Annotated in this window: 194 protein-coding genes and 2 pseudogenes (1 of these 196 cut by a window edge); 99 read left to right on the top strand and 97 right to left on the bottom strand. The window is 73.9% G+C overall.

Annotated features, from left to right (window positions below):
- The 5 genes in view from ACZ52R_RS06300 to ACZ52R_RS06280 are tightly spaced (at most 31 nt apart) and all read right to left on the bottom strand, a layout consistent with a single transcriptional unit that may run on beyond the window.
- Window positions 1-538 carry the 5' portion of an ABC transporter ATP-binding protein gene (locus ACZ52R_RS06300; protein WP_465660853.1) on the bottom strand. The gene continues 272 nt to the left of window position 1, outside the view, so only the first 538 of its 810 coding nucleotides appear in the window; its start codon is at window positions 536-538; its stop codon lies off the left edge, out of view.
- The gene (locus ACZ52R_RS06295; RefSeq protein ID WP_465660855.1) at window positions 535-1533 is read right to left on the bottom strand and encodes an ABC transporter ATP-binding protein; all 999 of its coding nucleotides are present in this window, start codon (window positions 1531-1533) and stop codon (window positions 535-537) included. The genes ACZ52R_RS06300 and ACZ52R_RS06295 overlap by 4 nt, the downstream gene beginning before the upstream one ends.
- A 31-nt stretch (window positions 1534-1564) precedes the next feature.
- Window positions 1565-2434 (bottom strand): ABC transporter permease, encoded by an 870-nt coding sequence (locus ACZ52R_RS06290; RefSeq protein ID WP_465619347.1) that lies wholly within the window; start codon window positions 2432-2434, stop codon window positions 1565-1567.
- Entirely contained in the window at window positions 2431-3384 is a 954-nt protein-coding gene (locus tag ACZ52R_RS06285; RefSeq protein ID WP_465661047.1) for an ABC transporter permease, read from the bottom strand. The genes ACZ52R_RS06290 and ACZ52R_RS06285 overlap by 4 nt, the downstream gene beginning before the upstream one ends.
- Window positions 3384-5039: an ABC transporter substrate-binding protein gene (locus ACZ52R_RS06280; protein WP_465660857.1), complete on the bottom strand. Its 1656-nt coding sequence runs from the start codon at window positions 5037-5039 to the stop codon at window positions 3384-3386. Before ACZ52R_RS06280 ends, ACZ52R_RS06285 begins: the two co-directional genes overlap by 1 nt.
- Window positions 5040-5211: 172 nt before the next feature.
- Between ACZ52R_RS06280 and ACZ52R_RS06275 the strand changes: the two genes are divergently transcribed.
- Complete coding sequence (locus ACZ52R_RS06275; protein WP_465752895.1) at window positions 5212-6273, top strand: LacI family DNA-binding transcriptional regulator; 1062 nt, start codon at window positions 5212-5214, stop codon at window positions 6271-6273.
- Window positions 6274-6387: 114 nt separating this feature from the next.
- Here ACZ52R_RS06275 and ACZ52R_RS06270 read toward each other — a convergent pair whose 3' ends face one another.
- The gene (locus ACZ52R_RS06270) at window positions 6388-7029 is read right to left on the bottom strand and encodes a DUF4360 domain-containing protein (RefSeq protein WP_465619353.1); all 642 of its coding nucleotides are present in this window, start codon (window positions 7027-7029) and stop codon (window positions 6388-6390) included.
- A 173-nt stretch (window positions 7030-7202) separates the two neighbouring features.
- Complete coding sequence (locus tag ACZ52R_RS06265; RefSeq protein WP_465752893.1) at window positions 7203-8915, bottom strand: IclR family transcriptional regulator domain-containing protein; 1713 nt, start codon at window positions 8913-8915, stop codon at window positions 7203-7205.
- 135 nt (window positions 8916-9050) lie between these two features.
- Here ACZ52R_RS06265 and ACZ52R_RS06260 point away from each other — a divergent pair, with 135 nt between their 5' ends.
- Genes ACZ52R_RS06260 through ACZ52R_RS06230 form a run of 7 tightly spaced genes read left to right on the top strand, consistent with a single transcriptional unit; the run spans window position 9051 to window position 15696 of the window.
- Window positions 9051-9809: a CoA transferase subunit A gene (locus ACZ52R_RS06260; protein WP_465619357.1), complete on the top strand. Its 759-nt coding sequence runs from the start codon at window positions 9051-9053 to the stop codon at window positions 9807-9809.
- Window positions 9806-10447 (top strand): CoA transferase subunit B, encoded by a 642-nt coding sequence (locus ACZ52R_RS06255; RefSeq protein WP_465660861.1) that lies wholly within the window; start codon window positions 9806-9808, stop codon window positions 10445-10447. The genes ACZ52R_RS06260 and ACZ52R_RS06255 overlap by 4 nt, the downstream gene beginning before the upstream one ends.
- 28 nt (window positions 10448-10475) lie before the next feature.
- On the top strand, window positions 10476-11225 hold the full coding sequence (gene pcaH, locus ACZ52R_RS06250) for a protocatechuate 3,4-dioxygenase subunit beta (RefSeq protein ID WP_465752891.1): 750 nt from the start codon (window positions 10476-10478) through the stop codon (window positions 11223-11225).
- Window positions 11225-11893, top strand: coding sequence for a protocatechuate 3,4-dioxygenase subunit alpha (gene pcaG, locus ACZ52R_RS06245; protein WP_465619361.1), 669 nt, complete (start codon window positions 11225-11227; stop codon window positions 11891-11893). The genes pcaH and pcaG overlap by 1 nt, the downstream gene beginning before the upstream one ends.
- The gene (gene pcaB / locus ACZ52R_RS06240; RefSeq protein WP_465752889.1) at window positions 11880-13298 is read left to right on the top strand and encodes a 3-carboxy-cis,cis-muconate cycloisomerase; all 1419 of its coding nucleotides are present in this window, start codon (window positions 11880-11882) and stop codon (window positions 13296-13298) included. Before pcaG ends, pcaB begins: the two co-directional genes overlap by 14 nt.
- A complete protein-coding gene (gene pcaDC / locus ACZ52R_RS06235; RefSeq protein ID WP_465752887.1) occupies window positions 13295-14485 on the top strand; it encodes a bifunctional 3-oxoadipate enol-lactonase/4-carboxymuconolactone decarboxylase PcaDC in 1191 nt (396 codons plus the stop codon). Before pcaB ends, pcaDC begins: the two co-directional genes overlap by 4 nt.
- Before the next feature lie 35 nt (window positions 14486-14520).
- The gene (locus ACZ52R_RS06230) at window positions 14521-15696 is read left to right on the top strand and encodes a 4-hydroxybenzoate 3-monooxygenase (RefSeq protein WP_360490809.1); all 1176 of its coding nucleotides are present in this window, start codon (window positions 14521-14523) and stop codon (window positions 15694-15696) included.
- Window positions 15697-15766: 70 nt separating this feature from the next.
- On the opposite strand, the gene ACZ52R_RS06225 is transcribed toward ACZ52R_RS06230, so the two are convergent.
- From ACZ52R_RS06225 to ACZ52R_RS06210, 4 genes are read right to left on the bottom strand one after another with little or no spacing between them, the layout of a single operon-like run.
- Entirely contained in the window at window positions 15767-16225 is a 459-nt protein-coding gene (locus tag ACZ52R_RS06225; RefSeq protein ID WP_465752885.1) for a MaoC family dehydratase, read from the bottom strand.
- 43 nt (window positions 16226-16268) lie between these two features.
- On the bottom strand, window positions 16269-17777 hold the full coding sequence (locus tag ACZ52R_RS06220) for an acyl-CoA synthetase (RefSeq protein WP_465660869.1): 1509 nt from the start codon (window positions 17775-17777) through the stop codon (window positions 16269-16271).
- Between the two features lie 8 nt (window positions 17778-17785).
- Window positions 17786-18667 (bottom strand): amidohydrolase family protein, encoded by an 882-nt coding sequence (locus ACZ52R_RS06215; protein ID WP_360491549.1) that lies wholly within the window; start codon window positions 18665-18667, stop codon window positions 17786-17788.
- Between the two features lie 44 nt (window positions 18668-18711).
- Complete coding sequence (locus tag ACZ52R_RS06210; protein WP_465752883.1) at window positions 18712-19632, bottom strand: SDR family oxidoreductase; 921 nt, start codon at window positions 19630-19632, stop codon at window positions 18712-18714.
- Between the two features lie 224 nt (window positions 19633-19856).
- Here ACZ52R_RS06210 and ACZ52R_RS06205 point away from each other — a divergent pair, with 224 nt between their 5' ends.
- Complete coding sequence (locus tag ACZ52R_RS06205) at window positions 19857-20714, top strand: PaaX family transcriptional regulator (RefSeq protein ID WP_465752881.1); 858 nt, start codon at window positions 19857-19859, stop codon at window positions 20712-20714.
- Between the two features lie 127 nt (window positions 20715-20841).
- Window positions 20842-22239, top strand: coding sequence for an NAD(P)/FAD-dependent oxidoreductase (locus ACZ52R_RS06200; protein WP_465619375.1), 1398 nt, complete (start codon window positions 20842-20844; stop codon window positions 22237-22239).
- Between the two features lie 43 nt (window positions 22240-22282).
- Here the strand turns inward: ACZ52R_RS06200 and ACZ52R_RS06195 are convergent, their stop codons facing one another.
- A complete protein-coding gene (locus ACZ52R_RS06195; protein ID WP_465619377.1) occupies window positions 22283-24925 on the bottom strand; it encodes a SpoIIE family protein phosphatase in 2643 nt (880 codons plus the stop codon).
- Between the two features lie 740 nt (window positions 24926-25665).
- Here ACZ52R_RS06195 and ACZ52R_RS06190 point away from each other — a divergent pair.
- Together ACZ52R_RS06190 and ACZ52R_RS06185 are read left to right on the top strand one after the other, a co-directional pair.
- Window positions 25666-27168: an FAD-binding oxidoreductase gene (locus ACZ52R_RS06190; RefSeq protein ID WP_465660878.1), complete on the top strand. Its 1503-nt coding sequence runs from the start codon at window positions 25666-25668 to the stop codon at window positions 27166-27168.
- A 218-nt stretch (window positions 27169-27386) separates the two neighbouring features.
- The gene (locus ACZ52R_RS06185) at window positions 27387-28124 is read left to right on the top strand and encodes an SDR family oxidoreductase (RefSeq protein ID WP_465619381.1); all 738 of its coding nucleotides are present in this window, start codon (window positions 27387-27389) and stop codon (window positions 28122-28124) included.
- A gap of 140 nt (window positions 28125-28264) precedes the next feature.
- On the opposite strand, the gene ACZ52R_RS06180 is transcribed toward ACZ52R_RS06185, so the two are convergent.
- Window positions 28265-28801, bottom strand: coding sequence for a MarR family winged helix-turn-helix transcriptional regulator (locus ACZ52R_RS06180; RefSeq protein WP_465619383.1), 537 nt, complete (start codon window positions 28799-28801; stop codon window positions 28265-28267).
- 73 nt (window positions 28802-28874) lie between these two features.
- Between ACZ52R_RS06180 and ACZ52R_RS06175 the strand changes: the two genes are divergently transcribed.
- Both ACZ52R_RS06175 and ACZ52R_RS06170 read left to right on the top strand, forming a co-directional pair.
- Window positions 28875-30134, top strand: coding sequence for an MFS transporter (locus ACZ52R_RS06175; RefSeq protein ID WP_465752879.1), 1260 nt, complete (start codon window positions 28875-28877; stop codon window positions 30132-30134).
- 235 nt (window positions 30135-30369) lie between these two features.
- Window positions 30370-30855, top strand: a complete 486-nt coding sequence (locus ACZ52R_RS06170; protein ID WP_465752877.1) for a helix-turn-helix domain-containing protein — start codon at window positions 30370-30372, stop codon at window positions 30853-30855.
- Between the two features lie 121 nt (window positions 30856-30976).
- Here the strand turns inward: ACZ52R_RS06170 and ACZ52R_RS06165 are convergent, their stop codons facing one another.
- The 4 genes from ACZ52R_RS06165 to ACZ52R_RS06150 form a co-directional block, all read right to left on the bottom strand.
- Window positions 30977-31579: a ClpP family protease gene (locus ACZ52R_RS06165; protein ID WP_360490844.1), complete on the bottom strand. Its 603-nt coding sequence runs from the start codon at window positions 31577-31579 to the stop codon at window positions 30977-30979.
- A gap of 1 nt (window position 31580) precedes the next feature.
- A complete protein-coding gene (locus tag ACZ52R_RS06160) occupies window positions 31581-32219 on the bottom strand; it encodes an ATP-dependent Clp protease proteolytic subunit (protein ID WP_465752875.1) in 639 nt (212 codons plus the stop codon).
- 169 nt (window positions 32220-32388) lie between these two features.
- Window positions 32389-33048: a lysophospholipid acyltransferase family protein gene (locus ACZ52R_RS06155; RefSeq protein ID WP_465619393.1), complete on the bottom strand. Its 660-nt coding sequence runs from the start codon at window positions 33046-33048 to the stop codon at window positions 32389-32391.
- A gap of 130 nt (window positions 33049-33178) precedes the next feature.
- Window positions 33179-33997 carry a maleylpyruvate isomerase family mycothiol-dependent enzyme gene (locus tag ACZ52R_RS06150; RefSeq protein WP_465660884.1) on the bottom strand — a complete coding sequence of 273 codons (819 nt, stop codon included), beginning with the start codon at window positions 33995-33997 and terminating at the stop codon, window positions 33179-33181.
- A gap of 385 nt (window positions 33998-34382) precedes the next feature.
- Here ACZ52R_RS06150 and ACZ52R_RS06145 point away from each other — a divergent pair, with 385 nt between their 5' ends.
- Window positions 34383-35327: a tetratricopeptide repeat protein gene (locus ACZ52R_RS06145; RefSeq protein WP_465619397.1), complete on the top strand. Its 945-nt coding sequence runs from the start codon at window positions 34383-34385 to the stop codon at window positions 35325-35327.
- Window positions 35328-35451: 124 nt separating this feature from the next.
- Here ACZ52R_RS06145 and ACZ52R_RS06140 read toward each other — a convergent pair whose 3' ends face one another.
- On the bottom strand, window positions 35452-36267 hold the full coding sequence (locus ACZ52R_RS06140) for a COG4705 family protein (RefSeq protein ID WP_465619399.1): 816 nt from the start codon (window positions 36265-36267) through the stop codon (window positions 35452-35454).
- A gap of 79 nt (window positions 36268-36346) precedes the next feature.
- Complete coding sequence (locus ACZ52R_RS06135; protein ID WP_465752873.1) at window positions 36347-36979, bottom strand: hypothetical protein; 633 nt, start codon at window positions 36977-36979, stop codon at window positions 36347-36349.
- A 138-nt stretch (window positions 36980-37117) separates the two neighbouring features.
- On the opposite strand from ACZ52R_RS06135, the gene ACZ52R_RS06130 reads away from it, so the two are divergent.
- Window positions 37118-37795: a response regulator transcription factor gene (locus ACZ52R_RS06130; RefSeq protein ID WP_360490865.1), complete on the top strand. Its 678-nt coding sequence runs from the start codon at window positions 37118-37120 to the stop codon at window positions 37793-37795.
- 67 nt (window positions 37796-37862) lie between these two features.
- The gene (locus ACZ52R_RS06125; protein WP_465752871.1) at window positions 37863-39371 is read left to right on the top strand and encodes a sensor histidine kinase; all 1509 of its coding nucleotides are present in this window, start codon (window positions 37863-37865) and stop codon (window positions 39369-39371) included.
- Between the two features lie 49 nt (window positions 39372-39420).
- On the opposite strand, the gene deoC is transcribed toward ACZ52R_RS06125, so the two are convergent.
- Window positions 39421-40113 carry a deoxyribose-phosphate aldolase gene (gene deoC / locus ACZ52R_RS06120; protein ID WP_465752869.1) on the bottom strand — a complete coding sequence of 231 codons (693 nt, stop codon included), beginning with the start codon at window positions 40111-40113 and terminating at the stop codon, window positions 39421-39423.
- A 257-nt stretch (window positions 40114-40370) separates the two neighbouring features.
- On the opposite strand from deoC, the gene ACZ52R_RS06115 reads away from it, so the two are divergent.
- The 5 genes from ACZ52R_RS06115 to ACZ52R_RS06095 all read left to right on the top strand — a co-directional run bounded on the left by ACZ52R_RS06115 (window position 40371) and on the right by ACZ52R_RS06095 (window position 46158).
- Entirely contained in the window at window positions 40371-41084 is a 714-nt protein-coding gene (locus ACZ52R_RS06115) for a GntR family transcriptional regulator (protein ID WP_465619404.1), read from the top strand.
- A gap of 194 nt (window positions 41085-41278) precedes the next feature.
- A complete protein-coding gene (locus ACZ52R_RS06110; RefSeq protein WP_465752867.1) occupies window positions 41279-42511 on the top strand; it encodes a zinc-dependent alcohol dehydrogenase in 1233 nt (410 codons plus the stop codon).
- Window positions 42508-43821 (top strand): MFS transporter, encoded by a 1314-nt coding sequence (locus tag ACZ52R_RS06105; RefSeq protein WP_465752865.1) that lies wholly within the window; start codon window positions 42508-42510, stop codon window positions 43819-43821. The genes ACZ52R_RS06110 and ACZ52R_RS06105 overlap by 4 nt, the downstream gene beginning before the upstream one ends.
- Window positions 43808-45184, top strand: coding sequence for an amylo-alpha-1,6-glucosidase (locus ACZ52R_RS06100; protein WP_465752863.1), 1377 nt, complete (start codon window positions 43808-43810; stop codon window positions 45182-45184). Before ACZ52R_RS06105 ends, ACZ52R_RS06100 begins: the two co-directional genes overlap by 14 nt.
- Window positions 45185-45186: 2 nt before the next feature.
- The gene (locus ACZ52R_RS06095; RefSeq protein WP_465660898.1) at window positions 45187-46158 is read left to right on the top strand and encodes a Gfo/Idh/MocA family protein; all 972 of its coding nucleotides are present in this window, start codon (window positions 45187-45189) and stop codon (window positions 46156-46158) included.
- 72 nt (window positions 46159-46230) lie between these two features.
- Here the strand turns inward: ACZ52R_RS06095 and ACZ52R_RS06090 are convergent, their stop codons facing one another.
- The gene (locus ACZ52R_RS06090; RefSeq protein ID WP_465619414.1) at window positions 46231-48336 is read right to left on the bottom strand and encodes a SpoIIE family protein phosphatase; all 2106 of its coding nucleotides are present in this window, start codon (window positions 48334-48336) and stop codon (window positions 46231-46233) included.
- A 250-nt stretch (window positions 48337-48586) separates the two neighbouring features.
- Here ACZ52R_RS06090 and ACZ52R_RS06085 point away from each other — a divergent pair, with 250 nt between their 5' ends.
- Both ACZ52R_RS06085 and ACZ52R_RS06080 read left to right on the top strand, forming a co-directional pair.
- Window positions 48587-50242: a CocE/NonD family hydrolase gene (locus ACZ52R_RS06085; RefSeq protein ID WP_465752861.1), complete on the top strand. Its 1656-nt coding sequence runs from the start codon at window positions 48587-48589 to the stop codon at window positions 50240-50242.
- A gap of 259 nt (window positions 50243-50501) precedes the next feature.
- Window positions 50502-51863, top strand: coding sequence for an MFS transporter (locus ACZ52R_RS06080; RefSeq protein ID WP_465619418.1), 1362 nt, complete (start codon window positions 50502-50504; stop codon window positions 51861-51863).
- Window positions 51864-51928: 65 nt separating this feature from the next.
- Here ACZ52R_RS06080 and ACZ52R_RS06075 read toward each other — a convergent pair whose 3' ends face one another.
- The 8 genes from ACZ52R_RS06075 to ACZ52R_RS06040 all read right to left on the bottom strand — a co-directional run bounded on the left by ACZ52R_RS06075 (window position 51929) and on the right by ACZ52R_RS06040 (window position 71489).
- The gene (locus ACZ52R_RS06075) at window positions 51929-52585 is read right to left on the bottom strand and encodes a hypothetical protein (RefSeq protein WP_465619420.1); all 657 of its coding nucleotides are present in this window, start codon (window positions 52583-52585) and stop codon (window positions 51929-51931) included.
- Entirely contained in the window at window positions 52582-53403 is an 822-nt protein-coding gene (locus tag ACZ52R_RS06070; protein ID WP_465752859.1) for an ATP-binding cassette domain-containing protein, read from the bottom strand. Before ACZ52R_RS06070 ends, ACZ52R_RS06075 begins: the two co-directional genes overlap by 4 nt.
- 61 nt (window positions 53404-53464) lie before the next feature.
- Complete coding sequence (locus tag ACZ52R_RS06065) at window positions 53465-54763, bottom strand: aminotransferase-like domain-containing protein (protein ID WP_465753023.1); 1299 nt, start codon at window positions 54761-54763, stop codon at window positions 53465-53467.
- A 139-nt stretch (window positions 54764-54902) separates the two neighbouring features.
- The gene (locus ACZ52R_RS06060) at window positions 54903-56006 is read right to left on the bottom strand and encodes an alpha-hydroxy acid oxidase (RefSeq protein WP_465660903.1); all 1104 of its coding nucleotides are present in this window, start codon (window positions 56004-56006) and stop codon (window positions 54903-54905) included.
- 8 nt (window positions 56007-56014) lie between these two features.
- On the bottom strand, window positions 56015-57061 hold the full coding sequence (gene hppD, locus ACZ52R_RS06055; RefSeq protein ID WP_465752857.1) for a 4-hydroxyphenylpyruvate dioxygenase: 1047 nt from the start codon (window positions 57059-57061) through the stop codon (window positions 56015-56017).
- The gene (locus ACZ52R_RS06050; RefSeq protein ID WP_465619430.1) at window positions 57058-57291 is read right to left on the bottom strand and encodes an MbtH family protein; all 234 of its coding nucleotides are present in this window, start codon (window positions 57289-57291) and stop codon (window positions 57058-57060) included. The genes hppD and ACZ52R_RS06050 overlap by 4 nt, the downstream gene beginning before the upstream one ends.
- Window positions 57288-70157, bottom strand: coding sequence for an amino acid adenylation domain-containing protein (locus ACZ52R_RS06045; RefSeq protein WP_465752855.1), 12870 nt, complete (start codon window positions 70155-70157; stop codon window positions 57288-57290). Before ACZ52R_RS06045 ends, ACZ52R_RS06050 begins: the two co-directional genes overlap by 4 nt.
- A 90-nt stretch (window positions 70158-70247) precedes the next feature.
- Window positions 70248-71489 (bottom strand): cytochrome P450, encoded by a 1242-nt coding sequence (locus tag ACZ52R_RS06040; RefSeq protein WP_465619434.1) that lies wholly within the window; start codon window positions 71487-71489, stop codon window positions 70248-70250.
- 652 nt (window positions 71490-72141) lie between these two features.
- Here ACZ52R_RS06040 and ACZ52R_RS06035 point away from each other — a divergent pair.
- The 3 genes from ACZ52R_RS06035 to ACZ52R_RS06025 are packed head-to-tail and all read left to right on the top strand — an operon-like array spanning window position 72142 to window position 85660.
- Entirely contained in the window at window positions 72142-82725 is a 10584-nt protein-coding gene (locus ACZ52R_RS06035) for an amino acid adenylation domain-containing protein (protein ID WP_465752853.1), read from the top strand.
- Window positions 82722-84515: a condensation domain-containing protein gene (locus tag ACZ52R_RS06030; RefSeq protein WP_465752851.1), complete on the top strand. Its 1794-nt coding sequence runs from the start codon at window positions 82722-82724 to the stop codon at window positions 84513-84515. Before ACZ52R_RS06035 ends, ACZ52R_RS06030 begins: the two co-directional genes overlap by 4 nt.
- Window positions 84512-85660, top strand: coding sequence for a nucleotide disphospho-sugar-binding domain-containing protein (locus ACZ52R_RS06025; protein ID WP_465619440.1), 1149 nt, complete (start codon window positions 84512-84514; stop codon window positions 85658-85660). Before ACZ52R_RS06030 ends, ACZ52R_RS06025 begins: the two co-directional genes overlap by 4 nt.
- Window positions 85661-85758: 98 nt before the next feature.
- Here ACZ52R_RS06025 and gltX read toward each other — a convergent pair whose 3' ends face one another.
- Window positions 85759-87138: a glutamate--tRNA ligase gene (gene gltX, locus ACZ52R_RS06020; protein ID WP_465753020.1), complete on the bottom strand. Its 1380-nt coding sequence runs from the start codon at window positions 87136-87138 to the stop codon at window positions 85759-85761.
- Window positions 87139-87583: 445 nt separating this feature from the next.
- Here gltX and ACZ52R_RS06015 point away from each other — a divergent pair, with 445 nt between their 5' ends.
- The 5 genes from ACZ52R_RS06015 (at window position 87584) to ACZ52R_RS05995 (ending at window position 91888) form a co-directional block, all read left to right on the top strand.
- Entirely contained in the window at window positions 87584-87733 is a 150-nt protein-coding gene (locus ACZ52R_RS06015; protein ID WP_465619442.1) for a keywimysin-related RiPP, read from the top strand.
- A 53-nt stretch (window positions 87734-87786) separates the two neighbouring features.
- Window positions 87787-89583, top strand: a complete 1797-nt coding sequence (locus ACZ52R_RS06010) for an asparagine synthase-related protein (RefSeq protein ID WP_465752849.1) — start codon at window positions 87787-87789, stop codon at window positions 89581-89583.
- Window positions 89584-89674: 91 nt separating this feature from the next.
- Window positions 89675-89932 (top strand): lasso peptide biosynthesis PqqD family chaperone, encoded by a 258-nt coding sequence (locus tag ACZ52R_RS06005; RefSeq protein ID WP_465660911.1) that lies wholly within the window; start codon window positions 89675-89677, stop codon window positions 89930-89932.
- Complete coding sequence (locus ACZ52R_RS06000) at window positions 89929-90363, top strand: lasso peptide biosynthesis B2 protein (protein ID WP_465752847.1); 435 nt, start codon at window positions 89929-89931, stop codon at window positions 90361-90363. Before ACZ52R_RS06005 ends, ACZ52R_RS06000 begins: the two co-directional genes overlap by 4 nt.
- 211 nt (window positions 90364-90574) lie before the next feature.
- Window positions 90575-91888, top strand: a complete 1314-nt coding sequence (locus ACZ52R_RS05995) for an MFS transporter (protein WP_465752845.1) — start codon at window positions 90575-90577, stop codon at window positions 91886-91888.
- Between the two features lie 18 nt (window positions 91889-91906).
- On the opposite strand, the gene ACZ52R_RS05990 is transcribed toward ACZ52R_RS05995, so the two are convergent.
- The 7 genes from ACZ52R_RS05990 to ACZ52R_RS05960 form a co-directional block, all read right to left on the bottom strand.
- Window positions 91907-92782 carry a helix-turn-helix transcriptional regulator gene (locus tag ACZ52R_RS05990; protein WP_465619452.1) on the bottom strand — a complete coding sequence of 292 codons (876 nt, stop codon included), beginning with the start codon at window positions 92780-92782 and terminating at the stop codon, window positions 91907-91909.
- 112 nt (window positions 92783-92894) lie between these two features.
- Window positions 92895-93737, bottom strand: a complete 843-nt coding sequence (locus ACZ52R_RS05985; RefSeq protein ID WP_465619454.1) for a class I SAM-dependent methyltransferase — start codon at window positions 93735-93737, stop codon at window positions 92895-92897.
- Window positions 93734-95233, bottom strand: a complete 1500-nt coding sequence (locus tag ACZ52R_RS05980; protein WP_465660920.1) for a 4-hydroxyphenylacetate 3-hydroxylase family protein — start codon at window positions 95231-95233, stop codon at window positions 93734-93736. Before ACZ52R_RS05980 ends, ACZ52R_RS05985 begins: the two co-directional genes overlap by 4 nt.
- On the bottom strand, window positions 95230-95796 hold the full coding sequence (locus tag ACZ52R_RS05975) for a flavin reductase family protein (protein WP_465619458.1): 567 nt from the start codon (window positions 95794-95796) through the stop codon (window positions 95230-95232). Before ACZ52R_RS05975 ends, ACZ52R_RS05980 begins: the two co-directional genes overlap by 4 nt.
- A complete protein-coding gene (gene asnB, locus ACZ52R_RS05970) occupies window positions 95793-97628 on the bottom strand; it encodes an asparagine synthase (glutamine-hydrolyzing) (RefSeq protein ID WP_465619460.1) in 1836 nt (611 codons plus the stop codon). The genes ACZ52R_RS05975 and asnB overlap by 4 nt, the downstream gene beginning before the upstream one ends.
- Window position 97629: 1 nt before the next feature.
- Complete coding sequence (locus tag ACZ52R_RS05965; protein ID WP_465619462.1) at window positions 97630-98529, bottom strand: hypothetical protein; 900 nt, start codon at window positions 98527-98529, stop codon at window positions 97630-97632.
- Window positions 98530-98790: 261 nt separating this feature from the next.
- Entirely contained in the window at window positions 98791-99708 is a 918-nt protein-coding gene (locus ACZ52R_RS05960; protein WP_465619464.1) for a LuxR C-terminal-related transcriptional regulator, read from the bottom strand.
- A gap of 716 nt (window positions 99709-100424) precedes the next feature.
- Here ACZ52R_RS05960 and ACZ52R_RS05955 point away from each other — a divergent pair.
- From ACZ52R_RS05955 to ACZ52R_RS05925, 7 genes are all read left to right on the top strand, one after another.
- Window positions 100425-101369 (top strand): ABC transporter permease, encoded by a 945-nt coding sequence (locus tag ACZ52R_RS05955; RefSeq protein WP_465619466.1) that lies wholly within the window; start codon window positions 100425-100427, stop codon window positions 101367-101369.
- Window position 101370: 1 nt separating this feature from the next.
- Window positions 101371-102264: an ABC transporter permease gene (locus tag ACZ52R_RS05950; RefSeq protein ID WP_465619468.1), complete on the top strand. Its 894-nt coding sequence runs from the start codon at window positions 101371-101373 to the stop codon at window positions 102262-102264.
- Window positions 102261-103043, top strand: a complete 783-nt coding sequence (locus ACZ52R_RS05945) for an ABC transporter ATP-binding protein (protein WP_465619470.1) — start codon at window positions 102261-102263, stop codon at window positions 103041-103043. Before ACZ52R_RS05950 ends, ACZ52R_RS05945 begins: the two co-directional genes overlap by 4 nt.
- The gene (locus ACZ52R_RS05940) at window positions 103040-104002 is read left to right on the top strand and encodes an ABC transporter ATP-binding protein (protein ID WP_465752842.1); all 963 of its coding nucleotides are present in this window, start codon (window positions 103040-103042) and stop codon (window positions 104000-104002) included. The genes ACZ52R_RS05945 and ACZ52R_RS05940 overlap by 4 nt, the downstream gene beginning before the upstream one ends.
- 69 nt (window positions 104003-104071) lie before the next feature.
- Window positions 104072-105688, top strand: a complete 1617-nt coding sequence (locus ACZ52R_RS05935; RefSeq protein ID WP_465619474.1) for an ABC transporter substrate-binding protein — start codon at window positions 104072-104074, stop codon at window positions 105686-105688.
- Window positions 105689-105761: 73 nt separating this feature from the next.
- On the top strand, window positions 105762-106787 hold the full coding sequence (locus ACZ52R_RS05930; protein ID WP_465619476.1) for an LLM class F420-dependent oxidoreductase: 1026 nt from the start codon (window positions 105762-105764) through the stop codon (window positions 106785-106787).
- 40 nt (window positions 106788-106827) lie between these two features.
- Window positions 106828-107922, top strand: a complete 1095-nt coding sequence (locus ACZ52R_RS05925; protein ID WP_465619478.1) for an LLM class flavin-dependent oxidoreductase — start codon at window positions 106828-106830, stop codon at window positions 107920-107922.
- Between the two features lie 29 nt (window positions 107923-107951).
- Here the strand turns inward: ACZ52R_RS05925 and ACZ52R_RS05920 are convergent, their stop codons facing one another.
- Complete coding sequence (locus tag ACZ52R_RS05920) at window positions 107952-108443, bottom strand: signal peptide protein (protein ID WP_465619480.1); 492 nt, start codon at window positions 108441-108443, stop codon at window positions 107952-107954.
- Window positions 108444-108626: 183 nt separating this feature from the next.
- On the opposite strand from ACZ52R_RS05920, the gene ACZ52R_RS05915 reads away from it, so the two are divergent.
- On the top strand, window positions 108627-109466 hold the full coding sequence (locus tag ACZ52R_RS05915; RefSeq protein ID WP_465752840.1) for an ATP-grasp domain-containing protein: 840 nt from the start codon (window positions 108627-108629) through the stop codon (window positions 109464-109466).
- A 57-nt stretch (window positions 109467-109523) separates the two neighbouring features.
- Here the strand turns inward: ACZ52R_RS05915 and ACZ52R_RS05910 are convergent, their stop codons facing one another.
- From ACZ52R_RS05910 to ACZ52R_RS05825, 18 genes are all read right to left on the bottom strand, one after another.
- Window positions 109524-110252, bottom strand: a complete 729-nt coding sequence (locus tag ACZ52R_RS05910) for a hypothetical protein (RefSeq protein WP_465752838.1) — start codon at window positions 110250-110252, stop codon at window positions 109524-109526.
- A 225-nt stretch (window positions 110253-110477) separates the two neighbouring features.
- A complete protein-coding gene (locus ACZ52R_RS05905) occupies window positions 110478-113147 on the bottom strand; it encodes an Ig-like domain repeat protein (RefSeq protein WP_465619485.1) in 2670 nt (889 codons plus the stop codon).
- Window positions 113148-113369: 222 nt separating this feature from the next.
- Entirely contained in the window at window positions 113370-114359 is a 990-nt protein-coding gene (hypE, locus tag ACZ52R_RS05900) for a hydrogenase expression/formation protein HypE (RefSeq protein ID WP_465619665.1), read from the bottom strand.
- A gap of 103 nt (window positions 114360-114462) precedes the next feature.
- Complete coding sequence (gene hypD, locus ACZ52R_RS05895) at window positions 114463-115587, bottom strand: hydrogenase formation protein HypD (protein WP_465619487.1); 1125 nt, start codon at window positions 115585-115587, stop codon at window positions 114463-114465.
- A complete protein-coding gene (locus ACZ52R_RS05890) occupies window positions 115584-115973 on the bottom strand; it encodes a HypC/HybG/HupF family hydrogenase formation chaperone (protein ID WP_360491003.1) in 390 nt (129 codons plus the stop codon). Before ACZ52R_RS05890 ends, hypD begins: the two co-directional genes overlap by 4 nt.
- A 6-nt stretch (window positions 115974-115979) precedes the next feature.
- The gene (hypF, locus tag ACZ52R_RS05885) at window positions 115980-118298 is read right to left on the bottom strand and encodes a carbamoyltransferase HypF (RefSeq protein ID WP_465752835.1); all 2319 of its coding nucleotides are present in this window, start codon (window positions 118296-118298) and stop codon (window positions 115980-115982) included.
- Entirely contained in the window at window positions 118295-119125 is an 831-nt protein-coding gene (hypB, locus tag ACZ52R_RS05880) for a hydrogenase nickel incorporation protein HypB (RefSeq protein ID WP_465752833.1), read from the bottom strand. Before hypB ends, hypF begins: the two co-directional genes overlap by 4 nt.
- 5 nt (window positions 119126-119130) lie before the next feature.
- Window positions 119131-119508 (bottom strand): hydrogenase maturation nickel metallochaperone HypA, encoded by a 378-nt coding sequence (gene hypA / locus ACZ52R_RS05875; protein WP_360491012.1) that lies wholly within the window; start codon window positions 119506-119508, stop codon window positions 119131-119133.
- A 151-nt stretch (window positions 119509-119659) separates the two neighbouring features.
- Window positions 119660-119764: a DUF6893 family small protein gene (locus ACZ52R_RS05870; RefSeq protein WP_396287881.1), complete on the bottom strand. Its 105-nt coding sequence runs from the start codon at window positions 119762-119764 to the stop codon at window positions 119660-119662.
- A complete protein-coding gene (locus tag ACZ52R_RS05865; RefSeq protein ID WP_465619495.1) occupies window positions 119758-120264 on the bottom strand; it encodes a hydrogenase maturation protease in 507 nt (168 codons plus the stop codon). Before ACZ52R_RS05865 ends, ACZ52R_RS05870 begins: the two co-directional genes overlap by 7 nt.
- Entirely contained in the window at window positions 120261-121667 is a 1407-nt protein-coding gene (locus ACZ52R_RS05860) for a hypothetical protein (RefSeq protein WP_465660949.1), read from the bottom strand. Before ACZ52R_RS05860 ends, ACZ52R_RS05865 begins: the two co-directional genes overlap by 4 nt.
- Window positions 121664-122308 carry a DUF6084 family protein gene (locus tag ACZ52R_RS05855; protein ID WP_360491021.1) on the bottom strand — a complete coding sequence of 215 codons (645 nt, stop codon included), beginning with the start codon at window positions 122306-122308 and terminating at the stop codon, window positions 121664-121666. The genes ACZ52R_RS05860 and ACZ52R_RS05855 overlap by 4 nt, the downstream gene beginning before the upstream one ends.
- A complete protein-coding gene (locus ACZ52R_RS05850) occupies window positions 122305-122952 on the bottom strand; it encodes a DUF5947 family protein (protein WP_360491024.1) in 648 nt (215 codons plus the stop codon). Before ACZ52R_RS05850 ends, ACZ52R_RS05855 begins: the two co-directional genes overlap by 4 nt.
- A complete protein-coding gene (locus ACZ52R_RS05845) occupies window positions 122949-123416 on the bottom strand; it encodes a thioredoxin (protein WP_465619500.1) in 468 nt (155 codons plus the stop codon). The genes ACZ52R_RS05850 and ACZ52R_RS05845 overlap by 4 nt, the downstream gene beginning before the upstream one ends.
- A complete protein-coding gene (locus ACZ52R_RS05840; RefSeq protein WP_465752831.1) occupies window positions 123413-125197 on the bottom strand; it encodes a nickel-dependent hydrogenase large subunit in 1785 nt (594 codons plus the stop codon). The genes ACZ52R_RS05845 and ACZ52R_RS05840 overlap by 4 nt, the downstream gene beginning before the upstream one ends.
- Before the next feature lie 82 nt (window positions 125198-125279).
- Window positions 125280-126326: an NADH-quinone oxidoreductase subunit B family protein gene (locus ACZ52R_RS05835; RefSeq protein ID WP_465752829.1), complete on the bottom strand. Its 1047-nt coding sequence runs from the start codon at window positions 126324-126326 to the stop codon at window positions 125280-125282.
- Between the two features lie 133 nt (window positions 126327-126459).
- Window positions 126460-128151 carry a hydrogenase maturation protein gene (locus ACZ52R_RS05830; RefSeq protein WP_465619504.1) on the bottom strand — a complete coding sequence of 564 codons (1692 nt, stop codon included), beginning with the start codon at window positions 128149-128151 and terminating at the stop codon, window positions 126460-126462.
- A gap of 164 nt (window positions 128152-128315) precedes the next feature.
- Window positions 128316-129449 (bottom strand): FAD-dependent oxidoreductase, encoded by a 1134-nt coding sequence (locus tag ACZ52R_RS05825; protein WP_360491039.1) that lies wholly within the window; start codon window positions 129447-129449, stop codon window positions 128316-128318.
- A gap of 201 nt (window positions 129450-129650) precedes the next feature.
- Between ACZ52R_RS05825 and ACZ52R_RS05820 the strand changes: the two genes are divergently transcribed.
- A complete protein-coding gene (locus ACZ52R_RS05820) occupies window positions 129651-130565 on the top strand; it encodes a hypothetical protein (RefSeq protein WP_465619506.1) in 915 nt (304 codons plus the stop codon).
- Between the two features lie 51 nt (window positions 130566-130616).
- Here ACZ52R_RS05820 and ACZ52R_RS05815 read toward each other — a convergent pair whose 3' ends face one another.
- Window positions 130617-131192 (bottom strand): hypothetical protein, encoded by a 576-nt coding sequence (locus ACZ52R_RS05815; RefSeq protein ID WP_465619508.1) that lies wholly within the window; start codon window positions 131190-131192, stop codon window positions 130617-130619.
- A gap of 105 nt (window positions 131193-131297) precedes the next feature.
- On the opposite strand from ACZ52R_RS05815, the gene ACZ52R_RS05810 reads away from it, so the two are divergent.
- From ACZ52R_RS05810 to qcrB, 3 genes are all read left to right on the top strand, one after another.
- Window positions 131298-131801: an N-acetyltransferase gene (locus ACZ52R_RS05810; RefSeq protein ID WP_465619510.1), complete on the top strand. Its 504-nt coding sequence runs from the start codon at window positions 131298-131300 to the stop codon at window positions 131799-131801.
- 190 nt (window positions 131802-131991) lie between these two features.
- The gene (locus ACZ52R_RS05805) at window positions 131992-132411 is read left to right on the top strand and encodes an SsgA family sporulation/cell division regulator (RefSeq protein ID WP_465752827.1); all 420 of its coding nucleotides are present in this window, start codon (window positions 131992-131994) and stop codon (window positions 132409-132411) included.
- Window positions 132412-132538: 127 nt separating this feature from the next.
- A complete protein-coding gene (gene qcrB, locus ACZ52R_RS05800; protein WP_465619514.1) occupies window positions 132539-134248 on the top strand; it encodes a cytochrome bc1 complex cytochrome b subunit in 1710 nt (569 codons plus the stop codon).
- Here qcrB and ctaF read toward each other — a convergent pair.
- The 3 genes from ctaF to ACZ52R_RS05785 all read right to left on the bottom strand — a co-directional run bounded on the left by ctaF (window position 134214) and on the right by ACZ52R_RS05785 (window position 137141).
- A complete protein-coding gene (gene ctaF / locus ACZ52R_RS05795) occupies window positions 134214-134609 on the bottom strand; it encodes an aa3-type cytochrome oxidase subunit IV (protein WP_465619516.1) in 396 nt (131 codons plus the stop codon). The genes qcrB and ctaF overlap by 35 nt on opposite strands.
- Window positions 134606-136309, bottom strand: a complete 1704-nt coding sequence (gene ctaD / locus ACZ52R_RS05790; RefSeq protein ID WP_465619518.1) for an aa3-type cytochrome oxidase subunit I — start codon at window positions 136307-136309, stop codon at window positions 134606-134608. Before ctaD ends, ctaF begins: the two co-directional genes overlap by 4 nt.
- Window positions 136310-136499: 190 nt before the next feature.
- Window positions 136500-137141, bottom strand: coding sequence for an L-threonylcarbamoyladenylate synthase (locus ACZ52R_RS05785; RefSeq protein ID WP_465619520.1), 642 nt, complete (start codon window positions 137139-137141; stop codon window positions 136500-136502).
- A 206-nt stretch (window positions 137142-137347) separates the two neighbouring features.
- On the opposite strand from ACZ52R_RS05785, the gene ACZ52R_RS05780 reads away from it, so the two are divergent.
- Entirely contained in the window at window positions 137348-137689 is a 342-nt protein-coding gene (locus ACZ52R_RS05780) for a hypothetical protein (protein WP_360491063.1), read from the top strand.
- 101 nt (window positions 137690-137790) lie between these two features.
- Window positions 137791-138084 (top strand): helix-turn-helix transcriptional regulator, encoded by a 294-nt coding sequence (locus tag ACZ52R_RS05775; RefSeq protein ID WP_465619523.1) that lies wholly within the window; start codon window positions 137791-137793, stop codon window positions 138082-138084.
- Window positions 138085-138202: 118 nt separating this feature from the next.
- On the opposite strand, the gene ACZ52R_RS05770 is transcribed toward ACZ52R_RS05775, so the two are convergent.
- Window positions 138203-138358 (bottom strand): DUF6131 family protein, encoded by a 156-nt coding sequence (locus ACZ52R_RS05770; protein ID WP_360491069.1) that lies wholly within the window; start codon window positions 138356-138358, stop codon window positions 138203-138205.
- Window positions 138359-138497: 139 nt separating this feature from the next.
- A complete protein-coding gene (locus ACZ52R_RS05765) occupies window positions 138498-140036 on the bottom strand; it encodes a threonine/serine exporter family protein (RefSeq protein WP_465619526.1) in 1539 nt (512 codons plus the stop codon).
- Window positions 140037-140297: 261 nt separating this feature from the next.
- On the opposite strand from ACZ52R_RS05765, the gene ACZ52R_RS05760 reads away from it, so the two are divergent.
- The 3 genes from ACZ52R_RS05760 to ACZ52R_RS05750 all read left to right on the top strand — a co-directional run bounded on the left by ACZ52R_RS05760 (window position 140298) and on the right by ACZ52R_RS05750 (window position 143262).
- Window positions 140298-140708 (top strand): nuclear transport factor 2 family protein, encoded by a 411-nt coding sequence (locus ACZ52R_RS05760; RefSeq protein ID WP_465619528.1) that lies wholly within the window; start codon window positions 140298-140300, stop codon window positions 140706-140708.
- A 122-nt stretch (window positions 140709-140830) separates the two neighbouring features.
- Window positions 140831-141784, top strand: coding sequence for a TIGR03557 family F420-dependent LLM class oxidoreductase (locus tag ACZ52R_RS05755; RefSeq protein WP_465619530.1), 954 nt, complete (start codon window positions 140831-140833; stop codon window positions 141782-141784).
- 461 nt (window positions 141785-142245) lie between these two features.
- Window positions 142246-143262 (top strand): SDR family oxidoreductase, encoded by a 1017-nt coding sequence (locus ACZ52R_RS05750; RefSeq protein WP_465619532.1) that lies wholly within the window; start codon window positions 142246-142248, stop codon window positions 143260-143262.
- Between the two features lie 140 nt (window positions 143263-143402).
- On the opposite strand, the gene ACZ52R_RS05745 is transcribed toward ACZ52R_RS05750, so the two are convergent.
- Window positions 143403-144074: a TetR/AcrR family transcriptional regulator gene (locus ACZ52R_RS05745; protein WP_465660959.1), complete on the bottom strand. Its 672-nt coding sequence runs from the start codon at window positions 144072-144074 to the stop codon at window positions 143403-143405.
- Window positions 144075-144234: 160 nt separating this feature from the next.
- Here ACZ52R_RS05745 and ACZ52R_RS05740 point away from each other — a divergent pair, with 160 nt between their 5' ends.
- The 12 genes and pseudogenes from ACZ52R_RS05740 to ACZ52R_RS05685 all read left to right on the top strand — a co-directional run bounded on the left by ACZ52R_RS05740 (window position 144235) and on the right by ACZ52R_RS05685 (window position 152303).
- Entirely contained in the window at window positions 144235-144873 is a 639-nt protein-coding gene (locus tag ACZ52R_RS05740) for an SRPBCC family protein (protein ID WP_465660961.1), read from the top strand.
- An 87-nt stretch (window positions 144874-144960) separates the two neighbouring features.
- Window positions 144961-145134, top strand: a complete 174-nt coding sequence (locus ACZ52R_RS05735) for a CsbD family protein (RefSeq protein WP_360491090.1) — start codon at window positions 144961-144963, stop codon at window positions 145132-145134.
- 91 nt (window positions 145135-145225) lie between these two features.
- Window positions 145226-145420, top strand: coding sequence for a hypothetical protein (locus ACZ52R_RS05730; RefSeq protein WP_360491093.1), 195 nt, complete (start codon window positions 145226-145228; stop codon window positions 145418-145420).
- A 221-nt stretch (window positions 145421-145641) separates the two neighbouring features.
- Window positions 145642-146124, top strand: coding sequence for a hypothetical protein (locus tag ACZ52R_RS05725; RefSeq protein ID WP_465619539.1), 483 nt, complete (start codon window positions 145642-145644; stop codon window positions 146122-146124).
- Entirely contained in the window at window positions 146121-146378 is a 258-nt protein-coding gene (locus tag ACZ52R_RS05720) for a monovalent cation/H+ antiporter complex subunit F (RefSeq protein ID WP_360491099.1), read from the top strand. The genes ACZ52R_RS05725 and ACZ52R_RS05720 overlap by 4 nt, the downstream gene beginning before the upstream one ends.
- Complete coding sequence (locus tag ACZ52R_RS05715) at window positions 146378-146677, top strand: monovalent cation/H(+) antiporter subunit G (RefSeq protein ID WP_465619541.1); 300 nt, start codon at window positions 146378-146380, stop codon at window positions 146675-146677. The genes ACZ52R_RS05720 and ACZ52R_RS05715 overlap by 1 nt, the downstream gene beginning before the upstream one ends.
- Complete coding sequence (locus ACZ52R_RS05710; protein WP_465752825.1) at window positions 146674-146943, top strand: Na(+)/H(+) antiporter subunit B; 270 nt, start codon at window positions 146674-146676, stop codon at window positions 146941-146943. Before ACZ52R_RS05715 ends, ACZ52R_RS05710 begins: the two co-directional genes overlap by 4 nt.
- Complete coding sequence (locus ACZ52R_RS05705) at window positions 146940-147683, top strand: MnhB domain-containing protein (RefSeq protein ID WP_465752822.1); 744 nt, start codon at window positions 146940-146942, stop codon at window positions 147681-147683. Before ACZ52R_RS05710 ends, ACZ52R_RS05705 begins: the two co-directional genes overlap by 4 nt.
- 18 nt (window positions 147684-147701) lie before the next feature.
- Window positions 147702-148004: pseudogene (locus ACZ52R_RS05700) on the top strand (sodium:proton antiporter); the annotation flags it as partial.
- A gap of 31 nt (window positions 148005-148035) precedes the next feature.
- Complete coding sequence (locus ACZ52R_RS05695; protein WP_465660965.1) at window positions 148036-149574, top strand: complex I subunit 5 family protein; 1539 nt, start codon at window positions 148036-148038, stop codon at window positions 149572-149574.
- Between the two features lie 281 nt (window positions 149575-149855).
- Window positions 149856-151682 carry an alkaline phosphatase family protein gene (locus ACZ52R_RS05690; RefSeq protein ID WP_465619549.1) on the top strand — a complete coding sequence of 609 codons (1827 nt, stop codon included), beginning with the start codon at window positions 149856-149858 and terminating at the stop codon, window positions 151680-151682.
- A 396-nt stretch (window positions 151683-152078) separates the two neighbouring features.
- Window positions 152079-152303 (top strand): hypothetical protein, encoded by a 225-nt coding sequence (locus ACZ52R_RS05685; protein ID WP_465619551.1) that lies wholly within the window; start codon window positions 152079-152081, stop codon window positions 152301-152303.
- A gap of 142 nt (window positions 152304-152445) precedes the next feature.
- Here ACZ52R_RS05685 and ACZ52R_RS05680 read toward each other — a convergent pair whose 3' ends face one another.
- Window positions 152446-152682, bottom strand: a complete 237-nt coding sequence (locus tag ACZ52R_RS05680; protein WP_465660967.1) for a DUF6296 family protein — start codon at window positions 152680-152682, stop codon at window positions 152446-152448.
- A 213-nt stretch (window positions 152683-152895) separates the two neighbouring features.
- On the opposite strand from ACZ52R_RS05680, the gene ACZ52R_RS05675 reads away from it, so the two are divergent.
- The 3 genes from ACZ52R_RS05675 (at window position 152896) to ACZ52R_RS05665 (ending at window position 155326) form a co-directional block, all read left to right on the top strand.
- Window positions 152896-153462, top strand: a complete 567-nt coding sequence (locus ACZ52R_RS05675) for a DUF6328 family protein (RefSeq protein ID WP_465619667.1) — start codon at window positions 152896-152898, stop codon at window positions 153460-153462.
- A 363-nt stretch (window positions 153463-153825) separates the two neighbouring features.
- A complete protein-coding gene (locus ACZ52R_RS05670; RefSeq protein ID WP_360491126.1) occupies window positions 153826-154881 on the top strand; it encodes an AI-2E family transporter in 1056 nt (351 codons plus the stop codon).
- Between the two features lie 109 nt (window positions 154882-154990).
- On the top strand, window positions 154991-155326 hold the full coding sequence (locus ACZ52R_RS05665; protein WP_360491129.1) for a GNAT family N-acetyltransferase: 336 nt from the start codon (window positions 154991-154993) through the stop codon (window positions 155324-155326).
- A gap of 155 nt (window positions 155327-155481) precedes the next feature.
- On the opposite strand, the gene lpdA is transcribed toward ACZ52R_RS05665, so the two are convergent.
- A complete protein-coding gene (gene lpdA / locus ACZ52R_RS05660; protein WP_465619553.1) occupies window positions 155482-156888 on the bottom strand; it encodes a dihydrolipoyl dehydrogenase in 1407 nt (468 codons plus the stop codon).
- 303 nt (window positions 156889-157191) lie between these two features.
- Window positions 157192-158706, bottom strand: coding sequence for a M28 family metallopeptidase (locus ACZ52R_RS05655; RefSeq protein ID WP_465661055.1), 1515 nt, complete (start codon window positions 158704-158706; stop codon window positions 157192-157194).
- A 250-nt stretch (window positions 158707-158956) separates the two neighbouring features.
- On the opposite strand from ACZ52R_RS05655, the gene ACZ52R_RS05650 reads away from it, so the two are divergent.
- Complete coding sequence (locus tag ACZ52R_RS05650; protein WP_360491135.1) at window positions 158957-159136, top strand: antitoxin; 180 nt, start codon at window positions 158957-158959, stop codon at window positions 159134-159136.
- Window positions 159137-159236: 100 nt separating this feature from the next.
- On the opposite strand, the gene ACZ52R_RS05645 is transcribed toward ACZ52R_RS05650, so the two are convergent.
- Window positions 159237-159467, bottom strand: a complete 231-nt coding sequence (locus ACZ52R_RS05645) for a hypothetical protein (protein ID WP_465752820.1) — start codon at window positions 159465-159467, stop codon at window positions 159237-159239.
- A gap of 73 nt (window positions 159468-159540) precedes the next feature.
- On the opposite strand from ACZ52R_RS05645, the gene ACZ52R_RS05640 reads away from it, so the two are divergent.
- On the top strand, window positions 159541-160131 hold the full coding sequence (locus ACZ52R_RS05640; RefSeq protein ID WP_360491141.1) for a TetR/AcrR family transcriptional regulator: 591 nt from the start codon (window positions 159541-159543) through the stop codon (window positions 160129-160131).
- Window positions 160128-161510, top strand: a complete 1383-nt coding sequence (locus ACZ52R_RS05635) for an MFS transporter (protein ID WP_465752817.1) — start codon at window positions 160128-160130, stop codon at window positions 161508-161510. The genes ACZ52R_RS05640 and ACZ52R_RS05635 overlap by 4 nt, the downstream gene beginning before the upstream one ends.
- On the opposite strand, the gene ACZ52R_RS05630 is transcribed toward ACZ52R_RS05635, so the two are convergent.
- Window positions 161497-162024: a DinB family protein gene (locus ACZ52R_RS05630; RefSeq protein WP_465752815.1), complete on the bottom strand. Its 528-nt coding sequence runs from the start codon at window positions 162022-162024 to the stop codon at window positions 161497-161499. The two genes, ACZ52R_RS05635 and ACZ52R_RS05630, sit on opposite strands and share 14 nt — an antisense overlap.
- Window positions 162025-162122: 98 nt before the next feature.
- The gene (locus ACZ52R_RS05625; RefSeq protein ID WP_465752813.1) at window positions 162123-163508 is read right to left on the bottom strand and encodes an MATE family efflux transporter; all 1386 of its coding nucleotides are present in this window, start codon (window positions 163506-163508) and stop codon (window positions 162123-162125) included.
- 224 nt (window positions 163509-163732) lie between these two features.
- On the opposite strand from ACZ52R_RS05625, the gene ACZ52R_RS05620 reads away from it, so the two are divergent.
- The 5 genes from ACZ52R_RS05620 to ACZ52R_RS05600 all read left to right on the top strand — a co-directional run bounded on the left by ACZ52R_RS05620 (window position 163733) and on the right by ACZ52R_RS05600 (window position 168411).
- A complete protein-coding gene (locus ACZ52R_RS05620) occupies window positions 163733-164266 on the top strand; it encodes a PadR family transcriptional regulator (protein WP_465660975.1) in 534 nt (177 codons plus the stop codon).
- 206 nt (window positions 164267-164472) lie between these two features.
- Complete coding sequence (locus tag ACZ52R_RS05615; RefSeq protein ID WP_465752811.1) at window positions 164473-165339, top strand: class I SAM-dependent methyltransferase; 867 nt, start codon at window positions 164473-164475, stop codon at window positions 165337-165339.
- Window positions 165340-166064: 725 nt separating this feature from the next.
- Window positions 166065-166934 carry an isocitrate lyase/PEP mutase family protein gene (locus tag ACZ52R_RS05610; protein WP_465619670.1) on the top strand — a complete coding sequence of 290 codons (870 nt, stop codon included), beginning with the start codon at window positions 166065-166067 and terminating at the stop codon, window positions 166932-166934.
- On the top strand, window positions 166931-167245 hold the full coding sequence (locus ACZ52R_RS05605) for a hypothetical protein (RefSeq protein ID WP_465619567.1): 315 nt from the start codon (window positions 166931-166933) through the stop codon (window positions 167243-167245). Before ACZ52R_RS05610 ends, ACZ52R_RS05605 begins: the two co-directional genes overlap by 4 nt.
- A gap of 101 nt (window positions 167246-167346) precedes the next feature.
- Window positions 167347-168411: a bile acid:sodium symporter family protein gene (locus ACZ52R_RS05600; RefSeq protein WP_465619569.1), complete on the top strand. Its 1065-nt coding sequence runs from the start codon at window positions 167347-167349 to the stop codon at window positions 168409-168411.
- Here the strand turns inward: ACZ52R_RS05600 and ACZ52R_RS05595 are convergent.
- From ACZ52R_RS05595 to ACZ52R_RS05570, 6 genes are all read right to left on the bottom strand, one after another.
- On the bottom strand, window positions 168377-168841 hold the full coding sequence (locus ACZ52R_RS05595) for a hypothetical protein (RefSeq protein WP_465619571.1): 465 nt from the start codon (window positions 168839-168841) through the stop codon (window positions 168377-168379). The genes ACZ52R_RS05600 and ACZ52R_RS05595 overlap by 35 nt on opposite strands.
- A 103-nt stretch (window positions 168842-168944) precedes the next feature.
- Window positions 168945-169787: a hypothetical protein gene (locus ACZ52R_RS05590; RefSeq protein ID WP_465619573.1), complete on the bottom strand. Its 843-nt coding sequence runs from the start codon at window positions 169785-169787 to the stop codon at window positions 168945-168947.
- Window positions 169784-171682: a GMC family oxidoreductase gene (locus ACZ52R_RS05585; RefSeq protein ID WP_465660977.1), complete on the bottom strand. Its 1899-nt coding sequence runs from the start codon at window positions 171680-171682 to the stop codon at window positions 169784-169786. Before ACZ52R_RS05585 ends, ACZ52R_RS05590 begins: the two co-directional genes overlap by 4 nt.
- Window positions 171679-172101, bottom strand: a complete 423-nt coding sequence (locus ACZ52R_RS05580) for a hypothetical protein (protein ID WP_465752809.1) — start codon at window positions 172099-172101, stop codon at window positions 171679-171681. The genes ACZ52R_RS05585 and ACZ52R_RS05580 overlap by 4 nt, the downstream gene beginning before the upstream one ends.
- Window positions 172102-172421: 320 nt before the next feature.
- Complete coding sequence (locus ACZ52R_RS05575) at window positions 172422-173468, bottom strand: TIGR03617 family F420-dependent LLM class oxidoreductase (RefSeq protein WP_465660981.1); 1047 nt, start codon at window positions 173466-173468, stop codon at window positions 172422-172424.
- Between the two features lie 198 nt (window positions 173469-173666).
- On the bottom strand, window positions 173667-174263 hold the full coding sequence (locus ACZ52R_RS05570) for a TetR/AcrR family transcriptional regulator (protein ID WP_465619581.1): 597 nt from the start codon (window positions 174261-174263) through the stop codon (window positions 173667-173669).
- 140 nt (window positions 174264-174403) lie between these two features.
- Here ACZ52R_RS05570 and ACZ52R_RS05565 point away from each other — a divergent pair, with 140 nt between their 5' ends.
- The 3 genes and pseudogenes from ACZ52R_RS05565 to ACZ52R_RS05555 form a co-directional block, all read left to right on the top strand.
- Entirely contained in the window at window positions 174404-175909 is a 1506-nt protein-coding gene (locus tag ACZ52R_RS05565; RefSeq protein ID WP_465660982.1) for a carboxylesterase/lipase family protein, read from the top strand.
- Between the two features lie 92 nt (window positions 175910-176001).
- On the top strand, window positions 176002-176187 hold the full coding sequence (locus ACZ52R_RS05560; protein WP_465660984.1) for a hypothetical protein: 186 nt from the start codon (window positions 176002-176004) through the stop codon (window positions 176185-176187).
- Between the two features lie 58 nt (window positions 176188-176245).
- Window positions 176246-176374: pseudogene (locus ACZ52R_RS05555) on the top strand (hexameric tyrosine-coordinated heme protein); the annotation flags it as partial.
- A 73-nt stretch (window positions 176375-176447) separates the two neighbouring features.
- Here ACZ52R_RS05555 and ACZ52R_RS05550 read toward each other — a convergent pair.
- A complete protein-coding gene (locus tag ACZ52R_RS05550) occupies window positions 176448-177119 on the bottom strand; it encodes a type 1 glutamine amidotransferase domain-containing protein (RefSeq protein WP_465619585.1) in 672 nt (223 codons plus the stop codon).
- Window positions 177120-177293: 174 nt separating this feature from the next.
- Here ACZ52R_RS05550 and ACZ52R_RS05545 point away from each other — a divergent pair, with 174 nt between their 5' ends.
- Window positions 177294-178220 carry a LysR family transcriptional regulator gene (locus ACZ52R_RS05545; RefSeq protein WP_360491189.1) on the top strand — a complete coding sequence of 309 codons (927 nt, stop codon included), beginning with the start codon at window positions 177294-177296 and terminating at the stop codon, window positions 178218-178220.
- Between the two features lie 141 nt (window positions 178221-178361).
- Here the strand turns inward: ACZ52R_RS05545 and ACZ52R_RS05540 are convergent, their stop codons facing one another.
- From ACZ52R_RS05540 to ACZ52R_RS05510, 7 genes are all read right to left on the bottom strand, one after another.
- Window positions 178362-179198: an ABC transporter permease gene (locus ACZ52R_RS05540; protein WP_465660986.1), complete on the bottom strand. Its 837-nt coding sequence runs from the start codon at window positions 179196-179198 to the stop codon at window positions 178362-178364.
- The gene (locus ACZ52R_RS05535) at window positions 179195-180208 is read right to left on the bottom strand and encodes an ABC transporter ATP-binding protein (RefSeq protein WP_465752807.1); all 1014 of its coding nucleotides are present in this window, start codon (window positions 180206-180208) and stop codon (window positions 179195-179197) included. The genes ACZ52R_RS05540 and ACZ52R_RS05535 overlap by 4 nt, the downstream gene beginning before the upstream one ends.
- Window positions 180209-180367: 159 nt before the next feature.
- Window positions 180368-181804, bottom strand: coding sequence for an RtcB family protein (locus ACZ52R_RS05530; RefSeq protein ID WP_360491198.1), 1437 nt, complete (start codon window positions 181802-181804; stop codon window positions 180368-180370).
- Window positions 181805-181876: 72 nt separating this feature from the next.
- Window positions 181877-182332, bottom strand: a complete 456-nt coding sequence (locus tag ACZ52R_RS05525) for an archease (protein ID WP_360491201.1) — start codon at window positions 182330-182332, stop codon at window positions 181877-181879.
- Between the two features lie 101 nt (window positions 182333-182433).
- Window positions 182434-183678 (bottom strand): styrene monooxygenase/indole monooxygenase family protein, encoded by a 1245-nt coding sequence (locus tag ACZ52R_RS05520; RefSeq protein ID WP_465660989.1) that lies wholly within the window; start codon window positions 183676-183678, stop codon window positions 182434-182436.
- 96 nt (window positions 183679-183774) lie between these two features.
- A complete protein-coding gene (locus tag ACZ52R_RS05515; protein ID WP_465619596.1) occupies window positions 183775-184527 on the bottom strand; it encodes a thioesterase II family protein in 753 nt (250 codons plus the stop codon).
- 260 nt (window positions 184528-184787) lie between these two features.
- Complete coding sequence (locus tag ACZ52R_RS05510) at window positions 184788-185408, bottom strand: AAA family ATPase (RefSeq protein ID WP_465660991.1); 621 nt, start codon at window positions 185406-185408, stop codon at window positions 184788-184790.
- Between the two features lie 228 nt (window positions 185409-185636).
- On the opposite strand from ACZ52R_RS05510, the gene ACZ52R_RS05505 reads away from it, so the two are divergent.
- Entirely contained in the window at window positions 185637-187190 is a 1554-nt protein-coding gene (locus tag ACZ52R_RS05505) for an AMP-binding protein (protein WP_465660993.1), read from the top strand.
- A gap of 151 nt (window positions 187191-187341) precedes the next feature.
- Entirely contained in the window at window positions 187342-187524 is a 183-nt protein-coding gene (locus ACZ52R_RS05500) for a hypothetical protein (RefSeq protein ID WP_360491216.1), read from the top strand.
- A gap of 24 nt (window positions 187525-187548) precedes the next feature.
- On the opposite strand, the gene ACZ52R_RS05495 is transcribed toward ACZ52R_RS05500, so the two are convergent.
- From ACZ52R_RS05495 to ACZ52R_RS05485, 3 genes are all read right to left on the bottom strand, one after another.
- Window positions 187549-188538 carry an ABC transporter ATP-binding protein gene (locus ACZ52R_RS05495; RefSeq protein ID WP_465660994.1) on the bottom strand — a complete coding sequence of 330 codons (990 nt, stop codon included), beginning with the start codon at window positions 188536-188538 and terminating at the stop codon, window positions 187549-187551.
- A 115-nt stretch (window positions 188539-188653) separates the two neighbouring features.
- A complete protein-coding gene (locus ACZ52R_RS05490) occupies window positions 188654-191479 on the bottom strand; it encodes a hypothetical protein (protein ID WP_465660996.1) in 2826 nt (941 codons plus the stop codon).
- Entirely contained in the window at window positions 191476-194685 is a 3210-nt protein-coding gene (locus ACZ52R_RS05485) for an FtsX-like permease family protein (RefSeq protein ID WP_465752805.1), read from the bottom strand. The genes ACZ52R_RS05490 and ACZ52R_RS05485 overlap by 4 nt, the downstream gene beginning before the upstream one ends.
- A 407-nt stretch (window positions 194686-195092) precedes the next feature.
- Here ACZ52R_RS05485 and ACZ52R_RS05480 point away from each other — a divergent pair, with 407 nt between their 5' ends.
- Window positions 195093-195830, top strand: a complete 738-nt coding sequence (locus tag ACZ52R_RS05480) for an ABC transporter ATP-binding protein (RefSeq protein ID WP_360491228.1) — start codon at window positions 195093-195095, stop codon at window positions 195828-195830.
- Window positions 195831-196010: 180 nt separating this feature from the next.
- Here the strand turns inward: ACZ52R_RS05480 and ACZ52R_RS05475 are convergent, their stop codons facing one another.
- From ACZ52R_RS05475 to ACZ52R_RS05465, 3 genes are all read right to left on the bottom strand, one after another.
- On the bottom strand, window positions 196011-197558 hold the full coding sequence (locus ACZ52R_RS05475) for an FAD-binding oxidoreductase (protein WP_465619609.1): 1548 nt from the start codon (window positions 197556-197558) through the stop codon (window positions 196011-196013).
- Window positions 197559-197976: 418 nt separating this feature from the next.
- Window positions 197977-199593, bottom strand: a complete 1617-nt coding sequence (locus ACZ52R_RS05470; RefSeq protein WP_465619611.1) for an alpha/beta hydrolase — start codon at window positions 199591-199593, stop codon at window positions 197977-197979.
- Between the two features lie 283 nt (window positions 199594-199876).
- A complete protein-coding gene (locus ACZ52R_RS05465) occupies window positions 199877-200209 on the bottom strand; it encodes a hypothetical protein (protein WP_465661000.1) in 333 nt (110 codons plus the stop codon).
- A 129-nt stretch (window positions 200210-200338) separates the two neighbouring features.
- Here ACZ52R_RS05465 and ACZ52R_RS05460 point away from each other — a divergent pair, with 129 nt between their 5' ends.
- Window positions 200339-201013, top strand: coding sequence for a TetR/AcrR family transcriptional regulator C-terminal domain-containing protein (locus tag ACZ52R_RS05460; RefSeq protein ID WP_465661002.1), 675 nt, complete (start codon window positions 200339-200341; stop codon window positions 201011-201013).
- 4 nt (window positions 201014-201017) lie between these two features.
- On the opposite strand, the gene ACZ52R_RS05455 is transcribed toward ACZ52R_RS05460, so the two are convergent.
- Window positions 201018-201608: a TetR/AcrR family transcriptional regulator gene (locus ACZ52R_RS05455; RefSeq protein WP_465619617.1), complete on the bottom strand. Its 591-nt coding sequence runs from the start codon at window positions 201606-201608 to the stop codon at window positions 201018-201020.
- A 493-nt stretch (window positions 201609-202101) separates the two neighbouring features.
- On the opposite strand from ACZ52R_RS05455, the gene ACZ52R_RS05450 reads away from it, so the two are divergent.
- A complete protein-coding gene (locus ACZ52R_RS05450; RefSeq protein WP_465619619.1) occupies window positions 202102-203307 on the top strand; it encodes an FAD-dependent monooxygenase in 1206 nt (401 codons plus the stop codon).
- Between the two features lie 49 nt (window positions 203308-203356).
- On the opposite strand, the gene ACZ52R_RS05445 is transcribed toward ACZ52R_RS05450, so the two are convergent.
- Window positions 203357-203512 (bottom strand): hypothetical protein, encoded by a 156-nt coding sequence (locus tag ACZ52R_RS05445; protein WP_465619621.1) that lies wholly within the window; start codon window positions 203510-203512, stop codon window positions 203357-203359.
- A gap of 108 nt (window positions 203513-203620) precedes the next feature.
- Between ACZ52R_RS05445 and ACZ52R_RS05440 the strand changes: the two genes are divergently transcribed.
- From ACZ52R_RS05440 to ACZ52R_RS05395, 10 genes are all read left to right on the top strand, one after another.
- Window positions 203621-204142, top strand: a complete 522-nt coding sequence (locus ACZ52R_RS05440) for a MarR family winged helix-turn-helix transcriptional regulator (protein ID WP_465619623.1) — start codon at window positions 203621-203623, stop codon at window positions 204140-204142.
- A gap of 185 nt (window positions 204143-204327) precedes the next feature.
- Window positions 204328-204816: a hypothetical protein gene (locus ACZ52R_RS05435; RefSeq protein ID WP_465619625.1), complete on the top strand. Its 489-nt coding sequence runs from the start codon at window positions 204328-204330 to the stop codon at window positions 204814-204816.
- Window positions 204813-205679, top strand: a complete 867-nt coding sequence (locus tag ACZ52R_RS05430; protein WP_465619627.1) for an NmrA family NAD(P)-binding protein — start codon at window positions 204813-204815, stop codon at window positions 205677-205679. The genes ACZ52R_RS05435 and ACZ52R_RS05430 overlap by 4 nt, the downstream gene beginning before the upstream one ends.
- Window positions 205680-206094: 415 nt before the next feature.
- On the top strand, window positions 206095-209985 hold the full coding sequence (locus ACZ52R_RS05425) for a Pls/PosA family non-ribosomal peptide synthetase (protein ID WP_465752802.1): 3891 nt from the start codon (window positions 206095-206097) through the stop codon (window positions 209983-209985).
- Complete coding sequence (locus ACZ52R_RS05420; protein ID WP_465619672.1) at window positions 209982-211346, top strand: M1 family metallopeptidase; 1365 nt, start codon at window positions 209982-209984, stop codon at window positions 211344-211346. The genes ACZ52R_RS05425 and ACZ52R_RS05420 overlap by 4 nt, the downstream gene beginning before the upstream one ends.
- A gap of 160 nt (window positions 211347-211506) precedes the next feature.
- Window positions 211507-212892, top strand: a complete 1386-nt coding sequence (locus ACZ52R_RS05415) for a serine hydrolase domain-containing protein (RefSeq protein WP_465619674.1) — start codon at window positions 211507-211509, stop codon at window positions 212890-212892.
- Between the two features lie 311 nt (window positions 212893-213203).
- Window positions 213204-214067: a GNAT family N-acetyltransferase gene (locus tag ACZ52R_RS05410; protein WP_465619631.1), complete on the top strand. Its 864-nt coding sequence runs from the start codon at window positions 213204-213206 to the stop codon at window positions 214065-214067.
- Window positions 214064-214927 carry a lysophospholipid acyltransferase family protein gene (locus ACZ52R_RS05405; protein ID WP_465752800.1) on the top strand — a complete coding sequence of 288 codons (864 nt, stop codon included), beginning with the start codon at window positions 214064-214066 and terminating at the stop codon, window positions 214925-214927. Before ACZ52R_RS05410 ends, ACZ52R_RS05405 begins: the two co-directional genes overlap by 4 nt.
- A gap of 199 nt (window positions 214928-215126) precedes the next feature.
- A complete protein-coding gene (pip, locus tag ACZ52R_RS05400) occupies window positions 215127-216080 on the top strand; it encodes a prolyl aminopeptidase (protein WP_465752798.1) in 954 nt (317 codons plus the stop codon).
- Between the two features lie 76 nt (window positions 216081-216156).
- On the top strand, window positions 216157-217155 hold the full coding sequence (locus ACZ52R_RS05395; RefSeq protein ID WP_465619637.1) for a YdcF family protein: 999 nt from the start codon (window positions 216157-216159) through the stop codon (window positions 217153-217155).
- Between the two features lie 13 nt (window positions 217156-217168).
- Here the strand turns inward: ACZ52R_RS05395 and mca are convergent, their stop codons facing one another.
- Together mca and ACZ52R_RS05385 are read right to left on the bottom strand one after the other, a co-directional pair.
- Entirely contained in the window at window positions 217169-218074 is a 906-nt protein-coding gene (gene mca / locus ACZ52R_RS05390; protein WP_465752796.1) for a mycothiol conjugate amidase Mca, read from the bottom strand.
- A 71-nt stretch (window positions 218075-218145) separates the two neighbouring features.
- Window positions 218146-219594 carry an MDR family MFS transporter gene (locus ACZ52R_RS05385; RefSeq protein WP_465752794.1) on the bottom strand — a complete coding sequence of 483 codons (1449 nt, stop codon included), beginning with the start codon at window positions 219592-219594 and terminating at the stop codon, window positions 218146-218148.
- Between the two features lie 193 nt (window positions 219595-219787).
- Here ACZ52R_RS05385 and ACZ52R_RS05380 point away from each other — a divergent pair, with 193 nt between their 5' ends.
- Window positions 219788-220435: a TetR/AcrR family transcriptional regulator gene (locus ACZ52R_RS05380; RefSeq protein ID WP_465752792.1), complete on the top strand. Its 648-nt coding sequence runs from the start codon at window positions 219788-219790 to the stop codon at window positions 220433-220435.
- A gap of 179 nt (window positions 220436-220614) precedes the next feature.
- Window positions 220615-221295 (top strand): DUF6445 family protein, encoded by a 681-nt coding sequence (locus tag ACZ52R_RS05375; RefSeq protein WP_360491290.1) that lies wholly within the window; start codon window positions 220615-220617, stop codon window positions 221293-221295.
- Between the two features lie 61 nt (window positions 221296-221356).
- Here the strand turns inward: ACZ52R_RS05375 and ACZ52R_RS05370 are convergent, their stop codons facing one another.
- A complete protein-coding gene (locus tag ACZ52R_RS05370) occupies window positions 221357-221980 on the bottom strand; it encodes an endonuclease (RefSeq protein WP_465619645.1) in 624 nt (207 codons plus the stop codon).
- Window positions 221981-222145: 165 nt separating this feature from the next.
- Between ACZ52R_RS05370 and murQ the strand changes: the two genes are divergently transcribed.
- From murQ to ACZ52R_RS05350, 4 genes are all read left to right on the top strand, one after another.
- Window positions 222146-223051, top strand: a complete 906-nt coding sequence (murQ, locus tag ACZ52R_RS05365; RefSeq protein WP_465752790.1) for an N-acetylmuramic acid 6-phosphate etherase — start codon at window positions 222146-222148, stop codon at window positions 223049-223051.
- A 362-nt stretch (window positions 223052-223413) separates the two neighbouring features.
- A complete protein-coding gene (locus tag ACZ52R_RS05360) occupies window positions 223414-223983 on the top strand; it encodes a hypothetical protein (RefSeq protein WP_360491299.1) in 570 nt (189 codons plus the stop codon).
- A 270-nt stretch (window positions 223984-224253) separates the two neighbouring features.
- A complete protein-coding gene (locus ACZ52R_RS05355) occupies window positions 224254-225717 on the top strand; it encodes an MFS transporter (protein ID WP_465752788.1) in 1464 nt (487 codons plus the stop codon).
- Window positions 225714-226229, top strand: a complete 516-nt coding sequence (locus ACZ52R_RS05350; protein ID WP_465619650.1) for a MarR family winged helix-turn-helix transcriptional regulator — start codon at window positions 225714-225716, stop codon at window positions 226227-226229. The genes ACZ52R_RS05355 and ACZ52R_RS05350 overlap by 4 nt, the downstream gene beginning before the upstream one ends.
- Before the next feature lie 85 nt (window positions 226230-226314).
- Here the strand turns inward: ACZ52R_RS05350 and ACZ52R_RS05345 are convergent, their stop codons facing one another.
- From ACZ52R_RS05345 to ACZ52R_RS05335, 3 genes are all read right to left on the bottom strand, one after another.
- Entirely contained in the window at window positions 226315-227529 is a 1215-nt protein-coding gene (locus ACZ52R_RS05345; RefSeq protein WP_465752787.1) for an NAD(P)/FAD-dependent oxidoreductase, read from the bottom strand.
- Entirely contained in the window at window positions 227526-227723 is a 198-nt protein-coding gene (locus ACZ52R_RS05340; protein ID WP_465619654.1) for a ferredoxin, read from the bottom strand. Before ACZ52R_RS05340 ends, ACZ52R_RS05345 begins: the two co-directional genes overlap by 4 nt.
- A 232-nt stretch (window positions 227724-227955) precedes the next feature.
- Window positions 227956-229155: a cytochrome P450 gene (locus tag ACZ52R_RS05335; RefSeq protein WP_465619656.1), complete on the bottom strand. Its 1200-nt coding sequence runs from the start codon at window positions 229153-229155 to the stop codon at window positions 227956-227958.
- A 232-nt stretch (window positions 229156-229387) separates the two neighbouring features.
- Here ACZ52R_RS05335 and ACZ52R_RS05330 point away from each other — a divergent pair, with 232 nt between their 5' ends.
- Window positions 229388-229966, top strand: coding sequence for a MarR family winged helix-turn-helix transcriptional regulator (locus ACZ52R_RS05330; protein ID WP_465619658.1), 579 nt, complete (start codon window positions 229388-229390; stop codon window positions 229964-229966).
- Window positions 229967-230080: 114 nt separating this feature from the next.
- Complete coding sequence (locus ACZ52R_RS05325; protein ID WP_465752785.1) at window positions 230081-230536, top strand: hypothetical protein; 456 nt, start codon at window positions 230081-230083, stop codon at window positions 230534-230536.
- The last annotated feature ends 150 nt before the right edge of the window (window positions 230537-230686 follow it).

The raw sequence follows: 230686 nt of genomic DNA, 5'->3' as shown, positions 1-230686 counted from the left end.
CGTCGAGCGCGGCCACCGCCTCGTCCAGGATCAGCACCCGCGGTTCGGCGGCCAACGCCCGTGCGATGGCGACGCGTTGGCGCTGTCCGCCGGAGAGCCGACGGGGCAGGGCGGCGGCCTCGCGCTCGCCGAGGCCGACCTGGTCGAGGAGTTCGGCGACCCGGCGGCGGCGGGCGGCCGGATCGAGCGCGCAGTGCAGCCGCAGCACCTCCTCGACGCAGGCGCCGACCGGGATCCGCGGGTCGAGGGACACGTACGGGTCCTGGAAGACCAGTTGGACGCCGCGGGCCCGGGCCAGTCGCTCGGCGCGGCCCCGGGGCCGCGCCGAGCGGTCCGCGCCGTCCAGGTGAACGGTGCCCCCGTCGGGTCGCTCCAGCCCGACGAGCATGCGGGCGGTGGTGGTCTTGCCGCAGCCGGACTCCCCGACGATGCCGAGCGAGCCGCCGGGCGGCAGGGTGAAGGAGACTCCGTCCACCACCGGGCGGGCGCCGAAGTTCTTGCGAAGTCCCCTGACCACCAGGCCGGTTGAGTCGGTCACGGCAGGATCCCCTCGTCGGCGCGCAGGCAGGCGGCGAGGCCGTCGCCGCACGGGCGGAGCGCAGGCCGTTCGGCCGAGCAGCGCGGTTCGGCGAAGGCGCAGCGCGCGGCGAACGCGCAGCCGGGTGGTGCCTCGGCGAGCGAGAGCGGGCGGCCGGGGACCGGTTCGGGGGGTGGGGCGTCGGGGTCGATCCGGGGGGTGCAGGCGAGCAGCCCGGCGGTGTAGGGGTGGCGGGGGTGCGCGAACAGGTCGTCGGTCGCCCGGGTCTCGACGATCCGGCCGGCGTACATGACGTGGATCCGGTCGCAGACGGCGGCGGCGAGTTCCAGGTCGTGGGTGACGAACAGCAGTCCGGTGCCGCGCTCGGCCTGTAGGCGGGTGAGGATGGCGATCACCTCGGCCTGGGTGGTGACGTCCAGGGCGGTGGTGGGTTCGTCGGCGATCAGCAGCTCGGGTTCGCCGGCGAGGGCGGCGGCGATGACGACCCGTTGGAGCATGCCGCCGGAGAACTCGTGCGGGTGGCGGCGCAGGGCGCCGCGCGGGTCCTCGATGCCGACGGCGTCGAGGAGTTGCTCGGCCCGGGCGGTGGCCTGGTCGGCGGGGGTGCCCGCGGCGCGCAGGCCCTCGGTGAGGAAGTCGCCGATCCGGCGCAGCGGGTTGACGGCGGCGCGCGGGTCCTGGAACACCATGGCGACCTGGCGGGCCCGGAGTTCGCGCAGGCCGGGGCGGTCCAGGGTGAGCACGTCGCGGCCGCGGACCCGAACCTGTCCCTCGGCGCGGGCGCCTTCGGGCAGCAGGCCGAGGATGCTGCGGCAGGCGACGGACTTGCCGGAGCCGGACTCGCCGACCAGGCCGACGGTTTCCCCCGCGGCGACGTGCAGCGAGACGCCGTCCAGGATCGGCCGGGCGGCCCGGCCGGCGGGCAGCAGGACGCTCAGGCCGTCGATCTCCAGCAGCGGGCGGTCCTGCCGAGACGTCACGTCAGCGTTCCTCATGTCGGCGCTCCTCATGTCGGCGCTCCTCATGTCAGCGCTCCCGTCGGGCGAGCCGGTCGGCGATGCCCTCGCCGACGATGCCGAAGGCGACCACGGCCAGCACGATGCACACCGACGGTGCGAGTGCGGGCAGCATGGCGCCCTGCTGGAGCGCGGCCTCGCCGTCGTTGATCATCGCGCCCCAGTCGGCGGCGGGCGGCTGTACGCCGAAGCCGAGGAAGGAGAGTGCGGCGAGGTCCATCAGGGCGTAGCCGAAGTTGATCGCCGACTGCGCGAGCACGGTCGGCGCGATGTTGGGCAGCAGGTGCCGGGTACAGATCGTCCACCCGGACCAGCCCTGCACCCGGTAGGACTCCAGGTACGGCCGGGCCTTCTCCTGCCGGGCGAGCCCGCGCACCAGGCGGCCCACGTACGGGGTGTAGGCGACGGACATGGCGATCACGGGCGCGGTCAGGCCCGTTCCGCCGACGGCCACGAACATGATCGCGAGCAGCAGCCCGGGGACCGAGAAGACCAGGTCCAGCGCCCGGGACAGCAGGGCGTCGACCCAGCCGCCGCGCCAGCCGGCCACCGTGCCGAGCAGCAGGCCGAGCGCCGTGGAGAGGCCGACGACCAGCAGCGGGCCGAGCAGTCCGGTGCGCGCGCCGTACAGCAGGCGGGAGAGTACGTCCCGCCCCGACTGGTCGGTGCCGAGCAGGTGGTCGGCGCTGCTGCCGAGCAGCGAGGACTGCAGGTCCAGCGCCTCCGGGTCGTACGGGGCGATCAGCGGCGCCAGGGCGGTGACCAGGACGAGCGCGCCGAGCAGGAGTACGGCGGCGGTGAACAGTGGTCCGTTGCCGAGGAGTTGCAGGCGGCGCGGCAACGGGCGGCGCAGCGGTCGGACGGGCGCGGTGGCGGTCATTCGGCACCTCCTCGGGCCAGGGACACGCGCGGGTCGATCAGCGGGGCGAGCAGGTCGACCACCAGGTTGACGAGGACGAAGCCGAGGACGGTCAGCAGGGTGACGGCCTGGACGACCGGGAAGTCCTTGGCCGTCACGGACTGCACCAGCAGCTGGCCGACGCCGGTCACGTTGAAGGCGGTCTCCACGATCGACGTGCTGACCAGCAGCCCTGCCAGCGTCGTCCCGCCGACGGTGACGATCGGCCCGAGGGCGCCTCGCAGCACGTGCCGACGGATCACCGTGGGCTCGGGGACGCCGCGCGAGCGGGCCACCTCCACGTGCTCGCGGCCGAGTTCGTCCAGCATCGCCGAGCGGGTCACCCGGGCGAGCAGTCCGGCGAGGGTGACGGCGAGGGCGACGGCGGGCAGGGTCAGGTGGTAGAGCCGGTCACCGAACCCGGTGCCGGTGGAGCCCGGGCCGGGGAACCAGCCGAGCTGCACGGCGAACAGCGAGACCAGGCCGATCGCGGTGACGAACGGCGGGGTGGCGGTGGCCACACCGGTGCCGATCAGCACCACCCGGTCGGCGACGCCGGGCCGCAGCGCCGCCAGCACGCCGGTCAGCACGCCGCCGACGCAGACCAGCACCGCCGCGTACCCGACCAGCAGCGCGGTGCCGGGCAGCCGGGAGCCGATCAGCGAGCCGACGTCCTGGCGGAACTGGACCGAGCGGCCGAAGTCGCCGTGCAGCACGTTGCCGAGCCACTTCAGGTACTGCACGAGGAAGGGCTCGTCCAGGTGGTACTGGGCGGCGATGGCGGCCCTGGCCTCCGGTGTCGCCGGATGGCCCTTGAGCAGGAAGGACACCGGGTCCCCGGGGGCGAGGTGCACGGCACTGAAGACCAGGAAGGAGGTCACCAGCAGCACCGCCGCCAGCCCGAGGAGCCGGCCGAGCAGGTATCCGGTCATCAGCGCGCGGAGCCGATCGTCGCGGCCCACGGGTAGTAGAGCTGGGCGATGCCGGCCGGGGCACCGGTGATCCGGCTGCCGAGGAAGACGGAGAACGGCGCCTCGTACAGCGGGATGGAGGGCAGTTCGCGGACGGCGATCTGCTGCAGCTTGGCGGTGAGGTCGGCGCGGGCGCCGGGGTCGGTCGCGGCGACGGCCTGGTCGTAGAGGGCGTCGAACTCGGGGTCCGACCAGTTGGCGTAGTTGCCGAAGTCCCCGGTGTGCAGGGACTGGTAGAACTCCAGCGGATCCGGGGTGTTGTCGTAGCCGTTGGTGACGACCAGGTCGAGGCCGGCCCGGGCGGCGGGGTCGGTGAACAGCGCCGAGTAGGCGTCCGGCGAGACCGGCCGCAGTTCGACGTCCAGGCCGATCTGCCGGCCGGCGGCCTGTACGGCGTTGCCGACGACGCTGATCTCGGGGGCGAGCGAACTGGTCGCCATCACCACCTTCTTGCCGCTCGCGCCGGCGTCCCGGACGAGCTTGCGGGCGCCGTCCACGTCGTGGACCGGGGCGGGCAGGGCGGCGAAGTAGCCGGCCGTACGCTCCGGCGCGATCCCCCAAGCCCCCTGTGCGGCCGGGGCCTTGGCGGGAACGCCGATGCCTCCGGCGGCGGACTTGATGATGCCGTCGCGGTCCAGCGCCATGGAGAGTGCCTGACGGACCCTCAGATCGCCGAGTGCGCCATGGAGGTCGAGCACGGCGAGGTCGGCGGCAGCGGTGTTGGGGCCGAAGTAGACCTTGCCTCGGGAGGAGCCCTGGATCTGCACCAGCGAGCTGGACGGCACCATGTAGCCGCCGTCCACGGCGCCGGAGAGCCAGCCGCTCGCGCGGGCGGAGGCGTCCGCGATGAACACGAACTTCACGCTGTCGGCCTTCGGGGCAAGGGAGTTGTCCCAGTAGGCCGGGTTCCTCTTCAGGGTGATGCTCTCGCCCTGGGCCCAGGTGTCGATCGCGTACGGGCCGGTGCAGTCCACCCCGCCCTTCGGGCTGCCGTAGTCCTTGCCGGCCCTGGCGAGGTAGGCGGCGCTCTCGATGGTGCCGGGCGAGGCGGCGAGCAGTTCGTTGAGCAGCACGTCGGGCTTGGTGAGCGTGATGGTGACTTCCAGCGGCCCGGACTTGGTGATCGAGGCGACGTTCTTGAAGGCGCTGGCCCAGGAGGAGCCGGTGGCCGGGTCCATCTGCCGGGTCAGCGAGGCGACCACGTCGTCGGCGGTCATCGTCGCGCCGTCGTGGAACTTCACGCCCTCGCGCAGGGTGTACACCCAGGTCAGCGGGTCCGGGTTGGCGGACTTCAGGGCGAGGCCGGGCTCGATCTTCATGTCCGGTGTGACGCGGAAGAGTTGTTCGCAGACGTTGGCCAGCACGGTGTTCGGCGGGTAGTCGTAGGCGAGTGCGTAGTCGAGCGACTGCGGCTCGGCGTAGAGCGACCAACTGAACGACGGGAGCGAGCCCTTGGGCGGCGGGGTGAGGGCGGCGACCTGGTAGCCGGAGGTGCCGTCGGCGTTCGCGGCGTGCTTGGCGGTGGCACCGGAACAGGCGGTCGCGGTCATCGCGACCAGGAGCGAACCGGCGGCGAGCAAGGTGGTGGATCTGGAGCGGCGCGGGAGAAGGCGCACGGCAAGCCCACCCCTTTCTGAGTCGTGGGGGGCTGGGAGTTGCAGTGGAGTATTGATGCGGGAACGTTCCCGCACAAGCCTTTGCGGGAACGATTTTCCAAAGGTCGTGACTCTGCCGCGACTCCTGCGTCGACTACTGACGAACGCCCGTCCGGACTGGCAGCATCGGCACATGACGCACACCCCGCGCGGCGGCGACCCGACCTCCGCACCCCGGATCCGCCTGGTCGATGTCGCCCGCGAGGCCGGCCTCTCCAAGACCACCGTCTCCGCCGCGCTCAATGGCACCGGCCGGATGTCCGACACCGTCCGCGAACGCGCCCGCGAGGCCGCCCGCCGCCTCGGCTACCGGCCCAACGCCGCCGCCCGACTGCTGCGCGCCGGCCACGCCCGGCTGATCGGCTACGCCGTCGGCGAGTACGCGCGCGACCCCGGGTCGTACATGAGCTCCCCCTACTTCGCCCAACTCACCAGCGCCACCGCCCACGCGGCGCTCCGGCACGGCTACGCCCTGGTCCTGCTACCCGCCCGCTCCGCACCGGAGGAGTGGGCCGACCTGCCGCTCGACGCCGCCATCGTCGCCGACCCTCTCGACGACGACCCGCTCGTCGAGGACTTCATCGCCGCCCGCATCCCGCTGTGCACCGACCGCTCCGTCGAGGGCCGCCCCGGCACCCACTGGGTCGACGTGGACGCCGACGGCGCGATCCGCGAAGTCCTCGACCACCTGCGGGAACAGGGCGCGCGCCGGATCGCCGTCGTCCTGCCCGGCACCGTCACCCGCTTCCACACGGCCGTCGCGGACACCTACCGGCGCTGGTGCGGCGAGCACGGCGCCGAGCCCCGGCTCGTGCGGACCGACGGGCCCGGGGACGGGCCGGTGGTCGCCGCCCTCGAACGGCTGCTGAACGGCCCCGGGCGATCGACCGGCGCCGGGCCCGACGCCCTCTTCGTCCTCGCCGAGGCCACGCCGCCGCTCGTCCTCGACGCCGTCCGGCGGACCAGACTGACCGTCCCCGGCGACCTGCTGCTGGTCTGCGCGAGCGAGGAGGCCTCTGCTGCCCACACCCACCCGTCGGTCACCACGCTCAGCCTCAAACCCGCGCTCATCGCAGAGAAGGGCATCGAGCTGCTGATGGCCGCCCTGGAGAGCGGCAGCCGGGAACCCACCGGCGCGCTCGTCCCCACCCGGCTGGACATCCGCGCCTCCTCGCTGCTGCGCGACGGCGGTTGAGCCGGCGCCCCGCGCCCGCCCCGACACGGTCCGGCCCCGGGGAGACACAGGCTCCGCCGGGGCCGGACACGGACAGCCGGCCGGTCGCCGGCCCGACTGTCAGGGGTACTGCCGTCAGGGGCAGTGCTTCCAGGCGAGGTGGTAGACGGTGTTGATGTCGCCGTCCGTCGAGTCCATGGTCATGAAGCTGGTGGTGTGGTTCGGGTCCGAGCTCCCGGCCGCGACCCGCAGCTCGGTGTTGATGTTGAAGTTGCGCTCCTCGCCGCAGGGCGCGAAGACCAGGGCCGCGATGTCGACGGTGTCGGTCGCCTGCCAGCTGTCGTCCCTCGGGCCGGCGAAGCGGTGGTTCTGGTAGGCGGTCTCGGACTGGCCCTGGAAGTAGTAACTCGCCCGCTGGGTACCGGTCGAGCCCTTCTCCAGGTGGGCGAAGCCGCGGTAGTCGGCGGAGGCGATCGCGTAGGTGAAGCCCTGGGGTACGTGCACGCGGAGGTTGAGCTGGCAGTTCTTCCGGAAGTCGGTCGGCTTGGAGCCCACCCCCACCTGGGCGAGGTAGTCGCTGTAGGTGACGGTGAAGGCGGTGTTGTCCGGGGAGACGGCCACGGCGGCCGTTCCCGCCGGACAGCCGGAGCCGTTGACGGTGGCGACGTCGATGACGATCCGGTCCGGCGGGGTCGGGAGCGAGTCGACGCCGAAGGCCGACGGGCCGGACAGCGATGCGGCGACGGCGGTCGCGACGGCCAGCGCGCGGAGCAGCATGGGCTTCCCCTTCGATCGTGCACGGAGTCGGGGCCGGCGCGGTGTGGTGCGGGCCGAGCGGAGCCCCTGATTTGACATGGATATGTCAGCACATTCGAGGGCCGACGCCTAGGGTCGCGACACGGGCGTGCCCGACCATCCGGCACCGGCCGCCCCGCAGGGCGAACTCCGCCTCAGGAGCCCGAGTTGACGGACCAACGGCGCACGGTGGCGAGGTCCTCGGCGATCGCCGCGGCGGCCTCCCGCAGGGGCGGCAGGAAGGTGGCGAGCGTCTCGGCCGGGGTGCCCCGGCCCGCGTGCAGCGCGAGGTTGACGGCGGCGACGACCCGGCCGCGCCCGTCGTGGACGGGGGCGGCGAGGGAGCGCAGCCCTTCCTCCAGCTCCTGGTCGACCAGGGCGTAGCCGTCGCGGGCGGCGGACCGGATGGCCGCGGTGAGTGCGCCGGGATCCGTCACGGTGCTCTCGGTGAACCGACTGAGCGTCACATGAGCGAGCTGGCACGCCAGTTCCTCCTCGCTCAGCGCGCCGAGCAGGACCCGCCCCATCGAGGTCGGGTACGCCGGGAGCCGGGTGCCGACGGCGAGGTCGAGGCGCATGATGCGGGTGGTGGGGACGCGGGCGACGTAGCGGATGTCCGGGCCGTCCAGGACGGCCATCGAGGCCGATTCGTGGACACTGCGCACCAGGTCGATCAGGTGCGGCTCGGCGATCTCGGCCGGAGCGAGGCCCGACAGTCTCGCGTAGCCGAGGTCGAGTACGCGCGGCAGGAGGCGGAACCCCTCGCCGTCGGCCGCCACGTAGCCGAGGTGCTGGAGGGTGATCAGGGACCGGCGGGCGGTGGCGCGCGGCAGGCCGGTCGCGCGGGCCACGGCCGCGAGCGGCTGGCCGCCGGGCGCGGTGCCGAGGGCGAGCAGCACGTCGAGCCCGCGGGCGAGTGACTGCAGGAAGCCGGAGCCGAGCTCCTCCTTGAGCCGACGGCCCGGCGGGAGCGGCGCGAGCACGGCCGCCACCGGCACCGGTCGGGCCAGTCGCTGCTCCATCTCCCGTGCCGAATCCAGGAGTTGGGGCAGGACGTACGCGGCGAGCGAGTCGGCGTCGTGCCGGCTGGTGTGGCTGACGACGCTGACCGCGCAGACGGCCGCACCGGCCGGGTCGAGGACCGGCACGGCGACGGCGACCAGCCCGGGTTCGATCAGCTGGTCGTCGACCGACCGGCCCCGCGCACCGGCGGACCGCGCCCGCTCCCGGAACTCGGCCTCGTCGACGTCCCGCGCGGGCACCACCGCGAAGCCCTCGCCGGCCGGAGCGGCCCCGTCGGCCGGACCGCCGCCGCGGGCCGGGTCGCCCTGACGGCGCCGCAGCCACGCGTCCCACTGCGCGTCGTCCCACCCGGCGGCGAACAGCGCACCCGGGGCGCAGCGTTCGGCCGGCAGCAGGTCGCCGATGCGGAAGGAGACGGCCATGGTGCGGCGCCGGGTGGCCTGGACGACGAAGCGGGCGCCGTCCTGGTCGGGGACGGCGATCGAGACGGACTCGTCGAGGCGGTCGGCGAGTTCGACGGCGAGCGGGCCGAGGAGTTCCGGAAGGCGGCTGCCGGCCAGGTAGGCGTTGCCGAACTCGGCCGCCCGGGGCGCCAGGACGAGGTCGCGCCCGTCGGACCGCAGGTACCCGAGCCGGACCAGCGTGGTGGCGATCCGGTCGACGGTGGAACGGGCGAGGCCGGTGGCGCGGGCCAGATCGCTGGGGCGCTGACGCGGGGCCGGGTCGGCGGCCATGGCGCGCAGCAGGGCGAGGCCGCGCTCCAGCGGGCCGACGGCCTCCTCGGGCACGGCAGCGGGCACCGCAGCGGGCGCGGCGGTGGGCGCGGCAGCGGAGGCGGTGGGCACAAAAGCAGGCTCGGAGGCGACTTCGGGCTGCAACGGATTCTCCTCACACGCCCATTGACAGGCATCGGACCCGGGCGCACACTCTGCGCACTCACGATTCCGAACGATAGTTCACCAGGCGAACAGGGGCAAGGAATGGACAAACTGGTGGCCTCACCCGAGGAGGCCGTCGCCGACATCGGGGACGGCGCCTCGCTCGCCGTCGGGGGCTTCGGCCTCAGCGGCGTCCCGGACGTCCTGATCCGGGCGCTGTACGCACGCGGCTGCGGCGGGCTGAGCGTGGTGTCCAACAACTGCGGCGTGGACGGCGGCGGCCTCGGCGTGCTGCTCGCGGCCGGGCGGATCGGCCGGGTCACCGGCTCGTACGTCGGCGACAACAAGGAGTTCGCCCGCCGCTACCTCAGCGGCGAGCTGGAGCTGGAGCTCACCCCGCAGGGCACCCTCGCCGAGCGGCTGCGCGCGGGCGGCAGCGGCATCCCCGCGTTCTTCACCCCGGCGGGCGTCGGCACCCTGGTCGCCGAGGGCGGCCTGCCGTGGCGCTACGCCCCGGACGGCGGCGTCGCCGTCGCCTCCCCGCCCAAGGAGGTGCGCGAGTACGACGGCCGCGCGTACGTGCTGGAGCGCGGCATCACCACCGACTTCGCCCTGGTCCGCGCGGCCCGGGGCGACCGGCACGGCAACCTCGTCTTCGCCAGGGCGGCCCGCAACTTCAACCCGCTCGCCGCGATGGCCGGCCGGGTGACCGTCGCCGAGGTCGAGGAGCTGGTCGAGCCCGGCGAGCTGGGGCCCGACGAGATCCACCTGCCCGGCGTCTTCGTGCAGCGCGTCGTCGCGCTGACCCCGGAGCAGGCCGCCGCCAAGGGCATCGAGCGAAGGACGGTGCGCAGCGCATGAGTTGGAACAGGAACGAGATGGCGGCCCGTGCCGCGCGCGAGCTGGCCGACGGCTGGTACGTCAACCTCGGCATCGGCCTGCCCACCCTGGTGCCGGGCTTCCTGCCGCCGCACGTGGACGTCGTCCTGCACTCGGAGAACGGGCTGCTCGGCGTGGGCCCGTACCCGACCGAGGACGAGGTGCACCCGGACCTGATCAACGCGGGCAAGGAGACGGTGACGGTGCTCCCGGGCGCGTCCTTCTTCGACTCCTCGCTCTCCTTCGGCATGATCCGCGGCGGTCACATCGACGCGGCGGTCCTCGGCGCCATGCAGGTGTCGGCGGCGGGGGACCTGGCCAACTGGATGATCCCCGGGAAGATGGTCAAGGGCATGGGCGGGGCGATGGACCTGGTCCACGGCGCCCGGCGGGTGATCGTGCTGATGGAGCACACCGCCAAGGACGGCTCGCCGAAGATCGTCCCCGAGTGCACCCTGCCGTTGACCGGCCGGGGGTGCGTGGACCGGATCATCACCGACCTCGGTGTCCTGGACGTGACACCCGAGGGGCTCGTCCTGGTGGAGACCGCGCCCGGCGTGAGCGCCGAGGACCTACGGGGACGGACCGCCGCGCCGGTGCGGATCGAGGTGCCGCGATGACCCGCCCGGCTCACGAAGGGAATCCGGTATGACCCCCACCCCCACCCAGCACGAGATCTCCGCGAAGATCGCCGCCCGCGCCGAGGCCGCCCGCAGCGCCGCCCACCACCCCGACCGCGACTACCCGCCCTACCGCAGCAGCGCCCTGCGCCACCCCCGGCAGCCGCTCGTCCCGGTCCACGACCCGGAGGCGGTCGAGCTGTCCGGCCCGGCCTTCGGCCGCACCGACGTCACCGACCTCGACCACGACCTGACCCGGCAGCACACCGGCGAACCGCTCGGCGAGCGGATCACCGTCACCGGCCGGGTCCTCGAGCGCACCGGACGGCCCGTCACCGGCCAGCTGGTGGAGATCTGGCAGGCCAACGCGGCCGGCCGCTACGCCCACCAGCGCGACCAGCACACGGCGCCGCTGGACCCCAACTTCACCGGCGTCGGGCGCTGCCTGACCGACGACCGGGGCCGCTACCGGTTCACCACCGTGAAGCCGGGCGCCTACCCGTGGGGCAACCACACCAACGCCTGGCGCCCCGCGCACATCCACTTCTCCCTGTTCGGCACCGCGTTCACCCAGCGCCTGGTCACCCAGCTCTACTTCCCGGGCGATCCGCTGCTGCCGTACGACCCGATCCTGCAGTCCGTCACCGACTCCGACGGCCGCGCCCGCCTGGTCGCCGCGTACGACCACGAGCTGTCCGTCCCCGAGTGGTCGCTCGGCTACCGCTGGGACATCGTCCTGGACGGGCCGGGCGCCACCCGGTTCGAGGAAGGCCGCTGATGCCCTCGCCCCAGCACCCGACACCGCAGCACCCGACACCACAGCACCCGACGCCACAGATCCCCCCGCAGCAGAGCCACGCGCCGCAGATCCCCCTGCAGCCGGGCCACGCGCTCCACCCGACCCCCTCCCAGACCGTCGGCCCGTTCTACGGCTACGCGCTGCCCTTCCCCGGCGGCCCCGAGCCCGCGCCCGCCGGACACCCCGAGGCGCTGACCCTCCACGGCACGGTGTACGACGGCGCGGGCGAGCCGATCCCCGACGCACTGCTGGAGCTCTGGCAGCCCGCCCCGGACGGCAGCCGCACCGGCGCCCCCGGCTCGCTGCGCCGCGACCCGACCAGCGGCGGCTTCGCCGGGCGCGACGGGGTGACCTTCACCGGTTTCGCCCGGGTCGCCACCGACGCCGACGGGCGGTGGGCCGTCCGCACCCTGCCGCCCGGCGGGGTGCCGTACCTGTCGCTGTGCGTCTTCGCGCGCGGCCTGCTGCACCACCTGTACACCCGGATCTACCTGCCCGGGCCCGCATCCGCTGCCGACCCACTGCTGGCCGCGCTCGCCCCCGAGCGCCGCCCCACCCTGCTCGCCCGCGAGACGGCCCCGCGCGCCTACCGCTTCGACGTCCGGCTGCAGGGGCCCGAGGAGACGGTCTTCCTTGACTTCCACTGAGACTTCCACTGGGACTTCCACTGCCCCCTCCGCCGACACCCCCTCGGCTCCCGACGGCGCCGACCTCGGCCTGCTCTCCCCCGTCCGGGCCGGTACGGCGGTCGAGGCGGCCACCGGCGACCGGGCCTTCCTGCGCGCGCTGCTGGACGCCGAGGCCGCCCTGACCCGTGCCCAGGCCGGCCTCGGCCAGGCCCCGGCGGCGGCCGCCGAGGCCGTGACGGCCGCCGCCGCCCACGTTGAGCGCTTCGACCCGCACAGCCTCGCACTCCGCGCCCGGGCCGGCGGCAACCCGGTGATCCCGCTGGTCGCCGACCTCACCGCGGCCGTACCCGCCGAGGCGGCCCCGTACGTCCACCGGGGTGCGACCAGCCAGGACGTCCTGGACACCGCCACCATGCTGGTCGCCGCCCGCTGCCTCCCGGTGATCACCGCCGACCTGCACCGGACCGCCGATGCTCTCGGCCGGCTCGCCGCCGAACACCGGCTGACCCCGATGGCCGGCCGCACGCTCACCCAGCACGCCGTCCCGACCACCTTTGGGCTCAAGGCGGCGGGCTGGCGCAGCCTCGTGCTGGACGCCGCCGACCGGCTCGCCGCCGTCCGGCTGCCCGCCCAACTCGGCGGCGCGGCCGGCACCCTGGCGGCCTTCGACGCCCCGGACGGGAGCGCCCTGATCGCCACCTACGCCCGCGAACTCGGCCTGACCGAACCGCAGTTGCCCTGGCACACGCTGCGCACCCCGATCGCCGACCTGGCCGCCGCGCTGGCCTTCACCACCGGCGCGCTCGGCAAACTCGCCGCCGACGTCCTGGTGCTGAGCCGCACCGAGATCGGCGAACTCGCCGAGGGCCGGGGCGGCGGATCCTCCGCGATGCCGCACAAGGCCAACCCGGTGGCGGCCACCCTGATCGCCTCGGCCGCCCGGCAGGCCCCGGCCCTGGCCGCCGTCCTGCTCGGTGCACTCGTCGCGGAGGACGAACGCCCGGCCGGCGCCTGGCACGCCGAGTGGCAGCCGCTGCGCGAACTGCTCCGGCTGACCGGGGGCGCGGCCGACCGGGCCGCCGAACTCTGCGGCGGCCTCCGGGTGTTCGCCGACCGGATGGGCGACAACCTCCGCCTCACCCGGGGCCTGGTGGTCAGCGAACGCCTGACCGGCGAACTCGGCGCGGTCATCGGCCGCAGCCCGGCCCGGCACCTGGTGGAGCGCGCCGCCCGCCGGGCCGCCGAGGAGGAGTCGAACCTCGCCGAGGTCCTGGCGAAGGAAGCCGCCCTGGCCGGCCTGATCACCACCGACCGGCTGCGCGAGCTGACCGACCCCGCCCACTACCTCGGGGCCGCCGGCCCGCTCGTCGACCGCGCACTGCTGCGCCGTCCCGCTCCCCCCGCCCAGGAGAACCCCTCGTGACCGCACCCCTGCACCACCGGATCGACGGCCCCGCGGACGCCCCGGTGCTGTTCCTCGGCCCCTCGCTCGGCACCTCGCTGGCCGTCTGGGAGGCCCAACTGCCCGTGCTGTCCCGCCACCACCGGGTGATCCGCTTCGACCTGCCCGGCCACGGCGGCACCCCCGCCGGGATCCTGCCCGACCTGCGCGCCACCACCGTCGCGGACCTGGCCGACCTCGTCCTCGCCCTCGCCGACCACCTCGGCGTACGGCGCTTCGGCTACGCGGGTCTCTCGCTCGGCGGCGCGATCGGTGCCCACCTGGCCGTCCACCGCCCCGAGCGGGTCACCGCGCTCGCCCTGGTCTGCTCCTCGGCCCGCTTCGGCCCGGCCGACGGCTGGCGCGAACGCGCCGAACTCGTCCGCGCCAAGGGCACCGAGGCACTCGCCGCGACCGCCCCCGGCCGGTGGTTCACCCCCGCCTTCGCCGGCTCACCGGCCGCCGCCGCGCAGGTCGCGGACCTCTGCCGCACGGCCCGCAGCGGCTACGCCGCCTGCTGCGAGGCACTCGCCGCGTACGACCTGCGCGCCGAACTCGCCCGGATCACCGCGCCGACCCTGGTGATCGGCGGCCGCCGCGACCCGGCCACGCCACCGGCCCACGCCCGCGAACTCGCCGACGGCATCCCCGACGCCGGCCTGCTGGAACTCGCCGACGCCTCCCACCTCGCGCCCGTCGAACAGCCGCAGGCCGTCCTCACCGCCCTGCTCGGCCACTTCAGCACCCCCGGCGACGACCAGTCCCGGCACCGCGCGGGCACCGCCGTACGCCGCCAGGTCCTTGGGGACGCCCATGTGGACCGCGCCACCGCCCGGACCACCGACTTCACCGCCGGGTTCCAGGACTTCATCACCCGCTACGCCTGGGGCGAGATCTGGACCCGCCCCGGCCTCGACCGCCGCACCCGCAGCTGCGTCACGCTCACCGCCCTCACCGCCCGCGGCCATCTGGAGGAGCTGGCACTGCACGTCCGCGCCGCCGTCCGCAACGGCCTCACCCCCGAGGAGATCGGCGAGGTGCTGCTGCAGACCGCCGTCTACTGCGGGGTGCCGGCCGCCAACGCGGCCTTCGCCACCGCCCAGCGCGTCCTCGCGGACCTCACGGACCTCACGGACCTCGGGCATCTCGCCGACTCCGCCGACCACTGACGCCCCTGACCCAATCCACCGGAAGGCACACCCGCATGCGCACCAGCGTCGGCATCATCGGCGCCGGCCCGGCCGGCCTCCTGCTCTCCCATCTGCTGCACACCCAGGGCATCGACAACGTCGTCCTGGAACTGCGCGACCGCGCCTACGTCGAGCGCCGTCAGCGCGCCGGCATCCTCGAACAGGCCACCGTCGACGTCCTGCGCTCCTCCGGCGCCGGCGAGCGGATGGACCGCCAGGGCCTGCCGCACCACGGCATCGAGCTGCGCTTCGACCGTCGCTCCCACCGGATCGACTTCCCCTCGCTCGCGGACGGCCGGTCCGTGATGGTCTACGCCCAGACGGAGGTGGTCAAGGACCTCATCGCGCTGCGCGAGGCGGCCGGCGGCACCGTGCTGTTCGAGGCCGAGGCCCTCTCCGTCGACGGCGTCGACACCGCCGCGCCCGGCATCCGCTACCGGCACGACGGCGCCGAACACACCCTGGACTGCGAGCTCGTGGTCGCCTGCGACGGCTTCCACGGCATCGGCCGCCGCGCGATGCCCGAGGGCCTGCTGACGGTCAGCGAGCGGACGTACCCGTTCTCCTGGCTCGGCATCCTGGCCGACGTCCCGCCCTCCTGCGAGGAGTTGATCTACGCGCACCACGAGCGCGGCTTCGCCCTGCACAGCATGCGCTCCCCGCAGGTCAGCCGGCTCTACCTGCAGGTCGACCCGGACGACACGGTGGAGAACTGGCCGGACGCGCGGATCTGGGACGAGCTGGACACCCGCTTCGCGGTCGACGGCGACTGGCGGCTCGCCCGCGGCCCGATCACCGAGAAGTCCGTCACCCCGATGCGCAGCTTCGTCGCCGAACCCCTGCGCCACGGCCGGCTGTTCCTGACCGGCGACGCCGCCCACATCGTCCCGCCCACCGGCGCCAAGGGCCTCAACCTGGCCGTCGCGGACGTCACCCTGCTCGCCCGGGCGATCGGCCGCTGGTCCCTGGACCGGGACGAGTCGCTGCTCGACGCCTACTCGGAGACGGCGCTGCGCCGGGTCTGGCGCGCCGAGCACTTCTCGTACACCATGACCACCCTGCTCCACCCGGCCCCCGGCGAGAGCGAGTTCGACCGCCGGCTCCGGCTCTCCCACCTGCGCTACCTGGCCTCCTCCCCGGCCGGCTCCGCCTCGCTGGCGGAGAACTACGTCGGGCTGCCGCTGGTCTGACGCGAGTACCCCGAAGGGGGCGGCTGCTGTCGACAGCAGCCGCCCCCTTCGGGGTTCTCCGGAACGAGGCTCAGGCGTAGAAGCGGTAGACCGCCTGGGCGACGCACGCGGGCTTGGCGGAACCGTCGATCTCCACGGTGAGGTCGACCACGACCTCCACGCCGCCGCCCTTGACGTCCTCCACCGAGACGACGGCGCCGTGCGCGCGGATCTTCGCGCCGACCGGCACCGGCGCGGGGAAACGGACCTTGTTGAGGCCGTAGTTGACGGCCATCGAGACGCCCTCGACCACCAGCAGCTCGCTCCAGAGCGGGATGAGCAGCGAGAGGATGAGGTAGCCGTGCGCGATGGTGCCGCCGAACGGGCCGGTCCTGGCCCGTTCGACGTCGGTGTGGATCCACTGGTGGTCGTCGGTGGCGTCGGCGAACAGGTCGACGCGCGGCTGCGCGATCTCGCGCCAGGCGGTGTGGCCGAGGTCGGCGCCGGCCTGGGCCCTGATCTCCTCGATGCCGTGGACGGTGGTGGACATACGGGTGCTCCTCGTCGGTCGTGCGGACGGTGCAAGGGGTCGGTCAGTCGGAGAACTGCGCCCGGATCGGGCCCTTGAGCAGCTTTCCGGTGGCGTTGCGCGGCAGTTCGGGCGCGAGGACGACGGACTTCGGGATCTTGTAGCGGGCCAGCCGCCCGTCCAGGTGGGCGAGCAGGTCGGCGGGTTCGACGGCGGCGTCCTCGCGCAGGACCACCACGGCCCGTCCGACCTCGCCCCAGACCGGGTGGGCGACCCCGATGACGGCGCACTCGGCGACAGCCGGGTGTTCCAGCAGGGCGTCCTCCACCTCGGCCGGGTAGATGTTCTCCCCGCCCGAGATGATCATGTCCTTGACCCGGTCGACCAGGCGGACGTAGCCCTCGGCGTCGGCCACCGCGACATCACCGGAGCGGAACCAGCCGCCCTCGTGGAAGGCCTCCGCCGTGGCGTCGGGCAGGTTCCAGTACCCGGGGGTCACGTTGGGCCCGGCGACCAGCACCTCGCCCTCCGTGCCCGGCTCGGTCTCCTCGCCGAGCGGGTCCACCACGCGGACCTCGGTGAAGAAGTGCGGCACCCCGGCCGTACCGGCGTGGGCCTGCGCGTCGGCGCGGTGCAGGATCAGCGCGCCGGGCGAGGCCTCCGTCATGCCGTAGCCCTGGACGAAGGCGAGCCCGCGGTCGAGGTAGGCGCGCGCGGTGCGGGCCGGCACGGGTGCGCCGCCGCACAGCAGGTTCCGCAGGCTGGACAGGTCGGCCCGCGCCCAGCCGGGGGCGGCGGCCACCGCGTCGTACATGGTCGGTACGCCGAACATGCAGGTGACGCGGTGGCGTTCGACCAGTTCCAGGGTGCGGGCGGCGTCGAAGGTCGACTCCAGGACGACCGTGCCGCCCTTGAGCAGCACCGGCAGGCAGCTCATGTTGAGCGCACCGGTGTGGAACAGCGGCGCGCTGACCAGGGCCACCTCGTCGCTCGCGAGGTCGGTGTCGACCAGCACGTTGAGGCTGTTCCAGAGGATGTTGCCGTGGGTGAGGACGGCTCCCTTGGCCCGGCCGGTGGTGCCCGAGGTGTACATGATCAGGCAGGGGTCGTCCGGGCCGACCTCCTCGTCGATCGGCTCCCGGGGCGCGGCTGCGAGCAACTGCTCGTACGCCTCACCCTCCGCCTGCCAGATCTCGGCCCCGTCGGCCAACAGGCGTACGACCCCGCTGTCCTGACGTATCGTCAGGAGAATTACGCTGCCCGAGTCGGCCAGCTGGTACCGGAGTTCGGGCGCCGCGAGACGGGTGTTGAGCGGCACGAAGACGGCGCCCAGCAGGCCGGCGGCGAACAGGGTCTCCAGGTACGCCGGGTGGTTCGGGCCGAGGAAGGCCACCCGGTCGCCGCGCCGGACGCCCGCCTGGCGCAGCGCGTGCGCCAGGCTGGTGCACCGCTCGTGCAGCCGGGCGTAGTCGACGGCCGCCCCCTCGTGGACCAGCGCGGTGCGCCGGGGCGAGCGGCGGGCGCGGCGACCGGGCCAGGAGCCGATGCCCTGGTTCCACGCGGGTGCGCGCATGGGCTCCCTCACTTCCCGTCGGGGCCGGCCGACAGGCCGAGCAGCCGCGCCGCGTTCTCCTTGAGGATCTTCGGGCGGACCTCGTCCTTGATCGGCAGCTCGGCGAAGTCGGCGAGCCAGCGGTCCGGGGAGATCAGCGGGTAGTCGGAGCCGAACAGCACCTTGTCCTTGAGCAGGCTGTTGGCGTACCGGACGAGCTGCGGCGGGAAGTACTTCGGCGACCAGCCGGACAGGTCGATGTACACCTGCGGCTTGTGGGTGGCCACCGCCAACGCCTCGTCCTGCCAGGGGAAGGACGGGTGGGCGAGGATGATCGGCATCCCGGGGAAGTCGGCGGCGACGTCGTCCACGTCCATCGGGTTGGAGTACTTCAGCCGGATGCCGCCGCCCCCGGGCGCGCCCGCGCCGATCCCGGTCTGACCGGTGTGGAAGACGGCGATCGCGCCGGCCTCCTCGATCGCCTCGTACAGCGGGTAGGCGAGCCGGTCGTTGGGGTGGAAGGCCTGGATGTTCGGGTGGAACTTGAAGCCCCTCACCCCGAACTCCCGGACCAGGCGGCGGATCTGGCGCACCGCGGCCTTCCCCTTGTACGGGTCGACCCCGGCGAAGGGGATGATCACGTCGGGGTGCTCCAGCGCGGCCTCGGCGATCTCCTCGTTCGGAACCGGCGGGGTGCCGGTGGCGGACTCGGCGTCGACGGTGAAGACGACGCAGGCCATCCTCCGCTCGCGGTAGTGGGCGGCGATCTCCGGCAGGGTGGGGTGGCGGTGCTCGGCCTTGAAGTAGGCCCCCGCGGCGCCGTCCAGTTCGGCCGACAGGGAGGCCGCGCCCTTCGCGGAGACCTCGGCGTGGGTGTGGACGTCGATCGCCACGAGGTCGTCGAGGTTCATCGCGGCGCCGTTCGGCTCGGCTCCCGTCACGGCTGCGGTGCCCGTCACAGCTGCGGGGCCGGGATGCCGTAGGTCTGCTGCACCCGGCCGACCGAGACCGGCCAGGCGGCGGCGATCGCCTCCGCGCTCCAACCGCCGTCGGCGTAGGCCACCGCGACCTCCTCCGGGTGCGACCACAGGGCCAGCTTGTCGCCGCCGACGCCGACGCACTGGCCGGTGATCCCGGCGGAGGCCTCGGAGGCGAGGAAGGCGACCAGACCGGCGACGTCCTCGGGGGTGCCGAAGCCCTCGCCCTTGCGCAGGCTGTCCGGGAAGGGCGTGCCGTGCTGCTCCAGCGCCTCGATGTGCGGGGCGAAGACGGGGATGGTCTTGGTCATGGCGGTCGCGGCGACCGGGATGACGGCGTTGGCGGTGATGCCGGCCCGGGCCAGTTCCATCGCCCAGGTGCGCACCATGGCGGCGATCCCGGCCTTGGCGGCGGCGTAGTTGGTCTGGCCGAAGTTGCCGCGCTGCCCGGCCGGGGAGCCGGCGACGACGATCCGGCCGCCCTCGCCCTGCTCGCGCATCCGCTCGACGGCGGCGCGCACGCAGGTGAAGGTGCCGCGCAGGTGCACCCGGACGACGGTGTCGAAGTCCTCGTCGGTCATCTTCCAGAGCACCTTGTCCCGCAGCACGCCGGCGTTGGTGACCATCGCGTCCAGTCGCCCGAAGTGCTCGACCGCGCACGCGACCAGTGCCTCGGCGGCTTCGGCGGTGCCGACCGGCACGGCCAGCGAGGCGGCCCGGCCGCCGGCGTCGGCGATCAGCTCGACAGCGTCAGCGGCGGCCTGCGGGTCGACGTCGTTGACGACCACGGCCGCTCCGGCGGCGGCCAGCGCCCTGGCGTAGGCGAGGCCGAGCCCGCGTCCGCTGCCGGTGACGACGGCCACCTTGCCGGAGAGGTCGATGCGGTCCCTGCGATCCATGGGGAAGTCCTTTCGCCCGGCCGGGGCGGAGGCGCGTGTTCGCGACCAGGCATCGCCACCGGCGGCTGCTGAAGAAAGTAGGCATAATTCTGTCGACGGTCAACAGACTGCCGAACATTGCCGCTGACTACGCTGTTGCCCCGACCCGCCCGACCCTGCCCTGACCCTGCCCGACACCCACCCGATGCCCGCCCCATCCCCGTCCGGACTCCAGGAGGAAGACCGTGCCCGCCGACCAGGACACCGCTGCGCCGCGACCGCAGTCCCTGATGCTGAGCTTCTTCGGCATCCACGTGCTCGGCCGGGACATCGCCCTGTCCTCCGGGAGCGTGATCGACGCCTTCGCCCGGGTCCACATCAGCGAGGAGGCCGTCCGCTCGACCCTCACCCGCATGGTGGGCCGGGGCCTGCTGGACCGTCACCGCCGGGGGCGAAAAATGTACTTCGCCCTGACCGGGCGCGCCAAGGCCGTGCTCACCGACGGCCAGGACCGGATCTGGCGCACCGGCGCCGTCAACCGGGCCTGGGACGGCAGCTGGACGGTCGTCGGCTTCTCGCTCCCCGACGCCTGGCGCCGCGAGCGCCACGACCTGCGCTCCCGGCTGGTCTGGGGCGGGTTCGCACCGCTGCAGAGCGGGCTCTGGACGGCGCCCGGCGAGGTCGACGTGGCCGCCCTGGTCGACGGGCTCGGACTGGAGGGCCACCTGCGGGTCTTCCACGGCCGGGCCGCCGCCCCCACCGACGCCGCCGACCTGCTCGCCGCCTTCGACGTCCCGGCCATCGCGGCCCGCTACCGCGCTTTCCTCGACCGCTGGCACGACCCCGAGGCCGGCGACCCCGCCGAGACCCACCTGCCCGAGGTCCAGCTGCCCGAGGACCGCCTGGCCCGCCAGCTGCTGCTGCACACCGACTGGCTGGACGTGGTCCGGGGCGATCCGCACCTGCCGGCCGAGCACCTGCCCGCCGACTGGCCCGCCGAGGCGGCCGAGCAGCTGTTCCACACCCTCGCGCACCGCTACCAGCCGGACGCCGAGGCGATCGCCGCCGAGATCCTGGACCGGATCGAGATCACGGCCGCCTGAGGCTCACGCCCGCTCCAGCCTTATGTCAACAGCCTTATGTCAACGCCATTGACGTTATGCGCGACGCGGCGGTCTGATGGCGGCATCCGGAGGCCCGACCCTCCATGCACCGAAGGAGCCGCCCGCCATGGCCGACCCCGTCCGCGCCCTCCAGGACGCCCAGCCCGTACCGTTCTGGCTCGACGACCCCGACCGGCCGTCGGCTGCGTCCGCCCTGGTCGGGGACGTACGGTGCGACCTGCTCGTGGTCGGCGGCGGCTACAGCGGCCTGTGGACCGCGCTCATCGCCAAGGAGCGCGACCCCTCGCTCGACGTCGTCCTCATCGAGGCGCAGGAGACCGGCTGGGCCGCCTCCGGCCGCAACGGCGGCTTCTGCGAGGCCAGCCTCACCCACGGCCTCGCCAACGGGCACCAGCGCTGGCCCGACGAACTCCACACGCTCGAACGGCTCGGCGCCGCGAACCTCCAGGCCATGGAGGACACCGTCAAGCGCTACGGCATCGACTGCCACTGGGAGCGCACCGGCTCCCTCACCGTCGCCACCGAGCCCTACCAGGTCGACGGCCTGCGGGAGTTCGCCGACCTCGCCGCCCGCTACGGCAGCCGGCTCGACGTCCTCGACCGCGAGGCCGTCCGCGCCGAGATCGACTCCCCCACCTTCCTCGGCGGCCTCCGCGACCGCGACGGCGTCGCCATGCTCAACCCCGCCCGCCTCGCCTGGGGGCTCCGGCGGGCCTGCCTCGACCAGGGCGTGCGCATCCACGAGCACACCCGGGCGACCGGCCTCACCGGCTCCCCGCGCGGAATCACCGTCCGCACCCCGTACGGCCGCGTCGGCGCCCGCCGTGTCGCGCTCGCCACCAACGCCTTTCCCTCCCTGCTGCGCCGCCACCGCCCGTACACCGTGCCGGTCTACGACTACGCGCTGATGACCGAGCCGCTGACCGAACAGCAGCTCGGCTCGGTCGGCTGGCAGGGCCGCCAGGGCTTCTCCGACAGCGCCAACCACTTCCACTACGTCCGGCTCTCCGCCGACAACCGCATCCTGTTCGGCGGCTACGACGTCGTCCACCAGTACCGCAGCCGGGTGCGCGCCGAACGCGACCAGCGCCCGGAGACCTTCGCCACCCTCGCCCGGCACTTCTTCCGGACCTTCCCGCAGCTGGAAGGCGTCCGGTTCAGCCACGCCTGGGGCGGCGCGATCGACACCTGCACCCGGTTCAGCGCCTTCTTCGACCTCTCCCACGACGGCCGGGTCGCCTACGCCGCCGGCTACACCGGCCTGGGCGTCGGCGCCACCCGCTTCGGCGCCGAGGTGATGCTCGACCTCCTGGACGGCGCCCGCACCGAACGCACCGCGCTGCAGCTGGTCCGCCGCAAGCCGCTGCCCTTCCCACCCGAGCCCGCCCGCTCGATCGGCATCGGCATCACCCAGCGGGCCCTCACCCGCGCCGACGCCAACGCCGGCCACCGCAACCTCTGGCTGCGCACCCTCGACCGCGTCGGCCTCGGCTTCGACTCCTGAACGCCCCTCCCGACATCGTCCACCAGCCGCGCCGGCCCGTCCCTCAGGTCCGCGGCAGGAACTGCTCGGCCCAGATGATCTTTCCCTCCGGGGTGTACCGGACGCCCCAGCGTTCGGTGAGCCGGGCGACGAGGAACAGGCCGCGGCCGCCCTCGTCCTCCTCGACCGCGTAGCGCAGGTGCGGGGCGGTGCTGCTGGTGTCGGAGACCTCGCAGATCAGCGTGCGGTCGCACAGCAGCCGCACCCTGATCGGTCCGGTCCCGTAGCGGATGGCATTGGTCACCAGTTCGCTGAGCACCAGTTCGGTGACGAACACGGCCTCGTCCAGGCCCCACGCGACGAGCCGTCGGGTGGCCTCGGCCCGGGCCTCGGCCACCGCCTCCGGAGCCGAGGCCACCTCCCACTCGGTGGTCCGGTCGGGGTCCAGCACGCGGGTGCGGGCGACGAGGAGGGCGATGTCGTCGGTCTGGCGGACGGGCAGCAGGGCCTCGAGCACGGCCTCGCAGACCTCCTCGGGCGACCGGCCCGGGCGGGCCAGGGCGGCCGTGAGGACCTCCAGGCCGACACCGATGTCGCGGGTGCGGTCCTCGACCAGGCCGTCCGTGTAGAGGATCAGGCTGCTGCCCTGCGGCAGACTCACCTCCGCGGCTTCGAAGGGCATCCCTCCCACCCCGAGCGGCGGACCGGCGGGAAGGTCGAGGAGCTCCACCGTGCCGTCCGGTCGGACGACGGCGGGCGGGGGATGTCCCGCCCGGGCCAGCGCGCAGCCGGCGGTGCTGGGGTCGTAGATCGCGTAGAGGCAGGTGGCGCCGGTGATCGCGAGCTCACCCCCGGCTGCCGCCGCCTCCTGGTCGATGTGGGCGACCAGTTCGTCCAGGTGTCCGAGCAGCTCGTCCGGCGGCAGGTCGAGGGTGGAGAAGGTCTGGACGGCGGTGCGCAGGCGGCCCATGGTCGCGGCGGCGTGCATGCCGTGGCCGACCACGTCGCCGACGACGAGCGCGACCCGGGCACCCGGCAGCGGGATGACGTCGAACCAGTCGCCGCCGACCCCCGCCTGGGCGGGCAGGTAGCGGTGGGCGACGTCGAGGGCGCTCTGCTCGGGCAACGCGCGCGGCAGCAGGCTGTGCTGCAGGGTGACGGCCATCGTGTGCTCGCGCGTGAAGCGGCGGGCGTTGTCGACGGACACGGCGGCCCGGGCGGCCAGCTCCTCGGCCAGGGACAGGTCCTCCTCCTCGAACGGGCCCCTGCCCCGGCCACGCCAGAAGCAGGCGATGCCGGTGAGCACACCCCGCGCCGTCAGCGGAACGGCGATCAGCGACGCCAGACCGAACTCCAGCACCGCCTGCGTGCGCTCGGCATCCTGCCGGCGCCACCCGGCATCGGTCGCCAGCTCGGGGACCAGCGCGGATCGCCCGCTGACGAAGCCCGCCGCCTGCGGGGTACTGCCCGCCCACCGGACCAGCGTCCCCTGGGGGTACAGCGGCGAATCGTCCCGGAGGCCCGTGACCGCCACCCGCCGCAGCTCCACCGTCGAGCCGACCGCCAGGGTCCGCGGTTCCTCGCCGCGCAGGACCTCCTCGGCGAGGTCGACGGTGACGTAGTCGCAGAATTCCCGAGCCGCCAGCCCGGCGAGCTCCTCCGCGGTGCGCCGGACGTCCAGGGTGGTACCGATGGCCATGCTCGCGTCGTACAGCAACCTGAGCCGGGCGCGGGCGACCTCGGCCTTCCCGGCGAGGGCGCGCAGTTCGGTGGAGTCACGCAGGGTGGTCACGCTGCCGGGCGGGCCGGGCGGGCCACCGCCGGCGGCGATGGGGCGGTTGTTGACGGCCAGCAGCCGGTCGCCCACGAGGAGCACCTCGTCGGTGACCGCACTGTCGGAGAGCAGCAGTCCGGTCGTCCGCGGGTCGAGACCGAGGTCCGTGACGGCACGTCCCTCGGCATCGGGGGGCAGGTCCAGCAGTCGGCCGGCCTCGTCGTTGGCGAGCAGGACCCGGCCGTCGCCGCTGACGATGGCCACGCCCTCGCGCACCGCGTGCAGGACCGCGTCGTGGTGCTCGTACATCCGGGTCATCTCCTCCGGCCCCAGACCGTGGGTCTGGCGCAGGAGCCGCCGGCCCACCAGCGCCGTTCCGGCCGTGGCCAGGCCGAGCGCGACGGCGCCGGCACCCAGGACGACCGGGAGCTGGCGGTCGAACGCACTGCTCACGTTGGCGACCTTCATCCCGGAGGAGACGATGCCGACGACCGCACCGTGATCGTCCTCCACCGGGACCACCACCTGGTACTCCAGGCCGAGCGGGCCGTGCACCTGCTCGACGGTGACCCGGCCCTGCAGCGACGGCCCGATCGTGCCGACGAACTTCTTGCCGATCTGCTCCGGCTCGGGGTGGGTGTAGCGGATGCCGTTCCGGTCGGTCACCACGATGAAGTCGACGTGGGCCTCCTTGCGGGCCGCTTCGGTCAGCGGCTGGAGCACCGCGCTGGGATCGGGGCCCTGCATCGTCGCCACCAGGCCGGGGCCGTGGGCGAAGGCCTGGGCAGCGGCGAGCGAGCGGTCACGCGCCGCGTCGAACCGGTCGCTGCGGGACTGGATCAGCAGCGCGACGACGGCCGCCACCACGAGCAACAGCACGATCAGCACCTGCAGGACGAACATCTGCCCGGCGACACTCCGGATGCTCATCATCGACCGCAGGCGCTGCGGCGACGACCCCCACGGCAGCGGGCGTGAGTCTCGCCGCCCACGACGGCTTTCGGATCGGCGCGGGGGCGGCCGGAGAGGGCGGCCCGTGGTTCTGGCCATACGCCCATAGTCCCGCGCGGAACGCTGGACCAGGACACCACGGCACCCCCGATCGCGGCCCGGCCGGCACCGTACGTCCCGTCGCGTCCGCCGACACGACCGAGCCGGGGCGCCCGATGACACCGCTGCTACGTCGGCATCACCGGCCCCGTAGCCACCCCGCCGTTGGACGGACGCGCCCGAAACCGGTCGCCCGCTGGACGGTTGTCAGGTCTGGAGCGGAAGCTCGGCGGGCATATCACCGACATCTGGCGACGGGCCCGGCTGAAACTCCCCCACGAGTTCAACCGGGCCCCAGCCGGCCACCGGGCCTGGGCGCGACTCCCCCCACGGAGCAGCGGCTGGGCCCGCATGCTGTTCAACCAGCGACACGCAGCGTACATGCCATCTCTACCCAGCGCTACCTCGGACGGCCGATCACCTCAGCACGGCCGGAACCATGCGCCTTCGATGCCCCCGATGCCACCCACGGCCCGACGGCTGACGATCGGCGAGGGGGTGCCGGCGCCTCCCGCTCGCCGGTGCGTCGGAAGGCGCAGTCCGGCGGGCCCGCTCGTAGCGCCTGCGTGACGATCGGCAGGACGGCACCCCCGTGCGCCGGCCACCCCGGAGAAGGGCGCGCCATGACCATCGACCGACGACGCTTCCTCACCACCCTCGGCGCCGCCGCCATGGTGACGGCCGGCGCCACTCCCGCCCGCGCGCCGGCCGCCTTCCCGGCCCGGTCCCGGGTCTGGGCGGACGCACCCCCGGACTGGCGGGCGCTGCGGGACCGCCTGGGCAGTCGGCTGGTGCTCCCGGCCGACCCCGGGTACGGGACCGCCCGGCTCGGCTACAACAAACTGAACGACGGTCAGCTCCCGGCCGCCGTGGCGCAGTGCGTGTCGGCCGACGACGTGCGGGCCTGCCTGGACGTGGCGCGCGGGCACGGGATCCCGATCGCGGCCCGCAGCGGCGGCCACGGCTACCTCGGCTACAGCATCCCCGCCCAGGGCCTGGTGATCGACCTCCGCGGGATGGCCGACGTCCGGGTGCACCCCGACGGCACCGCCGAGGTCGGCGCCGGCGCCCGCCTCATCGAGGTGTACGCGGCGCTCGCCCAGGCGGGCCGGCTGCTCCCGGGCGGCAGCTGCCCGACCGTCGGGGTCAGCGGCCTGACCCTCGGCGGCGGCATCGGCGTGCTGACCCGCAGGTACGGGCTCACCTGCGACCGGCTGGCCGCCGCCGACATGGTGACCGCCGACTCGCGCCTGCTCACCGCCTCGCCCGCCCAGGAGCCCGACCTGCACTGGGCGCTGCGCGGGGGCGGTGGCGGCAACTTCGGAGTGGTCACCCGGTTCAGCTTCGCCACCGCCCCCGCGCCCGGCCTGACCGTCTTCGTGCTCGGCTTCCCGGCCGGCTCGGTGACCCAGGTGCTCGGGGCCTGGCAGCAGTGGGTGGCCGGGGCCCCGTTCGAACTCTGGGCCAGCTGCCAGATCTCCGGCGGCTCCCCGCCCACCTGCCGGATCGTCGGCTGCTACGTGGGCGATCCCGACGGCGCCGACGTCCTGCTCGACCGCCTGGTGAAGGCGGCCGGCACCACCCCGAGCTCGCGCACCGTCTCCCCCAAGGACTACCTGGGCGCGATGAAGTTCATGGCGGGCTGCTCGAACGACACCATCGCCCAGTGCCACCCCACCTGGGAGGGCGGCGTCCTGCCCCGGGCCGGCTTCGTCGCGGTCTCCCGGATGCTGGGCCCGGCACCGCTGGATCCGGCGAAGGTCACGGCGCTGATGGCCGGCCGCCCCGGCGTCGACCTGCTGCTCGACTCCCTCGGCGGCGCCGTCGGCGAACTCGCCCCCGGAGCCACCGCCTTCCCCCACCGCGACTCGCTCGCCAGCGCCCAGGTCTACGCCAGTGCCACGCCGCTCAGCGAGGACCGGGTCCGCGCCACCGTGGACACGATCCGCGACGGACTGGCCGGGCTCGGCGCGCACGGTGCGTACGTCAACTACATCGACAACACGCTGCCGGACTGGGGCAACGCCTACTACGGCAGGAACCTGACCCGCCTGAAGGACGTGGCCCACCACTACGACCCGGACGGCGTCTTCGCCTTTCCCCAGTCCGTGACAGCCAGTCCGTGACAGCCGGTCCGCACCCGCCGGCCGGTCTTGTTCCTTTCGCGTCGTGCGTCAGCGCGTAGTGGGCGGCGGGCGGCAGGCGGCCTGAGCTGCCGTCGGTCATCTCGCCCGATTGCAAAATGGGGACCTCTCCACTTAACGTGAGGTCAAGTGGAGGGCTCCCCATTTTGTGCCATGGGTCGCCCTTCCGGCTGCTCACCTGCGGAAAGGAACAAGTGCCCATGTCGGGAATCGAAGGCAAGGTCGTGGCGATCACCGGAGCCAGCAGCGGCATCGGAGCGGCGACGGCGATCCATCTCGCCGGGAGAGGGGCCCGGCTCGTGCTCGGGGCGCGACGCCAGGACCGGCTGGACGCGGTCGTGGCGCAGATCGCGGCGCAGGGCGGCAGCGCCGTCGGGACCGTCGTCGACGTGACGCGCCGCGAGGACCTGCGGCGCCTGACGGACACGGCGCTCGACCGGTACGGCCGGCTCGACGTGCTGGTCTCCAACGCCGGCACCATGGCGGTGTCCCCGTTCGACGAGCTGCGTCAGGACGACTGGGACGCCATGGTCGCCACCCACATCACCGGCCTGCTCAACGGGATCGCGGCGGCGCTGCCCGTCTTCCGGGAACAGCGCTCCGGCCAGTTCGTCAACATCGCCTCCACCGCGGCCTACGTCGTCAAGTCCCCCCAGGCCGTCTACGCGGCGACCAAGACGGCGGTGAAGGTCCTGACCGAGGGCCTGCGGCAGGAATCGGGGCCCGACCTGCGCGTCACCCTCGTCTCACCGGGCTTCACCGACACCGAGGGCGTGGGCAAGGGAGCCAGTCCCGAAGCGGCGGCCGCGCTGGCCCGGCAGCGCGACGAGATCGCCATGCCGCCCTCCGCCGTCGCCTCCGCGATCGGCTACGCCATCGAACAGCCCGAGGGCGTCGACGTCAGTGAGATCGTCGTCCGGCCCACGGTGCAGGCCTGACACCCGGGCAGGACACCCGGGCAGTACGCCCGGACAGAACGCCCGGGCGTACGCCGGATCGCCGCCACCGTCGGGCCCGAGGGCGTCCGTTAGCGCTCACAAGGCCACCGTGGCGGACGGCGGGTGGATTGGTGCCGGCTTCAGTCGTCCAGGGAGGTCAGCAGTTCGCGCAGCAGGTCGTTGAGTTGGGCGGCCCGTTCGGGGCCGAGGGCGTCCACGGCGCGGCGCTGGACGGCGAGGCCGGCGGTCACCGCGCCGTCGATGGTGGAGCGGCCCTCGGGAGTGAGGCTGATCCGCAGGCCGCGGCGGTCGTTCGGGTCGGGGGAACGGGTGACCAGGCCGGCCCGCTCCAGCTTGTCCAGGCGGCCGGTCATGCCGCCCGTGGTCAGCATCAGGGTGGCGGTCAGCTCGCGCGGCGAGAGCGAGAACGGCTCACCGGCCCGGCGCAGGGTGGCCAGCACGTCGAACTCGCCGCGCCCGATGCCGAACGGGGCGTACGCGCGCTCCATGCGATCGCCCATGCCGCGCGCGAGCCGGTAGATCCGCCCGAAGGCCTCCATGGCCTGCAGGCTCTCCCCCAGGTCGGGCCGCTCCTGGCGCCACTGGGCGGCGATCGCGTCCACCGGGTCGGCGGTGGTGGGGCGCGGGTTCGGGGCGGAATCTGCGGTGCTCGTCATGGGTTCAGTGTGGCACAAGATTGCTTGTCACAAAGAAGCTTGACTTTAACTAGCTCACTGCTAAGTTACTTACATGCTTTCAAAAAGGAGCCCGGGCTTCCCCGGCGAACGCAGCCTGATGGCGGCCCTGGCCATCGACGCCCTCGGCAACGGCATGTACGTGCCCTTCAGCCTGGTCTTCTTCCGCCACGTCACCGGCCTGCCGTTGGCCGTCATCGGCCTGGTGCTCACCGCCACCGGCCTGCTGGCGATGGTCGCGCTCCCGCTCGTCGGCACCGCCGTCGACCGGTTCGGCGCCCGCCGCATGCAGATCGCCCTCCACCTGATCCGGGCCGCCGGATTCGCCGTCTACCCCTTCGCCTCGGCCCTGCCCGCCTTCGTCGCCGTCACCCTGGTCACCGCCGTGGCGACCCGCGGCTACCCCGCCGTCCAGCAGGCCAGGATCGGCGAACTCGCCTCCGGCACCAGCCTGGAGCGCATCAACGCCCTCGGCCGCAGCCTCGCCAACGCCGGCCTCGGCGCCGGCAGCATGCTCGCCGCCCTGCTGGTCGGCCTGGCCGGCGACGGCGGCTACACCGTCGCCGCACTGCTCAACGCCGCCAGCTTCCTGGCCGCCGCCGCCCTGGTCCGCCGCGTCCCGGACCGCAGCGCCGAGGCCGTCGACAGCCCCGCCCCGCGCGACACCGGACAGGTCGGCTACCGCGCGGTCCTGGCCGACCGGCCGTTCCTCGGCCTGGCCACCGCCAACCTGCTGATCTCCCTCGGCTACGCCTCGCTCGCGGTACTGCTCCCGGTGTACGTGACCGGTGTCCTGCACGCCTCCGCCGCGCTGCCCGGCCTCGCCTTCGCCGTCAACACCGTGCTCTGCGCCGCCCTCGGCGTCCCCGCCGGGCTCGCCGTCCGCCGGTTCACCACCCGCAACCGGGCCGCCGCCACCGGCGCCGCGCTGTTCGCCGCCGGATTCCTCGCCCAGGCGCTGCTGGTGCCCGCCGCCGGACGCTTCACCACCGCCGGCCTGCTGGCCGTGGTGGTCGTGATCACCCTCGGCGAGATCGTCCACAACCCCGCCGCCTCGGCCCTGGTCACCGCCACCGCCCCGGCCGCCGTCCGCGGCCGGTACATGGCCACCTACCAGCTCTCCTGGTCGCTCTCCGCGGCGCTCGCCCCCTCCCTGCTCACCGGCCTGCTGGCCCTCGACAACCGGCTGCCCTGGCTGGTGCTCGCCGCCACCGCACTGGCCGGAGCCGGCCTCCTGCTCCGCCTGGAGCGCCGACTGCCGGCCCAGGCCGTCCGTCCCGAGCCGCAGAAGGCCGCTCTGACCACCGCAGCCTGAAGCACCGCGAGCCCCAGCACCACAAGCCCCGCACGCCGAACCCACAGAGGAGACGGCGGTCGGGGCTGCGGCGCGTTCCCGCTTGACGGCCACTCACCATGGCGCCCGGCCTGCCGATGGACCCGAATCCTGGGCGCAGCGGCCGGGAGGAGTTCCCCCACGGCTTCCCCGGGGCTTCACCCAGGGCAGAACGCCGCTCCCTTCCCCCGGCGCCCCGAATCCCTAGGCTGAAGGGGTGAGCACTCATGCGCCGAACGAAGCCCGCGTCATCCCCCTGCGCCCGCAGGCCTCGCCGCCCGTTTCCGGTGGGGCGACCCGCTCCCCGCAACGACCGGCCGGAACTCCCCGGGCACCCCTGACACCCGCGCCGAAGGAACCCCTGTGGCGCGACCTCGTCGGCGATGCGCTGCGGCGCGAGCGGCTCGCGCAGGAGCGCACGCTGAAGGACGTCGCGGAGGCGGCCCGGATCTCGGTGCCGTACCTGTCGGAGCTGGAGCGCGGACGCAAGGAGGCCTCCTCCGAGGTGCTCGCGGCCGCCGCCCGGGCCCTCGGGCTCGGTCTCGCCGACCTGCTCTCGCTCGCCCAGGACGAACTGGCCCGGTACGCCCCGAGCCCGGTGGGCCGGAGCCGGGTGAGCCAGAGTCAGGTGAGCCGGAGCCAGGTGGGTCGCGGCCGTACGTCGCCGACGGCGCGGTACGACGGCCTCTGCCTCGCCGCCTGACCGAACCGGGGGCCGGCACGACAGCGGGCACGACGGCCGGTACGACGGCCGGTACGACGGCCGGTACGACGGCCGGTACGGCGGGGCGCCCCACCGCCGCACCGGCCACGGCCGCGCGCAGTCAGCCGAACGCGTGCCGTCGGCTCAGTACCTCGTCGGCGATCCCGTAGGAGACGGCCTCCTCGGCGGTGAGCACCTTGTCCCGGTCCATGTCCGCGCGCAGCGTCGCCACGTCGTGCTGCGTGTGCCGGGACAGGACCTCCTCCACCTGCGAGCGGATGCGGACCATCTCCTTGGCCGCGAGGCTGAGGTCGGAGACCGTCCCCTGCCGACCGCCGCTGGCCGGCTGGCCGAGCAGCACCCGCGCGTGCTGGAGCACGAACCGTCGCCCGGGATCTCCCCCGGCCAGCAGCACCGCCGCCGTCGACGCCGCCTGGCCGACGCAGAAGGTGGAGATCGGCGCCTGCACGAAGGTCATCGTGTCGTAGATCGCCATCAGCGAAGTGAACGATCCCCCGGGCGAGTTGAGGTAGATCGAGATCTCGCGCTCCGGGTTCTCCGACTCCAGGTGCAGGAGTTGCGCGATGACCACATTGGCGACCCCGTCGTCGATCTCGGTGCCGAGGAAGATGATCCGCTCGTTCAGCAGCCGGCTGAAGACGTCGTAGGACCGCTCGCCCTGGGCGGTCCGCTCGATCACGTAGGGAACCGTGTACGACCCCATGTCACAGCCCCATCCGTCGGCGCGACGCGGCCGGGCGGATGTCGGCGAACGACTCCACCACCCGGTCGACGATCCCGTACTCCCTGGCCTGCTCGGCCGTGAACCAGCGGTCCCGGTCGCCGTCCCGCGCGATCGTCTCCTCGCTCTGCCCGGTGTGCTCGGCGGTGATCCGCTCGATGGCTTTCTTGGTGAACTGCAGGTTCTCCGCCTGGATCTCGATGTCCGCGGCGGTGCCGCCGATGCCCGCCGAGGGCTGGTGCATCATGATCCGCGCGTTCGGCAGCGCGAACCGCTTGCCGGACGCCCCCACGGTCAGCAGGAACTGGCCCATGCTGGCGGCGAACCCCATCGCCAGGGTCGAGACGTCGTTCGGGATGAGCCGCATGGTGTCGTAGATGGCGAGGCCCGCGGTGACCGACCCGCCGGGGCTGTTGATGTACAGGCAGATGTCGGTGCGTGGGTCCTCCGCCGACAGCAGCAGCAGCTGCGCGCACACCCGGTTGGCCGACACGTCGTCGACCTGGGTGCCGAGGAGGACGATCCGCTGGGCGAGCAGCTGACCCGCGAGATGGTCGTCGAAGGGGCTGGGCGGGGTGCCGCCCTCGTCCGCGCGGGGCGGGAGCGAGGTGAGTGGAGTCATCAGGTCTCCTTGTCGAGGCGGGGATGCCGTCGGCTCCACTCTTGCCCCGGGGAGGTCCCCGAACGTGGTTTCTCTGCCCACCGCAGATTCGCCACCGGCAGAGCCGACGGCTCAGCCGTTCTCGTGCGGCGGCCGGAAGAACGCCCGAGCCCGTTCGACCGGCGTGACCTCACTCCTGGCCGTCTCGTCCACCACGTCGCCGCTCCGCGGTGCGCCAGGCCGCGGTGACGGCGCGGTGGGCGGTGGCCGTCGCCTCGGTGATGTCGCCCTCCAGGTGGACCGGGGCGCCGAGGTGGACGTACAGGACGGGGCGCCGCAGCGGGGCGGTGGCGAACCCGGCGAGCTGCTTGGCGGTGCTGCCCGAGCTCAGGCGGCGGGCGCCGCACTGGCCGAGCGGCACCACCGGGGCGCCGCTCGCCGCCGCGAGCCGGGCCAGGCCGGTGCGGAAGGCGCCGGGCTCCGCGTCACGGGAGTCCCGGTGCTTCGGCAGGCCGCCCTCGCCGTAGATCAGCACGACCCGGCCGGCCGCGAGCGCCGCCGCGGCCGAGTCGAGGGCTTCGGCCGCCCGGGCCGTCCCACGATGGACCGGGATGTGGCCGCCGGCCCGCAGCACTCCGCCGAGCACGGGCACCCGCCACAGCCCGGCGGTCGCCATCACGACCGGCTCGGTGCCCAGCCGGCGCAGTGCGGCCAGCACCACGCCCGGGTCGGCGAGCGAACTGTGGTTGGCCGCGACGATGCTGCCCGGGGCGACCGGGCCCGCCACCTCGCAGGTGACGGTCAGACGACCGAGGACGGGCACCAGTGCGCTGGCGATCCGGCTGAGCATGGGCGGGTTCCTTCGTGGCCTTCGGCGAAGTGGTTCCGCCATCCTCTCGGAGCCCGCCGCCCGGCCGCCTGAGTAGCGGTACTCAGACCGGGCCGGGTACGGGTCGGCGCGGCAGGCCCGCCGGCCGTGCTCAGGGAGCGGCGAACAGCCCGGGGAAGGCCGGGGCCAGCCACGGCCGGCGGCCCCAGGCGAGCACCTTGCCCCGGGTGAGGGCGGCGGTCGCGGTGCAGCGGCCCAGCGCGATGAGGAGGAACGCCACGGGCTCGATGAGGATCGTGCAGTCCGGGCGCCGCGGTGGCTCCTGGCTCACCACGGCGGCGCCGTCCGTGAAGGTCACCGTGAACCCGCCCAGGCCGCGCACCCGCAGCCGGTAGCAGGCGTGGTGGCCGGCCGCGGCGCGGGCGTCCACCACCCACGGCATGGCCGCCCGCAGGAACGGCATCGTCAGGTGGACGCGGTGCCGGTCGATCGGGTGCGGCCGCCGCAGGGCGACGGCGATGTCGTAGAGGTGGCCCAGCATGTGGGTCAGCAGGTAGGCGCCGAGGGTGTCCAGGTCCATCGGGCCGAGCGGGGTCAGCACCGGCTCGGTGCCGGCCCGCGGGCCGGCTGCCGCCGTGAACTCCCTTGCCCACCGGGCGATCTCCCCCGCGAGCACGCCCGGGTCCCGCTCCGGCCGCGCGGCCAGCGAGGCCGCGTTCGCCGCGGCCAGCGAGCCCGGGGTGCCGTCCCCGTAGCGCCGTTCCCTGCCGGCGGCCAGTGCCGCCATCAGCTCGTTGGCCATCGCCAGGTGGGCGGCGGCCTCGGCGACCGTCCACTCGGCGCCGGGTATCGGGGTGTCGCCACGGCAGCCGGCGAGCAGGGCGACGGCATCGTCTCCGACGGCGGTGACCGCCTCGAAGAGCGCGCTGCGCGCGGCGCCGAGGCGGTGCTCAGGGAGCGGGATGGTCATGGTGGTGAACACTGGCCGACTCCCGCACGGCTGTCCAGACATCGCGAGCACGTCGCCACCGCCGAGCCGGAGCGCCATGCTCACCAGCCACCGGACTGGCTGGGCGTCAACTACCACGCGCCCGCCGTCGTCTCCGCGACCGCCGAGCGCACCGCCCCCGCTCCCGCGAGGGGCGCGAGGGGCCGCGAGGCGGCCGGAATTGCGCGCGGCCGGGAATCGGCGCCCCCTTACCGAGGTAATGCCGCAGACAGCTGCCCGGCCATTACCGTTCGATCGATCGCCGTACGGAGCGGTAGGTTCACCGAATTCACCGGGGGCCGACGATTTCATTCCGATTCATTCCGGGGGCTGTCCGAAAATCCTCTTGGGGCCTAGGCTGCGGCCCGTGTCATTCCTCCGAAGAATTCGCGCCGCCTCCCCCGGCCTGCGCCCCGAGCTCGACGACGTCGAACTCGGCCGTGTCCGGCGACAGCTCAAGTCCTCGGGCCTGCCTGGTCAGAGCTCCATCCAGGCCGACCAGGTCGAACGGCTGCTGCGGGACACCGGCACGGACTGGGACCGTCGCGGGCACCGTTTGGGCGTGCTCGCCGAGACGGCGGCGCCCTCCGCCCTCGCGCGCAACTGGCGATTGCGTCGCCCGCGGAATGCGGACGCGCTGATTTTCGAGGCGTGGGTCGAACTCTTCCGCGGCCGGTACGCGGGACGGATGGAAGATCCCCGCGCGGCAGCCGAGAACTGCTATGACGCGGCCGACCTCCTGCCCGAAGATCCGACGCCGTGGGTGGTACTGCTCGGAATTCTGCGCCTGATGCGTGCCGAATCACGTGAGTTGATCGCCGTCTGGCACGAGGCCGCCGCACGCGACCCGTGGAACCGCGAGGCCCACCTGCAGATGCTGCGCTACCTGTCACCGGAGGAGTGCGGGTCACGCAGCGCCCAGCTCAACTTCGTGGACACGGTCCGGGCCTCGGCGCCGCCGACCGCGCCGACCGCCGGGGTGGAACTGACGGCGCTCGTGGACGAACACACCCGCACGGCGGCCGGGGGCGGCGTCGAGGCCCTGCTGGTCCGCCGCCAGTGGACGCACAACCGGGCGGTCAAGGCGCTCGACACCGCTCTGCACGAGTGGCCGCGGCACGGCGGACTGGTCCACGCTGCGGCGCTGGCCGATCTCAATCTGCTGGCCTTCGCCCTGGTCCAGGCGGGCCGCCCGAGCGAGAGCGGTGACGCGTTCCGCCGGATCGACAACACGGTCACCGCCTGGCCGTGGACACTCATCGGCGATCCGCTCCAGCAGTTCACCTACTGGCAGTCACGCGCGGCGGCCTGACACCCACCACACCGCGCGGGCTCCGCACCGCGCGGCCGCGGCCGACAGGCCACCGGACGGGGCGGCAGCCCGCCGGCCGGGACATCAGGCCGCCGGACGGGACCTCAGGCCGCCGGACGGGACCTCAGGCCGACGCCCGGGGCGCTCGCCGTTCGGCGGCGCTCAGCCACGCCACGGCCGCCACGATGACCACGGCGAGGACGAGACTGACCGGCCCGGTGCCGAGGTCCAGACCCCCGCGTTCCCGGCTGACACCGGCCCAGTCCGCGAAGCAGGCACCGAGCGGCCGGGTGAGGACGTAGGCCCACCAGAAGGTCAGGACCGGCGACAGCCCGGAGAAGCGGCGGGCGAGCGCGGGCACGACGATCAGGGCGGCGAACAGCAGCCCGGAGGGCAGGTAGCCCCACCCGAGGGTGGCCGCGGTCAGATCGCCGACGGCCGTGCCGAGGGCGAAGGTGGCCATGACCGCGCACCAGTAGAAGACCTCGCGCCGCCCGCCCCCGACCGTCTCCACCGCGAGCGTCCCCTCCGTCCGCCGCCACACGGCGAACACCAGGGCGAGGAGCACCGCGAACGCCACCGCGGAGGCGACGTACGGCACCCCGACGGCGACGTGCGCGACATCGGCCGCCATGGTGCCGAACACGCTCACCATGATCACCGCCGTCCAGTACACCGCCGGGACGTAGCGGCGGGCCCGGGCCTGCACGAACAGCGCGGCGACGAGCAGCAGCCCCGCCGAGCCGACCGCAGGGACCGGCCCCAGGACCCGGGCGAGGTAGTCGGAGGTGGTCTCGCCCATACCGGTGGTGAGGATCTTGACGACCCAGAACACCGCCGTGACCTGCGGGACCTTGCTCAACACGGACCGTGCGGGGACGGGCCGCCCGGGGACGGCCGGGCCGCGGTGGGCCGCTCGGGGGGTTGTCGTGGCGCCCATGACGGCGGCGCTCCCTTCTCTACGGCACGGCGTGGCCGCGCCTCGCTACGGCGCGGCCTGGCCGCGCCCGGTCGATGCGTCAGCCGCCCAGCACGGTGTTGCCGGTGACCGAGCCGGTGGCCCCGTCCACGGTCACGGCATGCCGCACGCCGTCGGCGCCGATCACCACGGCCCGCCAGGCCCGGCCACCGCCCTGTTCGGCGACCGTGGTCAAGGACTCGACCCTGCCGCCCGTGACGACGGACGCGGCCTTCGCCAGCGCGTCGGCGGCGTTGGTCGACGGCAGCGGCGCCGGTGCGGCGTGCCCGGCCCGGCCGTCCTCGTTCCCGTGGCCGGGGGCCGTGCGGCCGTCGTGACCCCGGTGACCCTCGCGATCCCGGCCGGCGCCCTGCCCGCCGCCTTGACCACCCTCGCGGCCGCCGTCACGGCCTTCGCCCTGACCGCCGTCCCGGCCGTCGTACCGCTCCTGGTCACCCGCCGCCGCCCACCGGCCGCCGCCGTGGCCCTCGTGCTCGTGGTGGACCGCCACCGCGGCCGCGCCACCGCCGATCACCACGACGGCCGCACCGGCCACGACCCAGCGCGCCGACCGACCGCGCACCCACCGGCCGCGCACCCACCGGCCGGCCCGCCCCAGGCCCGCACGCGCCTTGCCCGCGCCGCTCGTCACGTCGTTCTGCTGGGACTCCACGCCTTCTCTGGGCTCGCTCACGTACCCGCACCGCTCCTCGACCCGGCCCGGACCGTCCCCGGGCGACTGCGTCAGGATGGCGGGGCGTTGCTGAAGATCGGCTGAAGACCAGGAAGCACCCCCGGCCACCCGCTCCGGCGACCTGCGACCCTGGTGGGCATGCGTGTACTGGTGGTGGAGGACGAACGCCGGCTGGCCCTGGCCCTGCAGCACGGGCTGACCGCCGAAGGGTTCACGGTCGACACGGCCCACGACGGCCCGTCCGGCCTCGCCAAGGCCATGGACCACGCCTACGACGTCGTCGTGCTCGACATCATGCTGCCCGGCCTCAACGGCTACCGGGTGTGCTCACGCCTCCGGGCCTCCGGCAGCGACGTCGGCATCCTCATGCTCACCGCGAAGGACGGCGAGTGGGACGAGGCCGAGGCACTGGACACCGGCGCCGACGACTACCTGTCCAAGCCGTTCTCGTTCGTCGTGCTGGTCGCCCGGCTCAGGGCGCTGGCCCGCCGGATCGGCAGCCGCGCGCCCCGGCGCACCGTCCTGGGCGACCTCGTCGTGGACTCCGCCGCCCGTACCTGCACGCGGGCCGGCACGGGCGTCGCCCTCACCCCCCGGGAGTTCGCCATCCTCGACCACCTCGCCCGACGGGCCGGCGAAGCCGTGTCCAAACGGGAGATCCTCGACGCCGTCTGGGACGGCGGCCCCGACAGCGACCCGAACACCGTCGAGGTCCACGTCAGCGCGCTCCGACGCAAGATCGACACCCCGTTCGGGCGGGCTGCGGTGCAGACCGTGCGCGGCACCGGCTACCGGCTGGCGGCCGACGGTGGCTGACCCGACCATGCCTGACCCGACCATGCCTGACCCGCTGGTGGCTGACCCGACCATGCCTGACCCGACCATGCCTGACCCGCTGGTGGCTGACCCGACCACGGCGCGCCGCCGGATCCGCGCGGCACTGCACCGGCGCCTCGCCCGCCACCCCCGGGCCGCCGCCCTCGCCGACCGGCTGACACCGCGCTCGGTCCGCGCCCGCACCACCCTCGCCGCCTGCCTCAGCGTCGCCGTCGTCCTCGCCGTCGCCTCCGCCGCCGTCGTCCTCCTGCTGCGCGCCAACCTGGAACGAACCGTCGAGGACGGCGCCCGTGAACAGGCCCAGGCCGTCGCCCGCCTCGCCGAGGACGGGCGGCTCCCCGGCCAGCTCCCCCTCGACCACGGCACCGACTTCATCCAGGTCGTCGACGCGCACGGCACGGTGGTCGCCGCCAGTCAGAACCTGACCGGTCACCCCTCGGTCGCCCCCACCGGCCACCGCGACGGCCACACCACCTTCAACCTCCGCACCCTCGGCGACCAGCACCACCAGCGCGTCACCACGATCACCACCGCCACTCCGAGCGGCAGCGTCACCGTCCACGTCGGCGCGTCCCTGCGCACCGTCGACGCCGCCGAGGACCTGACCACCGCCGCGCTCGCCGCGCTGAGCGCGGTCCTGCTGATCACGGTCGGCGTCCTCACCTGGCGGGCGACCGGCCGTGCCCTGCGGCCGGTCGAGGCCATCCGCGCCGAGGTCGCCGCCATCGGCGACCGCGACCTGAACCGCCGCGTCCCCGAACCCCGCAGCGAGGACGAGATCGCCCGCCTCGCCGGCACCATGAACGCCATGCTCGAACGCCTCGAAGCCGCGGGCGTCCGGCAGCGCCGCTTCATCGCCGACGCCTCCCACGAACTGCGCAGCCCCCTGACCGTGCTGCGCACCCAGCTCGAGGTCGCCCTCGCCCACCCCGACCCCGACGTGCGCACCGACCTGACGGCCGGCGCGCTGGAGGACACCGAACGCCTCCAGGCCCTCGCCGCCGACCTCCTGCTGCTCGCCCGCCTCGACTCCTCCGGCCGCGACCGGCCCGGGGAACCCGTCGACCTCGCCGCGCTGGTGCACACCACGATCGCGGCTCGCGGCGCCGAACCCCACCCCGTGACCGTGCACACGCCCGTCCCCGTCACGGTGTCCGGCCATCCCCTGTGGCTGGGCCGGCTCCTGACCAATCTGCTCGACAACGCCCAACGCCATGCCCGGCACGCGGTCACCGTCCGCCTCGGCACGGACCGGGCCACCGGCCTTGCGGTCCTGGACGTGGCCAACGACGGGCCCCCGATCGAACCCGCCGACCGCGAGAAGATCTTCGAACGCTTCACCCGCCTCGACGACGCCCGCAGCCGCGACGACGGCGGCGCCGGCCTCGGCCTGCCGATCGCCCGCGACATCGCCGCCCTCCACGGCGGCACCCTCACCGTCCTCGGCGTGACGGGCGTGACCGGCGTGACCGGCGTGACCACCTTCCGCACCCGCCTACCGGCCGCCCCGACCGCCCCGACCGCCCCGAACACCCGGCCGACGTCCGACGGCTGACCCAGGGTCGTCCGCCCGCCGCCCGGGGCGGGGGCGGCCGGGTGCGGGATCAGGCAGCGGCCTGGCGGGCGGCCAGGTCGTCCAGGATGGTGGCGGTGGCGGTCGCACCGAAGCGTTCGGCGCCGGCGGCCACGAACTCCAGCATGCGGTCGAGGGTGCGGACCCCTCCGGCTGCCTTGACCCTCATGTGGGCGGGGACGTTCGCCCGCATCAACCGGACGTCCTCCAGGGTCGCGCCACCGGGCGCGAAGCCGGTCGAGGTCTTGACGAAGTCCGCGCCCGCCAGCGTGCTGAGCCGGCAGGCGCGCAGCTTGTCCTCGTCATCGAGGTAGGCGTTCTCGAAGATCACTTTGGTGAGGCCGGCACCCGCAGTGGCATCGACGACCGCCGCGATGTCCTCCCGCACCGCGTCGTCCTCCCCGCCGCGCAGCAGGCCGATGTTGAGCACCATGTCGAGTTCGGTCGCACCCGCCGCCAGGGCGTCGACGGCTTCGCCCGCCTTGGCCGCCGTGGTGGAACCGCCGTGGGGGAAGCCGATGACGGTGCCGACCTCGACGGCGGTGCCGGCGAGCGCCTTGACCGCCAGGGGGACGTCGGCGGGGCGCACGCAGACGGAGGCGACGTCGTAGGCCGCGGCGAGCTCACAGCCGCGCAGCACCTCGGCGGTGGTCAGTTCGGGCCGCAGGAGCGAGTGGTCGATCATCTTGGCGAGCTGCCGGACGTCGATGCCGGTGGAGTCCATGAGCCTGTCCTAGGGGTGAGGCGTTTCGCGTCGCACCGGTCAGGGCGCGACAGCGCGGACAGTCCGACGGTAACCTCAGGCTGTCTAGCTGTCTATACAGCCGACCCGGAGATCGGGGCAGGAACACATGTGGCGGACATCACAGTGCACGCCTCTTGCCCTTGGCGTATTTCACCGTGGAATGTCCCGCTCTGTACTGGTCTACGCTGGTTGACTAGACAGCTAGACGGCGTATTCTCAATTTCGGAGGGCCCCTTTTGGAAACGGATTTCGCGCCCAGGTACCACCGGATCGAACAGGCCCTCCGAAACCGGATCGCCGAGCATCGACCGCACGACCCGCTCCCGTCGGAGACGGATTTGTGCGAGGAATTCGGGGTGAGCCGCATGACTGCCCGAGCGGCCGTTCAAGGGCTCGTCACGGAAGGCCTGGTGTACCGGATCCCCGGGCGCGGGACATTTGTCGCGGAACCGCCGACCCACCGTCGCGCGGAAAACCTGGTCCGATTCAGCGAGGAAATGCGCAGACAGGGCCGCAAGCCCTCGTCACAACTGATTTCGGCGAGTCTCCGGGCTGCCCTGCCGGAGGAGATCCACCGGCTCCGGCTGCGGAAATCCGCACAGGTCGTGGAGGTCAGCCGGGTGCGGTTGGCCGACGGGGTCCCGACCGCACTGGAGCGGGCGGTGTTCCCCGAGGCCCTCGCCGCCCTGCTGGAGGTCGACTTCCGCACGGCGTCGATGCACGAGGCGCTCGCCGGGCTCGGCCGGACGCCGACCCGCGGACACGCGTCCATCAGGGCCGCCGCGGCCGGCGAGCGGGAGGCGGAGCTGCTGGCGGTGGCTCCGGGCACCGCCCTGCTCGTCGAACAGCGCCTCATCGTGGACCAGGACGAACAGCCCCTGGAACTCACCGAATCCCGGTACGTGGGCGACAGATACGCCCTGGACGTCGCCTTCGAGGTCGATTCCTGAGGCGATTCCTGAGGCGATCTGCCGAGATCACCTGGTCATCCCGTCATCCGTGCGGCTCTCGGGCCGCACGGATGACGCGGATGTCGACCACGTGGGAGAAATTTCCGACGGGGAACTGCACGATCGGCGGGCAGTACGGCCCGAGCGGGCGATACGACCCGATCCGATTCCAGTAGTGGAAGACACTTTCATGCGTGGAGGGAAAAGCCGTGTACGCGTACCTGATGACCTCTCCCGGGGAAATCAACCGCACCCTGATGCCTGATCCGGAATGCCGTGAGGACGAAATCCTGCTGCAGACCGAGGCGGTTTCCATCTGTTCGACCGACGTCTCCTACTTCCGCGGCCACCTCTTTCCGGAAGCCTGGCCGATCATTCCCGGACACGAATACGTGGGAAGGGTCGTCGAGGTCGGCAAGCGACTCCGGGACGACGTACTACCGGGCGACCGGGTGACCTACTGGGGACAGACCGACTTCGGCGGGATGGCCGAGTACCGGGCGCTGCGGCCGCTCTTCCCGGGACGGCTCGGCGTGGAGACGGCCTGGTACACCGGGCGCAACTTCTACGACGCCGACCAGGCCGCGGCCGTCGTCCTGCCGGCGCACGTGCCCTCGGACCTGGCCTCCGTGATCGAGCCGCTGACCTCGGTCCTGCGGTCGTTACTGCTCAACCCGCCGAAGCCGGGCGACACCTGCGTCGTCCTCGGCTGCGGCCCCAGCGCCCAGCTTGCCGTCCAGGTGCTGCACCGCCACCTCGGCGCCGGCTCGATCACCGTGCTGGACCGCAACAGCGACCGGATGGCTGTCGCGCTGCGGCACGGGGCCTCCCACGCCTTCAACACGGACACCCAGGCGCCGGAGCTCGAAGCGTACGTGCGCGAGCACCACGACCAGTACGCGGACTACGTGTTCGACGCGCTGCCCCACATCTCGGCGCCGGCCCGCTCGGCCGGGCAGGCCGACGCCCCGGACAAGGACATCCGGGAGATCGCGATGGGCCTGTTGCGCCCCGGCGGCTCGTACGTCATCTACGGCGCGACGGCCGTCCCGCAGCGGCTCAACACCTGGATGATCCTGGCCAAGGGCCTCAAGCTGCTCTCCACCCCCTTCGACGTCCGCTCGTTCCCGATGGCCCGCTCCGCGCACGTCACCGCCGTGGCCCTGCGGCTCGTCGAGTCGGGCCTGGTCGACCCCGCCCCACTGATCACCACCCGTGCCTGTATCGACGACGAGGACGCCGTCCGCGAGGCGTTCACCGGCTACGGGCGGGGCGCCTCGATGAAGACCTCGCTGCTCGCCCCGTCCGTCCTCCTCGACCACGTGCGCCGCACGGCCGCCGCGGCCGACTCCGTCCCCGTCGGCTTACCCGCCGACGCCGTCCGGGCCGACGGTCCCTTCGCCGAGCAGACCGGGATACCGGGGTGACCGGCACCGACCCCGGCACCGACTTACCGGTCGCCCCGGTTCACCGGCCCCCCGCCTTCGTCCGGGACCGGCTGACCACCACGGCCTACGGCGGACTGGCCGTGTACGCCTACCTCCTGTACGCGCTCGGCCCACTGCTGCCGCTCCTGCGCCACGACCTGCGGCTGAGCTACGCGCTGATGAGCCTGCACTCCACGGCCTTCGCCGCCGGTGCGATCCTCACCAACCTGCTGTTCCGCCGGCTCCGGACGCGGGTGGGCCACCGGATGCTGTTCTGGTCCGCGCTCGCGGCCCTCGCCCTGGGGTCGCTCCTCCTGGCGACCGCGCTGTCGGCCGCCGTCACGCTCGGTGCGGCCGTCCTGGGCGGCATCGGCGGGGCGCTGCTGCAGACCACGGCCCTGGCGGTGCTGGCCGAGCACCACGGCGCGGACGAGTCACTCCGGGCGCGGGCCCTGGTCGAGGCCAACGCCGCCGCGAGCGTCAGCGCACTCGCCGCGCCCCTGGTCATCAGCGGCCTGGAGAGTGCCGGGGCGGCCTGGAACTGGTGCCTGGTGCTGCCCGTCCTCGCACTGGCGGCCATGTACCCGGCGCTCCGCAACGAGCCGCTGCGCCCACGCACCCCCGCCGTCCCCGACGCACCCGACGCACCGACTGCCCCGACCACCACCGCCGTCCACCCGGCGGAGGCCGACCGGCCGACGGGCGCGTTCCCGCTCCGCGCCGCCCTGTGCGGTCTCGTCGTGGGCTTCGAGTTCTGCCTCGCCTACTACGCCGCGCCCCTTCTCACCAACGCCGTCCATCTGACGGACAGTCAGGCATCGGCGGCGCTCGCCCTGTTCTACGGCGGCGAGCTGGCCGGCCGCCTGGCGGGGAGCAGGCTGACGGCCGGGGCCCGCTCCGCCCGCTCGGCCGCGCTGGTCGCCGGCTCCCTGACCGTCGCCGCCACCGGGTTCCTCCTGCTGTGGCTCGCCTCCACCACCTGGCTCGCCCTGCTGGGCCTGATCATCGGCGGACTGGGGGTCGCCAACCTCTTCCCGCTGACCCTCGCGCTCGCGGTGAGCGCTGCGCCCGGCCGCACCGACCAGGCCACGGCCCGCGTCCAACTCGCGGTCAGCACCTGCATCATGCTTGCGCCCCTGCTGCTCGGCACGCTGTCCGACCGCCTCGGCGTCCGCTCGGCCTTCGGCCTCGCCGGCTGCCTGCTGCCGCTCGCCGCACTGCTGCTCGCCGCCCGGCGACGGCGCCCCGCCCCCACGACCGCCCCTGCCCATGTGTCCTCCACGGGAGTCACCCCGCATGTCCGTCACTGAGCGCACCGAGAGCGCGGACAGCCGCGCCGAGAGCTCCGAGAGCATCGCCCGGAGCTCCGCAGTGGCCCGCGACACCCTGGCCCGCAACCACCGCACCGGCTTCTCCCGGGCGGCCCAGCGCCCCTACGACTTCACCTGCCCCTCCCCCGACAGCTACCCCTTCCAGTGGGCCTGGGACAGCAGCTTCCACGCCATCGCCCTCACCCACGTCGACGCGGTCCGGGCCCGGGACGAACTGCGCTCCCTGCTCGGCGCGGTCACCCCGACCGGCTTCCTCCCGCACATGGTCCTGTGGCAGGACGACCTCCGGCCGCGCGCCACCGCGGACTTCAGGATCGACCTCTGGGAGGGGTGGCGGTCCGTCACCATCGCACCGCCCGTGGTGGCCCGGGCCGTCGAGCGGGTGTACCGGGCCACCGGCGACGACCTCTGGCTGCGTCGCGTCCTGCCACCGACGCTCGCCTTCTTCGGCTGGCTCAGGGACCATCGCACGAGCCCCGGCACCGGACTCCTCGAGATCTACCAGCCCGACGAGTCCGGACTGGACAGCAGTCCCAAGTACGACGCCGCCCTCGGTATCCAGTCGGCCGCCGAGGACGCCGTGCACACCGCCTGGCACCGCGCGATGCGGTCGCTCATCACGGCCTACGCCTCCCCCTCCCGCACGCCCGAGACCCCGCTCCGTGACCGGAGGCTGTTCGTCTGGAACGACGTGCTCGTCAACACCGTCTACGCCGACGGGCTGGCCTGCCTGGCCCGCCTCGCCCGAACGGTCGAATCGAACGGGCGTACGGCGGAGCGGCTGGCCGGGGAGTCCCGCGCGATCGGCACCGCGCTGATGCGGCACTGCTGGGACGAGGCCACCGGCGCCTTCCAGGACCTCGACCTCGTCGCCGGCGAACGCAGTGACGTCCTCACCGCCAGTTCGCTCCTGCCCATCCTCCTCGACTCGGTACCGGAAACCGCCGCCCGCCGGGTCATCGAACAACACCTGCTGAACGAGCGGGAGTTCTGGCGTCCCCATCCGATACCCAGCGTCGCCGCCACCGAGCCGTCGTACGACGCCTCGTTCCGCACCGGCGCCATCTTCCGCGGCTCCAGCTGGGTCAACCTCAACTGGTACCTGTACTGGGGGCTGCGCAAGCGCGGCTACCGCACGGAAGCCGACACCCTCGCGGCCCGCACCTGCGCGCTCGTCGCGGCCTCGGGCACCCGGGAGTGCTACGGGCCGGAGGACGCCGCCGGGCACGGCGCGCGCTCCTTCGGCTGGAGCTCCCTCGTCCTGGACCTGGCCTCCGCCATGACGACAGCGACCACGAGGACGACGACGGCAACGGCAACGGCAACGACGGAGGAGGACTGACCATGGCCAACTGGGGTTTCCTGGGCGCCGGTTCGATCGCCGCCTCCAGCCTCGCACCCGCCGTCCACGCGGCCGACGGGCCGCGCCTGCACGCCGTCGCCGCGACCGACTCCCGGCGGGCCCGGGCGCTCGACCCCGCGCGGGTGTACACCCGCTACGAGGAGCTGCTGGACGACCCCGCCGTCGACATCGTCTACGTCGCGCTCCACAACAGCGCCCACCGCCCGTGGGTGGACCGCGCCCTGCGCGCGGGCAAGCACGTCCTGTGCGAGAAGCCGCTCGGGCTGACCGCCGCGGAGGTCACCGCCATGACGGCCACCGCCCGCGCCGCCGGCCGACTGCTCGTCGAGGCCGCCTGGAACCGCTGGCACCCGCGCACCCGCGACCTCGAGTCCATGATCACCCGCGGCGCGATCGGCACCGTCCACACCGTCACCGCCCGGTTCGACGGCCTCGCCCCCGCTCCCGGCAACTACCGCCTCGACGCCGCCCTCGGCGGCGGCGCCCTCTACGACGTCGGCTACTACGCCGTCTCGGCCGCCCTCGCCGCCTTCGGCTGGCGGACCCCGAGGGTCGTCCGGGCCGAGCAGGACCACTGGCGGCCCGGCTCCGCCGACTCGGCCACCCGCTTCCTGCTCGAGTTCCCCGACCGGGGGACGGCCGAGGTCGGCTGCTCGCTCGTGGGCGGCATGGCCGAGACCTTCACCACCACCGGCACGAGCGGCTCGATCACCCTCACCCCACCGGCCTTCTGCGCCGGCGCCGCCCCCAGCACGCTCACGTCCACCGTCGGGGGCCGGCGCCACTATTTGGCCCAGGACCCGTACCGCCTCATGGTCGAGGCGATGGACGCCGCGGCGGACGGCGACACCTCCGCCCACCTCGTCCCGCTCGAGGAGTCGCTTCTCATCGCCACCACGCTGGACTCCGTGCGGAGCCGTCTCTCCCGCCGGGACAGCCGCCGGGACAGCTGACGCACCCGTCCACCCGCCCCGCCCGAGGCATCGCACCGGTTCAGCGACGCGCCGGTTCATCGACGCACCGGTTCAGCGACGCGCGGGTCCGGCCGCGTGCGACAGCGGCCGGACCCGGGCGACCAGGAGGGCGATGTCGTCGTTCCCACCCTGGTGGTGCAGGGCGCCGAGGAGGAGGTCGCAGGTCTCCTCCGGGGAACTGCGGGGCCGGCCGAGGAGGTCGGTGAGGGCCGTGAGCCGCACGTCGATGTCGTGGTCGCGGGTCTCCACCAGCCCGTCGGTGTAGAAGACGAGTTCGTCGCCGGTCCTGAGGTCGATCGGGGTGTCGTGGAAGGCGATCCCGCCGACGCCCAGGGGTGCGCCGGTGGGCAGGTCGAGCAGGACCGGCCGGCGGCCCGGGTGGGTGTGGACCGGGGGCAGGTGGCCGGCGATGGCGATGCGACAGCGGTGGTGGCGCGGGTCGTAGAGGGCGTAGACGCAGGTGGCGATGGACTCTCCGAGACCGGCGGCGATGCTGTCGAGGTGGGTGAGGACGGCGGCCGGCTCCAGGTCGAGGCCGGCCAGTGTCCTTGCGGCGGTGCGGAGTTGGCCCATCGTGGCGGCGGCGGTGATGCCGCTTCCCATCACGTCGCCGACGACCAGCGCGGTCCGGTCGGCGGTCAGCGGGATGACGTCGAACCAGTCGCCGCCGACCTCGCCGACGCCGGAGGCCGGCTGGTAGCGGTAGGCGACCTCCAGCCCGGGCGGCTGCGGGGGCGGGCCGGGCAGCAGGTGCCGCTGGAGGGCGAGCGCGGCGTGGCGCTGGCGTTGGTACCAGCGGGCGTTGTCGATGGCGACGGCGGCGCGGGCGGCCAGTTCACCGGCCAGGACCACGTCGTCATGGTCGAACGGCTGCTTGTTGCGGGCCCGTTTGAGATCGAGCGCACCCAGGACCTGGCCGCGGGCGCGCAGCGGCACGGCCAGGTAGGAGTGGATCCCGGCCTGCCGGAGCAGCTCGACCGCCTCCGCGTCGCGGGCGATGCGCGGCAGGTCACGGTCGGTGACGCGGGCCAGCAGGATCGGGCGGCCGGTACGGGCACAGCGGGTGACCAGGCGGGTCGCGTCGTAGCGGGCGATCTGCCCGACCGGATCGGCGGCCTCGACGGCGGGCGTGGGGTGGGCGGCCTTGACGGCGAGGGCGCGGAACAGGGCCGGACGTTTCCGGTCCTCCGTCGGCGCGCTGTCGGTGAGGATGTCCTCCAGGATGTCGACGGCCGCGATGTCGGCGAATTCCGGGACGAGGACGTCGGCGAGCTCGCGTGCGGTGACGTCGAGATCGAGGGTGGTGCCGATGCGCTCGGAGGCGTCGGCGATCACGGTCAGGCGCCGCCGGGCCGCCGCCGCGGCGGTGGCCGCCCGGTGCTGCTCGGTGACGTCGACGACCGAGACGGCGACGCCGATCACCCGGTGCGCGGGGTCCTCCAGCCGGTGGAAGGACGCCGACCAGGCGTGCTCGACGCCGGGGTCGGCGCGGGTGTGTCCGGTGGTGAACTGGTTCAGCAGCGGCGACCCGGTGGCCAGCACCTCCCGCATGGCCGCCTCGATCGCCTCGGTGTCCAGGAACGGCAGGGCTTCCCGGACGGTGCGGCCCAGGTGCCGGGCGGCGGGCAGTCCGTTGATGCGTTCCAGCGCCGGGTTGACCAGGACGAAGCGCAGCTCGGTGTCCATCACGGACAGCCCGATCGGGGACTGCTCCACCAGGCGCAGCGACAGTGCGAGGTCCCGTTCGAGGCGCCGCAGCGTGGCCTGGTCCGAGGCCAGGCCGAGCGCGTAGGACCGGCCGCTCTCGTCCTCCAGGCGCATGTTGCGGAACTCGACCAGCAGCGTGGACCCGTCCTTGTGTCGGACCGGGAGGACCCCGGCCCACGCCCCGCCGCCGGCCATCACCTTCGCGAACGGTTCCAGCACCCGGTCCAGGAGCCGCTCCTCGACCAGCACCCGGGCGGCCGGGTGCCCGAGGGCCTCCGCGGCCGGGTAGCCGAAGAGGTCCTCGGCCTGCGGGCTCCACAGCACGATCCGCCCCTCCGCGTCCAGCACCACCGCGGCGACGCCCAGGACGTCCAGCAGCCCACCGGCCTCCAGTCCGGGATCCCGCTCCGGCGGGACGGCACCCGACGGCTCCGCGTGCCCGGCGTCCATCCGGCCACCTCCTCCCGCCGCACCTGATGGATGGGGTTCACTCCATCGTCCCGCCTCGCTTCCCGGCCGCCAGCCGGGCGGCCCCGGAGCCGGCATGTGATCGGAATGTCCTGGCTCTCGGCTCTCCCGGACCGTCCGGGCATCACCGGTGTTACTGGCTGGTAATTTGGCTGATCATCATCTCCCCTGAGGTTTCGTCAGCTGGCTACGCTCCGGCAGTCAAGCAGTACGAGCACAGATGGAGCACGTCATGGAACGACCCACCCCCAGCCGTGGACGCCGGACGGCGAGCGCCGTCCTCGCGGCGACGCTCGCCCTCGGCGGGGCCGCCGTCGCACAGCCCGCCGTCGCACAGCCCGCCGTCGCGGAGGCGCCGTCCGGGGCCGCGGTGGGCGTCGGGTCGTTCCGGCTGGCCGACATCCCGGCGAAGGACGGCGTCGTCCTCAAGGCCGACGTGTTCACCCCGGCCCCCGGGACGCCGTGGGCCGATTCCCAGGGGCGCTACCCGCTGGTGGTGCAGCCGGCCAGCTGGGGGCAGAACGACCTGGAGTACGTCGCCCAGGGCCGTGCGCTCGCCGCCGAAGGATACGTCGTCGTCACCTACACGGTGCGGGGCTTCTGGGGCTCCGGCGGGGAGGTCGACGTCGCCGGGCCCAAGGACGTCGCGGACATCTCCACGGTGATCGACTGGGCGCTCGCGCACACCCCGGCCGACCCGGACCGGGTCGGCATGGTGGGGCTCTCGCTGGGCGGCGGCCTGACCCTGCTCGGCGCCGCCTTCGATCCGCGGATCAAGGCCGTCGCCTCGCTCAGCGGCTGGGGCGACCTCACCGACTCGCTCTACAGCGGGCAGACCCGGCACCTGCAAGCGGCGGCCGTGCTCGCCGGCATCCAGGCTCCGACCGGCCGCAAGAGCCCCGAGTTCGCGCGGGTGCTGGACGACCTCTTCGCCGACCGCGACCTGCCCGAGGTCATCGACTGGGCGGACACCCGCTCCCCCGCGCGCTACCTGGACCGGATCAACGCGAACGGCACCGCCGTCCTGATGGCCAACGCCTGGGGCGACAGCTTCTTCAACCCCAGCCAGGTCGCCGACTTCTACCAGCGGCTGACCGTGCCCAAGCGCCTCGAACTGCGCCCCGGCGACCACGCGAGCCAGGAGTTCACCGGACTGCTCGGACTGTCCAACGCCACCTGGGACAGCGCGCGTTCGTGGCTCGACCAGTACGTCAAGGGAGCCCCGGCCCCGGGCACCCGCACGCAGCCGGTCCAGCTCGACGTCCGCCCCTCCGGCGTGCCCGAGAGCCACGCCGACTGGCAGTCCGTCAGCTCCCGCACCGAGCGCCTCGCGGTCGGCGCCGACACCCTCGGCGCCGACGCCCACGGCGATCCGGCCTCCGTCACGTGGCAGAGCACCGTGCTCGGCGGCACCCCCTCCGGCGCGAGCGGCGGCGTCGCCCTGCTGTCCGGGCTGGTCGACCAGGCGGTGCACCAGCCGCCGACCGTGGCCGTCCCGCTGCTGGCCCGCTCGGCCGCCGTCGTCCGGACGTCGCAGCCCTACCCGCAGGGCCTGTCGCTGCGCGGCGTCGCCCGGGTGCACAGCACGGTCACCGCGTCGACCCCGCAGGGCACGGTCGTCGCCTACCTCTATGACGTGGACGCGCTCGGCATCGGCCGGCTGGTCTCGCACGCGCCGCAGAGCTGGTCCGGACGGACGCCCGGGCAGCCCTTCCCGCTGGACGTCCCGCTCTTCGCCACGGCGTACGACGTGCCGGCCGGCCACCGCCTGGCCCTGGTGCTGGGCACCCGGGACGCCCTGTACGGCGGGGAGACCCCGCTCGGCTCCCAGGTGACCTTCGGCTCGACCACGGCCGACCCGGCCGAGCTGACGCTGCCGGTGCGCTGATCGCCCGACACCGCCCACTCGACGAGCGCGTACGGCAGGACGGGTGACCAACGAGGCTCCCCGGCGGAACAGTTGAGACGTCAGACAGCTCACTCGACCGCCGGGGAGCCTCGTTCGTCCCGCACCCGGGCCGAATCGTCTTCCGAATCGGGTTCACCGGCTTTATCCCGCATTTCCAGGACCCGGTCGACGTTTCCGATGTCGCGTGTTTGAATTTCCCGGACGTGTCGGTGGACACCGACCGGAACGGGGAGGGAAAATGACCAGCCCGCAAAGGACGGAAAGGGCGGAAAGGGCGGATAACGACGCCCTCGCGGATCGCGTGGCGGCCGGCGATCCGAACCTTTCCACCGAACGGACAAACCTTTCGGCCCGCCGTGATTTCCGCGCGTACTGGCTCGGCCAGACCGTGAGCGTCATGGGCCACCAGGTGGCGATCTTTCTCTTTCCGACCACCGCCATCGTCCTGTTCCACGCGTCCGATCTCGGCGTCGGCCTGCTGAATGCCGTGGGCACTGCTCCCTATCCGGTGCTGGCGCTCTTCGCCGGTGTCGTGATGGACCGGCGGCGGCGCAGGCCGGCCATGATGTGGTCGACCGCGGGCACGATGCTGGCGCTCGCCGCGATCCCCCTGGCCGCCGCCGCCGGGGTGCTGGGCATGGCGGAACTGTGCGTGGCGGCGCTCGCCGCCGGTTCGTTCGGCGTCCTCTACGACGTCGCCAACCAGTCGCACCTGCCGACCCTGCTGCCGAGGGAGATGCTGCCGCGGGCGAACGCCAGGCTGGAGGTGTCCACCTCCCTCGCCATGCTCGGCGCGCCCGCCCTGGGCGGCCTGCTCGGCCAGTACCTCTCCGGTACGACGGCGCTGGCGGTGGTCGCCGCCACCTTCGTCCTCCCGATCCTGACGCTCATGAGCCTTCGCACCCCGGAGCCCCCGGCGCCGCCACGGCAGCCGGGGGCTTCGATGTTCGCCGAGATGAAGGAGGGCGTCGCGGCCCTGTGGCAGCACCCGCTGCTGCGCCCCACGACGGTGGCCGCCGTGCTGCGGAACCTGGGCAACGCGGCCGCCTCGACGGTGTCGCTGCTCTTCGCCTACCGGACCCTCGGGCTCCCGCCCGGGACGGTCGGGGTGCTCTTCACCCTGGTGGGCCTCGGCGGGGTCGGCGGCGCGTGGATGGCGGACCGGCTGCTGGCCCGCTTCGGCCTCGGGACGACCCTCGCCGCCGCCTGCGCCTCCGGAGCCGTGTGGGCCGCCGCCCCGCTGGCCCTGTGGCTGCCGGCCGTGCCGACCCTGGTGGTGGTCGGCGCGGCAGCCTCGGTGTGGGTGCCGGTGTGGAACGCCACGATCACCACCTTGCGGCAGTCGGTGATCAGGCCGGATCTGCTCGGCCGGGTGCACGCGACGTCACGGACCATCAACTTCTGCGCGATGCCGCTCGGAGCCCTGCTGGGCGGGGTGGCCACCGATGTCCTGGGCGGCGCCCTGGGCCCGAAGGCCGGCACCGGATGGGCGCTCGTGCTGACCGGGCTGGCGTCGGCGGCCGCGACGGTCGTGCTGCTCCGCTCCGAACTGCGCTCGGTGCGGGAGATCCCCGGTGTCGCGAGCGAGTCGGCAGCGTGAGCGGGTGAGCGAACGAAGGGACGTCCCGCACCCGCGCGGGACGTCCCTTCAGGATTCTTCTCGGCTCAGCTCTTCTTGACGGTGATCGCGTGGGTGACGGCCGTTCCCGCCGCGAGCAGCACCGCGGCCGCGGCGACCAGCACACCCGTGGAGCCCAGGGCGTCCGCCGAGTTCGTCGTGTGCTGGAGGTCGGTCAGCATGATGTTGACCGGCGACACGCCCTTGCCGAGCATGACGGCCAGCAGCAGCACCAGGGCGACGACGAGCGCGTAGCCCTGCCGGCGGAACACCAGCCGTGAGCAGACCAGCCCGATGGCCATGCCGGTGAAGGCGCAGATCAGCTGGGCCTCCGTGCCGAGGACCAGATCGGCGAAGCGGACGGTGTGGGTGCCGAACAGCAGCGGCAGCGCCAGGCCGCCCACCGTCAGCAGCAGGCACCAGGCGGCGGCGGTCGCGACCGAGCCGAGCAGGACCCTGCGATGGCTGCCCGCGCTGACGACGACGATCGCGCGGTGCGGCGGGTCCTCCAGGCCGATCAGCGCCATGGTGAGCCAGGTGGAGCACAGCAGCATGGCCCCGGCCACCGCGGAGTAGGTGGCGGCGAGCGGGCCGGTGTCGCTGCTGGTCAGCACGGCGGCCAGGCCGATGAACAGGAGCAGCGGCGCGAGGTAGCGCTGGGAGAGCAGCAGCACCGTGAACATGTAGCGGACCAGGGGGATCACAGGGCGACACTCCTGGCGTCGGTACGGGAGCCGTGGTCGTGCGCGGCCCTGGCCACCGCCTCCACCGACCAGCGGTGCTGCAGTGCCGTCAGCAGTACGGTGTCCGAGTGCTCGCGGGTCACCCGCAGGATGATGCCCTGGCCCCGGCGGGCGGCGTCGACCACGCCCGGGAGCGCGTACCAGTCCAGCTGGGCCGGGACGGCGCCGGTGGCCGGCACGGTCAGGACCAGTTCGACCATCGGGGCGGGGCCCTCGGCGTGCACACCGCCGCGCCAGGTGACCCGGCCGTCGGTGATGGCGTAGGCGCCGGTGGCGTGCGTCCCGGTGATCGCCTCGCGGTGGTCGGTGAAGACCACCGCGCCGCCTTGGCCGGCCACCTCGTCGATGAACTCGCCCAGGACGCTGTGGGCCGAGGCGTCCAGGCCCGACCAGGGCTCGTCGAGGACGAGCAGGTCGGGCCGGACGAGCAGGGCCTGGGCCAGCGCGACCTTCTGCGCGTTGCCCTTGGAGAGCGTGCGCAGCGACGCGGTCGGGCCGCCGACGAGGGCGAGCCGCTCCAGCAGTTCGCCTCCGCGGGCGCGGGCGGCGGCGGTGGACATGCCTCGGATGCGGCCCATGTGGGTGAGGTAGGAGATCGCCGAGATGCGTTCGTGCGCCGTGAAGCGGTCCGGTACGTAGCCGACGGTCGGCGGTCGGCCCGAGACCGTGCCGGACGTGGGCTGGGAGAGTCCGACCAGGATCTTCAGCAGGGTCGACTTCCCGGAACCGTTGGTGCCCACCACTGCGACGGCGTCGCCGGCGGAGACCTTCATGTCCACATCGCTGAGGATCCACCGTCCTGCACCGTAGCGTTTGCAGACAGCTTTGCAGTGTAACAACTCAACTCCCGACTGTGATCTCCGCGCTCACGCTACTACAGTCAGGCATCGAGGCGGTGTCCCTGTCAACATGACGCACACCGAGGTCGGCAAAAAGGGTCGCAAGCCTGTTCAACCCTTCTTCCAATTGTTCACCGGAGAGTGAACTGCAGGACAGCCGGAGCTGGTTCTTGCCGTCCTTTCCGTCGTAGAAATGCGACATCGGAGTCCAGAGCACGCCGAACTCCTGACCGGACCTTTCGAGCAATTCGTCGTCGGCGGTGAACGGCACATTGACGACGACGAAGAAACCGCCGTGCGGGGTGTTCCAGGAAACGTCCGGACACCGCTGGAACCGTGCTTCCAGGCCGCGCAGAACGTGCGCCAGATTGCGTCGGTAGATCTCCTGTTCGCCGGAGGTCGCCCGGGCCAGGCTGAAGTCGTTCTCCAGCAGGGCGCCGCCGATGACGGCCTGCGAGATCGGCGAGGTGTTGACGGTGACCATGCTCTTGATCCGCGAGAGCTGCTCGGCGAATCCGCCGACCTGCCCGCGCCCGTCGCGCACCCGCTGGTCGGCCACCAGGTAGCCGACCCTGGCGCCGGGGAGGACGGTCTTCGCGAACGATCCGAGGTAGACCACCGTCCGGTCGGTGTCGAGCGCCTTCAGCGTGGGCAGGCGCCCGGAGCCGTCGTGGAACATTCCGTACGGGTTGTCCTCCAGGAGGAGGATCCCTTCGCGGGCGGCCAGGTCGAGCAGTTCGCGGCGGGTCCCGAGGTCCAGGCGCAGCCCGGACGGGTTCGCGAAGTCCGGCACGATGTAGCAGGCGCGGGGGCGCAGTCCGCGCTCGCGGGCCTGGCGCAGCGTCACGGCCAGGTCCGCGAGGTCGATGCCGGTGGTACCGCTCGCCACCGGCACCACCGGCATGTCGACCAGTCGTGCCGCGCCGGTCAGGCCCACGTAGGTCGGTGCCACGGCCAGGACGACGTCGCGCTCGTCCCGGCGCAGACTGCGCAGGGCCAGGAACATCGCCTCCTGGCAGCCGACGGTGACGACGATCGACTCGGGATCGACCTGCATCCCCTCGTCCGCCTCGAGGTGGCGTGCGATGAGGTGGTGCACGATGCCGCTGGTCCGTCCGTACTGGCACAGCGTGCGGCTCACCTCGGCCGGGCCGTAGCCGAGGTCCGTCGACAGGTGGTCGCAGAACCGCTCCAGGTGGCGGTGGACCGCCCGGACGTCGAAGTGGGTCTCCGTCGGCCGGCCCGGCGCGAAGGACAGGGCGTTCGGGTAGCGCGCGGTGACCTCGTTGAGGAAGGTCATGGAGGCGAGCGCCGGGTCCTCCAGTGAGGCGTGCAGGTCGGCGAGGTCCAGGTCGGCGAGGTCCAGGTCGGCGACGTCCAGGGCGGCGAGGTCCGGGGCGGAGGCTTGCGGGCCGGCGGCTTCCGGTGCGCGGCGGTCGTCAGTCACCGGGCACCCACCTGCGGGCGTGCAGAGCGGCCGCGGCGGCCAGGTCGGCGCAGCCGGCGAGCAGCATGCCCTCGCGCAGCTCGTCGTGCAGGACGGACAGCACCTCGGAGACTCCCTTCTCACCGTCGGCGGCCAGGCCCCACAGGACGGGCCTGCCCAGCAGCACCCCGGCCGCCCCGAGTGCCAACGCGCGCAGGACGTCCGTGCCGGTGCGCACCCCGCTGTCCAGCAGGACCTCGCACTGCCCGCCGACCGCCTCGACCACCGCGGGCAGCTGGGCGATGCTCGGTACGGCGCCGTCGAGTTGGCGCCCGCCGTGATTGGACACCACCACGGCGTCCGCGCCGCACTCCACCGCCCGTCGGGCGTCCTGCGGGTCCAGGATGCCCTTGACCACGAGGGGCAGTTCCGTCCGCCGGCGCAGCTGTTCCAGCTCCGCCAGGGTCGGGACGCCGAAGAGCGCGCGGGTGTGTGCGGCCACCGCGGACACCCCGGACGCCGGGCGGTGCGCCAGGTCGTCGAGTCCGGGCTCGAGCAGCGCGGCCCGGACGTGCGGGGGCAGCGTAAACCCGTTGGTCACGTCCCGCCAGCGCCGGCCCATGACCGGCACGTCCACGGTCACCACGAGGGCCCGGCAACCGAGTTGCTCCGCCCGGTCGACCAGCGCCTCGCGTGCCTGGCGCTCGCGCAGCCAGTACAGCTGGAACCACACGTCGGCGCCGGTCTCGACGACCGCCTCGATCGGGTGGCTGCTGAGGGTGCTGAGGATGAACGGCACCCCGGCGGCGTGGGCCGCCCGGGCGGTGGCGAGTTCGCCGTCGGGGTGCAGCAGGCGCTGGTAGGCCATCGGCGCCACGAGCAGCGGCATGGCGGCGTCGGTGCCCAGCAGCCGGCCGCCGCAGTCGGCGGAGGCCGTGTCGGTCATCACCCGGTGCACCAGCGTCACCGCGTCGAAGGCGGCCCGGTTCGCGGACAGCGTCGTCTCCCAGCCGCTGCCGCCCTCGACGAAGTCCCACACCTCGGGCGCCGTGGCGGCGTGCGCCGCGCTCCGCAGGCCGGCCAGGCCGGGCGGCGCCGTGGCGGCCGGATCCTGCATGCCGCTCCTCATTCGTCCTCCGCTGCCACGGCCTCGTACAGCGCGCGGATGTTGCCGCTGCCGAACGTGGTGGCCCCGGCTCGTTCGATGACCTCGAAGAACAGCGTCTGGTGCCGGTGCGTGGAGCGGGTGAAGATCTGGAACAGCTGTCCGGCGTGGTCCTCGTCGGCCAGGATGCGCAGACTGCCGAGCTGCTCGGAGGAGTGGCGGGACAGCGCCAGCCGCTCGGGCAGCTTGCCGTAGTACGCGTCGGGGGTGTCGAGGAACTCGACGCCGGCCGAGCGCATCGTCGTGACGGTGCGCATGATGTCGTCGGTGGCGAAGGCGACGTGCTGGACGCCGGCGCCGCCGTGGTTCTTGAGGAACCCGTCGATCTGTCCCGGGTCGCGGGTGGTGTCCGGCTCGATGACGGTCAGCGTGACCAGGCCGGAACCGCTCTGCACCACCTTGGAGTTCATGGCCTGGGCGCCGATGACCATCCGCTCCTCGAAGATCATCCGGAAGTCCAGGACCCGCTCGTAGAACTCCACCGTGGCGTCGAGTTCGCCGGCCTCCACGCACACGGCGAAGTGGTCCACGTACCGCAGGCCGGTGTCGGTCACCGCCGCGTCGGTCGTCGCCGCCACGTCGGCGGCCGGCCGGGCCGCGGGCCGCTGGACGAAGGTGTGGGCCACGTCGCCGAATCCGGCCACGGACGCGGTGACGACCCCGTCCTTCTCCACCGGCTCGGCGAGCGGACGGGCGCCGCGGCGAACCGCCTCGGCGAAGGCGCCGGCGGCGTCCGCGGTGCCCAGCGCGATGTCCGCGACGCCGTCGCCGTGGCGCCGGGTGTAGACGGCGTCCGGATGCTCGTCGTGCGGCGGCCGGCTGAGCACCAGGCGGATGTCGCCCCGGGCGAGGACGGCGGTGTGCTCCGCACCGGTCGGGTCCGGCTCGTCCGTGACGGTCAGCCCGTAGCCGCGGACGAACTCGGCGGTCCGGGCGTCCAGGTCGTCGACGCAGAACCGGATGTGATCGACGGTCAGATTCTCGAAGTGGCTGCGGTCGGTGTTCACAGCGCGGCGCTCCCACTCGCGGCGGCGTCCATCGCCGCGATCAGGCTGTCGGGACGCATGTCGGTCCAGTGCTCGTTCACGTGGTCGATGCAGGACTGGCGGTCGGCCTCGCCGTGGACGGCCTCCCAGCCGGCCGGCACCTCGGCGAACGCGGGCCAGAGCGAGTACTGGCCCTCGGCGTTGCGCAGCACGAGGTAGGTGGCGTCGTCGTCCTCGAAGGGATTGGTCATCGGTTGGTTCCCCCTGTGTGGTGTGCGGATGCGGTGAGTTCCCGGAGCCGGTCCGCGAGTGCCGGGCCGATCACGCGGAGGGCCTGCGGCCGGGTCATCTCCTCGTGCCCGCAGGCGACTTCGTGCCGTCGCAGCGGGCCGTCGAGGTGCGGCTCCCAGAGCTTCGCCTCGAGTCGGTCCTGATCCCCGTCCTGACCTCGGCCCTGATCCCGGTCCTGCGTCGCGGCGAAGTGCAACAGCTCCCCGTGGAAGACGCCCGGGGTGAACGCCTGGGCGGCCCGGGCGACGCCCAGGTACACGGCCGCCAGGTTGTCCCGGACCCGGTCGTCGAGCTGCAGGCCGGCGGTCTCCCGCTGTACCGCCTCGGCGACCTCCTCGGGCGACGGGGCGGCGACCGGGGCCAGGTCGGCCAGCGGGTAGCCGTCCAGCACCGCGAGCAGACCCACCTGTTCGCCGGCCGCCTGGAGCTGCACGGCCATCTCGTGGGCGATCAGACCGCCCGCCGACCAGCCGAGCAGGTGGTACGGACCCTGCGGAGCGACCCGGCGGATCTCGGCGACGTACGCCGCCGCCGTGTCGGCCACCGTCGCCGGGAGGTGGTCCGGGCCGCCGTCCAGCCCCGGCGACTGCAGCGCGTACAGCGGGTGCCCGGCGTCCAGGTACCGGGCGAGTCCGGCGAAGGACCAGCCGAGGCCGGCCGCCGGATGGACGCAGAACACCGGGGCGCCCGCGCCGTCCGGCCGCAGCGGCAGCAGGACGTCCCAGTCGTCGCCGCGCCGGGACCCGTCCGCGGCAGCGTCCAGGGCGGCCGCCAGCTCCGCGACCGACGGGGACTCGAACAGCAGCCGCAGGCCGAGGTCGAGGCCCAGCGCGGTGTGGACCCGGTCGATCAGCCGGGCGGCCAGCATGGAGTGGCCGCCGGCGTCGAAGAAGCTGTCGTGGACCCCGAGGGCGGGGGCGCCGAGGACCTCCGCGAAGAGCTCGCGCAGGACGGCTTCGCGGGGGCTGCGTGCGGCGCGGTCCGGCTGTCCGGAGAAGTCCGGCTCCGGCAGCGCGGCCCGGTCCAGCTTGCCGTTCGGCGTGACCGGAAGGGCCGGCAGGACGATCACCGCGGCCGGGACCATGTGGGCGGGCAACAGTTCGGCCGCGTGCGCGCGCAGTGCGGCCGGGTCCGGCGCGTCACCGTGCGGTACGGCGTAGCCGATCAGCCGCGGCTCGCCCCGGCCGTCCTCGCGGACGGTCAGCACGGCCTGGGCGACGGCCGGATGGTCGAGCAGCGCGGCCTCGATCTCGCCCGGCTCCACCCGGAACCCGCGCACCGAGAGCTGGTGGTCGGCGCGGCCGAGGAAGTGCAGGCGGCCCTCGCGGTCCCAGCGGACCAGGTCACCGGTGCGGTACATCCGCGAGCCCGGCGGGCCGAACGGATCGGGCAGGAACCGCTGCGCGGTCAGCCCGGGCCGGCCGAGGTAGCCGCGGGCCAGGCCGGGACCGCTCACGTACAGCTCCCCGGCGACTCCCGGCGGCACGGGCCGCAGCCGCTCGTCGAGGACCCGCACGCCGGCGCCGCCGATGGGACGGCCGATCGACGGGCGGTCCTGGCCGGTCAGCGGCTCGCTCATGGTGGCGCACACGGTCGTCTCGGTCGGCCCGTACGCGTTGATCAGGCGCCGTCCGGAGCCCCAGCGGCGCACCGCGTCGGCGGGCATCGCGTCGCCGGCCACGGCCAGGGTGCGGACCGTCGCCAGCCCGTCCGGCGGCAGGACCGACAGCGCCACCGGCGGCAGGGTCACGTGGGTGATGCGGTGCCGGGCGATCAGCTCGGCCAGCGGGCGGCCCGGCATCAGTTCCTCCCTGGTGGCCAGCACCAGTTCGGCACCGGACAGCAGCGCCATGCACAGTTCGGAGAAGGCCGCATCGAAGCTCGGCGAGGCGAACTGCAGCACCCGGTCCGCCGCGGTGACCTGGAACCGGTCGATCTGCCGAGCCGCCAGGTTGGCGATGCCCTCGTGGGTCACCACCACCCCGTTCGGGCGGCCGGTGGAGCCCGAGGTGTGGATGACGTACGCCGGATGGGCGGTCAGCAGCGCGGTGGTGCGGTCCTGGTCGGCCGGGTCGGTGTCCGGTGCCGCGTCGAGCGTCCGCGCGGTGAGCGGGTCGTCGAGCACCAGCGCGGCGGCCGGCTCCGGCAGCCGGTCGGCCGTCGAGCGCAGGGCGAGCACCCGGGACGGCCGGGGTTCGGCCAGCATGTGCCGGATCCGCTCGGCCGGGTAGTCCGGGTCCACCGGCAGGAAGGCACCGCCCGCCTTGAGCACGGCCAGCACGGCGGTCACCTGCTCGGGCGAGCGCGGCAGCAGCAGCGCCACGGTGCTCTCCGGGCCCACCCCGAGCGAACGGAGGTGGTGCGCCAGCCGGTTGGCCCGGCGGTTCAGCTCCGCGTACGACAGGGTGTCGTCGCCGGAGCGCAGCGCCGTACGGTCCGGCGTGCGCGCCACCTGCCCCTGGAACAGCTCCGGCATCGTCCGCGCGGGGACCGGGGGCTCCGGAGCGGCGGACCACCGCTCGAGGTCGAGCCGCTCGGGCGGCAGCAGCACGTCCAGGGAGCCGATCGGCGCCCGCGGGTCGTCCGCCACGGCGGCCAGCAGGGCCACCAGGCGGCCGGCCAGCGCGGTCACGGTGGCCTCGTCGAACAGGTCCGCGTTGTACCGGATGCTGCCCCGCACGCCGGCCGCCAGGCCCTCCGGCGTGTGGCTCTCGCCGAGGGAGACGTCCAGGTCGAACCTGGCAGTGCCGGGGTCCACCTCCGGCTGGGTGATCGTCAGGCCGTCCAGGTCGAACCGCGGCGGCTCGGTGTTCTGCAGCACCAGCAGGACCTGGAAGAGCGGGTGCCGGGACACCGAGCGGGTCGGGCTCAGCACCTCGACCAGCCGCTCGAACGGCACGTCCTGGTGGGCGTAGGCGGCCAGCGCGGCGGTGCGGACCCGGTGCAGCAGCGTGACGAAGTCCGGATCGCCGGAGGTGTCGGTGCGCAGCACCACGGTGTTGGCGAAGAAGCCCACCAGCTGGTCGAGCGCCTGGTCGCCGCGGCCCGCCAGCGGGCTGCCGATCGGGATGTCCGTCCCGGCGCCGAGCCGGGTGAGCAGCGCCGCGAGCGCGGCCTGGAAGACCATGAAGGTGGTGACGCCCTCGCGCCGGGACAGCTCGGTCAGCTTCCGGTGCAGCCGCGCGTCCAGGTCGAGCGGCACGTGGCCGCCCCGGTGGCCGGGCACCGTGGGGCGCGGACGGTCGGCGGGCAGCGTCAGCTCCTCCGGCAGGTCCGCCAGGGCGTTCCGCCAGTGGGCGAGCTGCCGGGCGATGGCGCTGTCCGGGTCGTCCTCGGTGCCGAGCAGGTCCCGCTGCCAGAGCGTGTAGTCCGCGTACTGGACCGCCAGCGGCTCCCACTGCGGGGCCCGGCCCGCCGAGCGGTCCCGGTAGGCGGTGGTGAGGTCGCGGGCGAGCGGGGCGTACGAGGAGCCGTCGCCGGCGATGTGGTGCAGCACCAGGAGCAGGACGTGCTCGGTCGGCGAGAGCCGGAACAGCGCGGTGCGCAGCGGCGGTTCGACGGCGAGGTCGAAGCCGGCGCGGGTCGCGGCGGTCAGCACGGCGGGCAGCTCCGCGTCGGTGACCGGCACCGTGACGAGGGCGACCGGGCCGTCCTCGGCGGCGAGGATCCGCTGGTGCGGGTCGCCGTCGTGGTCCGGGAAGACGGTGCGCAGGGCCTCGTGCCGTTCCACCACGTCCCGCAGTGCGGCGTCCAGCGCCGCCGGGTCGAGCTCCCCGGACAGCCGCAGGGCCAGCGGGATGTTGTACGCCCCCGAGCCGCCGTCGAGCCGGTTGAGGAACCACAGCCGCTGCTGGGCGTAGGACAGCGGGATCACCGCGGGGCGGTCGGCGGGGACGAGCACCGGGCGGGCGCTGTCCGCGGTGTCCAGCCGAGCCACCAGGCCGGCCGGGGTCGGCGTCTCGAAGACGGCGCGCAGCGGGAGTTCGACCCCGAACGCGGAGCGGACGGCGTTGCCGAGCCGGGTGGCCAGCAGGCTGTGCCCGCCGAGCGCGAAGAAGCCGTCGTCCGGGCCGACCGAGGGCACCGCGAGCACCTGGGCGAACAGCTCGCCCATCAGCTCCTCGCGCGGGTCGCGCGCCCGGCCGCCGGCGGCGCGGGCGGTGAGGTCCGGGGCCGGGAGGGCGTTGCGGTCGAGCTTGCCGTTGGCGTTCGTCGGCAGCGCGTCCAGCAGGACGAACGCCGTCGGCACCATGTACTCCGGCAGCGCGGCGGCGGCGTGCGCGGCGAGTTCCGCGCCGGTCGCCCCGCTGCCCGGGCGCACGGCCACGTGGGCCACCAGGCGCCGTTCGCCAGCCGGGTCGGCCACGGCGCTGACCGCGGCGGCGGTCACCGCCGGGTGGCGGGTCAGGACGTTCTCGATCTCGCCGAGTTCGATCCGGAAGCCGCGCACCTTGACCTGGTCGTCGGTGCGGCCGAGGTAGTCCAGGGCGCCGTCCGGGCGGCGGCGCACCAGGTCGCCGGTGCGGTACATCCGGGCGCCCGGCCCGCCGAAGGGGTCGGCGACGAAGCGCTCGGAGGTCAGCGCGGGACGGCGGAGGTAGCCGCGGGCCAGACCCGGGCCCGCCAGGTACAGCTCGCCGCGGACCCCGGTGGGGACCGGTCGCAGCCGCTCGTCCAGGACGTGGGCGCGCACGTGCGGCAGGGGCCGGCCGATCGGCGGCGCGGCGGTCTCCTCGCCGGTGGCCTCCTCGTCCTCCGAGTACCAGGCGGTCGCGTAGACGGTGGCCTCGGTCGGGCCGTAGATGTTGGCCAGCCGCGTGCCGGGCAGCAGGCGGCGCACCTCCCGGACCAGGTGCTCCGGCAGTGCCTCGCCGGCCATCACCAGGGTCCGGGCGGAGAAGGCGACCTCGCCACCGGCGAGCAGCGCGGCGAACACCGACGGCACGCCGCTGACCAGGCTGCCCGACCAGGGCCGTTCGGCCAGTTCCAGCAGGTCGCGCACGATCTCGACGTGACCGCCGGTCAGCAGTGGCGCGAACAGCTCGAACACCGAGACGTCGAAGGAGAGCGAGGTGGCGGCCAGGACGTCCGCCAGTCCCTCGGCCCCGAAGCGGTCCGCCGCCCAGTCCAGCAGCCGGGCCATGCTGCCGTGCGGAACCACGACGCCCTTGGGCCGCCCGGTGGAGCCGGAAGTGTAGATGACGTACGCGGGCGAGTCCGCCGCGATCGCCGCGCACCGCTCCACGGCGGAGCGGGCGTCGGCGTCGGCGGAGAGCGCGTCGGCGAGGGCGGCCAGAACCGCGGGGTCGTCCAGCCGGACCCGGGGCAGCACGGACGGCTCGGGCATCCCCGGCACCGGCTCGCCCTCGGTGATCATCAGGATCGGCCGGGCGTCGGCGCAGGCGAAGGCGATCCGCTCGGCCGGCTGGGCACGGTCCACCGGAAGGTACGCCGCGCCGGACTTCAGCACCGCGAGCACCGCGACCAGCATCCGCTCCGAGCGCGGCAGCGCCACGGCGATCACGCGCTCCGGACCGGCGCCGCCGGCGACCAGGAGCCGGGCCAGGCGGTCGGCTTCGGCGTCGAGTTCGGCGTAGGACAGGGTGCGGCCCGCAGAGCTGACCGCGGGCGCCGCGGGCGTGCGCCGGGCCTGCGCCGCGAAGCGCAGCGGCACCGGGTCGAAGTGCGCCGGGCCGGACGGCTGCGCGTCGGCGGGCCGGGGCCGCTCCTGGGGCGTCAGGATGTCGACGTCCCCGATCGGCAGGGCCGGGTCGCCGGCCACCGCGCTCAGGAACCGGATCAGCCGGTCGGCCAGCGCGGCAGCGCTCGCCGCGTCGAACAGGTCCGCGCAGTAGCCCAGGGTGCCCTCGACACCGGCCGGTTCGCCCGCCGGTGAGCGGGTCTCGCGCAACTGGACGTCGAGGTCGAACTTGGCCGTCCGCTGGGGGATCCGCTGCCCGGTGACGTCGAGCCCCGGCAGGGTCACCGCGTCGCCGCCGCCGGGCTGCAGCGCCAGCATCACCTGGAACAACGGGTGCCGCGCCAAGGACCGCGGCGGCGCCAGCACCTCGACCAACCGCTCGAACGGGACGTCCTGGTGGGCGTAGGCCTCCAGGTCGTCCGCGGCCACCTGCCGGAGCAGGTCGCCGAAGACCGGGTTGCCGCCGGTGTCGGTGCGCAGGACCAGGGTGTTGACGAAGAAACCGACGAGCCGCTCCAGCGAGGCGTCGGCGCGCCCGGCGACCGGGGTGCCGATCGGCAGGTCGGTGCCGGCTCCCAGCCTGGTCAGCAGCGCCGCGAGGGCGGCGTGCAGGACCATGAAGAGGGTGGCGCCGTGCTCGCGGGCCAGGCCGAGCAGGTCCGCGTGCAGTTCGGCCGGCAGCCGGAAGGCGACCTCCGCGCCCCGGTAGCTGAACTCGGGCGGCCGCGGCCGGTCGGTCGGCAGCTCCAGGCCCTCCGGCAGCCCGGCCAGCCTGTCGCGCCAGTAGGCGATCTGGCCGCTGATCCGGCTGTCCGGGTCCTGCTCGCTGCCGAGCACGGCACGCTGCCACAGCGCGTAGTCGGCGTACTGGACGGGCAGCGGCGGGAACTCCGGTGCCCGGTCGGCCAGGCGCGCCGCGTAGGCGGTGCCGAGGTCGTGGGCCAGCGGGTCCATCGACCAGCCGTCGCCGGCGATGTGGTGCAGCACCACGAGCAGCACGTGATCGGTGGGCGTCAGTCGGAAGAGCGTCGCGCGCAACGGGAGTTCGGCGCCGAGGTCGTGGCCGCGGGCGGCCTCGGCCGACAGCGACCGTTCGAGCGCGTCGGCGTCGGTGTCCACCACGGCGAGGTCGGGCCGCGCCTGCGCCGGGTCCAGGATCCGCTGCACCGGTTCGCCGTCCACCTCGGCGAAGACCGTGCGCAGCGACTCGTGTCGCACCACCAGATCGTGCAGGGCCAGGCGCAGTTCGCGCTCCCGCACGGGGCCGGACAGCCGCAGCGCGATCGGAATGTTGTAGGCGCCGCCGTGTTCCTCCAGCCGGTGCAGGAACCACAGCCGGCGCTGGGCGAACGACACCGGCAGCGGGTCCGGCCGGTCCATCGGGACCAGCGGGGCCTGCGCCGGGGCGGCCCGGTCGAGCCGCTCGGCGAGCGCCGCGACGGTGGGGGCCTCGAACACGGTCCGCACGTCCAGTTCGGCGCCGAACGCGGAACGGATCGCGTTGACCAGCCGGATGGCCAGCAGCGAGTGCCCGCCGAGCTGGAAGAAGTCGTCCTCGATGCCCGCCTCGGGCAGCCCGAGCACGTCGGCGAACAGCGCGCAGAGCGTCTCCTCGCGCGGCGAGCGCGGCGCGCCCGAACCGGCCTGCACCTCCCGGTCGGGTTCCGGGAGGGCCGCACGGTCGAGCTTGCCGTTCGCGGTGACCGGAAGGCGTTCCAGCACCATGAACGCCGCCGGAACCATGTACGCCGGCAGCCGGGTGCCGACGTGCGCCCGGAGGGCCTTGGCGAGCCGCCCGGCCTGCTGGAACAGCAGCGGCGCGTTGGTGTCGCGGGCCGTCTCGTCCTCGGTGGCGGGCTCGGCCCATCCGGTCGGCAGGACCGGGCCGGTGGGCCCGGAGGCGTCGGCGAAGAGCACGTCGAGCAGGCCGCCGGGGCCGGACGGCGACCAGGTGACGGCCGTCCGGTAGCCGAGCCGGTCGCCCAGCTCGTACAGCAGCGCGGGGTCGACTCCGACGGCCTGCGCGAGCCGGGCCCGCACCCGGGCGAGCGGCTCGCCCGCGTCCAGGGCGGCGGCGGCCGCCGTCTCCGGCCCGGTACGGCCGTCCGGCACGCCGGTCACCCGCAGGTTCGCCGGCCGGTGCTGCGCGAGGTGGGCCTGGAGGTCCGCCAGGTCGGTGACGTCCTGCGTCCAGCGCAGGGTGGTCGCCTCGACCGGCGGCACCGGCGCGTCCACGGCGGCGTGCAGCACGACGTCGTAGCGGTAGCGGGTCAGTTCGTTGTGGGCGTGGCCGCGCTTGACGCGGACGTCGGCGCCGGCGAGGCCGTCGGCGGCCCGGGCGAACCTGTGGAAGTAGCCGGGCGCCACCAGGAGTTCCTTCTCGCGCTCCGCCCGGCGCCGGGCCCGGCGCCGGAGTTCGGAGGCGTCCTCGGCGTCGTCGGCGCGCACCAGTTCGACGCCGGTGTGGAAGGTGTGCAGCAGGTCCAGGTTCCGCACGTCGCCCACGAACAGCGAACCGCCGGGGGCGAGCAGGGTGGTGAGTGCGGTCAGCACGCGCCGCAGGTAGTCGGCGTCGGGGAAGTACTGCACCACCGAGTTGATGACGATCGTGTCGAAGTGCCCGGCGGGCAGGCCGGTGAGGTCGTCGGCGGTCTGGGTGCTCAACCGTACGGTGGGGTGGGCTCCCAGGTGGGCGCGGAGCGTGCGGATCGCCTGCTCGGAGAAGTCGGTGGCCCAGTACGACTCGCACTCGTCGTACAGCTGGGACAGGATCAGGCCGCTGCCCACCCCGACCTCCAGCACGTGCCGCGGGCGCAGTTCGCGGATCCGCTCGACGGTGGAGCGGCGCCACTCGTCCATCTCGTCCAGCGGGATCGGCCGGCCGTCGTAGCTGCTCTCCCAGCCGGAGAAGTCCGAGCCGAAGGCGGCGGAGCGGGCGCCGTCGTACATGCCGTCGTAGATCTGCCGCCACTCGGCGACGTGCTGGACCGCCCCGGCCTCCTGTTCGGCGGGCCGCAGGCCGCCGGCGACGACGTAGGCGACCAGTTGCCGTTCGCCGCGGTGGTCGGTGCGTGCCAGCACCTCGGCCTCGGAAACCTCGGGGTGGTCCGCCAGCACCGCGGCGACCTCTCCGGGCTCCACCCGGAAGCCGCGGATCTTGACCTGGTCGTCGCCGCGGCCCATGAACTCCAGCTGCCGGCTGCCGTTCCAGCGCGCGAGGTCGCCGGTCCGGTACATCCGGCTTCCGGGCGCCCCGAAGGGATCGGCGACGAACCGCTCGGCGGTCAGGCCGGCCCGGTTGAGGTAGCCGCGGGCGAGACCGGTCCCGGCCAGCCAGACCTCGCCGGTCACTCCCGGCGGGACCGGCCGCAGCCACTCGTCCAGCACGTAGACCCGGGTGCCGGCCAGCGGCCGCCCGAGCGGCACCCGGACGTCGGCGGTGTACGGCGACCGCAGCTCGTGGTGGGTGGCGCACAGCGTCATCTCGGTGGGCCCGTACAGCTGGCGCACGACCGCTCCGGGCGCGTGCTCCAGGACGCGCTGGACCGCGATCGGCGAGACGACGTCGCCACCGGTGAGCACCTCGCGGACGGTGGCCAGGCACTCGGGCGCGTCCTCGGCCACGACCCGCAGGAGCCCGGCGGTGAAGTGCACGGCGGTGATCTTCTCGTCCGCGATCAGCCGGGCGATGGCGGCGGTGTCCAGCGGTCCGGGCGGGGCGAGCACCACCTCGTTCCCGGCCAGCAGCGGCACCCACAGCTCGTAGTCGCTGATGTCGAAGGCGTACGGGGCGTGCATGAGCACGCGCTCGTGGTTGCCGGAGTCCCAGCACGGGTCGTCGGCGAGGGCCACCACGTCCCGGTGCGCGACGGCCACGCCCTTGGGCAGACCGGTGGAGCCGGAGGTGTACATGATGGTGGCGAGCTGGTCCGGGTGGACGACCGGCAGGTCGGGGCCGGTCGCGGCGGCATCCGCCGACACCCGGCCGGCCTCCACCACGACGACCCGCGCCTCGTGCCGGAACTCCCGGGCGAGCATGGCCCGGTCGGTCAGCAGCACGGACGCCGCGGTGTCCGCCATGACGTATTCGAGCCGCTCCGCCGGGTACGCCTCGTGCAGCGGGACGCAGACCCCGCCGGCCTTCCAGACGGCGAGCATCGACACGACCAGTTCCGGGGAGCGCTCCAGGAAGACGGCGACCCGGCTCTCCGGTCCGACGCCCTGAGCCCTCAGGGAGCGGGCCAACGCGTCGGCCCGCCGGTCCACGTCCCGGTACGTCAGCTCCCGGTCCCCGGCGCGCAGGGCGACCCCGTCGGGGTGCTCCGCGGCCGTGCGGGAGAACCGGACGTGCAGCACCTCCTCGGCGCCGGTGACCTGCGCGGGGGTACCGGCGAGCAGCCGACGGCGTTCGTCCTCGCCGAGGATCTCCACGGCTCCGATCCGCCGGCGCGGGTCGGCCGCGACGGCCCGGAGGAAGCGGGTCAGCCGCTCGACGACGGTTTCGACGGTGGCACGGTCGAAGATGTCGGTGCGGTACTCGACGGTGCCCTGGACGCCGTCCGCCAGCCGGCCCTCGCGGAAGCGCTCGGAGAGGTTGAACGCCAGGTCGAACTTGGCCGACGGCAGCGGCTCCTCGGCCAGGGTCACGTCCAGGTCGGCGAAGCGGAGGTCGGCGTCGGGGGTGTTCTGAAGCGCGAGGAAGACCTGGAAGAGCGGGTGCTGGGACAGCGAGCGCTCCGGCTTGAGGATCTCGACCAGGCGCTCGAAGGGAAGGTCCTGGTGGGCGTAGGCGGCCAGGGCGTTGTCCCGGACCGCCGTCAGCAGTTCGGTGAAGCGGGGGTCGCCCGAGGTACGGGTGCGCAGCACCAGGGTGTTGACGAAGAAGCCGATCAGGTCCTCGAGGGCGGCGTCCGTCCGCCCCGAGATGGGCGAGCCGATCGGGATGTCGGTGCCCGCGCCGAGCCGGGTGCACAGGGCGGCCAGCGCGGCCTGCAGCACCATGAAGAGGCTGGCGTTGTGCCGGTGGGCGAGGTCGAGCAGCTGCCGGTGGAGTTCGGCGTCCAGGCTGAGGGCGACCGTCTCGCCGTGGAAGCCGGCCTCGCGCGGGCGCGGCCGGTCCGTGGGCAGCACGGTCTGCTCGGGCAGTGCGCGCAGCGCGTCCTGCCAGTAGCCGGTCTGCGCCGCGAGGACGCTCGCCGGGTCGTCGGGCCGGCCGAGGACCTCGCGCTGCCACAGGGTGTAGTCCGCGTACTGGACCGGGAGCGGACGCCAGCCGGGCTCCTGGCCACGGCTCCTGCTCCGGTAGGCCGCGGCGAGGTCACGGGCGAGCACGGTCAGGGACCAGCCGTCGGCGGCGATGTGGTGCTGGACGAGCAGCAGCACGTGCTCGGTCGGCGACAGCGCGAACAGGTGGGCGCGCAGGGGGGCTTCGCGGGTGAGGTCGAAGGCCTCGGCCGCGGCGGCGCGCAGCCGGCCGGGCAGGTCCGCCTCGCCGCTCTCCGTCACGGTCAGGACGGGGCGACCCTCCTGCGGGTCGAGGACGAGCTGGTGGGGCTCGCCGTCGACCTCGGGGAAGACGGTGCGCAGGGCCTCGTGGCGCGCGGCGACATCGGCGAGGGCCGCCGCGAGCGCCGTGCGGTCGAGTTCGCCGCGCAGCCGCAGCACGCTCTGCATGTGGTACGCGGAGCCGTCGTCCGCCAGCCGGTTGATGAACCAGAGCCGGCGCTGCCCGAAGGACAGCGGGATCCGCGCGGGTCGTGCCGCGGGGGCGAGGGGCGTGCGCGCGCCGGCCGAGCCGTCGATCCGCGCGGCGAGGGCGGCGACGGTGGGCGCCTCGAAGAGGGTGCGCACCGGGATCTCCACGCGCAGTCGCGAGCGCAGGGCGTTCACCAGGCGGGTGGCGAGCAGGGAGTGGCCGCCGAGCTGGAAGAAGTCGTCGTCCAGTCCCACCCGGGAAACTTCGAGGACCTCGGCGAACAGCTCGCAGAGGATCTCCTCCTGCGGGGTGCGCGGCCGGCGTCCGGGCCCGGCCGGGCCGAGGTCGGGGGCCGGCAGCGCCTTGCGGTCCAGCTTGCCGTTGGGGGTCAGCGGCAGCGCGTCGAGGACGGTCAGGACGGTGGGGACCATGTGGCCGGGCAGCCGGCGGGCGAGGTGGTCGCGCAGCACGGCCGGGTCCGGGGCGGTGCCGGGGACGGGCACCGCGTAGCCGGTCAGGACCGGCCCGCCGGAGCCGAGGTCCCGGACCACGACGGCGGCCTGGGCCACCTCGGGGTGGTCGGTGAGCGCGTGTTCGACCTCGCCGAGCTCGATCCGGAAGCCCCGGACCTTGACCTGGCCGTCGGTCCGGCCGAGGTACTCCAGGCTGCCGTCGTCGCGCCGGCGGACCAGGTCCCCGGTGCGGTACATCCGGGATCCGGGCGGGCCGAAGGGGTCGGCCACGAAGCGTTCGGCGGTCAGCCCGGGCCGGTTCAGGTACCCGCGGGCCACGCCGGCGCCCGCGATGAACAGCTCGCCGGTGGCGTCGGTGGGCGCGGGGCGCAGCGCGCGGTCGAGCACGTAGGTGCGGGTGTTCGCGAGCGGGCGTCCGATCGGCGGACGGCCGGGAGTTCCGGGGTCGACGGTGGCCGCCGTCGACCAGATGGTGGTCTCGGTCGGGCCGTAGACGTTGGTGACCTCGGCGGCCGCCTCGCCCAGTTCCCGGGCCAGGCCCTCGGGCAGCGCCTCGCCGCCGACCAGCACCTTCAGCCCCGCCAGGCCGTCCGGGCCGTGATCCAGCATGCTGCGCCACAGTGTGGGCGTGGCCTGGACGGCCGTCACTCCGGCGTCGGTGATCAGCTGCTTGAGCGTCTGCGGGTCGTGCGCGCCGTCCTGCCCCGCGAGGACCAGTTCGCCGCCGGACAGCAGCGGCAGCAGCAGTTCCAGGTTGGCGATGTCGAAGCCGAAGGTGGTGACCGCGAGCATGCGGTCGTCGGGGCCGAAGTCCAGCCGCTGCTGGAAGTCCGTCAGCAGGTTGACGAGGTTCTCGCCCGGGATCACCGTGCCCTTGGGCAGTCCGGTCGAGCCGGATGTGTAGATCACATACGCGGGGCTGAGCGGGTGCGGGCGGGCGGGACGGTCATTCGCCATGGGGATCCCTCGCTGAGGACGGCAGGGTGGAGCACAGAGCGGTGCGGAGGTCGCCGGGCCCGGGCCGGTCGCGGCCCGGGCCCGGCGAGGTCAGCCGGCCTGGGTGGCGCGGCGCACGGCGACGGGCAGCCGGACCGGGCCGAGGACGCCGATCGAGGGGTGGAACTGGATGCCGGACTCCGGCAGCACCTCGATCTGCTCGAAGCGCTGCAGCAGGGCGGTGAGCGCGATACGCGCCTCCATGCGGGCCAGCGGCGCGCCCAGGCAGTAGTGGATGCCCTTGCCGAAGGCGACGTGCCGGCCCTGGTTCGGCCGGTGGATGTCGAACTCCTCGGCCCGGCCGAAGTGGGCGGCGTCGCGCTGGGCGGAGAGCAGCCACACGCACACCACCGCGCCGGCCGGGATGCGCTCCCCGCCGAGCTCCGTCTCACACGCCGTCACCCGCTGGTCCCGCACCAGCGGCGGGCGCCAGCGCAGCACCTCCTCGACGACCTTGGGCAGGAGGTCCACGTCGGAGCGGACCTCGGCGAGGACATCGGGGTGGCTGTCCAGACTCATCACGGTGCTGCCGACGAGCACGGAGGACGGCAGGTGTCCGGCGATCACGAACATGCCGATGACGCCGACGATTTCGTGGTCGTCCAGGGAGCGTCCGTCGACCTCCGCCTGCGCCAGGGCGCTGATCAGGTCGTCCTGGGGCTCGGCGCGGCGCTGGTGGATGATCTCGAGGAGGTAGGCGGAGGCGAAGCGGACGAGCTCGCCCAGTTCGCGCACCGCGGACTCGTCGGCCCGGCCGAGCTCACCGGCCGGCCTGGCGCCGAGCAGGGCGTCCGCCCAGACCGTGAACATCCCGTGGTCCTTCTCGGGGATGCCGAAGAGCTTGGCGATCACCCGGGCGGTCAGCGGGGCGGCGTACTCGGCCACCACGTCGAAGGTGCCGGTGCCGTCGGCCGACAGCTCGATCTGGTCCAGCAGTTCGTTCGCGGTCTCGATGATGATCGGTTCGAGACTCGCGATGACGTTGGGCGTGAACGCGCGCCGCACCAGTTCACGCATCCGGGTGTGGTGGGGCGGGTCGACGCCGAGGAAGTTGCCCTGGGCGGCGCTGGCCAGCTCCCGCTCGTCCTCGGGGATCATGTCGTTCATGTCACTGGAGAAGGTCCGGTGGTCGCCGAGCACCTGGAGTGCCTCGTCGTAGCCGAACACCTCCCACACACCCGGCTGGTAGCTCTTGGCCACCGGGCCGGCGGCGCGACCGCGGTCCAGGTACTCCAGGAACGCCTTGGTGCGCTGGTCGTAGGAAAGGCTCGTCAAAGCTGCGAGATCGGTCATGAGATAGCCCCCGCGAGCAGGAAATGGTTAACGAGGGCCGGCGACGAAAGGAGCTGAAAGTGGCCGGCTGCCGTGCTTGCCTGGCCACTCAGACGGAGTCCCCCGTACCGCCCTGAATCGTCGAATTCGAGTACCGGAAGGGGCAGCCCGAATTGACGCCAACGGAACTGGAGCCTAGGTAGCCTGTCTCGGCAGTGTCAAGAGTGATCTTCGACGGTACGTCAGGACCGCGCGTCGGTACGGGTCGTCTGACCTGGGAGAACGGCGCCGACGGTGCCGTCTTCGCCGATTTCCCGACCGGAGGGCACGGTTCCGGCCAGGAGGGCGGCGTTCCGGCCAGGCCTTTGCGAACTCTATTGGCCGGGGTACGCTGCGGAACGGTGCCTGCGGGACTGTTGTTCGAGAACGTCGAGGAACGGGACGCACGGCACGAGACACGGGGGACGGGGGATGTGCACGTGATCGTGCAGTTTTGTCGATGCTGGGACCGCGCCGGGCCTTCGCGCTGAAGCTTCGCTGGAACTCGCGGAGATCCCGAAGGAAACAGCCGGACGCGCGCGCCCGCCGCAACGCGGTACCGCCATCCAATCCTCGGGACCTCGCCTGTTCGTGAGTTGACTGCAACCGCCAACAGCTTTGCGAAGGACTCTGCATGCCCGCAACAGCGCGTCAAGAATTCGCTCTTACTTCCGCGCAGACCGGAATATGGCTGGCCCAGCGTTTCGCGCGGGACGGCCTCGACTACAGCGTCGCGCTGTACGCCGACATCGTCGGCCCGCTCGACGTCGACCTGCTGGTGCGGGCGGCCCGCGGGACCTTCGCCGACACCCCGACCCTGCGGGCCCGCATCGTGGCGTCCGGCCCGGAGCCGGTGCAGGTGGTCGACGACTCGGCCGAACTCGTCATGCCCTGCCTGGACCTGCGCGACCAGGAGCAGCCGCACCGGGCGGCGATGGCCTGGATGGAGGACGAGCTCGCCGTGCCGCTCGCCCCGGACAGCGGCCGGATGTACTCCTTCGCGCTGCTGCGGATCGGCGAGGACCGTCACCTGTGGTACCTGCGGGCCCACCACGTGGCCATCGACGGCTTCTCCGGCGCATTGTTCGTACGGGAAGCCGCCTCCCGGTACACCGCGCTGGCGACCGGCCGGGCCGATGTGAACGGCCTTGGCCATTTCGGGGAGATGTTGCGCTCGGATCGTGCCTATCGCGAGTCCGCGGCATTCCACACGGACCGTGCGTACTGGATGGAGAAACTGGCGGACAGCCCGGCGCCGGCGACCTTCGGACAGGCCGAGCCGAATCGTCAGGGCGGCCGGACCCGCGAGACGGTGGAAATCGAGAGCGAGCTGAGCGAGGCACTCGGCAAACTGGCGCAGCGTTGCGGCGTGACACCTGCGGCCGTTTACGCCGCGGCCGCCGCCCGTTACACCGCACGACTCACCGGTGAAACGGACGTCGTGCTCGGGCTGCCCGTTACCGCCCGGTTCGGCAAGGCCATACGCGGTATTCCCGGAATGATGTCCAACGTGGTGCCGCTGCGCGTTATGGCGGGACCGGAGCTGCCGCTGTCCGGATTGCTGCAGAACGTCTCCGCGGAAATGCTGCTCGGCCTTCGGCACCAGCGCTACCGATATGAGGATCTGCGCAACGACCTCGGCGCGGGAGAGGAAAGCAGCCCGCTGGTCGGGCCGCACGTCAACCTGCAGTTCTTCGACCAGGACGTGGATCTCGCCGGATGCGCGACGACGATCCACAACCTGACCAACGGACCGGTCGACGACCTGGCCTTCGTGTTCTACGGAGACGTCCGGCGGGGAAGCGGACGGATCGACGTCGACGGCAACACCGAGCTCTACCGCCGCGCCGATCTGCGGGTGCACGGCCAGGGCCTGCTGCGACTGCTGGAACAGATGGCCGAGGCGGACCCGGACACCCCGTGCCACGAGCTCGACGTCTTCCGGACCGACGACCTGGAACGGCTACTCGTCGGCCGCAACGACACCGGGCGGCCGACCGGCCCCGAGACGGTCGTCGACCTGTTCCAGGCCCGAGTGGCGGCCACCCCGGACGCCCCGGCCGTGGTGCACGGGCCGCACGGCCTCTCGTACCGGGAGCTGAACGAGCGGGCGAACCGGCTCGCGGCGCTGCTGCTCGCCCGCGGCCTCGGCCCGGAGGACGTCGTCGCGCTCGCGGTGCCGCGGTCCGTGGACCTGGTCACCGCCCTGCTGGCCGTGGTCAAGTCCGGTGCCGCGTTCCTGCCGGTCGACCCGGACTACCCGACCGACCGCATCGCGTACATGCTCGACGACGCCCGGCCGGCGCTGCTGATCACCACGCAGGACACCGTGCCCCGGCTGCCCCATGCCACGGCCACCCCGCAGCTGCTGCTCGACGACGCCGAGCCGGCGACGGCCCTGGAAGCGGCGCCCGGCCGGGACGTCACCCAGGCCGACCGCCCGCGCCCGCTCACGCCGGACTCGCCCTCCTACGTCATCTACACCTCCGGCTCGACCGGCCGGCCCAAGGGAGCGGTCAACACCCACGCCGGCCTGGCGAACCGGCTGCAGTGGATGCAGGACCGCTACCGGCTGACCGCGCAGGACCGGGTGCTGCAGAAGACGTCCTGCGGATTCGACGTCTCCGTCTGGGAGTTCTTCTGGCCCCTGGTGAGCGGCGCGACCCTGGTGATGGCCGACCCCGGGCTGCACCGCGACCCGGGCTACCTCGCCGCGGTGATCCGCGAACAGCAGGTCACCACCGTCCACTTCGTCCCCGCCATGCTCCAGGCCTTCCTGGCCGAGCCCGAGACCGCCCGGTGCACCGGCCTGCGCCGGGTGATCTGCAGCGGTGAAGCGCTGCCCGCCGAACTCGCCGACCGGTTCTTCGCCGTCCTCGACTGCGAGCTGCACAACCTGTACGGACCGACCGAGGCGTCCATCGACGTGACGTCCTGGCAGTGCGACCCGGCACGCACCGGCGCCCCGCCGATCGGACTCCCGATCGCCAACACCCGGGTGTACGTGCTGAACCAGGCCCTGGAGCCGGTGCCCGACGGCGTGCCCGGCGAGCTCTACCTGGCCGGCACCGGCCTCGCGCGCGGCTACCTCGGCCGGCCCACCGTCACCGCGGAGCGCTTCGTGGCCTGCCCGTTCGGCCGGCCCGGTGAGCGGATGTACCGCACCGGCGACCTCGCCCGGTGGGACGCCGACGGGCAGCTGGCCTACCTGGGCCGGACCGACGACCAGGTGAAGATCCGGGGCGTGCGGATCGAACCCGGCGAGATCGCCTCGGTCCTCGGCGAGCACCCCGAGGTCGGCGAGGCGGTGGTGGTGGCCCGCGACGACCGCTCGTCCGGAAAGTACCTCGTCGGCTACGTGGTGCCCGAGCGCAACCGCCTCGCCTCCGTGCAGGAGCGGACCCACGGCGAGCACGTCGACCAGTGGCAGCAGCTGTACCAGTCGATGTACGGCGCGCAGTCCGAGGCCGCCTTCGGCGAGGAGTTCGCCGGCTGGGACAGCAGCTACACCGACCGCCCGCTGCCGCTGGAGGACATGCGGCAGTGGCGCGACCGGACGGTGGAGGCGATCCGCGCCCTCCGGCCCCGCCGGGTACTGGAGATCGGCGTCGGCAGCGGCCTGCTGCTCGCCCGGCTCGCGCCGGACACCGAGCGGTACTGGGCGACCGACTTCTCCCCCGCGGCGATCGCCGCGCTGCGCCGGCACCTCGACACCCGGCCGGACCTGGCCGGGCGGGTGGAGCTGCGCACCCAGCCGGCCGACGACCCGGCCGGGCTGCCCGAGGACTTCTTCGACACCGTGGTCATCAACTCCGTGGCGCAGTACTTCCCCACCGCGGAGTACCTCGGGACCGTCCTGCGCGGAGCGCTCGGCCTGCTGCGCCCCGGCGGCGCCGTGTTCCTCGGAGACGTCCGCGATCTGAGGCTCCGTCAGTACCTCGCCACCGGTGTGCAACTCGCGCACAGCCCGGCGGACGCGGACCCGCAGGCCGTGCGCCGGGCCGTGGAACAGCGGACCCGGCAGGAGAACGAACTCCTGGTCGACCCGCGGTTCTTCACCGCGCTCCAGCAGGAGACCGACGACCTCGCCGGCGTCGACATCCGGGTCAAGCGCGGCGACTACGACACCGAACTGAGCCGCTACCGCTACGACGTGGTCCTGCACAAGCGCTCGGAGCACCGGCCCGTCTCGCTGCTCGACGTGCCGGACGCGGACTGGGGCACCGAGGTCGCCGACCTGACCGCGCTGCGGCACCGGCTCGCCACCGACGCGCCGGCCCGGCTGCGGATCACCGGCGTGCCCAACGCCTGCCTGGCGCCCGAGGTCTCCGCCACCCGGCAGCTGTTCGCCGGGGCGCCGATGGCGGACGTCCGGCAGGCGGTGGACGGCGACGTCCCGGCCGGCCCGCTGCCCGAGGCCTTCCACGCGCTCGGCGAAGACCTCGGCTACCGCACGGTGGTCACCTGGTCCGGCGAGGGCTCCGACGGCGAACTCGACGTGCTCTTCCTGAGCTCCCGGACGGACGCCGCCACCGCGGCCCTGACCGACGTCTTCCTCCCGGCCGCGGCGGCGCCGCCGGCCCTGACCAACAACCCCGCGGTCGGCCGCGAGGCCGGCCGGCTCGCCGCCGCCCTGCGCGAGCACCTGCGGGAGAACCTGCCCGACTACATGGTCCCGGCCGCCGTCATGGTGCTCGACGCGCTGCCCACCACGGCCAACGGGAAGCTGGACCGACGCGCCCTGCCCGCACCGGAGTTCCGCGCCACCGGCGGCAGCCGACCGGCCCGGGGTCCGCGCGAGGAACTGCTGAGCCGGCTGTTCGCCGAGGTCCTGGGCCTGCCCGGCATCGGTGCCGACGACAGCTTCTTCGACCACGGCGGCGACAGCATCGGCGCGATCCAGCTGGTCAGCCGCGCGCGCGGCGCCGGAGTGCTGTTCACCCCGCGCGAAGTCTTCGAGCACCGGACGGTCGCCCGGCTCGCCGAGGTGGCCCGTACCCAGGACACCCAGGCCCCGGTGCCCGGCACCGGAGTCGGTCCCGTTCGGCTGCTGCCGATCGTCCACCAGCTGCGTGAACTCGGCGGCCCGGTCGGCAGGTTCAGCCAGTCGATGCGTCTCGACGTGCCCGCCGGACTGCGCCTGGAGACCCTCGGCGACGCCCTGCAGACCGTGCTCGACCACCACGACGCGCTGCGCCTGCGGCTGGACCGGGACGTCGACGACGCGTGGTCGCTGACGGTACGGCCGGCCGGCGCCGTCGACGCCGCCGGGTGCCTGCAACGGGTGGCCGTCACCCAGACCGGCGAACCCACCGAGGCGGAGCTGCGGACCTGGGAGGAAGCCGCCCTCGACCGGCTCGACCCCGAGCGCGGCGTCCTGGTGCAGGCCGTCTGGTTCGACGCCGGCCCGACCCGCCGCGGCAGGCTGTTCCTGGCCGTCCACCACCTGGCCGTGGACGGGGTGTCCTGGCGCGTCCTGGTGCCCGACCTGGCCGACGCCTACGCCGCCCTCGCCGAGGGCGGGCGCCCCGCACCCGCCCCGGTGGGCACCTCGCTGCGGCAGTGGTCGCAGCAGCTGGCCGAGCGGGCCGGCACCGCCGACGTGGTCGGCGAGCTCGACCACTGGCGGGAGACGCTCTCCGGCGCCACCGCCCCGCTCGGCGCACGCGCGCTCGATCCCACCCGGGACGTCCTCGCCACCCGGCGCACCCTGGTGTCCTCCGTCGACGCCGACACCACCGCGGCGCTCCTCACCGAGGTGACCACCGCCTTCCACGCCGGCGCGAACGACGTCCTGCTCGCCGCCCTGGCCCTGGCCCTGCAGGACTGGCGCCGGCGGCGCGGGCACGAGACCGCGCCGGTGCTGGTCGACCTGGAGGGGCACGGCCGCGAGGAGGAGACCGTCCCGGGAGCCGACCTGTCCCGCACCGTCGGATGGTTCACCAGCCTCTTCCCGGTGCGCCTCGACCCCGGCGTGACCGAACCGGCCGAGACCTGGGCTACTGGCCAGGCCGTCGGAACGGCGCTGCGCTCGGTCAAGGAGCAGCTGGCGGCGGTGCCCGGCAAGGGACTGGGCTTCGGGCTGCTGCGCCACCTCAACCCGCAGGCCGCCACGGCCCTGGCCGACCTCGGCAGCCCGGACGTCCTCTTCAACTACCTCGGCCGCTCCCTCACCACCCGCGGCCGGGGCACCTGGACTCCGGTGCGCGACGGCAGCGCACTGGCCGGACACACCGACCCCGGCACGCCCTTCGCCCACACGCTGGAGATCAACGCGCTCGTCCACGAGGACGGCGAGGACGGCGAGGGCCGGAAGGACGGGCACGACGGGCACGACGGGCACGACGGGCACGACGGGGAGAACGGGAAGAACGGCCCCCGGCTGTCCGCCGAGTGGTCCTGGCCCGCGGACCTGCTCACCGAGGACGAGGTCCGCGACCTTGCCGACACCTGGTCCACCGCCCTGCGCGCGCTGGCCACCCACGCCCGCCGACCGCGCGCCGGCGGCCACACGCCGTCCGACTTCCCGCTCACCCGGCTCGACCAGCAGGACATCGACGAGATCGAGGCCGTCTGCCCCGACGTCGAGGACGTCCTGCCGCTGACGCCGCTCCAGGAGGGCCTGGCCTTCCACGCCGCGTACGACGACCACGCGCCGGACGTCTACCACGTCCAGATCGCCCTCGACCTGGACGGCGAGATCGATCCCGGGACGCTGCGCGAGGCCGCCGAGGCCCTGCTGCGCCGCCACCCGGTGCTGCGCACCTGCGTACGGCACCGGGCGAGCGGCGGCCTGGTCCACGTGGTCCGGGCCGAGGTCCCGGCGCCGTGGCGGTACCTGGACCTGAGCGGGCTCGACCCCGAGCAGCGGGCCGCCCAGGCCGAGGCGGCGCTCCGGGACGACCTGAGCCGCCGCTTCGACCTGGCCGAGGCACCCCTGCTGCGCCTGACGCTGCTGCGCCTCGGCGAAGGCCGCCACACCCTCGCGGTGACCAACCACCACATCGTCCTGGACGGCTGGTCGATGCCCCTGCTGCTGCAGGAGCTGTTCGCCCACTACGGCACCCGGGGCGCCGACGCACCGGCGCGGCCGGCCGGCTCCTGGCGCACCTACCTGGACTGGCGGGCCGGCCAGGACCGTACCGCGGCCGAGCAGGCGTGGCAGGCGGCGCTCGGCGGACTCGACGCGCCGACCCGGCTGGCTCCGCACGGTGACGTGCACGCCTCCGTCCAGCCCGACTCCCGCTCCGTCCGGCTGCCCGAATCCGTCACCGCCGCGCTGACCGGGCGGGCCCGGGAGTACGGCGTCACGCTCAACACGGTCGTGCAGGCCGCCTGGGGGCTCCTGCTGAGCCGACTCACCGGCAGCGAGGACATCGTCTTCGGCACCACCGTCTCCGGACGGCCGCCCGAGCTGCCGGGCACCGAGACGATGATCGGCTGCTTCATCAACACCGTCCCGGTGCGGCTGCGGCTGCGCCCCGACGAGCCGATCGGCGCGCTGCTGGCCAGGCTTCAGGACGAGCAGTCCCGCCTCGCCGCCCACCAGCACCTCGGGATCGCCGAGATCCAGCGCCTGACCGGCGTCGACGGCGAACTCTTCGACACGCTCACCGTGTTCGAGAACTACCCGCTGGACCCGGACGCCCTGAACCGCGGCGCGCGGACCGGCCTGCGGGTGGGCGCCGTCCGCACGCACAACGACGTGCACTACCCGCTGGCCCTGATCGCCACCCCTGACCCCTCGCTCGACCTGCAGTTCACGTACCGGCCGGACCTGTTCGCGGCCGCCGACGCCGAGCAGATCGTGCGGCGCTACACCCGGCTGCTCCGGGAGATCGCCGAGGCGGGCCCGGACACCCGGGCGGACCGGATCGAGGCCCTGGAGCCGGCCGAGACACGGCAGCTCACCGAGGAGTGGAACGACACCGGCCGCCCGGCGGCCCCGGTCGCCGTGGCCGAGGCCGTACGGGACTGGGCGGCGCGGGAACCCGGCCGCATCGCGGTGGTCGGCGCGGCCGAAACGCTGACCTACCGCGAGCTCGACGAGCGGGCCGACCGGCTGGCCCGGCACCTGCGGGCCCGCGGCGTCGGACCGGAGGACCTGGTCGCGGTGGCGGTGCCGCGCTCGGCCGAACTGATGGTCGCGCTGCTGGCCGTGCTCAGGACCGGCGCCGGCTACCTGCCGCTGGACCACCGGCACCCGGCCGAGCGGACCGCGTTCATGGTCCGAGACGCCGCGCCGGTGCTGGTGCTCACCAGCGGCGAGGAGGTGCCGGGGCTGCCGCCGGCGGACCGACTGGCGCGGCTCGCGCTGGACGACCCCGGCACGCCCGGCGACGCGGCCGTCCCGTCCGGCACCCTCCCGTCCGGCGCCCTCCCGTCCGCGCCCGACGGTTCGCTCGCCTACGTCATCTACACCTCCGGGTCCACCGGCCGCCCCAAGGCCGTCGCCGTGTCGCGCGCGGCCATGAACGCGCTGGTGGGCTGGGCGGTGGAGCGCTTCGGCGGCGAGGGACTGCAGCGGGTCCTGGCCGCCACCTCGCTCTCCTTCGACGTCTCGGTGTTCGAGCTGTTCGCCCCGCTGGCCGCCGGCGGGCAGCTGGAGATCGTCCGCGATCTGCTGGAACTGGCCGAACGGCCCTGGCAGGGCTCGCTCATCAGCGGCGTCCCGTCGGCGCTGGCCGCGCTGCTCGCCGACCCGTCGCCGACCTTCGCGGCCCGGCGGCTCGTCCTGGCGGGTGAGGCCCTGCCCGAGCCCCTGGTGCGGCGGATCCGGCAGTCGCTGCCCGGTACGGAGATCGTCAACCTCTACGGGCCGACCGAGGCGACGGTGTACGCCACCGACTGGACGTGCGCCGACGACCAGGTGCTCGCCCCGCCCATCGGCCGCCCGCTGCCGCACACCCGGGCCTACGTGCTGGACCGCTGGCTGCGCCCGGTCCCGGCCGGGGTGCCCGGCGAGCTGTACCTGGCGGGCACCGGTGTCGCGCGCGGCTACCTCAACCGGCCCGCGCTGACCGCCGACCGCTTCGTCGCCGACCCGTACGGCGCGCCGGGAAGCCGGATGTACCGCACCGGCGACCTCGCCCGTCGGCTGCCCGACGGCGCGCTGGACTACCTGGGCCGCACCGACACCCAGGTGAAGGTCCGCGGCCACCGGATCGAACTCGGCGAGATCGAGGCGGTGGTGGCCCGCCATCCGGACGTGGCCCAGGCCGTCGTGCTGGCCCGCGACACCTCGGCGGGCACCACCCGGCTGATCGCCTACGTGGTCCCGCGTCCCGGCGCCGAACCGGACGTCACCGACCTCGCGGAGCGGACCGCGAGCGAGCTGCCCGGCTACATGGTCCCGGCCGGCTACGTCCTCCTGGAGCGGCTGCCGGTCACCGCCAACGGAAAGCTGGACCGGGCCGCCCTGCCGGCGGCCGACCCGGGCGAGCACGCCCCGGACACCGGCCGGGCCCCGCGGACCTCGCGCGAGGAACTGCTGTGCGGACTCTTCGCACAGACCCTGGGCGTGCCGCTGGTCGGGCCCGACGAGAGCTTCTTCGCGCTCGGCGGGGACAGCATCACCTCGATCCAGCTGGTGAGCCAGGCCCGGCGCCAGGGCCTGGAGTTCACCCCCCGGGACGTCTTCGACCACCGCACCCCGGCGAACCTGGCCAGGGTGGCGCGCGAGCAGGCCGACCCGGTGGCCGAGGAGGACACCGAGGCCGGTCCGGGGCCGCTGGCACCGACTCCGGTGATGGAGTGGCTGCGCGAACTGGGCGGCCCGGTCGACCGGTTCAACCAGTCGATGTTCGTCCGGCTGCCCGCCGGCATCGACGAGCCGACGCTCACGGCGGCGCTGCGGTCGGTGGTGGACCGTCACGAGGCCCTGCGGCTGCGGCTGCACCGCAAGGACGACGACACCCGCTGGGACCTGGAGATCACCGAGCCGGGCGAAGACCTCGCGGACCGGTTCGCCCGCCACGACGTCGCCGGGCTGACCGGGGACGCGCTGCGCGAGGCCGCCCGGCGCCAGGCCGAGCGCGCCTGGGACCGGCTGGCCCCCGAGCACGGCACCGTGTGGCAGGCCGTGTGGCTCGACGCCGGACCGGCCGCGCCCGGACACCTGCTGCTGGCCGTGCACCACCTCGCGGTGGACGGCGTCTCCTGGCGCATCCTGCTCGGCGACCTGGCGGAGGCCGCCGACGCGCTGCGGCGCGGCGCCGACACCGCGGTGGCCCCGGTCGGCACCTCGCTGCGCCGCTGGTCGAGGCTGCTCGCCGAGGAGGCCGGCAGCGACCGGCGGACGGCGGAACTCGGCCTGTGGACGGCGATGCTGGACGGCGCCGACGCGCCGCTCGGCCGCCGGGCGCCGGACCCGGCCCGGGACGTGGTGGCCTCCCGGCGCACCGTGGAGCTGACGCTGCCGGCGGACGCCACCAAGGCGCTGCTGACCGACGTGACCACCGTCTTCCACGCCACGGTCAACGACGTCCTGCTCACCGCGGTGGCCCTGGCCGTGCAGGACTGGTCCCGTCGGCGGGGCCGTCCCGCCGCGCCGGTGCTGGTGGACGTCGAGGGCCACGGCCGGGAGGAGGACGCGGTCGGCGGCGTGGACCTGTCCCGCACCGTGGGCTGGTTCACCACCGTCCACCCGGTCCGGCTGGACCCGGGCGCCGTCGAGTGGCCGGACCTGTGGGCGGCCGGGCCCGAGACCGGACGGGTGCTGAAGCGGGTCAAGGAGCAGCTGGCCGCCATCCCCGACCACGGTCTGGGCTACGGCCTGCTGCGCCACCTCAACCCGCGCACCCGGCAAGCGCTCGCGGGGCTGCCGGTGCCGCAGATCGGCTTCAACCACCTCGGCCGGTTCGGCACGCCCGCCGGGTCCGGCGCGTGGGCGCCGGCGCACGAGGTCGGCGGGTTCACCGGCGGCGCCGACCCGGGCCTGCCGCTGGCGCACGCGGTGGAGGTCAACACGCTCGTCCGGGAGGACGACGGCGCGGAGCCGGTGCTCGTGGCCGAGTGGTCCTGGGCGGCTGAGCTGTTCACGGCCGCGGAGGTCGAGGACCTGGGAGCCACCTGGTTCCGCGTCCTGCGGGCCCTGGTCGACCATGCCCAGCGGCCCGACTCGGGGGGCCAGAGCCCCTCCGACCTGCCACTGGTCTCGCTCTCCCAGGACGAGATCGACCAGCTTCAGGAAGAACTGGCCCTGGAGGGGGACCTGTGACAACGGCAACGAAGCGCACGCCCAGGATCGAGACCGTCCTACCGCTGACGCCCGTCCAGGAAGGACTGGTGTTCCACGCGGCGTACGACGAGGACGGATCGGCCCTGTACAACGTCCAGGTGGTGCTGGACCTGGAAGGACCGCTCGACGCCGCCGTGCTGCGGCGGTCGGTGGAGGCCGTGGTACGGCGCCACCCGACCCTGCGGGCGAGCTTCCGGCGCCGGGCCACCGGCGACACCGTGCAGGTGGTCCAGTCGGAGGTGCCGCTGCCGTGGGAGGAGGCGGACCTCACCGCGGTCGCCGACGGCGACCGGGAGGCCGAGGTCGAACGGATCACCCGGGAGGCCCGCACCCGCCGGTTCGACCTGGCCGCGGCCCCGCTGCTGCGGTTCACGCTGATCCGGCGCCGGTCCGACCGGTTCCGGCTGGTGCTGACGAACCACCACGCCGTGCTGGACGGCTGGTCCACCGGGCTGCTGCTGCGCGAGCTCTTCGAGGTCTACGGCGCCGGCGGCGGCGCGTCGGCGCTGCCGGCCGCCGTGCCGCTGCAGGAGTTCTTCGCCTGGCGGGCCCACCAGGACGCTCCGCAGGCCCGGGCGGCGTGGCGCGCGGCGCTGACCGGCCTGGAGGAGGCCACCCGGGTGGCGCCGAACGCGGACAGCCGTACGGCAGTGCCGACCGAGCAGGTGCTGGTCACCGTGCCCCGGGACCTGACCGCGGCCGTCGCCGAACGCGCCCGGCTGCTGGGCCTGACCGTCAACACGGTGGTCCAGGGCACCTGGGGCCTGCTGCTGTCCCGTCTGACGGGCCGTGACGACGTCGTCTTCGGTACCACGGTGGCCGGCCGGGCACCCGAGCTGCGCGACGTCGAGGCCATGGTCGGGATGCTGGTCAACACCGTGCCGGTGCGGGTCCGGATCGACCCGCGGGAGACCCTCGGCGGACTGTTCGCGCGGCTCCAGGAGGAGCAGTCCCGGCTCGGCGCCCACCAGTACCTCGGACTGACCGAGATCCAGGGCCTGTCGGACATCGACGGTGACCTCTTCGACTCGCTCGTGGTGTTCGAGAACTACCCGCTGGACCGGACCGTCGACTCCGTCGCCGGCGTGCGCGTGACGGGCACGGAGGCGCACAACAGCATCCACTACCCGCTGAGCCTGATCGCCCACCCGGGCGAGACCCTCGTGCTCTGCTTCGGCTACCGCCCGGACCTCCTCACCGGCGCCGCGGCCCGGCGCGTCGCCGACCGCTTCGTCCACCTGCTCGGCGGCTTCGCCACCGGTGCGTCGGACGCCGCCGTCGGCGACATCGACGTGCTGACGGCGGAGGAACGGCACCGGCTGATCGTCGGGCTGAACGACACGGCCCGTCCGGTGCCGGACCGCTCGGTGGCCGAGCTGTTCGCCGCACAGGCCGCCGCCACACCGGACAGCGTCGCCGTCCGCTACGGTCAGCAGGCCACCTCCTACCGGGAGTTGGACGACCGGGCGAACCGACTGGCGGCCGACCTCGGCGGCCGGGGCATCGGGCCCGAGGCCATCGTCGCCCTGGCGGTGCCGCGGTCGACCGAGATGGTGGTGGCCATGCTCGCCGTCCTGAAGACCGGCGCGGCCTACCTGCCGATCGACCCCGGCTATCCGGCCGAACGCATCGCATTCATGCTCGCCGATGCGCGTCCCGCCCTGCTCATCACCACGACCGGCCTCGTCGAACGCCTCGACGGCAGCAGCCCGGGAACGCCCCGGCTGCTCGTCGACGACGCGCACGCTTCGGAAGGGAACCTGCAATGAGAGTACTGTCCATGGCCGCCCCGGGCTCCGGCCTCTTCCTGCCCACCGTGCCGCTCGCCTGGGCGCTGCGGACCGCCGGGCACGAGGTCCTGGTCGCCAACAACGGCCAGGCCGCCGAAACGCTGGTCGCGGCCGGACTCCCGGCGGTCGACGTGTGCCCCGGCCGCGACGTGTTCGGCGAGTTCATGGCGGCCAGCCACGCGATCAACATGACGCCGCCCGGCGAACCGCGGCCCCGACGCGGCGGGCTCGGACTGTTCGGCGAGGAGATGGCCGAGGGCCTGCTGAAGGTCGCCGAGGAGTTCCGGCCCGACCTCGTGCTGTCCACCCTGGAGCAGGGCGCCGGGCCGCTGGTGGCCACCGCGCTCGGCGTCCCGTACGTGGAGCAGAGCGTCCGGCTGGCCTGGGCTGGCAGCGACGAGCAGGCGACGACGTACCGCCGGTCCATCGCCCAGTACCTGGAACCCACGCGGGCCAAGCTGGGCCTGGACGAGCCGGCCGCCGCGGCCGCGGCGATCGACGTCCGACCGCCGAGCATGGGAGGCCACGACGACGCGGCCGAGTGGTCGATGCGGTACGTGCCCTACAACGAGAGCCGGCTGCTGCCCGAGTGGGCGCTGGCGGCGCCGTCCCGGCCGCGGGTCTGCCTGACCCTGGGCAGTGTGCTGCCGCTCTCCGGCGAGCTCGACGAGCTCAGCGCGTTCCTGCAGGAGTGCGGCGGCCTGGACGTCGAACTCATCCTCGCCATGGGAGAGGACCAGGCGGCGGCCCTGGGCCCGGTGCCGGACAACGTGCGGGTGGCCGGCTGGGTGCCGCTCAGTACGCTGCTGCCGACCTGCGCCGCCATCGTCCACCACGGCGGAGCCGGCACCGCGCTGACCGCGCTGGTCCACGGCGTCCCGCAACTGGTCGTGCCGCGGCTCGCCGACCAGCCGGCGAACGCCGCCGTGATCGCGGCCCGGGGCGTCGGCCTGGCCCTCGCCCCACACGAGGCGACCGCGACCGCCGTGAAGGACGGCCTGCTGCGGCTGCTCGACGCGCCGGACCACCGACAGGCCGCCCGCGAGGTGCAGGCCGAGATCGCCTCCCGGCCCAGCCCGGCGGCACTGGTCACGCGACTGGAGGAGCTGGTCGCCGGGCACTGACCGGCTCGACCGGCGCGCTTCACCGGACCGCCCGAGCGCGTCGCGCGGAAGGACCCGACTGACGGGCCCTTCCGCGCGACGTCGGCGAGCGGTCGGAGTCAGGCACCTCGGGCCAGGCGCTCGACGGCGGCGTCCAGGCGGGCCAATGTCCGCTCACGGCCCAGGACTTCCAGCGACTCGAACAGCGGCAGGCCCACCGTCCGGCCGGTCACCGCCACCCGTACCGGCGCCTGCGCCTTTCCGAGCTTCAGCCCGTGCTCGGCCGCCACCGCCGCCAGCTCCTCCTTCAGCGCCGCCGCCTCCCAGGCCGCCACCGCGGCGAGCCGCTCCCGGGCGGTGCGCAGCAGGGCGAGGGCACTCCCCCGGTCCTTCATGGCCTTCGCCCAGGAGGGCTCGTCGCGGACGGGCTCGGACAGGAACAGGAAGTCGACCTGCTCGACGATCTCGCCCAGGACCGCGATCCGGGACTGCGCGAGCGGGGCGAGCGCGGCGAAGGCCCGCGCGTCGAACGCGTCGGCCGGCCATGGCGCCCGCGGCGCGGCCAGCCACGGCCCGCACGCCGCGGTGAACTCCGCCACCCCCATGGCCCGGAGGTACTCGCCGTTGAAGGCCCGCAGTTTGGCCACGTCGAAGTACGCCGAGGCGGCGTTCACGTCCTCCACCCGGAACAGCTGCTCCAGCTCGGCGTACGGGCGGATCTCGACGTCGTCCTTCGGCCCCCAGCCGAGCAGCATCAGGTAGTTCACCATCGCCTCGGGCAGGTAGCCCTCCGTCAGGTAGTCCTCCAGGGCCACCTTGTCGCGGCGCTTGGACAGCTTCTGCCGCTTCTCGTTCACGATCACGGGCAGGTGCGCCCACACCGGCGGGGTCGCGCCGAGCGCCTCCCACAGCAGCTGCTGCTTCGGCGTGTTCGACAGGTGCTCCTCGCCGCGGATGACCTGGCTGATGCCCTGTTCGAGGTCGTCGACGACGTTGGCGAGCAGGAACACCGGGCTGCCGTCGCCGCGGGCGATCACGAAGTCCTCGAGGGCGGAGTTCGGGAAGGCCGGCTCCCCGCGGATCAGGTCCACCACGACGGTGACGCCCTCGTCCGGCGTGCGGAAGCGCAGCGCCCGGCCCGCCTCGAAGCCCAGGCCCCGCTCCCGGCAGAACCCGTCGTACCCGAGCTGGGCGGAGCCGGTCCGCTCGGCGAGCCGCTCGCGGGTGCAGTCGCAGTAGTAGGCCCGCCCGGCGGCGTACAGCTTCTCCGCGGCCGCGCGGTGCCGCTCGACGGCGGCGGACTGGAAGGAGGGGCCTTCGAAGGCCGGATCGCCCTGGTGGATGCCGATCGAGGCGAGCGCGCTGACGATGCCCGCGGTCCACTCGGGCTTGTTGCGGGCGGCGTCGGTGTCCTCGATCCGCAGGACGAACGTGCCGCCCCGCTGTCGTGCCGTCGCCCAGTTGTACAGAGCCGAGCGCGCACCGCCGACGTGGAACATGCCGGTGGGGCTCGGAGCGAATCGGACACGGACGGGACGGGATACCTCGGCCATGGAGGCAGGGTAGAGGCAGCGGGGCCGTCACCGAGAGCGAATTTCCCCCGCACGGCCTCCGGGACGAGCCGCCGCGAGAACCTGATGTGACGTCAACTCACCATGTTGACGGTTGCCTACCGAAGATCTCGTGGGTACTGTCGGATCCGCGTCAGGGAGACCGTCACGGGGGTGAAAATGGTCCTGAAAGCATTTCGCACCAGCTGACTGGACATCGGTTGTCGTCGGCTCCGGTCCTTGGGTGAGCAGCATCGGGCGCTATCGGTCGATTTGCCGCCCTGCATGTGCTCTGACCTCGGCCGCCGCACTACCGACCCCCGCGAACAAGGAACGCTCTCCGAGCGTTCTGTCCCACCCGGACGTGTTTCGCATCATGAGGGAGGAGACTGTCATGGACAACAATTCCGTGGAGACCCCTGAGCTCCAGGCCTACGAGACCCCCGAGGTCTTCGAGGTGGGCTCTTTCGCCGAGGACACCGGCTACTTGGGTTTCGTCGGCGGCGAACCGTGGGTGACCACCATCCCGCGTAGCTTCTGGTAAATCCGCGCCATGAGTGACGTGGCGCGCCAATCCGTCAAGGGGGAGCCGGTTCGGTGGATTTTGGTGAGCAGTACTTCGTGGTCCTCCCGGACCAGCAGAGGGCAGTCGCCGCCGCCGACCGGCTTCCACCGGATGCCACGCCGCTCATGTCGCACCGATCCGGCCGGCCCTGTCTGGCCGGCCGGATCAGCGCGGGACAGTTCCTGAAGGCCGAGGCGGGTGACACCGTTCTCGCCGTCGTGGGTGTCTGCTCCGCCACCCAGGCCGACCTGGACGCCCAGGTGGAGCGCATCACCGACCCGGCCCAGCTGGACGAGCTGTCACTGCGCTGGTCGGGCAGCTACCACCTGATCGCCTCGGTGGGCGGGCGACTGCGGGTACAGGGCACCGCCTCGGGGCTGCGCCGGATCAGCCACGGCAGCCTGGACGGGCTGACCATCGCCGCCGACCGGACCGACCTGCTGGCCGAACTGATCGGCCCCACACCGGATGTGGGCGCACTCGCGCTGCGCCTGCTGGAGAACCTGCCCCACCCGCTGCCCGAACGCTCGCTCTGGCAGGGCGTCGAAACCGTCCCGCCCGGCAGCTGGCTGTCGGTACCGGCGGACGGCCGGGGTGCCACGGTGCACCCCTGGTGGCGGTCACCGCAGGCCGAACTCTCCCTGGCCGAGGCCGCGGTGGCGCTGCGCACGGAACTGGCCGCCGCCGTCGACGCACGGCTCGCCCTCACCACCCGGCTGACCGGTGACTTCTCCGGCGGCCTGGACTCCACCTCGCTGCTCGCGCTGGCCGCGCAGGACACGCCTGTCATCGGGTTCACGATGGCCAACGACGACCAGGCCGACGACGACCTCCACTGGGCCGAGCTCGCCGCCGCCGAACTGCCCCACCTCAAGCACGTCGTCTTCGGGAGCCACGAGGTGCCGGGCTTCTTCGCGGGCCTGACCGACCTCGAGGCAGTCACCGACGAGCCCAGCGTCGCCCTGCTGAGCACGCCCCGACTGCGGGCCATGCGGGAGCTCGCCGTCGAGCACGGATCCACCCTGCACCTGGACGGACTGGGCGGCGACCAGACGCTGACCGGCCACTTCGCCTACTACCACGACCTGCTGCGCCGGCATCCGCTGATGGCCCTGCGGCGGCTCCGGACCATCCGCCAGCTCAGCCGGCTGGACCTCGGGGCCTCACTGCGCACCCTGCTGGACGGCAGCTCCTACCCTTCCTGGTTCACGGCCGAGCTGAACGCGCTCACCTCGGGCCGGGTCCGGCGCCGCAACCGCGTCTTCGACTGGGGCGGCGGACCGGCCTTCCCCGACTGGCTGACGCCCGAAGCGGCGGAGCTGGTCACCGTCGAACTGCGCGCCGCCGCCGAGCGCGCCCGCCCGCTCGACCCGAGCCGCGGCCGGCACAGCGACCTGGCCGCGATCCAGGACGCCGGGCTGCTGGTCCGGTCGCTGCACCAGGTGGTCGCCCAGCCGGGGTACAGCGGCTCCTCGCCGTTCCTGGACGACCGGGTGATCGCGGCCTGCCTCGCGGCGCGGCCCGAAGAGCGGGTCACGCCCTGGGAGTTCAAGCCGCTGATCAAGAGTGCCATGGCCGGCGTGCTGCCCCGGCGGGTGCTGGAGCGGCGCACCAAGGCGGACGGCGCGATGATCGCCGCCGAGGGCTTCGCCCGGCACCGGCTCGAACTCGACCGGCTCTGGCAGACCTCCCGGCTGGCGGAGTTGGGGCTGGTCGACCCGGCCCCGCTGCGCGAACTGTGCCGCCGCCCGTACGCGAGCGCCACGCACGCGGGGCGGATGCCCGTGGCTCTGAGCACCGAACTCTGGGCCAGGGACCGGCTCGCCTGAGCCCGCTCCGCCCAGCCAGCCCTGCCGGAACCGCCGCCCTCCGCCCCGCCGGAACGCCGGAACGCGCCCGACCACGACGAGAGAGACCAGCATGACCTTCACGCTTCACCCGGACGTGTCCACCGCCGACACCGAGTACGGCATCGTGCTGCTGGACGGCCGGGACGGCCGCTACTTCCAGCTCAACGGGACCGCCGCCGCGGCCTTCCAGGCGCTGGTGGACGGCGGCACCGTCGCGCAGGCCGCCGAGCGGCTGACGGCCACCTTCGACGTCGCATCGGACCGGGCCCGGCAGGACGTCGAGCGGCTGGTCACCAAGCTGGTGGCGCTCAAGGTCGTGGTCGCGTGAGCGACACGGTGGTGCCCGCCAGGACGGGACCAAAGCTGACGGTCCGCCAGAAACTCGTCGCCAAGGTGGCCGTGGGCCTGGCCCGGCTGCTCGCCCGCAAGCCGCCGGCCAGGATCCGGGCACTGCTGACCCGGCTGGGCAAGGGCGCCCGCCCGGCGAGCTACGCCGAGGCGGAGGCGGCCCGCAACGCCGTCGTCGCGGTCAGCCTGCGCTGCGCGGCCTTCGAGGGCTGCCTGCCACGCTCACTGGCGACGGTCCTGATCTGCCGGGCCCACGGCACCTGGCCCACCTGGGTGGTGGGGGTCCGGGCCCGGCCGCCGTTCGGCGCGCACGCCTGGGTGGAGGCCGAGGGGCGGATGGTGGACGAGGGGGTGGACCCCTCGTACTTCCGCAGCCTCTTCACCGTCGGCACGCCCGACGGCCAGGCGTAGCCCCCGCCGGTGCTGTTCCACCGCACCCGCCGGAGCCGCGTGCCGGGCCGAGCCTGTGAGCTGGAGTCACAGGATCACCGCCTGTCTGGCTGGGCCTCGGGACGGTCCGCAGGATGGCCCTATCGGACGTCCTGTCAGCCGTCGCGCGGCCGCTTCCGCCCGCCGTCCGAGGGCCCGGCCGCGCCACCGTACGTGAAGGTGGTACTTCGCCGTGAGCAGCATCTCCGACCCGCCCCTGCCCGACCGGGCCGAGGACGTCCCGCCCCTGGACACGGCCGCGCGGGGCTTCGACCGGTGGCGCTACGCCGGGGTGTTCCTCCTGCTGTTCCTGTTCGGCACGGAGACCTTCCTGGTCTCGCCGCTGCTGCCGACCATCGCGGACTCGGTCCACACCAGTGAGGCCGCCGCCGCCTCCAGCGTCACCGCCTACGTGCTGGTGTACGCCGTCGCGGCGCCCTTCCTCGGGCTGCTGAGCGACCGGTTCGGCCGCCGCCGCACCCTCGTCGTGGGCACCCTGCTGTTCGTCCTGTCCAACGCGGCGGCGGCCCTGTCCACCGGGTTGACGCTGCTGGTCGTGTCCCGTGCGGTGGCCGGGCTGGCGGCGGCCGCGGCCGGGCCGGCGATCTGGGCGCACATCGCCGAGACCGCGCCGGAGGCGGTGCGCGGGCGGGCGCTGGGCCTCGGGATGGCGCTGTTCTCCTGCGGGCAGGTGATCGGTGTGCCGCTCGGCGGCTTCCTGGCCGGGCTGGCGGGCTGGCGCTCGGCGTTCTGGGCGTTGGCCGTCGGCACCGCCGCGGCGGTGCCGCTGCTGCTGCGCCAGGTCAGGGACCGTACGGCGCAGGCGCCCGCGCCGCGGGTGGGGGCCGTACGGGCGATCCTGGCGGGCTGGGCCGATCCGACGCTGCGCCGCGCCCTGCTGGTCAACACGGTGTTCAACGCGGCCAACCTGGGCGCCTACACCTTCCTCGGCGCGGTGCTGGTGCAGCGCTTCGACCTGTCGGTCCAGGCGCTCGGCCTGGTGGGTGTGCTGGTCGGTGCGGGCAGCGTGGCCGGCTCGCTGGTCGGCGGGCGGCTCGGCGACCGGGCCAGGACCGCCGGGCGGTCCGACCTGCCGCTGCTGCCGCTGTGGGGCGTCCTGCTGGCGGTGGGCATCGCGGTGGCGGCCAAGGGGCCTGGCCTGGTGCTCGCCCTGGCCGGGGTGACGGTGTGGTTCCTGGCCTCGGGCGGCTTCGTGACGGACCAGCAGACGCTGGCGGGCACCATCGCCCCGGAGCTGCGTGCGACCTCCAGTGCATGGCTGACGTCGACCATGTACGCGGGCACCGGGCTCGGCGCCTGGGCGGTGGGTACGTTCGGCGACGTCGCGGACGGCACGCTACTCATCGGCGCCGGTCTCGCGCTGCTGGCCGCGCTCGGCGGTCTGGCGGTCAGCCTGGGGATGCGCCACGCCGCCACCACCGCCGGCACCTCCCCCACAGCCACAGCCACCAGCGCCTCCCCCGCCCCCACCGCACCGAAGGCCTGAGACACCGGCCGGTCCGGCTCAGCCGACCCGGCGCTCCCCCTCCACGCCGCCGACCGCGCGCAACGGATGCTCGACCAGTTCGGTCATCCGCGCCCGGTCGGTGGCGTCGGTCGGGGTGAACAGCAGCACCGTCGCGGAGGGGTCGTCCACCGGGTGGAAGGAGGACAGGGTCAGCCGGACCGGCCCGAGGCCGACCGGTTCGACGGTGACGGTGCGGACGGTCAGCTCCGCCACCGAGTGGCATCCCCACCAGTGGCGGAGCTCCGGCGCGTCCTCGTCCAGGTGCCGGTAGACCTCACGGGTGCGGGGGGCGGCGAGGGCGGGGCCCGCCTGGGCGCGGAAGTGCTGGAAGACGTTCATCGCGAGCGGTTCCCAGTCGCGCAGCACCGCGCGCACCCGCGGGTGGGCGGCCATCACCCACATCAGGTTGCGCCGGTCGGCGGGGACGAACTCGGGCGAGCCCCAGAGCGCCGCCCATGCGGCGTTCCAGCCGCGCAGGTCGAAGTGGCGGTCCAGCAGGACGGCGGGGCTGGCGGGCCAGGAGTCGAGGACGGGCTGGATGGCCTCGGCGATCCGGTCGGCGCCGCCCGGGCCGGCGGCCGGGGCGGGCTCGTGGTAGCCGGCCAGGCGCAGGGCGTGCCGCAGGCCCGCGTCGTCCAGTCGCAGCACGCGGGCGATCGCCTCCAGCACCTGCCGGGACGCGGCGACCCTCCCCTGCTCGACCCAGGTGTACCAGGCCAGGCCGACCCCGGACAGGGAGGCGACCTCCTCGCGGCGCAGGCCGGGGGTGCGGCGGCGGGTGGTGGCGGTGAGGCCGACATCGGCGGGCTTGAGGAGTTCGCGGTGGGCGCGCAGGAAGGCGCCGAGTTCCCGTCCGGTGGGGGGAGTTGACACGGGTGGGCTCCTCGGCTTCGTCTTCTCGGGGGTGATGGCCCCAGCGTAGGCGCAGCCCGCCGCTCGTCCCAGGGGTGAGCGGCGGGCTACACATGCTGTTAACGGAAGCGGGCTAGCGGGGGGTCAGCGTCCAGAGCCGGACGGCCATGTGGCTGACGTGTCCGCGCTCCCGCTGCCGGCGCCAGGCGCTCTCGCCGACGGCGCGGAAGAACGCGGCCCGCCGGTCGGCCGGTACCAGGCGGCTGTAGTAGTCGCCGAAGGTGGCGGCGTGGAAGTGCTCGTACTGCTCGGCGCTGTCGACGGTGACGACGGCGTCGCGCTCCAGGTGGCCGGCCACCGCGAGGTGCGGGCCGATCACCGCCGCGAGGTCCTCGACGGTCCTGGTGCGGGTGGCGATCGGCAGCACGCCGCCGCGCGCGAAGGCGCCGGGCACCTCGTCGTCCGGGGTGCCGAGGGCCACCAGGGCGTCGCGGACCAGTTCGTCCTCGCCGCCGAGGCCGTGTTCGTCGCGGGCGGGGTGGTAGCTGGTGAGCAGGAACCTGCCGCCGGGGGCGAGGTGGGCGGCGGCCCAGGCGAAGATCCGTTCCTCGTCCGGGTACAGCCAGTGCAGCACCGAGGTCTGGGTGATCACCTCGGCCCGGAAGGGCAGCGGCTCGGGCGCGGTGAGGTCGGCCCGGTGCAGGGCGATCCGCTCGCCGTACGGCCGGAGCCGGTCGGCGGCCTCGGCGATGCGGTGTTCGGAGCGTTCCAGGCCGACGGCACGGCGCAGGGTGGGGAACCGTTCCAGGGCGGCCTGCAGCAGCTGGCCGATCCCGCTGCCGAGGTCGATCAGGGTCTCGGGGGCTCCGGTGACCTGGTCGAGCACCCAGTCGCGGTCCTGGACCTGGCGCAGCCGGCTGGCGTCGGCGTACCCGGCGAGGGTTCGGGACTGGATCTCGACGGCGGACGTGCTCACGACTGGTTCTCCTCGGCGCTCGCGGGCCGGTCGACCAGGTGCAGCAGGCGCTCGCGGGCCTCGCTCTGGTCGTACCGCTTGAAGATGTTGATCCGGTTGCGGGTCAGGTCGCCCCGGTGCACGTACTCGTAGAGGTCCTGGCGCTGGCCGAAGCCGTCGCCGGTGAGCTCCCACGCGATCCGGAACAGCCGGGACTTGCGTTCGGCGTCGATGCCGCGCCCGCGCATGTAGCGGTCCAGGTGCGGGCGCAGCCGGGGGTGGGCGAGGTCGGCGGCGGTGGGCTGGATGAGCAGGCCCGAGGCGCCGATCCGGCGGACGATCTCGACGGCGCTGCCGGCCACCTCGGCCGACCAGACCCGGGAGGCGGCGGTGTCGCCGGGGGCGAACAGGCCGCCGTCGGTGGGGCCGCCGCGGGCTTCGGCGGCGTCCAGGAAGTACTCGGTCAGTTCGGCGTACCCGGCGAGGCGTCCGAGGTCCTCCTGGATGTTGCGGAAGCCGTCCACCCCGATCGACTCGGCGACGAGGGTGGCGGTGGCGAGCAGGGTGCGCAGCCGTTCGCGGTAGCGGATGTGGCCGATGTAGGCGCTCCAGGCGTTGATCCGGCCGAGGCCGAGCCGGGCGAGGCCGGCGTCGCGCAGCAGGAAGACGCGGTCCCAGGGCACCAGGACGTCGTCGAAGAAGAGCATCGCGTCCTGCTCGTCGTACCGCGCGCCGAGGGGGTGGGCGTGGCCCCAGGGGGCGCTGCCGAGCGGCTCGCGGGCGAGGGTGACCAGTCCGGGGGTGTTGAGCGGCAGGGCGAACCAGGTGACGAACTGTTCGCCGCGGCCCTCGGTGAAGGAGGCGGAGAGGTAGACCAGCACCTCGTGGGCGAGCGGGGCGAGGGTGGTGAGCTGCTTGGCGCCGCGGACCACGATGCCCCGGTCGTTCTCCTCGATGACGCGCAGGGCGAGGTCGGGGTCGTCGAGCGGGTCGGCGGAGCGGTCGATCTGCGGGTCGCCGAGGGCGTGCGACAGGACGAGGTCGTTGGTGGCGCAGTGGCGGTACCAGGCTTCGGCGTTGGCGCCGAAGCGCGGGTCGGCCCCGGCCAGCCGGTGCCGGAAGTCGTAGACGCCGACGGCGATGGAGGCCATGAACGCGGGCGAGCGGCCCTGCTGGCCGAGTGCTTCGGCGTGCCAGAACTCGGCGCTGCGGCGCTGGAGTCGGAGGTCGTCGAGGGTGCGCGGGGGCTGGTAGGCGCGGGCCAGCCGCAGGCCGCTGTCCGGGTCCTGCCAGGTGAGCAGGTCGCGGTGGTCGGGGTCGTGCTGGAGGTCGAGCAGCCGGGACAGCTCGTCCACGGCCGGGCGGAACGCGGGGTGCTCGGCGGGGTTCGCGATCCGTCGGCCGTCGAGGTAGAGCTCACGTCCGTCGTCGAGTTCGGCCCGGTAGCGGTCTCCGGTGAGCAGGCCTCGGGCGGTGGCGGGCGCGCCGCGACCGGCGGCGGTGTCCAGCAGTGTCATGCGCCAACTCCGGTGGTGTTCAAGGGTTTCGGGGCCAGTAGGCGGTACTGGCCGTCGTGGTAGAGGAGGGGTTCGCCGTCATCGCGGGCCGCGGCGGCGACCCGGCCGACCAGGATGGTGTGGTCGCCGCCGGGCAGGGCCGCGTGCAGCCGGCAGTCGAACCAGGCCAGGGCGGACTCGACGAGCGGGGCGCCGGTGGCGGCGGTCCGCATCGGTACGGCGGCGAAGGCGCCGAGCGCGCGTCCGGCCCCGGGGGTGGCGAACCGCCGGGCCACGGCGGCCTGACGGTCCGTCAGGATCGAGAGGCCGAACCGCCCGGAGGCCCGGGCGGCGGCCACGAGCGGGCTGTGCCGGCCGATCGCGACGGTGACCAGCGGCGGGTCGAGGGAGAGGGTGCCGAAGGAGGAGACCGTCTTGGCGAAGACCTCCTCGCCCGCGCGGGTGGTGACGACCGCGACCCCGCTGGTCCAGCCGCGGGAGGCGGCCCGGAACTCCTCCTCGGTGGCCTGGTCGGTGGCGTGCCCGGCGGCTTTCCCGGCTGCTCGGGTCAGGGCGCCGCTCATCGCAGCCCCACCCGGTAGGCGCGCAGCCACTCGTCGACCTGGACCAGGTGGTCGAGGCCGCCGACCGGGTTCGGCGCGGTGCGCGGGCTGGGCAGCGGTCGGCCCCCGGCGAGCAGCTGGCGCACCAGGTCGCGGTCGACCAGCTCGAAGACCGGCGCGTTCGGGTCGGCCAGCAGCTCGTGGGCCCGGGCCGTGAGCACCTCGGTGTAGCGGACGGCGGGGGTGGACGGGTAGCCGCTCTTGGGCCGGTCGGCGACCTGCGGCGGGAGGAGGTCCCGGACGGCGTCGCGGAACAGCCCCTTGGCCCGCCCGTCCGGTGCCTTGAGCGCCCACGGGACGTTCCACAGGTACTCCACCAGGCGGTGGTCGCAGAACGGCACCCGGACCTCCAGGCCGACCGACATCGACACCCGGTCCACCCGGTCCAGCAGCGGGGGCAGCCAGCGGGTGAGCGCGAGGTGGAAGACCTCGCGGATCCGGGCGTCGCGGGCCGACTCGCCGGGCAGCCGCGACACTTCGCCGAGCGAGCGCCGGTACGCGGCGGCGGTGTACTCCTCGGGGCGCACCTCGGCCCGGACGTCCGGGCGCAGCAGGTCCGCCGGGGTGGCCCTGCCGTGCAGCCACGGGAAGGTCGGGGCGGCGAGGGCGTCGGCGTCGTGGAAGTAGGGGTAGCCGCCGAAGATCTCGTCCGCGGCCTCGCCGGAGAGCGCGACGGTGGAGCGCCGCCGCACCTCGCGGAAGAGCAGGTGCAGGGAGGCGTCCATCTCGCCCCAGCCGGGGCGGTCGCGGGCGCGCAGGACGGCGTCGCGGGCGTCCAGCAGGTCGTCGTCGGGGACCAGGACGGTGGTGTGCAGGGTGCCGATGTGCTCGGCGGCGGCCTCCACGTAGGGGGCGTCGCGGGTGGTCCGCCAGGCGTCGGGGGTGCGTTCGGCGCTGCCGGGGAAGTCGACGGAGAAGCTGGTGATCTTGCCCTGGCCGGCCCGTTCGCGGGCGGCGGCGGCCAGCGCGGTGACGGCGCTGGAGTCGACGCCGCCGGAGAGCAGGGTGCACAGCGGCACGTCGCTGATCAGCTGCCGTTCGACGGCGTCGGCGAGCAGTTCCCGGACGGTCGCCCGGGTGGTCGCGGCGTCGTCCCGGTGCTCGGCGGACTCCAGCCGCCAGTACCGCACTTCCCGGGTGGCGGCGCGGCCGACGACCACCAGGTGGCCGGGCCGGACCTCGTGGAGGCCGCGGAAGACGCCGTGGCCGGCGCTCGGCGCGGCGGGCAGCGCGAACAGCTCGGCGATGCCCTCGGCGTCCAGTTCGGCGCGGAACAGCGGGTTGGCGAGCACCGCCTTCGGCTCGGAGCCGAACAGGACGCCGCTGCGGTGGGCGTGCCAGTACAGCGGTTTGATGCCGAGGTGGTCGCGGACCAGCAGCAGTTCCTCGCGCCGGGCGTCCCAGAGGGCGTAGGCGAAGATGCCGTTGAACCTGGCCGGTGCGTCCTTGCCCCACTGGAGGTGGGCCCGCAGCACCACCTCGGTGTCCGAGCGGGAGCGGAAGACGTGCCCGAGGGCCTCCAGTTCGGTGCGCAGCTCGCGGTGGTTGTAGAGCTCGCCGTTGTAACTCAGGACGGCCGCGGTGTCCGGTCCGGGGCGGTCGGCGAGCGGCTGGGCGCCGCCGTCCGGGTCGATCACGGACAGCCGGCGGTGGCCGAGGGCGGCGTGCCGGGAGAGCCAGACGCCGTCCGCGTCCGGGCCGCGGCAGGCCAGGGTGGCGGTCATCTCCCGGACGGTCCGCGCCTGGTGGAGCAGGTCGGTGTCCCAGTCGATCCAGCCGGTGATGCCGCACATGTCAGGACTCCCCGGGTTCGTCGGTGGCGGTGGGCGCGGCGGGCCCGGTGGGCTCGGCGGTCGCGTCCGTCGAGGCGGGCTCGGTGGCTTCGGTGGCTTCGGCGGGCCCGGCGATCTCAGCGGGGCCGGTCGCGGTCGTGGACTCCCAGCGGCAGCCGTGGCCGGTCGGGCCGTGGGTCAGGCGGTGCGCGGGCCGGTAGCCCTTGGCGCGGATGTTGGCGGACAGCGCCTCGGTGCAGTAGGTGCAGGGCGAGGCGAGGGTCAGCCGGACGCCCGAGCGCCGGGCCTTCTCGCGGTAGTCCCAGATCGCGCAGTGCGTGATGGTGAGCGCCGCGCGTTCCGGTCCGGGCGGTGCGTCGTCGTCGAACTCGTAGTCTGATCCGTACAGTTCGGCCTGCCGGGCGATCCGGTGGATCGGGTCGGCGGCGCCCCGGCCGTGGTCGGGCTCGACGTCGCGGTGCACCTCGGCGTTGGACCGGGCCCAGTCCCCGAGCACCTGCTCGCCGTAGCGGACGACGAGGAAACGTTCCATCAGGGCCTGGTCGCGGAAGAACACCCGCTGCCACTCGACGGCCGGCGCGTCCGGCTCGGGCAGGTCGGCGAACAGCTCGGACTGCAGGACGAACCAGTCGGTGAGGTGCAGTTCGTCCCCGCGTGACACCAGGTACCGCGTCAGCCCGGCCTCGGCCTCGTGCAGCCGCTGCCGCCAGAGCGCGGACCGCTCGGCGTCCGGCATCGCGCGGTACGGGGACCTCGGCTGCTCCGGGCCGGGGCTTCGGCTCCCGGCGGGCAGGACCACCGTACGCGGGCCGGCCTCGCCGGCCGCCCGGCCACCGGCCCGGCCACCCCCCAGGCCACCGGCGCCGGTCGGACCGCCGGTCCCGTCGGACACACCCCCCATCGGGCCATCTCCCTTCGGCTGAACGATCCGTCGGACCGTCGTGTCGTCGTCGTTCCCGCCACGCTACGAAGCGGTCCGCGCGCCCCGGTAGCCCCGAACGGCGCCGGTCAGGGCGCCGATCGTCGCCGTTCGGATGCTCCGAAGGTCGCCTCGCACCGCACCCGCCAGGAGCCCGGGCACGACGAAGGGCGGGCCCCGCGTCCTGGCGGGGCCCGCCCTCGGGCGGTGCGTGTGCGGCGACGGACGTGTACGGCGACGGAACTACCCGGCGAGCCCGTGCCGGTGGGCGTAGAGCGCGGCGCGCAGCCGGTCGGGCTGCCCGATCTTGCGCATGGCCTGGGTGAGGTGCTTCTTCACGGTGGCCTCGGCGAGGGCCAGTTCGCGCCCGATCTCGGCGTTGCTCAGCCCGTGCCCGAGCTTGACCAGCACCTCCCGTTCGCGTTCGGTCAGCCCGGCCTGCTGCGGCGGCAGCTCGCCGAGGTGCCGCCCGGGAGCCGCCGCGTGGATCCGGGCGGGCGGCGGTGCCGGCAGGAACACCGACCCGCCGGCTGCCACGAGTTGGACCGCGCCGATGATCCGCTCCCCGGCCAGGTCGAGCGGGAAGCAGCCGCCGGCTCCGGCCAGCAGCATCCGGCTCGCCTCGGCGGTCGACTCGGCCCGGCGCAGCAGCAGGACCCGGGCGTCGGGGGCCCCGTCCGGTCCGCGCAGCGCCACCACGGCCGCCAGGTCCTCCTCCAGGCTCGCGCCGCGGCCGAGCAGCACGATGTCGGGGGCGATGCGGTGCACGGCCGCGACGGCGCGCAGCGGGTCGCCGGTGGAGCCGACCACCGTCAGTCCGGGCGCGGTGGCCAGCACGCTGCGCAGCCCGGCGCTGGCCACCGAGTGCCGTTCGACCAGGAACACCCGGGCGAGCGCGGTGCGGTCGCGTTCCTCGTCCACGCAACTCGGGTGGCCGCAGCCGCACCCGGCGTCCACCCGGCCCGGGGCCGGCGGTGCCGGTTCGGCCAGCAGCTGGTGACCGGCGATCAGGTCGAGCGGGTTGTCGATCTCGGCGTGCGGGCGGGCCGGTCCCGTGGCGGGCGCGTCCCCCGGGCCGGTGCCGCCACAGGCGGCGCGGCGGGCGGGAAGCCGGCGGCCGCGCGGGCCGGCCGGGGCGGCGAAGGTGCTCACTGCTGCCATCGGGCACCTCCGGGAGCGGAGGCTGGACGTCTGTGGTAGGGCATGGCGATGCGGTCCCCCTAGCTGGTGGCTGGTCGGCCCCGTGGACGCGATGTGCTGCGACAGGGATCCGCCGGCGACGCGGACGGGCGTCGGGCAGGGATCCGGGGTGAGGAGGGAGCGCCGACCGCGGCGGGTGTGGACCGGGGGCGGTCAGCGCGGTGCGCGCGATCGACAGAACTCGTCGAAGCACCTGCGGTGCCACGAGCCGCCGATCCCGACCAAGGTGAAGTCGGTCCGCCGAATAGCCATGCGGGAAACCCTAGGTCCGGTTCCTTGTGCAGGTCAAGGACGGGACCGGGCCTCGGCGGCCGGGGCAGTGTCACTCCGGCCACCGCGGATCCTGTGACCGGAGGTAACAGCATCAGGACCTGACTGGCTGTCGGGGCCGTGCGTCCGCAACGCTCCTCCAAGCGACCTCGGCCGTCGCGGCGACGGTGTCCCGACGTCGCAGGGGCAGCCCCGCCCGCACTCCGAACGCCGCTGCCACGCAGCCGAGATGACGGCCCGGCATCCCCGAACCCCCGTCCGAGAACTCCCGCAGGACTCCGGCAGAACTCCGGCAGAAGTCCCGCACGACTCCCGCACGACTCCCGAAGGAGCAGCAGCGCCATGCCCGCCCCGCCCCACCGGCCCGCCGTCGGCCCGTCCGGCGCCCCGCCCCGGAGGGTCGACCGGTGACCCGGTTCCTGGTGCGCCGGCTCCTGCTGGCCGTCCCGACGCTGCTCGGCGTCACCGCCGTCGTCTTCGCGACCGTGGCGCTCGTCCCCGGCGACCCGGTCGCCGCCTTCCTCGGCCCGGGCGCACCGCCCGAGGCCCGTCGGGTGCTCACCGAACGGCTCGGCCTGGACCAGCCGTTGCCCGTGCGCTACGCGGACTGGCTCGGCCACGCGCTCACCGGCGACCTCGGCACGTCCATCTCCGGCCAGCGCCCGGTCGCCGACCTGCTGCTCCCCGCGCTCGGCCAGACGCTCACCCTGACGGCGGCCGCGTTCCTGCTGGTGCTGGTCGGCGGGGTGGCGCTCGGCGCCCTCGGTGCGGTGGGTCCGCGCGGCCCCGGCGGGCGGATCTCCGGCGCGCTGTCCACCCTCGCGGTGTCCGCCCCGCAGTACTCGGTGGCGCTGCTGCTGATCGCCGTCTTCGCGGTCGGGCTGCGCTGGCTGCCGGCCGGCGGCACGCACGACGCGTTCGGCTCCGGCGGTCCGGCCGACCTGGCCCGCCACCTGGTCCTGCCGGCGGTCGCCGCCGCGCTCGTGCCGCTCGGGCTCACCGCGCGGGTGTTCCGGGCGTCGCTGGGCACCGTCCTGGCCGGTGAGCTGGCCGACTCGCTGCGGGCCCGCGGCCTGCGCCCGGCCGCCGTGCTGCGGCACTGCGTGCACAACGCCTCGCCCGCGCTGCTGACCATCGGCGGCCTGCAACTCGCCTACCTGCTGGAGGGGGTGGTCTTCGTGGAGACCCTGTTCGCCTGGCCCGGCGTCGGCCGGCTGCTGTACGACGCGCTCACCGCCCGTGACCTGCCCCTGGTGCAGGGCGGGGTGCTGGTGGTGGCGGTGGCGTTCGTCGGCGTCAACATCCTGGTGGACGCGGCGCACGCGGCGATCGACCCGCGAGTGAGGACCTGACATGACGTCGACCCCGTGGACCGGACGGACCAGCCGGAACCTCGGCCTGGTCGTCCCCGGCGGCCTCGCCGTGCTGCTCGTCCTGCTCGCCCTCGCCGCGCCGCTGGTCGCCCCGTACGACCCGGCCGCCGGGCGGCTCGCGGACCGGCTGCTCGACCCCGGCAGCCCCGGCCACCCGCTGGGCACCGACGGGCAGGGCCGCGACCTGCTGAGCCGGCTGATCTGGGCCGGGCGTGCCTCGCTCACCGGAGGGCTCGTGCCGGTCACCGTCGCCGCCGTCGCCGGGACCCTGCTCGGCATCACGGCCGGCCTCGGCGGCCGGTTCACCGAACAGGCCCTGCTGCGCACCCTGGACGTGCTCTACGCCTTCCCCGGGGTGCTGCTGGCGATCGCCGTCGCCTCGCTGCTCACCCCCGGCCTGGGCGCGACCGTGCTCGCGCTGTCCGTGGTGCTCACCCCGGCGGTGGCCCGGGTCGCGTTCACCGAGACCCGGCGGATCCGCACCTCCGAGTACCTGGAGGCGGCCCGGGTCAGCGGCGCCGGCTGGGGCGCGCTGGTGCTCCGGCAGGTCGCCCCCGTGGTGGCTCCGGTGGTGCTGGTGTACTCCTCCTCGCTGGTCGGGCTCGCCGTCGTGTACGCCGCCGGACTGTCCTTCCTCGGGCTCGGGGTCGCCCCGCCCACCGCCGAGTGGGGCGCGATGCTGGACGAGCTGCGGCCCTCGCTGCTCACCCACCCCTGGGTGGCGGTGCTGCCGGCCCTCGTCATCCTCGCCGTCTCGGTCGTGTTCAACACCCTCGGCGAGGCGCTGCGCACCCGGGTCGGCGACGCCGCGGCCCATCTGCCACACGCCACCCAGGCCGTGACGCGACGAACTGCCAAGCAGGTGATCCGATGAGCCCACTGCTGGAGATCGACGGTCTGGGCGTCGAGTACCCCGGAGGCGTCCGGGCCGTCGACGGGGTCTCCCTCACCCTGCGGGCCGGCGGCGCCCTGGTGCTGCTCGGCGAGTCCGGAAGCGGCAAGACCACCGTCGCCCGTACGGTGCTCGGCCTGCCCGGGCGCGGCGCCGCCGTCACCGGGAGCGTCCGGCTCGCCGGGACGGACCTGCGGGCACTCGACGAACGCGCGTTCTCGGACGTCCGCGGCCGGCGCATCGGCTACGTGCCGCAGGACCCGAGCGCCTCGCTCGACCCCCTGCGCCGGATCGGCCCGCAACTCGCCGAGGTGCTGCGCCGACACCGGATCGCCGACGGCCGCCGGGCCGCCCGCGCCGCCGTCCCCAGGTTGCTCGCCACCGCCGGCGTCCCGGATCCGGGGCGGGTCGCCCGGGCGTACCCGCACGAGCTCTCCGGCGGCCTGCGCCAGCGCGCCGCGATCGCCCTCGCGATCTGCTGCGGCCCGGAACTGCTGATCGCCGACGAGCCGACCACCGCGCTGGACGCCCTGGTCCGCGGCCGGATCCTGGACCTCTTCGCCACCCTGCGCGCCGACTGCGGCATCGCGCTGCTGCTGGTCACCCACGACCTCGCGGTGGCCCGCCGGATCGGCGGCACGGTGGCGGTCATGCGGGCCGGCCGGATCGTCGAACTCGGCCCGGCCGAACGGGTGCTGGGCGAGCCCGGCCACGCCTTCACCGCCGCCCTGGTGGCCGCCGAACCGGGAGCCCGCCGATGAGCCTGCACCACCGCGACACGCCCGACCTCCACGGCACGACCGACCACCGCGACACGCCCGACCACCGCGACACGCCCGACCGCCACGGCACGTCCGACCACCACACCGTCCCCGGCGCCGAGACGCCCCCGCGCCCCCTGCTCACCCTCGACGCCGTCGGCAAGCGCTACGGCGGCCGGACGGCGCTGGAGGGCGTCAGCCTCACCATCGCCCCCGGCGAGACCGTCGCCCTGGTCGGCGAGTCCGGCTCCGGGAAGTCCACCGTGGCCCGCCTCGCCCTCGGCCTGCTCGCCCCCGACTCCGGCAGCGTCCGCTTCGACGGCCGCGACCCGTACCGGCTGCGCGGCCGCGCCGACCGTGCGCTGCGGGGCCGGCTGCAGTTCGTCCCGCAGCACCCGCGCGGCTCGCTCAACCCGAGCCTGCGGGCCGGGGAGGCGGTCGCCTTCGCGCTGCGGCTGCACGGCGCCCCGCGCGCCGGGCGTGCCGGGCGCGCCGGGCGTGCCGGGCGCGCCGGGCGTGCCGGGCGTGCCGCAACCGTCGCCCGGCTGTTCGCCCAGGTCGGTCTGGAGCCCCCGCTCGCCGCCCGCTACCCGCGCGAGCTGTCCGGCGGGCAGCTGCAGCGGGTGGCCGTCGCCCGGGCCCTGGCCACCGGGCCCGAGCTGCTGGTCTGCGACGAGCCCACCTCCGCCCTGGACCGCAGTGTGCAGGCCCGACTGCTCGACCTGCTCACCGAGCTGCGCGAACGCACCGGCCTGGCCTACCTGTTCATCTCCCACGACCTCGCCGTCGTCCGCCACCTCGCCCACCGGGTGCTGGTGCTGCGGCACGGCCGGGTGGTCGAGGAGGGGCCCGTCGACCGCCTCTGGGACTCCCCCGCGCACCCGTACACCCGGGCGCTGCTGGAAGCCGCCACCGGCACCGTCCCCTCCGCCACCGGCACAGCCCCTTCCGCGCCCTGACCGACACCGCTCCCCGCCCTGACCGACACCGCTCCGCGCTCCGCACCACCGAACCGACGAGGAAACACCATGACGCGCACCGCCCGTACCCGTTCCAGAGCCGTCGCCCTGTCGGCCGCCGCCGTCCTGCTCACCGCGGCCGCCGGCTGCGCCGGGTCCGGCGGCGGCTCCACCGGGGCGGGCGGCGGCGACGGCCGCGGCGGGACCCTGGTCATCGGCGCCACCGGCAAGCTGCCCAACACCGACACCGTGATCGGCGGCGCGGGTTTCGAGGGCAAGCGGCTGGTCTCCTTCCAGCTCTACGAGGGCCTCACCCGCTACGAGTTGCTCAAGGGCACCGACAAGCCGCCGACCGTCACCGGCGCCCTCGCCACCGACTGGCAGGTCGCGGCCGACCGCAGGACCTGGACCTTCACCCTCCGCCAGGGCGTGAAGTTCCAGGACGGCACCCCCTTCGACGCCGACGCCGTGGTCTTCAACCTGGCGCGCTACCTCGACAAGGGCAGCCCCGAGTACACCGACGCCCTCGGCGCCGCCGCCGCGGAGTACGCGGGCGACATCGCCTCCTACCGCAAGACCGACGCCGACCACGTCGAACTGGTCACCAAGGAACCCAACGGCCACTTCCCCGAGGACCTCGCGCACGTCCTGATCGCCAGTCCCACCGCCGTCCGCAAGGCCGGCTCGGCGAACTTCGCCCAACACCCGGTCGGTACCGGCCCGTTCTCCTTCGTCTCGCAGACCGAGGGCCAGCAGATCGAGCTCACCGCCAACAAGGACTACTGGCGCGGCGCCCCCAAGCTCGACCGCCTCGTGATCAAGGCGCTGCCGGACGCCGCCGCCCGCACCGCGGCCCTGCGCTCGGGCGGCGCGAACTGGATCGAGTACCCGAACCCGGACGACATCGAGAGCCTCAAGGCCGACGGCGTCACGATCGCCACCAACAGCTACGACCACCTCTGGTACTGGATCCTGGACACCTCCAAGGCCCCCTGGAACAACCCGCTGGTCCGCAAGGCCGCCAACTACGCGATCGACCGCAAAGCCATCGCCGACAATCTGCTGCACGGCACCGCCGACCCGGCCTACCAGGCCGCGCCGCGCGCCACCGCCGCCTACGACCCCGCCGGCGACGCCTACTCCTACGACCCGGCCAAGGCCCGGCAGTTGCTCACCGAGGCCGGCGTACCGAACGGCTTCGGCACCTCCGTCACGGTGCCCACCGGCGGCAGCGGCAACCTGCTGCCGGTGCCGATCGCCGAGGCCATCCAGCGGGACCTCTCCGCCGTCGGCATCAAGGTCGAACTGCGCACCACCGACTGGACCACCCTGATCGGCGCCGAGGCCAAGGGCCAGGTCGCGCTCGGTTCCGACGCCGTCGCCCAGTCCACCACGCTGTTCCAGTCCGAGGCACTGCTGCCGCTGTTCATCGGCTCCACGAGCCCGTTCTGGACCGGCCACTACGCGAACCCGCAGGTCGACGGGTTGCTCGCGTCCTCGGCCGCCGACGCCGACCAGGCCGCCCGGCAGGCCGGCTACCGCAGGGCCCTCACCCTCGTCACCCAGGACGCGCCCTGGCTGTTCGTGGTCAACGACCGCAACCCGCGGGCCCTTTCGCCGAAGGTCCACGGGCTCGTGCAGCCGCAGTCCTGGTTCCTCGACCTGACCACGGTCCGGGTCGGCTGAGGCTGACCGACGTCCCCTCTCCGACACCACCCCCAGCACCACCCCCGAGCACCACTGGAAGGACAACCGTCCGATGACCACCCCGCACCCGCCGCACCACCACACCGACACCGAGCCGCCCAAGTGGGGCATCACCCTGCCCCTGCCGGGCCTGACCATCGACCGGCACCGCTTCCTGGTCGAACGGCTGCCCGACCTCGGCTACACCGACGTGTGGAGCGCCGAGGGCGGCGGCACCGACGCCTTCACCCCGCTGGCCGCCACGGCGGCGTGGTCCCCGTCCCTGCGGATCGCCACCGGCATCGTCCCGGTGCACACCCGCGGCCCGGCGGTGCTCGCCCAGACCGCCGCGACACTCGCCCAACTCGCCCCCGGACGACTCCTGCTGGGCATCGGCGCCTCCGTCCCCGCGCACGTCACCGACATCAACGGCATCCCCTTCGACGAGCCGTTCAAGCGCACCCGGGACGTGCTGCGCTTCGTCACCCGGGCACTGCGCGGCGAGTACGTCACCGGCGGGTTCGACACCTTCGACATCACCGGCTACCGGCTGCCGCACCCGCCCGCCGACCCGGTCAAGGTGATCCTGGGCGCGCTGCGGCCCAACATGCTCCGGCTCGGCTTCACCGAGGGGGACGGCGCCATCACCAACCTGCTGTTCCCGCACGACGTGCCGAAGATCCTTGAGACCGTCGGCCCGCAGCCGCCAGGCAAGGAGCTGGTGGTGAAGGTCTTCGTCTGCCCCACCGAGGACACCGACTACGCCCACCGCGCCAGCCGGCCCTTCCTCGCCTGGATCCTCAACCGCGAGCCGTACCGGAAGTTCCACGAGTGGCTGGGCCACGGCGAGTTGCTCGCCGAGACCCACCGCCGGTGGGCCGAGGGGGATCCGGAGGGCGCCCAGAAGGCCCTGCCGGACGAGGTCGTCGACGGACTCTTCGTCAGCGGCTCCCCCGAGGAGTGCCGCGAACGCATCCTCGCCTACCACCGCCCGGGCGTCACCACCATCCAGCTGTACGTGTCGCTGCCGCCCGAGGTGTTCGTCAGCCGGGCCAAGCTGCTCGACACCCTGGCCCGGCTCGGCCCGGCCGCCCGCTGACCCGCCGCCGTTCCGTCCGATTCCCATCCGAGGAGAGCCCGTGCCCCTGGAGATCCGCGGCGGGGTCCGCGCCGCACCCGTCCCCGGCGACACCCCGCAGGAGCGCCAGGCCCTGCGCTGGGCCCCCGACGGCCGCGACCGCACCGCCGACCCCGCGTATGTCGCCCGCACCGCGCGCGAGAACGAGGAGGACGGGCTGGACAGCGCCCTGGTGGTGCAGTCCAGCTCGTGGCCCGACCCCTGGCTGGTGGCCTCCTGGGCGCTGGCCGCCACCACCCGGCTGCGCATCGCCGTCGCCCACCGGGTCGGCACCACCGCGCCGACCGTCGCCGCCCGTTCCCTGGCGACCCTGGACCGCCTCTCCGGCGGACGGGCGGCGGCACACGTCATCATCGGCTCCAGCGACCGCGACACGGCCCGCGACGGCGACCTCCTCGACAAGGCGGAGCGCTACCGCCGGGCCGAGGAGTACCTCGACCTGTTCACCCGCTACCTGACCGCCGACCGGGACATCGACCACAAGGGCGAGTTCTACACCGTGGCCGCCGCCCGCCCCGGCCTGCACCCGAGACCGGGCGGCGAGCTGCTCTCCTTCGGCGGCTCCTCACCGCAGGGCCTCGACCTCGCGGCCCGCTACGCGCAGGTGTACGCCGTCAGCCCGCTGCCGCTGCCCGACACCCGGCGGCGGATCGCCCAGGCCCGCGCCGCGGCCGCCGTCCACGGCCGGTCCCTGCGGATCTGGCGGCACGTCACCGTCGTCCTCGCCGACACCGACGAGGAGGCCCGCGACCGGGTCCGCCGACTGCGCCGGGACGCCCTGCGCCTCACCTCCGGCGGCGCCGGCGGCCGCTGGCGGGAGGCCGTCCAACTCGACCGCGACCGCGAGCGCGGCCACTCCGACCCCGCCCACGGCGACGAGCAGGTGGCCGCCTACGTCCGCCGCTCCCTCAGCGCCGCCTACGCCGGCTCCCCGGCCGCCGTCGCGGCCCGGATCGGGCTCCTCCGCTCGGCGGGCGTGGACATCGTCCAGCTCGACCTCGCCGTCGAGACCGACCACGACCGGGAGCTGCGCCGCTCCCTCGTCCGCCACCTCCGCGCCGGCCTCGGCACCCCGGCCGACCGCCGCGACTGGTGAACACGCCACCGCCCGGACCCCGGACCGCCTCAGCCGTACAGCGCCACCCTCGGCTGGACCGTGCCCGGGGAGGCCTTCAGCACGGTGAGCCGGTAGTACTGGGTCAGCGTGTGGTGGCTGTGGAGGACCAGTTTCGCCGAGGTGAGGCCGGTGTACAGCGTGCCGGTCTGGCTGGCCAGTGGCACGGTCTTCCAGGCGCCGCCGACCAGGATCTCGAGCTTGATGTTCCCCGGGGTGAGGAAGGGCCCGTTGTCGGGTGACTCGACGAGGATCTGCGGGGCGATGGTCTGGTCCGCCCCCGTGGGGTTGCGGTAGGTGACGGTGATCCGGTGCGCCGCGTGGTCGGACGGCAGCGGGCTGTTGGGCAGGTCGACGAAGGAGGTCGGCGCGGCGACGGCGACCGCCTGCGGGGCGGAGGCCACGGCGGCGGCCGCCGGTGAGGGCAGTGTGAAAGCGGCGGCCGGCAGGGCGGCGAGGGCGGTCAGGGCCAGGGCCCGGCCGAAAATCTTCCTGGTCGGCATGGCGGCCTCCTTCGATCGTTCTCGGGTCCCCCGGGAGTCCGCCGGCCGGACCGTACCCGTCCACCCTGCACTCCGATGGCGCAACGCGCATCCGCGCCGGACCGGCGGCCCCCGGGGTCCACGGCCGACGGGGCCGGTGGACCGGTAGATTTCGGTCCCCCACCACCACCCGAGGGAGCGCCCGTGCCCGCCCGGCCCAGCCTGCTGTACGTGACCGACCTGGCCTACCCGGCCCGCGGCCGCCGCTACGGCGACGAGGACGTCTTCCTCACCTCCCGGCTGCGGGAGTGGTTCGACCTGGCCCTGTGCCACCCGCTCGACGCCCGGGCCCTGATGGCTCGCTTCGACGCGGTCGTCGTGCGCAACAGCGGGCCGGTGCTGCACTACCGGGAGGAGTACGCCCGTTTCCGGGACCGGGCCCTGGCCGACGGCGTGCGGGTCTACAACCCGCTGACCGGGCGGGGGGACATGGCCGGGAAGCAGTACCTGCTGGACCTGACCGAGACCGGCCACCCGGTCATCCCCACCGTCGACCGGCCGCAGGACCTCGCCCGGCTGCCCGCCGCCGACCGCTACGCGGTCAAGCCCAAGGAGGGCGCCGACAGCATAGGCCTGCGCTTCCTCGCCCCCGAAGAGCTGGAGGGTCCGGACGGTCCCGCGTGGGGCGAGGTGCTGGTCCAGCCGCGGATCGACTTCCGGTACGAGGTCTCGTTCTACTTCGTGGACGACGCCTTCCCGTACGCCCTGCACGCCCCCGACCCGGCCCGCCGCTGGGTGCTGGAGCCGTACGAGCCGAGCCCGGCCGACCTCGGGTTCGCCCGGCGCTTCGTCGACTGGAACACGCTCGAGCACGGGATCCAGCGGGTGGACGCCTGCCGGGCGCCCGACGGGCGCCTGCTCCTGGTCGAGCTGGAGGACCTCAACCCCTACCTGTCCCTCGACCTGGTCCCCGAGGAGACCCGGGAGCGCTTCGTCCGGGCCATGGCCGGCTCGCTGCGCCGATTCCTGGCTCTGCCGGGCTGACCGACGGACAGGCGGACCGACGGACGGGCGGACCGACGGACGGGCTGCCCCGGGGCCTCACTGCCGGGGGACGCCCCCGACGAAGTCCTTCAGGGCGTCCATCCGGGTCCGCCGCCCGGGCGGGTAGCGGCGCAGCGAGCGCTCGGCCCGGCGCGAGCCCGGCCGGTAGCGCCAGCGGGCCCACGGCGAGTCGGGTTTGGCCAGCCGCAGGCAGGCGACCAGCGCGATCAGGGGCACCAGCAGCCCGATCACGCCGACCGCCGTCTTGCCCTTGAGGATCGCCCCGACGGAGAACAGCAGGTTGACCAGCAGCAGCACGGCGAAGGTCAGATGGGCGGCGGCGCCCTGGCCGGTGTCGGAGAACGGGCTGAACCCGGCGACCAGCAGCAGTCCGACCGCCACCGCCAGGAAGGTCGCGTCGACGGACTTGCGGCCTTCGCGCGTCCAGTAGACGTCCTCCAGGTGCAGCCACAGCGCGTACTCGTCGAGGGTGAGCGCGGCGCCGGCGCCGAACAGCGCGGCCAGGACCTGCACCCCGGGGGTGTCCGGGCGGTAGGCGAACTCCATCGCGCCGGCCACCAGCATCGCGAGGATGCCGTACACCTGGTGGTGCACATGGGTGCCGCCGACCTCGACGTTGCGGAACGGCCCGCGCCCGGCCCGGATCAGCCGGGTGACCACCCGGGTGCCCACGAAGGTGAGCACGAACGCACCGACCATCCACAGGCCGATGCCGTGGTTGGGCACGGTCACCACCACCTCGACCTCGGTGTCCGCGAAGCCCACGGCCGCGGCGTCCCGTCAGTGGCCGTGCGGGGCGTGTGCTCCGCAACACTCGCGCCGTCGCGGCCCGTTACCCTCCGGCACCACGCACCTCCGCACCATGCCGCGCTGATCTGCCCGGGGCGGTCGGACGGGCCCGGGGCCTCTACTGCCCAGCGTATCCGGATCAAGCGGAAGGGGCCCGCACGGGCGGGCCCCTTCGCGATCACTCGGTCTGCGGGAACAGGACTACAGGTTGGAGCACTGCCCGAGCCTCGGCCCGGTCACCGTGTTCGGGTGTCCGTCGTTGGTGGGCGGCGGGGTGTTGCCGGCGCAGGAGAGCATCCCGCCGATGGTGTTGCTCTCGATCTCCGCGCGGGTGTCCTCGGGGAACGGACCGGTGCCGGTCGTGCCCTGGACCTGGACCGATCCGGTCACCTGGTTGGCGATGACCTCCAGGCCGCCGTGGTTGCTGCCGAGCAGCAGGGAGCCGTTGAGCCGGTTGCCGGCGCAGCCGTCGTCACCGGGGTCGCCGACGAGCACGAAGCCGGTCGAGCTGTAGACGCTGGTCGTGATGCCGACCGTACTTCCACACAGGGCGAAGAGCGTGCCGTTGGAGGACAGGACGGCCCCGTGGACGGTGGAGCCGCTGATGAACAGCGCGCCGCCGCCCGGGTTGTGGACGGTGCCGTTGACGGTGGCGCCGACGACGCAGGTGCTGTCACCGGTCGCGACCACGTCGCCGACGGTCCCGGTGATGGTCCTGGTGCAGCTCACCGTCTGGGTGATCGACTCCAGGCTGCCCGCCAGGTAGTTCCCGTCGCCGCTGTACTGGGCGGTGATGGTGTGGGTGCCCGGCAGCAGGTTCGCGAAACTCACCTGGGTGCGGCCGCAGTTGGTGCCGCCGCCGGGGGTCAGCGTGCCGGTGCCGAGCAGGGTCGTGCCGTCCCGGAAGGTGACGGTCCCGGTGGGCGGCAGGCTCGGGTTGGTGCTGGGGAACGCCGGACACACGGTGTCGGTGAAGGTCACCGCGTGACCGAAGGGCGACGGGTTCGCCGATGGCGTGAGGGTCGTGTCGACCGGTGCCTTCTCGACGTTCTGGACGAGGGTCATCGCCGTGTCGCCCACGAAGTTCGGGTCGCCGCTGTAGGTGGCGTCCACGTTGTGCGGGCCGGGGCTGAGGGAGGCGATGTCGTCGGAGGTCGCCGTGCCGGTCGTGGTGTCGACGGGAACCGGGCTGCCGAGCTGGGTGCCGTCCACCGCGAAGGTGACCGTGCCGCCGTCCGGTACGGGCACGACGGTCGCGGTGAAGTGCACCGGCTGGCCGTACAGCGAGGGGTTGGACGAGGAGGACAGCGTCGACTTGGTGAACTGCGGGACGCTGAAGAAGATCGTGTCGGTCGGCTGCGCGGTGGTCTGGCCGAGGCCGTTGAGGTTGCCGATGAACGCCCCGTAGAAGGTGTTCCCGACGGCCTTGAGCTGCTGGTAGTCGCCGAAGAGCCGCTCGTTGGGGTTGCTCGCGGTGCCGACCTTGGTGGTGTACGACTGCAGGACGGTGTCGGTGAAGGTCGCGCCGTGGTCGGTGCTGCGGGCGAGGTGGGCGGTGAACTCGGGGAAGCCGCCGGCGTTGGTGCCGTCGTTGGTCAGGTAGAGGACCCCGACCGTCCCGTCGTTGAGGACCGCCACGGAGGGCAGCGCCGCGTTGGTCGAGGCGGAGACGTTGACGGCGCCGCCGACGTTCATGCCGCCCGTGCCGTTGTCCGTGAGCCGGCGGATCCGGATCTGGTTGTTGCCGGAGACGTCCGCGCCGTAGGCCACGTAGACGTCGCCGTTGGTCGGGTCGACGGCGACGTGGTCGACGCCGCCCTGGAGGGAGTTGACCCCGCCGAACTTGTAACCGGCGTTGCCCTGGCGGGTGTTGTCCGTGGAGACGGCGATGCCGTCCGTGCTCCCGCCCAGCGTCCAGTTCTGTCCGGCGTCGGTGGACCGGTTGAGCATCAGGGTGACGTTCTCCGGCTGGGTGGTCCCGCCGCCCTGCTGGTAGAGGGCGTACATGGTGCCGTTGCGCCGGTCGGCGGCCAGCCGGAGCCCGCCGTTGATGACGCCGCCGCTGAGCGCGCCGGTGCCGGCCACGTTGTCCCGGTCGAAGTTGACTGGCGGCGTGTTGTTGGCGTTGTGGGAGACGTTCACGCGGTCGTGCGGGACGCCGCCGCGGAAGTCCTGGTAGGCGACGTAGACGTTGTCCTGGCTCGCCGTGCCGGTGTCGCGGTTGACGATCAGCCAGGGCTGGTCGGCGTTGGTGCCGGTGGCGCTGGTGATCTGGGTGGTGGTGGGCGTCGGGTTGTTCCAGCTCCACGACGCCAGTTTGGTCGGGTCGGTGGTCGAGCCGGTGACGATCTGGTTCCCGCCGGTCAGGAAGGTGGCGTAGAGGGTGCCGTTGCGGCCGAAGTCGATCGTCTGGTCGTTCGGGCCGCCCGAGGTGTTCGCCACGCCCGGGGGCGGCGGGATGGTGGCCTCGTCCTTCCAGGTGATCCCGCCGTCCGCCGAGTACAGCAGGTCGGCGTTGCCGTTCCAGGGGAAGGTGAAGCGGGTGATGGCGACCTGCTGGGGGTTGGCGGGGTTCATCGCGACGGAGGCCTCGCCGAACGTGGTGGCGCCGACGGCCGCGTCCGCGTCGACGACGTACACGCCCGGCGTCCTGACCGCCGGCCGCACCCTCCTGGGGCTCGTCGGGACGGTGCGTGGCGAACGGTCCGGCGGCTGGTCGCTGCCGTCCTGGACCGAGGGTGCCGACGGGCTCTCGGCCGCCCACGCGTGCGCCGACACCAGGGCCGGACCGGCGGCCAGGGACAGCGCCAGGGCCGCGCCGAGCGACCGTCTGAACAGGTCCGGTCGTGGTCGGGGTCTTACGGGTTCCACCGGCGGTTCCTTTCGAACGAGCACACAGAGTGGTCACAGTGTGTGGAGGCCGGAACCCGGACGATCGTCGGGCGCGAGCGCCGTACACTCGTTCGCCCACCGAATCACCCCCTTCGGACGAGCGACGCACCCCGGAACGCACCGCCGCCCCGGGAGCGGTCTCCCGGGGCGGCAGGGCTCACACGGCGTCAGGACGCGCACGGCGCCAGGACTGACGTGGCGTCAGCAGATCCGCGGCAGCTGTTCGCCCATCGGCAGGTCCACCACCCTGGTGCCGCCGAAACCGGTCCGGGCGACGACCATGCCGGGGTGCTCCCCGACGCACTCGCCGATCACCACCGCCTCCGCGCCGAGCGGGTGGGCGCGCATGGCGGCGAGGACCGCGTCCGCCTCCCGGCGCGGCACGAAGGCGACGAGCTTGCCCTCGTTGGCGACGTACATCGGGTCCAGGCCCAGCAGTGCGCAGGCGTTGGCGACCGCGTCGGGGACGGGGACGGCCCGCTCGCTGATGGTCACGCCCACTCCGGCGGCGGCCGCGATCTCGTTGAGCGCCGCCGCCAGCCCGCCGCGGGTGGGGTCGCGCAGCACGTGCAGGTCGGGGGTGACGGCGAGCATCGCCTCGACCAGGCCGCCGAGCGCCGCGCAGTCGCTGCGCACCTCGACCCCGAACTCCAGGCCCTCCCGGACGCTCATGATCGCGACCCCGTGCAACCCGATCGGCCCGCTGACGATCACCACGTCGCCGGGGACGGCCCGCTGCGGCCGGATGTCGACCCCGGCGGGCACCAGGCCGATGCCGGCGGTGTTCAGGTAGATGCCGTCGCCGTGCCCGGCCTCGACCACCTTGGTGTCCCCGGTGGCCACCTCGACCCCGGCGGTCCGGGCGGCGGTGCCGAGCGCCCGGGCCACCCGGTCGACCACGGACATCTCCACCCCTTCCTCCAGGATGAACCCGCAGGACAGGTACGCCGCCCGGGCCCCGCTCATCGCGAGGTCGTTGACCGTGCCGTTGACGGCGAGGTCGCCGATGCTGCCGCCCGGGAAGAACAGCGGCCGGACGACGTAGGAGTCGGTGGAGAAGGCCAGCCGGGCCCCGCCGAGCTCCAGGACGGCCGAGTCGCCGAGCCCTGCGAGGGCCGGGCCGCCGAACGCCGGCGCGAAAAGGTTCTCCACCAGTTCGGTGGACATCGCCCCGCCGCCGCCGTGCCCCATCACCACCCGGGGGTGGTCGCGCAGCGGCAGCGGGCAGCTCCAGCCGGCGAAGTCGGGCGCGGGCGGGGCGTCGGGGGCCGCGGCCCCGGTGAGGATTTCGGTGTCAGCCAACGGGGCTCGCCTCCTGAGCAGCGACCGGCGCGCTCAGCCGCCGGTAGAGGTAGTACGCGGCGCAGGCGCCCTCGCTGGAGACCATGGTGGCGCCGAGGGGGGTGCGCGGGGTGCAGACCGTGCCGAAGGCCTCGCACTGGTGGGGCTTCAGCAGTCCCTGCAGCACCTCGCCGCTGCGGCAGGCGGCGGGTTCACATGTGGTGATCCCCGCGACGTCGAAGCGGTGTTCGGCGTCGTGGTCCCGGTAGTGCGGCGCGAGCCGCCAGCCGCTCTGCGGGATCACGCCGATGCCGCGCCAGGGGCGGTCGGCCACTTCGAAGACGTCCTCCAGCATGGCGCGCGCCGCCGGGTTGCCCTCCGGCCGGACGGCCCGCGGGTAGGCATTGTCGACGGTGTGCTCCCCGCGCTCCAACTGCCGTACGGTGCGCCGGATTCCCTCCAGGATGTCGAGCGGTTCGAAGCCGGTGACCACGATCGGCACCCGGTGGCGGTCGGCGAGCGCCGGGTACTCGTCGGTGCCCATCACGCTGCACACGTGACCGGCGGCGAGGAAGCCCTGGACCCGGCAGTCCGGCGACGCCATGATCGCGTCGATCGCCGGGGGCACCCGGACGTGCGAGACCAGCATGCTGAAGTTCCGCAGGCCCTGCTTCCTGGCCAGGTGGACGGCCATCGCGTTCGGCGGCGCGGTGGTCTCGAAGCCGATGCCGAAGAAGACGACCTCCCGGTCCGGGTTCTCCCGCGCGATCCGCAGCGCGTCGAGCGGCGAGTAGACCACCCGGACGTCGCCGCCCTCGCCGCGGACCCGGAACAGGTCGCGGTCGGTGCCGGGCACCCGCAGCATGTCCCCGAAGGAGCAGAAGATCACCTCGGGCCGGGCGGCGATCGCCAGCGCACGGTCGATCATCTCCAGCGGGGTGACGCACACCGGGCACCCCGGCCCGTGAATCAACTCGACTTCCTCCGGCAGGAGTTGGTCGATGGCGTGCCGGATGATGCTGTGCGTCTGACCGCCGCACACCTCCATCAGCGCCCACGGCCGGGTGACCGTGGCCCTGATGTCCGCGAGCAGGCCCTCGGCCAGCTCCGGGTTGCGGAACTCCTCCAGGTACTTCACCGTCCGGCCTCCTCAGCCGCTCGCGCCGCGTCCTGCCCCGCCACCGCGTCCTGCTCCGGCACAGCGTCCTGCTCCGCCGCCGCGTCCTGCTCCGGCACCGCTGCGAACGCCCCCGCGGCGAACTCGCCCGCCGCCTCCCACGGGTCGCCGAACTCCTCCTGCAGCAGCCCGAGTTCCTCGAACAGGGCGAGGGTGCGCCGGGCCGACTCCTCGTCCAGTCGCTGCAGCGCGAAGCCCACGTGGACGATCGCGTAGTCGCCCACCGCGAGGTCGGGCAGGTACTCCAGACACACGTCCTTGATCACCCCCCCGAAGTCCATGACCGCCATCCGGGTCCCGTCCCGCTCCCCGATCTCCGTCACCCTGCCGGGTACCGCCAGGCACATCCGCTCTCACTCCTCCCGGGTGGCCGCCGAGCGGGCGGCCACCATCAGCTGGCCGAGCGCCAGCCCTCCGTCGTTGGGCGGCACCCGGCGGTGCCGCAGCACGGTGAAGCCGTCCTCCCCGAGGCCGCGCGCGCAGGCCGAGGAGAGCAGGGCGTTGGCGAAGACGCCGCCGCTGAGCGCCACCGTGGTCGTGCCGTACCGCTCCCGGACGGCCGCGCACACCCGGCGGACCAGGTCGGCCACCGCGGCGTGGAAGCGTGCGGCGACCAACCCGACGGGCGCGCCCGCGGCCACGTCCGCCACCACCGCGGCCAGCACCGGCCCGGGGTCGGCGAGCCAGCCGTCCGCCCGGGCGGGCAGCCCGAATCCGTAGCCCGCCACCGCACCGAACTCGGCGGCGGCCGCCTCCAGTTCGATCGCCGCCTGGGCCTCGTACCCGGCCCGCTGGCAGATCCCGGCGAGCGAGGAGACCGCGTCGAAGAGCCGGCCCATGCTGGAGGTCGGCACGCAGTTCAGGCCGCGCTCCAACTGCCGCTCCAGCATCCGAAGTTCGTCCGCCGGGCAGGCCGCGACCGGCGGCAGCCCGGCGGTCCAGGGCAGTCCGGCGGCGCGCAGGTGCGCCAGCGCGGTCCGGTACGGGCGTTCGACCGCCGTGTCCCCGCCGGGCAGCGGCACATAGCCGAGGTGGGCGAGGCGGCGGAACCCGTCGTAGTCGGCCAGCAGTACTTCGCCGCCCCAGATCGCGCCGTCCTCGCCGTAGCCGGTGCCGTCGAAGGCCAGGCCGAGCACCGGCCGGCTGCCGTCCAGGCCGTGCTCGGCCATCACGGCGGCGATGTGCGCGTGGTGGTGCTGCACCTGGCGCACCGGGCGGCCGGCGGCGGTCCGCTCGGCGTGCCGGACCGAGCGGTAGCCGGGGTGCCGGTCGGTGACCAGCAGTTCGGGGCGCACCCCGGTGACCGTGCCGAGCTGGTCGACCGCGCGGTCGAAGGCGCGCAGCGTGGCAAGGTCGTCCATGTCCCCGATGTGGCCGGACAGCCAGGCGTAGCCCTCGCGGGCCAGCGCGAAGGCGTTCTTCAGGTCGCCGCCGACCGCGAGCGCCGGGCGGACGGGCACCGGCAGGGGCAGCGGCAGCGGCGCGTATCCGCGTGAGCGGCGCAGCGGCAGCTGTTCGCCGTCCACCACCCGCACCACCGAGTCCTCGCACGGGACGTGGATCGGCCGGTCGTGGGTGAGCCAGCCGTCGACCAGCGGGGCGAGCTTCTCCAGGGCCTCCCGGTCGTCGGTGACGATCGGCTCGCCGGAGAGGTTGGCGCTGGTCATCACCAGCAGGTCCGGCCCCGGTGCGGCGAGCAGCAGATGGTGCAGCGGCGTGTAGGGCAGCATCACCCCGAGGTCGGGGCTGCGTGGGGCCACCGCCTCGAACTCGGGCGATGGCGCTCCGGTGCGGCGCAGCAGGACGATCGGCCGTACCGGTCCGGTGAGCAGTTCCCGCTCGACCGGGCCGAGCGGCAGCAGGCCGTCGACGGTGGCGAGGTCACGGGCCATCAGCGCGAAGGGCTTGTCGCCGCGCCGCTTGCGGCGGCGCAGCAGGGCGACGGTGCCGGCGTCGCGCGCGTCGCAGGCCAGGTGGTAGCCGCCGATGCCCTTGACGGCGAGGACCGTCCCGGTGGCCAGCAGCCGGCGGGCCTCGGTGAGCGCGTCCTCCCCGGCGAGGTCGGCGTGCCCGGGCACGGTCAGCGCGAGCTGCGGCCCGCAGGCGTGGCAGGCGACCGGCTGTGCGTGGAAGCGGCGGTCGGCCGGGTCGGTGTACTCCCGGGCGCAGTCCGCGCACATCGGGAAGCCGGCCATGGTGGTGTTGGCGCGGTCGTAGGGCAGGCCGGTGACGATGGTGTGCCGGGGGCCGCAGTTGGTGCAGCTGATGAAGGGGTGCCGGTGGCGGCGGTCGGCCGGGTCGGCGAGTTCGGCGAGGCAGTCGGCGCAGACGGCGACGTCGGGCGGGATCAGGGTGGCCCGGGGCCCGTCGGTCCGGGACGGGGTGATGGCGAAGCCCGTCGCGCCGGTGGCGGTGAGCGGCGCGTGTTCGACGGAGGCGACGTGCGCGAGCGGCGGCGCGTCGCCGGCCACCCGCCGGCAGAACGCCTCCACCGCCTCGGGGCTGCCCTCGACCTCGGCCAGGACGCCTTCGCCGGTGTTGGTGACGCTGCCGGCCAGGCCGAGTTCACCGGCCAGGGTGAAGACGAAGGGCCGGAAGCCGACCCCCTGGACGAGGCCGCGGACGGTGACCTGCCGCCGCTCGCGGTCGAGTGCGCGGGGACCGACCGTCACGGGGCCTCCCCGACCACCGCGTTCTCGTGCCCGTGCCCGTGCTCGTGTCGGTGCCCGTGCTCGTGCTCGTGCTCAGGCCTGTGCTCGTGCCCGTGCTCGTGCTCAGGCCCGTGCCCGTGCCCGTGCCCGTGCTCATGGGGGGTGGCAGCCATCACCGGCCGGTGCGGCTCGGCGCCGTCCAGGACGGCCAGCGCCCGCTCCAGCAGCGCCCCGACGCCCTGCCCGGTGCGGGCCGAGGTGTGCACCACCTCCACCCCGGGGTTGACCCGGCGGATGTTCGCCGTGAACGTGGCCTCGTCGAACTCGGCCGCCACGGCGAGGTCGGTCTTGGTCACCAGCACCAGGTTGGCCAGCCCGAAGGCGGTCGGGTACTTGAGCGGCTTGTCCTCGCCCTCGGTCACCGAGGCGAGCACCACCCGCAGCGACTCCCCGAGGTCGTACGAGGCCGGGCAGACCAGGTTGCCGACGTTCTCCACGAAGAGCAGCCGGCAGTCCTGCGGCAGCCAGCCGTCCAGGTGTCCGGCGAGCATCCGTGCCTCGAGGTGGCAGAGCCCGTCGGTGAGCACCTGCTTGACCGGCGCGCCCGAGCGGGCCAACCGTAGCGCGTCGTTCTCGGTGGCGAGGTCGGCGGTCAGCGCGGCGACCGGCACCCCGCGCCGCCGGGCCAGCCCCAACTCGGCTTCCAGCAGGGCGGTCTTGCCGCTGCCGGGGCTGGAGAGCAGGTTCACCGCGACCGTCCCCCGGGCGGCCAGCGCCGCCCGCAGCTCGCGGGCGCTGTCGTCGTTGCGGGCGAGGACCGCCTGGCGGAGGTCGACCGTGCGGCACATCGGCATCAGCCTTTCTGTTCGGCCGGGACGTCCGGGCGCTCGGCCCACTCGACGTCGAGGATCTGGAGCTCGCGCCCGGACAGCAGCTCGACGCCGCCGCCGGAGCAGCTGGGGCAGCCGAGGTCCGGCGGCATGCCGACGGCCCACTCGGTGTCGCAGGGCACGCACCGGGCCCGCGCCGCGACCGGCTCGGTGTGCAGCACCGCGCCCTCCACCAGCGTTCCGGCGCAGGCCAGTTCGAAGCAGAAGTCGAGGGCCTGGGGGACGACTCCCGCCAGCTCGCCCACCTGCAGCCGCACCCGGGCCACCCCGGCGGCCCCGTGGTCACGCGCGGCCGCGTCGACCTGTTCGACGACGGCGGCGGCGATCGACATCTCGTGCATCGGTCCCTTCCCACGGCGGGCGGTCGGCGCGCCCCACGACCAGGCGGGCCTCCCGACAAGGCGCGCCCCATTACAAGGCGCGATGGCGGCCACGGCTCGAAGCCGCGCCGCCACCGCGCCCGGGGCTGCACCGTTCGCAGCAATTCGCGGCTCACATCCGTGAGATCCGCAGGTACCGCTTGAGGTCCGGCAGGCTCTGCCAGACCAGTGCGCCGAGCCCCGCCAGCAGGGCCGTGCAGAACAGTTTCCTCAGCATGGTGTTGTCTCCCTCTCCGACTGTGTGGCCTCGTCCAGGACCCGCAGGACCACCTGGACCGCTTCCTCGACGGCGGCGGCGACGGGGGCGCTGAGCCCGATGCCCTCCTCCAGTGACTCCGGCTCGCAGCCGACCACCAGCACCCGCCCGGGCGGCTCGCCGCCGGTGCCGGCGGCGAGCGTGGCGAGCAGCGCCAGCACCGCGTCCGGTCCCATCCGGTGTCCGTCCAGGATCGGCGCCTCCAGCGGCTCGGCGGCCGCCTCGATGAGGTAGACCGTCCCGGGCGCCCCGCCGCGGCAGGTGGCGTCCACCAGGACGGCGGTCCGGTAGCCGTCGAGCAGCCGGTACGCCAGGTCCACGCCGCGCACGCCGATGTCGACCGTCTCGACGCCGTCCGGCAGCGGGTGCGCGGCCAGCCGCCGGACGGTCTCCACGCCGAACCCGTCGTCACCGAGGAAGATGTTGCCCACCCCGGCGACCAGGACCGTCCCGCCGCTCATGCGCCCACCCCGTCCCGGACGGCGCCGTCCGGGTCGGCGCCGTCCAGCGGGGTGACCTCGTCGGGCTGGAAGTAGCGGAACCGGCCCTGGGCCCGCCACAGGTCGGCGCCCGGGTCGTCCTCCAGCGTGACGGCCAGGTGCACCGAGCCGTCGACGTCGTGCAGCACCGCCTCCACCACGCCGGTGCGCCCGTCGAGGAAGAGGTCCTGGGCGTCGGTGCGCCGCCGTCCGGGCCGCAGCAGGACCCGGCTGCCCGCGCCGACCGACCGGCCGTCGACGAGCACCCGGTCCCGCTCGGGGTCGACTGCCGGATCACTGCCCGGGTCCCACCAGGGCTGCTCCGTGTCGGCATCGGCGCCGGTGAGGTCGCGCAGCCCGCGGATGGCGCCGTGCAGGCGCTCCAGCACCTCCGGTGGCATGGAGTCCGCCAGGTCGATCACGGCCGCGGCCCGCTCGTCGGTGCCCCGGGCCTCCCGCTTCTCCTCCTCGGTCAGGGCCGCCGTCCGCAGCGCCAGGATCTCGTCGATCTCGGTCGCGTCGTAGAGGGTGCCGAGGCTCTCCGGGGCGACGCGCGGGTGGTCCTCCAGGATGATCGGCGAGGACAGCACCACCCCGCGTTCGCCGTCCGGTCCGGCCAGGACGGGCCAGGTGTGCCGGCTGCGGCAGCCCTCGACGGCCGACCGGGCCCACTCGGGCGGGTCGGTGGCCGACACGAACCGGCCGTGCTCCAGCCCCAGCAGCAGGTGGGCGGAGACCAGGGAGCGCGGCAGCGCCTCCTCACGGCTCGCCCGCCGGGGCGGCACCCAGGCGGAGACGTTCTCCACCACCGCCTTCAGCCGCTGCGCCCGGTACGGGCCGGGCAGTTCCTCGATGGTCAACCGCACCAGGCCGTCGACCTGTTCGCGGCGCCGCACCAGCCGTCCGACGGCGGTGCCGTGCTCGCGGAGCAGCTCGGTCTCGCCGACGCCCGGCAGCCGGAACGCCCGCTGCACCCCCTCGCCGATCAACTCGTCGACGGGGAGCAGGAGCTCGATCCGCTCCTCGACGCCCTCGTCCCACTCCACGAGCACCCGGTCGGCGAGTTCCAGGCGTTCCACCGGCTCGAAGCCGCCGGAGTCGGTGGCCTGTTCGACGGTGCGCCGCTGGACCCGCAGGAAGCGCAGTTCGACGGCCAGCCGGTCCTCCCGACGTGCCTCCATGACGCACTCGGTGCGCTGGTGCGAGTGCTCGCCGCCCTGCGCGGTGTACTCGGGCGGCACCAGGACGCCGAACTGCCAGCGCAGCCGGTTCTTCGCCGCCGAGGCGCGGTACGGGTAGAGCACGTAGCCCTCCAGCAGCACCGCGTCGGCGATCTGCCTGGCGGCCGCGAAGCCGCGTTCGATCCCGGCCGGGAAGGCGCTCACCGGGCCACCTCCTCGATCGCGGCGGCCGTCAGCAGCTCACGCACGGTCGCCTCCCAGGAGGGCAGGGCCTGCCGGGAGCGGTAGGCCAGCAGCGCGTCCATCACCTCGTCGGGCAGGCGCAGCCAGCCGCAGCCGGGGAAGTGCTGGTCGATCGCCTCCCGCCAGACCCGTACCGGCATCCGCACCTGGGCCTCCTTGTCCCAGGGCACCGGGGTGACCTGGAAGCCGCCGGGGCCGGCGAAGGCGGTGCCGGAGAAGAGCAGCAGCAGGGGTACGTCCCCGCCGTCGAGCGCCCGGAAGTAGCGGGCGGAGGCCACCTCCAGGTCGTAGCTGCACGGCACGGCGAGGTCGGTCTCGGTCTCGCCGGTGAAGCCGGGCACCAGCAGCGGCACGGTGGCGAACTGGATCGGGTGGAGCGTGCTCGCCCAGCGCTGCCGCTCGCCGAACAGGTCGGTCAGCCGCTCGCCCTCCGGCTCGGCGTACGACCGGCGGCCGGGTTCGATCCGCAGCTGGCACCGGAGCACCAGGGCGTGCACCCGGGTGTCGGCCGGCGCGGTGATCCGCAGCCGGAACACCAGGGTCGGCACGGCCGCGTACGGGTCGGACCGCACGCCGGTGCAGGAGAAGCCGAGCGTCGTCATGCCGTCACCGTCGCGGGCAGCGGGCGGGCCCGGGCGGCCAACCGTTCGAAGAACGCGTCGAGTTCGGCTCGCGCCTCGGCCCCGCCGTCGAAGCCGTGCCAGCACCGCCGCAGCCGGCCGACCAGCTCGTAGCAGATGTCGATCGGCACCAGGAAGCACTCGACGCGCCGGTCGGTGCGGCGCAGCAGCAGCGCCTCGACGTCCGGTTCCAGAGCGGCGGCCAGCCGGCTGCCGCCGAGGGCGCGTTCCCAGGCTTCCTCGTCCACTTCGCTCTCGGTGGCGCCGGCCGGGCCGGGGTAGAACGCGAGCAGTTGGTCCAGGACGGCGTTGCGGAACAGGAACGCCGTGCCGACCGGGATGCCCAGGACCGACCAGGCCCGCTCGTCCAACCCGCCGTCCGGGTCGGCGAGGTAGCGGTCCGGTACGGTGCGGAAGCGCCCGCCGGCCGCGGCCGGCTGCTGGAACAGCAGGCCGCAGGCGGTGCAGGTGCACGCCAGCGCCCGTTCCTCGACGTCCACCAGGTGGCGGTGGCCGGCCGGCAGGTCCCGGCCGCAGAAACCGCACTGCTCGGGGCGCGGCGGCGCCGGCTCGCGCAGTCGGCGCAGCAGGGCGGTTCCGTCGCGGGAGATCCGGCGGGTGTTCATCGCGCCTCCGCGGTCTGCGGCGGGCGGGTGGCGATCTGCAGCAGTTGCGGGTCGCGGGCCAGCTCCAGGGCCGTCACCTCGGGGGCGTGGCAGGCCAGGACGGCCTCCACGTCGCCCTCCGCGCTGCCGCAGCCGGAGGCGGTCCGGCGCAGCCGCAGGACGCCGGTGCCCGGGTCGAAGCCGAGCACCTCGACCCGCTCGGGCAGGGTCGCGAGCGCCCGGTCGATCCGGGCGGTGACGGACTCGGGGTGCAGGTCGTGCAGGAGCAGCAGCCCGGCCACCGCCGGGTCGTCGAGCATCCGTTCCAGGGCGGGCGGGGGCAGCGCCGGGACGATCCTGGCCAGCCCCTGGCCGTAGAAGTCCATCAGGTCGCGGACCAGTTGCTCGCCCGCCTGCTCGGCTCCGCTGCCGGTCAGGGCGTCCAGGGCCTCCTGGATCCGCAGCCCGGTCTGTTCGGCCGTCATGCGGTGAGCCCGCTCAGGCCGGTGGGCACGTGCATGGGCTGGACGGCGCGCCCGCCGACGTACATGTGCACGCCGCAGGGCAGGCAGGGGTCGAAGCTGCGCACCGCGCGCATGATGTCGATGCCCTTGAAGTTCTCCGGGGAGTTCTCCTCGAAGATCGGGGTGTTCTGCACCGCGTCCTCGTACGGGCCGGGCGTGCCGTAGCTGTCGCGGACGCTGGCGTTCCACGGGGTGGGCGGGTACGGGTGGTAGTTGGCGATCTTGCCGTCGCGGATCACCATGTGGTGCGAGAGCACGCCGCGCACGGCCTCGGTGAATCCGCAGCCGATCGACTCGTCCGGCACTTCGAAGCGTTCCCAGGTCTGGCTGCGCCCGGCCCGGACCTCGTCGAGCGCCTTCTCGGCGAAGTGCAGGGCGGCGGCGGCCGCGTAGGCCTGGAAGTAGGTGCGGGCCCGGTTGCGTTCGAGGGCGTTGCTCCACTGCGGGATCTTCCACTCGAAGGTGACCTCGGGCTTGGTCATCGAGCGGGGCAGGTTGATCTGCACGCTGTGGCCGGTGGCCTTGATGTAGCCGATGTCGACCAGCCCGGACAGCGCGGTGGACCAGAGCCGGGCGATCGGGCCGCCGCCGGTGTCCAGGGCGAGGTGGTCCTTGCCGTCGAACCAGCGCGGGGACATCACCCAGCTGTACTTGTCGTCGAAGTTGCGCTTCTGCGGCTGCGGGATGGTGTGCTGGTTCCACGGGTGCCGGGGGTCGACCGGGTTGCCCAGCGGGTCGTGGGTGACGAAGAGTTCCTTGCCCTGCCAGTCCTCGTAGTAGGAGCTGCCGAGCAGGATCCGGATGCCGAGGTTGATCTGCGTCAGGTCGTTGGTGACGAGCTTGCCGTCCACGACGATGCCGGGGGTGACGAACATCCTGCGTCCCCAGTCCGTCATGTTGCGGTAGGTGAAGTCGCAGTGGTCCGGGTCGTTGAGGCTGCCCCAGCAGCCGAGCAGGATCCGCCGCCGGCCGACCTCCTCGTAGCCGGGCAGCGCCTGGTAGAAGAAGTCGAAGAGGTCGTCGTGCAGCGGCACGACCTTCTTCATGAACTCGACGTAGCGCATCAGCCGGGTGAGGTAGTCGGTGAACAGCTGCACGGTCGCGACCGTGCCGACGCCGCCAGGGTAGAGCGTGGAGGGGTGCACGTGGCGGCCCTCCATCAGGCAGAACATCTCCCGGGTGTACCGGCTGACCTGCAGCGCCTCGCGGTAGAACTCGCCCTCGATCGGGTTGAGCGAGCGCATGATGTCGGCGATCGTCTTGTACCCGTGGTCGCCCGCGTGCGGCGCCTCGGTGCGCTCGGCCAGTTCCAGCACGCCCGGGTTGGTCTCGCGGACCATCTTCTCGCAGTAGTCGACCCCGACCAGGTTCTCCTGGAAGATGTTGTGGTCGAACATGTACTCGGCGGCCTCGCCGAGGTTGATGATCCACTCGCCGAGGTGCGGGGGCTTCACCCCGTACGCCATGTTCTGGGTGTAGACCGAACAGGTGGCGTGGTTGTCGCCGCAGATCCCGCAGATCCGGCTGGTGATGAAGTGCGCGTCGCGTGGGTCCTTGCCGCGCATGAAGACGCTGTAGCCGCGGAAGACCGAGGAGGTGCTGTAGCACTCCGCGACGCGCTTCTGCTTGAAGTCGATCTTCGTGTGGATGCCGAGGCTGCCCACGATCCGGGTGATCGGGTCCCAGGACATCTCGGTCAGGCCGCTGCCGTCGCCGGCCGCCCTGGTCGTCGGTGTTGCCATCGTGTCTGTCGTGTCCTTCTCTGCAGGGGGCGGAGGCGTCGGCGACGGGCCGCACACCACGGGGGCGTGCGGCCCTTCGGCGTCACCAGGGCGGTCGGTAGCCCGTGGTCAGGTGGCGCCCGGTGTGGCGCCACTTCGGTTCCTTGTCGACGGTCTTCAGCGTGATCGCGCGCAGCCGGCGGACCACCGCGCCGTACGCGCTGCTGGCTCCGGTGGAGACGCGCGAGCCGGGCGGCGGGTCCATGAAGGGCATGAACTTGTCCGGGAAGCCCGGCATGGTGCAGGCGATGCAGATGCCGCCCACGTTCGGGCAGCCGCCGATGCCGTTGGTCCAGCCGCGTTTTGTGACGTTGCACTTGACGACCGGGCCCCAGCAGCCGAGCCGCACCAGGCACTCGGGAGTGCCGTAGTCGGTGGCGAACTGGCCCTGCTCGTAGTAGCCGCCGCGGTCGCAGCCCTCGTGGACGGTGGCGCCGAACAGCCAGGTCGGCCGCAGCTTGTCGTCCAGCGGGATCATCGGCGCCGAGCCGGCCAACTGGTACAGCAGGTAGGTGAGCGTCTCGGCGAAGTTGTCGGGCTGGATCGGGCAGCCCGGCACGCAGACGATCGGCAGCCCGGCCTTGGACTTCCAGTCCCAGCCCAGGTAGTCCGGCACGCCCATCGCACCGGTCGGGTTGCCGGCCATCGCGTGGATGCCGCCGTACGTGGCACAGGTGCCGATCGCGACCACGGCGGTCGCCTTGGGGGCGAGCCGGTCCAGCCACTCACTGGTGGTGATGGGCTGGCCGGTGGCGGGGTCGTCACCGAAGCCGCACCAGTAGCCCTCCTTCTTGATCTTCTCGTTGGGGATGGACCCCTCGACGACGAGGACGAACGGCTCGATCTCGCCGCGCTCGGCCTTGAAGAACCACTCGACGAAGTTGTCCGCGCCCTGGACCGGGCCGCACTCGAAGTCGATCAGCGGCCAGTGCACGGCGACCTTGGGCAGGCCGGGCAGCGCGCCGGTGACGATCTCCTCGATGCTGGGCTGCATCGCGGCGGTCAGCGAGACGGAGTCGCCGTCACAGCTGAGGCCGGCGTTGATCCAGAGAATGTGCACCACGTCGGTGTCGGTTGTTGCAGCACCCATGAGGATGCCTCCTCGGGGATGGGAGCCGGACGAAATGGCTCAAACACAGTCATAGCAACAGTCCGGACCGGCCGCCGTTCCACGGACCCGACGGGGTCACCCCCGGGAGCGCAAGCCGGCCGGGCCGTTCGGGTCACGTCTCGGCGAGGAGCCCTGCGGGGGCGGGGCGCTTGCGGACGAACGCGGACCGCAGCGCGTGGTACGGCGATTCGGGGGTGAAGAACTGCCGGTGCATCACCGCCAGCTCCTCCTCCCGGTAGGCGGCGAGCGGCTTGGCCGCCTCGTCGGCCTCGCGCGCGGCCTTCTTCCCCGCGATCCGCCGCTGGACGGCGGGCGAGGCGGCGAGCAGCCCGGCCAGGCGGGCCGCGACCGGCCCGAACTCCTGCGGCCCGCAGTCGACGACCCGGTCCACCAGGCCGATCCGCTCGGCCGACGCCGCGGACACCGGCAGCGCCTGCCGGGTCAGCCGCTCGGCCTGCGCCGGCCCCACCCGGCGCGGCAGGGTGTACGTCCAGTACTCCGACCCGTACAGCCCCATCAGCCGGTAGTGCGGGTTGAGGACGCAGCCCCGCCGGCACCACACCTCGTCCGCCGCCAGGGCGAGCATCGCCCCGCCGGCCGCCGCGTTCCCGCCCAGGGCGGCGACCACCAGCCGGTCGGTGGTGGTGAGCACCTCGGCGACCAGGTCGTCCATCGCGGTGATGTTGGCCCAGGACTCGGCGGCCGGGTCCGGCGCGGCCTCGATGACGTTGAGGTGGATGCCGTTGGAGAAGAAGTCCCGGCCGCCGCCGAGCACCAGCACCGAGGTCGGCCGGCGCAGCGCGAAGCGGTAGGCGTCCAGCAGGCGGCGGCAGTGGTCGGTGGACATCGCGCCCCCGGGGAAGGAGAAGCGCAGGAAGCCCACCGGGCCCTCCTCGCGGTACTCCAGGTCCGTCCACGTGGACCGCCCGCCCGCGCCCGTCATCAGCGGCGCCGCCACCTCCGGCAGCGCGGGCAGCAGGGCGCCGAGCGCCGTCACCGCCGGGAGCTTGACGGTCGCGCGCCCGCCGGGCGGGCGCCGGCGCCGGAGTTCCGGGATCCACACCGCGCCGTCCGCGGTGGCCCGGCACACCGCCCCGGCCCGGGTGGCGATCAGCTCGCCCGGGCGGCCGCGCAGCAGCGGCTCCGGGTGCCCGCCGTGCAGGTACCACTCGTCGTCGCCCAGCGTGTCGAGCACCCCGGGCTGGGAGTCCGCCGCGCGGAGCTTGCGCAGGACCGTGGCGGTGGGGTCGGCCGCCCAGTCGATCCGGCGCTCCGCCTGGCGCAGGAAGGGGCGCACCCGCACCGGCTCCCGCCAGGACGGGCCGTGCTGCGGCTGCGGCGCGTACGAGCCGGAGGCGAAACGCTCGACGGCGGCCAGCACGGCCCGGACGGCGGCGTCGGAGACCTCGTTGCGGTACAGGTCGCTCTTCCCGAGCCCGGGCAGTCGGCAGGGCTCCCGGGCCCAGACCGGCCCGGCGTCCATCTCCGCCTCGGCCTGCAGCACCGTCACGCCCCAGTCGGCGGCGCCCTCCTGGATCGCCCGGTCGAGGGAGGAGGGGCCCCGGTCGCCGGGCGGGCCGGGATGGACGACCAGGCAGGTCAGCGCCGACCAGACGTCCTCGGGGATCGCGGTGCGCAGCATGGGCGCCAGCAGCAGGTCCGGCGACCGGCGGCGGATCGACGCCCGCAGTTCCTCGTCGTCCCCGGCGAGCAGGACGTCCACGGTGTGCCGCCGGTCCCGCAGTTCGGCGTGGAGGCGCTGGCTGAGGCTGTTGAAGGCGCTGGCGAGGAGCAGGATCCGCATGTCTGCCTCCGGGGGTGCGGGCGGCCGGGAACCCGGCGATCATCACCCCCGGTCCGACGGACCCCCGGCCGGTGCGGCATGCCGCGCCGCCCGTTCACCCGTGCGGCGGTCACCCGCGGGGGCCGGCCTGCGGCGGTCACCGCGCGGGTGTCAGCGGCCGGCGGTCACCGTGCGGGGGTGAAGTCCGGCAGGCGGTCCAGGCTCTCGGCGACGGCGGCGAAGCCGTACTCGAGCATCTGCTGCTCGTACTGCTCGACGGCGTCCGGGAGTTCGGCCGCGCCCCGCTGGACGGCGGTGAGCGTGCGGGCGAGCAGGGCGGCGTCGCGCAGGGCCGTGTTGGCGCCCTGGCCGCCGCTCGGCGGCATGGTGTGGATCGCGTCCCCGAGCAGGGTGACCCGGCGAGTGCCGCTCCAGTGCGGTACGGGCTCGGCGTAACGGACGGTCAGGGGGGAGCTGTTGACGACGTCGGCCTGGCGGACGAGCTCGACGAGGTCCGGGTGCCAGCCGTCGAGCAGGTCCAGCAGGTCGCCCCGGACGGCCTCCCAGGGCCTCGGCCCGGCGGGAAGGTCGCCGGTCGGCATCACCACCCAGCGCAGGTAGCTCCCGGTGTCGGGCAGCCGGACGTCGGGCGCCAGCTCGGCGGCGGCGAGCCTCGGCGGCCGACGGAACTCCATCCGGCCGAGCAGCAGGCTCGCGCCGGTGCCGTGCACCACGGTGCCGAAGCCGGGGACGAGGGCGGCGAACCGCTCGGTGAGCGGGGTGCGTCCCAGGACGGCGCTGCCGGGGAGGGTGACCACCTCGGCCCCGGGCAGCAGTTGGCGGCGCACCGCCGAGCCCACGCCGTCCGCGCCCACGAGAAGGTCGCCGACCGCGCTGCTCCCGTCGCCAAGGTGCGCCTCGACCGTGCCGTCGGCCCGCTCGGTGTAGCCGACCACGGGCTTGCCGAACTCGACCCGGTCGCCGAGCCCGGCCAGCAGCAACTGGCGCAGCACGTACCGGTCGGCGGCCGTGCCCTCGTCCGCGGTGCCGAGCCGGCGGATCTCCTGCAACTGCTGGTCGACGACCCGTCGCTCGCCCGCCATCGGCCCGGAGACGGCCGCCAGCAGGGCGTGCAGCCGCTCCGGCAGGCACGCGTGCAGAGCCGCCAGGCCGTGCGCGTTCAGGGCGATCCGGAAGCCCTGGTAGCGGCTGTGCGGGCCGTCCTCCCGCTCGAGCACCCGGACGTCCACGCCCGCCCGCAGCAGTCCGTGCGCGAGGCAGAGCCCGCCGAGTCCGGCCCCGGCCACCAGTACCTTCATGTCCACTCCCCTGTTCGTCTCCCCGCCGGAGTCGATCTTGCCGCAGGGAGCCGACCCGGTGTCAGTGAGCTTTGTGGCCGGAACCGTATGACAAACGTCACCGCTTCGAACGTCACCGGCGACCTGCGGCGGAACGCGTGGCGCGGACGGGCCGTACCATGGCGGCCTCTGGAACGAGCGGTGGGACGAAAGGAACGGGACGTGCGCGGGGGCGAGCTGGTGGGCGGTCTGGGGCGACTGGTCGGGGCGGCGGCGGGAGCTGCCGCGGGAGCCGCGGCCGGGTTGGGCGAGGCCGGGCGGCAGGCCGTCCTGCGGGGCGGCCGGGCGGCCGCCGGCGGGCGGTGGGCGCTCACGGCCCTCGGCTCCGTCGAACGGCCGCCCGTTCCCGCCACCGAGCCGTGGAAGCTGTCGGTGGGCACCCTGATCGGCCGCCACCCCCGCACCCCGGCCGTGGTGCACAAGCTGCTCGGGCTCCTCGACGGCCTCGGCGCCGTCCACCTCGGGCCGTCGCAGGTCGGCTTCGACGGCGAGGAGATCGAGTGGGACAAGGTCGTCGAGATCCGCACCCGCAACGCCTTCGAGGTGCTGACCACCACCGCCCTGGAGCACGAGGTGGACCGGATCCGCGAGTTCCTGCCGCCGGTGCCCGGCCGCAAGTGGGTCGTCACCAGGGCCGGCGAGGCGCTGGCCACCGTCGTCCTCGCGGCCCTCGAACGCGGCTCGGTCGACCAGCGCCTGGACGAACTGACCGTCCCGGCCCGGATCGTCCACCGCGGTCTGCTGGGACGCCAGCGCACCCTGGACGCGGGCGTGTTCGCCGCCGCGACGCTCGTCGTCACCGCCCGGACCGGCGAGAGCCTGATCGCCACCGCCCGCAGCCGCGGTATCCCGGTCCTGCCCGCCGAACAGCTCGCCGAGCCCACCGACGCCGCCCGGGTCGCGGCCCTGCGGGAGCGCACCGACGCCGTCGCCCGGCTGCTGAACCGCATCGAGCAGAACGACCCGGAGCCGCCGGAGGTGGAGAGCACCCGGTCGCCGGCGGCGGAGGCCGCCCGGCCGCCGCTGTCGCTCGACAAAGCCGCGAGCGACAACGGCCGGGAGCCGCAGGCCCGTTGAGCTGCATGCTCATGGAGTAGCGGCGCCACCGGGCGCGGCCCGGGCGGGCCGTCAGTGGCCGCCGCGGGGCTCCTCGCAGCCGGTGCCGTCCGGGTAGCCCGCGAAGGCGTCCGCCGCGGTGGTGGCGCTGCTCATCGTGCCCTCCAGGCACAACGGGGTGGCGTCGACCAGGAAACTGACGCCGGTCGGGCCGTTCGGGGCGACCTTCACCTTGGCGGCCGGGTAGCCGAGACCGGTGAGCAGACCACGGGTGCTGTCCGGAGCGAAGTCGCCCCGGGCGCGGAGGGGCTCGAGCGCGCCCTTGATCCGCCGCACGGCGTCCAGGCCGTCGCAGCGCCGCTGACCGTGCAGCGGGATGGGCACCTTGAAGCCGTGGTTCTCCGCGTAGTGGTCGACGGGCGCGGTGGCCTGGGCCGAGCCGCTCGCGGTCGGCGTCGGGGTCCTGGTCGGGGTCTCGCCGGGGCAGGGGAAGTCGGCCGCGAGGGTGGGCACCGCCGCCGTCGCGCCCCCCGCCCCCGTGCCGCCGGGCGCGTCCGCGTGCTTCGTCCCGCACCCCGCCGCCAGTACGGCCAGGGCCGCCACCGCCGGTATCCCGAGGCGCCCCCACCTGGTCCTGATCATCGTCATCCGGTGATCATGCCCCGGCGGCGGGCCCGGCGTCATCCCGGCCGGTCAGGCCCCGCGCCGATAATCCGGGCGGCCCGGAGCCTGCCTCGGCTAGGCTCCAGGCCCATGACCTGGCTGCCTGCCGATTTCGTCCACCCCGTCCACGTGCCGCTCCCCGGTGGCAGCCACCACCTGCGCCCGATCGCCGGGACCGACACCGAGCTCGACTACCCCGCCGTGATGGGCTCCCGCGAGCGCCTCTGGTCGATCTACGGCGAGGCCTGGGGCTGGCCCATCGCCACCATGACCTACCAGCAGGACCTCGACGACCTGGTCCGGCACGAGCGGGAGATCGCCGCCCACGAGTCGTTCAACTACGCGCTGTTCGACGAGGCGGAGACGGCCCTGCTCGGCTGCGTCTACATCGACCCGCCCCAGAAGGCCGGCTCCGACGCCGAGATCTCCTGGTGGGTGGTGGACGACCGGGTCGGCACCGAGCTGGAGCGGGCGCTGGACGCGCTCGTCCCCCGGTGGATCACCGACGCGTGGCCGTTCCGCCGGCCCTGCCTCATCGGCCACGAGGTCTCCTGGCAGGAGTGGCTGGCCCGGCCCGCGGCCGCCCGCGCCTGAGCCGACGGCCGCGCACTCGCGGCCGGGCTCCGGGCGGCCGGGCGGCCGGGCGGCGGGGGAAGTACCCATGCCTGCACGGACGTTGTGAAAGTTTCGCGGACCCGGACTGTACCGGGGGGCACCGGGTAGGCGCCGGACGGGGCGCCCGCCCGAGCGGGGCGGCGCGTCCGGACCTTAGGAGGGTCGTTCGATGCAGATGCCCGCCCACTCGATGCCCGTCACCTTCCCCGACAGCCCACTGCCCGACGTCCCGGTCACCGCCGAGCTGCGGTTCGACCCGGACCTGCCGTACGCGGCATGCCTGGCGTTCCCGCTGACCCCGTGCGAGTGCGTGACCGTGGACGCCCAGGTGTGCTGGTACTTCAGCCGCGAGCTGCTGAACGAGGGCCGGCACGCCCCCGCCGGCAGCGGTGACGTCAGTGTGAGCCCGGGGCCCGACGGTGAGGTGCTCATCACTCTGCGGGGGCCTTCCGGAAAGGCCGTCCTCAGCGCCCCCGCCGCCGAGGTATCGGCCTTCCTCTCGGACTCCTTCTCCCTGGTGCCCGCCGGATCGGAGTCCGAGCACCTCGACGTCGACGCCGCGCTCGCCTTCCTGCTCCCGGGCGACTGACCGGAGCCCGCCCGGCGCCGCCGGAGGACCGCGCATGTTCCGCCGTCGGAGTGATCTGCCGCCGGGCGCCACGGGACCCGCAGCTCTCGGCCGCCCCGCGCGGAGCACCTCCCACTAGGTTGCCTGCGTGGAGGCAACCAAGGCTTCGAACGGGCGCGAGCCGTCCGCCGGTGAACGTGTCGCGACCCGGCTGGACGGGCGGCTGCCGGTCATGGAGGCGGGCCGGGAACTGCTGCGCAAGGTGTTCCCGGACCACTGGTCGTTCCTGCTGGGCGAACTCGCGCTGTACAGCTTCGTCGTCCTGCTGCTGACCGGCGTCTACCTGACCTTCTTCTTCGACCCGAGCATGAGCGAGGTCGTCTACGACGGCGCCTACCTGCCGCTGCGCGGCGTCCCCGTGTCCGAGGCGTACGCGTCGACGCTGCGCATCAGCTTCGAGGTGCGCGGTGGTCTGGTGATCCGTCAGATCCACCACTGGTCGGCACTGTTGTTCGCCTCGGCGATCGGCGTGCACCTGCTGCGGGTGTTCTTCACCGGGGCCTTCCGCCGTCCGCGCGAGCTCAACTGGGTCATCGGGGTGACGCTGTTCAACCTCGCGCTGCTCGAGGGGTTCTCCGGCTACTCGCTGCCGGACGACACCCTCTCGGGCACCGGGCTGAGGATCGCCGAGGGCGTGCTGCTCTCGGTGCCGCTGGTCGGCACCTACCTCACCTTCTTCGCCTTCGGCGGCGAGTTCCCCGGCCACGACATCATCCCCCGGCTGTTCACCCTGCACATCCTCCTCGTGCCCGGCCTGTTGCTGGCCCTGATCGGGGCCCATCTGACGCTCGTGGTGGTGCTCAAGCACACCCAGTGGGCCGCCCCCGGCCGCACCAACCGGAATGTCGTCGGGATGCCCTTCTTCCCCCAGTTCCTCACCCGTACGGTGGGCCTGACCTTCGCGGTGGCCGGCGTCATGGCGATGTCCGCCTTCCTCGCGGAGATCAACCCGATCTGGCGCTACGCCTCCTACCGGCCCGACGTGGCCGCGGCCGGAGCCCAGCCGGACTGGTACATCGGGTTCATCGAGGGCGCCCTGCGGCTGATGCCCGCCGCGGAGACCGACCTGTTCGGGCGCACGGTGTCGTGGAACGTCTTCCTCCCGGCCCTGGTGGTGCCCGGCCTGCTCTTCGCGGTCCTGTACGCCTACCCCTTCGCCGAACGCTGGCTCGACCCCGACCGCGGCGAGCACCACCTGTGCGACCGCCCGCGCAACAAGCCCACCCGCACCGGGCTGGGCGTCGCCGGGATCACCGCCTACGCGGTGCTGCTGATCGCCGGCGGCAACGACGTGATCGCGTACGCCTTCGGCATCTCCGTCAACGCGCTCACGGACGTGCTGCGGGCAGGGCTGATCGTGCTGCCACCCGCGGCGTTCCTGCTCACCCGGCGGCTCTGCCTGGCCCTCCAGGCCCATGACCGCGACCGGCTGCTGAAGGGCGACGAGACCGGCCGGATCGACCAGCGCCACGACGGCGGCTTCACCGGCCACCACCGCCCCGTGCCCGCGGACGAGCGGTTCGTGCTGCTGGCCCGGTCCGCGCCGGACCCGCTCCCCGCCCCGGACGGGGCGCCGCGCCACGAACACGTGCGCGCCGCCGCGAGCTCCTGGTTCTACCGCGACCGAGTCGAACTCCCGGCCACCGAAGGGGAGTCGGAGCGCCTCGCAGGTGTCCTCACCGCCCCCTCGCACCCCGCCGGACCGGCGGACCGGCCGACCGGCCCGCCGGAAACCGGCCCGGTCCGCCGGCTGCTCCGCGGCCTCATCCGTCGCCGTCGTCGTCGTACTGGAAGATGAACCCGAACACGGCGAACGCGAGCACCACGGCACCGGTGACGATCAGCCAGCGGGCGAAGACCAGGCCGAGGACGAAGACCGTCAGGCCGAGCGCCGTCAGCGCCGGGTAGCCGCTGCGGGCCGGGAAGAACCCCACCGGGCCCGTCGCCTCGGCGATCTCGGCGTCCTTGCGGTCCTGCGGCCGTCCGCCGCCCCGCCGCTGGTGCTGGAGGAACCAGAACAGCGCGATCAGACCCGACATCAGGAACGCCACCGCCAGGATCGCCTTGCCGGCGGGCTCCCGCGCCCAGAACCCGTAGATCAGCCCGGTCACCGCGAAGAACACCGTCATGACGGCGAACAGCCAGCCCTCCGCCTTCATCGCCCGCTCCCCCGCTCGCCCGTACGGCCGGACGACCGGCCGGAGGCTCCGCCCGACGACTCCTCCGTCGGCACCTCCGGATGGTGCAGGTCGAAGGCCGGCGACTCGGAGCGGATCCGGGGCAGCGCGTGGAAGTTGTGCTTCGGCGGAGGGCAGGAGGTGGCCCACTCCAGCCCGCGGCCCCAGCCCCACGGGTCGTCCTCGGTGACCCGGGCGCCGTGCCGGGTGGTGGTCCAGACGTTGTAGAAGAACGGCAGGTTGGAGACCCCGAGCAGGAAGGAGCCGATCGAGGCGCACACGTTCAGCGCCGTGAAGTCGTCCACCGCCAGGTAGGTCGCGTAACGGCGCGGCATCCCCTGGGCGCCCAGCCAGTGCATCACCAGGAAGGTGGTCTGGAACCCGACGAACAGGATCCAGAAGTGCACCTTCCCGAGCTTCTCGTCGAGCATCTTCCCGGTCAGCTTCGGCCACCAGAAGTAGAAGCCGCCGAAGGTGGCGAACACCACCGTGCCGAACAGCACGTAGTGGAGATGGGCCACCACGAAGTAGCTGTCGGTGACGTGGAAGTCGATCGGCGGCGCGGCCAGCAGCACCCCGCTCAACCCGCCGAACAGGAAGGTCACCATGAAGCCGATCGACCAGAGCATCGGGGTCTCGAAGGACAGCGAGCCGTTCCACATCGTCCCGACCCAGTTGAAGAACTTCACCCCGGTCGGCACGGCGATGAGGAACGACATCATCGAGAAGAACGGCAGCAGCACCTGGCCCGTCGCGAACATGTGGTGCGCCCACACCGTCATCGACAGGGCGGTGATGGCGATGGTCGCACCGATCATGCCGTAGTAGCCGAACAGCGGTTTGCGGCTGAACACCGGGATGATCTCGCTGACGATGCCGAAGAACGGGATCGCGACGATGTAGACCTCGGGGTGGCCGAAGAACCAGAAGAGGTGCTGCCACAGGATCGCCCCGCCGTTGGCCGCGTCGAAGGCGTGCGCGCCGAACTTCCGGTCCGCCTCCAGACAGAGCAGCGCGGCCGTCAGCACCGGGAAGGCCAGCAGCACCATGATCGAGGTGAACAGCACGTTCCAGGTGAAGACCGGCATCCGGAAGAGCGTCATGCCGGGCGCCCGCAGGCAGGTGATGGTGGTGATGAAGTTGACCGAGCCCAGGATCGTGCCGAGGCCGGCCACGACCAGGCCGAACGCCCACAGGTCTCCCCCCTGCCCCGGCGAGAACAGCGGCCCGTTCAGCGGCGCGTAGGCGAACCAGCCGAAGGCGGGCGCGCCCTGGGAGGTGAGGAAGCCGCTCAGGACCATCAGCCCGCCGAGCAGGAAGGCCCAGTAGGTGAAGGCGTTCAGCCGGGGGAAGGCGACGTCCGGCGCCCCGATCTGCAGCGGCATGATCGCGTTGGCGAACCCGGCGAAGGTCGGGGTGGCGAACAGCAGCAGCATGATCGTGCCGTGCATGGTGAACATCTGGTTGTAGCGCTCGTTCGACAGGATCCCGGTGTCCGGCCCCATCAGTTGAGCGCGCATCAGCAACGCCAGCACGCCGCCGACCAGGAAGAAGCCGAACGCCGTCGCCAGGTAGAGGTTCCCGATGACCTTGTGGTCGGTGGTGAACAGCCAGCGCAGCAGCGTGCTGCCCCGACGGACCCGGGCCTGGGTACGACGCGACGCGGTGGACGTGGCGCTCATGGAACCTCCGCAGCGGAGCCGACGACGCCCCCGGTGGCGTCGCCGACACCCTCCGCGCGAGCCGGAGGGCCCGCCCCGGCGCGCCATCGCCGACCCTAGCGGCGGCCGTCCGACCGGCCGGGGCGCCACGCGGTGCGGCGCCCCGGGTCGAGCGGCGTCCCGGGTCGAGCGGCGTCCCGGTCCGGGCGGCTCAGCGCTCCAGCAGGTCGGGGACGACCTCGCGGAGCCGCTCGGCGCCGATCGCGCCCGCGCGCAGCAGCACCGGCACCTCGCCGGTGACGTCCACGATCGAGGACGGCACGGCGGCCGCCGTCGGGCCCCCGTCGAGGTACACGGCCACCGAGTCGCCCAGCATGCCCTGGGCGGCGTCGCAGTCCTGCGGGGACTCCTGCCCGGTCAGGTTGGCACTGGAGACGGCCAACGGCCCGGTGGCGTTGAGCAGTTCGATGGCCACGGGGTGCGCGGGCATCCGCACCGCGACCGTTCCCCGGGTGTCGCCGAGGTCCAGCTCGACCGACTCCAGGTGACGGGCGACCACGGTCAGCCCGCCCGGCCAGAACGCCGCCACGAGGTCCCGAGCGCGCTGCGACACCTCCACCAGGCCGTCGAGGTCCTCCGGGGAGCCGACCAGCACCGGCGAGGGCATGTTCCGTCCCCGGCCCTTGGCCGCCAGCAGACGCGCGACCGCCTCCGGCGCGAAGGCGTCCGCGCCCACCCCGTACACGGTGTCCGTGGGCAGCACGACGAGTTCGCCGCGGCGCACCGCGGCCACGGCCTCGCGCAGCCCGGCTGCGCGCTCGGACGCGTCCGAGCAGTCAAAACGACGAGTCATCAAAGATCTCCACCAGCGGGCCGCCGGCCCGCACCGTTCATCCGGCCCGGCCACCTCACCGGCCGGGCACGACCCGGTCAGACTACCGGGCGGACCCCCGCTCCCCGCCGGGCCCTCCGCCGCCCGGGTGGACCTCGCCGCCGCCCGTCCGCGCCGGACCGCCGCCACCGGGGGCGGACGGCACCGGGCGGACGTAGGTTGCCGACATGACCAGTGACGAGACGATCCCGGCCGTGGGAGTGCGCCCGCTGGACGAGGTGTTCGCCGCGATCGACACGGCCAACCGGCGGCCCCGGCCCTGGACCGGCTTCGAGCACGGCGTGCTGGGGGCCTACCGGTGGGCCGCCGGGGCCCAGGTCGCGGCGCCGGTCACCGCCACCGCCGCGGTCGGCGCGGCCGAACCGTGCCGGGCACAGCTGCTGGCGGAGTGCCAGGCCGCCGCCGTACGCCTGCGCCGGGCCCTCACCCAGGGGACGGAGCACGCCTACGTCCTCGGCGCCCATCAGGCGCTGGCCTGGCTCTGCGGGCTCCACGAGGACTGCCCCTGACAGTGCGGGACTGAAGAGGCGGAGCCGAATACGCGGGGCCGAAGGTACGGAACCGCCCGGCGGCGGTATCGGAGCACAGCCCGCGACCCTATCCTTGAGCTGTGGAAAACGGCCAAGCCACGCCGCGGCAGTGGACCTTCCTGACGAACCACGCCCGCGTTCTCGTCCAGATCGCCCGCGACCCCGGCATCCGGGTGCGCGACATCGCCGCGAAGTGCCTGCTCACCGAGCGCGCCGTGCAGCGGATCATCGTCGATCTCGAGGAGGCGGGCTACCTCACGCACGAGCGGCGCGGCCGCGCCAACCACTACAGCGTCATCGACAGCAAGCAGCTGCGGCACCCGGCCGACGCCGGTCCGACCATCGCCGAGCTGCTCGCCGTGCTGCTGCGCTGAGGGGTCGTAGCCGGCCCCTTCAGCACGGAGTACTGCCTTCCACGGGTACTGCCTTCAGTGCGGAGTACTGCCTTCAGTGCGGAGGACTGAGCGGGGATCAGATTCAGCGGTCCTCGGTTCAGTAGTAGTGGCGGCGTCCGCCGATGGCGTGGCCGAGCGCGCCGGCGACCCACAGGACCAGACCGATCACGACCAGCACGAGGCCGATGGTCCAGAGGATCGCGATGCCGGTGACGAAGCCGATGATGAGCAGGATCACACCGAGGACGATCACGGGAAGCCTCCCGGGTAGACGAGGGGACGGGTACCGAACGGGCGGCCTCGGAGCCACCCGTTCTCGCCCGGTTCACAGGTCGGCGTCTACCTCTCCGGCGGCCGGGCAAACCGAACCGCCGCCACCGGTTCGATCCCCGTCACCGGCGGTGCCGGCCGCCCTGCCGGCGGGCCGGCGGGGCCGTGCGCGCGACGGGCAGGAACAGCCGGGCCAGCTCGCGGCCCAGGTTCACGCCGATGGCCAGGGCCATCGCCATCGCGGCGGCCCGCCCGATGCCGCTCAGCCCGACCTCGGGCTGGCCCCGGACGAAGGCGAGCATCCCGAAGTACAGCACCGACCCGGGCAGCAGCGGTCCCAGGGCCGCCGTGACGTGCGGTAGCACCGGACTGCCCCGGTAGCGCGCCATCAGCTGGCCGGACAGGCCCACCAGCCCGGCGGCGAGCCCGGTGGCCAGGATCGACTCCGCACCGGCGTTGGCCAGCACCCCGTACGTCGTCCAGCCGGCCGCGCTGTTGAGCAGGACTGCGGGCAGCGAGCCCGGCTCGGTGTTCAACAGCACCGCGAAGGTCAGGGTCAGCAGCACCGCCGCGGCGAGCTGAAGCGGCGGGTTCACCGCCCCGGCCGGAGCGTCCTGGGCGGCCAGGTCCGCACCGTTGTTGACGCCGACGTAGAGCACCGTCATCACCCCGATCACCACGCCGGCCATCAGGTACATCGCTTCCAGCAGGCGCGCGGCGGCGGTCAGGTAGAAACCCGCCAGGCCGTCCTGGGCCGCCGCCACCATGGGCCAGCCCGGCAGCACCGCGAACAGTCCACCGGTGATCACCACCGACCCGCGCAGGTGCAGCCCGTTGAACGACAGCAGGATGCCGATCACGGCCGCCGGCACCGCGGCCACCACGAACTGGTAGAAGGCCGGCAGGTCGTGGCGCGCCACCAGGGCCGAGAGCCGGTTGCCCGCCAGGGCCGCGACGACGGCACTGGCGAACACCAGCCAGGCCCGGGCGTCCGTCCGGCCGCCGACCAGCAGCGTCGCGGCTCCGGCCAGCAGCCCGCAGCACAGCACGAACAGCCAGCCGGGGTAGCGGCGGCCGCGCCGGTGCACGGCCACCAGTCGCTCGTGCGCGTCGCGGACGCCGATGCCGCCGGCCGCGATCTCGGTGACCAGCCGGAAGACGGCCGCCAGCCGCGCGTAGTCCCCGGCGGGGCGGCGTACGGAGCACTCCGCCGTCAGCGACGGCTCGGGCGAGCCCGGCTGGTAGGAGATCGCCACCCGGGTGAAGGTGACCTGCGGATCGCACGGATGGACGCGGTAGGCCCGGGCGACGGCGAGCATGGCCGCCTCGACGTCCTCCGCCGCCTCGCCGCTCGCCAGCAGCAGCTCCCCCACCAGCAGCGCGAGGGCCAGCACCCGCGCCGGCTCGACGGTTCCGGGCTGCCCCACCCCGGAGGACCCCGACGCCAGCCGGCGATCCGCGGCAGGCATACGCAGCAGTGGCAGCATCCGGTCCGGCCAGGGGCCGGCGGAGTCGGCGTCCTCGGGCCCCTCCGGGACCTGCCCGGCCGCGCCCTGCCCGGCCGCGCTCGCGGGCGGTGGCAGCTGGGGCGGCACCCTGCCGGGCCGCACCGGACGCCCTTCCGAACCGGCACGCGTGCCGAGCGGATCGTGTTCCGACATCGCGACTCCCTGGACCACCCCCCACACACTCGTTGCGCCTGATCAACTACCCGGGGTGACATGCCCGCGAACACTCCGGCGCCCGGCACGCGCTCCCCGGCGGAGCGCGACGGACCGTACACGCCCCACCGCGACGGGCGTGCCGGTGGCGCACGGGGCGCGGTGCCTTGTGCCTGGTGCCTGGTGCCTGGTGCCTGGTGCCTGGTGCGAACGGACGCGCAGGCCAGGCCGGAGTGTGGAATCAGACCTACGATCCTGACCATGGCCGAGAGTGACGAGGAGCAGATCGCCGATCTGATCCGGACTTGGGCCGCCGCGGTCCACGCGGGCGACCTCGACGGGGTCGTCGCCGACCACGCGGCGGACATCGTGATGTTCGACGTGCCGCCGCCGTACGAGGGGGTGCGCGGCCTCGACGCGTACCGGGAGACCTGGCCGCCGTTCTTCGAGTGGCAGGCGCAGGGCGCGGCGTTCGAGATCGAGTCGCTGGACGTGACCGCCGGTGCGGACGTCGCCTTCGCGCACGCCCTGCTGCGCTGCGGCACGCCGCAGGACTTCGCCGACCGTCCGGCGCAGCGGCTGCGGCTGACCGTCGGGCTGCGTAAGGAGGACGGGCGCTGGCTGGTCGCGCACGAGCACCATTCCTTCCCGGACCCGGGCGAGGCGTCGTAGCGGGAGTGGTGCGAGGCGGGAGTGGTGCGACGGCTGAAGCGGAGGCGGAGGTTTCGGGAGGCCCGGTCCGGTTAGCCGCTCCGGCGAAGGGCCACCGGGCCGATCGACGAACCGAGGCTGCCATGACCGCGTTCGGCTACTTCCTGTCCTGTGAGGAGTTCACCCCCGCCCAACTGGTCGAACAGGCCGGGCTGGCGGAGCGGGCCGGTTTCACCCGGCTGGCGATCTCCGACCACTACCACCCGTGGAACGACGCCCAGGGCAACAGCCCGTTCGTCTGGGGCGTGATCGGCGCGCTGTCGCAGGTCACCCGGCTGCCGGTGACCACGCTGGTCACCTGCCCGACCGTCCGGTTGCACCCCGCCGTGACGGCGCAGGCGGCGGCCACGGCGGACGTGCAGCTGGACGGCGGGCTGCGGCTCGGGGTGGGCACCGGGGAGGCGCTCAACGAGCACGTGCTGGGTGACCGCTGGCCGCCGTTCGACCTGCGGGCGGAGATGCTGGAGGAGGCCGTGGCGGTGATGCGCGAGCTGTTCACCGGCGGCGAGGTCTCCCACCACGGCACGTACTACACGGTCGAGAACGCCCGGCTCTACACGCCCCCGAAGGAGGGCCGGCTGCCGGTGTACGCCTCGGCGTTCGGCCCCAAGGCGGCCGAGCTGGCGGCGGGTTTCGCGGACGGGCTGGTCACCATGAGCCCGGACACCGAGCTGATCGGCCGCTACCGAACGGCCGGCGGCACCGGGCCGGTCATCGGCGGGGTGAAGGTCTGCTGGTCGGAGGACTCGGACCGGGCGGTCAAGACCGTCCACCGGCTCTGGCCGAGCGAGCTGCTGCCCGGCGAACTCGCCCAGGTGCTGCCCACGCCGAGCCACTTCGAGCAGGCCACCGAGCTGGTCACCGAGGAGATGGTGGCCCGGTCGGTGACCTGCGGCGACAATCCGCAACAGCATGCGGACCGACTGCGCGCGTACGTCGGCGCCGGGTTCGACGAGGTGTACGTCGGCCAGATCGGCCCGGAGCAGGAGGGGTTCTTCGACTTCTACCGCGAGCAGATCCTGCCGCTGGTGGCCTGAGCGCCGAGCCGGGGAACGTCGTGACACCGAGGGTTGTGGCGTCGAGGGCCGTGGCATCGACGGCCGTGACTTCGAGGAGCGGGCCGTGAAGGCCTACCCGCCCTGGAGCCTGCGCGAAAACGGTCCGGGCAGCGGGAACTTCAGGCGCCGGCGGATTCGGAGTGATCCCGCCGGGTACCCGCACCTGCGCAAGGACCCCGACCGAGGAAGGTTCCCGATGACCATTCCGACACCCCCGGACCCGGACACCCAGCCGATCCCCCACCCGTACCCGGCGCCCGGTCCCGGCCAGCCGCCCGATCCGATACCGCCGCCGGTCCCGCCGTTCCCCGACCCCGATCCGGCGCCGCCTCCGGAACCGCACCCCGGGCAGGCCTGACGGCTCGCGGGTCCCCGGTGACGTTTCGACGTGACGTTTCGGCGTGACGTTTCGGCGGGGCCCGCCCGGCTAGACGCCCGCCATGACGATCCGCACGCGTTCCCACACCCGCACCGTGGTCATCACCGGCGCCACCGCCGGGGTCGGCCGGGCCTGCGTCCGCGCCTTCGCCGGCCGGGGCGACCGCCTCGTGCTGGTCGCCCGGGGCCTGGCCGGGCTGCGCGCCGCCTCGGCCGAGGCGCAGGCCGCCGGCGCCGAGGTGCGCACCGTGCTGGCCGACGTGTCCGATCCGGAGGCCTGCGAGGCCGTCGCCGACCGCGCCGAGGCCGAGTTCGGGCCGATCGACGTCTGGGTCAACGACGCCTTCGCCTCGGTCTTCGCGCCCTTCACCGAGATCACCCCCGACGAGTTCCGGCGGGTCACCGATGTCACCTATCTGGGGTACGTCAACGCCACCCGGGCCGCGCTGCGCCGGATGCTGCCCCGCGACCACGGCACGGTCGTGCAGGTCGGCTCGGCGATCGCCTACCGGGGCATCCCGCTGCAGACCGCCTACAGCGGCGCCAAGCACGCCATCCAGGGCTGGCACGAGGCACTGCGCTGCGAACTGCTCGCCAGCGGGTCGGGGGTGCGGGTGACCATGGTGCAGCTGCCGGCCGTCAACACCCCGCAGTTCGACTGGGTGCTCAACCGCCTGCGCGGGCGGGCCCGGCCCGTCGCGCCCGTCTACCAGCCGGAGGTGGTGGCGCGCGCCGTCCGGTTCGCGGCCGACCACCCCGGGCGCCGGGAGTACTGGGTGGGCGGCAGCACCGTGGCGACCCTGATCGCCAACGCCGTGGCGCCCGGCCTGCTCGACCGCTACCTGGCCCGCACGGGCATCGACGCCCAGCAGGAGGACCGGCCCCGGCGGGTGGACGAGCAGTCCAACCTGTGGGCGCCCCTGGACTCCACCGAGGACCATGGCGCGCACGGCCGGTTCGACGACGAGGCCCACGAGCGCAGCGCCCAGCTGTGGGCGTCCCGACACCACGGGCTGCTCGCCGTCGGCGGGGCGGCGCTGCTCGGCGCCGTGGCGGGCGCGGCCGCCCGGAGGCGGTGACTCGCGGGCGCCGGCCGGCCTCGGCGGGCGGTCGGAACCGGGGAGCGGACGGTCGGAACCGGGGAGCGGACGGTCGGACCCAGGAGCGCGGTCAGGCCCAGTCAGGCCCGGTCAGACCGGTTAGGCCAGCCAGGACCGGATCAGAACCGGGGAGCCAGCAGGCCGTCCAGCTCGGCCTCGAAGAGCAGGTCCGGGTGGAATCCCATGCCGGTGAAGTGACCGGCGAGCTCCAGGGACAGGACGCCGTGCAGGCGGGTCCAGACGACCAGGAAGCGGTGGAGGACCCCGGACGGGGCGGGATGGTCGCCGGCCCAGTCCCGGTGGGCCTCCAGGTGGGCGCCGAACGATGCCCCGGGGGTCTCGGAGGCCCCGGCGACCTCGGGAGTCAGTGCGGCGCAGGCGTCGACCAGCATGCGCATGATCTCGTCGGCGATGGCGGTGGTGTCCGCAGGCGCGTGGTACCCGGGGACGGGGGTGCCGTAGATCAGGAAGTACCGCTGGGGGTCCGCCAGGGCCCAGCCGCGCAGGGCGCGCGCGAGCGCGGCGAGGTCGGCGCCGCCCACCGCGACCGCGCCCAGGGTGTCGGCGAGGCTCCGGTACGCGTCCCGGACGAGTTCGGTGATCAGCTCGTCGCGGCCGGCGAAGTAGCGGTAGAGCGCGGGGCCGCTCAGGCCCATCTGCTTGGCGATCGCGTTGAGTGAGAGCGCGGAGGCGCCCGCCGTGGCGATCTGCTCCCAGGCGTGCTTCTTGACCTCTTCGCGCAGCTGGGCCCGGTAGCGCTCGCGCGGGGTGTCCGCGCCTGTCCTCGCCATGTCCTGCCCGCTCCCCGAGTCGTAGACCTACATGCTCACGCTTTTGTTAGAGGTTATCACGAAAGGTCTTGACTCCCTCCTTGTCGTCGGGTTACAACTTCTCACGAAGGCGTGAACCTCTAGCACCACACTCGACGGCCCATCAGCGAAGGGGAGTTCCATGTCCGGCATCCGCAGCACCGGCGTCCGCGCCGCCCTCCTCACCGTTCCGCTCGTCCTCGGCCTGCTCGGCACCGCCGCCGCGCCGGCCGAGGCCGCCGCCTCCCGCCACGACACGTCCCTCACCTGCCGCGGGGCCGGTGTCGACCCCGACGCCCGGGTCCGGTACCGGACCGAGGCCGTGATCCACGCGCCGCTGCGCACCGTCTGGAAGCTGCAGACCGACGTGGCGGGCTGGCCGTCCTGGCAGACCGCCGTGCAGAGCGCGGCGCGCCTCGACCACGGCCCGCTGCACCGGGGTTCGGTGTTCCGGTGGACCACCCCGCTGCCCCCGAACCCCGCGACCACCGCCACCGGCCTGGACATCACCTCGACCGTCCGGCAGCTGCGGCCCGGCTCCTGCATCCGCTGGACCGGCCCGGCCGTCGCCGACGGGCTGCACATCGACGGCGTCCACGTGTGGAACTTCACCGAGGTCGACGGCGGCGTGCTGGTGCGCACCGAGGAGACCCACACCGGCCCCCAGGTCGACGCGAACGTGCCCGCCGCGACCGAGATCCTCCGCCAGGGCCTCGAGGGCTGGCTGCACGACCTGAAGACCACCGCCGAGGCCGGCGCGGCACAGCAGCAGGCGAACTGAACCGGGAGCCGGCGCATGGAACCCCGCCTCCCGGGCAGACGCCGCCCGGGGCCGAACCGAGCCCCGTCGACGAGAGGAGCGCCTTCCATGGGCACCGACGACAAGATGCGCAACATGGCGGAGAAGGCCGGCGGCAAGGTCAAGGAAGCCGCCGGAAAGGCCACCGGCGACCGTTCGACCGAGCTCAAGGGCAAGGCCGAACAGGTGGAGAGCGACCTGAAACAGGCCGGGGAGAAGATCAAGGACGCGGGGAAGCACTGACCCGGAACCCGGGGCCGTCCGGAGACGGCCCCGGGTTCCGCTTGTCGCGCACGCTCCGCGCCCTACGGCGCACCCGGCCGAGGAGGCATGCATGCATCCCATGACCGACCAGGACAAGCCCGTGCCCAGGGACCCTCGGGTTCCCGTGGAGACTCCCGAGTCCCGGATGACCGGCGAAGGCTCACCGCCGCCCGAGCACGAGGAGGAGAAGGGTCCGCAGGACGGCCCCGAGTTCGACACCACCGAGCCGGCCCGCGAACCGGCGCCCGACGAGCCGACCGACTGACCAGCCCTCGCGGACAGTTCGACCGATGATCCGAGCTGTCGGCTGATCGGAGGTTTCGGCCGCGCGCTCCGGCGAACGGGTGGTCCGGCGCGGCGATCCCACGCGCGGCGGCGTTGCGCGCGGGACGCCGTCACCCGCCGGGCGGTACACCTGGGGCCGCTCGCCGCACCCGCGGCGCTGCGCAGACGACCGGGACAGGCGACCGGGACGGGGGTGACGAGATGCGGAGGGCGGCCGAACTCCTGCTCTGGTGGGGACTGTTGCTGCTGCTCAACACCGTGCTGATCAGCTCGGTGTCGCCACTGGAGGTGGCCGTGGGCGGCGGCGTCGCCCTGCTCGGGGCGGTCGGCGCGGTCGCCGTGCGGCTCGCCTCGGGCGCCTCCCCGGGCGGTCCGGCCCGCCTAGCCGCCGCGCTGTGGGCCTTCCCGTGGACGCTGCTGGCCGACACCGGCCGGCTGGCCCTCGCCGTGGTCTCGCCCGGGCGTCGGCAGGCCGGCTTCCGCACCGTCCGGCTCGCGCACGGCACCGGCCCCGCCTGGGCGGCCGCGCTGCTCTCCTCGACCCCCGGCGCGTACGCCGTCGAGGCCGCGGACGGCACCCTCACGGTGCACGCGCTCGGCCGACAAGCCTCTTCCCTGGAGCGCGCGTTGACGGCCGACCCGGACACCTCGACAGCGGACACCCCGACGGCGGGCGCCGAGTGAACGCCTGGCTGCTCGCGGCGGCCTTCCTGGCCGTCGGCGGGATCGGGCCGTGCCTGCTGCTCGGGCTGCGCGGCGAGGCGCAGCGGCGGCTGGCCGGGTTGAACCTCGCCGCGACGGTGGCCTCCGCCGTCCTGCTGCTGCTCGCCCAGGGCTTCAGCCGCAGCTCGTACACCGACCTGGCGCTCGACCTGGCCGTGCTCGCACCCGCCGGGACGCTGGTGTTCACCCGCTTCCTGGCCGGCGAGGAGCACTGATGGACCGTCACGTCCTCGCCCTGGTGCTGCTGTGCGCGGGCACGGCCGCCCTGCTGTTCGCCGCCCTCGCGCTGGCCGTGCTGCCCGGCCCGTACCTGCGCCTGCACGCCCTCTCCCCCGCCGCCGCGCTCGGCGCGCCGCTGGTCGCGCTCGCCCTCGCGGTGGACACCGGGCCGGGGCGTGCGGCGGTCAAACTGCTGGTGATCGGGCTGCTGTCGGCGGTCGGGGGCACCGTCACCACGATGGCCGTCGCCCGTGCCACCGTCCGTGTCGAGGCCGCCCGGGAGGCCGAGCGGTGACCGATGCCCTGATCGTGATCGCCCTGTTGCTGACCAGGCTCACCGCCACGGCGGCCGCGCTGACCCGCGACCCGGTCCGGCAGGCCGCCGTCCTCGCCCTGCTCGGGCTCTGCCTCGCCGTCCTCTTCACCGTGCTCCAGGCCCCCGACGTCGCGCTCTCCCAGCTCGGCGTCGGCAGCGCGATCACCCCGCTGCTCATCCTGCTGACCGTGCGCCGGGTGCGCCGCGAGGAGCACTCCGACGACCACCCGGACCGCTCCGAGTGAACCGGAACACCCGGCTGCGGCTGTTCCTGGTCGCCGCCGCCGTGCTCGCCGCCGGGCTGATCACCGCCGCGGGCCGACTGCCCGGCTTCGGCGGGCTCCGGCACCCGTACGGCGAGCGTGCGGTGGCGGCCGGACTGGAGCGGCGAACGGCCAACATCGTCTCCTCCGTCAACTTCGACCAGCGGGCCTTCGACACCCTCGGCGAGGAGTCGATCCTGTTCGGCTCGGTGCTCGGCGCGGGCATGCTGCTACGCCTGGCCCGGGACGAGCACAAGCGCCGCGCCGCCGCCGAGCCGGTGCTGCCCACCACGCGGCTGTTCGGCGCCACGCTGCTGCCGGTCACCGTGCTGACCGGCGGATACCTCGTCGCGCACGGCGCGTTGAGCCCGAGCGGCGGCTTCCAGGGCGGCGTGGCGCTCGCCACCGCCCTGCACCTGGCGTACGTCGCCGCCGACTACCGGGTGCTCAAGCGGATCCGCCCGCTCGCCGCACTGGACGTCGCGGACGCGCTGGCCGCCGGGGCGTTCGCCGCGCTCGGGCTGGTCGGTCTCGCGGCCGGGGCCGGCTACCTCGCCAACACGCTGCCGCTCGGCACCTTCAACCAGCTCTCCTCCAGCGGGCTGGTGGCGGTGGTCAACGCCGCCGTCGGGGTGGAGGTCGCCTCCGGCGTGGTGGTGCTGCTGGCGCACTTCCTGGACCAGGCCGTCGAGGTCGCCCCCGCGGGAGGAGCCGGTGAGTGAGCGAAGCGAGGTGGGCGCGTGAGTGAACTGCCGTACCTGATGGCCGGGTGGATCCTGCTCGCCGGGCTGTACGGCCTGGTGACCAGCCGCAACCTGGTGCAGGCCATCGGATGCCTGGCCGTCGCCCAGTCCTCGACGTACGTCCTGCTGCTCGCGGTCGGCTACCGCCGCGACGCCACCGCCCCCGTCTTCTCCGACCTGCCGACCGACGCCCCGGTGGTGGACCCGGTGGTCCAGGCCCTGACGCTCACCGACGTCGTCGTCGGCGCCACCGTCACCGCGCTGCTCCTCGCCCTGGTGATCCAACTGCGCAAGCGCCACCTTCGACGAGCCCTCCGGCGAGCACGGCGGGATGTTCCCCGCGCTGGTGCTGCTCTTCGAGGCCGGGATGTGCGGGTTCGCCCTCACCGGGGACCTCTTCGACGCCTTCGTCTTCTTCGAGCTGATGGGCGCCGTCGCCTACGCGTTGACCGGCTACCGGATCGAGGACCCGCGCCCGCTGCACGGTGCGCTCGCCTTCGGCCTGGTCAACTCGGCCGCCGCCTACCTGTCACTGCTCGGCATCGGCCTGCTCTACGCCCGCACCGGCGAGCTCGGCCTGGCCCAGATCGGCGCCGAACTCGACCGGCTCGCCGCGCCCGGGCGCGGCCCGGACGCCCTGCTGGTGCTCGCCTTCGTCCTGGTCTTGGCCGGTCCGCTGGTGAAGGCCGCCGTGACGCCGTTCCACTTCTGGCTGCCGGACGCGCACGCGGTCGCGCCGAGCCCGGTGTGCATGCTGCTGTCCGGGGTGATGGTCGAACTCGGCGTGTACGGGGTGGCCCGGATCCACCGGGTGGTCTTCTCCGGCGCGGGCGGCCTGCCCGACGCCGTGGTCCGGGACACCCTGCTGGCCGCCGGGGTGCTGACCGCACTGGTCGGGGCCGTGATGTGCTGGCAGCAGCGGCACCTGAAGCGGATGCTGGCGTTCTCCACGGTCGGACACATCGGCCTGTTCCTGATCGGCACGGCCCTGCTCACCCCGGCCGGACTGGCCGGCACGGCGGTGTACGTGGCCGGCCACGCGGGCGCCAAGGCCGCCCTGTTCGGGCTCACCGGCGTCCTGCTCGACCGGTACGGCTCGGTGGACGAGCACGGGCTGCACGGCCGGGCCCGCGAACTCCGGCTGCCCGGGCTGCTGTTCGGGCTGGGCGCGCTCGCGCTGGCCGGGCTGCCGCCGTTCGGCACCGGGCTGGGCAAGGCCGTCGCCGAGGAGGCGGCCGGACACGAACTGGCCTGGCTGCCCGCCGTGTTCGTGCTGGTGTCGGCGCTGACCGGCGGGGCGGTGCTGCGCGCGGGCCTGCGGGTCTTCGGCGGGCTCGGCGCGCCGCCGAAGGAGCACCCCGAGGTGGCCGACACCACCGGCGAGGGCGAGGAGCCCGAGATCCGCGCCCCGGAGCGGCGGCTGCCCCCGCCGATGGTGCTGGTGCCCGGGCTGCTGCTGGCGGGCTGTCTGGCCGTGGGCGTGCTGCCCGGCGTCGGCCGGGCGCTCGCGGCGGGGGCGGCGGCCTTCAGCGACCGCGCCGGCTACCTCGCCGACGCCCTCGGGCAGGCGACCTCACCCGCATCGACCGCGCCTGCGTCGACCGCGCCTGCCTTGACCGAACCCGGGGCGGCACCGCCCGAGGCCTGGTGGACGGCCTCCGGCGTCGGGCTCGGCGTGCTCTCCGCCCTGCTGGCCGCCGGCTTCGCCACCACCGCCGTCCGGCAGGACCCCCGGCGCGGCAGCGGCGGGCTCCACCGGGCGGTCGTGCTGCCGCTGCGCCGCCTGCACGCCGGGCTCCTCGGGGACTACGTGGCGTGGCTCGCCGTGGGGCTCGCGGCGCTGCTGGTCGCGCTCACCGCGCAGCTGTGACCACCATGCGGCTTTGACGACCGCGCGGCTTTGACGACCATGCGGCTTTGACCACCGCAGAAGGTGGCACCCGACTGACGGCTGGTCAACCATCCGACGCACCCGAACCGATTAGAAGCCAGAACGCTCCGCCCCGGCCCGCCCTGGTTCACCTTGAATTCACATGTGCATGTAAATAACGTTCACCTCGCCCGTCTAGTTTCATGGCGCCCCGTCGCCACAAGATCCACGCGACGGGCCCCAACTCTGACAAAAATGACCTGACGTTCGAGGTACCAACCATGCACGCATTCCCCACCCGCACACGGTGGCTCCGCTCCGGCGCCGGCCTGCTCGGCGCAGTCTCGCTGGCGGCCTTCGGCGGCGCGCCCGCGGCCTTCGCGGCCGACGGCCCGCAGACCGCCACCCCGATCAAGCACCTGGTGGTGATATTCCAGGAGAACGTCTCCTTCGACCACTACTTCGGCACCTACCCGAACGCGGCCAACACCGCCGACGACAAGGTCAAGTTCACCGCCAAGCCCGGCACCCCCAAGGTCGACGGCCTCTCCGACGACCTGCTCCACCACAACCCGAACGGGACCAACCCGAAGCGGCTGAGCCCGGCCCAGGCCGTCACGTGCGACCAGGACCACACCTACAAGGACGAGCAGCTCGCCTTCGACGGCGGCAAGATGGACAAGTTCGTCGAGCACACCGACGTCGAGAGCTGCAAGGCCCCGATGTTCACCCAGCCCGGCCTGGTGATGGACTACTACGACGGCAACACCGTCACCGCCCTGTGGAACTACGCCCAGCGCTTCTCGATGAGCGACAGCTTCTTCGGCACCACCTACGGCCCGTCGACCCCCGGCGCACTCAACCTGATCGCCGGCCAGACCCACGGCGGCTACCCGGTCGACCCGAAGACCGGCCAGAAGACCACCGACGCCTACGCGGTCTCCTCCCCGGACGCCAACGGCGTCGGCACCGTCATCAACGACCCCGACCCGGGCTACGACGACTGCTCCAGCTCCCAGCACAACCAGCTGGTGATGACCGGCAAGAACGTCGGCGACCTGCTGAACGACAAGGGCGTCAGCTGGGGCTGGTTCCAGGGCGGCTTCAAGCCGACCGACAACAAGGACGGCAAGGCCGTCTGCGGGGCCACCCACAACAACATCGTGGGTGCGTCGCAGACCGACTACAACCCGCACCACGAGCCGTTCCAGTACTACAAGTCCACGGCGAACCCCAAGCACCTGGCGCCCAAGGACGTGGACGAGATCGGCCACGCCGGCCAGGCCAACCACCAGTACGACCTGACCGACTTCGACGCCGCGGTGCAGCACGGCAACCTGCCCGCCGTCAGCTACCTCAAGGCCGCCAACTACCAGGACGGCCACGCGGGTTACTCCGACCCGCTGGACGAGCAGCAGTTCGTCGTCGACACCCTGAACAAGCTCCAGAAGTCGAAGGACTGGGCCTCCACCGCCGTCGTCATCGCCTACGACGACTCGGACGGCTGGTACGACCACAAGTTCGCCGAGCCCGTCAACGGCTCGCGGGACGCCGCCAACGACAGCCTGAGCGGCGCCGGTCAGTGCGGCAAGGACGGCGGCTGGGGCGGGTACGCCGACCGCTGCGGCTACGGCCCGCGCCTGCCCCTGATGGTCGCGTCCCCGTACGCCAAGGCCAACTTCGTCGACCACACGCTGACCGACCAGACCTCGATCCTGCGCTTCGTCGAGGACAACTGGAAGACCGGCCGGATCGGCGACGCCTCCTTCGACGAGCACGCCGGCTCCATCGAGGGCTTGTTCGACTTCAAGAACCCGCAGTCGGCCACTCTCCTGCTCGACCCGGCCACCGGCCAGCCGGCCGGCGCGGCCACCCCGACCGGCCAGCCCACCGGCGGCACCACCACCTCCGCCCCGGCCGGCCCGACGGACGGCACCGGCTCCGGCACCGCCGTCGCGGCGCCTACCAGCAGCGCGTCCGGCCCGGCGCTGGCCACGACCGGTGCGGACTCCAACACCCTGCCGATCGCGGTCACGGCCGTGGCACTGCTCGCAGTCGGCGGCGGCGCGGTGTTCGTCACCCGCCGCAGGCGCGGCCGCCGCGCCTGACACCCGGCCCGGCCCGCATCACCCCGGCACCGCCGGGCCCTCGACAGGGCCCGGCGGTGTTCGCGTTCCCAGGGTGGTCAGGCGGTCATGAACTCGGGCCGCGAGGAACGAGGGCCCCAGCCGGCCGTACGGCTGCGGCTCGGACCCCACGCGAAGCGGCGCGGCCCGGCCGGGCAGGTGCCGCCGTCGAACGGGGCGTGGACGCGGGCGGCGGCGGACCGGTTGCTCCGTCCGGGGGCCGCCACGGCGTACAACACGGGCCGGGCATCCGACGCGGGGACCGGCGTCCGGCTCCACCGGCGCCACAACCATCCCACCGGGTCTGGCCCGGTGGCCGTTCGGGAGGCTCCGAGGTTGCATGGACTGACCGAGCCCCAGCGATCCGGAGGTAACGCCGTGTACGAGATGTGGGCCGAGCACGACCCGGCGGTGTCCCCGCCCGCCGTGGTGTGGCACGTGGTGGCGAAGGACGACGCGACATCGTCGCTGTGCGGGCGGTTCCTCGAACCGTCCCAGCGCGTCGTCCCGGCGGGGGACGGTACCGGTTCGGCCGAGCCGGACCGGTACTGCGATCCCTGCTTGGTCACCGTGCGCGAGGCCTTGGCGGCCAGCGCCCGGTAACGGTCCGTTGCGGCATTCGTCACGCTCGTCACGCGTCGCTCGTCATGCGTCACTCGTCGCGGTCCTGGTCCGTCGCGGTCCTCGCCCGTCACGGTCCTGGTTCGTCACCGCCCGTCACCGTCCTCGTCATGGCGTTCGTCCGTCACGGCAGCGGCACGGCCGGCAGGCACGGGTGCCGGCTGTCGACTCCCGGAGCCGCGAGGACGGTGGCCACCTCTCCGGTGATCTCCACCCGGAGTCCGCCGTCCGCGCTCTCCCAGACGAGGCCTCCGTCGGGCCCCTCCGCGTGCGTCTCGTGAACGACGACGACGGCCGGTGGAGCGTGCGCGCCGATCGGGCCGGGGAGCGTCACCGCGTAGTGGCGCGTGAGGCTTCTCATCACGGCCTCCTTCTCTCCCCACCCTGTGTCACCGATTGTCCTCCCGACCAGGTCGCTTGTATGCGCACCATTGGTCCGCGGGCGGGTGCCGGGACTGCGCCTGCGGACAGACGTCGGTCTCACGGGACGACCGGTGGATCCCGCTCCGCGTTTGCCCCGGCCTGGCGCGGCTACACGCACCGGTGGACAGGAGGCGGAGGCGATCCCATGACCATGCCGGATACCAGCGCCAACGGCCGCGTCGGCCGACCCCGGACCGGTCGGCAGGAGTCGCCCGACGAACGGGCGGACCGTCGCTGGAGCGACCTGCTCCAGGAGGTCCGCGTCGCCCAGACCGGTTCGCAGGTGCTCTTCGGCTTCCTGCTGAGCGTGGTCTTCATGCCCCGCTTCGCCCAGCTCGGCGGTTTCGACCACGGGCTGTACGTGGCCACCGTCATCCTCGGCACCCTCGCCACCGGCGCGCTCACCGCCCCGGTCGCCTACCACCGGATCTTCGCCGGTCGCCGTCTCAAACCCCAATTGGTGGACGCAGCCGCCCGGTTGGTGGCCACCGGCCTGGTCCTGCTGGCGCTGACCATCGGCTCCGCGCTGCTGCTCCTGCTCCGGGTCGCGACCGGCGACTCGGCCTCCTCGGGCTGGATCGCGGGCGCCGTCATGCTCTGGTTCGCGTCCTCCTGGCTACTCCTCCCCGTCCTGCACCTGCACCGCCACAACGGGGCGCCCGGCCCGCCGTCTGCCGAACCCGGGGCCGACCGGCCCCCGCGCGACCCCCCGCAGTGACGTGGGTACGGACCGCGGCGCACGGGCCGCGTACGGCAGGCGTCCGGCAGGCATGCGGAATGCGACAGGTGCACGAAGGCCCCGGCCAGAGAGACGCTGCCGGAGAGACGCTGGGAGAGAGATGCCGAGAGGGACGCCGGGAGCAGGACTTCCATCCGGGATGGCTTCCATGAGCGCGACGAGCCCGCGGTGCGATGCCCGCGGCCGCTGCGGGTCCAGCACGAGCAGGCCGCATGACCGGGTCGTCGGGGTGAGGAGCCGGTGAGCCCCCGCCCTCGGCGGGCCGTACCGCTCGGCAGCCGCCGCCCTCGGGTGGCGCGGCGTCGCAGCGGCCCGGCCGGGCCGCCCGGGAACGCGCCCTCCGTGGACCGCGTCCCCGCCGGGCTGCGGACGGCCGCCGGGTACACCTGGCGGCTGGGATTGCTCGGCGTCGGTGCCTACCTGGCCGTCGACGTCCTCGCCCGGCTCGAAGTACCGGTCATCGCACTGTTCGTGGCTCTGGTCATCACCTCGGTCCTGCGCCCGCTGGTCGACCTGCTGGCCAGGGTGATGCCCCGCTCGCTGGCCGTCCTGCTCGCCTTCCTCGTCACCCTCGCGGTGATCGGCGGGGTCCTGACGCTGGTCGGGACGACCGTCGCCGACGAGTGGAGTCGGCTCGGCAACGAGTTGCGCGGCGGCCTCGGCCGGATCGACCGCTGGCTGACCGGCGCCCCCTTCCACCTGAGGCCCGGCACCGTCACCGACCTGCGGTCCAAGATCGGCGACTTCATCGCCGCCCACCGCTCGACGCTGGTCAGCACCGCGCTCAGCGGCGCCGGCCGGGCCGTCGAACTGGTCACCGGGCTCGCGCTCGCGGTGTTCTGCTCGGTGTTCTTCCTGCACTCCGGCGACCGGATGTGGTCCTGGGCCCAGCGGCAGCTGCCGGCCCGCAGCCGTTCGGTCTGGGACGGGGCCGGGCGCGCGGCCTGGCGCACCTTCGCGGGCTACACCCGCGGCGTGCTGATCGTGGCGGCGACCAACGCGATCCTGGTCGGCATCGCCCTGGCGATCCTGGGGGTGCCACTGGTCCTGCCGCTGATGGTGCTGGAGTTCGTGGCGGCGCTCGTTCCGCTGATCGGCTCGCCGATCGCCCTGGCCATCGCTTCCCTGGTCGCCCTGGCGGCCCGCGGCCCGGTGATCGCCCTGCTGGTGCTGGCCCTGATCGTGATCATCGGCCAGATCGAGGGCCACCTGCTGCACCCGCTGGTGCTCGGCTGGTCGGTGCGGATCCACCCGGTCGTCATCGCCCTGTCGGTGATCGGCGGCGCCGTGCTGGCCGGCGTCCTGGGCGCGGTGGTGGCGGTGCCGGTGGTGTCGGTCGCCTGGGCGGTGATCGGCGAACTGCGCGAACAGCGGAGCCACCGCCCCCGCGGGCGCTGACCCGCAGGGCTCAGCCCGGGAGCGCGGGGGGATGGCCCGCGCGGGGGTGGCCTGACAGGATGCCCATGATCGACTTCAGTGACATTCCGCACGACCGAAGGGCCCCACCGTGACCACTCCCACCAGCACCGTCGTCGAGCGCGCGGACGAGCGGCACCGGTACGAGATCCTCGTGGACGGCAAGCTCGCCGGCTTCACCGAGTACCGGGACCACGAGGAGCAGCGCGTCTTCTTCCACACCGAGATCGACGACGCCTTCGCTGGCCAGGGCCTCGCCTCCCGCCTCGTCCAGGAGGCACTGAGCGACGTGCGCGCGGCCGGGAAGCGGATCGTGCCGATCTGCCCGTACGTCGCCAAGTTCCTCACCAAGCACGACGAGTTCACCGACATCACCGACCCGGTCACCCCCGAGGTCAAGAGCTGGCTGCGCACCGAGCTCTACTGACGGGCCCACGCAGTACGCGGGCGGGCCTGGCCTGGCCTTCCCTGGCCCTGGCCTGGCCTGGCCCTGAGCAGCAACCTCCCCGGCCCCGCCCCGGACCTGCCGCGCCCCATCGAGCAGTCGCTCGACGGGGCGCGGCGGGTGTCAGGAGCGGTCGGTCACATGTTGATCATGTGACCGGCGAGGCCGTGGATGGCCTCCTTGACCGCCTCGCCCAGGGTCGGGTGGGCGTGCACGTTGCGGGCGACCTCGTGGACGGTCAGGTCCCACTGCTGGGCCAGCGTCAGCTCGGGCAGCAGCTCGGTGACCTCGGGGCCGATCAGGTGGGCGCCGAGCAGCTCGCCGTGCTTGTTGTCGCTGATGACCTTGACGAAGCCGATCGGGTGGCCGAGGCCGTGGGCCTTCCCGTTGGCGGTGAACGGGAACTTGGCGACCTTGACGTCGTAGCCCAGCTCGCGGGCCTGCGCCTCGGTGTAGCCGAAGGAGGCGATCTGCGGCTGGCAGTAGGTGGCGCGCGGGATCATGGCGAAGTCGACCTCCATGGTCTCCGCCCCGGCGATGGTCTCGGCGGCGATGACGGCCATGGTCTCGGCGGCGTGCGCGAGCATCAGCTTGGCGGTGACGTCGCCGATCGCGTAGATGTGGTCGACGCTGGTGCGGCCGCGGCCGTCCACCGCGATGGCGTTGCGGTCGGTCAGCTTGACCCCGGTGTTCTCCAGGCCGTAGCCGTTGACGCGCGGCGCGAAGCCGATCGCCTGGAGCACCTTGTCGGCCTCCAGCACCTTCTGCTCGCCGTCCTTGGTGACGGTGACGCGGACCTTGGCGTTCGGGTCGCTGTCGTCGATCGACTCGACCCGGGTGGAGGTCAGCACCTCGATGCCCAGCTTGCGGTACTGCTTGGCGAGTTCGGTGGAGACCTCGACGTCCTCCAGCGGCACCACGCGGTCGAGGAACTCGACGATGGTGACCTTCACGCCGTAGTTGTGCAGCACGTAGGCGAATTCGACGCCGATCGCGCCGGCACCCGCGATGATGATGCTCTCCGGCAGCTGCTCGGTGAGGATCTGCTCCTCGTAGGTGACCACGCGGTCGCTGAGGCTGGTGCCGGGCAGCAGGCGGGTGGTGGCGCCGGCGGCGATGACGCAGTGGTCGAAGGTGACGACCTCGAAGCCGCCGCCGCTGAGCGCGACCTGCAGGGTGTGGTCGTCGACGAAGGTGCCCCAGCCGTCGTACTCGGTGATGCCGTTCTTCTTCATCAGGTAGTGGACGCCCTTGACCCGGCCGTCGGCCACCGATCGGCTGCGGCGGAAGGCCTCGCCGAAGTCGAAGGTCACCGTGCCCTCGACCTTGATGCCGAAGGTCTTGGCCTCCTTGGTGAAGATGTGGGCCAGCTCGGCGTTGCGCAGCAGGGCCTTGGAGGGGATGCAGCCGACGTTGAGGCAGACGCCACCCCAGTACTTGGCCTCGATGACCGCGACCTTGAGGCCCAGCTGGGCCGAGCGGACGGCGGCGGTGTAGCCGCCGGGGCCCGCGCCGAGGACGACGACGTCGTAGTGCGTGCTCATGTTGCTGACTCCTCCGAGGGTGTCACGGTGTCGTGATCTCGGTCCCATGGTGGCAGGACCTTGCGCGGCGCACCCACCGGGTCTCGGTGGATGCGCTCCGCGCGGCACCGTACAGGCCGCGGGGCCGGATTGTCAGTGGTCTCCGCTACGGTGACCGCACCGACGTCCACCAGGGGTGATGACGGAGGGGAGGGGGCCGATGGCGAATTCGGGCGCGGCATGCACGGCAGGCGCGGCAGGCACGGTGGGTACGGCGGGCGAGTGGGCCCGCCGCCCGAGGACGGCAGCGGGCCCACCCGGGCGTCAGGCCGTCACGCCGTGGGTGTGGCCGCTCGCGCCGGCGGCCGCCGCCTTCCCGGCCGGTACGGGCCGTTGTAGCGAGGAGAGGTCCCAGGCATAGGTGCCGACGGCGTGGGCGATCACGTCGATGTTGACGTCGAAGGCGTCCATGTCGATGTTGCCCAGGTTGTCGCAGGCCTTGTGGTAGCAGGAGTCGAAGGCGGTGCCCGCCGTGCCGCCGTAACGCTCCGCCTGCTCCGGGGACTTGATCTTCTCGGCGCCGGTGTCGGTGCCGCCGGCCGGGATGCCCGCGTCGATGAACGGACCGTAGTCGGAGCGGCCGTCGAAGGCGCTCGGGTCGTGCGGCAGGCCGAGGCCGTCCAGGTAGCCGGTGATGTCCCGTTCGATCTGCGCCGAGCCGTCGGGGCCGGCGCCGCCACCGGCGCTGCCGGAGCCGTTGTAGACGAACTGCGCGTAGTTGGGGGATGCGATCATGTCGAAGTTGAGGTAGAGCCGGATCTTCTTCTGGTCCGCCTCGGAGAGTGACTTCACGTACGCCTCGGAGCCCTTGAGGCCGAACTCCTCGGCGGACCACCAGGCGAATCTGACCTTGTTCTTCACCGGGTGGACGGTGAGGTTGCGCGCGACCTCGAGGATGCCGGCCGAGCCGGAGCCGTTGTCGTTGATGCCGGGCCCGGCCGGGACGGAGTCGAGGTGCGCTCCGACCATCACGGTGTTGTTCGGGTCGCCGCCGCGGGTCTCGGCGATGACGTTCCAGGTCTTGCGCGGCTCCATGACAGTGCGGATGTCGAGGGTCACCCGGACGGGCCCGGCGGCTGCCTCGGCGGCCAGGGCCTCGCCGGCGGCCTGGGTGATCCCGCCGGTCGGGACCTTCCCGGCCGTCGGGTCCCCGAGGGTCCCGCTGAGGTCGCCCACGGTGTTGTTGTAGATGAGCGCCCCGACCGCGCCCGCTGCCGCCGCGGCGGCCTGCTTCTGGGCGAAGCTGCACCCGCCGCGCCGGATCAGGGCGACCTTGCCGGTGAACCCGCCCGCCGGGTAGTCGGTGGGTGCGCAGCCGGTGGTGGCGCTGACCGGGGAGACCGCCAACTCGGCGGTCAGGCCCGCCTCCGGGCCGCTCACCGAGTACGTCATGGCGACCACGGGCACGGACTCGGCCTTCGGGGACACCACGTCGAGGCGCTGCGTACCGGCCTCGAAGAAGGTGTACTCGAACTCCTGCTTGGACACCTTGAGCCCCGCGCGCCGCGCCTGCTCGTAGACGTACTGCGCGGACTGCTCGTGGCCCTTCGAACCGGCCACCCTGGTACCGCCGTTGCGGTCGGCGATCCGCTGCAGCGCGGCCAGGGTGCCGCGGGCGCTCTCCGCATCGCTCGCCTCGACCAGCCGGGCGGCCAGCCTGGCGCCCTTGCGCGCCGGGTCCGGGTCGGCGGCGGCGCTCCCGGCACCGGCCAGCAGCAGCGGGCCGACCAGGGCGGCGACGGTCAGCGCGGCACCCGCACCGCGGCGGGTGGCGGCGATCCGCGGGCGCGATAACGGGGTGGCGCTGTCGAGCCGGTTGGTGCGGTCGTACCGGGTGGAGCGGTCGAGCGGGGTGGTCGAGCGACGGGTGCGCAGCTTCAAGGCGACTCCTTCCGACGGGCCGTGAACTCACGATTTGACAGGACCGGAATCGCGTTGCCAAGCCCGCCGCGCACCCCGCGGGATGCGCGGAAGGGGATGCACGGTGATATTGGAGGAGTGGGGCCGTCTCATCCAGGAGTGTGACCACATGTCCATGATGGATAAGCTCAAGAGCCTGCTGAAAGGCCACGAGGAGCAAGCCGACAAGGCCGTCGACCACGCGGGTGACACCGTCGACGAACGCACCCAGGGCAAGTACAGCGGCCAGGTGGACGCCGCCCAGGAGCAGGCGAAGAACCAGTTCCGCGACCAGCCGCCGCCCCAGTAGCCGGCCGGAGCCGACACGCGGACCGGGCCCCGGCCCCCTCCGTGTCCACCACCCCGGGCCGGCCGCTCGTCGGCCGGCCCGGGGTTCTCCGTTCGCAGGGTCAGCGGTCGCGGGGTTCGGGCCGCACGGCCTCGCGCGGTGTCTCGTCCTCGCGCGGTGTCTCGTCCTCGCGCGGTGTCTCGTCCTCGCGCGGTGTCTCGTCCTCGCGCGGCGTGTCGTCCTCGGTGGCGGCGCAGTTCTCGCACGGTTCCGGCCCGGGCCGCTCGAGCAGCCGTCCGCACTCCGGGCACACCCGGTCCAGCCAGCAGGCCGATTCGCCGCCTTCGTCCATGCCGCCGATTCTGCCCGGGCACCCCCACAAAGGCGAGTAGACACTGTCTACAGCCGACTGGTAGACAGTGTCCATGACTGATCAGGAAAGGGACCTCCGGGCCCGACTGGTGGCCGCAGGCGTCGAACTGGTGGCCACCGGGGGCGTCCAGGCGCTCGGCCTGCGCGAGATCGCCCGCCACGCCGGGGTCTCGCACGGAGCGCCCCGCCGCTACTTCCCCACCCACCGCGAGTTGCTCGCCGCCATCGCGCAAAAGGGCTTCGGCAGGCTCACCGACACCCTGGCCGGCGCCGACGCCCTCGCCGCCGCCACCGGGGCCGATGCCCGCAGCCGCCTCGACGCGCTCGCCCGCGCCTACCTCGGCTTCGCGGCCGCCGGCCCCGGCATGTTCGAGCTGATGTTCCGTCACGACCTGCTGGAGGGCAGCGGCGCGGAGCTGCGCCGCACCACCGTGCCGCTGTTCCTCACCTTCGTCGGCCTGGTCGCCGAGGTGCACCCGGACTGCGACGATCCGGCCGCCGCCACCGCCGCCCTGTGGTCCAACCTGCACGGCCTCGCCCAACTGCGCGCCTGGGGCAGCCTGCGGCTCATCACCGGCAGCGAGGACATCGAGCCGCTGCTGCGCGCCGCCCTGGACGCCCACCTCGGCCCGGCCGACCGGTGACGGCGCGGCCGCGCCGTCGGCTCACCCTCGCCGCGAGCATCACCGGTGCCGCGCTGGTCGCCCTCGACGGCACCGTGCTGACCGTCGCCCGGCCCGTCCTCCAGCACGACCTGCACGCCTCCGTCGCCGCCGTCCAGTGGACCGGCACCGGCTACCTCGTCACCGTCGCCGCGCTGCTGGTCTTCGCGGGGCGTGTCGGCGACCGCTACGGGCACCGGCGGGTCTTCACCCTCGGCGTGACGGGCTTCGCCGCGTGCTCGGCCGGGATCGCCCTGGCGCCCGGCATCGGCTGGGTCATCGCCCTGCGGGTGGTCCAGGGCGTGGCGGGCGCGCTGCTGCAGCCGGCCACCCTCGGCATGCTGCGCGCCGCCTGGCCCGCCGAGCGGCTGGCCGGCGCGATCGCGGTGCGCACGGCGGCGATCGGGCTCGCGGCGGCGGCCGGACCGCTGGTCGGCGGGGCGCTCACCGCGCACTTCGGCTGGCGGTCGGTCTTCCTGCTCGGCCTGCTGCCGGCCGGGGCCGCGCTGTTGTCGGTCCTCGCGGTGCCGTCCACGGAACGCCCCGAGGCGGCCGTACGGGACGGCGGGCTCGACCTGCCGGGCGCGGCGCTGCTCGCACTGGCTCTGGCCTGCCTCGTGCAGACCCTGGTCGCCCTGCCCGACTCCGGGTGGTCGGCGACCACGGCGCTCGGGCTCGCGGCGGCCGCCGCCCTCGCCGTGGCGCTGGCCCGGCACGAGCGGCGCACCGCCCGTCCGCTGCTGCCGCCCGCTCTGCTCCGCTCACCGGCGGTCGCGCCGCCGCTCGGCGTCCTGCTCGCGGCCTCGGCGGCGCTCCAGGGCGCGCTCTTCCCGGCGACGTCCTACCTGCAGGACGTCCTGGGGCTCGACCCGCTGCAGAGCGCCCTGCGGGCGGCGCCGCTCGCGGTGGCGATGATCCTCGCGGCTGCGGCCTCGGCCCGGCTGGCGAAGCGTCACGGTGAGCGGACCGTGGTGCTGGTGGGGATGTCTTTGGTCACGTCGGGCGCGCTGCTGACCGCCCGGCTCGGCCCCGGTTCGGGGACCGTCGCCATCGCCGTCTGCTTCCTGCTGCTGGGTGCGGGCTTCGGCGCGGTGATGGCCACGGCCACCGCGATGGTGGTCCGGGGCGCACCCACCGCCGAGGCGGGCGTCGCGGGCGGCCTGCAGCAGACCGCGCTGAACATCGGCCCGGCTCTGGGCATCGCGCTCGCCACCACCGCCGCCGGCCGCACCGAGCCCGGCACGGCGCCGGCGCCCGCCGCGCTGGCCATGGCCGCCGTGGCGGCGGCGGGAACGCTGCTCGCCGCCCGACTTCCCGGCCAACCGGCCGACCGGGAACGGGAGTTCGTCACACGCCCGTGACCCCGTCGATGCACTCGCGGAGCAGGTCGGCGTGGCCGTTGTGGCGGGCGTACTCCTCGATCAGGTGGAACAGGATCCAGCGCAGCGAGACGGTCTCCGAACCGATCACCGCCGCCGCCTGCGCGATGAGCGGGCCTGCCGTGTCCAGGGACGCTCCCGCGGTCAGCTTGCGCCCGTACTCGACCTCCGCCTGCCAGTCCGCGAGCGCCTCGGCCAACCCCCGCGCCTGGTCCAGCCCGTACCCGTCCGGATTGTCCGCGCCGTACACCGGCGGCACCTCCCGGCCCGCGAACACCCGCTGGTACCACGTGCGTTCGACCTCGGCGAGGTGCTGCACCAGGCCCAGCAGGGTCATCGTCGACGGGGGCACGGCCGCCCGCCGCACCTGGCGGTCGTCGAGCCCGGCGACCTTCCGGCCGAGCGTGGCCCGCTGGAAGTCCAACCAGCTTTCCAGCATGGCGCGTTCGTCAGCGTGCGCGGGCGGAATCGGCCGCCCGTCCGGAGTGGAACCCATGCCCGCCACTCTGGCACAGCCGACGGGGGACCACACCCGGCACGGGCCCTCCGCGCCGGCCACGGCGGCGAGTTGGCGAGCGTCCACGCCGCCGCCCTTCACTCGACCGGCTGACGCACCTGCGGCTCGTCGGCCGCCATCGGGGCCGGCGCCGACGCCGCCCGACGCCCCACGAGGGCCGACAGCAGCGCGAGCTGCAGCGCCGCGCCCACTGCCGGGCCGAGCCACACGCCCGACACCCCCATCGGCCCCGACAGCACCGCCGAGGTGGCGAGTTGGGCGCCGAGGCCGAGCAGCACGGCGAGCACCAGCGGGCGGCCGGCGCCCGCTGCCTGGTGGACGCCGCCGAGGGCCACCACCAGGGCGTACGGAAGGAGGTAGAGCGCTGCCATCCGCAGGAAGCCGACGGACTGCGCCGCCACCGCCCAGTCGTCGGTGAAGAGCGCGGTCAGCGGGGCGGCGAGCGTCGCGGACAGCAGCGCCGCCACGGCACCGAGCAGCGCGGCGAGGCGTCCGGTGTCGCGGCGCAGGGTGCGCAGCGCGCCGGTCTCCCCCGCGCCGGCGAGACGGGCGGCCTCGATCGCGGCGGCCTGGCGCAGCGCGTAGAAGGCCATGGTGACGACGAGCAGCACGCGGTAGCCGACACCGTACCCGGCCACCGCCGCGACGCCGAAGCCCGCCACCAGCCCGAGTTGGGCCGCGCCGACGGCCATCCGGGCCGTGAAGTCCAGACTGAACGGCGCTCCCGCGCGCACGATCCGCACCGCCGCCGCGCGCACTCCCCCGGCGAGACCGGCGGTCCGCGCCGACGGCGCCGGCGCCGGCGCCGGCCGTCCCGGCAGGCGTACCCGCAGCCGTCCCCGCAGGCGCAGCGTGACGGCGAAGGCGATCGCCCGCGAGGCCGTCAGGGCCAGCGCCGCGCCCGGTACACCGAGGCCGGGCAGCGGGCCGGCGCCGAGGATCAGCAGGGGGTCGAGGGCGAGCAGCAGCGCGTTGGAGAGCAGGGCGATCCGCATCGGGGTGCGGGTGTCGCCCGCCCCCTTGAACAGTTCGTCGGCGACGCGCTGGCCGAAGAACAGCGGGAAGGCCGGGAGGGCCACGGCGAGGTACTCGGCGGCGCGGGCGGCGGCTTCGCCGTCCAGGAAGGCCCCCGCCAGCCGGTCGCGCAGCAGGAAGCCGGGGACGGCGAGCGCGAGGCTTCCGGCGGTACAGAGCCGCCAGGCGGCCCGGGTGGTCCGGGCGGCCTCGGCGTGATCGCCCGCGCCGAGGGCGCGGGAGAGCCGGACGCTGGTACCGGAGCCGACCACCAGGACGAGCCCGAGCAGCAGGTTCTCGACGGTTCCGGCGAGTGTGACGGCGGCGACCGCGGCCCCGCCGAGGCCGGCCACCCAGAGGGTGCCGATCACCGAGGCGATCACCCCGGACAGCAGTTCCGCGTAGACGGGTACGGCGAGCGCCGTGAGTCGGGACAGATGCCCGCGCATGATTCCTCCCCTGTTCCGCCGCCCGAAGCCGTGCCCGGACCTGGGCCGGGGCCTCGGAATGGTCCGGGACCTCGGGCTTGGTGCGGAGGCCTCGGGTGTGGACCGGAGGCGTGGACCGGAGGCCTGGGCGGCAACCTCGAATAGAGATACATCGGATCGAGGTATATCGGCAAGAGGTAGCATGGCCGCTCCACCGGGCGCACTCCGACGGAAGGGCTTCGACCGTGCTGACCCTCGCGATCCTCGGCTTCCTGTACGACGAGCCGCTGCACGGCTACGAGCTCAAGTCCCGGATCACCGGCCTGACCGGCCACATCCGCCCGGTCAGCGACGGCGCGCTCTACCCCGCCATCGCACGACTGGAGAAGGCCGGCCTGCTGTCCCGCCGCACCGAACCGGGCACCGGTGCCGCGCCGCGCCAGACCCTGGAGCCGACCGAGGACGGCCGGGCCGAACTGCTCCGGCGGCTGGCCGACCCGGAGCAGGTCGAGATCACCGACCAGATCCGCTTCTTCACGCTCACCACGTTCCTGCACCACCTCGCCGACCCACCCCGGCAGGCCGCCGTCCTCCGCCGCCGACTGGCCTTCCTGACCGCGCCGAGCAGCTTCTTCTACGACGGCGACGGCCGACCGGTCACCGCCGAGCGCGAGCCCAACCCCTTCCGGCGCGGGATGCTGCTCGTCGCCCGGGCCTCCTCGGCGGCCGAACGGACCTGGCTGGAGGAGACCATCGCGGAGCTGGAAGAGCCCCGGTAGCGCCCCGCAGCCCCTGGCAGCCCCCATAGCCCCCACAGCCCCCACAGCCCCACCCGCTCGAACGACCGAGCGAACAACCGGAATCAGGTTCCTCCGGACCTGGTTCCACCGGGCCCCGGCGTGGCTATGATGATCCGCCTCACGTCCTCGGCGTCCCTCCGCGGCGTGACCCGCCACCGCGCCCCGCCGTCCCCCTGGAGGCCGCCGTGCCCACTGCCGAGACCGCAACCGCCCGTCCCGTGCCGCTGCAGCGCGACGACATCCCCGGCTGGTTCTTCAGTCTCGATCGGGCTGCTTTCAGCCATCTGCTGTCCGCCCAGAGCGCCGCCGGCGTCACCGGCGACATCCTGGAACTCGGCAGCTACCTGGGCCGCAGCGCCGTCCTGCTCGGCGACCACCTGCGGCCGGGCGAACGGCTGACGGTCTGCGACCTGTTCGACTCCGAGGCGGGCGACGACGACAACGCCGCCGAGATGGCCATGTCCTACCGCAAGACACTGACCCGCAGCGCCTTCGAGTCCAACTACCTGGCCTTCCACCACGAGCTGCCCGAGATCGTGCAGGCGCCCACCTCGGCGCTGGCCGACGGCCGGATCCCGGCGGGCAGCTGCCGGTTCGTCCACGTCGACGCCTCCCACCTGTACGAACACGTCGCCGGGGACATCACCGTGGCGCGGGCCGCGCTCACCCGGGACGGCCTGATCGCCCTGGACGACTACCGCTCCGAGCACACCCCGGGCGTCTCGGCCGCGGTCTGGGAGGCGGTCTTCACCGGCGGACTGCAGCCGGTGCTGCTCACCCCGATGAAGTTCTACGGCACCTGGGGCGACGCCGCGGCCGCCCGGCAGGTCCTCCTGGAGCGGGACTGGCGGGCCGAGGGCTACACGGTGGACGAGGACACCATCGCCGGGGCACGCGTGCCGCGCCTCAACTACCGGGTCAAGGCCCCCGTCCAGCGCTCCGCCTCGCGCCGACTGGCACTGGAGCTGCTGCCCCCCGTCGCCACCAAGGCGACCCGCCGGATGCTCCGGACGCTGCGCGAGCGGCGTGCCGTGCCGCCGCCGCGCGCCTGAGCCCCGACGGGCCGGCCATCCGTTTCACTCCTGCTGTCCCGTCCGCCACGTCCGCCGCCCAGTGGGGGCGGGCCGGGGTCGGCGCCCGCTCCGCCGTCGGCGTCGGCTGCCACACCGGTGCCGCCGACGCCGACGCCGGCACGAACACGTAGGCGAGGACCGAGCCGAGGATCCCGGCCGCCGCGGCGGCCACCAGGAGGAGGTTCAGGCCCTCGAACGGCGCGGCGCCGCCCTGCCGGAACAGCACGCCGAACGCCGCGACCCCCAGGGCCTGCCCCAGCTGACGGAACGTCGCCACGACCCCGACGGCCAGGCCCGCCCGCTCCGGCGGCAGCGCCGCGAACACCGCCGCGCCCATCGCCGGGGCCCATCAGCCCGACGCCGACACCGGTCGGCGCCGGCCCGGCCGCGCGCCCGTAGCGGCCGAGGAGCGCACGTCCAATCCGGCCTGCAGCGTGCGGGCGCCCTGCTGCCGCTCGAACGGGTCCCGTGGTGACGGATGAGTGGGTGGGCGGAGGGCTGGGCGGAGGGTTGGGCCGATGAGCTTCTTTTACGACTGACGTATTTTCAAAAGGCCTTCACTCCAACGGGGGAATCTCCTTTAAAGATTTGCCCACGGAACATTAAAGGGCGCATAGTGATGACACCTCAGTTTGGTCTATTGAACACCAAGTCTAGGCAAAGTCATCCCAGGTGAGGAGAAGGCCTTGTTCCACGGAATCACGATGGCGGACGCCCCCGGGCAGCGGCTCCGCGAGGAGATCGCGGGCCCCGGCACCACGCCCCTGATCGGCGTCTACGACATGTACTCGGCCTCCATCGCGGCCGAGCACTACAACGGCATGTTCGTCTCCGGCTTCGGCTTCGCGGCCTCCTACTACGGGCTGCCCGATATCGGTTTCATCGCCTGGCCGGACATGGTCGCCTTCGTCGAGCGGCTGCGCGGCGCGTTCCCCCTGCACCACCTGCTGGTGGACATCGACGACGGGTACGTCGATCCCGAGGTGGCCTGCCATGTCGTGCGCCGGCTTGAACGCATCGGCGCCTCGGGCGTGATCCTGGAGGACCAGAAGCGGCCGCGCCGCTGCGGTCACGCGGACGGCAAGCAGGTCCTCCCGCTGGAGGAGTACCTGGCGAAGCTGGAGCTCGTCCTCGCCAACCGGACGGACCTCGTGGTGGTCGCCCGCACCGACGCCACCGAGGAGGACGACATCCTGCGCCGTGCCCGGGCGCTCGCCGCCACGGACGCCGACGTGGTGCTCGTCGACGGCGTGCGCAGCGAGGCGTGGATCCGCCGGATCCGCGCGGTGGTCGGCGACAAGCCGCTGCTGTTCAACCAGATCGGCGGCGGCAAGTCCCCCCGGCTCTCGCTCTCGGAGCTGACGGAGCTGGGGGTGGACGTGGCCATCTACAGCACGCCCTGTCTGTTCGCCGCGCACCGGGCGATGGAGGAGGCGCTGGCCGGGCTGAAGGTCGCCGATGGGCGACTGCCCGCCGCAGCCGAGGAGAGCCGGCAGATCGGCGTGCGGGAGTCCACCGAGCTGCTGGAGCGGAACATCTCCCGCTCCCGGGGGCTGACGGCGGTGACGGCGTGAGGGCCGGGCCTCGCGGGCCCGCCCCGCCCTCGGCGGCTGCCGTCCTGCGGGCCGGCGCGCTGGGGCTGGCCGGGGCGTGCGCTGTGCTCGCGGGCGGGGTCGCACCCGCGGCCGCCGGCAGTCTGATCACGGTCGTGGACAACTCCCACGCGGACTCCTGGCTCGAGATCGACCGGACGGCCAATGTCCAGAACGGCAGCGGCTCGGCGGGCAGCGACCACGACGGCGCGGGCTCGCTGGTGGGCGGTGTCCTGGGGCCGGGTTCGTCGGCCGGGCCCGCGCTCCGCCCAGTGGCGGGAGGCGGCCCGTGAGCGACCGTCCGGCCGACTCGAAGCGGCAGGGACGGCAGGAACGACCGCCCGGGGGACGGAGGAACGGGCTTCGGGCGCGTCGGCCGGTGCCACGTCGGGCGGTGCCACGTCGGCTGCGGCCTCGGTGGCTCGATCCGTACCTGGCGGCGCTGGCCGGGACGGTCGGCCTGGCTGCGCTCTTCCCGGCCTCGGGCGGGTCGGCGCGGGTCGCCGAGGCGGCCTGCGACCTCGCGGTGGTGCTGCTGTTCTTCCTCTACGGCGCCCGTCTCTCCACGCGCGAGACGCTGGCCGGGCTGCGGCACCTACGGCTGCACGGGCTGGTGCTGGCCGCCACCTTCGGCCTCTTTCCCCTGCTCGGGCTGGCCACCACGCTGCTCACGCCGGTGCCGCTGACCGGGCAGTTGCAGACCGGGGTGCTGTTCCTCTGCCTGGTGCCCTCGACGGTGCAGTCCTCGGTGGCGCTCACCGGCAGCGCCGGGGGCAATGTCCCGGCGGCGATCTGCGCGGGCACCTACTCCGGCCTCGCGGGGCTGGTCCTCACCCCGCTGCTGGCGGCCTGCCTGCTGGGTTCACACGCCGAGCTGTCCGCTGACGGGCTGCTGCGGATCGGGCTGCAACTGCTCGCACCGTTCCTGCTGGGGCAGGTGCTGCGGCCGTGGATCGGCGGCTTCCTGGCCCGCCACAAACGGGGGCTGACCCCGGTGGATCGCGGTTCGATCCTGCTCGTGGTCTACACGGCGTTCAGCGCGGCGGTGGCCCGGGGCATCTGGAGCCTGGCCACTCCCGCCGCCCTGTTCGGGCTCCTCGCGGTGCTCCTCGCCCTGCTCGCCGCCGCCCTGGCCGCCACCGGGCTCGGGGCGCGACTGCTGGGGCTCGACCGGGCGGCCCGTATCGCGGCGGTGCTATGCGGTTCGCAGAAGAGCCTGGCCAACGGGCTGCCGATGGCCACCGTCCTGTTCGGGCCGGAGGCGGGGGTACTGGTGCTGCCGCTGATGCTTTACCACCAGCTCCAGTTGGTCGTCGGCACGGTCCTCGCCGGGCACTGGTCCCGGGCCCCCGCCGTAGCCACTGCCACTGCCACTGCCACCACTGCCGCCACAGCTCCACTCAACGGGCAGGCGCCGGCCGCGCTCACCGGTCCGGGCGCGCCGCCAGCGCCCGGGTGATCCCCCGGCGCAGCCGGGTCGAGGCCCCGGGCAGGTGTCCCAGTCGGCGCAGCCGCTCGGCCGGCAGCTCCGGCCGTCGGGTCAGCTCCAGCACCGCCGCGTACGGGCGGTCGCCCTCCCTCAGCCGTTCGGCCACCAGGTCGACCAGCCCGTCCAGGGCCGCACCGGTGAGGGCGGGGTGGACGGCGAGCAACAGCAGCAGGTGGTTGTCGTTCCAGGTGCTGTGCCGTCGGAGGGCGAGCGCGGCCAACAGGTCGGCTGGCGCGGCGGCGTTCCGGGCGATCGCATGCCAGACGAACGGGTACTCGCCCCTGGCCACTTGGCGCAGCACGTCCGGGTTCGAGGTCCGTTCGGCCAGTCGGCGGTAGTCCCCGCCGTCGTGCAGCCGGCGCAGCGCCTCGACGTCGTCCTGCTGATGGGTGTCGTCCATGTCGAGGCGCGACCCTAACAGGCCGACCGGCCCTCAGGCTCCCGGCCGAGACGCCGGGCCGACCACGTCACCATGACCATGGCCATGGTGACGTGGTCGGTCGTCATCGGACGTAGTAGGCGCGGTTGTGGGCGGCGACCGGCGGGGACTGGTAGGTCCAGACCCCGGCGGCCGGGGCGTCGGCGATCAGGTGGGCGAGGTCGCGGGCGGACTCCTCGGCGGGGTTGCCGAGGTCGAGCCGGACGCGGTCGGCGGTGCGGTCGTCCAGCGCGTAGTAGCGGTAGGGCTGGTAGACGTTGAGCGGACCGGCGAGCAGCTTGCCCTCGTCGTCGGTGCCGTAGCCGGTGATCGGGGTGTTGTTGACCGGTTCGGCGGTGAGACCGACCAGGTTGACGTCCAGGGCGAGGAGTTCCTCGTCGTGGCGGTCCAGACCGTCAGGCCCGAGGGTGGCGCGGCGGCAGGAGACGGACCAGCGTTCGCGCACGGCGGGCGCGTTGAGGGAGGGCAGCGTGGTCTCGAACCAGCCCGGGTGCTTGGGCTCGGCGTAGAGCCGGCGTCCGGCGTCGATGGCCAGCGGGTTGTCGCAGAGCACGTGCAGGCGGGCGATGCCGAGCAGCTTGGTCTGGTCGTAACCCCGGGCGTACTGGCCGTAGTTGACGGCCGGGATCCGGTCTTCGGCGAACACCGGGTGGGCGACCAGGTTGATCTCCAGCTCCTGGGTGATACCGCCGCCGTTCGGGTACTGGGCGAAGTAGAGCTGGTAGTTGAGCGACACGCACGCCCCGCCGTCGAAGGCGGCGGCGTTCAGCCCGGGGTGGCGCTTGCCGAGCAGTTCGCGCGCCCGTTCGCGATCGACCAGGTAGTCGACGCCGATGTTGTGCAGCGCGCCGTAGTGGAAGGGCAGGTGGTAGGGCTCCGGTACGGGCGGCAGCGGCAGGCCGGTCATGAGGGCTCCGAGGGCGAAGGAGGTTCGGGGGTACGGGCGTTGGCCGAGGACGTGACCACAGTCGGGGGTGTGACGGCGGGCGGGGGCGTGACGGCCGGCGGGGGTGCCACCACCGCCGGGCGGTGCAGCTCCAGCAGGTCCCGGTGCATCCGCTCGGCGCTGCGCAGCGCGAGCGCGGCCATGGTGAGCGAGGGGTTGGAGGTGCCGAGCGAGGGCATCGAGCCGCAGCCGACGGCGTACAGGTTGGGGTGGTCCCAGCAGCGCTGCCAGTGGTCGACGACGGAGGTGGCGGGCGAGTCGCCCATGATGTGGGTGCCGCCGGCGTGGCCCGCGCCCCGGTAGCCGTGGACGGCTCCCCGGTGTTCCAGCCGGCCCGGCCAGGCGCCCGCCGGGTAGGTGGTGTGGTCCTCGGCGCCGAGCAGGGCGAAGAGCTGGTCGGAGACGGCCCGGGCGGAGGCCATGCCCTCGCGGACGTAATCGGAGAGGTCGTAGCGGACGGCCGGTGCGGGGAGGCCGAGCGGGTCGCGCCGCGCCGGGTCGAGGGTGACCCGGTTGGCCGGGTCGGCGGGCTGTTCCAGCTCGAACTGGAGCGAGAACTGGCGGCCGAGCCGGTCGCCGAGGCGCTCGCGCAGCTCCTTGCCGCGCAGTCCCCTGCCGTGCGGGCCGCCGGCGATCAGCGCGGCCGCCTCGGCCTCGGGCGCACCGCCGGCCCAGGACCAGCCCCAATTGCCGATCTCGATCCGGAACGGTGCCCGGCGGTCACGGCCCGGGCCGAAGCGGAAGGCCTCCAGGCCACTGGTCGAACCGGGTCCCCGGTAGGGGCCGACCGGGCGGGGCATCAGGCCCCAGGTGAGCAGGGCCGGGTGATCCATGAGGTTCCGGCCGACCTGGTCGCTGCGGTTGGCCAGGCCGGAGAGGAGCAGCAGCCGGGCGTTCTCGATCGCGTGTGCGGCGAGGACCACCAGGTCCGCCTCCACCCGGTGGGCCGTGCCGCCGGACAGGTACTCGACTCCCCCGGCCCGCCCGCTCTCCGGGTCGGCGAGCACCCGGCTGACCACCGCCTCGGTGCGTAGCTCCACTCCGGCCGCCCAGCGGGCCTGGGTGCGCAGCGGGGTGTACTTGGCCCCGGTCGGGCAGGCCGGGACGCAGCCGGCGCTGCCCGCGCAGAGCGGTCCGTCACCGGAGCCCGGGCGGGTCGGTACCCCGCTGGCCGGTACCACGTCGGTCGGCACCCCGTTGCGGGCGTGCGGGGTGGCGGTGACGGCGAGCCGGGCGGGACCGGGCATCGCGGGGTCGCGGACGGTCCGGCCGTCGAGCACGTCGGCCAGCTGCCGGTCGAGGAAGCTGGCGGGGATGGCGCGCATCGGGAAGGCGTAGTCGTCCGGGATGGGCAGTCCGACGGCGTTGCGCTGCGCCTCGGCGTCGGCGGCGACGCCGAGTTCGTGCTCGGCGGCGCGGTAGTGGGGCTCCAGGTCGTGGTAGCCGATCGGCCAGTTGCGGCCGTGGCCGAGGTCGCCGGTGCGGAAGTCCTCGGGGTGCATGCGCGGGGTGAGCCCGGTCCACAGCAGGCCGGTGCCGCCATTGGCGCGCAGGTAGCCGCTGGCGTACGGCAGCGGCCCGTGCTGGCGCAGGTGGCCGGTGGCGGTGAAGCCGCCGTCGGGCAGACCGGTGAGGTCGGTGACATCGGGGGACGGCGCCTCGGGGTTGTGCGGGTAGGGCGAGGTGGGCGGTCCACCGCCGGCCGCGCGGTGGGCGGCGGAGACCTCGGCGCCGGTGGGCGCGGCCCGGCCGGCCTCCAGGACGAGCACCCGCCAGCCCTGCGCGCCGAGGTGGTGGGCGACCAGGGTTCCGGCGAAGCCCGCGCCGACGACGACGGCGTCCCAGCGCGCGGTCATCGGGCCTCGCCTCGTCGGGGTGCCTCGACCAGGAGCGCCTCGGCCCGGGGCGCCCCGCTCCGGGGTGCCCCGGCCCAGCTGCCGTGCCCGGGCGCAGCAGCACCGGGCGGGGTGGCCCGGAAGGTCCGCCAGACCAGGCCCTGGTCGTGGGCACGGGCGGAGCTGGGTGCCTCGCCGGGCCAGGCACCGACGTACCAGAGGTGGACGAGGGCGTGCTCGTCGCGGACCCGGTGGGCCAGCACGGTGCGGTGGTGCTCCTCGGCCATGCCGGTGGCGCGCAGCTCGGGTACGTCGAAGCCGGTCAGCTCGGCGCAGACGCGCAGGAATTCCTCCGGGTCGGCCAGCTCGTCGGCCTCGTCGGCCTCGACGGGGTCCCAGTGCTGCGCCAGGTCGAAGTCGGCCGGACGATCGTCGGACACGGACACGCGGGCACCCCCACGATCGACAGCGGACGGCCACGGAACCGGTGGCCGGGAAACGAATGGCCAGTCGGATGGCCAAGACATGACAGGTCCGGAGCGCCCATGCCTCACTGCACGGCCGGAACTGCCACCGCGATCCTGCCGCCGGCACTCACCACCGGAAACCCGTTGCCCGAATCTGCCCGGACTTGATCACCTGCCGACCGGCCACCCACCCAGTTCGCCCATATGACGCCAGCTTTCGATCATCGAAGGTCGGCGATCGTCATCGGCGGTCAGTCCTCAGCGATCAGTCCTCGGCAGTCAGTCCAGGGCGGTCAGTCCAGGGTGCGCACCGCGTCCAGCACGTCCAGGCCCAGCTCCGGGTCGGCGTCCTCGGGCAGGCTGACGGACACTCTGGTGACCAGGCCCGCGTACCGGCGGCGGATCTCCCGGGCGACCTCCTCGACCGACCCGGACACGGCGAAGGTGTCGAGCACCCGGTCGTCGATCAGCGCGGCCATCTCCGCCCAGCGTCCGCGCACCGAGTGGGTGTGCAGCTCCTCCTGCAGCCCCTCCCAGCCGTGCTGCGCCAGCACCGGGCGGTAGGCCGGGGTGGAGGCGTAGAAGGCGAGCCGCTCACGCGTCGCGGCCCGATTGGCCGTCAGTTCCTGCTCGGTGCGCCCGGCGGCGGTGAGCACGTTGCCGACGATCTCGAACGGCCGTGCCGTCCACGCGGCCCCCTCCCGCTCGGCCCGCGCCCGCTCCTCGGCCAGCCCGGGCAGCACCTGCTCGGCCAGGTAGGCGGTGGAGGAGAACGGGTGGCTCAGGAACCCGTCGGCCACCGCCCCGGCGGTGCGGGTCATCAGCGGCCCGACGCCCGCGAGCAGGATCCTCGGCACCCCGGCCGGGACGGGGTCGGGCGAGAACACCGGGGTCATCACCGTGTGGGTGTAGAACTCGCCCCGGAAGCGCAGCCGTTCACCGGTCTGCCAGCTGTCCCAGATCGCTCGCACGGCGTGCACGTACTCGCGCATCCGGGCGGCCGGACGGTCCCAGGGCATCCCGAAGCGCTTCTCGATGTGCGGCTTGACCTGCGAGCCCAGCCCGATGACGGCCCGTCCGCCGGAGGCCGCGTGCAGCCCCCAGGCCTGGTAGGCCAACGTCATCGGGGTGCGGGCGAAGGCCACCGCGATGCCGGTGGCCAGTTCGATCGACGTGGTCCGGTCGGCGGCGCGGGCGAGCTGGAGGAACGGGTCGTACGCGGTCTCGGCGACCACCAGCCGGTCCATGCCCCGGCGTTCGGCGCGTTCGGCGGCGTCCAGGATGCCCGCCGGGTGGCCGGAGGCGGTGGCGTCGAGGCGGAAGGCGGCGGGTCGGTCCATGGCGGTGCTCCTGGTCGGGGGCTGCGGTGCTACCCGGGTAGCCTGCCACGCCCTCGGCACCGACCCGGCCCGCCCTCGACCCGACCCGGCCCGGCCCGGCCCACCATCGACCCGCACCGACGCGACCCCGCACCGATGCGACCCCGCACCGGCCCGGCCCGTCCTCGCCTGGCTCCCTTCGACGGCCCCGCCCCCGCGCTACGCCGCGAACAGCCGGTCCAGGTGCCGGTCCACGGCGGTGAGCACGGCGGCCGGCTCGACCACGTTCAGCTCCAGCAGGGTGGCGAACCCGGTCAGCGCCAGCAGTAGGTCGGTCTCCACCACCGGGTCGCGGTCGGCCGCGATCCGCCCGTCCGCGACCGCCTGCCGGACCACCTGCTCCACCATGGCCCGCCCCTGCAGCAGCCCGCCCCGCGCCCGCGCGTGCACCTCTTCGTCGTGCAGCGCCTCCAGGACGTAGGCGGCGCCCATCCGGCTGGTCGCCCGCGCGTCGGCGTGCAGCGGAAGCATCTCGACCAGCATCGCCCGCAGCACCGCGCGCGGGTGCGGCCGGTCGCCGAGCTCCGCCAGCGCTCGGCCGACGCGCAGTGCGCTCTGCTCGCCGGCGAAGTCCATGGCGAAGGCGAGCATCGCCGAGCGGGAGGTGAAGTAGTGCTGGAGCTGCCCCAGCGACATGCCCGCTTCCTGGGCGACCTCGCGCATCGTCAGGTGGGTGGCGCCGCGCCGCTCCACCACCCGCCACAGTGCCCGGGCGATGGCCTCCCGGCGCTCCTGGTGGTCCACCTGTCTGGGCATGCCCTGCCACACCTCCGAATCCCGTTCCCGCTCGCGTTCCCGCGCGGCTTCCTGGTCCGGCATTCCCGCGGAACGTTCCCATACGCTTGACATAATACACCTGACCTATAACGCTGGAGGCATCCGAGGGAGGAGCCCACATGCTCACGCGGCCCGTCGCCCACACCACCGAGGGAACCGTCCGCGGCTTCCCGGACCGGGGGTTCGCGGTCTTCCGCGGCATCCCCTACGCCCAGCCGCCGGTCGGACCGCTCCGTTTCGCCGCTCCCGCCGCGCCCAAGCGCTGGGACGGCGTCCGCGAGGCCTTCGAGTTCGGCCCCGTCGTCCCGCAGTCCGGTCCGCTGCAGGCGGAGCCGTCCGAGGGCACCGACTGGCTCACCCTCAACGTCTGCACCCCGGATCCCGGCCGGGCGGGGCTGCCGGTGCTGGTCTGGATCCACGGCGGCGGGTACATGTCGGGGACCTCCGGCGACCCGCTCTACGACCCGGTCGAGCTCGCCCGGGCCGGGCTCGACCTGGCCGGCCTGGTCGTGGTGGGCGTCAACTACCGGGTGGGCGCGGAGGGTTTCGCGCTGCTGGAGGGCGCCCCGGCCAACCGTGGCTTCCTCGACCAGATCGCGGCCCTGGAGTGGGTGCGACGCAACATCGCCCGGTTCGGCGGCGACCCGGACCGGGTGACCGTCGCCGGCCAGTCCGCGGGCGCCGGTTCGATCGCCGCGCTGCTGACCATGGGCGAGGCGCGCGGCCTGTTCCGGCGGGCCGTCGCCCACACCGTCCCGGGCACCCTCTGCACGCCGGCCCTGGCCGCCGAAGTCACCGCCGAACTCGCGAAGCTGGTCGGCACCGCCCCCACGGCCGCCGCCCTGGCCGAGGTCGACCCCTGGCGCCTGGCCGCGACGGTCACCGACCTCGGCGCGGCGCTCCCCCAGCACCTCGCGCGCTGGGGGCGGCTCGCGCAGAGCGGCATCGCCACCCTCCCGGTCGTCGACGGCGAGGTCCTGCCCGGCGCGCCCTGGTCCGTCCTGGCCACCGGCCGGGCCGAGGGCATCGACCTACTCATCGGTCACACCCGCGACGAGTTCCGCCTGTTCAGCGTCCTCAGCGGCCGGCACGGCACCTTCACTGACGAGGAGGCCCGCCTCGCGCTGGAGCTGTTCGCCCCGGCACCGTCCGGCCCGGACGACTACCGCGCCGCGTACCCGGGAGCCACCGCTTCGGACCTGCTCGAGGCGGTCAGCTCCGACGCCCTCTTCCGGATGCCGTCCCTCCAGCTCGCCGAGGCCAACGCCACGGCCGGCGGCACCTCGTACCTCTTCGAACTGGCCCTCCCCGCCCCCGCGATGGGCGGCGCGCTCGGCGCCTGCCACGGGCTGGACGTCCCGCTCGCCTTCGGCACCCTGGGCAGCCCGACGGGTCGGCAGTTCCTCGGCGACCCGCCCTCCCCGGAGGTCGTGCGGGTCTCACAGGAGCTGCAGCGGGCCTGGATCCGGTTCGCCACCACCGGCGACCCGGGGTGGCCCTCCTTCGATCCGGACGCGCAGCTCACCCGGGTCCTCGACGCCCGCTCGGAGACCGTCCGCTACCCCGAGCAGGCCGCCCGCGAGATCTGGGCCGGGCACCCCCTCACCGCCTACGACCTCCACTGACGCAGGGGGCGCCGCCCACGCCGGGCCCGATCCGCTCGGCGAGGGCGGTGACAGCGGCGTGGACGGCGTGGACGGCGTGGACGGCGTTGACGGTGACAGCGGCGAGGACCGACGTCGCCCTGCTGCGCGGCACCGGGCCGGTGGAACCGCCCGTGCGGACCGTGCACCTGTACGACGAGAGGCGCGTCGCCGTCCGAGCCCGCGAGCAAGCCCCAGGGAGCGCAGAGAGGCCCCCGACACCCGGCACCGGCACCGGCACCGGCACCGGCACCGGCTGACGCCCCGCGCTGGGAGGAGGCCACGGAATGGACCCCGGTCGTCCACAGGGCGACCCAGCCCGACGACGAGGTCCGCAAGCGACTGCGCCCCGAATACGCCGAGGACCCCGACTCGCTCGTCGCCGTGGCCCACGTGGTCGCCATCGAGTTCGCCACCATCGCGGCCGCCAACGACTACTGGCGCTGACCTGGCCGTCCCCGGCGGCCGGACCCGCAGCCGCCGGGGCGGAAGCAGGCCCGCTCCGGGGCGGACGCCGCCGCTACGCCTGCAGCAGCTTGAGCAGCTCGGCGGCCACCAGGGCCGAGGAGGCCGGGTTCTGACCGGTCACCAGGTTGCGGTCGACCACCGAGTGCGGCGCCCAGGGCGCGCCCTCCTCGAAGTCCGCGCCGAGTGCGACCAGCCGGTCCTGGAGCAGCCAGGGCGCCCGGTCCGCCAGGCCGGCCTGGGTCTCCTCGTCGTTTGTGAAGCCGGTCAGCCGGTACCCGGCGAACGGCGAGCCGCCGTCCTCGGTGCGGGCAGCGAGCAGGGCGGCCGGGCCGTGGCAGACCACGCCGAGCGGACGGCCGGAGGTCAGCGCCTTGGTGAGCAGCCGGCCGGAGTCGGCGTCGACCGCCAGGTCCTCCATCGGGCCGTGGCCGCCGGGGTAGAACACGGCGTCGTAGTCGGCCGGGTCGACCTCGGCCAGTACCAGCGGCCGACGGAACTCGTCGATCGCCTCCAGCGCCTCGGCGATCGCCGGGTCGGTCAGGCTGGCCCGGTCGGCGACCGGGACGACGCCGCCCGGAGTGGCGACGGTGACCCGGTGGCCGGCGGCGGTGAGAGCCTGGTACGGGACGACGGCCTCCTCCGCCCAGAAGCCGGTCGGGTGCTTGGTGCCGTCCTTCAGCGTCCAGACGTCCGAGCCGGTCAGGACGAACAGGATGTCGGCCATGGTGGGTGCCTCCAGTGGTGCGGTCCCTGCCGCGACGATCCCGTCGCGGCGCTCACACCGTCGACGCTAGACCCGGCGAGCCCACAGGAACCAATGGGCCACGCGATGCGAGGCATCGGAATCCCGATGTCTCGCACGGGCGGCCCAGCCATCGGAATCCCGTAGGCTCGCGGCATGAGCGATCGGCTGCTGCCGGGTTCCGGCCCGCTGGACCTCAACCAACTGCGGACCTTCCTCGCCGTGCACCGCGCGGGCTCCTTCACGGCGGCCGCGCACCTGCTGGGCCTCTCCCAGTCCACGGTGACCGCGCAGATCCGCGCGCTGGAGCAGCGGCTCGGCCGGGAGCTCTTCGAGCGCCGGGCACGCGGGGTCAGCCCGCTGCCGTACGCCGACGACCTCGCGGCCCGCCTCGCGGTGCCGCTGGACCAGCTGGCGGGCCTCGCCGACGGGCGCGGCGGCGGCGTGCCGGAGCCGGTCCACCTGGCCGGGCCGGCGGAGTTCCTCGGCACCGTCCTGCTGGCGAAGCTGGCGCCACTGGTCGCCGAGGGCGTCCAGCTGCGGGTCACCAGTGGGCTGACCGACCCGCTGCTGGAGGAACTGCGGGCCGGGCGGCACGACCTGGTGGTCGCCACCCGGCGCCCGCGCGGCCGGACGCTGCTCGCCGAGCCGCTGGCCGACGAGGAGTTCGTCCTGGTCGCCGCCCCCGTGTGGGCCGAGCGGCTGGCCACCCGGGAGCCGGCCGGCCGGGAGCTGCCCGAGGCCCTGGCCGAGGTGCCGCTGCTCAGCTACGCCGAGGACCTGCCGATCGCCCGCCGCTACTGGCGCCACGTCTTCGACCGGCGGCTGCACGCCCGGGCGGCGCTCACCGTGCCGGACCTGCGGGCGGTGCTCGCGGCGGTGACGGCGGGCGCGGGCTGGAGCGTGCTGCCCGGCTACCTGTGCCGGGCCGAACTCGCCTCCGGGGCGCTGCGGTTGCTGCACGAGCCGGCCGATCCGCCGATCAACACGGCCTACCTGGTCCGGCGCCCGGCCGGCTCGGCCAACCCGCACGTCGCCCTGGTCCGCGATCACCTGTTGGCCGTGGCCCGCGCCTGGGGCTGAGGCCCTACGGAGCGTCGCGCGGGTCGGCGAGGCGCGGGTCCGGTCGAAGGCCGCGCGGATCCTCGTTGCGCCGCGCGGATCCTCGTTGCGCCGCGTGGTCGTCCGGGCCGAGCCGGGTGCCGGACCGGTGCCGGACCGGTACTAGATCGCGAGATCTCGCCGTTCCAGCAAGCGGAACGCCGCCAGCAGACCGAGCAGGCCGACGCCGGTGAGCACCCCCAGCGCCGCCCACGGCACACCGCCGTGGCCGAGCACGTCGCCCGGGGCGTAGTAGTGGAACGGGCTGAGGTAGCGCAGCGGCCTGGCCGGGGACCAGGCCAGCGCGACGAAGTTGAGCGCGAAACCGACCGCGCCGAAGACGACGGCCGCGCCGATCACGTACGCCCGCCGCCGGCTGAGCGCGGACACCGCCAGCACCGGGCCGGTCAGGCAGAACGCGAGGGCGCAGCCGAGCAGTCCGGCGGTGAGCACCGCACTCTCCGGGACGGCGTCGCGCAGCTTCGGGGAGAACGCGACCCCGAGCGCGACGGTCAGTGTGGCGGCGGCGTTGAGCAGTACCGAGGCGGCGACCAGGGCGCCGGCCCGTTCGGCGAGCAGCTGGCGCCGGGAGACCGGGCGGGTCATCAGCAGCTCGATGGTGCCGGACTCGACGTCGGCCGCGACGGCGGCGGCGCCGAGCGAGCCGATCACGGTGAGCTGGAGGGCGATCCAGAACGGGTGGGTGAGCCCGGCGCCGAGGAGGCCGGGGTAGCTGGCGATGGAGATGTCGCCGTTGGAGCCGCTGAAGGCCCGGAACGCGCCGGGCGGATTGCGGCGGGCGGCTCCGAACAGATCGCCGGGCGGGACGGTCCCGGCGATCACCACGATCAGGGTCTCGAAGACGACCATGCCGAGCAGCAGCGAGAGCAGCATCCGGCGCCGCCGGTGCAGGGCGAGCCAGACCAGGGGGAGGCGGCGGCTGACGGTGCCCGGGTTCACGGCTTCTCCTCGGCTTCCGGCCGGTGGTCGTGGTCCTCGGCTTCCGGTCGGCGGTCGTCGGGCAAGCGGCGGTCCTCGTCCGAGCGGTAGAGGTCGAGGAAGGCCTCGTCCAGGCCCGCCTCCTCCACGGTCAGGTCGGTGACCGGAAGTTCGGCCAGCAGGGTGCGCACGGCCGGGACCACCTCGTCCGGCGGCACCAGCAGCTCGACCCGCCGGCCGTCCCAGCGCGGGGACCACCGCTCGGCGGCGCCCAGTGGCCGGGCGCCCCGCTCGTCGGCGAAGACCAGCCGGACCCGGCGGGCCCGGGCCTGGCGCAGTTCGGCCACCGAGCGAACGGTCACCAGCCGGCCGTGGCGCACGATGGCGACCCGGCCGCAGGTGCGCTGCACCTCGGGCAGCACGTGGCTGGAGAGCAGGACGGTCCGCCCGGCGGCGGCCTCCTCGGCGAGCAGTTCGTAGAAGGTCTCCTGGAGCAGCGGGTCCAGCCCCTCGCTCGGCTCGTCCAGCACCACCACGGGCGGCCGGTGCTGGAACGACTGGACGAGGCCGAGCTTCTGCTTCATGCCGCGCGAGTACTCCCCGACCGGGCGCGCCAGGTCGGCGCGGGAGAGCTTCAGCCGCTCGCACAGCTCGCGCCGGCGCGGTACGGGGGCGCCCTGGAGGGCGGCGAGCAGGTCGAGGGTCTGCTGCCCGGTGAGCTCGGGGTAGAGCCGCAGTTCGCCGGGCAGGTAGCCGATCGAGGGGGCGAGCCGGCGGTGGTCGGCCACCGGGTCGAGGCCGAGCACCCGCACCTGCCCGTCGGTGGGGCCGAGCAGTCCGACCAGGCAGCGCAGGGTGGTGGTCTTTCCGGCGCCGTTGGGGCCGAGCAGTCCGAACACCTCGCCGGCCGTGACCGACACGTCCAGCCCCTCGATGCCGACCGTGCTGCCGTACCGCTTGGTGAGCGAGCGCAGTTCGATCACCGGGCCGGTGCCGTCGTCCGGTCCGTGGGTGTCCCCGTTCTGCGGCATGGCCACCTCCTGCTCGCTCCTGCTCTGGCGACGGATGCGTCCGACATCAAAGCGCGCCCGGCCGGAGTAGTCGAGAGACGCGGCCGGGACGGTTACCCGCTCGCGCCGTGCGGGCGGGTAACGGCTCGCGCCGTGCGTGCGGGCGGGCGGGCGGGCGGCTCACCCCTTGCACACGCCCAGCGGCACCAGGCGGGCGACCTGCCGGGCCAGCCCGGCGGCCTCGGTGACGGCGGCCACCGCGTCGACGTCCTTGTACGCCTCGGGTGTCTCCTCCGCCAGGGCCCGCCACGAGGCGGGCCGCACCGCGATGCCGCGCGCCTCCAGGTCGCTCTTCAGCTGCTCGCCGCGCACCGTGCGCAGCGCCTGGTGCCGGCTGAGCAGCCGCCCGGCGCCGTGGCAGGCGGAGCGGAAGGCCTCGTTGTCGGGCAGGCCGACCATGACGTACGAGGCGGTGCCCATGGTGCCCGGCACCAGGACCGGCTGCCCGGCCGCGGCGAGGTCGGCGGGCAGGTCGGGGTCGCCGGGCGGCAGTGCGCGGGTGGCGCCCTTGCGGTGGACGCAGAGCTTCCGGGGTACGCCGTCCACCTCGTGGGTCTCCAGTTTGGCGAGGTTGTGCGAGACGTCGTAGACCAGCTCCAGGCCGATGCCGAGCGCGGTGGCGAAGGCGCGGCGGGCCGCCTCGGAGAGCAGCTGCCGGTTGGCCCGGCCGTAGTTGGCGGCGGCGGTCATCGCGCCCAGGTAGGCGCGGCCGCGGGGCGAGTCGACCGGGGTGCAGGCCAGTTGGCGGTCCGGGAGGTCGATCTTGTAGCGGTGCAGTTCGCGGTCCATGGCGCGCACGTGGTCGGTGCAGATCTGGTGGCCGAGGCCGCGCGAGCCGCAGTGGATCATGACGCAGACCTGGCCGGGCCGCAGTCCGAAGGCGGCCGCCGTGGCCGGGTCGTGCACCCGGTCGACGGCCTGTACTTCCAGGAAGTGGTTGGCCGAGCCGAGGCTGCCGACCTGTTGCAGCCCCCGTTGCACGGCGCGGGTGCTCACCTCGCCGGGGGCCGCGCCGTCGAGGACCCCGTAGTCCTCGCAACGTTCCAGGTCGCGGGGCACGCCGTGGCCGTGCTCGACGGCGTAGCGGGCGCCGCCGAGCAGGAGTTCGTCCAGTTCCTCCGGTCCGGACAGCTGCCACAGGCCGCCCCGGCCGAGGCCGCGCGGGACGGTGCGGTCCAGCAGGTCCATGAGGCGGCGGATCCGCTCGTGGTCGAGTTCGTCGCGGTCGACGCCGGCGGCCAGCAGCCGGACCCCGCAGGAGATGTCGAAGCCCACCCCGCCGGGGGACACCACCCCGCCCTCGTCGACGTCGGTGGCGGCGACCCCGCCGATCGGGAAGCCGTAGCCCCAGTGCACGTCGGGCATCGCGTAGGAGGCGCGGACGATCCCGGGCAGCGTCGCCACGTTCGCCACCTGCTCCAGTGCCTTGTCGCCGGCGGCCTGCGGCAGCAGCGCGTCGGACGCGAACACCACGCCGGGCACCCGCATCGGCGGGCGCGGCTCGATCCGCCAGCGGTGGCGGCCCGCCGCGGTCAGTGCGATCTCCACCTCGCTCACCCGCTCCCGCGCTCCTGTGCCCCCACTTTCCCGTGTTCCCGCGTTTCGGCGCTCATCGGCACTCATCGGCGCTCAGACGTCCACGGTGACCTGGCAGGTCCAGCCGCCCGGCCCGGCGCGCAGGTCCAGGTCGTGCAGCGAGACGGCCTTCGGCACGGCGCCGACCAGCGCGGCGGTGGCCGCCTCGGCCATCCGGAAGCGGATCGCCACGGTCCGGGCGCCGTCCAGCCCCTGGATACGGCCGATCGCCAGCGCGACAGGCAGCTCGCCGTCGGCGTCCATCCGGTAGATGACCTCCTCCAGGACGCCCACGAGCAGGTCCGCGTCGCTCACCCCGAGGACGGTGCAGCCGCGCTCGCCGACGATCCGCGCGCCGCTCAGCTCGGCGAAACTGTCCACGACGGCGCGCACCAGCTCGCCGATGCAGCCCTCGGCCGTCGGCGCCCAGGCCTCCACCCGCAGGTCCGCCGTGTGCGGCACGCTCCGGTGACCGCTGTCGGACGGGCCCGCGGGCTCGTGTCCGTCCACGAGTGACGCCTCCCGAACCCGTTGCCGTCCTCACTCCAGCGTCGTCCCGCGAGCGGCCCGGGGGCAAGTGCGGCCGTCCCGGGCCGGCCGCCGGGAGAGTCCTACCGCGTACGTCCCAGCGAGGCGAGGTACGCGGCGGCAAGCTCGGGGGTGGCCAGCCAGGCGGCGTGGTCGCTCGGCTCGACGTAGGTGTTGGCGAGGCGGCGGGCGACCTCCTCGTGCTCGGCGGCAGCCGCGAACACACCTTGCAGGTGGTCCGGCATGGTCAGCATCGCGGCGGTGAACTCGACCGTGTGGCGGGCGTGTTGCTGCCAGAACCGCTCGGCGGTGCGGCACATCCAGTCGGCCGTGAACGGGGCGTTGCCGTGCTCGACGACGGCCCGCCGGTAGGCCTCCGCCGCGCGGGCGGCGCTGTTGGCGCCCTGGCCGGTGATCGGGTCGTTCACCACCACCGCGTCGCCGAGGCCCAGCACGTGGACGGCGTCCACGCCCGAGCCCAGCTCCGCCACCGCGTGCCGGACCGTCGGGGTGACCGCGCCGAAGAGCCCGGCCCCGGCGTCGGTCGGCTCGGCCTCCGACCAGAGTTCCGCCTCCCAGGGCAGGTACTCGCCCAACAGGGTGCGGATCCGAGCCAGTTGGACGTCCGGCTCGGGGCTGTCGCCGAACGCGTCCAGCGGACCGCCGGGCAGCGCCTCCCACAGCAGGATCGCGCAGGGGCCGGAGAGGGTGAGCGCCGGCTGGAGGTACAGCTCGCCGAGGCCGGGCAGGGCGTGCATCCGCGCGTTGGGCCCGGCGGCCGGGTCGGGCGCGCCGACGCCGTGCGCGTACAGGCAGGACAGCGCCCGCTGCGGCCGGTCGAAGGGCGAGCGGGCGGCGTCGCGGCCGAAGAGCCCGGCGAGTTCGCCGCGACCGGCCGCGACCACCGTCAGCTCGTGCTGCCGGGCCAGTTCGCGCAGCCCGTCCCGGTCCAGCGCGCGGTACTCGACCCGGGCTCCGCGCTCGGCCAGCAGCTCCAGCCAGCCGGCCAGCTTGAGCCGCTGGTCCACCGACTGGGCGGGCTCGTCGAGCGTCATGGTGAACTCCAGTGCCCGGACGGCGGGCGGCGCCGCCAGCACCGCCTCGACCGAGGAGACGGCCGGCGCCCGGTCCGCCCAGAGGTCCAGTCCGGCCGCCGCCTCGAGCCGCAGCGCCGGGCCGAACATCGCCTGGGTGGACAGCACCCGCCCGCCGCGGACCTGCTCCGGGGTGCGCTCGGCGACCAGCGTCACCTCGTACCCGTCCGCCACCAGCCCGAGCGCGAACTGCAGGCCGGCCTGGCCCGCTCCGACGACGGCGATCCGGCGCAACTCGGCCTCCCGGTGGTTTGCTGACGACTCGTCAAGCAGGCACAGTAGCCGAGCGGACGGGCTCGGTCACCAGTGCGGAGGGCGGGCCGGGCGGGCTCAGCCGCGCAGGCGGGCGGTGAGCAGTTCCACGACCTCGGCGGTCCGGTCGGCCAGGTAGAAGTGCCCGCCCGGGAAGACCCGCAGGTCGAAGCCGCCGGTGGTGTGCCGGTCCCACTGGCCGACCTGCTCCACCGTGGCGTTCGGGTCCGTCTCCCCGACCAGGCCGGTGATCGGCACCGACACCGTCGCGTCCGGGGCGCAGCGGTACGTCTCGATGGCGGTGTAGTCGGCCCGCAGGGCGGGCAGGATCAGTTCCTGCAGTGCGGGGAGCTCGAGGATCCGCTCGTCCGTGCCGCCGAGTTCGACGATCTTGGCGAGCAGCTCGTCGTCCGGCAGCTTGTGCATCTCACTGTCCCGGGGCAGCGAGGGCGCGCGGCCGGCCGAGACGAACAGCCGCTCGGGGCCCTTCACGCCGTCGCGCTCGAAGCGCCGGGCGGTCTCGAAGGCGACGGCCGCGCCCATGCTGTGGCCGAAGAAGGTGAGCGGCCGGTCCGTCCAGTCCCGCAGCTCGCGGTACAGCTGCTCGGCGAGCTCTCCGACGGAGCTGATCGGCGGTTCCAGGAAGCGGTTCTGCCGGCCCGGGTACTGGACGGCGAGCACATCGGCGTGCGGCGCCAGCGTGTTGGCGTACTCCAGGTAGTAGCTGGCCGAGCCGCCGGCGTGCGGGAAGATCACGACCCGGTCCGGCGCGGAGTCGGACGGGTTGAACCGGCGGAACCACGGGTTGTCGACGGCAGCGCTGCTGGGCATGCGGGGTGTGGCCTCTCTCCGTGACGGACTGTGCTGGTCCCAGTCTGGCAGCGCGGGGGTGGCCACGGGGTGTTGTGGTGATCACGCGCGCCGGTCCGCCGCCACCGCCCGGGACTTGGGACACCCGCGGAGTCTCCGGTCATGCCGAGGCCGAACGCCGCGCCGACCGCTGAGCGCGGGCCCCCGACCTTCGGCCCGCCGAGTTCAGTCCGCCGAGTTCAGCTCGCCGAGTCCGGTCCGCCGGCTTCGGTCCGCCGAATTCAGCCTTCCGTTCCGAACCGCACCGTCTCCGCGCGGGAGCGGGAGGCGGTGTCCAGCAGCAGGACGGACGAGGCCTCGGGCGTCGGCATCGGCCCGTCCGACCGCACGTGCCGGGTGAGGGCGGCCAACAGCCGCTCCAGGCCCCGGCGGTGGCGGGCGAACACCCGGGCGGGGGCATGCCGGCCGCGGGCCCGCTGGCCGTCCAGCGCGGTGGCCGCGCCGACGTCCAGCAGCACCAGGTGCAGCTCCCGGCCCCGGCGGCCCGCCTCCCGGGCCAGCCAGCGCCGCATCCAGGCGCGGCTGCCGCAGTCGTGCACCAGCAGCGGCCCGCCGCCCCGCACCGAGGCGCGCAGCAGCCGGAAGTGCTCCAGCCGCGCCCACGGCCGGTACACGGCGTACGGCAGGCGGGCCGGCATCACCGCTTCGCAGGCCTCGTGCACCGTCCGCGGGTCCACCGTGCGCACCGTCGTCCCGGACCACCGGCGCAGCAGCGTGCTCTTGCCGGCGCCCGGCAGCCCGGATACCACCACCACGGCATCGGCCGGGTACGCCACGACGAACCCCGCCCCGGCCGCACCGCGCAGGTCCACCACCCCGCACGGCGCCACGACCGCATCCACATCCACCCTGCCGCCCACCCGTTTCCCCTGTTCCCGTCCGACCGGGAACCCTAACAACCCCGCGCGGCATGACCCCGAGGGCGAGGTCGTCCAGGCGGGCCGGAATCCGCCCGAAGGTCCTCGGTCCGGGCTGCGGCCGGCGGTGCTCCTGTGGTCCGGGGCGACCGCAGGACATCCCTGGGGCCACTCTTCCATTAGGCTGACGCTCCGTCAGACAGGAGGCAGGCCATGGCTGAGGCGGGTCCGACGTACACCGGGCTGGTGCTGGGCGGGCTGGCGCGGGAGCCCGGGCGGGTGGCGGTCCGGTACGGGCACGACGGCACACTGACCGGGCAGGACTGTCTGGACGCGGTCCACCGCACCGCCCGGGCGCTGGAGCGGATCGGGCTGGGGCGCGGGGACGGGGTGACGGTGCTGGCCGGGAACCGGCCGGAGGCGGTGCTGGTGCGGCTGGCGGCGAACCTGCTGGGCTGTCGGGTGGCGATGCCGTACCCGGACGGGCCGGTGGCGGAGCAGGTGGCACTGGCGGAGTTCACCGGGACGTCGGCGCTGGTTTTCGACCCCCTGCGCTGCTCGGCCGCGGCCGACGGGATCGCACGCGCGGTGCCCGGGGCCGTCCTGCTCTCCCTCGGCCCGGCGCCGCTCGGGCTCGGGGTGGACCTCCTGGAGCTCGCCGCCGCTTGCTCCCCCGCCCCGCTCGGGCCCCGGTACGCACCGGAGGACGTGATGGCGGTGCGGTTCACCAGCGGCACGACGGGACGGCCGAAGGGCGTGCTGCGCCGCTTCGCCCGGCCGCCGCGCCCGCCGCTGCTGTCCGGCTCGACCTTCCTGCTGTGCACCCCGCTCTGCCACGGCGGTGGTACGACGGCGGACCTGGCACTGGCGGCGGGCGGCACGGTGGTGCTGCAGGACGGGTTCGACGCCGAGGCGGTGCTGGCGGCGGTGGAGCGGTTCCGGGTCTCCCGGATGTACCTGCCGCCGCACCTGCTCTACCGGCTGCTGGACCACCCGCTGCTGCCCTCGACCGACACGGGCAGTCTGCGCCGGGTCGGCTACACCGGCTGCCCGCCCTCGCCGCGGCGGCTGGCGGAGGCGACCCGGCGACTGGGCCGGGTGCTGCACCAGACCTACAGCCTGACGGAGTGCGGGCCGGTCGCCCGGCTGGGCCCGGACGAGCACCTGGACCCGCGGTTGCTGTCGACCGCCGGCCGCCCGTTCCCGGACACCGGGGTGCGGATCCTGGACGAGCACGGCGCGCCGCTGCCGCCGGGCCGGACGGGGGAGATCTGTGTCCGCACGCCGACCGCGATGGCCGGGTACTGGCGCGATCCTGAGCTGACGGCGCGGGTGCTGCGGGACGGCTGGTTGCACACCGGCGACCTGGGCAGCCTGGACGCGGCGGGCTATCTGACGGTGGCAGGGCGGTGGGACCCGATGGCCATCGTCGAGGGGCACAATGTGTTCCCCCGCGAGATCGAGGAGCCGCTGCGCGCCCATCCGGACGTCCGGGAGGCGGTGGTGTTCACGACCACCGACCCGGACCGGCTGGAGCGCGTCCACGCCGCGGTGGCGCTCAGACCCGGCGCCCGGGCGACGGTGGAGCAGCTGCACCGCTGGAGCCTGCAGCACTGCGGCACGCGGTGCGCTCCGGACACGATCCAGCTCCTGCCCGCGATCCCGCTGAACGGCCTCGGAAAGCCGGACCTCGGTCTCCTGCGCGCCCTGGTGGACGACGGCACCGGCCGGGCCGCCGCCACCGCAGGGGCGCGCAAAGGGGTGTGACGCGCCCCGTCAGTGCTTCGAGCGCCCACGCGGGCGACCTCTCGCGCGGCCCCCAGCGGGAAAACCGTCCGTGGGCACTCGACCGTGCGGCCCGACCTGCCGATACCTCCCCCGGCGGCCTTCCCCGCACCGTCCCCCAGGAGGCACTACCTTGACCTGGCTACGCGTCCTGACCGCACTGGGCATCCTCGCCGTGGCGGCCAGTGCCCTGCTCGTCTTCGCCCTCTGCACCGCCACCTCCCGGGGTGAGCGCGCCGCGGAGGGAGCGCCACCGGACCTCCGTACGGACGCCGAGGCCAGCGGCCTCTTCCAGCGGATGGACGGCGACAGCTGACGCCGCCCGCCCGCCGGAACCGGGTCAGTGTCCGGCGATGTCGTCCGGGCGGACCTCGATGTGGTCGGCCGCGAGGTCGACCGCCACCCGGTGCTCCATGCCCAGCGCCTCCAGGAACTTGACCGGCAGCTGCACCCGCCCGGTGCGGTCCAGCATCACGTACTCGCGCTCGTTCACCGACTCCTCACCGTGCTCGTCGGTCACGGTGCGGCGCAGGACCTCGCTGCTGGTGCGGCCGTCCCGGATGGCGACGGTGCGGCGGACCTCGCCGGCGACCATCGGGTCGTGGGTGACGATCACGACGGTGGTGCCGAGTTCGCGGTTGACGGTGCGGAAGGACTCGAAGATCACCCCGGCGGTCTCGGAGTCCAGCTCGCCGGTGGGCTCGTCGGCGAGCAGGACCGGCGGGTTGTTGGCCATCGCGACCGCGATCGCGACCCGCTGCTGTTGGCCGCCGGAGAGTTCGTCGGGGCGCCGGTGGGCGAGCTCCCCGATCTCCAGGGCCTCCATCAGCTCGGCCGCCCGGGCCGCCTGCTGCTTCGCGCCGCCGGCGCCCGAGCCGCGGCCGCGCAGCTGCATCGGCAGGGCGATGTTCTCGGCGGCGGTGAGGAAGGGCAGCAGGTTGCGGGCGGTCTGCTGCCAGATGAAGCCGACCACCTCGCGCCGGTAGCGCAGCCGCTCCTTGGCGGACATCTCCAGCAGGTCGCAGCCAGCCACGGTGGCGGTGCCGGCGGTCGGCACGTCCAGCCCGGCGAGGATGGTGAGCAGGGTGGACTTGCCGCTGCCGGAGGCGCCGACCAGGGCGACCAGGTCACCCTGCCGGATGGTCAGCTCCAGGCCCTGCAGCGCCTGGACCTCGACGCCCTCGGCGCTGAAGATCCGCACCAGCCGGTCGCAGACGATGGCCGCGCCCTCGCCGTACGCCGTGGGCGAGGCGGCGGCCAGCGCCCGCTGCCGGAGCTCCTGCAGGCTGGGGGCCTCGACGACCGCCTGCCCCTGGGGGGTGCTGTTCACCGCTCGTCTCCTGTCTCGACGGTCCGCACTACTCGTACTTTCTGCTTCATCGCGCCGGTCTCCGCTGGCCTGGCGGCCCTCGCCGCCGTCACGGCCCGTCCGTCCGGTTCCCCCGTCATTGCGGCTCCCCCGCGCGCAGTTCGGTGGCGATCTGGCGCCGGCCGGCGACCAGCGTCTCCGCCACCACCCCGAGGCAGACCAGCAGCGCCAGGCCCAGCGTGGGCAGCAGCACCGGCATCAGGGTGGGGGTCAGGGCGTCGCCGACCTTGGCGCCGACCAGTGTGGAGATGTCGAAGGCGGGCCCGAGCAGGCCGACCGCCGCCGCGGCGACCAGGCCGCCGCCGACCGCCGCCGCCAGGGTCTGTGGCAGCGCCTCGGCGATGATCAGCGCCAGCCCCTGCCGGGGTCGCAGGCCCATGGTCCGCAGCCGGGCGAGGACGGCGGTGCGGTCGGGCGCGGCCCGCAGCAGCGTCAGCAGGACCGCGAGCAGGGCGAACCCGGCTCCGGCGGCGGCCGCGTACCAGAACAGCCGTCCGGCGGCGTGCTGCAGCGGGTCGTCGGCGAGTGCGGCGGCGGCCTCCCGGCTGCTGTGCACCGTGTATCCGGCGGGCAGCCCGTGGGTGGCCTTTCCGGTGGCCGCGGCCTCGTCCGCGAACAGCTTGGCCAGGCCCGTCGGCTGGGTCACGCCGCCGTCCCGGAGGGTCGCCCTGACCTGCTCGGGGTCGGGGTCGCCGACCCCGAACCACTTGTTCATCCGCTTCAGCTCCGGCAGGCGTTCCGCGGCGGGGCCGGCGGGCACCACGACGAACGGCTTGCCCGGATCCGGCAGCGCAGGCGTCGCGGTGACGATCCCGGCGACGGTGGTGCGCAGCTGGTTCCCACTGGGCGTACGGACCTGCGGCGTGCCCGCGGCCAGCCGCTTGGCCAGGTCTCGGCTGAACAGCGCGGGCACCGGGGTGTCCGGGCCGCCGGGCGTACCGGCCAGCTTCGCCGGGTCGAACTCCCCGGCACCGACGGTCCGGGCGATCTCCGCGTACGCCGTCGGCTCGGCGACCACGAGGATCGCCTCGGTGTACTCCTTGTCCGCCCCGATGAACAGGGCCTTGGGCTCCACCCGGGCCCCGGTCGCGGCCCGGACTCCGGGCAGCTTTCCGGCGGCTTCGGTGAACGACTCGGACAGGGTGGCGTAGTCCGGGATGACGACGGAGACATCGCCACCGGTCGCGATGCGCGCGGCACGGGTCCGGACGTGCTCCACCGTGTCGAGCACGGTGGCACCGAATCCGGCCGTGGTGACGGCGATCAGCAGCGCCAGCAGCGGCAGCGCGGACGGCCGGCGCCGACCCGAGGTGTCGCGCGCCGCCCGGGCCAGGCCGAGGAAGCCGATCAGGCCTCGGCCGCGTCCGGCCAGCGCGGCCAGCCAGCCGACCACCACCGGCTCGATCCGGGCCAGCAGCAGCCCGCCGGTCACCGCGAGCAGCAGCGGGGCGGCCACCAGCAGGGGGTCCACGCCGGTGCCGGAGTGGCCGACGCCACGGCGCCGGACCTCCGCCACGGCCGCGACGGTGACCGCCAGGACGGCGAGTTCGCCGATCGTCCGGCGCCAGCCGCCGGGGCCCCGGGTGCGCGACCACAACAGGGCGGCCCGGGCCGGGAAGGCCAGCAGGGCGAGCAGCATCGCGGCGAGCGCCGCCAGGACCGTGTAGCCCCACCGGGGGGTGGGCAGCAGCACCACGGCGAGCACCGTGCCCAGCACGGCGGCGGGCAGCACGGTCGCCGCGCCCTCGCCGAGCAGCCGCCCCAGCACCCCGCCGCGCGAACCGCCGCGGGCCTGGAGCAGCCGGATCTCGGCGGTGCGCCGGTCGGTGTTCAGTGCGGCGGCCAGGCAGAGCACCACCACGGCGACGCCCGCGACGCCGGCCGGGCCGATCGCGCTCAGCGGCATCGCGGCCTGGTAGCGGGCGTCCGCCCGGTTGAGCACGTCGGTCAGGTTCGAGGAGGTGTGCAGGTCGGCGCGCTCGGTCGCGTCGACCAGCGCGGTGGCACCGGGCCCGGTCTGGAAGGACGCGATGGTGGCGCGGGTGCGGTCGAGCTGGTCGGCGCGCAGGGAGCCGGGGGCGACGGGCAGCCGCCAGAAGTTCTCACCGCCCGAGCCCCAGACGGCCAGCGCGGTCACGCTCGCGCCGTCCACGAAGCCGGTGGTCTGCCACCAGTTGGTGCCCTTGAGCGAGTACAGGCAGGCGCGGGCCGGGCAGCCGAGGTCGTCCCAGAACGGGTCCTGCGGATCGTTCACCCGGTAGAGGCCGACGACCAGGCTGCGACGCTGCGACGCGGGTCCTCCGCCGTCGTTGTCGATGGTGTCGCCGAGCTTGACGCCGATGGTCTCGGCCGCCTTCTTGCTCAGCACGATCGGCAGCGGGGCACCGAGGGCGGCGGGCGCGGCAGTCGGCCAGGTGCCGTCGGTCAGGGTCACCCGGTCCTCGAGGCCGTGCAGGTAGAGGAGGGTCATCATCGGCGGCGCGTTGTCGGAGAGCCGGGCGTAGCCCTGGTTGAGCATGGCGCCTGAGGCCTCGGCCCTGACTCCGTAGGCCTCGCCGGTCTGCGACAGCGTCAGCTCCCGGCCGACGCGCTCCGTGATCCTCCGGTGCACGGTGTCGAGGGCGGCGGCGGTGTCGGTCAGGCGGGTCCTGGTGGCGCTCTGCAGGCTGGTCAGGTTGAGGCCCTGGTGGCCCACGTAGTCCCGCAGGGCCGCGTCCGCGCCCCGGTCCGCGATCCGCGGGAAGGCCGCCGCCAGGAAGACGGTGACGAGCGCGAGGGCCGCCATGAGCAGCGCGGCCATCGGACTGGCGCGCAGCCTGGTGCGGACCCAGCGTGCGGGGCGGTGGGCGGGCTGGTGGGCGGTGTCGGGGGTGGGCACGGGGGTGCCGGCCTGGGTGGTCACATCTCCTCCACGAGGCGCAGCCGGCCGGCCACGTCTCGACGGCGGCGTCCGACGAGGAACGCCGACAGCAGCGGGACGACGGCGATCGCGGCGGCGAGCAGGAGCGCCCGGCCCACCGGCAGCCCGACCACCGCCTCGGGCAGCGGCCGGCGGGCGGCGGGGGTCAGCACGACGAACGGCACGATCAGATGGACGAGCAGGGCCCCGAGCCCCACGCCGACGGCACCGCCGAGGACGACCAGCAGAGCCGGCTCGGCCACGCTGGTGCGGGAGACCAGCCGACGGGGCGCGCCCAGGGCGAGCAGCAGGGCCGAGTCCTGGGAGCGCTGGCGGGCGGAGCCGGCCACGGCGGCGCCGAAACCGATCGCCGCGAGGACGGCGGTGACGACCGCGATGGCCGTCAGAGCACTCTGCGGGGCGGCGCCGACCGGGTCGCCGAGGAGGCCCTCGGCCACCTCGTCGTAGATCCGGACGTCCTGGGAACCGGGTCCCGTCCGGAGCGCGGCGGCGGCCCGGGCCGGGACGCGGTCGCCCGGGCCTGCGGCGGGCAGCCACCATTCGGCGCTGCCGGACACCGTGCGGCCTTGGGCGGCCAGCACGCGCGCGGTGGTGGCGAGGTCGACGAGGACCGCGCTGCGGCCCGCCACCGGCAGGGCCTCGACGGACGCGGTGACCTTGATCGGGAGGATGGTCCCGCTGAACGGCACCCGGACGGTGTCGCCGACCGAGGAGCCGGTCGCCTTCAGGTAGTCACGGGTGGCGACGCCCCGCACGGTCGTGGGCGTGCTCGTCCCGGCCGCCGCGCCGGCGCTCTGAGCGCCCGACCAGGCGGCACCGGACGGCACCGGGACGGCGGTCGCGGGCCCGTCGGCGGTGTCGGACACGGCCAGCCGGCGGACGAGGGCCGCCCGCTCGCCCTTGTTGCCGGCGGACGCGGTCACCCCGATCACGGTCAGCGGCGCGGCGGCGGAGCCCATCGGGGCGTCGACCAGCGTGCTCAGCGGGGCCGAGCCCCGGAGGTCGTGGTCGGCCGGGACACCGCTGAACGGGACCTTGTAGACGATGCCGAAGCGGTCCCGGAGGAGGAACGTCACCCGCAGGGCCTGGTCGGAAGCCGGGTACCCGGCCTGGTCGGTGGAGATGTCGGCGTCGATCCGCAACGGGTGGCCGGGCAGCGGCAACCCGTCCTCCGTTCCGGCGGGGGCGGGCTGGGCGAGCGGGCGGAACAGTTCGTCCCGGGTGTGCCCGTCCAGCAGGTCGCCGCGCACCGGAACACGGTCGGCGAAAGCGGCGGCGTCCACGGCGAGCACCTGTCCGGCGCCGGAGGGCAGTTGCTGCTCATCCCGCACCACGGGGACCAGCCGGTCGCCGCCCGGCAGGGCGCCGTAGCGGCCAGCCTGGCCCATCAGCGAGCCGTGCGAGGCGGAGATCCGCAGGCCGCCGAGCGTCTCGAAGGCCGCCTGGTCGCGCTGGGAGGCGGTCCAGGTGGCCTGCTGGCCGAGGGCGAGGACGCCGGTGGCCACCGCCATCACGAGCAGCAGCACGGGGCCGGTGGCCCGCGCGGGCTGACGGGCCAGCTGCCAGCCGACCATGGCCGGGCCGAGGCCGCGGCCCCCGGCAGCCACCCGGGCACCCAGCCGGGCGGCGAGCGGCAGCAGACGCAACACCACCAGGGTGCCCGCGCACAGCGCCAGAGTGGGGGTGGCGACCAGCAGCAGGTCGACGCCGAGCTTGCCCGAGGAGTCCGTGGAGAGCCCGCCGCCGTACTGGTCGAGCTGCTGGTAGGCGAGGGCGGCCAGGGCTAGCACGGCGAGGTCGCCGCCGTTGCGGGCGATGCCGGAGACCACGGCCTGGCGGCGGCCGGTCCGGCGGCGCAGGGCCGCGCCGGCACCGCGCAGCAGGCTGGGCACGGTGGCCAGCACGATGCAGGCGAGGGCGCCGAGCGCGGCCACCGGCCAGAGCGCCGCGCTGATGCCGGTGTCCAGGGCGACCTGGTGGGACCGGCCGAGGCCCGCCAGGACGCGGACCAGGAACGGGGTGAGCAGCGGCGCGAACACCGCCGCCGGGGCCGCGAGCAGCACCAGTTCCAGCGCGGTGAGGGCACCGAGCCGGGTGCCGGAGGCGCCACGGGCCGCGAGCAGCTCGTTCTCCCACTCCTGACGGGTCGAGATCAGACGGACCACCAGCAGCAGGGCCGCTGCGGCGAGGACGGCCAGCTGCAGGGCGCCGATCAGCAGGGTGGACCGGGCGACCATCATGCCGGCCGACAACTCGCGCATGAAGTCGGCCAGTTCGGTCTTCGCGCTGAGCGACGCGGTCTTCCGCAGGTCGTCGGCGAGGCCCTGGGAACGGTCGCCGATGGCCTGGGCCGTGTCCTGGCCGACGCCCGCGAAGTCGGCGTCGAGCAGCCAGCCGCGGCTGCTCTGCAGCAGACCGCCCACGGTGAAGGCGCTCTGGTCGACCATCATCGGACCGAAGGTGGTGAAGTCGCCGACCTCGACCTCGTGACCGCCGACCGGGTCGATCCGCCAGTACGGGTCGAACGGGTCGACGGCCCGGTAGGCACCGGTGACCCGCACGGTCAGCGGCTTGCCGTCGAACCGGTCGGCGAGCTGCACATCGGCGGGCAGCGCCTGCTCGGTCAGGCCGAGGCGGGCCAGCACGGTGTGGGGTACGGCCACCTGCGGGGCGGCGGACTGGACGGGCCCGGCGGCGGCGCCCGGCCACGCCCCGGCGAGCAGCCGGACGCGGCCTCGGTCGATATCGGCGAGGACCGTCAGGTCGACCTTGGCCGCGGCGGGCGCGACGGGCGAGGCAGGGGTTCCGGCCGCGGCAGGGGTTCCGGCCGCACCCGCCGTTCCGGCCACACCCGTCGTTCCGGCCGCGTCGCCGGTCGGCAGGCCGTAGGAGCGGCTGCGCAGCATGCTGTCGGTACGCACGGGCAGGTCGCCGAACAGCTTCTGCCGGTAGGAGGCGAGCGCCTCCTCGTCCTTCGACCGCTGGTCCGGCCCGTGTTCGGCCGTCACCACCACCGTGGTCCGGGTGTGACCGGGGCCCTGGAGCGCCTGCCGCAGGCCGGCCTGACCGACACTGCTGTTGAAGGTCACCAAGGCGGTCAGCACCGCCGTGGTGATCAGTACCGTCAGCAGAACGGCAGCAGCCAGCGGCAGTCGCCCGCGCAGCCGGCGCACGACGAAGCCGAGCATCAAGTTCCTCCCCCGGATGACGTCCCCGGTAGCGTCCGCCGACCCCGCCCACCGACCCGACCCGGGCACAAATCGGCCACGGATGGACACATCGAGGACACACCGGCGCATTGATCACCGGCATTCGATCACCGGATAGCGGACGATGCTGTCAGATGCGATCCAGGAACGGAAGGGACTTGCGCGAATCAAGTAAGTAATGAGCAAATTCTTTCCATTGGTAGCATCCCGGCCGAGGCTGTACCGCTGGAATGCCATGCACACTTCACAACTCTGGCTCCACTGCGCTCCTTTGGCCGGGGACTCCGCTTTTCCGGATTCCCCATCGGGAACGTGAACCGACGGAGCCACCGCATCCGTAGACACCGGATAGGACCGGGTCGCCACGCCCACAGGGGGGACGCCGCATGACGCAGGATCAGGCCGCCACCGCCATCGCCACCACGACCACCGAACCAATGGTGGCCGTGACCGACCTCCGACGCAGTTTCGGTACCGGCGAGCGGACGGTGCACGCCCTGCGCGGCGTCTCCTTCGCCGTCGGCCGAGGCGAACTCGCCGCGCTCAAGGGCCGGTCCGGCTCAGGCAAGACCACCCTGCTCAACCTGGTCGGCGGCCTGGACTCCCCGACCGGCGGCAGCATCTCCCTCGACGGCATCGACCTCGCCGGACTGAACGAGGACGGCCGACTCGCCCTGCGGCGCGAGCGGATCGGCTTCGTCTTCCAGTCCTTCGGGCTGATCCCGATGCTCACCGCCGCCGAGAACGTGGGCGTGCCGATGCGGCTGCGCAAAGTCCCGCCGGCCGAGCGCGAGGAGCGTGCACACACCCTGCTGGCGCTGGTCGGCCTGGCCGACCACGCCAACCAGCGCCCCGGCGAGCTCTCCGGTGGCCAGCAGCAGCGCGTCGCCATCGCCCGTGCGCTGGCCAACGAGCCCGGCCTGATCATCGCCGACGAGCCCACCGGTCAGCTGGACTCGGAGACCGGCCGCTCGATCATGGAGCTGCTGCGCGCGGTGGTGCGCAGCGAAGGCGTCACGGTGCTGGTCGCCACCCACGACCCGACGCTGATGGGGCTCGCCGACCGCGTGATCGAGCTCCGGGACGGGCGGATCGTCGAGGAGGGGGCGGAGCAGGCCGCGTAGCCGAAGCGAGCGGCCCGCTCGCCCGGGCCGGTGCGGCATGACGGGGCGCGGGGATGCGGGGTGCGTCCTCACACCTTTCCGCGCTTACCCCTGCCTTTCCGTGCTTTCCTGTGCCTCCTCCTGCCTCCTCGCGCCTCCTCGCGTCTTTCTGGCTCCGCCGCGTGGCGGGTGGGAGGACGGTCAGGCCTTGGCCGGGACGATGGACTGCGCGTGGTGGAACACCTCCTCGCCGTCCCAGTACGCCTTGGCCCGCTGCAGCCGCGCGTAGTTGTCCTTGTAGTACAGCCGGGGGTAGGCCGGGTCGGGCTGGTTGGCCGTGCCCAGGTCGACGTCGGGGTAGTTGACGTAGGCGCCGTCGGTCGCGGTGTCGATCTCCGGAATGCCTCCGGTCTCCCGGTAGACGTCGCGGTAGAAGCCGCTCAGGTAGGTCAGGTGGGCGGTGTCCTCCGCAGGATCGGTCCAATAGGTCTGGTACTGCAGCTTCATGACCGAGTCGCGCTGCGGGACGGCGGTCTCCTCGGGCCGACGGGTGTTGATCCGGCAGCCGTAGGAGTCGATCTGGACCAGCGTCTTCGAGAGGTCCGCCCCCTCGACGTCCCGCACCAGCCAGTCCCAGAAGGTGGCGATCTGGGCCGGGCCGAACGGCTCCCGGTGGTAGGCGGACTTGTACTTGCCGCGCTGGTTGTCGCCCGAGGGGTTGAGTGTCATGGTGGCCTGGAACCACGGCAGTTGGCGTCGCTTCTCCGGGTACGGCAGGAACAGTCCGCCGGCGGCGCGGGTCTGGACCACCGAGCGGGTGGCCATCCCCTGCTCGACGGCCGCCACGAAGGCGTCGAGGGACGCCGGGTCGTCGCCGTCCCACTGGCTGAACAGGACGACGTTCCCGTTGGAGTGGTGGGTGAGTTTCAGGATGGCGAACAGCCCCTGGTACACGGACTCCTGCGGGCCGCTGTGCTCCGCCATGAAGGTGCCGAAGTTGCGCACCAGGGTCTCGAAGTCGGCGGGCCGCTCGAGCAGTTCGGCCCACGGCCAGGCCACGCTGCTGAGCCAGACCCGGGGCGGCGGCTGGGGTGCCTCCGTCGCGAAGTGGTAGCGCAGCACCACCCCGAAGTTCCCGCCACCGCCGCCGGTGTGGGCCCAGAAGAGGTCCTGCTCCGGCGAGCCCTTCGCGTCGTCGCGGTGCGCCTCCGTCACCACGGCGGTGCCGCCCCGGACGGTGACCACGTCGACCTGGACGAGGTGGTCCACCGTGAGCCCGTGCCGCCGGGAGAGCAGACCGAACCCGCCGCCGCAGATGTGCCCGCCCACACCGACCGAGTAGCAGGACCCGGCGGGCAGGGTGACGGCGTACTCCCGGAACAGTGTGGTGTAGACGTCCCAGTTGGTCGCGCCGCCCTCGACGCAGTAGGTGGGCCGGCCGAACTTGTCCGTCGAGGCGGCGACGCCGCGCATCGTGCTGAGGTCGAGGATGACGCCGCGGTCGTTGTCGACGAAGCCCTCGTAGCAGTGCCCGCCCCCGCGGACCGTGGGCCGCAGTCCACGGTCCAGGGCCCGGTTCAACTCGGCGACGGCGTCGGCCTCGTTGCCCACCAGCCGGATGTAGGCGGGGCTGCTGCTCCACCGCTGGTTGAAGCCCTGGCCGAGCGTCTGGTACCGGGGATCGCCCGGCAGGATCGACCGCCCCTTCGGCAGTTCCCTGGGCACTCCGCCGGCCGCCGCCGCACTCATGGAACCGACGGTGACCCCGGCTGCCGCCGCGCCGGCACCGCCCAGGAATCCCCGCCGGGAGGATTTGCCCTGCATGCTCCGTCCCCACTTTCTCGATTCGAGAGAAGCCGGCTGGGCGCACGCTAACACGGGCATTCGACGGTGGGAAATAATTTATAAAAAGTGTGACAGTACGTCATTTTCGGTGACCTATCCGAATGCTGACGCCCGGCGCCCCAGCGAACCCCATTGTCAGTGGCATCGACTACGGTCACCGAAAACTCGACGGAACCCACTCCCTGGAGGTTCGATGACGATCTTCTTTCGCTTTCCCCGCGCGCTCCGGGAACTCGGCCGGAAAACACGGTTGTGGTGGCCGGCAACACCGCCGACCACCACAACCGTCGTCTCATCCGTCAGGCGCCCGAGGGCCGGGCCGTCAGACCGCCGGGAAGATCTCCGCGTCCGGCTTCAGCAGCTGGCCCGACTTCGGCGCGGTGCCGTCCACCAGGTAGCGGGTGACCAGACCGTTCAGCGCCGTGCTGCGGCCGACGGCGCAGTGCTCGATCGAGTCGACGCTGACCAGCACGGCGTTGCCCAGCTCCTGCTGCATCCGCTGGGCGAACTTGTACTGGGTCGCCGGGTCGTAGAGGTTGCCGATGACCATCACGGTGTTGGAGGTCTTCTTGTTCCACGGGCCGGAGAAGCGCTCGGCGTCCCGGGCCGGGGCCGGCCAGCTCGCGCACGCGGGCGCGTCGAAGGCCTGGTAGCGGCCGAAGGTCGGCGACTCCTGCTCCCAGGTCTTGGCCACGTTCGCGAACACCCGGTCGTTCGACGGGTACGGCTTGTCCTGGCAGTTGACGCCCATGTAGGAGTCGTCCGCGGTGTACTCGGAGTCCACCGGGGCCTCCCGCAGCGCCCGCGGCACGTTCACCGAGAGGAGGTTGGCGTCCTCCTCCGCGACGTTCGCCTTCGGCGCCAGCAGGGTGGCGGCGCTCGACTTCTGCAGCACCTGGTAGGTGGCCTGCAGCGACTTGGCCAGCGGGGCCAGCTTCGCCTGCGAGTACAGGGCGCCGGCGACCTCGCTGGTGAAGCTGCTCAGCGTCACCTGGGAGCCGTTCGGCAGCGTGATCGGGCTGGTCCGCAGGTGGTCGCGGAGCCCGTCGAACTTGGCCCGGGTGTCGCCCTCGCCGAACGCGCAGCGCGGGGCGCCGGCCGTCTGGCAACGCTTCAGGAACTCGTCCAGGGCCAGCTCGAAGCCGCCCGCGCGCTGACGGTCGTACTCCAGGCCGTTGTGCAGGCGCAGGTTCGGGTCGACGTTGCCGTCGATGATGATCGCGCGGACCTTGTTCGGGTACATGTTGGCGTACGTCGAACCGATCAGGGTGCCGTAGGAGAAACCGGCGAAGGTGAGCTGGGCGTCACCGACGGCACGGCGCATCCGGTCGAGGTCGCGCACCACGTTGATGGTCGACATGTGCTCGATCAGCGGGCCCGCGTTCTTGCTGCAGGCGTCCGTGTAGTCCTGGTCCGCGTCCAGCGTCTCGTTGACCTCGGCCTTGGCGACCGGCACCGCGACCATGCGGTTGTTGACCGCGTCGGCCTCTTCCTGGGTCTTGAAGCACTTGAGCGGGTTGCTCCGGGCCACGCCACGGGGGTCGAAGCCGATCAGGTCGAACTTGGACTGCACCTCGGGGCCGAAGCGGCTGGTCGTCGCCCACAGGTAGCCACTGCCGCCCGGGCCGCCCGGGTTGAGGAACAGCGAGCCGATCCGCTTCGACGGGTCGCTCGCCCGCCGCCGCATCATGGCGATGCCGACCTTCTCGCCCGACGGGTTGTCGTAGTCCAGCGGCACGGGGTAGACGGCGCAGTCATAGATGCCCGGGTCCGGCTTGCTCGGATCGGGGTTGCACGGCGTCCAGGCGACAGGGTCGACCTTCGCCTCGGCCAGACCCGGGGCCTGGTCGATCGGCGCCGCCGAGGCGGCGACGGCGGAACCAGTGACAAGGGCGAGGGCGCAGGCGACTGCTCCGGCCATCGTGGATATGCGGGACAAGGAACCTCCTTGGTAAAGGGCTGCCCCAGACTGTCAGCCGGAGATCTCCGTGTGAAGACCTCGGAGCAGCGGAATATTGTCCGCGCATCATGCCGAACTCGGCGGAATATTCTGTGAATGAACCAACTTGACGGCTGATTGACCTAACGGTCAGTCATTTTGCCGCCGATCCTCCAGACGCTCTCACCCGACGGCCGGCCCGGCCGAGTCGGGTCAGGTCGCGGGTGGCGGGTGACGGGTGACGGGTGGCGGGCCGCCGGTGGGATCCGCGGCAGGGGCGCCCCTATTTCGCGATCGGCTGCGCCAGGTTGTCCTCGGCGACCACCTGGTAGACGGCGTTAAGCGTCGGCGGGCCCACCAGGTCCTTGATCCGCTCGAAGCGGCGCTCCTCGACCGGGGTGAGCCGCTCCATCCAGGCCCGCATGGACTCCGGCCCGTGGTCGCCCTCGATGAGCGCGATGGTGATGATCTCCCGCGAGTCCTCCAACGCGGTGGCACTGATCACCCGGGTGCGCGGGTCGTCCGGGAACACCTCGTCCGGGATCCACGCCTTGCGGAACTCCCCGTACTCCACACCCTCGTTGAGCTTGCGCACCATGACGGCGACGAGCTGCATGACATCCTCCCCGGACTTCGTTTCTTGCAGTGCAAGAAGTTGACGTCGAGTATTCTTTTCTTGCACTGCAAGAGTTGTCAAGGCCCCACCGGAACCGCCCCGGTGACACCCGGAGCCCAGGAGGAGCAGATGCCGAACCGGCGCACCCGCCCGAGAACGGGCCTGACCCGCGAGAAGATCATCGACGCCGCCCTCGCCTACGTGGACGAACACGGCCTCGCCGCGCTCTCCAACCGCAAACTCGGCGCGGCACTCGGCGTCGAGGGCATGACGCTCTACCACTACGTCCCCAGCAAGGCCGCGCTCCTCGACGGCATGGTCGAGCGCCTGCTGGAGCTGTCCGCCGGAGACCTCTTCGCCGAGCCCAGCGGCCCGTGGGCCGAGGTCGTCCGCGAATTCGCCGTCGAACTGCGCCGACTGCTGCTCGACCACCCCGCCATGCTCACCGTCCTGGCCACCCGCCCCGCCGCCACCCCCAGCGCCCTCGCCCTGCTGGAACGCGGCATCACCGTGCTCCACGAGGACGGCGTCCCGCTCGGCGACGCACTCGACGTCCTCAACTCCGTCGTCCGGTGGACCATCGGCCACACCCTCGGCGAGGTCGGCGAGACCCCCCACCACGAGGGCACCGAGCCCGAGCCCGAGCAGTTCGCCGCCCTGGACCGGAACACCTACCCCCAGCTCGCGAAGGCCTTCGCCACCGGCGAAGGCCTCGACTCCGAGCAGTGCTTCCAGCGCACGCTCCGCATCCTGCTCGCGGGCTACGCCGCCGAACTGGAGCCCACCCGGGAGAGGCGGTCGTGACCGGCTAACTCCCGCTCGCCCCGCGCAGGGCGGCCGCCACCAGCCCCTCGATCTCGTCGACTCCGGGCTCTCCCCCGCCCACCAGGCGGTCGAAGAGCAGGCCGTCGATGCAGGCGAGCAGCGTGCCGGTCCGCCCATCGGGGTCCGGCGCGCCCCGCTCCGCCAGGAAGGCCCGGACGGCGGCGCGCCCCGCGTTCTCCCGCGGCACGAGGATCTCCCGCAGCTCGGGATCGCGCACGCTCTCCACCGCGCACGCGTACCGGGCGAGCGAGCGGCGCCGCCCCTCGCCGCTCAGCCGACGAAGCATCAACTCGTGGATACCGTCGACCAGTTCCTCCACCGAGCGGACGGGTACCGACTCCCCCATCACCTGCAGCTCCCCCTGGTCCAGCTCCACGAGCCGGCGCACCAGCGTGGTGAGCAGCGCCTGCCGGGTCCGCAGGTAGGCCGAGGTGGTCCCCACCGGCAGCCCCGCCGCCGCGTCCACCGCCCGGTGCGTCAGCCCCCGCACCCCCAGGTCCGCCAGCACCCCGATCGCCGCGTCCGCCAACACCGTCCGCCGATCCGGCCGCCCCTGCTCCTCATCTCGCCGCATCCCCCCTTTCTACCGGCAGCAGCCCCCGGACCACCCACCGGCACCAGCGGCTCAGCCCCTGCCCAGCTGCCTGGAAACCACGGCCCACCAACCGCTCCCGAGCAGCCGGCCTCCGATCGACCCACCCCCACCGGACGGCACACCCCCGGCCCGACCGCCTCCTCCGCCGCGCCCACCCCGCCCAGCCCGCCGGTCACTTCCGACAGCCCCAGGCCCAGGACCGCGCTCGGCGCGCCTCCACACCTCCAGCCCGGCCACACGCCGGCCGGAGGGCGCCGCGTCCCTGCGAAGCGCCGAGGCATCGGGGTGGAGGAGAGTACGGACGGGTGGCCGGGGCCGCGATGCCGCCGGGGTGATCGGCCCTGCGGAGTGCGGGGCAGGGCGAGCGGGGTGGGAGCTGTAGCGGGCCCCTCCGGCCCCAAGCCCGTATAAGCCCGTAGTACGGTCCTTCTACATCTGTAGAAACCAACTGGGCGACACGGGAGGACCGGGCATGGGTGGCAACAGCGCGGTGGTGGTCGGGGGCGGGATCGGCGGGCTGGCGGCCGCGATCGGGCTCCGGCTGGCGGGGTGGGGCGTGACCGTGGTCGAGCGGGCGGCCGTTCTGGACGACGCGGGGGCCGGCATCTCGCTGGCCGCCAACGGGATGCGCGCGCTCACCGCCCTGGGCGTCGGCGAGGCGGTCGAGGCGGCCTCGCGCCGTCAGTACACCGGCGGCACCCGTACGCCGGACGGCCGCCGGCTGGCGGCGATGGACGGGCAGGCGCTGGAGCGGCAGCTGGGCGCGCCGATCGTGGGCATCCGGCGCGCGGACCTGCATCGGATCCTGCGCGAGGCGCTGCCGGCGGAGTCCCTGGTGATCGGCACCGAGGTGACCGATGTGGACACCACACATCCCTCCCGGGTCCGGGTCACCGCCGGGGACACCACGCTGGACGCCGACCTCGTCGTCGCGGCCGACGGGATCAACAGCCGCCTCCGGCACCGCCTCTTCCCCGCCCATCCCGGGCCGGTGTACAGCGGTTCGACGGTCCTGCGGGCGATCACCGAGCGCCCGATCGACGGGCTGACGGCCGACTTCGAGCTGACCTGGGGCCACGGCGCCGAGTTCGGCCACATCGCTTTCCCGGACGGTACGGCCGAGTGGCACGCCGTCGTCAACGCCCCGGCCGGGCTCCGCTACCGGGACCCGCTGACGGAGGTCCGCCGCCGTTTCGCGCGCTGGCACCAGCCGATCCCCGCGCTCCTCGCCGCGACCCGCCCGGAGGCGGTGCTGCACCACGACGTGAACGAGCTGGTCACCCCGTTGCCCTCGTACGTCGCGGGTCGGATAGCCCTGCTCGGCGACGCCGCGCACGCCATGACGCCCTACCTCGGCCAGGGCGCCTGCCAAGCCCTGGAGGACGCGGTGACCCTCGCGGCCGCGCTCGCCGAGGTGCGGATGGTCGAGGGGCGGTCGATCGAGGGGCGGTCGATCGAGGGTGCGCTCGCCCGCTACGACGCGGTGCGCCGTCCGCGCAGCCAGACCGTCGTCCGCGATGCCCGGCGGGCCGGCCGGATGGGTCAGCAGCTCACGAACCCGCTGGCGGTCGGTCTGCGCAACACCGCGATCCGGCTGACCCCGCCGGGCGTGATGGTCCGGACCGTCCTGAAGCACGCCGACTGGACGCCGCCCCGGATCACACCCCGCGCCGTCTAGGATCTCGGCACCCGCGGCCGGCCCACAGACGCTCGCCGGGTTGCCGCAGTCAACGGGTGTCGGCGCGGCCGGTGGCAGCGACGGTGGCGCCCGGGCCGATCACGGCCAGTCCTCCCGTGCCGCCGATCAGCACGCTCGGTCCCGGGATGGCGGACAGGAGAACGGACACGGTGCAGAGGGCCCGGAGCCGGCGAGGACTCATCATGCGCGGGATCGTCTCCCGCGCACAGTCGATCGCTCCCCAGCGACTTTCGGCCCGGAATCGCCGAGCGGGGCTTGACGGGGAATCTGATGAGGCGCCATATTACTTTTCGTGACGCAGCACTCCGAGCCCGACCCCGGCGCCCCGACCCTCGATCAGGCCCGCCGCCAGATTGCCCGCTACGGCCTTCCGGCCGACCCGCAGGCGGTTCTGGTCGCGGCCCGGCTGATGACGGCGGGGGCGCGGATCGGTCAGGCCGGCGAGGTGCATTTCGGCCGCTTCGGGCTCTCCACCGGCCGCTACCGCCTGCTGGCCGACCTGGAGGACGACGGCGGCGAGAAGTCGCCATCCCAGCTCGCGGCGAGCCTGGGCGTGTCCCGGGCGACCGTGACCGGCCTGGTCGACGGCCTGGAACGGGAGCGCCTGGTGGCCCGCCGCCCGTCGACCGAGGACGGGCGCGGCAATGTGGTGATCCTGACCGCGCGCGGCGCGGACAAGTTGCGCGACCTGGCGCCCGAGCACTTCGCCCGGATGCAGGCGATGGTCGGCGGCCTCTCCGTCGAGGAGCGCGCCACCTTCCTCGCTCTGCTGGCCCGGGTGGTCGCGGGCATCGACGCACTGACCGCCGACTGAGCACGAACCGGCCACGCACCGACTGCGCACCAGCCGCACATCGACCGCGCACCGACTACCGCACCCCCAGGCGGGCCCCCGGACGGCCCGCCTCCTCTCAACCCCATTAGTTAGGCACCTAATCACAAATAATTAGGCGCCTAATCGGCTCCACCGGAACCGCGAACCCGAAGGTGAGACAACCCATGAGCAAGAAGGCCCCCGGCGCTCCGCCGCCGTTCGTCCTGTGGCGCGAGGTCCTGGCCGCCTACGCCATGCCCGCGGTGATGGCCGGCCTCGGCGGAGCCGCCACCCGACAGCAGCCGCTGGTGGTCGCCGCCCTCACCACCATCGGCGGCACCTCGGCCCTCGTGGCCGCCGTGCTCGGGGCCGTCCTGCGCCGCCGCCCGGTCCGCGCCAGGCCCGCCCGGACGCCTCGCGCGCTGGCGGCAGCCGTCCTCGGTCTGGTCGCCGCCGCGCTCGGCCTCGCCGTCGGCCTGGCCGCCGCGCGCTGGCTCCCGCACGTCCCGATCCTCGCCGACAGCTCCTGGCCGCACCGGCTGCCGGTCGACCTGCCGGTCTCCTCCGCCATCGCCGCCACCATCACCACCTGGCGCTGGCGCGGCAGCCGCCGCATCCGCGAACCGCAGCAGCACCTCCACACCGCACCCCGACCCGAAGGACAGACGACATGATCGTCATCATGGGCGCCGCCGGCGCCACCGGCGGCGCCACCCTGCGCAGCCTCTCCGCCCTCGGCGCCCCGAGCCGCGCGCTCAGCCGCGATCCCGCCCGCCTCGCCGCCGGGCTGGACGAGCGGACGCTCGCGCGGACCGAGCCGTTCCCGGCCGATGCCGCCGACCCGGCGTCCCTTCGCACGGCCTTCCGTGGCGCCGACCGGCTCTTCCTCACCATGGCCAACAGTCCGGATCAGGTCCGGTACGAGCTGAACGCGATCGACGCGGCCCTCGACTGCGGGGTGGGGCACATCGTCAAGGTCTCCGCTCCCGCCGCCGAGCCGGACTCCCCCGTCGCGGTCTCCCGGGGCCACCACCTGATCGAGGAGCGCCTGCGGTCCTCCGGCGTCACCACCACCGTGCTGCGTCCGTACGCGTTCATGCAGAAGCTGCTGCTCCTGGCGCCCGGCATCGCCGCCGCCGGGGTGGTGCACGGCGCGACGGGGCAGGCGCGCTGCAACTACGTGGACGTCCGGGACATCGGCGACCTCGCCGCCGACGTGCTCACCCGCGCGGAGCCGGCGGCCGGCAGCTATCCGCTCACCGGCGGGCGGGCCTACAGCCACCCGGAGCTCACCGCGCTGCTGGGCAAGCTGCTCGGCCGGCCGGTCCGCTACGTCGACCTCTCCCCGGCCGAGCTGCACGGCCACCTGGTCGGGCGGGCCGGGATGCCGGACTGGCTCGCCGCCCACGTGGTGGAGATCCAGCAGCTCGCGGTGGTCCGCCGGGAGACGCCCGACGACGCCTTCGCCCGTGTCACCGGGCGCACTCCGCGCACACTGGAAGCCTTCCTCCGGGAGCACCTGCACCGCTTCCGCTGACCGTCCCGACCGGGTGGCGGGCCCGGACCGGCCCGGGCCGCGGGGCCGAAAGAGCTCCGGAAACGGCCGAAACGCCGGGCCCGCCACCCGAAGGGAGCAGTATTCGCTGTGGTGTGGATCACGATCCGAAATCCGGTCTGACGATCCGTCAATTCGACTGATTTACCGTCACATCAAGCCCAGAGGGCCCCAGTTGTCGACTGATGCTTCGTCAGATTCTTTCACTCTCGGCCGAGTTGGGTCGAGTTGGGTCGAGCGCGGCCCCCTACGCCGCCGGTCAACCGGAGCTACCATCGGTCGGGTTGTCCGCTCCGGCCCCGGAGTGGGGTCACCCGGTTACGGCGAGTGCTCCCACCGCCCCCAGGGGCCGGGCATCGATCGGAACGGGGCGAGGACGAGGAGCGCACGGGCTGCCATGACAGCTGAACCGAGCCAGCCGAACGAGCCCAGCCGGCCGCAGCAGATCGCCGCGCCGTCGCGCGCCCTGTTCCCGGGCCGCCCGGCCGCCGCGCCGCGCACCCTGGTGGACGTCCTGGACGCCACTGTGCGCGCCCACCCCGACGAGCCGGCCCTGGACGACGGCCGCACCGTGCTCAGCTACCGCGCGCTGGCCGCCGAGGTCGAGCAGCTGCGCCGCCGGCTGGCCGCCGCCGGGATCGGCCCGGGCGACCGGGTCGGCGTGCGGGTGCCCTCCGGCACCAACGACCTGTACGTCTCGATCCTCGCCGTGCTCGCCGCCGGGGCCGCCTACGTCCCGGTGGACGCGGAGGACCCGGACGAGCGCGCCGAGCTGGTCTTCGGCGAGGCCGGGGTCGCCGCCGTACTCGGCTCCGGGCGCGCCCTGACCGCGACGGCGGAGCCGACGACCGCGCCCGACCGCCGCCCCACCCCCGCCGACGACGCCTGGATCATCTTCACCTCCGGCTCCACCGGCAAGCCCAAGGGCGTCGCCGTCACCCACCGCAACGCCGCCGCCTTCGTGGACGCCGAGGCCGCGCTCTTCCTCCAGGACGAGCCGATCGGCCCGGGCGACCGGGTGATGGCCGGCCTCTCGGTGGCCTTCGACGCCTCCTGCGAGGAGATGTGGCTGGCGTGGCGGCACGGCGCCTGCCTGGTGCCGGTCCCCCGCTCCCAGGTTCGCAGCGGCGCCGACCTCGGCCCCTGGCTGGCCGAGCAGGAGATCACCGTGGTCTCCACCGTCCCGACGCTGGCCGCGCTGTGGCCGGCCGAGGCACTCAACGAGGTACGGCTGCTGATCTTCGGCGGCGAGGCCTGCCCGCCCGAGCTGGTGCAGCGCCTGGTTACCGAGGGCCGCGAGGTGTGGAACACCTACGGCCCCACCGAGGCCACCGTGGTCGCCTGCGCCGCGCTGCTGACCGGCGACGGCCCGGTGCGGATCGGCCTGCCCCTGGACGGCTGGGACCTCGCCGTGGTGGACGAGGCCGGCGAGCCGGTCGCCTCCGGCGGTACCGGTCAGCTGGTGATCGGCGGCGTCGGCCTGGCCCGCTACCTCGACCCGGAGAAGGACGCCGAGAAGTACGCGCCGCTGTCCTCGCTGGGCTGGGAGCGCGCCTACCGCAGCGGCGACCTCGTCCAGGCCGACCCGGCCGGTCTGCTGTTCCTCGGCCGCACCGACGAGCAGATCAAGCTGGGCGGCCGCCGCATCGAGCTCGGCGAGGTCGACGCGGCGCTGCAGGCCCTGCCCGGTGTGGCGGGCGGGGCCGCCGCCGTCCGGACCGCGCGCGGCGGCAACCAGCTGCTGGTCGGCTACCTGGTGGTCCAGGACGGCTTCGACCGTGAGCGGGCCGTCGAGCGGCTGCGCGCCGAACTGCCCGCCGCCCTCGTCCCGCTGCTCGCGACCGTCGAGACCCTGCCCACCCGGACCTCCGGCAAGGTGGACCGCAACGCCCTGCCCTGGCCGCTGCCCGAGCTGGAGGCCGCCGGACCGACCGAGCAGCTGTACGGCACCGAGGCCTGGCTGGCCGAACAGTGGTCCGAGATCCTCGGCATCACGGTCGGCGGCCCGCGCGACGACTTCTTCGCGATCGGCGGCGGCAGCCTGGCCGCCGCCCGGCTGACCACCCTGCTGCGCAGCCGCTACCCCAGCGCGGCCGTCCTCGACATCTACCAGCACCCGACACTGCGCAAGCTCGCCCGACACCTGGAGGGCACCGCCGCCGAGAGCGTCGAGGCCCGCACGGTGACCCTCGTGCCGACCAGGGCCAAGCTGCTGCAGCTGCTCCTGCTGATCCCGCTGTTCACCGTGGTCGGCCTGCGCTGGACGGTCGCCCTGCTGGCCGCCGGCAACCTGCTCACGCACCTCGGGGACTATCCTTGGGCGCCCACCGCCTCCTGGTGGTGGGTCGGCGCGGGCGCGCTCGCGCTGTACACCCCGGCGGGGCGGCTGGCGGTCTCGGCGGGCGGTGCCCGGTTGCTGCTGCGCGGCCTGCGCCCCGGCAGCCACCCACGCGGCGGCGCGGTCCACCTGCGGCTCTGGGCGGCCGAGCGGCTCGCCGAGCTGAGCGGTGCGACCTCGCTGTCCGGCGCCTGGCTGGTGCGCTACGCCCGTGCGCTGGGCTGCAAGGTCGCGCCCGACGTGGACCTGCACTCGCTGCCGCCGGTCACCGGGATGCTGAAGCTGGGCCGCGGCTGCGCGGTCGAGGCCGAGGTGGACCTGTGCGGCTACTGGCTGGACGGCGACCGGCTGCTGATCGGCCAGGTCAAGGTCGGCTCCGGCGCCGTGGTCGGCACCCGCTCGACGCTGCTGCCCGGTGCCCGGGTCGGCAAGCGCGCCCAGGTCGTGGCCGGCTCCAGCGTCACCGGCCAGGTGCCGACCGGCCAGCGCTGGGGCGGTGCGCCCGCCGTCAAGCTGGGCCGTGCCGAGCGCACCTGGCCCAAGGAGCGCCCGCCGCGCCGGGCCCGCTGGGCCGCGATGTACGGCGCCGGCGGTGCCGTGCTCGGCCTGCTCCCGGCGCTGCCGGCCCTCGCCGGGCTGGCCGTGTTCGCCCGCTTCGTCCACCAGGGCGACTCCCTCGGGCCCGCGCTCGGCGGCGCGCTGCTCGGCCTGCTGCCGGCCACCCTGGCGTACGGCGCGGTGTACGCGGCGCAGCTGCTGGTGCTGGTCCGGCTGCTGAGCATCGGCCTGGTGCCCGGGCTGCACCCGCTGCACGGCCGGGTCGGCTGGCAGGCGTGGACGGTCACCCAGCTGATGGACCGCGCCCGGGAGGTGCTGTTCCCGCTCTACGCCGGGCTGGTCACGCCGCTGTGGCTGCGGGCGCTCGGGATGCGGGTCGGCCGGGGCGCCGAGGTGTCCACGGTGCTGGCACTGCCCAGCCTGACCACGGTCGGGGACGGCGCGTTCCTGGCCGACGACACCCTGATGGCGCCGTACGAGCTGGGCGGCGGCTGGGTGCGGCTCGGCGAGGCGAAGGTCGGCGAGCGGGCGTTCCTCGGCAACTCGGGGATGACCGCGCCGGGCCGGTCGGTGCCCAAGCGCGGCCTGGTGGGCGTGCTGTCGGCGACGCCGGCGAAGGCGAAGAAGGGCGGCTCGTACCTGGGCATGCCGCCGATGCGGCTGCCGCGCTCGGCGGACCGGGCCGATCAGAGCCTGACCTACGAGCCGCCGGCCCGGCTGCTGTGGGCGCGCGGGCTGGTCGAGCTGGCCCGGGTGGTGCCGGTGCTGGCCTCGGGGGCACTGGGCCTGCTGACCGTGGCGGCGCTGTCCTGGCTGGCCGCCGGCTCGCCGCTGACCGCCGCGCTGCTGTCGGGCGTGGTGCTGCTGGGGGCCGGCGCGGTGGCCTGCGTGGTCGCGGTGGCGGCGAAGTGGCTGCTGGTCGGGCGGTTCCGGGCGGTGGAGCACCCGCTGTGGAGCGGTTTCGTGTGGCGCAACGAGCTGGCGGACACCTTCGTGGAGATGCTGGCGGTGCCCTGGCTGGTCGGTGCGGTGCCGGGCACGCCGGTGCTGAACCTGTGGCTGCGGGCGCTCGGCGCGCACGTCGGGCACGGTGTCTGGTGCGAGAGCTACTGGCTGCCGGAAGCGGATCTGGTCACCCTCGGCGACGGGGTCAGCATCAACCGGGGCTGCGTCGTACAGACCCACCTCTTCCACGACCGGATCATGCGGATGGATACTGTGGTCCTCCGCGAGGGCGCCACCCTGGGCCCGGGCGGCATCGTGCTGCCCGGCAGCACGGTGGGCGCGCGCAGCACGCTGGGCCCGGCCTCGCTGGTGATGCGCGCCGAGTCCGTCCCCGACGACACGCGGTGGCTGGGCAACCCCATCGAGGCGTGGCAGACCACGTCATGACCACCCGTCCCGGCCCGCAGGAAGCCCCCGTCCCCGTGAAGCCCAAGCACGCCCCGGCGGCCGCCGGCGCCCCGGACCCGTACTTCCCGACCAGCGGCGACCACCGCTACCGGGTGCACCGCTACGAGCTGACGCTGGACTACCGGCCCGGGCCCAACCGGCTGGCCGGTTCGGCCCGGCTGAGCGCGGTGGCGGACACGGTGCTGGCGGAGTTCGCGCTCGACCTGGCCGAGTTCCGGATCGGGCGGGTGCTGGTCGACGGCCGGGCCGCCCGCTACACCCACCGCGCCGGCAAGCTGCGCATCCGCCCGGCCAAGCCGCTCGCGGCGGGCGCGGCGTTCACCGTCGAGGTGCACTACACCGGCAACCCGCGCCCGGTGCGCAGCCCGTGGGGCGGCCTGGGCTGGGAGGAGCTGACCGAGGGCGCGCTGGTGGCCAGCCAGCCGGTCGGCTCGCCGTCCTGGTTCCCGTGCAACGACCGGCCCGCCGACAAGGCGACCTACCAGATCGCGGTCACCACGCCGTCCCCGTTCACCGTGGTGGCGAGCGGCCGGCTGCTGACCCGCACCACCCAGGCGTCCAGCACCACCTGGGTGTACGAGCAGAGCGCGCCGACCTCGACCTACCTGGTGACGGTGTCGATCGGCCACTACCGGCCGGTGCCGCTGGCCGCGCGGCCGGCCGTGCCGCAGACCGGGTACGTGCCGGAGCGGCTGGCCACCGGGTTCGCCCGGGACTTCGCCCGGCAGCCGGAGATGACGACCTACTTCGGCGAGGTCTTCGGGCCGTACCCCTTCGGCGAGTACGCGGTCGTTCTCGCGGACGAGGAACTGGACGTCCCGGTGGAGGCGCAGGGCATCGCCACCTTCGGCACCAACCACCTCGGCGGCGGCTGGGAGCGCGAACGGCTGATCGCGCACGAGCTGGCCCACCAGTGGTTCGGCAACAGCGTCACGATCGCCGACTGGCGGCACATCTGGCTCAACGAGGGCTTCGCCAAGTACGCGGAGTGGCTCTGGTCCGAGCACGCCGGCGGCCCGGCCGCGGCCACCCACGCCGCCGCCGCGCACGCGCTGTTGTCCGGGCTGCCACAGGACCTGACGCTCGGCGACCCGGGCCGGAAGCTGATGTTCGACGACCGGCTGTACCAGCGCGGCGGGCTCGTCGTGCACGCGCTGCGGCGGGCCCTCGGCGACGACGCGTTCTTCGCGATGCTGCGGGACTGGACGAGCATCAACCGGCACGGCGTGGTCGACACCGCCGACCTGCGGGCGCACGCCTCCCGGTACGTCGCCACCCCGCTCGGTCCGCTCTTCGAGGCCTGGCTGGAACGGCCGGAGCTCCCGCCGCTGCCGGGCTGACCGCGCGTCGGGACAGCCGGTCGTCCGGTCGGCGGAGAGGCGGTTTATCCGGTCGGAGGCGGGGCGGTTTATCCGGTCGGAGGCGGGGCGGTTTATCCGGTCGGAGGCGGGGCCGGGCTGGACTACTGTCCGTCACATGTCGATGAGTTTCGAAGACCACATGACCGACCTGCCCGACGAGTTGCTCCCCACCACCCGCCGCGCCCTGCTGCACCGGCTCGCCGTCGCCCAGTCCGAGGGGCGCACGCCCTCGATCGTCGCCGGCGTGGTGCGCGGCGGGCGGCTGGTGTGGAGCGGCGCCCGCAGCATGATCGACGGCCACGCGCCGACCCCGGACGTCCAGTACCGGATCGGCTCGCTCACCAAGACCTTCGTCGCCGTGCTGGTGCTGCGGCTGCGCGACGAGGGCCTGCTCGACCTCGCCGACCCGCTCTCCCACCACCTGCCCGGCACCCCGGCCGGCGGCGCGACGATCGCCCAGTTGCTCTCGCACTCCGCGGGGCTCGCCGCCGAGACCCCCGGCCCGTGGTGGGAGCGGACCGAGGGCTCGCTGCGGCCCGGCCTCGGCGACCTCCTGGAGGCCGAACGTCCGCTCAAGCACCCGGCCGGCCGGCTCCACCACTACTCCAACCCCGGTTACGCGCTGCTCGGCGCGCTGGTGGAGAAGCTGCGCGGCGAGCCCTGGGGCGAGGTGCTGCACCGCGAGGTGCTGGCGCCGCTGGGCATGGACCGCACCACGCTGCTGCCCGAGCACCCGCACGCCGGGGGCTTCGCCGTCCACCCGTGGGCCGACGTCATGCAGCCCGAGCCGCTCACCGACACCGGCCTGATGGGCCCGGCCGGCCAACTCTGGTCCACCGGCGCCGACCTGGCCCGCTGGGCGGCCTTCCTCGCCGTCGGCGACGACAAGGTGCTGTCCGCCGACACCCTCGCCGAGATGCGCCGCCCCGCCGTCGCCCCGGAGGACGCCGGGTGGACCAAGGCGTACGGCCTCGGCCTGCAACTGCGCCGACACGGGGGCCGGTTGCTGGCCGGGCACACCGGCTCGATGCCCGGCTTCACGGCGGGCCTGTGGATCAGCGAGGCCGACGGCCTGGCCGCGTTCGCCCTCTCCAACGCCACCAGCGGTGCCGACACCGCGCAGCTGGCCGCCCGGTTGATCGCGCTCACCGCCGAGCACGAGCCGCGGCTGCCCGAGCCGTGGCGCCCGCTGAACGAGGTGGACGAGGAGCTGTTGGAGCTGACCGGCCCCTGGTACTGGGGCGCCGCGCCGAACGCCCTGCGGCTACGGGCCGGCCGGGTGCTGGAGCTCGCGCCGCTCGCCGGCGCCGGCGGCGGCCGCGGCTCGTGCTTCCGGCCCGAGGCGGACGGCACCTGGACCGGCCTGGACAACTACTACGCGGGCGAGACCCTGCGGGTGGTCCGGGGCGCCGACGGCACGGTCAGCCACCTGGACGTCGGCTCCTTCGTCTACACCCGCGAACCGTACGGACCGGCCGACGCCGTCCCGGGCGGCGTCGACCCGGCGGGCTGGCGGGCCATGTGAGCCGGGTCGGCACGTGAGCCGGGTGGCCCGGGTGGGGTGACCGCGACCGCGGGGGCGTACGGTGCAGCCGCACGCCCCCGTTGTCCACCCCCTGCGAACGAGCGCCCGGTGCCGGGCAGATGACCGGCAGGCCACGGGTGGTCCCATTCAGCAGGTGCACATCTGCGCTCCGCCGTGCCGCAACGTGGATGCCAACCGACTCGGAGAGACATACCGAGACCGGTTCGCGTCCATGCCCAACCACCTGCGGACCGGGACGGTGCCCTGGCGATCCACGGCACCGCCGATCGTGCTGCCCTGGAGGGTCCGCCATGACCACCGTCCCCACGTACACTCCGTCCGCAGTCGCCCCCGCCCACGACACCCCGGCGGTCCCCGCCCCGCGCCACCGGCCCGCGCCGGTGTCCGCGTCCGCCCCCGCCTCCCTCGCCACCCCCGCCTACACCGTCTCCCTCGCCCGCGACGAGGACGACGTGCGGGCCGCCCAGCGGCTGCGCCACCAGGTGTTCGCCGCCGAGCTCGGCGCCGTCCTGCACAGCCCGGTCGCGGGCCTGGACGTCGACCCGTTCGACGAGTACTGCGACCACCTCCTGGTCCGCGAGGGCGAGCACGGCACCGTCGTCGGCACCTACCGGCTGCTGCGCCCCGAGGCCGCCCGGCGGGCCGGACGGCTGTACTCCGAAGGCGAGTTCGACCTGTCGGCCCTGGCGCCGGTCCGCCCGGGCCTGGTCGAGCTCGGGCGCTCCTGCATCCACCCGGACCACCGGGGCAACGGCGCCGTCATCAACCTGATGTGGGGCGGCATCGCCCGCTACCTCGCCGACACCGGCAACACCTGGGTCGGCGGCTGCTGCTCGATCGGCCTGGAGGACGGCGGCGCCACCGCCGCCCGGGTCTGGGACACCGTCAGCGCCAAACACCTGGCGCCCGCGGAGTACCGGGTCGCCCCGCGCCGCCGCTGGGACGCCACCGGTGTGCCGCGCGCCGAGCGGGGTGCGCTGCCGGCCCTGCTCCGCGGCTACCTGCGGCTCGGCGCCTGGGTCTGCGGCGAGCCCGCGTACGACCCGGACTTCCACTGCGCCGATCTGTACGTACTGCTCTCGCTGGAGCGCACCGACCCGCGCTACCTGCGGCACTTCCTCTCCGGGCTGCCCGGCCTGGGCACCGCGGCATGAGCGTCTGGCTGCCCACGGCGACCTGCCGGCCCGAGACCTGCCTGGCCGGCCCCGCACCGCATGTCTCCCACCCCCGGCGGGTGCTGCGGCTGACGGCCTGTCTGGCGGCGGTCGTGGTCGGCGTCGCGCTCATCCCGCCGGTCCGCCTGCTCCCGTACGGCGGCCGGGAGCGGCTGATCCGGCTCTGGGCGCGCATTCTGCTCCGCACCCTCGGGGTGACCGTCCACCTCGCCGGGCCCGACGGCGGGCCTGTCGGTGCGGCCGGGGGCGGGGGCGGGCCTGTCGGTGCGGCCGGGGGCGGGGGCGGCGGGGTGCTCGTGGTGGCCAACCACGTGTCCTGGCTGGACATCCCGCTGCTCGCGGCCGGACGTCCGGGCCGGTCGCTGGCCAAGACCGAGGTCCGGCAGTGGCCGGTACTCGGCCGGCTGGTCGCCTGGGGCGGCACCGTCTTCCTGGACCGCGACCGGCTGCGGACGCTGCCGGACACCGTGGCGGCGGTAGCCGAGGTGCTGCGCTCCGGACGCCCGGTGATCGTCTTCCCGGAGGGCTCGACCTGGTGCGGGCGGGAGAGCGGCCGGTTCCGGCCCGCGCTGTTCCAGGCCGCGGTGGAGGCGCGCGCCTTCGTCCAGCCGGTGACCATCCGCTACCGGCTGGCGGACGGACGGCCGACCAGCGTCCCCGCCTTCGTCGGGGACGACGGGCTGCTCACCTCCCTCGCCCGGGTGGTCGCGGCCCGCGGGCTGGTCGCCGACGTGACGTTCCTGCCGCCGATCCCGCCGCCCGCCCCGCGACCCGCCCGGGCGGACGCCCGGCGCGAACTGGCCCGGACGGCGCAGGCGGCGGTGGAAGGGATCCACTGACCGGCCGCCACGACGGCGGCCGGTCAAGCTCGGTGGGCCTCGGCCGACTCCGCCGGGTGCGGTCGCCGCGCGCCGACGGCACCACCCGGGACAACCCCGGTCGGGCCCGGCCCAAGGCACCCGAGGGCCCCACCGGCTCCCCGGCCGCGGGATAGGCTCGCCGGGCACCCCGGCCCGTACGACCACGGAGGAGTCACCGATGCCCGACACGTACCCCCTCTACGAACCGTACGCGCAAGGCCTGTTGGATGTCGGCGACGGGCAGCGGATGCACTGGAACGCCTCCGGCAACCCGGCGGGCACGCCGGCCGCGGTGGTGCACGGCGGGCCCGGGTCCGGCCACAGTCCGGGCGCCCGACGGTACTTCGACCCGGAGCGCTACCACGTCGTCCAGTTCGACCAGCGCGGCTGCGGGCAGAGCCTGCCGCACGCAGCCGACCCGTCGACCGGGATGGAGCACAACACCACCCGTCACCTGATCGCCGACATGGAGCGACTTCGGGAACACCTCGGCATCGACAAGTGGCTGCTGTACGGCGGTTCGTGGGGATCCACGCTGATCCTCGCGTACGCCCAGGCCCACCCCGAGCGCGTGTCCGGGATCGTCATCTGCGGGGTCACCATGACCGACACCGGCGAACTCGACTGGCTCTACCGGGGGGTCGGCCGGCTGATCCCCGGGCCGTGGGAGGAGTTCCGGGACTTCCTGCCGACCGCCGACCGCAACGGCGACCTCCTCGCCGCCTACAGCCGACTGCTCAACAGCCCCGACGAGACGGTCCGACGAGCCGCCGCCACCGCCTGGGCCACCTGGGAGGACGCGGTCATCTCGCACGAGGCCCTGGGCAAGCCGAACGCCTACACCGACCGCCCCTCCGACGCCCTGATGGCCTTCACCCGGATCACCGCGCACTACTTCTCGCACCAGGCCTTCCTGGAGGACGGCCAACTGCTGCGCGACGCCGGACGACTGGCCGGGATCCCGGCCGAGCTGATCCACGGCCGGCTGGACCTCGGAGCACCGCTCGGCATTCCCTGGAAGTTGACCAAGGCCTGGCCGGACGCCCGTCTGACGGTCATCGACGAGTCCGGGCACACCGGAAGCCCGAGGATGACGGAGGCGGTCCTGGCCGCGATCGAGCGCTTCGCCTGAACACCCGGGCTCCGCACGGGCAGTTGGACCGTTCGTCACAAGTGGCCCATTCCAATGAACCCCTACGATACGATGCATGATCGCCTACGCCCCAGCCGCCCTGTTCTTCCTGTTGTTCGGGATCGGGGTACTGCGCGACCGCCGCCAGTTCAGCAACGCCGTCCTCCTCGGTATCGCCGTCTCGCTCCTCTCCCTCGCCCTGCTCACCGAACTCCGCAGGACGACCACCACGGTGGTCGAGATCGTCGCGGCGGCGATCATCCTGCTGCCGGCCCTCGGCACGGCGGCCCTGGTCTGGTTCCTGCTCTCCAACGGGCTCACCATGATCCGCAAGGAGGGCAGACGACCCGCCAACCTGCTGTCGCTGCTCGCCGGGCTGGGCATCATCACCGTCATCGTGCTGCTGCTCGCCGCCCTCGCCACCGGCTCGCGGCGGCTGGCCATCCTGGCGGGCACCGCCGTCCTGGTGGTCCTCTACGTCTCGTTCCTGTTCGTCTGCTTCGTCGGCTACGCCTTCCTGTACAGCCGCCACCGGCCTCGCCGGGACGTCGACTTCGTGGTCGTGCTCGGCTCCGGGCTGATCGGCGGCGAGCGCGTCCCGCCGCTGCTGGCCAGCCGGCTCAACCGGGGCCGCGAGGCGTACGAGAAGCAGGCCGCGCACGGCAATCCGCCGGTACTGATCACCTCGGGCGGCCAGGGACCGGACGAGAAGCTGCCTGAGTCCCATGCGATGGCCGACTACCTGACCGAGCGCGGCTTCCCGGCCGAACACATCGAACGGGAGGACCGCTCGCGCACTACCGAGGAGAACCTGCTCTTCAGCAAGGCCATCATGGAACAGGCCAAGCCCGACTACCGCTGCGTCGTGGTCACCAACAACTTCCACGCCTTCCGGGCGGCGCTCCTCGCCCGCAAGACCGGTGTCAACGGACACGTCTTCGGCTCGCCCACCGCCCGGTACTACTGGCCGACCGCGACCATCCGCGAGTTCGCGGCGGTGTTCCTCTCGCACAAGCTCGTCAACTTCGGGATCTGCGGCCTCCTCGCACTCTGCGGGGTGCTCGCGGCGCTCTGAGCGCCCATGTCACCTACCCCTCCGGCCTGAGCCCGGCGAACAGGTCGTTCTCGACCCCGCCCGCCCCGGCCGCCCCGCCTGCTCCACCGGCCCCGGGCAGCAGGCTCCGGGCCAGGTGGTAGTCCTCGGTCGGCCAGACCTCGCGCTCGATGTCCCGCGGGTGGGCCATGAACGCGACCCCCGGCGCGACCTGGGTGGCGTGCGCCAGCATCGCCGCGTCCCGTACGGCGAACTGCTCGGCGCACGCTATCCGGGTGGTGGTCGTCAGGACGGGCGGGGTGTCGGGCCACCCGGCGAGCAGTTCGCCCATGGCCGAGGGGACGCCGCGCTCCGTCATGGCGTCGTGCAGGGTCTGGAACCAGGCCCGGGAGAGCGCCACGTGGTAGTAGAGCTTGGACGCCTGCCAGGGCTCGCCCGCTTCGGGGTGGCGCCCCGGGTCGGCGGCGGCCTCGAAGGCCGCCACGGTGACCTGGTGGGTCATCACGTGGTCCGGGTGCGGGTACCCGCCGGTCTCGTCATAGGTGATCACCACGTGCGGGCGGAACTCGCGGATCAGTGCGACCAGCGGCGCCGCCGCGGCCTCGACCGGCTGGGAAGCGAAGCAGCCCTCGGGCAGCGGCTCGTCCGGCCCCGGCATGCCGGAGTCGACGAAGCCGAGGAACTGCTGGCGCACCCCGAGGATCTCCCGGGCGGCCGCCATCTCCTCGCGCCGGATCCGGGCGATGTCGGCCCGGACCTCGGGACGGTCCATCGCCGGGTTGAGCACCGAGCCGCGCTCACCGCCGGTGCAGGTGACGACCAGGACCTCCACCCCCTCGGAGGCGTACCGGACGAGGGTGGCCGCGCCCTTGCTGGACTCGTCGTCGGGGTGCGCGTGCACGGTGAGCAGGCGCAGGCCGCCGGGGTGTTTGGTGAACATGGATACCTCCGTGAGCGTCGATCGAGGAAGTGGCGGTCGAAGAGCTGGCGGTCGAAGAACCGACGGCCCGGTCAGGCAGCGTTCTTGCGGGTGTTCGGGTAGAGCCAGGCCGGCCCGATCGCCAGCGCGGACAGGACCAGCCCCCACCAGAAGGTCTCCCCGAAGGCCGCGCCCGGACGGTCCGGGTGGCCGTGCTGTGCCTGCTGGAGGGCCAGCGTCAGCACTGCCGTCCCGAGCGCCCCGCCGATCCGGTTCAGCACGTTGACCGCACCCGCGGCCGCCGGCACCTGGGCCTTCTCGACGCTCCCGTACACCGCCGCCAGGCCGGGGATCGCGATGAGCCCCATGCCCGCGCCGCGCAGCGCCAGCGAGCCGGCGATCAGCCAGTCGGCCGGGTCGGAGCCGCTGCCCAACTGGGTGAACGCGAGCGTGCCGACGAGGGAGCAGGCGATGCCGATCATGATCAGTGGACGCGGCGCGAGGCGGTCGGTTATTCGGGCGGCCAGCATCGCGGTGACCGCCGTGCCGAGGGCCTGCGGTGCGAGCAACAGGCCGGCCTCCACCGCCCCGGCGTGCTTCACCTGCTGGTAGTAGAGCGGCACCAGGAACATCGAGCTGTAGAGCGCGGCGCCCTGCAGGAAGCTGTTCGCCGTCGCCACGGTGAAGCCGCGCCGGGCGAACAGCCGCAGGTCGATCAGCGGCGTCCGGACACCACCGCGCCCCACCCGCAGCGCGTACCAGCCGTAGACCGCCACCAGCATCGCGCCCGCCCCGAGAGCGGCCCAGCCGGCCGCTCCGCCGCCACCGATCGTCGAGAGCCCGTAGACCAGCCCGGTCAGGCCGGGCGAGAGCAACACCAGGCCGGTCATGTCCAGCCGGGGCTTCGGCGCGTCCGACGTCTCGTCAGCCGGCAGCCAGCGGGCGGCCGACAGCAGAATCAACAGCCCGACCGGAACGTTCAGCAGGAACATCCAGCGCCAGTCGAGGTGCTCCAGCACCAGCCCGCCGAGGATCGGCCCCAGGACGGGGGCCAGGCTGATCGGGAGCATCAGGGTGCCCATCACCCGCCCCATCCGGGGCGGCCCGGCCGCTTGTATGATGATCGCCTGGCCGAGCGGTTGAATCATCCCGCCGCCGATCCCCTGCAGCACCCGGAAGGCGATCAGACTGCCCGTCGACCAGGCCAGACCGCACAGCGCCGACCCGAGCACGAACAGGACGACCGAGGCGAGCCACGCCCGCCGGGCCCCGAAGCGACCGGCGGCCCAGCCCGAGAGCGGCATCGTCAGCGAGATCGCCAGCAGGTACCCCGTGGCCACCCACTGCACCGCGGCGATCGAGCTGTGCAGATCGCGGCCGACGGAGTCGATGCCGACGTTGACGATCGTGGTGTCCAGCAGTGCGAGCACCGGACCCAGCGCGAGCACCGAGGCCATCTTCCACAGGCTCGACGGGATCGCCTCCGGTTCCCCCTCCCGGACTCCCCCTCGCCGGCCCTTCGCAGTGACGGATGTGGTCATGCGCCCTCCCCTGGTCGCCCCTCGGGCGAGTCGCCCTCGAGCCCTGTAGCCACTCCGGCGATCACCGTGGCGATCGCTTCGACGGCCTTCCGGCAGCCGTTCCGACCGCCCGAGAAGAACTTAGGACGGACCCACTCGCTGGGTCAAGCCTAATTACTGTGCTCGACCCAGCGACCTGCGCTAGGCTCCCGCCATGACCGAGACCGGGACCACGCCCAACCTGCGCGAACTCAATAAGCGCCGCACCCGCGAGGCGATCTCGCACGCCGCGACCAGGCTCTTCATCGAGCAGGGCTTCGACCGGACGACCATCGCCGAGGTCGCGGCCGCCGCGGGCGTCGCCAAGATGACCGTCACCAACCACTTCCCGCGCAAGGAGGACCTCTTCTTCGACCTGCACGAGGAACTCGTCGGCCGGCTCGCCCGGGCCGTCGCCGAGCGCGCGCTGGGCGAGTCCGCGCTCGCCGCGCTGCGCCGCGACTGCCTGGCCAGGATCGACCGGCACGACCCACGGCTCGGCTTCTCCGGCCCGGCCTTCGCCCGCACGGTCTTCGACAGTCCGGCCCTGGTCGCCCGGCTGCGCGAGGTGCACGAGCAGAGCGAGACCGCCCTCGCCGAGGCGCTGGCCGAGGCCGTGCACGAGAGACCCGTCGGCTTCGAGAGCCGGGTTGCCGCCGCGCTGTTCGGCGCCGTCGACCGGGCGGTGTTCGCCGAGGTGCTCCGCCACACCCTGGCCGACGAGGACCACGCCGCGATCGCCGCCGTGGTGCGGCCCTCCGCCGTCCGCGCCTACGACCGGCTGGAGGGCGCACTGGGCGGCTTCGCCGTACGGGAGGCCTAGCGATCCCACCCAGGACGAGCCACTCGGGACGATCCGCGCAGAACAGCCCGCACAGAGCAGAACACCCCGCACCGGACGGTCCACCGCACAGGACGGTCCACCCGGGACAGAGCACCCTTGACGAAAGGTTGACCTGCTCACGGCAGAAGGTTGACGATCGCCGCCTCTATCGTCGGCCCATGCCCTCACAGCCCATCAGGCCCACCGCGCTGCCGGTCCTGCCGTACCGCAAGCCCACCCGGGGCCGGGACTACTGGGTCCTGAACGACGTCCTGCCCGACCCGGACGCCGTCCGCGAACGCTGCCTGGCCCGCGGCGAGTGGACCGAGGGTTACCCGCACCGCCCCGAGACCTGGCCCGGACTGCGCACCATGCCGGGCCTGGAGCCCGAGGAGCTGGCCCGGGTCGAGTCCCAGGTCCGCAAGGCGACCGGTGCCTCCCGACTCTGGGTGCAGAGCACCCCGGGCGGCGGCACGCTCAACCACAACTGCGTCCAGGTCGTCGGCGCCGGGGAGTCGGAGTCCCGCCCGCACACCGACTCGCGCGCCCTCTGCCGCTTCGCCGCCGTGCTCTACCTCAGCCCGGGCGCGCCCAAGGACGCCGGCACCAGCTTCTACCGCCAGCAGTTCCCCGGTGGTCGCCTTGGCGGCAACGTGGTGGACGCCCCGCACAACAATCTGGTCGAGGCGCTCGGCACCCGCCGCGTGCCCGCCGACCACTTCGTCGAGGACGTCCGCGTCCCCAACCGCTACAACCAACTGCTGCTCTACAACGCCAATCTGATCCACAGCGCCACCGGCTACTACGGCGACGAGCTGGCGGAGCGCCGGATGACGGCGGTGTTCTTCTGGATGGCCTGACGCCACGACGCCGTGACAACGTGACGCCGTGACGACGCGGCGGGCGGTGCCGCCGGGCAGCTCAGGCCGCCCCGACGTGCGCCAGGCTCGCCCGCGTCAGCGCCGCCGCCAGCCGGGCCAGGTCCTTCGCCGCGACCAGCTGCGCCAGGCCCGCCGGACTCGCCGGCAGCCCCAGCGTCCGGGCCTCCTCCAGTACCCGCTCGTCGAAGTACGGCCGCAGCGACGGCCAGACCGCCTGCGCCTCCCGCCGGAAGATCCCGGCCCCGACCGGCCCGATCCGGGGAAACTCCCGCAGCAGCTCGCCGATCCGCTCCGGCTCGCCGCCCGCTTCCTCCCGCAGCCGCCGCAGGTCGCCGTGCCAGCGGTCGAGCAGCAGCTCGGCGCCCCGGCCGAGCGCGGTGGCGGTGCTCTCGTCGTAGCGCACGTAGTGGGCCCGGCCGAGCGCGGCGATCAGCGTGCCGCGCCGGGCGTCGGCCATCGCGCGTGGAGTCCGCAGACCGGCGGCCGACAGCTCGCGCGCCGCCGCCGTGGCGGTGTCGGCGCTGATCCGCACCGAGCACAGCACGGTCAGGACGAGCAGCCGGTAGAGCGGCGAGGGCTTGTCGCGCAGCGTGATCCCGGCTTCCTCCGCGTAGGTGCGGCCGAACCGGTCCAGCAACTCGGAAACGGTTGCTTGCACGGTCATCACCTCCTCCCCCCACGCCTGCCCGGATTCGGGCCCCTCGCACCAGGGGACGCTCGCCGCATGGACCAGGACCCCACGGACCACACCCGCCCGAACCGGCCCGCCGTACCACCGGCCGTACCACCCCCCGTGCCACCCACCGCGCCACCGGCTGTGCCACCGGCTGTGCCACCCACCGTCCCACCGACCGAGGCGATCCGCCCCGACTGGGCCGCGATCGACGAACTGCCCACCGCCGAGCTGCTCCGTCTGATGAACGCCGAAGACCGCACGGTCGCCGCCGCCGTCGGCGGACAGCTGGAGCGGATCGCCGCCGTGGTCGACGCGGTGGCCGCCCGGATGGCGTGCGGCGGACGGCTGGTCTACGCCGGGGCGGGAACGGCCGGCCGGCTCGGGGTGCTGGACGCCGCCGAGTGCCCGCCGACCTTCGGCACCGACCCGGCACTCGTCGTCGGCCTGATCGCGGGCGGGCGGACGGCCGTGACGGAGGCCGCCGAGGGCGCCGAGGACCGCCCCGACCTCGCCGAGGCCGACGTGGCCGTGCTCGCCCTCACCCCCGCCGACACCCTGGTCGGCGTCTCCGCCTCCGGCCGCACGCCGTACGCCGTGGCGGCCGTACGGGCCGCACGGGCCACCGGCGCGCTGACCGTCGGGCTGGCCTGCAACCGCGGTTCGGCGCTGGCGGCCGCCGCCGAACTGGCCGTCGAGGTGGAGGTGGGCCCCGAGGTGTTGGCCGGCTCGACCCGGCTCAAGGCGGGGACCGCGCAGAAGCTGGTGCTCAACATGCTGTCGACGGCCGTGATGGTCCGCCTCGGGCGGACGTACGGAAATCTGATGGTCGACGTCCGGGCCACCAACAGCAAGCTGCGCGAGCGCGCCCGGCGGATCGTCGCCGAGGCCACCGGCGCCGACGACCAGAGCATCCGTCGCGCCCTCACCGCGACCGACGGGCGGGCCAAGGACGCGATCCTGCTCCTGCTCGCCGACATCGACGCGCCCGCCGCCGCCCGGCTGCTCACCGCCGCGAACGGTCGACTGCGCGAGGCTCTGAAGGCAGCCCGCAACGGCTGATCCAAGCCCGTCGGCGACGGCCAGGAGGGGATCGCCGAGCTCGGAGAACAGCTGGTCACGCTGTCGCGGTCAACGGAAAACCGGGCCACCCCGAAGGTCTTCGCCGGAGCCGGGAAAGCAGTCGTCGCCCCGTTCGACCGCCCCGCCTCCGGCCGAGGCGCGGGCAGGCGGCGTGCGAGGCAGGCGGCAAGCGTGCGGGGCAGGCGGCAAGCGTCGGGACGGAAGCTGCCGGTGGACCTGCCGCTCGGCATCGCGCCGCGACCCTAGCGTGAGGTGCGGCGCCGGACACACCGGCGAGGCGCCACAGGAAACCCCGCTACGCCGTCAACTCCCGTTCACACGGAAGGACTTCACACCCACCCATGTCCAGACTCCGCTCCCGGGTCGCCGCTCTGGCCGCCCTCGCCACGATCGGGTTCGGCGCCCTCACCACGGGTACCGCCGACGCCGCCCCGGCTGTTCCGGCCACCGCTCCTGCTGCTGCTCCGGCCGCGGCCGCCGCGCTGACCGAGCCCACCCACATCCCGATGAACAGCCTGCTGAACCGCAACCAGGCCTGGTACTCGCCGAACGGCCAGATCATGCTGGCCATGCAGGGCGACGGCAATGTCGTCCTGTACCGCGGCACCACCCCGATCTGGGTGGCCAAGGGCGCCATCCCCAACGGCAACATCCTGGTCATGCAGGACGACGGCAACCTCGTCGTGTACGCCGCCGACAACACCCCGCTGTGGGCCAGCAACACCGGCGGCCACCCCGGCGCCGAGCTGGTCATCTACAACGAGGGCGCCATCGCGGTCCAGCTGAACGGCAAGGCCCTGTGGAGCAGCGTCCAGTCGACGCCGACCCTGCCCCCGTGCCCGCCGTGGGGCCCGCCCTACCCGGGTCAGGTCACCTGGCCGTGGTGCCCGACCTGGCCGTTCCCGAGCTGACCCCCGGCCCGGACGACCGCACGCCTGGGCACCTGAGCCCGGCCCGCACACCTGCCACTCGGACGACCGCACGCCTGGGCCCGTAAGCACGGCCCGTACCCCTGGCGCCCCAGCGACGGCGGGGGTACGGCCCGTGCCCCGGTCACGCCCCGCGTGTTCCCGGGCCCTACCGACCCGACCCCGGTCGGCCTATCGTTAGCTGGCGGAAGCTATCGAAGTCCCCCTCTCCGACCCCCGGCGGCCCGATGGGCCCCTCACCAGGAGGCAGCGGTGGCGACTCGACTTTCCGGGGGCGGCAGGACCGGACGCTTCCGCCGAGTCCGCGGCGGTGTGGAACCGGACCACCCCCGGTACAAGTGGGTGGCCCTGTCGAACACCACCCTCGGCACGCTGATCGCCACCATCAACGCGTCGATCGTGCTGATCTCGCTGCCCGCGATCTTCCACGGCATCGGGCTGGACCCGTTGCAGCCGGGCAACGTCAGCTACCTGCTCTGGATGCTGATGGGGTACATGCTGGTCACCGCCGTGCTGGTGGTGACGCTCGGCAGGCTCGGCGACGTCCTCGGCACGGTCTGGGCCTACCGCTCGCTGCGCGACACGGGGGTACGGCGGCCCGCCCGGGTCGACTGGTGGGGCAACGTCACCTTCGCGGTCGGCCTGACCGTCCTGCTCGCGGCGATCACCTACGGCATCCAGCCGTACGGCGGCCGCACCATGGGCTGGACCAACCCGTGGGTGCCGGCCGGGCTGATCGGCGGGGTCGCGCTGCTGGCCGTGTTCTGCCTGGTCGAATCCAGGGTCGCCGAGCCGATGTTCCCGCTGAGGCTCTTCCGCGCCCCGGTCTTCACCGGGGGCAACGCGGCCACCCTGCTGGGTTCGATCGCCCGCGGCGGGCTCCAGTTCGTGCTGATCATCTGGCTGCAGGGCATCTGGCTGCCGCTGCACGGCTACGACTACGCCGACACCCCGCTGTGGGCCGGCATCTACCTGGTCCCGCTGACCGTCGGCTTCCTGGCCGCGGGGGCGGCCTCCGGGTACCTCTCGGACCGCGCCGGGGCCCGGCGGTTCGCCTCCGGCGGGCTGGTGGTGATGGCGCTGTCCTTCGCCGGACTGCTTCTGCTGCCGACCGACTTCGGCTACCCCTGGTTCGCCGTCCTGGTGTTCCTCAACGGTCTGGGGGGCGGCCTGTTCGCCGCGCCCAACACCGCGCTGATCATGTCGAGCGTGCCCGCGGAGGCGCGCGGCGCCGCCTCCGGCATGCGGGCCACCTTCCAGAACGCCGGCATGGTGCTGTCGATCGGCGTGTTCTTCTCGCTGATGGTAGCGGGCCTCGCCGGGTCGCTTCCGCACACGCTCACCGCGGGACTGACCGCGCAAGGCGTCCCCGTCGGCGACGCCCGGGCCATCGCCGCCCTGCCACCGGTCGGCACCCTCTTCGCCGCCTTCCTCGGCTACAACCCGATCCAGCAGTTGCTGGGCCCGCACGTGCTCGGGCAGCTCCCGCCCGGCAACGCGCAGACGCTGACCGGCCGGGAGTTCTTCCCGCAGCTGATCTCCGGGCCCTTCCACGACGGCCTGGTCGTGGTCTTCTGGCTGGCGATCGCGATGTCGCTGGTCGCGGCGGCCGTCTCGCTGGCCCGCGAACGCCCCCGGCCCGCCGCCGTCGCCGCCGAGGCGGACGCCGACGCGGCCGAAGCGAAGGCGGACCCGACCACGGCGGACGCGACGTGACCGGGGCGGACGGCGCCGGACTCCCCGCCGAGGCGGTGGTCCGGCTGCGCCTGGTGATCGGCCGGCTCAACCGGCAGATGGCCCGCGCCGCCGACGACCAGGACCTGACCGCCGCCCAACTCTCCGCGCTGGCCCGGGTGGAGCAGCACGGCCCGCTACGGCTCGGGGAGTTGGCGGCGCGCGAGGGGGTGGCCGTCCCCTCCATGGTCCGCACGCTCGCGCCGCTGACCGCGGCCGGGCTGATCGCCAAGACACCGGACCCGCTGGACGGCCGGTCCCAACTGCTGGCCCTGGCGCCACAGGGCGAGGAGGCGCTGTCCCGGATCCGTCGGGAACGCTCCGCGCTCCTGGCCCGCCGCAGCACCCGGCTCAGCGCGCGCCAGTGCCGGGAGTTGGAGGCGGCGCTCCCGCTGCTGGAACTGCTGCTGAACGAGCCCGGAACACCCGAGCCGCCCCCGCACCCACCGAGGGCCGAACCGCCCACCACCCACGGAGGAGACGCGGACAGCTGAGGGGCTGCGGACGGCTGGAGGGGCCGCCGACAGCCGGGGGCCGCCGACGGGCTCCGGCGGCGGCCCCCTCGAACGTCGCCTCGCCTCAGGCCGGAACGCCCTGCCACGGCGCACCCTGCCACGGGCCGTACGCCGCGACCTGCGCACGCAACTGCCGCAGCGCCCGGGCGGAGGCGATGCCCACCGCGCCGACGACCAGCCCGTCCCGTACGCAGGCGCCGACGAAGCGGCGCTCCTCGAGGCCGCCGTCGACGACCTCGAAGCGGTCGGCGCCGCCAGGGCGGCCGAAGGCCTGGACCCGCAGCCCGTACTGGTCGGTCCACAGGTACGGGACCGGCTCGTACGCCTGTCGCCCGCCGTCCTGGCCGGCCAGCAGGTTCCGGGCGACGCACAGGGCCTGCTCGGTGGCGTTGGTGCGCTGTTCCAGGCGCCGTCGACGGCCGGTGCGGGGGTCAGGCCAGGAGGCGGCGTCGCCCGCCGCCCAGATGCCGGGGCCCGCGGCGCAGTGGGCGTCGCAGACCACGCCGTCGTCCAGCCGGACGCCGCTGCCGGCCAGCCACTCGGTGTCCGGCACCGACCCGATGGCCATCAGCACGACATCGGCCGACAGTTCGGTGCCGTCGGCCAGCCGCACCCCGGCGGCCCGGTCGCCGCGCCGGACGACCGCCGCGGCCACGCCCTGCCGGATCCGCACCCCGTGCTCGCGGTGCAGGGCGGTCAGCAGCGCGGCCGACTCGGTGCCCAGCACGGCGGCCAGGGGTGTGGCGGTGGACGTCAGCCAGGTCACCTCGGCCCCGAGCCCGACGGCGGTGGCCGCCGCCTCCGCGCCGAGCAGCCCGCCTCCGACCACCAACAGCCGGACGCCCGCGGATAGTTCGGCGCGCAGCGCGAGCGCGTCGGCGAGCGTGCGCAGCACGTGGGCGCCGGGCGTGGTGGCGTCGGCGCCCGGAAGCCGGCGCGGCCGGACCCCGGTGGCCAGGACGAGGGCCTCGCACCGCACCCGCCGACCGTCGGACAGTTCCACCGTCCGCTCGCGCCGGTCGAGGCGTTCGGCCCGCACCCCGAGGCGCAGGTCGAGGCCGAGCTCGTCCAGCGCCTGCGGGCCGCGCAGCGCCAGGCGCTCCGGCTGCCACTGCCCGGCGAGCAGCTGCTTGGACAGCGGCGGGCGGTCGTACGGCGGCTCCTCCTCGGCCCCGATCAGGGTGAGGCGGCCGTCGTACCCGGCGCGGCGCAGCGCCTCGGCGGTGTGCAGTCCCGCCGCGCCCGCGCCGACGACGGCCACCGCGCGCGGTGTGCTCACGCCTCGTTCAGCCGGATCGCGGCGGCCGGGCAGACCGCGGCGGCGTCCCGGACGGCCTGGTGGGACTGGGCCGGGGGCTGGGCGTCGAGCAGGACGACGATGCCGTCCTCGTCGCGCTGGTCGAAGACCTCGGGGGCGGCGAGCACGCAGTGTCCGGCGCCGCAGCACTTCTCCTGGTCGATCTGGACGAGCATGGGGTTCCTTTCGGGACGCGGCAGGATCGGCCTGCCGGGGGCGAACTGCACTGGGGTGGTTGGCTGTTGCGGCGGGTGGCCGACAGGGCCCGGGGCCCGTCCCGGTCGCGGTGCCGACGATCACCAGGCATCGGCCAGCAAGCGCGGGGCACCGAGCGTCGGCCACCAGGCGTCGGGCACCGAGCCTCAGTCACCAGCCGTCGGGCACCGAGCCTCAGTCACCAGCCGTCGGTCACCAGCCGACGGGCAACTCCTGGACGCCGTAGATGAGCATCTCGCCGCGGAAGCGGACGTCCTCGAACGGAACGGCCAGGCGCAGTCGGGGCAGCCGCCGCAGGACGGTGTTCAGCGCGATCTGCAGTTCCAGCCGGGCGAGCGGCTGCCCCAGGCACTGGTGGACGCCGAAGCCGAAGGCCAGGTGCAGGCGGGCGTCACGGGACAGGTCGAGGGCGTCGCCGTCCGGAAACTCCCGCGCGTCCCGGTTGGCGGTGTTGATCATGCAGATCACGCCCTCCCCGGCCCCGATCCGGACCCCGCCGACGGTGACGTCCTCGGTGGCGACCCGGGTCAGGCCTGAGTGCACGATGGTCAGGTAGCGCAGGAGTTCCTCGACCGCGCCGGCGACGGATTCCGGGTGCGCGCGCAGGTGGGCGAGCTGGTCGGGGTTCTGCAGCAGGGCGAGGACGGAGAGCGCGGTCATGTTCGCCGTGGTCTCGTGCCCGGCCACCAGGAGCAGCCGGCCCATCGCGCCGATCTCCTCGGTGTCCAGCTCGCCGCGCTCGACCAGCCGGCTGAGGATGCTCCCGTCGGGCTCGGCGCGCTTGGCCTCGGCGAGTTTCACCAGGTAGTCGGCCAGTCTCTGCTGGGCGGCGCCCACCTCCTCGGCCGAGGAGTCACGGCGCAGCAGGATCCGGCTGCACTCCTGGAAGAAGTCGTGGTCCTGGTACGGGACTCCGAGCAGCAGGCAGATGACGAGGGAGGGCAGCGGCAGGGCGAACTCGCGAACCAGGTCGGCACGGGTGCGCCCGGCGGTCATCCGGTCCAGCAGGTCGTCGGCGATGCGCTGGATCTCGGGGCGCAGCGCCTCGACCTTCTTGATCATGAACTCCCCGGTGAGCATCCGGCGCAGCCGGGCGTGCTCCTGGCCGTCCATCCTGATGAAGGTGGGCTGACCGCTGCTCAGCTGCCGGGCGCCGGCGCTGATGAACGGGAAGCCGGAGCGGGTGGCGTCCGAGCTGAAGCGGGCGTCGCCGAGTACCGCCTTGACGTCCTCGTGGCGGGTGACCAGCCAGCTGGGGGCGCCGTCCCACAGGGAGACGCGGCTGATCGGCTCCTCCTGCTGGGCCTGCCGGTAGGCGGGCGGCGGGTCGAACGGGCAGCCACCGCGGGCGGCGGGGTGGGCGAACCGGGGGGTCTGAGCGGTTGTGGCCATCATGGGCTCCCTTCTCGGAGCTTCGGGTGCCGACGGCGTCGGGCGGGTGGGCCCGCGGCGCCGCGGAGCAGTTCCGGACCATTTACATGCCCTAAGCAACTAACTCACCGTCACGCTAACTCGCGATCCGTGGCGATGAAAGGGCTCACCGGGCGACGGTCGGATCTGTCCGAAAACCGGTCAGGGACCCGCAGCGCCACCGCGCCCCGCACCGGATCGCTACAGTTCCCCCATGCCGGACGCCACCGATCATCGGACCGCCACCTCCGACCTGGAGGCCGTGCTGGCCTCGCTGGCCTACCTGCTGACCCGCTCCCAGGAGCACGAACGCCAGGCCGCCCGGGCGGGCATCACAGCGGCCCGCTCGGACGTCTACCTGCTGCGCGCGCTCGCCGACGGGCAGGGCGCCAGCCGGGTGGGCGACCTCGCCACCCGGCTGATGGTCAAGCCCTCCCACGTCACCCGGCAGATCGACCGACTGCAGGGCCAACAGCTGGTGGAGCGCACCCCGGACGCGGCGGACCGGCGGGCCCGCCAGATCGAACTGACCACCGAGGGGCGGGCGATGCTCGACCGCCTGAAACGGGCCAACATCGCCGGGCTCGCCGACGCGCTGGAGGGAATCCCGGAGTCGGACGTCGCCGCCACCGTCACCGTGCTGCGCCACTTGATCGACCGCTACGTCCACCGGGTCCGGACCTCGGCGCTGTCCGAGGACGACACTCCCCCGGACGGACCGGCCGAGGAAACCGGAGCGGCCGACCGCGCCGACCCGGATCCAGCCACATCGCCCACCGTTACCAGCCAGTGACGATCCGTCCACAACCGATCCGCCGAACAGGGCGTCCTTGGAGATGGCAGAGCCCGAAGCGCGGCATCCGCCTTCGGGCCGAAACAATCACCTCCCCTCGAAAGGGGTGCACCCGTGATCGTCTCCAAGCGGAACTCCCTGCGCCTGGCCGCCGTGACCACCCTCAGCGTGATCTCCCTCGGGCTGGCGGGCACCGCCATGGCCGCCGCCCCCGCCCCCCAGCCCGCGGCCGCCACACAGCCGGGCATCGTGCAGCAGGGCATCGTGCAGTCGGCCGCCACCCAGCCGGCCGCCGCGCACGCCGCCATCACCGCCAAGCCGTCGGTCTCCGCCGTCCCGGCGTGGCAGCTGTTCCGCGTCACCGGCACGACCACCGGCCTCAAGGCGGGCAGCACGGTGACCCTGCAGCAGAAGCAGCACGGCAGCTGGGTCACGCTGCCCGCCTCCGTCCACACGACCCGCGACGGCTCCTACTCGCTCGGCGTGAAGCTCGGCCTCAAGGGCCTGAACGAGCTGCGCATCACCAGCGGGGACAGCGCCTCCCCGGTCTTCACCGTCACCGTGCGCTGACCCACGGCCCACGGCGCACGGCCAACGGCGCGCCGAAGAAGGCCCCCACCGCCACCGGATGCTGTTGGTTAATCGGTGAGGGCCTGCGTGACGTCGGCCTGTACGACCCCGTTGGGGTTGTGCAGGCCGTTGTCGTGTTCAGGGGTGGGG

Source organism: Kitasatospora sp. NPDC034023, assembly GCF_055575795.1.
Note: the sequence above shows the minus strand (reverse complement) of the source record. Positions and strands in the feature narration are given on the sequence as shown.

Coding starts and splice junctions, on each gene's coding strand:
- ACZ52R_RS06295 (WP_465660855.1), bottom strand. CDS start 1,533: ATGAGGAACGCTGACGTGACGTCTCGGCAGGACCGCCCGCTGCTGGAG.
- ACZ52R_RS06290 (WP_465619347.1), bottom strand. CDS start 2,434: ATGACCGCCACCGCGCCCGTCCGACCGCTGCGCCGCCCGTTGCCGCGC.
- ACZ52R_RS06285 (WP_465661047.1), bottom strand. CDS start 3,384: ATGACCGGATACCTGCTCGGCCGGCTCCTCGGGCTGGCGGCGGTGCTG.
- ACZ52R_RS06275 (WP_465752895.1), top strand. CDS start 5,212: ATGACGCACACCCCGCGCGGCGGCGACCCGACCTCCGCACCCCGGATC.
- ACZ52R_RS06270 (WP_465619353.1), bottom strand. CDS start 7,029: ATGCTGCTCCGCGCGCTGGCCGTCGCGACCGCCGTCGCCGCATCGCTG.
- ACZ52R_RS06260 (WP_465619357.1), top strand. CDS start 9,051: ATGGACAAACTGGTGGCCTCACCCGAGGAGGCCGTCGCCGACATCGGG.
- ACZ52R_RS06255 (WP_465660861.1), top strand. CDS start 9,806: ATGAGTTGGAACAGGAACGAGATGGCGGCCCGTGCCGCGCGCGAGCTG.
- pcaH (WP_465752891.1), top strand. CDS start 10,476: ATGACCCCCACCCCCACCCAGCACGAGATCTCCGCGAAGATCGCCGCC.
- pcaG (WP_465619361.1), top strand. CDS start 11,225: ATGCCCTCGCCCCAGCACCCGACACCGCAGCACCCGACACCACAGCAC.
- ACZ52R_RS06230 (WP_360490809.1), top strand. CDS start 14,521: ATGCGCACCAGCGTCGGCATCATCGGCGCCGGCCCGGCCGGCCTCCTG.
- ACZ52R_RS06225 (WP_465752885.1), bottom strand. CDS start 16,225: ATGTCCACCACCGTCCACGGCATCGAGGAGATCAGGGCCCAGGCCGGC.
- ACZ52R_RS06220 (WP_465660869.1), bottom strand. CDS start 17,777: ATGCGCGCACCCGCGTGGAACCAGGGCATCGGCTCCTGGCCCGGTCGC.
- ACZ52R_RS06215 (WP_360491549.1), bottom strand. CDS start 18,667: ATGAACCTCGACGACCTCGTGGCGATCGACGTCCACACCCACGCCGAG.
- ACZ52R_RS06210 (WP_465752883.1), bottom strand. CDS start 19,632: ATGGATCGCAGGGACCGCATCGACCTCTCCGGCAAGGTGGCCGTCGTC.
- ACZ52R_RS06200 (WP_465619375.1), top strand. CDS start 20,842: ATGGCCGACCCCGTCCGCGCCCTCCAGGACGCCCAGCCCGTACCGTTC.
- ACZ52R_RS06195 (WP_465619377.1), bottom strand. CDS start 24,925: ATGATGAGCATCCGGAGTGTCGCCGGGCAGATGTTCGTCCTGCAGGTG.
- ACZ52R_RS06190 (WP_465660878.1), top strand. CDS start 25,666: ATGACCATCGACCGACGACGCTTCCTCACCACCCTCGGCGCCGCCGCC.
- ACZ52R_RS06185 (WP_465619381.1), top strand. CDS start 27,387: ATGTCGGGAATCGAAGGCAAGGTCGTGGCGATCACCGGAGCCAGCAGC.
- ACZ52R_RS06180 (WP_465619383.1), bottom strand. CDS start 28,801: ATGACGAGCACCGCAGATTCCGCCCCGAACCCGCGCCCCACCACCGCC.
- ACZ52R_RS06175 (WP_465752879.1), top strand. CDS start 28,875: ATGCTTTCAAAAAGGAGCCCGGGCTTCCCCGGCGAACGCAGCCTGATG.
- ACZ52R_RS06165 (WP_360490844.1), bottom strand. CDS start 31,579: ATGGGGTCGTACACGGTTCCCTACGTGATCGAGCGGACCGCCCAGGGC.
- ACZ52R_RS06160 (WP_465752875.1), bottom strand. CDS start 32,219: ATGACTCCACTCACCTCGCTCCCGCCCCGCGCGGACGAGGGCGGCACC.
- ACZ52R_RS06155 (WP_465619393.1), bottom strand. CDS start 33,048: ATGCTCAGCCGGATCGCCAGCGCACTGGTGCCCGTCCTCGGTCGTCTG.
- ACZ52R_RS06150 (WP_465660884.1), bottom strand. CDS start 33,997: ATGACCATCCCGCTCCCTGAGCACCGCCTCGGCGCCGCGCGCAGCGCG.
- ACZ52R_RS06140 (WP_465619399.1), bottom strand. CDS start 36,267: ATGGGCGCCACGACAACCCCCCGAGCGGCCCACCGCGGCCCGGCCGTC.
- ACZ52R_RS06130 (WP_360490865.1), top strand. CDS start 37,118: ATGCGTGTACTGGTGGTGGAGGACGAACGCCGGCTGGCCCTGGCCCTG.
- ACZ52R_RS06125 (WP_465752871.1), top strand. CDS start 37,863: ATGCCTGACCCGCTGGTGGCTGACCCGACCACGGCGCGCCGCCGGATC.
- deoC (WP_465752869.1), bottom strand. CDS start 40,113: ATGGACTCCACCGGCATCGACGTCCGGCAGCTCGCCAAGATGATCGAC.
- ACZ52R_RS06100 (WP_465752863.1), top strand. CDS start 43,808: ATGTCCGTCACTGAGCGCACCGAGAGCGCGGACAGCCGCGCCGAGAGC.
- ACZ52R_RS06095 (WP_465660898.1), top strand. CDS start 45,187: ATGGCCAACTGGGGTTTCCTGGGCGCCGGTTCGATCGCCGCCTCCAGC.
- ACZ52R_RS06090 (WP_465619414.1), bottom strand. CDS start 48,336: ATGGACGCCGGGCACGCGGAGCCGTCGGGTGCCGTCCCGCCGGAGCGG.
- ACZ52R_RS06085 (WP_465752861.1), top strand. CDS start 48,587: ATGGAACGACCCACCCCCAGCCGTGGACGCCGGACGGCGAGCGCCGTC.
- ACZ52R_RS06080 (WP_465619418.1), top strand. CDS start 50,502: ATGACCAGCCCGCAAAGGACGGAAAGGGCGGAAAGGGCGGATAACGAC.
- ACZ52R_RS06065 (WP_465753023.1), bottom strand. CDS start 54,763: ATGACCTTCCTCAACGAGGTCACCGCGCGCTACCCGAACGCCCTGTCC.
- ACZ52R_RS06060 (WP_465660903.1), bottom strand. CDS start 56,006: ATGCAGGATCCGGCCGCCACGGCGCCGCCCGGCCTGGCCGGCCTGCGG.
- ACZ52R_RS06050 (WP_465619430.1), bottom strand. CDS start 57,291: ATGACCAATCCCTTCGAGGACGACGACGCCACCTACCTCGTGCTGCGC.
- ACZ52R_RS06045 (WP_465752855.1), bottom strand. CDS start 70,157: ATGGCGAATGACCGTCCCGCCCGCCCGCACCCGCTCAGCCCCGCGTAT.
- ACZ52R_RS06040 (WP_465619434.1), bottom strand. CDS start 71,489: ATGACCGATCTCGCAGCTTTGACGAGCCTTTCCTACGACCAGCGCACC.
- ACZ52R_RS06035 (WP_465752853.1), top strand. CDS start 72,142: ATGCCCGCAACAGCGCGTCAAGAATTCGCTCTTACTTCCGCGCAGACC.
- ACZ52R_RS06025 (WP_465619440.1), top strand. CDS start 84,512: ATGAGAGTACTGTCCATGGCCGCCCCGGGCTCCGGCCTCTTCCTGCCC.
- gltX (WP_465753020.1), bottom strand. CDS start 87,138: ATGTTCCACGTCGGCGGTGCGCGCTCGGCTCTGTACAACTGGGCGACG.
- ACZ52R_RS06015 (WP_465619442.1), top strand. CDS start 87,584: ATGGACAACAATTCCGTGGAGACCCCTGAGCTCCAGGCCTACGAGACC.
- ACZ52R_RS06005 (WP_465660911.1), top strand. CDS start 89,675: ATGACCTTCACGCTTCACCCGGACGTGTCCACCGCCGACACCGAGTAC.
- ACZ52R_RS05980 (WP_465660920.1), bottom strand. CDS start 95,233: ATGACACTGCTGGACACCGCCGCCGGTCGCGGCGCGCCCGCCACCGCC.
- ACZ52R_RS05975 (WP_465619458.1), bottom strand. CDS start 95,796: ATGAGCGGCGCCCTGACCCGAGCAGCCGGGAAAGCCGCCGGGCACGCC.
- asnB (WP_465619460.1), bottom strand. CDS start 97,628: ATGTGCGGCATCACCGGCTGGATCGACTGGGACACCGACCTGCTCCAC.
- ACZ52R_RS05965 (WP_465619462.1), bottom strand. CDS start 98,529: ATGGGGGGTGTGTCCGACGGGACCGGCGGTCCGACCGGCGCCGGTGGC.
- ACZ52R_RS05960 (WP_465619464.1), bottom strand. CDS start 99,708: ATGGCAGCAGTGAGCACCTTCGCCGCCCCGGCCGGCCCGCGCGGCCGC.
- ACZ52R_RS05950 (WP_465619468.1), top strand. CDS start 101,371: ATGACGTCGACCCCGTGGACCGGACGGACCAGCCGGAACCTCGGCCTG.
- ACZ52R_RS05945 (WP_465619470.1), top strand. CDS start 102,261: ATGAGCCCACTGCTGGAGATCGACGGTCTGGGCGTCGAGTACCCCGGA.
- ACZ52R_RS05940 (WP_465752842.1), top strand. CDS start 103,040: ATGAGCCTGCACCACCGCGACACGCCCGACCTCCACGGCACGACCGAC.
- ACZ52R_RS05935 (WP_465619474.1), top strand. CDS start 104,072: ATGACGCGCACCGCCCGTACCCGTTCCAGAGCCGTCGCCCTGTCGGCC.
- ACZ52R_RS05930 (WP_465619476.1), top strand. CDS start 105,762: ATGACCACCCCGCACCCGCCGCACCACCACACCGACACCGAGCCGCCC.
- ACZ52R_RS05920 (WP_465619480.1), bottom strand. CDS start 108,443: ATGCCGACCAGGAAGATTTTCGGCCGGGCCCTGGCCCTGACCGCCCTC.
- hypE (WP_465619665.1), bottom strand. CDS start 114,359: ATGGGGCACGGCGGCGGCGGGGCGATGTCCACCGAACTGGTGGAGAAC.
- ACZ52R_RS05890 (WP_360491003.1), bottom strand. CDS start 115,973: ATGTGCCTGGCGGTACCCGGCAGGGTGACGGAGATCGGGGAGCGGGAC.
- hypB (WP_465752833.1), bottom strand. CDS start 119,125: ATGTGCCGCACGGTCGACCTCCGCCAGGCGGTCCTCGCCCGCAACGAC.
- hypA (WP_360491012.1), bottom strand. CDS start 119,508: ATGCACGAGATGTCGATCGCCGCCGCCGTCGTCGAACAGGTCGACGCG.
- ACZ52R_RS05870 (WP_396287881.1), bottom strand. CDS start 119,764: ATGCTGAGGAAACTGTTCTGCACGGCCCTGCTGGCGGGGCTCGGCGCA.
- ACZ52R_RS05865 (WP_465619495.1), bottom strand. CDS start 120,264: ATGAGCGGCGGGACGGTCCTGGTCGCCGGGGTGGGCAACATCTTCCTC.
- ACZ52R_RS05855 (WP_360491021.1), bottom strand. CDS start 122,308: ATGACGACGCTCGGCTTCTCCTGCACCGGCGTGCGGTCCGACCCGTAC.
- ACZ52R_RS05850 (WP_360491024.1), bottom strand. CDS start 122,952: ATGAACACCCGCCGGATCTCCCGCGACGGAACCGCCCTGCTGCGCCGA.
- ACZ52R_RS05845 (WP_465619500.1), bottom strand. CDS start 123,416: ATGACGGCCGAACAGACCGGGCTGCGGATCCAGGAGGCCCTGGACGCC.
- ACZ52R_RS05840 (WP_465752831.1), bottom strand. CDS start 125,197: ATGGCAACACCGACGACCAGGGCGGCCGGCGACGGCAGCGGCCTGACC.
- ACZ52R_RS05835 (WP_465752829.1), bottom strand. CDS start 126,326: ATGGGTGCTGCAACAACCGACACCGACGTGGTGCACATTCTCTGGATC.
- ACZ52R_RS05830 (WP_465619504.1), bottom strand. CDS start 128,151: ATGCGGATCCTGCTCCTCGCCAGCGCCTTCAACAGCCTCAGCCAGCGC.
- ACZ52R_RS05825 (WP_360491039.1), bottom strand. CDS start 129,449: ATGAAGGTACTGGTGGCCGGGGCCGGACTCGGCGGGCTCTGCCTCGCG.
- ACZ52R_RS05815 (WP_465619508.1), bottom strand. CDS start 131,192: ATGACGATGATCAGGACCAGGTGGGGGCGCCTCGGGATACCGGCGGTG.
- ACZ52R_RS05810 (WP_465619510.1), top strand. CDS start 131,298: ATGACCTGGCTGCCTGCCGATTTCGTCCACCCCGTCCACGTGCCGCTC.
- ACZ52R_RS05805 (WP_465752827.1), top strand. CDS start 131,992: ATGCAGATGCCCGCCCACTCGATGCCCGTCACCTTCCCCGACAGCCCA.
- ctaF (WP_465619516.1), bottom strand. CDS start 134,609: ATGAAGGCGGAGGGCTGGCTGTTCGCCGTCATGACGGTGTTCTTCGCG.
- ctaD (WP_465619518.1), bottom strand. CDS start 136,309: ATGAGCGCCACGTCCACCGCGTCGCGTCGTACCCAGGCCCGGGTCCGT.
- ACZ52R_RS05785 (WP_465619520.1), bottom strand. CDS start 137,141: ATGACTCGTCGTTTTGACTGCTCGGACGCGTCCGAGCGCGCAGCCGGG.
- ACZ52R_RS05780 (WP_360491063.1), top strand. CDS start 137,348: ATGACCAGTGACGAGACGATCCCGGCCGTGGGAGTGCGCCCGCTGGAC.
- ACZ52R_RS05765 (WP_465619526.1), bottom strand. CDS start 140,036: ATGTCGGAACACGATCCGCTCGGCACGCGTGCCGGTTCGGAAGGGCGT.
- ACZ52R_RS05760 (WP_465619528.1), top strand. CDS start 140,298: ATGGCCGAGAGTGACGAGGAGCAGATCGCCGATCTGATCCGGACTTGG.
- ACZ52R_RS05755 (WP_465619530.1), top strand. CDS start 140,831: ATGACCGCGTTCGGCTACTTCCTGTCCTGTGAGGAGTTCACCCCCGCC.
- ACZ52R_RS05750 (WP_465619532.1), top strand. CDS start 142,246: ATGACGATCCGCACGCGTTCCCACACCCGCACCGTGGTCATCACCGGC.
- ACZ52R_RS05745 (WP_465660959.1), bottom strand. CDS start 144,074: ATGGCGAGGACAGGCGCGGACACCCCGCGCGAGCGCTACCGGGCCCAG.
- ACZ52R_RS05740 (WP_465660961.1), top strand. CDS start 144,235: ATGTCCGGCATCCGCAGCACCGGCGTCCGCGCCGCCCTCCTCACCGTT.
- ACZ52R_RS05735 (WP_360491090.1), top strand. CDS start 144,961: ATGGGCACCGACGACAAGATGCGCAACATGGCGGAGAAGGCCGGCGGC.
- ACZ52R_RS05730 (WP_360491093.1), top strand. CDS start 145,226: ATGCATCCCATGACCGACCAGGACAAGCCCGTGCCCAGGGACCCTCGG.
- ACZ52R_RS05725 (WP_465619539.1), top strand. CDS start 145,642: ATGCGGAGGGCGGCCGAACTCCTGCTCTGGTGGGGACTGTTGCTGCTG.
- ACZ52R_RS05715 (WP_465619541.1), top strand. CDS start 146,378: ATGGACCGTCACGTCCTCGCCCTGGTGCTGCTGTGCGCGGGCACGGCC.
- ACZ52R_RS05695 (WP_465660965.1), top strand. CDS start 148,036: ATGTTCCCCGCGCTGGTGCTGCTCTTCGAGGCCGGGATGTGCGGGTTC.
- ACZ52R_RS05690 (WP_465619549.1), top strand. CDS start 149,856: ATGCACGCATTCCCCACCCGCACACGGTGGCTCCGCTCCGGCGCCGGC.
- ACZ52R_RS05680 (WP_465660967.1), bottom strand. CDS start 152,682: ATGAGAAGCCTCACGCGCCACTACGCGGTGACGCTCCCCGGCCCGATC.
- ACZ52R_RS05675 (WP_465619667.1), top strand. CDS start 152,896: ATGCCGGATACCAGCGCCAACGGCCGCGTCGGCCGACCCCGGACCGGT.
- lpdA (WP_465619553.1), bottom strand. CDS start 156,888: ATGAGCACGCACTACGACGTCGTCGTCCTCGGCGCGGGCCCCGGCGGC.
- ACZ52R_RS05650 (WP_360491135.1), top strand. CDS start 158,957: ATGTCCATGATGGATAAGCTCAAGAGCCTGCTGAAAGGCCACGAGGAG.
- ACZ52R_RS05645 (WP_465752820.1), bottom strand. CDS start 159,467: ATGGACGAAGGCGGCGAATCGGCCTGCTGGCTGGACCGGGTGTGCCCG.
- ACZ52R_RS05640 (WP_360491141.1), top strand. CDS start 159,541: ATGACTGATCAGGAAAGGGACCTCCGGGCCCGACTGGTGGCCGCAGGC.
- ACZ52R_RS05630 (WP_465752815.1), bottom strand. CDS start 162,024: ATGGGTTCCACTCCGGACGGGCGGCCGATTCCGCCCGCGCACGCTGAC.
- ACZ52R_RS05625 (WP_465752813.1), bottom strand. CDS start 163,508: ATGCGCGGGCATCTGTCCCGACTCACGGCGCTCGCCGTACCCGTCTAC.
- ACZ52R_RS05610 (WP_465619670.1), top strand. CDS start 166,065: ATGGCGGACGCCCCCGGGCAGCGGCTCCGCGAGGAGATCGCGGGCCCC.
- ACZ52R_RS05595 (WP_465619571.1), bottom strand. CDS start 168,841: ATGGACGACACCCATCAGCAGGACGACGTCGAGGCGCTGCGCCGGCTG.
- ACZ52R_RS05590 (WP_465619573.1), bottom strand. CDS start 169,787: ATGACCGGCCTGCCGCTGCCGCCCGTACCGGAGCCCTACCACCTGCCC.
- ACZ52R_RS05585 (WP_465660977.1), bottom strand. CDS start 171,682: ATGACCGCGCGCTGGGACGCCGTCGTCGTCGGCGCGGGCTTCGCCGGA.
- ACZ52R_RS05575 (WP_465660981.1), bottom strand. CDS start 173,468: ATGGACCGACCCGCCGCCTTCCGCCTCGACGCCACCGCCTCCGGCCAC.
- ACZ52R_RS05570 (WP_465619581.1), bottom strand. CDS start 174,263: ATGCCCAGACAGGTGGACCACCAGGAGCGCCGGGAGGCCATCGCCCGG.
- ACZ52R_RS05565 (WP_465660982.1), top strand. CDS start 174,404: ATGCTCACGCGGCCCGTCGCCCACACCACCGAGGGAACCGTCCGCGGC.
- ACZ52R_RS05550 (WP_465619585.1), bottom strand. CDS start 177,119: ATGGCCGACATCCTGTTCGTCCTGACCGGCTCGGACGTCTGGACGCTG.
- ACZ52R_RS05545 (WP_360491189.1), top strand. CDS start 177,294: ATGAGCGATCGGCTGCTGCCGGGTTCCGGCCCGCTGGACCTCAACCAA.
- ACZ52R_RS05535 (WP_465752807.1), bottom strand. CDS start 180,208: ATGCCGCAGAACGGGGACACCCACGGACCGGACGACGGCACCGGCCCG.
- ACZ52R_RS05515 (WP_465619596.1), bottom strand. CDS start 184,527: ATGCCCAGCAGCGCTGCCGTCGACAACCCGTGGTTCCGCCGGTTCAAC.
- ACZ52R_RS05505 (WP_465660993.1), top strand. CDS start 185,637: ATGGCTGAGGCGGGTCCGACGTACACCGGGCTGGTGCTGGGCGGGCTG.
- ACZ52R_RS05485 (WP_465752805.1), bottom strand. CDS start 194,685: ATGCTCGGCTTCGTCGTGCGCCGGCTGCGCGGGCGACTGCCGCTGGCT.
- ACZ52R_RS05480 (WP_360491228.1), top strand. CDS start 195,093: ATGACGCAGGATCAGGCCGCCACCGCCATCGCCACCACGACCACCGAA.
- ACZ52R_RS05475 (WP_465619609.1), bottom strand. CDS start 197,558: ATGAGTGCGGCGGCGGCCGGCGGAGTGCCCAGGGAACTGCCGAAGGGG.
- ACZ52R_RS05465 (WP_465661000.1), bottom strand. CDS start 200,209: ATGCAGCTCGTCGCCGTCATGGTGCGCAAGCTCAACGAGGGTGTGGAG.
- ACZ52R_RS05460 (WP_465661002.1), top strand. CDS start 200,339: ATGCCGAACCGGCGCACCCGCCCGAGAACGGGCCTGACCCGCGAGAAG.
- ACZ52R_RS05455 (WP_465619617.1), bottom strand. CDS start 201,608: ATGCGGCGAGATGAGGAGCAGGGGCGGCCGGATCGGCGGACGGTGTTG.
- ACZ52R_RS05450 (WP_465619619.1), top strand. CDS start 202,102: ATGGGTGGCAACAGCGCGGTGGTGGTCGGGGGCGGGATCGGCGGGCTG.
- ACZ52R_RS05445 (WP_465619621.1), bottom strand. CDS start 203,512: ATGATGAGTCCTCGCCGGCTCCGGGCCCTCTGCACCGTGTCCGTTCTC.
- ACZ52R_RS05435 (WP_465619625.1), top strand. CDS start 204,328: ATGAGCAAGAAGGCCCCCGGCGCTCCGCCGCCGTTCGTCCTGTGGCGC.
- ACZ52R_RS05430 (WP_465619627.1), top strand. CDS start 204,813: ATGATCGTCATCATGGGCGCCGCCGGCGCCACCGGCGGCGCCACCCTG.
- ACZ52R_RS05425 (WP_465752802.1), top strand. CDS start 206,095: ATGACAGCTGAACCGAGCCAGCCGAACGAGCCCAGCCGGCCGCAGCAG.
- ACZ52R_RS05420 (WP_465619672.1), top strand. CDS start 209,982: ATGACCACCCGTCCCGGCCCGCAGGAAGCCCCCGTCCCCGTGAAGCCC.
- ACZ52R_RS05415 (WP_465619674.1), top strand. CDS start 211,507: ATGACCGACCTGCCCGACGAGTTGCTCCCCACCACCCGCCGCGCCCTG.
- ACZ52R_RS05410 (WP_465619631.1), top strand. CDS start 213,204: ATGACCACCGTCCCCACGTACACTCCGTCCGCAGTCGCCCCCGCCCAC.
- ACZ52R_RS05405 (WP_465752800.1), top strand. CDS start 214,064: ATGAGCGTCTGGCTGCCCACGGCGACCTGCCGGCCCGAGACCTGCCTG.
- pip (WP_465752798.1), top strand. CDS start 215,127: ATGCCCGACACGTACCCCCTCTACGAACCGTACGCGCAAGGCCTGTTG.
- ACZ52R_RS05395 (WP_465619637.1), top strand. CDS start 216,157: ATGATCGCCTACGCCCCAGCCGCCCTGTTCTTCCTGTTGTTCGGGATC.
- mca (WP_465752796.1), bottom strand. CDS start 218,074: ATGTTCACCAAACACCCCGGCGGCCTGCGCCTGCTCACCGTGCACGCG.
- ACZ52R_RS05385 (WP_465752794.1), bottom strand. CDS start 219,594: ATGACCACATCCGTCACTGCGAAGGGCCGGCGAGGGGGAGTCCGGGAG.
- ACZ52R_RS05380 (WP_465752792.1), top strand. CDS start 219,788: ATGACCGAGACCGGGACCACGCCCAACCTGCGCGAACTCAATAAGCGC.
- ACZ52R_RS05375 (WP_360491290.1), top strand. CDS start 220,615: ATGCCCTCACAGCCCATCAGGCCCACCGCGCTGCCGGTCCTGCCGTAC.
- ACZ52R_RS05370 (WP_465619645.1), bottom strand. CDS start 221,980: ATGACCGTGCAAGCAACCGTTTCCGAGTTGCTGGACCGGTTCGGCCGC.
- ACZ52R_RS05360 (WP_360491299.1), top strand. CDS start 223,414: ATGTCCAGACTCCGCTCCCGGGTCGCCGCTCTGGCCGCCCTCGCCACG.
- ACZ52R_RS05340 (WP_465619654.1), bottom strand. CDS start 227,723: ATGCTCGTCCAGATCGACCAGGAGAAGTGCTGCGGCGCCGGACACTGC.
- ACZ52R_RS05335 (WP_465619656.1), bottom strand. CDS start 229,155: ATGGCCACAACCGCTCAGACCCCCCGGTTCGCCCACCCCGCCGCCCGC.
- ACZ52R_RS05330 (WP_465619658.1), top strand. CDS start 229,388: ATGCCGGACGCCACCGATCATCGGACCGCCACCTCCGACCTGGAGGCC.